We start from the raw sequence: 230,686 nt of genomic DNA, 5'->3' as shown, positions 1-230,686 counted from the left end.
CCGAGACGGATGCTATTGTTGCGATCTGCCCCTTTGATTGTCCACGCATGACTTCGCTGGCGACTTCAAAACAGTTCAGAGTACCCAGCATATTGACTCGGAGCATCGCACTTGCCTCTTCATAACTGATGCGCTGTGCCACATCATCGGCATAACTGCCTGTACAATTGATAAAAAGATCCAATGCCACATGATTACAGAAAGAATCAACGACATCAGCCAAAGCATCCCGATTACATACATCTACCTCAAACTTGATGAGCGCATCGTATGCTGGCTGATTGGTCAACTTTGAAATGTCTCGACCACATACAGCAACTTCAGCCCCCTGTTGGAGGTAGCATTGTGCTAGTGCCAAACCTATTCCGCTTGTTCCGCCTGCGATAAATACCTTCATTTTATAAAAAAATAGCAATTATATTACCCGCTTGATCGGGCTATCTTGTCAAACAAATAAACCTTCGGTGTATGCAGTCTAAATTCTCCAATAGATCCCGTATTAAACCATATACACTTCCAACGACCATTACTCCGATACATCGTGTACTACGCCATACGCAGTTCCAGCGTCTTCCCATATCCATAATTCCACTGTGCTTCCATAGCGGTTGCAAATTCATCCAAACTTGCCGGTAGGGACAATGTTATTTCAAATCTACGCCAATCGATGCCTTTTTTACAATAGTTTCCTGCTAACTGTTCCGCAGCATCAGCCGTATCGATCCATCCGATCCCTCGAAATTGCTGATCAATATCCTGCAAGCGTTGGTTTCCGCTAAAGCCCAATACCGCTCTTACCAATCCCTCTTCCTGCAATTTATACGACTGCTTCCGCTCACAGATAACTTCTGCGGCCAAAGACTGCGCCAACTCTACAGGGACCAGATCAATGGCTCCACCGGCATAATATTCCCCATTCCGCTGTATCGGCTCAATATAAAACATATCGGACATGGAAATACGAACAGCCTCCAACAATGTCACCGCTGAATTTATCGCTATCGTTGGGGCAACAGCACTTTGTCCATAATTTTCACCTTGAATTTGAATGCTATCCAGATTTACGTTCGATAGTGCATTTGTATTCCCCATCAGGATTTTCTGATAAAGCTTACGTTCGCCACGTCTCTCCCCAACTTCCGAACGGTCAAAAAGCATTTTCGAACCAATAATAATCGACGGTATTTCTTCCGAAAATGGGCGGTTCAAAGTCGGTAATAAAGGCGAAAGATCATGTTCCATATTGACCAGATAACGATCAAAGACATCTTCCAGATAAGGAGCAGATCGTTTATCCCACTCCTTTTTTAGCACATACCACCCCAGTTTACCCAGATGACGTTGTTCCGTAAGCCGATGTCCACAGAAGAAGCGATAAAACTCTTCGGATTGGAGATAAGATTTCCGCTCTGCATCCGTTGCAAAAGCCTGAATAATCGCAGCAGCCAATGATCCACCGCAGGCGGCAATCAGTAGATCCGGTTTCAACCCCAGTTCCTCCAACGCGGCATACATTCCCAAGTACATGCCAAAACGAGTACCACCTCCTGAAAATAAAACTGCCCGTTGATAATTCATTTCGCGATATATTAGCTATGAGATTCTGCTTTTACTTACAAATTCGTCATTTCTATCAAACAAATCAAACCATAGAAAACAGGTGCATTAAACACCAAGCTATCTATCCGATCCAGTAATCCACCATGTCCGGGGATTAATGTACCCGTATCCTTGACTCCCGTCTTACGTTTCAAAAAGGAGAAAAGCACATCACCACAAAATCCTAAAGTACCAAAGAGCAGACCAAGCAACGAAAAGCAGATAAAATCCCCAAATGGCAATAACAGATAGCCCAAGATATTACTCAAAATTACCGTCAGCCCGATACCACCGATACATCCGGCAACAGTTTTGTTTGGGCTGATACGCGGAACGATCTTTCGTTTACCAAAGAATTTACCCATTAGATATTGGAATACATCATTCAGTTCCGTTAAAACGATGATATAGGCCACAAGCCGTAATCCCATCAGCTCATCCTGATTGATTTGTACTGCCCGGATAAAGGCCAGTTGGCTGAATGCAAGCAGACAGGCAGCCGCTCCAAAGGTCATTCCGATAGCAGCGTCCATCGCTGTTTTCTGTCCCAACCGGAAAAACAGCCCAACCCCTATGCACAATAGTGTCGCCCAACATAGATAGGCGCTATATGAACAGTAGATTAAAAGGATCAGCTGCAATAGACCAGCTACAATAGCAAAAGGCAACGCAAAACTAAAATTGGGCACAAACATCTTCATAAATTCGCGCATCCCCTGAAACGTCAGCCAGGAAACAAACAGCAATGCTATTGTTTGCGGAACGAAAGCAACCGCCAGTACCAGTACAATGTACCCCCAGCTTCTGACCCGTACAGGTACGTCAGCAAATTTGTCCTTCGGATTGGATACTTCACTCATGTACCACCAATGCCTTTCTCAATCGCGTTATCGAACTCAAGACCAATAACAAACATAACACAGCAAAAATATAGACTGAAATAGTCGTTATCGAGATCTGTAACAAGCTCAAAATACCATATACGCCGAGCAACAATGCACGGTCACTTTTACCCATGGGCCCATCATACCGACGATCATTGGCCACAACTTTTCCAATCAGACCACAGAATTCATTGATGACACTCAAAATAATAAAGCATATCACCAGATATAAACTCTCGGGATGAAATTTCAGCAAGGGGAAAAAGATCAGGACATCGGAGACAATATCGCCTACCTCATTCAAGACTTCCCCTTTTTTACTTGTCTGATTGAAAAGACGGGCCATCATGCCATCCAATGCATTGAAGGCCATCCGCAATAATAAACCGATCGGTAATGCCAAGAACAAAATTGGCATCCGGTCAGCGTACCAAAACGACACTGCAATAACCAAAGACAAAACGATCGAGCCAATAGTAATCTGATTGGCTGTTACCTTTTTCCGATGCAACAAAGTCAGAATCGGCATCAATAACTGCTGAAACTTTGGTTTTAATTTATAAACAGAAATCATATATGCGCTATATAGCTTACTTTTTTTATTTTTTTTAAAAAAAATTTTTGATAGTGTAAGAAATACACTATATTTGTGCCATCATAATTTAGGTTTATAATTGGTTATTTAAGGTTTTCATTCTCCCCGATTGAAAACCTTTTTTTTTGCCCCTAAATCACGAACTACCATCGCCCACCTGCGCCTCCACCACCTGAAGAACCGCCGCCAAAACTTCCGCCGCCGCTACTACTTGATCCACCGCCACCAGAGCTTCTCGATGAAGACCGTACTTTAACAGGTATAGTATGCTCGCCATGAGATACGCGATGCCCACAGTTCTTACATTTATCAAAACGTTCCTCCAAGCCCTGCGAACTGTATGTTGCCGATCGGATCGTATGTGTAAGTCCCGTTTCAAACGTACGGTAATGACATTGAGGACAATCAATGTACCCTGCGTTTTCATCCCAGGGAACCAACTTGGTTTCATTGCTTGTCTGATCTACCCAAATCTCATAAGATCGGCTACCAATTTTCTCCTCCATGAGTTGTCCCTGATCCAAGTAAGCACTTTCTCGGATAGATACATCATCCTTATTCATCCGTAACCAACGCCCTGAACCATCTGGAGGGGTCAATCGTAGTTCATTCCTTCGAATCCGCTTATTTATTCCAAAAAGATCAAACAGCGCCAAAGGACTTAGCAACAAAGGAACAAGTCCCCAAATGCGAAATTTACGCAAGGCTTGCTGGATATTCTCCTCATCGCGATAAGAATTGACAATCTGCGTACGGCTCGCATTATATTTCATCGCCAATGTAATACTGCCAAATATAAAAATAAAGTAAGGAAGGTTCTTCCATTGATAAACGACTTCAAAGTTGTTCAATGCAAAAGCACATATAAATACACTGGCAAACATCAACATCCCCATACAACCGCAGCCGCTGACCAGTGGTGGAAAATACTTACTTTTCTTAGTCAACTGTCCCTTTATCGCGCGGGTCACCTCACCCAGCCAGATATAACAGATCGCAAATAAAGCCAGCACCAAAAGTGAATTTCGCAGGATAGGACTGCTGAAGCTCCAGATCGGAGTTGCCTCAGGCATCAAGCGCTCCAATTCAGCCTTGCTATCAGGAGAAGTTAGAATGGTTTTGATAAACTGTGAAGCCTCAAGAACTCCTTGGTCATAATTTCCATTTCGAAAATTAGGCACCAGATACTTCTCACCGATCCGCTTTAAATAGGCATCAGGCAAGGTACTTTCCATCCCATACCCCGTAATAAAACGATATTCCCGCCGATCTTTGGCAATAAACAATAATAGACCATTGTTACTCCCCTTCTTGCCGATACCCCAGGTATTAAATAGTTTAAGTGCAAATTCAAAATCGCTGTCACCGACATAGTCATTGACCAATACAATGGCATACTCACTTTTGGTAGCTGCTTCGATCTGTGTGGATAAACCATCCAATTCAGCGACGGTACCCGATGACAAGATCCCATCGGGATTGGACACGAAGTAATCTTGTCCCTGTAATTTCGGACTAGGTACATTATCGACAGTATACTGTGCCAATACCGGAACAGCACTTAAACAGCAGCTTAGCCAAAATAAAAGGAAGATATAGAGTTGATGTGATCTATGCATATTTTTTAGAATAACTCAAACAACAAAATTTGGTTCATTGTCACGATATTAAGAAAAAAAAATCAAACAAAGGTTTCCATCAAAAAAAAGCCCATAATCAACCGATTATGGGCCTGTATAATTCAATATTCGTTTGAGACTTTCCGTCCTATTAATGTATCCTAGCAATTACTTTATATAATCGTTTTGTTGAGCTACAGCCACAGTACGCGGGCCTGTTTATCGCTATCAATGACCAAGCCAGTGTAAAATTAAGACACCGATCAATCCAATAACAGAAACGAGCGTTTCCATCACCGTCCATGAGCGAAACGTATCCTTCATGCTCACTCCAAAATAAGATTTAAACATCCAAAACCCCGGATCGTTGACGTGTGAGAACATGAGACTACCCGCTCCCGTCGCTAGCACCATTAATTCGGGAGTAACATCTCCCGCCTGCACAATGGGAAGCATAATGCCCGCTGCCGTGAGCCCAGCAACACTAGCCGAACCGATAACCAGGCGAATGATACCGGCTATTAACCATGCAAGCACAAGAGGCGACAAACTAAGGTCTGCGGTTAAGTCAGCGATGTAGTTCGCTACACCACTATCTACCAAAATTTGCTTGAAGGCGCCTGATGCTGCAATGATAAAAAGGATCATCATTATCCCGCGGATTGCTTCTTCCACACTTGCTGACTGCTCCCGCAAACTTTTACCTTGGCGGATACCCATCGTGTACATTGCCATTAGCGATGCAATCATTAAAGCCACCACCGGATCACCCAAGAAACGTAGTGCCGTCAGCCAAGCGGAGCCTTCTGGGAATAGTAGATGTGAAAATGAACCAACAGCAATTAAAACTATTGGAAACAGCCCAGTGAATATACTAATTGCAAATCCGGGAAGCTCTTCCCTATCTGCTTGATTGTGTTCAGGAAAAAACTCGGCCGGTGGGTTGGTCGGAATACGCTTAAGCATCCTGCCAAAGAGTGGTCCACCGATAATTATAGCAGGAATCGCCACAACAACGCCATAGACCATTGTCAAACCTATGTCCGCTTTGTAGGCAAGCGCTATGGCCGTAGCTCCCGGATGTGGTGGCAAATAACCGTGCGTCACGGACAGCGCTGCCAACAATGGAATAGCTACGGAAAGCAAGGGCATTTTATTGGAAGCACATATCATGAAGACAAACGGTACCAAGACGATAAAACCGACATTGTAAAATAAGGGAATTCCTACTAAAAAGCCCGTCAGAACCATTGCCCAAGGTAAGTTCTTTCTGCCAAATACAGCCGTGAGTACCGTTGTAATCTTTTCTGCAGCACCCCCCTCTGCCATCAACTTCCCCAGTAAAGACCCGAAAGCCAACAAAAGTGCCAACTGGCCCATGGTACTGCTCACTCCGGTTTCAACAGATTTAAGGATATCCATGGCGTTCATATTCATAGCAAAACCGACCGCAACAGAAGTTATCAGTAATGAAAAGATTGTGTTTAGCCTGACGACAGTGACCAAAAGAAGTAGTAAAGCTACTCCCAAAATAACGATGATTAGAGGCATAATAATTTATAACTAGTTAAAACTCACCTTCCAATATGTGGTACAGGTGTTCAAATTTCCGGAAGTTCTTCATATATACGGCGTGATTCTCCGCACTCGGTTTGTAATAGCGCTCGGTATCTTGTGTTCCCTCCGCTTGCTTGTTTTTTATGGTAGGATTACCCCTCTGTATACCCAGTGCTTCCAAACCTATCAATGCTGCTCCCCATGCAGAGCTTTCTACCGTATTTTTGGTGAATACAGGTTTATTGAAAATGTCTGCAAGCATTTGCACCCACAACGATGAACGCGCTAAGCCACCACTTGCAAATATCGTATGAATGGGGCCGGTGTTCTCCTCTAATGCGATTCCTACACTGTAAATTGCAAACAACATCCCTTCCATCATGGCCCGTGCAAAGTGCGCCCTGCCATGATGCAACTGTATTCCAAAATAAACGCCTTTTGCATTGGAATTCCAATGTGGTGCCCGTTCACCAGTTAGATAGGGCAAGAATATCAAGCCCTCCGCCCCGGGAACGACGGAGTCGACCAAAGCATTTAACAACGCGGAAGGATCTCCATCCGCTTCCTCTTGATTAAATTCTTGCAAAAAATTATCCCGAAACCAGTTGCGTAATACACCGCCATTGTTAACCGCTCCACCAATTATATATTCATTTGGTCTCAGCAGGTATGTAAATAGCCTTTGTTTTTTTTCTTGATTTGCCTGCGAACTTGCTACGCGAATAGCTCCACTGGTACCAACAGTTACCGAAGCCACCCCAGGACTTATAGCCCCTACCCCGAGATTAGCCAAACAACCATCGCTACCACCTATAACAAAAGGGGTATCTTCAGGGATGTGCATCAAGGCCACAATTTCTCGGTTAGGCATATTTAAAACATAATCCACCGGAACTGGTGATGCTAGTTGCTCTTCCGATATGCCCGTCAATCTTAACGCCTGCTCAGACCATGTTAGCTGATGTATGTCGAAAAGCCCTGTTGCAGATGCAATGGAATGATCGACCACATAAACTCCAAAGAGCCTGTAAAAAAGAAATTCTTTGATACCGATAAACTTGTGCGACTGAGCAAATAATTTTTGATCGTTAGACTTTATCCACATTAATTTGCAAAGCAAAGACATGGGATGTATTGGTGTGCCCGTCTGCTGGTACAACAGCCTGCCCGCCTCAGTTGCCTGCAAGGCAACCGCAATATCCTCGCTTCTACGATCTGCCCATATCATGCAATTGCTAAGTGGCTTGCCCGCCGAGTCAACAGCGATCAGTCCGTGCATAGCACTGCTTACTGAAATACATACGGGTTTCGGTATCTCGGCACTAGATTGCTTTAAGCCAATCATTACATGTGCAATAGACTCAATACATGCGCCATAAACAACCTCCGGATCTTGCTCATACCAGCCTTCCAACGGATTTAATATGGGATAAGGTATACTATGCTGCGACAAGATGTTACCTTCGTAGTCAAATGCAACAGCTTTCGCAGATGATGTCCCAATGTCTAATCCAATGATCATAAATAAAATTGATGTTTAGGAGAGTTCAATATACGGATTATCTGTTGGTTTACAACAAAAGACTCAATACCAGCGAAGTAATTGAAGTGAGAAAAGCGCCTCATACATCGCCGACAACGGTTTCGCGAGGTATTGAAATATGCTATCGCAAACGGGATACCCGTACCAGGATATGTAAACGCACTCTCTTATTTTGATGCCTACCAATCGGAAAAATTACCTGCAAATATTTACAAGCACAACGAGACTACTTTGGCGCACATACCTATGAACGTATTGATCAGGAAGGTATCTTTCACACGCTTTGGGATTAAGGGACAAAAGCTTGAAGATGCGATTTAATCTTCGTTTAAAACGCAAAAAAGCGGCTTTTTGTATAAAGCCGCTTTTTATAACTGAGCCCTCCTGTCGGGATGAACCAATGACCTACTACTGATTACAAGTCAGTTGCTCTACCAGTTGAGCTAAGCAGGCTTCGTTTACAGTTTCTAATTTCTGTGCTGCAAATATCAGGATTTGAACAAAAACTTGTAGCGTATGATTATATGAGATAGACTTACAGCATACATTTACATTCCATTGATCTAGATGCTATCGCTCAATATCCTTCAAACTGCTCATTTTCTTATATTCCAGGAATCCTTTGATATCCTCAAAATGCTCACGGACACGCTTATTTCCAAATTCAAATACTTTTTCTGCTAAGCCATCCAAAAAGTCACGGTCGTGAGAAACAAGGATCAATGTACCATCAAAATCCTTTAAGGCATCTTTGATAATATCTTTGGTCTTCATGTCCAAATGGTTGGTAGGCTCATCGAGAATCAACACATTCACTGGCTCCAAAAGAAGTTTTATCATGGCCAGACGAGTTCGCTCTCCACCAGATAATACCTTCACCTTTTTCGTCGTGTCATCACCACTAAACATAAAAGCACCCAAGAGATCTTTCATTTTAACACGCACATCACCTATTGCAATTTGATCGATTGTATCAAAAACAGTCAATTCACCATCAAGCAATGCCGCCTGATTTTGGGCAAAGTAACCGATCTTGGCATTATGCCCTACCTTCAATGTACCTTCAAAATCTATTTCACCCATAATCGCTTTGATCATGGTCGATTTACCCTCTCCATTTTTACCGACAAAGGCAACTTTTTCGCCACGTTCAATCACCATATTGGCTTTATGGAATACCACATGCTCATCATAAGCCTTGGTAAGATCCTCCACAATGACAGGGTATTGACCCGACCGAGGTGAAGGTGGAAATTTCAGGCGCAGCGCCGAAGTATCTACTTCGTCAATTTCGATAACCTCCAGCTTTTCCAACATCTTCACTCGCGACTGCACCTGTAGCGTCTTCGAGTAAGTACCTCTGAAACGATCAATGAATTCCTGATTGTCAGCAATAAAACGTTGTTGCTCCTCATAAGCTTTCAATTGATGCTGACGTCTTTCCTGACGCAACTCCAAATAATGGCTATACTTGGCTCTATAATCATAAATACGGCCCATCGTCACCTCGATGGTACGGTTCGTGATATTATCGACAAAGGCTCTATCGTGTGAAATAACAATAACTGCCTTGGCAGAATTGACAAGGAAATCCTCCAGCCATTGGATACTCTCGATATCCATGTGGTTGGTTGGCTCATCCAACAAAATCAGATCTGGCTTCTTCAAGAGTATTTTGGCAAGCTCGATACGCATACGCCATCCCCCAGAAAACTCCGACGTCTGTCTGGTAAAGTCAGAACGCTCGAAACCAAGCCCCTTCAATACCTTTTCTACTTCTGCATCGTAATTGACCTCTTCGATCGAATAAAACTTCTCGCTCAGTTCCGACACCCGCTCGATCAATTGCATATAATCATCCGATTCGTAATCTGTACGGATATTCAATTGCTCGTTCAGCTGCTCCAATTCATCCCGCATACCATAGACCTCTTCAAAAGCCTTCGAGGTCTCTTCAAAGACCGTCACATGATCCTGCGTCAGTAAATGTTGCGGTAGATAAGCAATGACGGCATCTTTTGGCCCCGCCACATTACCTGTGGTAGGTTTACCCACTCCAGCTATAATTTTCAACAAGGTAGATTTACCAGCACCATTCTTACCCATCAATGCAATCTTATCATTCTCATTGATCGAGAAAGATACATCCGAAAAAAGAGTCGTTCCCCCAAAGGAAACAGAAATATTATTTACGTCAATCACTGTATGTACACTTAAATTTGCCACAAAGATAAGCGAATCAATCTTATAAATATACAATGGATCATTTTTGTGTATCTTTGCGCCATGCGTTTTGATATTATTACGGTCCTACCAGACCTTTTGGGAAGTCCATTTGCACACTCTATTTTGCAACGTGCAAAGAATAAAGGCCTCGCGGAGATATATGTACACAATTTAAGAGATTACTCAACAAATAAGCACAAAAGTGTGGACGATTACCCCTATGGCGGCGGCTCCGGCATGGTGCTACAGATCGAACCCTTCGCTAAGTGTATTGAACAATTGCAGGCCGAACGGAAATACGATGAAATCATCTATATGACTCCCGATGGAGAAACCTTCAATCAGGATATTGCAAACGGACTCTCGACAAAAGGTAACATGATGATTCTCTGTGGTCACTACAAAGGTATAGACCAACGCATCAGAGATATATATGTGACAAAGGAAATCTCTATAGGTGATTATGTGCTGTCCGGAGGTGAACTTCCAGCGGCAATTGTTACAGACGCGATCATCCGCTTGATCCCCGGAGTTTTATCGGACGAAACCTCTGCGCTTTCAGATTCTTTTCAGGACGGATTGTTGGATGCACCGATCTATACACGCCCTGCAGAGTGGAAAGGGCACAAAGTGCCCGATATTTTACTCAGTGGACATGAAGCGAAAATTGCTGCATGGAAGGACGAACAACAGCTAAAAAGAACACAAGAACGACGCCCTGATTTATTAAATGATTAAGAAATAAGGGGATTTTTTGTTTTTTTATCACAAAAAGTTTGGTTATTTATTTTTTTTTATAAATTTGTGTAATAATGACACGAAGATATACAAATACAAATTGGTGGTGGCCTGAAGCAATAAGCATCGGGAATCAATTGGTATTGTCATAATATTTCATAATCAACCAAAACCATTTGTGGAAATTCCAAACCCGATGCTAACCAGTATCGGGTTTTTTTGTATAAAATTTATCATAACGAAGAAAAAGAATAAAATGAAGTATAAATTCAAAACACAGAGCAGAAAGTTGCTTGCCGACACAACAACACCGGTGAGTATTTATCTTCGATTAAGGGATATCTTTCCAAATTCACTCTTATTGGAAAGCTCCGACTACCATAGCCGTGACAACAATATCAGCTATATCTGTTGCCAGCCCATTGCAGGGATTCAACTCGATGAGCGAGAGTTAACATTAACCTATCCTGGAAAAGAACGAATTGTAAAAAATGCACAAGAAATAGAATTACGTCAGGAGGTATCCGATTTCAGGAATTCTTTTGAAGATTCTACGATAGCCGAACTGAACCTAATCTCCAATGGTCTATTTGGCTACTTTACATTTGATTGCATCGAACATTTTGAGGATATCAAACTGACGACACCTGTCGATCCGGCACGGAAAATACCGTTTATGCAGTACCATGTCTATAAGTATGTGATTGCCATCGACCATTTCCGCAATCAGCTTTATATCTTCGAACATCTTTTGGAAGATGAAGAATCAGAATTGGAACGCATGCAATTCCTAATTCAAAACAAAAACTTCCCAGAGTATACGTTCAAATTGGCCGGAGAGGAAAGTTCCAACCGTACCGATGAAGAACATCGCCAATTGGTGAAAAAGATGAAAGAACATATCCAACGTGGGGATGTCTTTCAAATTGTTCCATCCCGAGGCTTCCGGACACCATTCTCAGGTGATGAATTTAATGTCTACCGTGCATTACGTTCCATTAACCCCTCGCCTTACCTATTCTATTTTGATTATGGTGACTTTAAACTCTTCGGTTCATCGCCTGAGGCACAATTGCGCATCCATGGCAAACAGGCTACGATCTTCCCGATTGCCGGAACATTCAAAAGAACCGGAAACATGGAGGAAGACCAAAAAATTGCTTCTAGACTAAAACAGGATCCGAAAGAAACCTCCGAGCATGTGATGTTGGTAGACCTTGCCCGTAATGATCTGAGCAGACACTGTACACATGTTAAAGTAGAATCCTATATGGAACCACAATATTACTCCCATATCATCCATTTGGTATCAAAAGTAACAGGGGTATTAAAAGATAATATCAATCCATTCGACATTGTAGGCGACACCTACCCTGCCGGGACGCTCTCTGGGGCTCCAAAACACATGGCATTGACACTCATTGACCGCTACGAGGGATTGCAACGTTCGTTCTACTCCGGAGCGATTGGCTTTATGGGTTTCAATGGCGATTTCAATCATGCCATCATGATTCGTTCATTCCTCAGTAAACAAAACACATTGCACTATCAAGCTGGTGGTGGAATTGTATTGGACTCTGACCCTGAAATGGAACTTCAGGAAGTCAACAATAAAATAGCTGCTTTGCGAAAAGCATTACAATTAGCAGAAACGTTATGATCAGACCATTAGAATACTGTGTCAATACACAACATATCAATGTTTCGATAGACACCATCGACAACCGCATCGTTGAATTGCTGGCTTTGCGGAAGACCTATCTCAATAAGGCAAAAGTATTGGATGATCATACCGATGCCGGGCAGCATATTATTAAAAATATCAGCAGTAACCAGGCGACACTGGCAAAGAAATTCGACCTGCCAATGGAATTTGTTCAAGCGATATTTCAGGAAATAGATAATTACTTTAATCAGGACTATACAACAAGAGGCTATGAGCAACAATAAAATCGTCGTCATTGACAATTACGATTCATTCACCTATAATTTGGTTCATTTGCTACAGGAGTTGGGACAGGACTATGTGGTATTGAGAAATGATAAATTCAAACTGGAAGAGCTGGAAGCATTCGATAAAATACTTCTTTCTCCAGGTCCCGGTATTCCGGAAGAAGCGGGTCTATTGCTTGACGTGATCCGCACCTATGCTCCGCACAAAAGTATATTGGGCATCTGCCTGGGGCAACAGGCAATCGCCGAAGTATTTGGCGGCACACTATTCAATATGGAAAAACCGCTGCATGGAGTTGCAACCAGCATTATCGTTACTGATGAATCCGAAAAGCTATTTCAGGACTTCCCGAAAGATTCCAAAATAGGACGCTACCATTCATGGGCTGTAAACAAAGAAACATTGCCAAGCACACTTAAAGTGACAGCCGTAGATGAGAATGGCATCATCATGGCACTGACACATACGGAGTATGATGTACGAGGCATGCAGTTCCATCCGGAATCCGTACTGACAACAAATGGAAAAAAATTAATTGAAAACTGGTTATTTTAGTATCTCAATACTCAACTATATGCCAAAGGCTTAAAGTACTAAAATATCTATACTAAATACTAAAAATGACGATACTCGATAAAATCATTGAACGAAAAAGAATAGAAGTAGAAAAGGCGAAGGCCTTGGTTCCATTCGAAGAGCTGTTGAACTATCCCTATTTCAATGTAGCCTGTCTTTCTTTACGGGAATCTATATTAGATCCTCAAAAAACAGGAATTATAGCTGAATATAAACGAGCATCACCTTCAAAAGGAGATATCAACAGTACGGCAAAAGTCGAAGATGTTGTCAAGGCTTATGAAGAAGCTGGTGCCTCGGCGGTATCTGTGCTGACCGATGGGGAGTTTTTCAAGGGCAATCTTGAAGATCTTTCGAAAGCAAGGGAAGCAATTAACATCCCTATTTTGCGGAAAGAATTCATTGTCGACAAATATCAGATTACTGAGGCCAAGGCTTATGGTGCCGATGTCATCCTTTTAATAGCAGCCTGCCTCAAAAAGGAAGAAGTTCAGGAGTTTGCCGCCTATGCACATCAGATCGGACTCAATGTATTGCTTGAAGTACACAATGAACAGGAACTTTTGGATAATCTTTTCGACGATATCGATGCCATTGGTGTCAACAATAGAAACTTAAAAGATTTTTCCGTAGATCTAAACCATTCATACGAACTTTTGGATAAAATTCCATCCGAATATATTAAAGTTTCTGAAAGTGGCATCTCTGATCCCACAACTATTAAAGCATTGAAAAAAGCTGGTTTCCAAAGCTTTCTAATCGGTGAAAATTTTATGAAAACTGCAGATCCGGGTAAAGCGATCAAGGATTTCGTAAAAGAAATTTAGAAACTATTTAAAACGAATCTAAATAAGCCTATCTTTGCGTCAGAACAAGCAGAGAACTGGTATTTTGGAAAAAGAGTTTTTTATTATAGATAAAGCAGGTTTTGAGCAAATATATCTTCAACACTGGGAAGGTATGTTTGCCTTTTGCCTGAGCAGTATCAAAGATGAAGAACATTCCAAGGAAATCGTACAGGATGTTTTCAAATCACTTTGGGAACGACGTGAAGAGCTTCGTCTCATAGAGGTCGAGCGGTATCTGATCAGATCAGTAAAGCTCAAAACATTTGAATACATCCGTAATAAAGTATCACGACAACAACACCTGGACAATATTTCAAATACAAGAGAAGAGCATTACGTAGATAATTCACTGATTGCTGATGAACTAGCCAAGAAGATATCACATCTGATCGATAGTTTGCCCAAACAATGTAAAAATGTCTTCCGCATGAGTAGAGAACAGGGGCTCACCAACAAGGAAATTGCGCATAAGCTCTATATTTCCGAACGGGCGGTAGAATATCATATTTCACGGGCATTAAAAACATTAAAAACAGAACTAACGGAATATATATCCTAAATTTAGCTATACAAAAGAAATCCTGTACTTTTGTCAGAAAGTAAGTATATCATATGAAAATAGACCATAAACTCGTAGAGAAATATCATTTAGGCCAATGCTCTCCCGCAGAACAACTTCTTGTGGAGGAATGGTTATTGGATGATACCCTCGAGTCGGAGCCCTTGTCTATTTCCATCACTAAAAAAGCAAAATTAGAAACGGATATCTGGGCCGAGCTGAGCAGCCATATTGATAAGTCCGAAGTCCCAACAATAGTTCCTCCCAAAAAATATAACTTTAAATATATTGGAATAGCAGCCAGTATTATATTTTTACTCTGTTTTGGTTTTTATCAATTCAGTAAGGATGCCGAAAACACTGCCGCCATCTTTGATAACGGAACAAGTGCTGGACTGAAATATATTAACCAGAATAGTTACAATATCATCCTCGGTAAAAATGCACGGGCTGAGATCAATACGGATACCGGGGAATTCAAAACTTCGGGCAATATGATGTTCATTCCCAAAAAAAACTTTGCATTTAGCTTTTCCGGCACAGATAAAAAGAAGGAACTCAAACATGGGGAAACATATTTTGTATTAAAACCACAAAAAAATGGCAAACAGGTAATAATCTCCAAATCAGAACTGACTTTTTTAGCCCCTACCATCCAACACGAACTGAAAATACAATTTAATATCATCTAAATAAGAAGAACTTCAATTAGTCCATACACTCATGCTATCCAACCGCTTCACGCTATTCTTATCCTTGTTATTACTCCATTTAGTAATAAGCTGTAGAACGGAAGATGGGGGCAGAAATATCGACGGGAAGTACAGTCTCTATACGATGAATAAAGATCTCGGAAACACCATCATCACCTCAAATACTGTTGATAGTGGAAATCTGACCATCTCAAAAAATGGCATAGACATTCCGACACAGCAATTCGATCGAAGCATCATCGTTAAGGACAAGCATTTTTATTTTTTAAGAGCGGGAAAATTCAGAAAATATACACTTCAATCAAACGGATTAAAGGAAATTGCACAGTTGGCTATGCAAGATCAGCATATTGAAAATATAAACTGGCTTGATCGAGACACATTACTCCTATTTACTTCGGACAACAAAACAAACCGTCGGCTATGGGTCTCTAAAATTACGGTCAACGATTTCAAAATCAACCAACAGCAAGAAGTAAAACTACCTTCAGCCTCAGCAGACTTTAAGATTCTTTCCGTCGGGTTTGGCACCATACATCAACAACGGTTATTGATCGGTTATACTTTTAATAAAGTGATTAATGAGACTGACTTTACCACAATAGATACAATGTATATTGCGACACTGGATAAGACGACTTTACAATTAGAAAATATACAAAAAGATACTCGTTCTTCTTACCCCGGAGGAGTCAATACTGTTCAATCTTATAGCCTCCATGACGAAAATGGCAATTTCTATTTTATGTCCTGCCCTGGTATAGCACTAGGTAACAGCCCATCAAAACCTACCGCAATTTTTAGAATTGACAGCAATTCCACCCATATCAACCCTGCCTATTTTCTCAATCTAACAGCCAAAACACACAATCATGCTTATGGCATGTGGTATTTGGGCAACAATCAGGCTATCGTCCGTAGTGAACGTAGAGATCGCTACACCGACTTTAGCGATCATCATTCCACCTATCAATTTGAGTACTATGTGGTCGATCTTATCAGCCAAACTACGACAAAATTAAACCTCCCTTTCGACAAGGGGACACGCAAAGAATCCGTTCTCGTCGAAAATGGGAAAGCCTATATCACAATAGACGATGCAAAGGATCAGCATCAAGTTTGGGTCTATGATATCAAATCAAAAAATATTCAGGTTGGTCTTATCCTAGATCAAGCGACCGATTTTATTGTTAGAATAGATCGACTACATTAAATTTCTAACTGATATTCAGCTTATTAAAAAATAATAATTTTTATTTACTTATTTGACCTTCGGTAGATTTAGAGTTACGCAACTTCTCTATGTGTAATTAATCTAAATAAAGTAATGTCAAAATTTAAAGTAGTATGGTTATTCTTTTTCCTAATCATATCATTTCCTTCAAATTCCCAACAACTAGCCGAAGTCAAAGGTAGTGTTACCAATACATCAAACGAGCCTATTCATGGGGCAACAATTGTCCTATCAGGTACAAATAAAGGAGCCAAAGCGGACAAAAATGGTTTTTTTAAAATAAGCGGAATCTCTTTCGGTAATCATCAGGTTACGATTTCCGCGGTCGGATATCAGACTATACATCGGTCAGTAACCTGTAGTAAAAATGTTATTGATCTATCCGGAATTCAAATGACCCCAGATCAAAAAATCATGGCAGAAGTTGAAGTTATAGGTCGATCCACTGCAAGTGAGATAACACGACAACCCTACAATGTCTCTGCAATAGATGCAAAAAAACTGTACAATACGACTTTAGATATCGGCCAGGCACTTAATAGAGTCTCGGGCGTACGCTTGAGAGAGTCTGGCGGTGTCGGATCAAATATGTCTTTTAGTATTAATGGATTCTCCGGCAATCAGGTGAAATTATTTCTGGATGGCATTCCGATGGACAATTTTGGTTCATCCTTTCAATTGAATAATATCCCGATCAATTTTGCCGAGCGTGTGGAAGTGTATAAAGGTGTTGTTCCGGTATGGCTGGGTGGCGATGCTTTAGGTGGTGCTGTGAATATTGTCACCAAAAATGACCCTGGGAAGTACCTTGATGCTTCTTATTCTTATGGTTCCTTCAATACGCATAAAACTGCGGTAAACGCGGGATACATCTCGAATAACGGATTAACGATGACCTTATCGGCCTTCCAAAACTATTCGGACAACAATTACTGGGTGAATGTGCGGACGGCTGATTTTGAAACCGGAAAATATACCAAAGGAAGAAGAAGGCGTTTCCACGACGCCTACCGAAATGAAACAATGGTTTATAATATCGGAGTCTCCAACAAGAAATATGCAGATCAGCTACTTTTTGGAATAACACTGGGTGAAAACAAAAAAGAAATCCAGACCGGAAACCACATGGACGATGTTTATGGAGGCCGGGAAGCCCTAGGAAATATCATCCAACCCAGTGTAAAATACATCAAAAAAGATCTATTTGTAAAGGGACTAGATGTCAACATATTTGGCCGATACAACCTCGGTAAAGAACGCAGTCTGGATACAGTGAACAGAAGATTTACCTGGTCCGGAGAGAGTGAACCCAAAGATAAAAATAACCCTAATGCTCCCGGAGGTGAAAACGAACTACGCGATTATCGTTTCAACAATAACAATGGTAACTTCATTGCCAATCTCGCCTATGCGATCAATGAAAAACACCATTTTATGGTCAATCACCTATTGACAACGTTTGACCGCAAAGGAAAAGATAAATATTACCCAGATCTCGAAATCAACAAGTTGCCACGAAAAACAACAAAAAATATTACTGCATTAGGTTATCGCACCAACATAGCCGATCAATGGGATTTAAATGTATTTGTAAAAAATTACAATCAAAAAGGTAAGTACTTTGAAGAAGTCAAGAAAAATGAAATCTACAAAAATGTAGAAACGACGGTCAATAAATTAGGCTATGGATTTGCGGCTTCCTACTTTGTCAATCCAACCCTACAATTGAAAGCTTCCTATGAGAAAGCTTCCAGATTACCTGAAAACAACGAACTATTTGGCGATGCACAAGACCTGAGCGCAAATCCAACACTTAAACCAGAGAATAGCCATAACATCAATGTCGGTCTCTCCTACACTAAAAAATGGAATGAGAATAACCATATCATCATAGATGCTAACTATACCTATAGAAATGCAACTGATTTTATAAGGCTCTACATCAGCCCATTAAGCTCAAACAACAAAAGAGAGAGTAAATACCTCAATTTAAGGAGCGTCCTCAATAATGGAGTAGATCTTAATCTAAAATATTTCTATAAAAATCAGTTTTCAATCGGTGGTAATCTCACCTACCAAAATATAATCAATAACACGAAATATGAGCCCGGTCAACTTGTAGAAAGCAGTGTTTACAAGGATCGCATGCCTAATATCCCATATTTATATGGTAATGCAGATGCTGCCTATTATTTGCACCACTTCGGAGGTAAACATAATACATTGACAATCGGTTACAACCTCCAATATATTCATGCTTTCTTTTTGGACTTTCCAAGTTTAGGCACGCCAGCACAGCGTTTCATTATTCCCGAACAGCTATCTCACGATGTCAACATTGTCTATGCAATGGCTTCGGGAAAATACAATGTCGCGCTGGAATGTAATAACCTAACTGACGCAACACGATACGACAATTTTGAGATGCAGAAACCTAGTCGGTCTTTCAATGTCAAATTCAGATACTTTATCCGTAAAAAATAACACACAATTTATTAAATAACTCAAAATGAAAAAGTCAAATTACTTAAGATTGCTTACAGTAGCCTGTGGCGTGTTAACAATTACTGCTTGTTCAAAGGACAAGCCCGTTGAAGGAGGAGAAGATTCAGGAAACTCGAAAAAGAAGGAAAAATTCGTCTTTATCGTAACTGGGCAAGGGAGTTCGGAATCAGGTTCATCAGGCACTTATATTGTTACTACGGATGATGTTACACAAGGTAATTTAAGCATAGTGGGTAACGGTATGCCGGCAACTGAGGCTTCTTTTATCAATCAAAACAACCATGTTTTTGGCCTGACATACGGTGGCCAAGGCCCGATAACTCCTTATGCTATTGATGCCAAAGGCGATCTGCAAAGACTTAAAGATGATCAGGTAAACGCCGAAACCGCAGGTATCTATGGTAATTTCGGTGATAAAAATATTATTTTGGGAACGACCAATAGAAGCATTGTAAACCCGGTCGCGACGCTAAGAAACTATGATGCTCAAAATTTCTCCATCGCCAACAAAAACACGGTCGATCTTTCCAAAGTATTGGGCGGTAAACGCATGGCAATCTGGACAGGCGTATTCCAAGTAGGTAATAAGGTCTATATTCCTTTCCAATCCGGAGATGGTTCAAGTAACTGGGGCGGAGATTTTACGACAACAGATACGACCTATATCGGTATCTTCTCTTATCCGGAACTTAAATTTGAAAAAACAATCCGTGACGGAAGAGGTTCCCATATCGGGAATTGGTGGGCTCAGCAAGGTCTAGCCGTGGATGACAAAGGCGATGCGTATGTTTGGTTCTCCGCAAATGAAGCGTCACTGGCATCCAAAAATAAATCTGGATTCCTACGAATCAAGAAAGGAACAGATGAATTTGATAAAGACTATTATTTCGATATCGAATCCCTTGGAAACGGTAAGATCGCAAGAGGCAGTTATCTTAAAGACGAGAAATTTTTAATGACGGTCTATAATAAAGGCGAACAAGCTGAAGGTGTAGGTGGTGGACTTGTCAAACTATATATCGTAGATATCCAAACCAAAAAAATGACAGAAATCAAAGAGATTCCTGCACATGAACAACAGGGATATAAAGATGTTGTATTTGTTGACAAAGGTAGCTCAAAAGCTTACTACACCTGTCAAAATAAAGACGACAAGCAATATTACACCTACATCATTGATATCAACAACGCTACCGCAAAAAGAGGGTTGAAATTTACAGGGATCTCCCATGTATCATCAATGAGCAAAATCAATTACTAATCACCTACAATGATCCGATCTGCCGACCAACAAGTGCAGATCGGATTATAAAAATCGTTTCCCATTATGCTCAGTAAAATTAATGCCTGGCTACACCTTTGGTTAGGAATCGCTGCGGGTATTCCTGTTATCATCTTAGGAATTACAGGCTGCGTACTTGTCTTTGAACATGATATCAAAGAATTAACCACAAACTATATTCAGGTCACAGCTCAAAAATCAGAAGAACAGCTTCCCCCATCCGCGATCTATAAATCTGTTAAAGCGACGCTTCCTGATTATGAAATTGCGAGTTCCTGGTATTATGGTCTGGACAAATCAGTTAAAGTAAGTCTAGATCACTCCGACAGTCTTGTCTATGTAAACCCATATACAGCCGAAGTCCTCGCGATTGTCAACCATGAGGATTTTTTCCATTTCATGGATGAGGGGCATCGTCATCTTTGGATGCCCACAAAAATAGGCAGGCAGGTCGTTGGCTGGAGCACCTTTATCTTTTTCATACTACTGATTACAGGCATGGTATTATGGTGGCCAAAGAAATGGAACCGTAGATCGAGAGAACAGAGTTTTACCATCAAATGGAAAGCAAAATTTAAACGTGTCAATTATGACCTCCACAACGTACTGGGTTTCTATGCGCTAACAATCGCATTCGTTATGTGCTTTACAGGGCTCATCATGAGTTTTCCCTGGATTCGAAGTTCCGTGGTCTGGATGACTGGGGGCTATCCCAACAAACCAAAAACGGAAAAGAATAATAAACCTGAGCTTCCGGATCAGCCGCTAAATGATGCGTTGGTAGTTGCTGATCAAATCTGGTATAAAGTGCGTCATGAATATGCAAAGTTCAACAAAGAAGCTGTTATTGTCCACTACCCCGAAAAAGACGATAAAGCGGTGTATGCCTGCACGGACATGGCCAACGGAAGCTGGAGAGACCTTAATTTTGACCGCAATACACTGGAATTAACAGGCCGCAAACAGGGACCAATTGATGAAGCCAATACCACGGAATGGCTCATGCGTTCCAATTACGCCCTGCATACCGGTTTTATCGGTGGAATGACCACCAAAATAATTTACTTCATCGCATCGCTTATCTGTGCGACTTTGCCTATAACAGGGTTCTACATCTGGTGGGGAAAGAAAAAAAAGTCAACCAAAAAAACAAGACGTCCACAATTAGCAACAACTTAATTATATAATCATGCCTTATATCCTCCGTTATCTCTTAAGTCTCCTTTGGATCTGTACCCTATTTACAAGCCAAGCTCAAAAAACAAATCATATCAAGGGACAGACTGTGGGCGAAGATAAACAGGCCATTCCTTATGTAAGTATTTCGCTTTATCACGTCAATGATGGTACACTGGCTAGTACGGCACGCTCAGATAGTACCGGAAATTTCAGGTTTACCAATACCAAAGCGGGTAGCTATTTTATTAAAGTCAAAAGCCTTACCCATCAGGATACTTTCAGTCCCCATTTCAGGTTGGACGAACATTTTGACGAGTATGACCTTGGCAAGATCCTATTATTGCAAAACAATACCTATCTCGCTGAGGTCGTCGTCAAAAGAAAAAAGCAATTTATCGAACAGCAACAGGACAAGCTGGTCTTCAATATTGAAAACTCCATGCTCGCAGACGGCAACAACGGACTGGAATTACTCAGCAAGATTCCAGGTGTCGCTGTCGATGAAAGTGGTTCGCTAAGCATTAAAGGTAAATCTGGAGCGACGGTCATGATCAATGGGAAAATTACATACCTGTCCGCCGATCAATTGGCCAATCTCCTACGGAGCACGTCCTCAACGGACATCAATAAAATCGAGGTCATGTCCAATCCAAATGCAAAACAGGATGCTGCTGGATCCGCAGGTATCATAAACATTGTATTAAAGAAAGGGCTCAAACAAGGGTTTAATGGTTCCGTATCGGCTAATGCCGGTGCCGGTAGAGGAGCACATCTTGGCGGGAGTCTAAACCTTAATTATCGTACAGAAAAAATCAACGTATTCGGGATTTATAATCAGTATTTCCAAAATCTGAAATATTATAACTCACTTACACGCTATTTTTACACTGATCAGGGATCAGTCCCTGAATCGTATTCACAACAGGAGAACAGCATACAGCCCAAACTCCGATCTAATAATTTTAGAGTCGGCATGGACTACAGCATAAATCCCAAACAGACGATAGGTTTCTTAATTAATGGAGGATTCGGGAAATATCCAAAGTACGAGCCCACCACGAATAGTTTCAGGAACTTTAATACCGATAATTTAGTATGGTCATCCACGACCATCACGGAGGGCAAGGAGCGTTGGCGAGATATGCTGTACAATGTCAATTATAATTTAAAGCTCAATGATAAAGGTCATGAATTAAAAATAGATCTTGACCTTGTTGACCACTATTCAAAAATGGATCAGCAGCTGAATACGGCATATAACAATGTCGGAACTTCAACACCGCCTGCAAGCTCCTCCAGAATAGGTGATATCCCCTCAGACAATAAGGTATATGTCGCCAAGCTAGATTATACACTTCCTCTTCCAAAAGAATATAAACTGGAAGCTGGCTGGAAGAGCAGTTACGTACGCACTGAAAACGATCTACATTATGATACATTACAAAATGATCAATATGTTCCGGATCTGGGTACAAGTAATCACTTTATCTACAAAGAGACTATTCATGCGGGTTATCTAAATCTATCAAAAAGCTGGCATAAGTTTTCAACGCAAATAGGCGTTCGTGGTGAACACACCCGTACACGTAGTCATCAAATTACATTGAACGAACAATTTGAAAGATCCTATTTCAAACTATTCCCAGCAGCGTTTTTCACTTATACAGCCAATGACAATCATAAAGTACAGACCAGCTACAGCTATCGTGTACAACGGCCTTCGTTTTGGGATTTAAATCCATTCAGGGTATACACAGATCCTTTTTCCTATGCTGAGGGAAATTCAAACTTAAACCCAGCATACGAACATTCCTTTGAACTAGGTTATACTTACGCAAGCAAATACGTCTTAACGCTGAATTATGCCCAGCGGTCAAATGTTGTCAACGAAATATTGGGCAGAGATCCACTTAATCCCTATATTACTTTTGAAAGGCCCGAGAATATAGGTTCTTTTAAAAATTATGGGATCTCCTTTATTGCCCCGACCCAATTTACCAGCTGGTGGTCGGCAACACATTTTGCAAATTATTATCGGAATGAATATGAATTGCCACAAGAAGATGGGCTAATTGTCCGCGAGGGCAATACATTAAGTCTAAACAGCCAAAATTCCTTCAAATTGCCTAAGGATTGGTCTATTGAATTGGGGGGCAACTATGTGTCTGGCTTGACGGTAGGGATCAGTCATATCAAAAGCTACGGACAGGTCTATTCTGGCATCCAAAAAAACTTCCTCAATAAAAAAGCCACGCTGAAATTAGTCGTAAACGACATTTTCAGAACCAACAATCGACGATATGAAACCATCTCCCCGACCATCAGGCTCATCGGTAGATCTAACCCCGACAGTAGGACCGCCATCTTATCTTTCAGCTACCGTTTCGGTGGTTCTCAGAACGCAACAGCACAACGCGCTACGGGTTCTGAAGACATAAAAAGTAGGCTCTAAACTCATGACAGTTAGCTAACTTTATACTAATACCAAATTTTGTACCTTTGTAAAAAAAAATTGAAGATGTCGGTCAAGATTGGTGAAAATATTGAATTGGGAGAATTCCCATTGTTACTTGCTCCGATGGAGGATGTCAGCGATCCCCCATTTCGGTATGTTTGCAAACAAAATGGTGTTGATTTAATGTATACTGAATTCATTTCCTCAGAAGGACTGATTCGTGATGCGGCTAAATCTGTTCAAAAACTAGATATTTTTGAATATGAACGGCCCATCGGTATCCAGATATTCGGTGGAGATATTGAAAGTATGCGTCAATCAGCGGAAATCTGCACAAAAGCAAATCCAAATCTAATCGACATCAATTACGGTTGCCCTGTTAAGAAAGTGGTCTGTAAGGGAGCTGGCTCTTCCTTATTGCAAGACATTGATAAAATGGTTGCGATGACTAAAGCTGTTGTTGAAGCAACCCATCTGCCCGTGACAGTAAAAACCCGTCTTGGCTGGGATGACAATACCAAAAATGTATACGAAGTAGCAGAGCGATTGCAAGATGTCGGCATCAAAGCATTAGCAATACATGGTCGTACCCGTGCACAATTGTACAAAGGTCAGGCTGACTGGTCTATGATCCGTGATATCAAACGCAATCCACGCATTCAAATTCCAATTTTTGGCAACGGTGATGTGGATTCGGTGGAGAAAGCCGCTGCCTGGAGACAAGAATATGAGGTTGATGGTATTATGATCGGTCGTGCTGCAATTGGTTACCCATGGATTTTTAGAGAAATCAAACATTTCTTCCATACAGGTGAACGCCTGGAGGGACCTACAATTGCCGAACGTGTCGAGGTATGTAAAACACACTTAAACAAATCCATCGAATGGAAAGGTGATAAATTAGGGATCTTTGAAATGCGGAGACATTACGCAAATTATTTCAAAGGAATTCCGAATTTTAAAGAATCCAGAATGAAACTTGTCAGCTTACAAACGCAAGATGAAATTTTAGATGTACTCCATGATATTGAACATAACTTTGAAACTGAAGTATTTTAAGATTTTCCAATATTGAAAAAGGCGACAACCGAATTAAGTTGTCGCCTTTTTTATGTCCTTAACAAACCAGCTATTTTCTTCGAATTAATTTCATCAGCCCATTCTTTTCTAAGAAAAAAGTAATACCAAGCAGTAGCAATAACATCGCGTTTCCGATCCAAATATTACTATGAAAAACTTGAAAACTCAACCAGGAAATCAACAGCCCCACTCCGAGATATACAGAGATCTTGAGCATCTTATAAGGTATGGGATAATACTTCTGACCCCAGTAAAGTGAAAAAGCGATCATGACTAGATATACTACTGTTGTTGATAAAACAGCACCAACATAGGAATAAGTTGGGATAAGCCACACATTTAGCATAATTGTAATTAGCGCTCCTATGCCCGAAATATAAATAGCGTAACGTGTTTGATCCGTCAACTTATACCAAATCGATAAATTCATATATATTCCTAGTAGCACATAATTGAATAAAAGAATTGGGACAATTTTAAGCCCAGTCCAGTATGTTGCGACCTCTTTTTCATTACCCTTGATAAAATATTTCAGCCAATCCAGATTGACTGTCAATCCAACCATTGCGATAACCATAAGGATAACAAAATACTCCATGATTAGTGCATAGGTTTTCGATGCGTTCTGGTTTTTTGAATATGAAAAGAAGAAAGGTTCTGCCCCTAGTCTAAAAGCTGTAACAAATAAGCTTAAAAATACGGCCAATTTAGCAACTGCACCATATATACCTAAATCATCTTTCCCCGCCTCCCCTGGTACCAATTTCAGAAAGAACATTTTGTCTAGATTCTCATTAATAATAAATGAAATATTAGCGACTAGAATTGGGAAGCTATACTTCAACATTTCATTCATTAATCTTTTATCTAGGCTGAATCGGAAAGTTAACAATTCCGGCAGTAATAGAATTAATGTAACAATACTTGCGAAAAGATTGGAAATAAAGACATAACCTATCCAACCTTCTTTGAACCATGTTCCAGCAAAATCAGCCCAAAAAGTATATTTATGTACCCAATCCGGCAAGAACAAAATAAAGAACAAATTTGAAATCACGGTAATACCAATATTGACAAATTTCAGCGCACTATACTTATAAGGTCTCCCCTCGGCACGCAATTTTGTAAATGGTATGACAGCAAGCGCATCCGCAACGAGAATAAATGCGAAGTATTTAATATATTGCTCATAAAGAGACACATCTCCACCATCCGCGAACCACGAAGCAATGGGTCTTGTGAAAACAAATACAGACAACAGTAATAATCCGGCGGTAATTAAAGTAATAAAGAAGCTATTATTGTAAACTTTATTCTTATTCTGTGGTTCAACTTTCTGTAAATACCGGAAATAAGTTGTCTCCATTCCAAATGCTAGAATAGCATTCAGCATGGACATCCACGCATAAAAATTAGAATAAATTCCATAAATCGCTGCATCTTTGAATTTACGGAGATAGAGCGGTGTCATCAGGAATCCTATCATTCTTGAAACGATAGTAGTCACACCATAGATAACGGTATCGCTGAGAAATTTCTTTATTGTTGACACTAGGCTTGGGATTGGACTCTTTTAATCACTTCAAAATTAGAAAAGCCCTTCAGCTCGCCTTCCTCAACTTCAACAGCTTCAACAGTTGCATCCTCTGGACCTTCCTGGCAGAAGTCCATCATTGAATCGAGTGCAAAATCGTCACCTTCAGCTTCAATATAGACAGATCCATCTTTTTGATTGACAACAAAGCCTTTTACACCAACCTGATCTGCAACAGCTTTGGCCGTCAATCGAAAAAAGACTCCCTGTACTTTACCCCTTATTGAAATATTCAAATGTTTCATAAGAGCAAAAGTACAGAAGTTTTTGTGGAATTAAATACTATGCTAAACGTTTGATTTTAACTTTATCTGTCAAACGCATGTGTTCCATACCTTGGAGCAAAACAACTCCCGGCTTTTTACCTACTTCCAGAGATCCATATTTATCTTGGATATTCAACGCAACAGCCCCGTTGATTGTAGCCCATTGAATGGTTTGCAAGAAATCCAAATCTTCGAAATGTTCATGCAATGCTTTCAACTCTTCCAATACTGAAAGCGTATCGTTCGATGCCAAACTATCCGTTCCGATAACTAAGGGTTGTCCAGCATTTATAAAATTATGAATCTTAGGTAAAGCACCCTCGATATATAAATTTGCTTTCGGACACAAACACCACACAACATCCCGATCCATACGCTCCACAAAATCCAAATCTTTTAATGAAGTATACGTATTATGAACTAACAACAACTTATTCGGATAAGGCAAATAAGGTAAATAAGACTGGATCGAATTCCGGGCCTGCGCTTTAATAGAATCTGCATTTTTCCCGATACTCTTATAGAAGTCCAGGAACTCACCTGTCTTGTATCTAAACAATTTATTCTCTTCATCACTCTCCTGATTATGAATACTAATGATGTTCGTCTCAGGGACAGCTTTTTTGAATTTTTTGAAAAGAGCTTTTGAACAGGAATAAGGTGCATGTGGTGTAATCGACACATGGCCATTTCTGAATTCTTGCGTCAACGATTTTGCTTCTTTTAATTTAAAATCAGCTTCCTCAGGTTCAACACCAATGACTTCCACAAACGTATGATAAAGTATTTGCGATTCCTCTTTCAGTGTAGAAGAGTTATCTGTATTCGCATGATCGCCCACAGCTACAATACCATTTTCATACATCTCTTTATCCGCCTTTGCCATTGCATCATCCATTTTCTTCATTGAAGCACTACGTGAAGTCATCACCTGACTCAAGAAATTCGGCAGACCGGTACCTTTGGGTACTACACCTTTCATATGTGACAATTCAAGATGGCAATGGGCGTTGATAAAACCTGGAATAATAACGCCATCATACCTTTCGATCTTGACCTTATCATTCAAAGTAAACGATGCGGGTTCGTAAATACCCTGAATTACCCCCTCTTCATCTACCGCTACAATACCATCTTTTATTGGCATCGAAGTGATCGGTAGAATATAATTTGCGCTTAAATATTTTAACATTTTATCTCCTCACTCTCAAATTAGTAATTAAAAATTTTTGACCGATATGAATACATACTAACAGTAGAAAACTCTATGCCAAGGTACCTAAAAAGAACAATAAATACCAAAAACAAGCCTAAACGTAAAACTTTAAACCATAAGGAAATTTTAACAAATTTTTAACTAGCTTGGCTTTTTGTCAAAAAACACATCATGTTATACCATTCCGATTTTAATGTATATATTCGCACCATCGAATAGGGGTGCCTTGTTTTGTCAAAAACACAAATAAGGGCTGAGATTATACCCAACAGATTAAGTTCTGTGCACCTGATCCAGGTAATGCTGGCGGAGGGAGAGGTTAGTTAAATAGAACGATCATAGTGACCCCTTTCTATGATTTGTTTAACTTAAACAAAATACATCAACATGATCAAATTTTTGATTTGTAGCGCTTTAGCTACTGTTTCTATCCAAATTGCTGTTGCTCAGCACAATTTGACGATTAAGACCGTAGACAAGAACACACAAAGGCCGCTACAAAATGCATCAGTATCCCTGGATGGACAGGCTTCTTTTACAACCAAATCGGACAAAGATGGTCTGATCAAATTGTATAATATCCAGAAAGGGAAGCATTCCGTTCAAGTTTCTTTTATAGGATATCATACTTGGACCCAAAACCTGAACATTGAGCGCGACATGCAATTGACGGTCCAACTTGATCCGAAAACAATTCGTACAGAAGAAGTACTCGTTGTATCTACCAGAGCCAAAAAGAATGCCCCAACAACATTCAAGAATATCTCAAAAGAAGAGATTTCCAGAAACAATCTAGGGCAAGATATCCCCTATCTATTGAATCAAACACCTTCTGTCCAGGTCAACTCCGATGCAGGGGCCGGCATAGGATATACAAACATGACCATTCGTGGATCTGACAACCAGCGCATCAACGTAACGCTTAATGGAATCCCACTAAATGATGCTGAAAGCATGGGCTCATTCTTTGTCAATCTTCCTGATTTCGCATCATCTACCGAAAGCATTCAAGTGCAACGAGGGATTGGAACCTCGACAAATGGTGCTGGTTCCTTCGGTGCTTCCTTAAATATTCAATCCAATACCTTAGCCGAAAAACCCTATGTTGAGCTCAATAATTCTTTCGGTTCTTATAATACCTGGAAAAATACCGTAAAGCTCGGAACCGGTTTGATCAACGACAAATTTGCTTTCAATGCGCGGTTATCTAGGATTAGCAGTGACGGTTATATTGAAAGAGCTTCTTCAGATTTACAATCCTTTTATATCGATGGAGGCTACTATGGAAAGAAACATATTTTAAAAGGGATCGTATTTTGGGGAAAAGAGAAAACCTACCAGGCCTGGAACGGTGTACCAGAGCCCTTGATTACTGGAGACAGATCCCGTATGGATGATTATGCAGATAATGGTTTATATATATCGGGGACAGAAAAAGACCGTTTTATGAATGCTGGGCGAAACTATAACCTTTATACGTACAAAAACCAAACGGATAACTATACCCAAAAGCATCACCAACTTCATTACACCAATATCCTCAGTGATAAACTCACATTGAATACCGCCTTACATTATACAAGAGGTTATGGCTACTATGAGGAGATGAGACCGGGGGATAAATTAAGTAAATATGGACTGCCAGACGTCATTATTGGTCAAGATACCATCAAAAAAACAGATCTAGTCCGTAGAAGATGGTTAGATAATTATTTCTACGGCATGACCTATGCCTTTAATTACAAACCCAACGATCAGCTTGAAATTATATGGGGCGGTGCATACAACCAATATCGAGGAAAGCACTATGGAGAGGTAATCTGGGCTCAATATGCTTCGACAGGATTTATAGACGACAAATATTATTTTGGTAAATCGCAGAAAAATGACTTCAGCAATTTCTTAAAAGTGGATTACAAATTGGATAAATGGATCCTAATGGCTGACGTGCAATACCGAAATGTAGACTACCGCATGTATGGCGATGATGATAAGGTCAAAAATTACAATTACCACCCAAAATTCAATTTTCTAAATCCCAAAGCAGGAGCAACCTACCTGTTAAATGACCATGCAAATATCTATGCTTCTTATGCCTTTGCGCAAAAAGAACCTGTCCGCAAAGATTTCATAGAGAAAAACAGCAAACTTCCAGATCCAACGCCAGAAAAAATGCAGGATATCGAAATCGGGTATAGATTCAACAACACTAAATTTGAATTTGGATTGAATGGATATGGCATGTTTTATAAAGACCAATTGATCCCAACAGGTGAGATCAGTGATACTGGTTCTCCTATCCGCCAAAATGTGAAAAACAGCTATAGAATCGGGTTGGAATTTGACGGAACCTGGAACATCAGTAAGCAATTGAACTGGAAGGCGACGGCCAGCTTCAGTCAAAACAGAATTAAGAATTTCGAAGAAATTGTGAAAGATATCAATGGTGTCAGCCCCGATACCAAAATTTTCTATTCGAAGACGGACATCGCGCTTTCCCCAGGAACTATACTCTCCAGTAACTTTGCCTACAGTCCTATTGAGGTGCTCACATTTTCTTTGCTATCCAAATATGTTGGACGACAATATCTTGATAATTCATCCGCAAAAGAAAGAAGTATTTCTTCTTATTTTGTCAACAATTTGTTGGCGAATTATAGCTTCACCGCGTTAGGCATCAAAAACATCAATGCAACTTTACAGATCAACAACATCCTGAACGAAAAGTATGAAACCAATGGCTACACCTTTGGTGGGATGGACGGCGATACCCGAAAATATTACAATTTCTACTTCCCACAGGCACCTACAAATTTTATGTTAGGCCTGAATATCAAATTCTAACAATTAAGATCCTGTATATATAAAAGCCACCTTATCTATTTAAGATAAGGTGGCTTTTCATTTTGGCACCAATAAATGCTAGATTGGATCGTGTTTGACGATGGGAATTTTTAACTTTGGTTTTATACTTTTCATTATGCGTGCAGTAATACAACGGGTAAAACATGCTTCCTGTACAGTAGACGAACAGATCACCGGCCAGATTCAAAAAGGTTTAGTGATCCTATTGGGAATAGAAGAAGCCGATACAATTGAAGACTTAAAATGGTTGGGACAAAAATTCGTTAACCTACGGATTTTTGAAGATGAGCAGGGACTAATGAATAAATCTATACTGGATATCGGTGGTAATATCTTACTGATTTCTCAGTTCACCTTATTCGCCCAGACAAAAAAAGGAAATAGGCCATCATTTATTCGCGCGGCCAAACCTGACACCGCTAAACCGCTGTATGAAGAAATGGCCAAATTGCTTTCTCAACTGATCGATCAGCCTGTTCAGCTCGGCGTATTTGGAGCTGACATGAAAATCAATCTATTGAATGATGGTCCCGTTACCATCATTATGGATACAAAAGATAAGGACAATTTTTAAACTACTTAATCCGAAAAAATGACAATCAAAGAAGCACAAGAAGTAATTGATAAATGGATCAATACAACGGGGATACGCTATTTCAATGAGCTGACAAATACTGCCATGCTTATGGAAGAAGTTGGCGAAGTGGCTCGGATCATGGCCAGACAATACGGTGAACAGTCTTTCAAAAAATCAGATAAAGAGGTTAATCTGGCTGATGAAATGGCCGATGTATTGTTTGTCTTAATGTGTCTTGCAAATCAAACGGGGATCGACCTGACCGAAGCATTGGAAAAGAACCTGCAAAAGAAATCTATCCGGGATGCAGACCGTCATAAAAACAATGAAAAATTAAAATAACACCTTTGTGTTTCAGAGGTATACAAGGTTCAATATTAATCTTACGCACAATTTTAGAGCAGATATTATGAATAAACTATTTATTTATTCGCTAATAGGAAGTTTGCTATTCGCTTCATGTTCCAATACCCGCATGCAGCTTGACGCATATAAAACTAACCCCGAGACATTCAACAAAGCGGCAGTGGTAACAGCACACCCAATAGCTTCGGAAGTTGGTGTCATGGTGCTAAAAAAGGGAGGAAATGCCATTGATGCTGCCGTTGCGGTGCAGTTTGCCCTCGCTGTAGTATATCCAAATGCAGGAAATATTGGTGGCGGTGGTTTTATGCTATATCGCAACAATAAGGGGCAGTACGACGCACTAGACTTTCGGGAAACCGCTCCTAAACAGGCTCATCGGGATATGTACCTGGATGCACAAAAGAATGTTATCCCTGATTTGAGCCTATACAGTGCGCTCGCATCGGGTGTGCCCGGTTCTGTCGCCGGTATTTGGGACGCCCATCAGAAATATGGGAAACTAGCCTGGAAAGAATTGCTCTTACCCGCAATCGAACTTGCGCGAAAAGGTTTCAAGATCAGTGAAAGGCAGGCCCGCGAGTTTGAAAGCCATAAAGAGCGATTTGTGAAGCTGAATCCCACTGGTGCCGCAATTATCAAAAATACAACCTGGAAAACTGGTGACCTATTTGTACAAGAAGATCTAGCTAATACTATCGAAAGAATCGCTAATGAAGGACGTGACGGCTTCTATAAAGGAAAAACCGCCGATCTGCTCATTGCAGAAATGAATAAAGGTAAAGGGATCATTACCCATGAGGATCTAACGAGCTATAAGGCAGTCTGGCGTGCCCCGATTGCATCGAGCTATAGAGGACACAAGGTTGTTTCTATGCCTCCACCATCGAGCGGCGGAACCTCCCTACTGGCCTTATTAAAGTCGGTTGAACAATTCCCACTTCAGCGCTGGGGATTCCAGAGGGACTCCACCATACGTGTCATCGTTGAAGCAGAACGCTATGTGTATGCAAATAGAGCAAAGTATTTAGGAGATCCTGATTTTATCAACGTCCCTGTACAACAACTGATAGATTCCACAACAAATGCCACTAAACTGAATCCGTTTAATTTCCATCAGGCAACATTGAGTAAAAACGTCAATTCAGATGTTATTCCAGGATACGAAAGTGAACAAACAACTCATTTCAATATTGTTGATGAGCAGGGAAATGCAGTTTCTATCACCACCACGCTCAATGATTCTTATGGATCTGGTGTTATCGTAGATGGCGCAGGATTTTTATTAAACAATGAAATGGACGATTTCTCAATAAAGACCGGTGTACCTAATATGTATGGTCTGACAGGAGAAAAGGCAAATGAAATTCAGCCTGGGAAAAGAATGTTGAGTTCAATGACACCTACTATTCTAGAAAAGGATGGTAAACTATTTATGGTGGTGGGGACACCCGGGGGATCAACTATTATCACTTCCGTTTTCCAAACCATATTAAATGTGATTGACTTTGGACAAAATGCACAATCTGCTGTCAGTTCGCCCCGATTCCATCACCAGTGGTTACCTGACCGCATTGATGTTGAGCAAGGTGCGATTGACACAAAACTACAGGACAAATTGACAAAAGATGGCTATGTGATAAATCCAAGAGGAACAATAGGACGTGTAGAAAATATTCTTATCCTTCCAAACGGCAAATTGCAGACCGGTGCCGATCCTCGTGGAGATGATACGGCAAAAGGATATTAAACATCAAATAAAAAGGCTCAGCTGGAATCCCAGATGAGCCTTTTTTATATCTGATAGTTTGGATGATCTTACATCATTCCACCCATACCGCCACCCATTGGAGGAGCACCAGCACCTACAGGATTTTCTTCAGCCTCGTCAGCCAATACACACTCTGTTGTCAACAACATTGAAGCAACTGAAGCAGCATTTTCCAAAGCAATACGAGATACTTTAGTCGGGTCAATTACACCTGCTGCGATTAAGTTTTCGTAACGGTCTGTACGTGCGTTGTAACCAAAGTCAGCAGTACCTTCTTTTACTTTTTGAACGATCACTGCACCTTCGATACCTGCGTTATTACAGATTTGACGCAAAGGCTCTTCGATAGCACGTTTGATAATATCAATACCGATTTGCTCATCTTCGTTTTCACCTTTAAGGCTTACCAAAGCTTCAGTAGCGCGGATAAATGCAACACCACCACCAGCAACGATACCTTCTTCAACTGCAGCACGAGTCGCATGTAAAGCATCATCAACGCGGTCTTTTTTCTCTTTCATTTCTACCTCAGTAGTAGCACCGACGTACAATACAGCAACACCACCTGACAATTTTGCCAAACGCTCTTGTAATTTCTCGCGATCGTAGTCAGAAGTAGTTGTTTCGATTTGTGAACGGATTTGAGCAACGCGAGCTTTGATGTCATCTACGTTACCACCACCGTTGATAATTGTTGTATTATCTTTGTCAACTTGAACTTTTTCAGCTTGACCTAAATAAGACAACTCCGCATTCTCCAATTTGAAACCTCTTTCTTCGGAGATTACAGTACCACCAGTTAAGATAGCGATATCTTCTAACATCGCTTTACGACGGTCACCAAAACCTGGAGCTTTTACAGCTGCCACTTTCAGTGAACCGCGGATTTTATTAACAACTAATGTTGCAAGAGCTTCACCATCTAAATCTTCAGCAATGATCAACAATGGTTTACCAGTTTGAACTTGTTTTTCCAAGATAGGCAACAACTCTTTCATGTTGCTGATTTTCTTATCGTAGATCAAAATGTAAGGGTTATCTAATTCCGCTTCCATTTTGTCAGAGTTTGTAACAAAGTATGGCGATAGATATCCACGGTCAAATTGCATACCTTCTACAGTTTTCACTTCTGTTTCAGTACCTTTTGCTTCTTCAACAGTGATAACACCATCGTTACCAACTTTTTCCATTGCCTGCGCAATCAAAGAACCGATGATCTCGTCGTTATTCGCGGAGATCGCTGCTACTTGTTTAATTTTGTTGTTGTCTTGACCAACTACTTGAGATTGAGATTTCAAGTTAGCAACAACAGCTGCCACAGCTTTGTCAATACCACGTTTTAAATCCATTGGATTAGCACCTGCAGCTACAGATTTGATACCTGGAGCAACGATTGCTTGTGCCAATACAGTAGCCGTAGTTGTACCATCACCCGCTTGATCAGCAGTTTTAGAAGCAACTTCTTTTACCATTTGCGCACCCATATTTTCCAAAGCATCTTTCAATTCGATTTCTTTCGCAACTGAAACACCATCTTTAGTAATTACTGGTGCACCGAATTTCTTCTCAATAATTACGTTACGTCCTTTAGGACCCAATGTTACTTTAACAGCATTAGCTAAAGTGTCTACACCTTTTTTAAGGGCCTCACGAGCCTCAACGTTATATTTTACTTGTTTTGCCATTTTTTTAGTATTGAGTATTGAGATATTGGTAGTGAGACTCTAATGTTAAAAGTCTGCAGCTACGGACTGCCTCAATCTTTTAAATTTTAACTTTGTAATTTAGACTTTTTAATCGCTTAGATAACAGCGTAAATATCAGACTCACGCATAATTAAGTACTCTTTTCCTTCGTAAGTAATTTCAGTACCTGCATATTTACCATATAATACTTTGTCACCTACTTTTACAGTTAACGGCTCGTCAACTTTACCAGTACCTACAGCAACTACTGTACCTTGAGATGGTTTTTCTTTTGCTGTATCGGGAATATATAACCCTGAAGCTGTTTTTTCTTCTGCTGGAGCAGCTTCTACTACTACTCTATCTCCGATAGGTTGGATACTTAATGCCATAATTAATTTACTTTTTATCTGTTATTGAATTTATTTTTATGTTATAATCGTTATAAACACATCATCTTTTATGCCAATTGTAAATAAGATGATGTATAAGACAATTTTTCACCGAAAACTTAACATGTTCACAAATAAAAGCACATTTTGCTGTCACACTGTCACTGTTTGTCTGACATCCTTACAAAACTCTGTTTACCTTCCCGACCATACTTCGATAGGTAGACTGACAAACGGCGTATAACAAAAAAGGCCTCGTCTAAATTGTAGACGAGGCCTTTTGAATTTCTTTGTTCGCAACTATTTCTTAGCTTCTTCAGTTGGCTTAGCTGCTGGCGTTGTCGCCGGAGTTTTTTGATCTGATTGCGCTGGAGCAGCTTGCTCTTGTCCTGCTGGAGCACCTGCAGGTTTCTGTGCTGGCGTACCCAAGTTCAAAGGTCCTTGTTGTTGTACTGGGGCTTCAATTTGACCACCCAAACCACCTTTAGATGTACTTGGTGATGATCCCATAATGTTAACACCCAAACTAAAAATCATAATAGCAATCACCATGATCCATGTACCTTTTTCCAAAAAGTCTCCTGTACGTTTTACGCCCATTAGGTTTGTTCCACCGGAAAAACCAGATGATAAACCACCACCTTTTGGATTTTGGATTAAAACCAAAAATGCTAAAATAATACTAGCTAATATGATAAGACCAATTAATAATCCTTGCATCTCTTTATGTAATTAATTTAATTTCTTTTCTAATTCTGTTATGCGTGCCGCAAAGTAAGCATTTTTTTCTGGATATTTCAAAACTAATTTTTCGTAAACCTCTATTGCTTTAGGATATAAACCCTGTTCGGTATATATTTTTGCAAGGGTCTCGGTCACTAGTGAATGTTGATCTTCTGAGCTTTTTCTCGCTTTATTCTCTAAATCCAATTTTTCAGCCTGCAACGGTTGGATTATAGGCTCTTCACGGATAAATTTCTCAATCACCTCATCCGTTTTGCGCGGAATCTGGAAAGAGATTGTTGTTTTCACCTCGTCGCTGAGTTTTGCCTCTGGTGATTGCAGGTGGAAAATATTTTCTCGAATCTGTTGATCCAATAGCTGGCTATCCAATTTTTCATGGATCTTTGCAATATCATCATTTGAGGGTGTCATTGGGCGCAATGGTGAATTTACATAAGGTTGGTATGTTTCAGCATACTCAAGCCTCGTCTTATGCAACCACCATAAAAAGCTATAAGGCATTGTATCATCATCATAAACTGTGACACGCTCCTGCGTATCCTCCAATGGCCGAACAGCAAGTTCAGAGTGAGCTGGCTCAACAGTTTCAGTTGACTCGATAATGGTGGCCTGTTGTTTTGCTTCACGCGAGCGAAAATAATCCTGCGCTACACCTGCTTGAATCAAACGGTCCAATTCATCTGTCTTCTCCACCTCTTCAACCTCAGTTTCCTCCTGTTCAACCTCAGTATCTACCGCCACTACTTCCTCAACGACTATACCTTCCGACAACCCATCCTCAATTTTCTCATCAAGAATGATATCTTCCAATTGGATTTCTTTTACTGCCACCATTGACCTGCTATGCATAAATTCGTACAACCAGTTTGGAGACGAAGCATACAGCAATGCAGACGATAAATTCTGAACAGGCTTGCTTTCACTAAAAACTTTACGTTCATATATAAATCGCAAACTTTGCGCATAGGGATATTTTTCAATCAAAGCCAAAATTACATCTTCATCAATAGACTCCGGATGATTGATTGCTCGAAAGAAAAGGTCGTTATTCGATAGTGGCATAGTAATATTCATCTTGGAACAGGATTACCAGTTAGCAAATGCCTTATTATAAATATCCTCTGTCAACATTTGGATAATTTCCTTACCCAAGGTCTCCTCCTGTGCACTCTGAAGATTTCCCGCGAACTCTTTGAAACGTGTAAAAGGTTGCTCAAAGTCGTCTTTAGGATTGAGCTTATTATGATAGGAGACTTTAATTGTAATCGTCATTCTATTCATCGCAGCGCGGTCTGTTCCTGCTTCAACGGCGGCTGGACTGATTGTATAGTCTGTAATGAACCCTTCAAAAGTAGCATCACCATCTTGGTTGACCTGGCTTAATCGGGATTGGTTTCGAATACGTTCCTTTAATGCCTCTGTAAAATTCTGGCTTAAAGTCGGATAAACCAAAGGTGCGATATTTTCGAAATATTGAATATTGACGGTCTTCATTCCTTCTGGAATGGATCCTCCTGTAAATCCATATTTCACACCACAACTATTCATGATGAATAGAAAAGCGGTTGTGAGAAAGGTATATAAAATTCTTCTTGACAACATGTGCAAAACCTTAGTCTAAATTTAAGTCTTTAATTTTCCGATACAAAGTTCTTTCGGAAATTCCCAATTCTTGTGCTGCAGCTTTCCGTTTCCCGCGATGTTTTTTCAAGGCTTTTTTGATCAGATCCGACTCCTTATCTACCAAAGACAAAGACTCTTCCACCTCTTGTGCATCTTGCAGATAATCGTCCTGCGCAACAGGGTTCTTCAATACATTTGCGGTATTATTATTATTCGGCGAATGTATCGTCAAGGTTGGCGCGATACCGTATCCTTCGGTATCGGATTTTATCTGTGGTTCAATTTCCTGATAGAGCTGATTGATATAAGGAGAATTTTGATCGAATGTAGAAGAATCCACACCTTTCTGGATCAACTCGACTACGAGCTTTTTCAGATCGACCATATCTTTCTTCATATCGAAAAGTACCTTATACAGGAGGTCTCTTTCGGAGAAATCTTCTTTTGCGTTATTATTGGATGTAACTATAGCTGGTAGACTCGTACGTGATTCATTTGGCAAATAGTTTTGTAGTGTATGCGCGTCAACAATACGTTCCTTCTCTAAAACGGCAATTTGTTCGGCAACATTTTTCAATTGACGCACATTACCTGGCCAGTTATAATTACGTAGCATATTTTGTGCATCTTCAGTCAGCTGCACACCAGGGGAGCGATATTTTTCCGAAAAATCAACAATAAACTTGCGGAACAATAAATTGATGTCTTCGGGACGTTCTCTGAGTGAAGGCACACGCAGAGGAACGGTATTTAGACGATAATATAAATCCTCCCTAAATTTACCTTTTTGAACAGCTTCAAACATATTGACGTTTGTCGCAGCAACCACACGCACATTGGTTTTTTGAACCTTTGATGATCCCACACGAATATACTCCCCAGATTCCAAAACACGAAGTAATCGAGCTTGTGTACCCAAAGGTAACTCTCCGACCTCGTCCAAGAAAATTGTCCCGCCATCAACTACTTCAAAATAGCCCTTACGCGCTTCATGTGCTCCGGTAAAGGAACCTTTCTCATGTCCGAATAATTCAGAGTCTATTGTTCCCTCCGGTATTGCCCCACAGTTGACCGCTATAAATGGTCCATGCTTACGGGAACTCAATTGATGGATAATATGCGAAAAAACTTCTTTACCACTACCGCTTTCACCTTGTATTAATACAGAAATATCAGTTGGAGCCACCTGCCGGGCAATATCAATCGCCCGATTTAACAACGGTGAATTACCGATGATTCCAAACCTATTTTTTATATCTTGATTATCCATAAATTTCCAGTTGGAAATAAATTTATATTAAGTTTTCTTAATCAACAATTTTACCGAGCAAGGTCGCTGACGTACATGATTCCACAAGCACATTAACATAATCCCCTTGTTTGTAACGCGGGTCTATAGGAAACACAACCAAGGCATTCTGATCATTACGACCACAGAAATCAAACTCAGATCTTTTCGAAAAACCTTCTATCAGAACTTTACAAACTTTTCCAATAAAATGTTGGTAACGATATAAGCTATGGTCACGTTGTTTGTTGATAACCTCAGTCAAACGGCGTTTTTTGACATCTTCAGGAATATCATCTTCATAGCGCTTCGCAGCTAATGTACCTGGTCTTTCAGAATAAGCAAACATGTATGCAAAGTCATATTTCACATAATCCATCATCGACAAGGTTTCCTGATGTTCTGCTTCCGTTTCTGTACAGAATCCTGTAATAACGTCAGTAGAAATCGCACAATCTGGAATAATTTTACGGATAGCATCTACACGTTCCATATACCACTCACGGTCGTAAGTACGATTCATAAGCTCTAATACCCTCGAATTCCCGGATTGTACTGGCAAATGGATATAGTTACAAACATTTTCATGTGATGCGATGGCATACAAAACTTCATCCGTGATATCTTTTGGATGTGAAGTCGAAAAACGAACCCGTAAAAGTGGGCTCACCTCCGCAACCATCGTCAATAATTTAGCAAACGTTACCGTCTCACCAGGAGTTTCTCCTTCTGCAACTGGCGCCGTATGTTTATAAGAATCCACATTTTGCCCCAATAAGGTTACCTCTTTATATCCAGCGTTGAATAGGTCTTGCGCTTCTTTCACAATAGATTGTGGGTCGCGGCTACGCTCACGTCCCCTGGTGAAAGGAACCACACAAAACGAACACATGTTATCACAACCACGCATGATTGAAATAAAGGCCGTTACACCATTTGAATTTAACCGAACGGGATTAATATCAGCATAAGTCTCCTCACGTGAAAGCAATACATTCACTGCTTTTGCACCGTCATCTACCTTATCAATTAAGTTAGGAAGATCGCGATACGCATCAGGACCTACCACAACATCAACTAATTTTTCTTCCTCCAGAAACTTCGATTTTAAGCGCTCAGCCATACAGCCAAGTACACCGACGATCATTCCAGGATTTCTGGTCTTTGCCGCCTCAAATTCTTTCAGTCGATTACGAACACGCTGCTCTGCATTCTCACGGATTGAACAGGTGTTAATAAAGACAACATCAGCTTCCTGATAATTTTTTGTCGTCTCAAAACCCTTATCCAACAAAATAGAAGCAACGATCTCACTATCCGAGAAGTTCATTTGACAACCGTAACTTTCTATATACAGTTTCCGTCCATTACTGATCTTTGGATCTTGTTCCAATAACAATGCCTCACCCTGACGAGATTCGTCGTGTTCCTTAGTTGTATGTGTTAAATCTAGCATAGCTCAATTTTCAAAGACTACAAAGTTAGAAATTAAAATCCATATAATGACAGTTTGTCAGCCAGAAATATGGTTTATACTTTGTCAAATTTCTGAAGTAAATAATTTATCTCAGCGGGGTCTGCTGGGATATTTCACAAAAAAGGCGCGGATAGAATCCACGCCTTCTGTTATTTTCGAAATTCAACAAACTCGACATTTAGAAGAGTCAAATATATCTACCCACAAAGGAGTGATTAGCTTGTTATTGACCAGCTTGTTGTTTTGCTTCTTTCTTCATTTGGTCACCAGCAACGATAACGATCTCTACGCGACGGTTTTGGGCACGTCCAGATTCTGTGTCATTACTTGCAATTGGCTCAGAGAAGTTTCTTCCTTCAGTTTTAATACGTGAAGAAGATAAACCTTTAGATACTGCAAATGCACGTACCGAATTTGCACGGTCCAAAGAAACTTTGTCATTTGCAGCTAGCGTTCCCACGTTATCTGTGTGTCCAATAACTAAAATTTCTGTCCCTTGCTCCTTATTTAATGTTGCAACTAAATTTGCAATATTATCCTTTGCAGATGTTTTTAAATCAGATTTATTGAAATCAAACAAGATACCTGAATCAAATTTCACAACAATACCTTCTGCAGATTGAGTCACCTCAGCACCTTCTACGGTTTTAGAAATCTCAGCAGCTTGTTTATCCATTTTCTTACCGATCAATACACCCGCTGCACCACCGATTGCCGCACCTGCTAATGTACCAATAGCCGTATTACCAGCCTTACCACCAATTAATGCACCTAAAGCACCACCCGCAACACCACCGATCACACCACCTTTAGTCGTATTATTTGTATTTTGGATTGTAGAACAACTTCCAAATAACATAGCCGAGGTTGCAACAGTCAAACCAAATACAGCTAATTTTCTATTCATTTTCATATCTATCTAAGACTTTTAATATTCAAATTAAATTACTGTTCATGTTAAAATCAAACAAAGTGCCAAAAGCATCCTTTTTTAACTTTTTTGTTACCATACTCCAAAAAAAGCATCACAACGTTGATAAATGAAGACGATAAGCTACAAATAATCTTGACGGTCAATGTTCACAAGAACTAACAGCATAAAATGAAAAATGTTTTATTTCTCTTGGGTCTTAACTTCAATATCAGGCAACAATGACCCTTTTGGACGTCCTTTTGCTTCAAAATCCGCTAAAGATTGCTGTACATAATTCATCAAATCATATTGGCCCCAATGTTCAGCTAGATCAAATGAGGGACGATAACGTATCATGAACGCATCTAGATCAGCACTATCCAATTTCGTTAATTTCTGGACAGCTGCCCTTGAAAAGATACGGTCTACCTGCAATTCCTCCTTTTCCCGGTCCATAAAGCGTCCAAAGCGTTTCGCATTTTTCGCCTCACGTCCAAAAAGATTATAAAGTGCAGTAGCAGGACTACCTAAATAGGTTCCAAATTTATTTTTCCCGCCATTATAGACCCCTTTTTTTGAATAATTCCCCATGGCATCATTCAACTCGGCTTCCTTAGACTTTCGTTCTACAATGACTGTTTCAAGCTTAATTCCCTCCTGCATCTCAATATAGAATTCATTCAGGTTTGTCAAAACAGTCTTTACAGGTGAAAATCCAACTTTAGTGAAAGAAAGAGAATCTCCCACAGAGGCATCTATGGTGAACACCCCAAAAGAGTTTGTCAATGCTGATCTACTCGTGCGCAAATTCAGGACCACCACATCGCCAATTCTATTGGCAGTTCCCCTTTGCATCACCATACCTGACACTTTCTGTATATGTTGGGCCTTTGCACCGAATGCCGTCAAAAGCAATATCAAGATGCCTAATAGCCCTCCTATGTGTATTCTTCTCATTGGAATATATTGTTTTATTACGCTAGTTTTCTCAGGCATTTATCTCGCCATTAGCGTCTTTTGAAAGCTATAATGTAATATCAACGACTCTAAATCCAAACGACCTGATTCTCCAGTCTGCTCATTATATCTTTTTGAATCCATCATGCTTTCAACCTATTTCGCTAAAAATAGTAATAGTTTGACAATTGTATTGTTAAAAAAGTTTAAATATTCCTTCTCTATTTATAGGGATAGAAAACAAAATTGGCACCCTCAGCAACAACGACAAACAAACACATATAATCCTTCGCAGATTTATAATTCTGAATAAAAGCAGCTTTACGATCCTCCTGAATAATATCCAATTCGACAAATTCCTCCAAAGTAGAGGCATTGATTGTCCAATTAGTTTCCAGATCCACACGATCTAAAATCACTTCCCCTACGGAAACCTCATGTTGATGTGCTACAAAAATCGGATAGGAAGAATAGCCTTCCTCTATAATCTCCATCGAAACTTCACGGATCGACTCACTATAAAAATCAAGATCTACCTGCAAACTTTTCAACGGGCTCTGCCCAGTTGATTGCGCTTCCTCATTTCTGGCTCCGCCCGAAAATAAATCCTCTACTTCCATAATATTATGATTTTTTTAGTTCCAATAGAACGACATTTTCTACGTGCTGTGTATGCGGGAACATATCCACAGGCTTAATACGTTTTACATCGTATTTTTCTGCCAATAAAACTAGATCTCTCGCCTGTGTTGCTGCATTACAACTCACGTAAACAATTTTTGGAGACTCCATTTCCAATAACCGGGCCACAACATCCGCATGCATACCTGCTCTTGGCGGATCCGTAATCACGACATCCGGTTTACCATGCTCAGCAATAAAAGATGGTATCAACACATCTTTCATATCCCCAGCGTAAAACTTCGTATTGTTGATATTATTGATCGCAGAATTGACCTTTGCATCTTCAATTGCCGTAGGTACGTACTCAACTCCAATCACTTCTTTTGCTTTCTTAGCAACAAAATTCGCAATTGTACCAGCTCCTGTATATAAGTCATAAACCAACTCATCCCCTTTTAGATCCGCAAAATCACGTGTGATCTTATAGAGTTCATATGCTTGCGCAGAATTGGTCTGATAAAATGATTTAGGTCCGACCTTATAGCGAAGACCTTCCATCTCCTCATAAATAAAATCCCGCCCTGCATACACGTGAATATCTTGATCAAAAATGGTATCGTTGCGCTTTTGATTCACAATATAAAGGAGTGAAGCGATCTTCGGATATTTTTCATTGATGAAGTCCATCAACAATTCCACTTGTCCTTCTTCTGGGTAGGCAAAAACCACAATGACCATCATCTCCCCAGTAGAAGAAATACGGATAATCAGATTTCGCAATACCCCTGTATGTTCACGAAGGTCATAGAAGGTCATCCCCTTGCTTAATGCAAAGTCACGTATGGTATTTCGTACCTCATTGGAAGGATCTTCCTGAAGAAAACAGTGATCGATATCTAAGATTTTATCAAAACGTCCAGGTACATGGAAGCCCAAAGCATTCATTTCCAATTGCGAGGAATCTTCATCAACAGAGGTCAACCATTTCTTATTGGAAAATGTATATTCTAATTTGTTTCTATAATACTCCGTTTGTGCCGATCCCAAAATATCTTCCATGGAAGAAGTATCAACTTTCCCAATACGGGATAAAGCATTATCAACAGATTGTTGCTTGAATTTCAATTGGGCTTCATAGCTCATGTGTTGCCATTTACAACCACCACAAACACCGAAATGCTCGCAAAAAGGATCAACGCGATAAGTAGAAGCTTCTTTTAAACTCGTCACCCGAGCTTCAGCAAAATTCTTCTTCTTGCGCATTAACTCCACATCCACAACATCACCGGGGACAGCTTTTTCGACAAACAAAACCAAATCATCAGTTTTACCTACACCTCTACCTTCTTCGGCAATATCAATGATTGCAATATCTTTCAAGAACTTTTTTTCTTGCGGAATTCTTCTACTCATAGTTTGCAAAAATACAATTTTTTATAATGATTTTCCACTGACCCACATGGTCTTAAAAAAAAGACCTTTTGCACATCACAATAATCCATTTCCAACAATCCGATTTACCCAATATTCAAAATGATTAAAGCGAGATCAAAGGCCATCAGTTTATCCGCCTAAACTCCAAAAGGCGAAGAAAACTGTAAATAATCGCATTAAAATCGTTATGTTCTTATCAGCACCACAGCTATGAAAATCGACTAAAAGTTCTTTCTGCCAATAAACTGAGCCCGGCAAGCTCCTTGATTCCTAATGAAAAAATATGAATCAATAAAAAATAGATAATTCAGAAAAAAATTGAAGAGCATTTAAAAGTGGATAACCGAGGGGCAATAGACAAATAAGACCTAGCCTCGCCTAAAGTATAGTTGCCTGCACGAGATAAGGAAGAATCTCCTTTTGAAAAGAAATGAAATTTTTACGCACATCAGCATCCGAAACGGCCGTAAAAGCAAAGGAGAACACAATGCTCTTACTTGATTTGATCAGAAATGTCAGTTTTTCCTCACTGATCGCCTCATTAATCTTTTCATTCTGAATAAATGTGCTCAAAAGCAGAAATTCCAAATCTTCAGATAGTGTTTTTAGATATTCCTGTGCATTGGCAGATTCACGAATAAATTCCCAGCCAATCAACTCATTACATGCGGTATAGGTCAGTCGGCTGACACGAAGAATGGTAGAAGCCAAAAAAGAGGCCATATCATCCTCATATTTTGTTGTCTTTAAGATCTCCAACAAACTTGCCCGCAGATAATCCATCAAGATAGCATGCAAAATCATCTCCTTACTATCAAAATATTTATAAACAGTCGCTTTAGCGATCTTAGCTTTTTTTGCTAGGGTGTTTACACTGGTTTTATGATAACCATTTTGACGAAAAAGTTCCCGTGCTGTTCTTTTTATGGATTCAATGATATGATCTGGTTCCATATTCTTCAGATAAGACTACCACACATCACACTATTTCCAATTCCTGAACAGAACAAGATGTGTTTGGAGAGTGGTAATAGTGTGATGGTTTCAATAGTCTTTATTAGCATTGATTTATATTAATTCAGTCTCAAACTGAGCTAAGAAGCGCGAATCATTTTCAGAGAAAAGTCGCAAATCTTTGATCACATATTTAAGGTTTGTGATCCGTTCGATACCCATACCGAAGGCAAAACCTGAATACTTTTTACTGTCGATTCCGCAATTTTCAAGTACATTAGGATCTACCATCCCACAACCTAAAATCTCTACCCAACCCGAATATTTACAAAGATTACATCCTGCACCTTTACAGATCGTACAAGAAATATCCATCTCCGCAGAAGGTTCTGTAAAAGGGAAATAAGAAGGACGGAAACGCACTTTAGTTCCCTCGCCATACATTTCTTGAACAAAATGATATAAGGTCTGCTTCAAATCAGCAAACGAAACATTTTCATCCACATATAATCCTTCTACCTGATGAAAGAAACAATGCGCGCGGGCAGAAATGGCTTCGTTCCGATACACTCGTCCGGGCATAATCGCACGGAAAGGTGGTTTACCAGCTTCCATCAGACGAACCTGAACAGAAGATGTATGCGTTCTTAGTGTAATATCGTTACCTTCTTGCTTTTTGATAAAGAATGTATCTTGCATATCACGCGCTGGATGCTCAGGAGGAAAATTCAACGCAGAGAAATTGTGCCAATCATCTTCAATCTCTGGCCCCTCAGAAACGATAAAGCCGAGCTTTTTAAAGATCTCAACGATTTCCTTGCGTACCAATGAGATCGGATGTCTAGACCCCAATTGAAATCCATTACCAGGCAACGTCAAATCACCTTCCATTTGTTGGGATTTCTGCTTCTCACCGGAACCAAATTTCTCTTGTGCTTCCTTGAATGTATTTTCTGCCAACTGTTTAAATTCATTCAGTACTTTCCCCAAAGTACGTTTTTCTTCAGGAGTTACTGTTTTGAATTCATCAAAAAGATTTTTCACAATCCCTTTGGAAACCAAAAACTTCAATCTGAAATTTTCTACATCGGCTGAAGAAGATGGCACAAACGCCTTAATTTCTTCAGTATACTGCGTAATTTTATCTTGCAACATAATTACGACAAACATAGCCAAAATTTCCGCCAAAAAGAAATTTTAGCGATCTCTCAACTCGTGTCAAAAGCGTATCTGTACCGAAAATTAGTGTTTATGATTCGATGGGACAAAGGTCTTTGTAATCAACTCGTTGAACCTGCACAAATGGTTAGATTCTTTTTTATGGTGATTAAAAGGATTTAGAAATATCCAAGAAATCAAAAAGAGCAGATTTTTCATCTGCTCTTTTGCCCATAACTATATATAAAATGATAATCTTCTAATATTCAAAGCTACCTTTAAGTTCGATTAAAATGGAAGTGGATTATCCTCCTGATCGTTTTCGGTAAAATCAACTTCGATTTCTTTATCCTCAGCTTTCTGCGCCGGGGTACTTGCAACATTCCCCGTGTTAGCAGCTCCAGCAGGTTCAAAATCTGATTTCCGTCCCAAAAGGGTAAAAGTCTCAGCAACTACTTCAGTAGCATAGCGTCTGATCCCCTCTTTATCTTCGTAGGTACGCGTACGTAACCGACCTTCGATATAGACCAATTTGCCCTTAGTAAGGTATTTTACCGCCACATCTGCCAAACCGCGCCACATGACAATATTGTGCCACTCGGTTTGTTCTACTCGTTTTCCGTCCTTGTTATACGTTTCTGAAGTTGCCAATGGGAAACTGGCAACGGAGACATTGCCTTCTAAATATCGAATTTCGGGATCTTTTCCAAGATGTCCCACTAAAATAACTTTGTTAACTCCTGACATAATTTAAAAGCATAAATGGTTAAAAATTGGATCTTTCCAAAAAGGTAAAGATCAACTTGTGTTTAGCTAATTTATCTAAATCTTTTAAAAATACATAATCCCAATTGGATTTTTTTTGATTTAGACCGCCCTTTAACCGCACTTCAAAGAATGTCGCATAAATATTCTGATGGCTCAGAATATGTTTAGTTTGTTTTTGCAGAAGTTTGATCTCCGCCTTATCCCCGAAATAATGGACAAATTGCTCATCTCCAAGGAGCTCGGGTATACTTAATGTTCGATCAGACTCGATCAGAGGAAACTCGTATAAATTCTGCCAGACATCGCCTTCTCCGCGTTTTGACATCAAAATTTGCGCTTCGTCTTTAAGGATAAAATAATTAAAGTACCGTTCTCTGCTTGCTTTGCCTTTAAGTTTAACCGGCAATCGATCAACCTCTCCCTGTAGCACGGCGTAACAGGATGTATTAAACATACAAGTAATACACAAAGGTTGCTTCGGCTTACAATGAATAGCACCAAAATCCATAATGGCCTGATTGTATAATGCCGGATGCTCCTGATCCAAATTTTCCTGAGCGATAGCCGTAAAAATTTTCTTTCCCTCAGTAGAATTGATCGCTGTGTCTATGCCATAATATCTCGAGAGCACACGGAACACATTCCCATCCAGTACTGCCTGAGCCTCATTATTGGAAAAGGATGATATTGCGGCAGCGGTATATTCACCAATACCGGGAAGCTTTAGCAAGGTCTTATAGTCTACGGGAAAAATGCCATTATATTCATCACGGACGATTCGTGCAGCCTTATGCATATTTCGTCCCCTTGAATAATAACCCAGTCCCTGCCAAAGGTGTAAAATATCATCTTCCTCTGCGTTAGCAAAGTCAACGACTGTCTCAAACCGTTCCACAAATCGTAAATAGTAAGGCAGCCCTTGTTCTACTCGAGTCTGTTGCAGGATAATCTCAGAGAGCCAAATTTTATAGGCATCTCTTGTTTCCCGCCATGGTAAATCACGCTTATGCTGTTGATACCATCCCTGCAATTCCGCACCAAATGTCATAACAACAAAAATGCACAATTTTTCAGCATTTTCAAGCAGCGTACAAACAAAGATCGGTTCCCACTATCAAATCAAAACCTAAAACAAACGTTCGAATACTAACCTCTTATTTTTTCGCATTGCGAAGCGACGTAATCTGTTCGTCCGGTTCCAAAATGGCATTTTCCAAGGAAATGGAACCATTATATTTTTCTTTTAATGCCTGATACAGGCGTCCGTCATAGGAGACAGCAAAGCGCCCATCAGCTTTCAGATACACGGGCAAATGACGATTGCCTACATCAAAACAGAATTCTCCGACCACAGAAAGATCTTGACTGTCAAGCAATACACAAAGACAAGGCAAGATATTGACCTGTATAAACAGATCTTCGCTATGATAGATACATTGCCCCGACTGTAAGGCCGTGCTGTCATCCCGTTGTATCTTTACCGTATTGCCCTTACGTGTTTTGCGATGGATAACACGTTTATTCACTTCAAAGTAGGAAAGATCCAAGATATCCGATTCACGATTGAATTTAACATGCTCAAAATTGGGAATGGACTCAATGAGGATTTCGGTAGGCTCTTTCGATTTACGCATATTTCAGTCCTTCCTCCGTTTTACTCTTGTTTACCCTCTTTTTCCGCGGGCTGGCCGTACTTTTCTTTTTAGCGACAACTGCCTCTGCCTCAGCCACCTCTACCACAATCGAATCTACCGCAATTGGCACAGGCTCTATTACCTCTTTTTCGATGACTTCAGCTTCTTTAGACTCTGACAGTTTATGCATGGTAAAGTCCCAACACAATTGCCCTAACATTTGCAGAAAATCATAGAGCAATTCACCGTCAGAACCCAGCGCTCGTAGAATAACGACATCCGATGATGCCTGTGTAAATCCATAAGAGATGTCATTATATTCTACAGTCAATATTTCGTCAAGCTCGTTCTTTAATTCCTGTGCAAAAAGAGCGGAGAATATAAAGGTCGCTTGATGGGTGTAACCTTCAAAGAAGAGCATCTTCTGGATGGGCTGCTTTTTGGGCTGTAACAGCTGATTATCAATAAAAGCCAGCTTTCCTGATCTGAAAACCTTAGTCTGTGTATGCAAACGATCAAATTCAAATGCTTCTTTCATATAGATCCGCCCGACACTGATAATATCACCCCACATCAAAACCGCATCTTCGGCCAAATGAATATGATTGGTCGCCTTGAATATGGAGTCTTTAAAAGGCGTGACTGGATGCGGAATATAATGCAATATTCCCCCCGACGCAACCTGTACATCTGTATGCTGGCTAGCACCAGTTTTCATCGGGTGCAATTTATTGAAAGACTGCGTAAACAGCTTTAATTGGGCCTCTTCCTTTACATGGACATCAATATGAAGATGATCTGTATCCATAATACCGGGTGATGCACTCATGATAATCATTTCCAGATGGTCAGTTAGATTCGCTGCTCCATAGTGGGTCAATTTATAAGGCGCATTATGGTAGCTTTCTTTCAGCCTGCTTCTACCGTCCTCTTTGGCTACATTTAATACTATCTTACTATCCATATCCTATTGTTTTAGCCTACTTGTTCTAATAAAGCGTATTCTTTGATCCATTTCTTTACATCTTCCAACCCTTCTAATGTCATCAGATTCGTAAAAATAAAAGGACGTTCTCCACGCATGCGCAATGTATCCCGGCGCATGACCTCCAAATCTGCATGTACATAGGGCGCCAAATCAATTTTATTGATCAATAACAAATCTGAACGTGTGATACCGGGGCCACCTTTACGCGGCATTTTTTCTCCTTCGGCAACATCAAGAACAAAGATGGTTAAATCCGCTAAATCTGGGCTGAATGTTGCTGTCAGGTTATCCCCGCCACTTTCAACAAAAATAAGCTCCACATCCTCAAAACGGTTGGCCAATTCTTCTACGGCTTCAATATTCATCGATGCATCCTCGCGGATCGCGGTATGTGGGCATCCACCAGTCTCTACACCAATGATACGTTCTGCTGGTAGTGCCGAATTTTGCTGCAGATACATCGCATCTTCACGTGTGTAAATATCATTTGTAACAACACAGATGCTATAATCTGCGGACATCGAACGTGTCAATCGTTCGATCAAAGCAGTCTTGCCCGATCCAACAGGTCCGGCAACACCAATTTTTACATAATTTCTTTTTGACGTCTTTTTCATCCTGAACTATTTATTTCATCGCTTAGATGAAGTTTATGATGCTTAAAATTTACCTTGCTCAATCAGATAAAATAAATTTTAAGTATAGCAGTAATCTTGCTTTTACGATATATAGATACGTGTATATAACTTTTCATGTTGCATACAACGGATATCTTGTGCAATACAACAATTACCGATTAAATCCTCTTCCAACGCTGGTTGCGCGATAACCAACTTATTGATTAATGGTTGCAACTTAAACAGAATCTGTTGTGCATCCATTTGACTAATAGGGACCAGTTTCGCGCAGTTGGTCATAATACCATTGAGTGAATTGTAATAAAAAGCACTCAAGGCATCTGAATAACTAATCCCTTGCGCATGTGCAAACATGGCAAATGCCATCGCGTAATGCCCATGCAATTCTTGTGTATTTATTGCTTTTAAATAAGCAGAACAACGTTTAACCGGCTGCAATTTTTCAGTCAGCTTCAAGAAGCGTATTCCCAATTTTTTACTTGCATCCCGAATTTCATAAGGCGCTTTAAAGGCCGTGATCAAGGCATCTAATTCTGCTACCTTCTTCTTTGTTGCCTTTGTTTCGCATAATTGCCAAGTCTTATGAAAAAAGGCCGCATCGTTGTAATAGAAGCTATGTTCCAATAAAGTCTGTGCGTACTCTTTGGCAGTTTTCGAATCGTGTACAAGACCTTTGGTTATATAGGTTTCCAATCCATAGGAATGTGTGAATCCTCCAATCGGAAAAACGGAATCATTGATCTGCATCAATGTCAACAATGGATTCATATTATACCCCCTTTGCTAGTGTGATTTTATTTTGCACTACGGCATACTGATGTATGCGCAATGTATGCGTGCGTTCGATTACCCGCGACTCTTTCGTTGGTGTAAATCCCGCCCGTTGTAATTGTTCCCACAGCGGATTTTCGTAAGCCGCTATGATTTCATGATCTTTGTTGATAAAAACAGGGATATGCTTATTGCCTATTTCTAAACATATTCTTGCCATATCCAATACATTTTTTGGTCGTACGACCAAACAAGGACAGGGCAATATTCGGATAACGATACGGAGTTCCTTTGTTTCAAACAGAATATCACCATCGAACAAGGAGTCTTCACCCAGATTCTTAAATCCGATCTCTCGACCCTGAACAGTAAATCCCCGAATGACACGTCGCTCGGTATCAAACCATTCAAGCTCTAAAAAATCAAGTTCCGCAGCATCCTGCTCCTTGCTATCCGTCCAAATATTGCCTTTAATGTCTCTTGCTAAAATCATATATGCTGAATTAAAACAGGAAGTAACGTTGCGCCATTGGAAGCTCTTTTAATGGCTCACAAGTAGCTAAAACACCATCCACTGTTACTTCATACGTTTCTGGATTGACCACGATATTTGGTGTGGCATGATTATGTACCATATCCTTTTTCATCACTGTACGACAGCCTTCTACTGGCAAACATTTACGTGATAAATTCAATTTTTGGATATTTCCATTCTCTATGGATATTTTTGAAACGAAGTTGAAACACAATTTTGACACTGCTTTACCATAGTTTCCGAACATCGGTCTGTAGATGATAGGCTGTGGTGTAGGGATAGAAGCATTCGCATCCCCCATTTTCGCACCTAGGATCATACCACCTTTGATAATCAACTCTGGCTTCACACCAAACAACTCTGGTTTCCACAAGATCAAATCGGCATATTTACCCGTCTCAATCGATCCAATATATTTATCAACACCATGCGCTTTTGCAGGGTTGATTGTAAATTTGGACACATAACGTTTTACACGGAAGTTGTCATTATCTTTCCCTTTATCTTCAGCCAGAGGACCACGTTGTATCTTCATTTTATGTGCCGTCTGGAATGTACGCGAGATAACTTCACCCACACGTCCCATCGCCTGACTATCCGAACTCATAATAGAGAATACACCCATATCTTGAAGAATATCTTCTGCGGCGATCGTCTGTGGACGGATACGTGAATCTGCAAAGGCAACATCTTCTTTCACATTTTTATCCAAGTGATGGCAGACCATTAACATATCAAGATGCTCCTCTGCGGTATTCACTGTAAACGGTTTTGTCGGGTTGGTAGATGCAGGGAGAATATTTGGATACATCGCAATTTTGATGATATCAGGTGCGTGTCCACCACCAGCTCCTTCTGTATGGAACGTGTGGATAACACGACCGTCGATTGCGGCAACGGTATCTTCTAAGAACCCAGCTTCATTCAATGTATCCGTGTGTATCGCCACCTGTACGTCGTACTTATCAGCAACTTTTAACGCGGCATCGATAGTCGCAGGCGTAGCACCCCAGTCCTCATGGATTTTCACTCCTAATGCACCGGCTTCAATTTGCTCTTCGATCGGCTTGGTTGTCGAGACGTTACCTTTACCAAAGAAACCAACGTTGATCGGTAAGTTTTCAAACGCTTCAAACATACGCTCGATATACCATTTACCCGAAGTAACAGTTGTTGCCAGTGTACCATCTGCTGGACCGGCACCACCGCCGATAAATGTAGTTACACCTGAGTATAATGCAGTTTCGATCTGTTGTGGTGATATAAAGTGAATGTGTGTATCAATACCGCCAGCCGTAAGGATATAACCCGCACCACCGTGTACTTCGGTAGAAGCTCCGATAATCATTCCTTCGGTTACACCATCCTGTACGTCAGGGTTACCCGCTTTTCCTATTCCAACAATTTTACCATCCTTGATACCGACATCAGCCTTCACAATACCCCAGTGGTCAATAATGATCACATTGGTAATACAGAAGTCTAAAACACCCTCATCGCGCAGGGCACGGGCAGATTGCCCCATCCCATCACGGATCGTCTTACCACCACCGAATTTATTTTCTTCGCCATATACGTTGAAATCTTTTTCAATTTCTATAAACAGCTCCGTATCAGCTAAACGCACCTTATCACCCGTGGTAGGGCCAAAAAGAGCAGCATATTTTTCTCTAGGGATGTAAAGTTCCCCATCAATATATTTAACAGATGATTTGTCTAAACCTAGTTTATCTAAACCAAGCGCATGTAGACCAACGGTAGATCCCAATGTCGTGAGTCCTACAACCTTAATCCATTCGCGTCTATTCCATCCTCCCATTCTATATTATTTAGATTGTCTGAATTTTAATTTTTTCATTTTCTCAACAGCTTTTGACTTGACATTTTGGTCAGTATACTTCCCATTAGTCAATCCATTGAAACCGTGAATTTCTTTGCTTCCTCCAAATTCAACCAGTACAACAGACTTCTGTTCACCTGGTTCAAACCGCACAGCTGTACTTGCAGGAATATTCAAGCGCATACCAAATGCCTTTTCGCGGTCAAACGAAAGCAATTTGTTCGCTTCAAAAAAATGATAGTGCGAACCTACCTGAATCGGTCTATCGCCTTCATTTTTTACAACAAGGCTAGTGGTTCTACGCCCCACGTTAGCTTTGATTTCTTCTTTTTTTAAAATGTATTCTCCTGGAATCATATGATTAAGATTTATTAACGTATAGGATCATGAACTGTTACCAACTTGGTACCGTCCGGAAAAGTAACCTCAATCTGCACATCATGGATCATCTCAGGGACACCTTCCATCACCTGGCTTCTTTTCAATAAGGTCGTACCATAAGACATTAAGTCCGCAACAGACCGACCATCTCTTGCTTCCTCCATAATCTGAGCACTGATATAGGCAATACATTCAGGGTAATTTAGTTTCACCCCGCGCTTTAGTCGCTTTGCTGCCAATTCTCCTGCTAAATGCAATAGCAGCTTTTCTGTTTCTCTTGGTGTTAAACGCATAAAAAATAATTATTTGTTATTTTGTTAAAGGAATTATTACAAGACCGGAATTGTAAAATATGCTCCAAAGGCTACACGGTTATATTGACTTTTACCCATATCCATATGTCCCTTGTAGTTTACTGTGTTACCTACATAACCAAGATAGAATCGCAAATCCTGATTATGAAAAGGCTTATGTTGCAGGGTAGCAAAGTAGGTCCAGTTTTGACGGAAATTTTTGCCAACTTGATCGTCATCTCTCGATCCGGCAGTCTCATAGCCACCTTTCAGAGCTACCTCCCATTTTTCACTTAAAAACTGATCATACCGTACAATTGCTGAAGCGTAATTGACATCCTTTGCCAAAACGCGTCCTGTCCCCGTACGTCCATAAAAGTCATTGATTGCCGATGATGCAATCAAAGCATGGTCAACACCTAGATAAGAATATTGTAGGTCTAAATAGACCATTTGCTTCGGCGTTTTAAACTTGTTTGCCAAAGAGATGGAATGATTGGTATGCCCCTTCGCAAACTGAGAGATATTATAGGACCATTTCGTATTGATTTTTTTATCCATAAAGGCTCCTACCCAAGTAAAGTAAGCACCCATTGGCACATCAGATCGCTCCAGATCACCTACTGCAAAACCATTTTTGGTATGCACATCCATAAAACTATCGTTTGTTGTATTATAAACTTGTGCATGTAAGGAATGATTAGGGTTAACTTCATAGGACAATGTTCCCCCGACCACAAATAAATTCAGGATACGGTCAACATAATCCGTGAATTTATACTCGTAAATAGGATTATTTTCAAACTCGTAGCTACCCACGATAGCACTCTGCTTACCCGCTGTGACAGACCATTTCAGATCCTTTCCAAACTTATATTTGATATAGGCCATATCCAATGCCTTTGATCCATTGTCCTGACTGGTTGGTGCAAATGATCTATTCAGACGAAAACGTACTTTATACGAAAGCTGATCATTGTAATCACCGCTCATCAAGATGCGGGCATCGTCCAAATTTGCTTTTGCCTGACCGGAGCCATCGCTGTTATCAGCTTGCAGACCCGCACGCAACAAAACATCCAATTGAAATGATTTTGCCCTAGCTGGTTCCTTTGACAATAAACTACTTCTGGATAATAAGCTATTTCTTTCTGCTGGAATGGAATCTGTTGGAGCCTGTTCCTGCGCATGTAATGTCGCAATGCCCAAACCCAACGTTGTAATAAGTGAAAGTGTTTTTTTCATCCGTATAACTTGCTTTTTGTTGGTGATGAAGCTATCAGATTTATTCCTTTATAGGTTTGAATAAATCGTGATGGTTTCATATGATATACCTATCTCTGGTACAAGTATATCACGGCAAATTAAAAATGGAATAAGGATGAGATTAAAATGAGATTAGAAAGCAATTTTAGGCAGCGTGACAACAACCTGGGTACCTTGCCCTTCTGCAGAATAAAGGTTGAGTTCAGCACCATGAAGATCAAAGATATTCTTGGCCAAAACAAGCCCCAGGCCATTTCCATAGATATCCCCGACATTGGAAGCGCGATAAAACGAAGTAAAAATATGGGGCTGATCTTTCTGCGGGATTCCGATCCCTTTATCAAATACTTTAATTGTAATATTTAGGTCATCACAGCTAATAGCGACCTGAACCTGCTCCCCATTACCATATTTATACGCATTGGAGATAATATTGCTAAATGCGATATAGAACAGATCGGGATTAGCAAATACGGTTAACTCATCGCTATCCTCAGGGATTTGAGTAAGGTCAAAAGACAACCTAAAATCCTTATGAATGCTTCGTTCAGCCTTATAAATTTCATAGAGCAATTCGTCAATGCGAATGAGCACCTTATTATCTACCTCCCCTTTAAAGCCCATACGGGATAATTGAAGGAGATTATTAATAATGAGTTCCATCTTATCCGCATATTTCGCAATCGTCTCCAATGAATAGTAGGCTTCGTGTTCTTTGGGGATTAGATTTCGTGCAAGTTCGGCCTCACCACCAATAATTGTTAGCGGTGTCTTTAATGAATGGGATGCATTTCCGATAAAACTCTGTTGCGACTGTACAGAAATATCCAAACGACTGAGCATCGAGTTGAGGTTAGCAATTAATACACCTAACTCATCTTTAGCATTGCTGAATTTACTGGATAGTCTATAGTCCAGATTAGCAATATCCACTTTCCCCAAATCACTGTTGATATCTTTTATAGGCTTTAGTAGTCGATCTGCAAAATAAAATGACATGAGGATAATCAATAGAATTGCTAAAAATCCACCTGTAATCAAGGTACGATCTAATTGTCGTTGTTCATCATGGCCATAATCATCAACCCCTTCTGACACAACAATTAGATTATCGTGATGGAGTCGGTCTTTAAAAAATACCGCTACGAATGCGGTTTCGTTATGCATATATCTGCCTTTGCCATTCTTAATAACCTCCTTATAGAAGCCCATGGGCATGGGCAAATTGGGTTTAAAACGGATACTGTCACTACCTTTTACCACACGGAGCAAATGATCTGTTCCTTCAGATAGCTGTTTGAGGTATTTACGTTTTACTTGAATATAGAGCTCCTTGTTTTCTTCCTTCTGGTTGACAATATGGTCACCCACGATAACCGCGTTTTCCTCCAAACGGTGAAAAAACTTGGTCTGCAGACTATCATAGGTAAAATAAGAGACATACAAGGCAAAGACAACAAGCAGAAGCGTGCTGATAATAGAAAATAAGAGTACGATCTTAGTCCTAATTTTCATGACGGATAACATAGCCCATACCAATAACTGTATGGATCAGTTTACGGGAAAATTGTTTGTCAATTTTTTTCCGCAAATAATTGACATAGACATCCACGACATTGGTACTTAGATCAACATCCATACCCCAAACTTCCTCTAGGATGTCTATTCGTGTCAATACTTTATTCCGATTGAGCATTAAGAATTCCAATAAGCGGAATTCGGTGGCTGTAAGTATGATCGGAGACTCCCCGCGTTGAACAGATTTACTATCCCGATCCAATTGCAGATCATCAAATGTCAAGACATTCTTTTGTTCGGTCACCGTTTTGGACTTGCGGCTATAGCGATTTATACGCGCCTTTAGTTCCTCTAAACGAAACGGTTTGGTCAGGTAATCATCTGCATCACGTTCAAAAGCTTCCACAATATCTTCGGTTTGGTTCAATGCAGTGAGGATAATAATCGGAACTTCATTATTGGACATCCGGATGTTTTTGCATACATCAAGACCATTCATGCCAGGCAGCATGACATCCAACAAAATGAGGTCATAATGATTTAATCCGGCCATTTTTAGACCTGTATAGCCATCCATTGCAATGCTAATGTTATAGCCTTCTTCCTTTAGCCCTCTTTCTATCAAGGATATGACCGACGGTTCGTCTTCTATAAGCAGTAGTTCCACAGATATTGTTTTAAAAAGTAAATTTAAGGTTTGTAAAATACGAAAATATCACAGCACGTCTCACCTAAGTTGCTGAATGCCATGAAATTCATAAATTCTTGACTTTTATATGATATTTTCAGGATGATAGAAACGCACTTATTGTGTTCCAGCCTACTAGCATCACCTATTTTACAAAATGGCATTTGAATACAATAATATCAAAATTTCTGCATGATTTTTCCCAATCGACAAAAGATTATTTCACAAACCAACCAAATTTCAATACTTTCGTATTCTAATTCGTATTTCCAATGAAACATCTTTTCCTTTGCATAGCCTTTTTCACATTAGTTTTTGCTAAAACCAGTCTGGCTCAACAAAAGGTCTTTAAAATAACCTATCAATTTGCCGATCCCGAAACAGGTACAGATACATCAGCTTCTGAATTTATCAAAATTTTGGCCGGAAACGGAGAAGCATTGATGCACGCCTATATTTGCAAGGATCAAATGCGTGTAGAGAGTTTGCTGTTTGGAAAATCCATACAGATCAGCAACATCAAAGACGAGACTTCTTATCTGGTCGACGAAAATAGCAAAACATATACTTCAACGGATCTTGCCTCCGGTAAGCTTATTGAAACATCAGCGGGTGGAGATTACGTTTACTCGAGTGATTTTGAAATGAGCTTAATTCCGAATGAAAAGAAAGTGATTGCAGGATTGTCCTGTAAAAAAGCAACATTTAATTTAGCAGGCAGTAAAGATAAACAAACCGAAATCACAGTCTGGTATGCGGAAAATTTACCAAAATTATACTGGGGAACCTACGATTACCTAGAAAAGGTACCCGGAGCAGCGCTATCTATCGGTGCCGAGGGTTTAGGAATCCAAGCGACGAAAGTTGAAGAAGTCCCTTACGATACGGCATTATTCGAAATTCCGGAAGGTTATGAAGAAGGGGAAGCAGAAGAAACTGCGACCGACTCCGCGCTAAATGACCATTTATCTTGGTATCAAGATCCCAATACTGAATTTTTTGGCGTACAGGACAGCCTAGGCAATAAACTCACGCCGGCAAAATATGCTTCTATCTACGCGTACGTAGGTGATTATGCCATCGTCACCGACGCAGCTCAAATGTTTGGCCTGATCGACCTACAGGGAAAAGAAGTTATCCCCTGTCAATACGAATCATTGAGTTTAGATACGGAAGGTGCACCATTGGTATTTATAAAAGATCAGAAATATGGTCTGTTGGATTATAACGGTAAACTATTGCTTGCTGCCAAATATGATTTCATCTCTGTCCCAAGTTTAAGCCATGCCTTATACAACGAAGGAGACCTTACCGGTGTGCTCGATCTAAAAGGGAACGTATTGATTCCTGCGAAATACGAAACTATCTCAGAGTATCGCGACAATCTAGCACTGATTTTTGAAAATCTAACCTATCAGTTAGTTGACAAATCCGGCAAAAAATTATTACCTACAAGTCAGGAGTATTTATCTTTTGCTGGCGAGAAATTATTATTGGTTTTTAAAGACAACAAGTATGGATATCTTGACTACAGTGGCAAAGTGGTCATTCCTTTTAAATTCCAGAATGCACAACCCTTTGAAAATGGATTAGCCTTGGTCAGCGAAGACCTTGAGAATTTTTACTATATTAATGCAAAAGGAAAGTTTATAAAAAAGTATGAAGAGTAATCCACAAACATTCTATCTTTCAACATTGCATCGCGGGAAATACATGTTTATTCTATTGACCTCGATTCTATTGATAGGGATAGGCATGTCGAAAGTTCCGATTCAAGAAATTTATAAGATCATCATCGCTCTTTTGATGGTTCCCTTGGCACTGTATTTGGCGATCAAGTGTTCTACACTGGACTCCACATGGCGGTTGGATGCAGATACACTCACTGTCAGCAATTCAAAAAAAACAGTTGAATTCCCATTGAGCAACATTTCACATATTCGAAATCTCAGACGCTCCGGTGGCAATTTGATTATTATAAACCAAAACAAAGGTTCCGCTTTTCGTACTTGGCGTAATAAGTTATTTCAGAAAGAAGATGATCTGCCCCTATTGACCCAAGCAATCAAAGAGGCTAATATTGAATATTACGATATGTAATAGCATACATTCCACGGTAACATTTGTTACCGTTTTTTGTAATAGCGGTATGTACCTTTGTCATATAAATTAAGAACAAGCTATGTTATTGGAATACATCAAACAACCATGGCCTTGGTATATTTCGGGGCCTTTAATTGCATTAGTCATGTACTTATTGCTAAAACAAGGAAAAGATTTCGGGATGTCGAATAATCTGCGGACGATGTGTACGGTATTAGGTGCCGGTAAATCATCCTCTTTTTTTCGTTTCGACTGGAAGACGCAATCCTGGAACCTTCTTGTGGTACTCGGAACCGCCATTGGAGGATTCATTGCTCATTACTTTTTAAGCGACGGATCTGCTGCGCAAATCAATGCAAAAAGTGTCGCTGATTTAAAGGAACTAGGTATAATAGATCATCTACAGGGCTATCTTCCCGAATCGATCTTTGTTTTTAATGGCTCTTGGTTTCAGTTTTTAATACTGAGCATTGGCGGACTATTGATCGGTTTCGGGACAAGATATGCCGGAGGCTGCTCGTCAGGACACGCCATCTCAGGACTCAGCAATTTTCAGCTTCCCTCTTTAATCGCTGTCATTGGTTTTTTTATAGGTGGCATCATCATGGTTCATTTCTTATTTCCTTTAATCTTCGCATAAATGAAAGCAATAAAATTTATATTGATCGGAATCTTATTTGGGATCATTTTATACAAATCAGAAGCAGCTTCATGGTATCGCATTTATGAGATGTTTCAGTTCCGCTCATTCCACATGTATGGCATGATCGGTACGGCGCTTGCAACAGCGATTATCATTGTACAAATTATCAAACGGAAACAGATTAAAGACAGCAATGGGATGCAGATCGCATTTCAGGCGAAAGACAAAAGCATCACACGCTATCTCGTCGGTGGTACCATTTTCGGGCTGGGCTGGGCATTGTCAGGAGCCTGTCCGGGACCCATGTTTGCATTAATCGGCTCAGGCTATTGGACATTGGGCATTGTACTGATCTTCGCTATCCTGGGGACATGGATCTATGGATTAATTAGACACAAGCTGCCTCATTAAGCCTAGAATAGACGATCATGAGTCTGGGGGTATAACAATAGCATTTGATTTAGCAAAAAATGGAACTACTTTTTATAATTGGCTTTTTATTGGCGATATTGGTTGGGCTATCAATGGGTTTAATGGGGAGTGGCGGCAGTATTTTAACACTACCGATCTTCGTGTATCTATTTCATATTGAGCCCCAATATGCCCTTGATTATTCCCTGTTTTCCATTGGAATACTGGCCATAATCGGCTCAATTAAACCCCTGACCAGAGGGCAAATAGATCTAAAAACCACGGCGTTCTTTTTGGTTCCGTCTTTACTGTCGGTCTACTTGACCAAGCGACACCTGTTGGCTGCCATACCAGCGCAATTTCATCTTGCGGAAATAGCAGTCTCCAGAAATCACGTTATTATGTTGTTGTTTTCGATTGTTATCCTGATTTCCGCGCTGGCAATGATGCGCAGAAGGAAACAGGTCGAAATATCAGCTGTCACGATGCATATTGGTCAAGTCCTCAAAATAGTTAGCGCGGGTCTACTTGTGGGTGTCATGACAGGACTTGTCGGTGCCGGTGGCGGCTTTATTATTGTACCGTCGTTGGTGCTCCTTTTGGGAATTCCATTAAAACAGGCTATCGCAACATCGCTATTTATCATTGGGTTAAACGCCTCCTTTGGTCTGGTTGCAAACTACCAGTTATTGAACCACATGAATTGGCCGATATTGCTTACTTTTACGCTAATCACTTTAATAGGCCTTCAGATTGGTTCCAAATGGAAAGACAAATTGGAGGTGGTACGACTACAGGGGATCTTTGGTTATTTCCTGATCAGTATCGGTATCCTAATTTTCACTTTCGAAATCATTCAATTCGTAAATCACTAAAAATCATATATTATGTTTTTTCAACACATTTTTGAGTCATCTTTAGCACATTCAAGTTATTTAATTGGCTGTCAGGCCAAAGGTGTTGCCATGGTAATTGACCCCAAAAGAGATGTCGACACTTATTTAGAGATTGCAGCAAAAAACAATTTAAAAATTACACATATTGCCGAAACACATATCCATGCTGATTATCTCTCCGGAACATTGGAATTAGCTGAACTAACAGGCGCCCAATGTTACCTTTCCGACGAAGGAGGCGAAGATTGGCAATATGAGTTTCCCCATATTGGATTAAAAGACGGTGATCAGATCCATCTTGGAAACCTAATTTTTAAGGTACTCCATACCCCTGGACATACGCCTGAGAGTCTTAGTTTTGTTTTAATTGATACGCCAGCAACAATGGATCCGGTGATGATATTTACAGGTGATTTTGTATTTGTCGGAGACATTGGCCGTCCAGATCTTTTGGAGAATGCCGCAGGCCTCATTGGTACCAAGGAAGTTGGTGCACAGCAGATGTTTAAGTCTTTACAGCATTTTTTGACTTTACCAGATTATATCCAGGTGTGGCCTGCCCATGGTGCTGGATCAGCATGTGGCAAAGCATTGGGTGCTGTACCTAGTTCAACGGTTGGTTATGAACGGATACGCAACTGGGCGTTTCAATATCAAAATAATGAAAGTGATTTTGTTGCGGAACTTTTAGAAGGACAGCCTGAGCCGCCGCGCTATTTTGCCATGATGAAGAAGCTCAACAAAATCATGCGTCCGCTACAGACAAGCGTACCTCAGTATCCCAAGCTTTCGATGGAAGAGTTCACCAGACTGTATCAGTCAGGTACCACGGTCATCGATACTCGACATAAATTTGATTTTGCGAAAGGTTATCTTCCCAACAGCATCAACATACAACATAATCGGACATTCAACACCTGGGCCGGCTGGATATTGGATTACACAAAACCATTTATTCTTATCATAGATGAAAAAGAACAGGACGAAATTGCACGTAAATTAATGCGCATAGGTCTTGACAATGTTGTCGGCTATATTACAATCGAAGCCATTCCACAATTGGGAATTCCTTTGGAACAACAACAGCTTATCGGATTTCAGGAAATGAATGATGTCCTTGACAATCCCAACGTTCAGATTCTGGATGTCAGGAATACAGCCGAATTTACGGCAGGACATCTACCACATGCCACACATCTCTTTGTTGGAACAATTGAAGACAATCTAGACAAAATTGATCGCACAAAAGAATTATACCTGCATTGTCAATCTGGAGACCGGGCGACAATTGCAGCTTCGATCTTAGCTAAAAATGGAATTAAAGACATTAAAATATATAGTGCGTCCATCAATGACTGGAATGCAAAAGGTGGTCTATTAGTTAAATAGCCTGTTGAATAAAATAGCTCCAGAAATAAATCCCGGAGCTATTTTATTTTCACATAATCACAGTCATTCAGCTGCTTCTATAAGCTATTCCTGTTAATTCGCAGGAATTCAATAACCTCATCTTTCTTTTCCTCCATCTTCCCTTTCTTCTCCACGAATTGATGATTATAGATGGTCAGGTATTGATGGTCATCGGTATCCGATTCGTACACTTCTGCCGTTGCAAAAGAAAAATGCTCTTCTTCATCGGAAAGATGATCGTAGACATAGGCAAAATCATGATTGGCCAATGTGTTCGCCGTAGCATCTTTGTCTTCAACAAACTTTAATCGCCCCGGTAAAATCCGTTTGTTCATCCAGATCTCGTCTTTCTCTGAAAAAGGATAAATGGTAATACCCCGAAAAGCCATAATAATAGGTGTAATCAGAATGATTGCCATTTCAATTCCCCATACGGCCCAAAGCATCCCTCCTGACACAGTTGATTTCTTCAAGCTAAATGTACCAACCTCATTTAAGCCCTGTAATGCCTCCCAGATAAAAGAGGGGTGCATAAAAAATGCTTTAAAGCCTTCCAGGCTAAAAGAAGATTTCACCCAGGTGTCTCCACCCATGGTACCTTCAGCATTATACATCACCGAAACAAACAGCGCCCACTGTGCATAAAAACCAACTATAGCAACGATCAGTGTGATGATAATCGCAACACCTTTGTTCCTGAGCTTCCATTGTTTGAAACAAAAATTAAGCAGATAAAACAGTCCTGCTCCAAATCCAAGTGTGATAAAGACATTGAAATAGACAATCGGAATAAACCACTGTAAGGCGATATAAACAATTGCCAAGATAATTGATCCTACAATACCCAACACAAGCGAGCCGATTAATGCGAAAGCAGGCACCTTCCCCGAAGGCTTATAATACAGATTTTCCATAAATTTATTTGTAATATTTGGTAACTCATCAGATAAATTTTCTAACCAAAACCAAGCCAATTATTAATAATCAAATCACTTTTCGTCAAGATTTGATGACATTTATCTGGATTGGGCTGATTAATCGGCATTTCTTGAGACAATTTTGTAAGTTTGGAACATGAAAATCAAAATATTGTCCTTTCTAGCACTTATATGTGTCATAAATATTGGAGGACAGGAAGTAAAGGCCCAGAGAAAAGGATTCTGGCAGCAGAAGGTTGACTATACAATGGATGTCAACGTGGATGAAAAGGCTTATCAATATGATGGAAAAATGGCTTTGAAATATAGCAACAATTCAGGCCAATCCTTAAAAAAAGTCTATTTTCATTTATATTTTAACGCATTCCAACCAGGATCAATGATGGATTACCGGTTGAAAAATATCAGTGATCCAGATAAACGGATGGTATCAAATATTGGCACCAAAGAAAAACCAATATTGCAAAGCCGTATCGAAACGTTACAACCAAACCAGATCGGTTACCAAAAAATAAAAAGCCTCAGCATGAATGGGGCCAATACAAGCTATAAGATTGATGGAACCATACTAGAAGTCACCCTGCCCACTGCGATCCAGGACGGGGAAACAGCTAATTTTAATATAGAATGGACCGCACAGGTACCTGAACAGATCCGGAGGTCAGGTCGCAATTCGGCAGAAGGCGTGGCGCTTTCTATGGCACAATGGTATCCGAAGATGGCACAATTTGATGAATTCGGTTGGCATCTCGATGAATATATCGGCCGTGAGTTTATAGCTCCTTTCGGCAACTTTGACGTCACTATACACCTCAATAAGAATTATGTTGTCGGTGCATCAGGTGTCCTTCAAAATCCAGATGAGGTAAAAGGCTATCAGGCAAAAGCCAAGGTAAAAGCCAGCAATGGTAAGGCTGCATGGCATTACAAAGCCCAAAATATTCACGATTTCGTTTGGGCTGCAGATCCCAAATTTGTTGTAGACTCAGCAGCTAGCAAAAATGGAATCAAAGTGTATACGGTTTACCTTCCTACGGACAAAGAGGTTATTTCAAATTGGAAGACAGCCTTGGGTCTATCTACCGAATTTTTTGATTTTTGCAGTGCTAAGTTTGGTACGTACCCATGGCCAACTTACACCATCATCCAAGGCGGTGACGGTGGTATGGAATATGGCACAGCAACCTTGATTACTGGAGGCCGTAATCTGAAAAGCCTTGTTGGTGTAATTTTTCACGAATCTGCTCACTCCTGGTATCAACATTTATTTGGAATCAATGAAACAGTAGATGAGTGGTTTGATGAAGGATTTACTTCCTATGTGGAAGAATTAGCCATGCAGCATCTCTTCGAAAAACGGGGCGCCATTGCATCGAATCCGCTTATCGATGCCTATCGGGCTTATTATAAATTAGCGCTCTCAGGCAAGGAAGAGCCGATGAGCCTGCTTGCGGATTATTACAATACAAATTATGGGTATAGTAATGAAGCTTACAATAAGGGTGCTGTGCTAGCGGAGCAATTAGGCTATATTATCGGTCAGGAAAATCTAGAGAAAACCTTTTTGAAATTCTACGACATCTGGAAATTCAAACATCCGACACCGAATGATTTCAAACGTGTTGCTGAGGATGTATCCGGAATAAACCTGAAGTGGTATTTCAATTTGTTCATCAATACAACACGCCAAATTGATTATGCAATTGGCAATGTAACTGATTCAGAAATTCAACTGCTCAATAAATCAAACTTTGCGATGCCACTCGATATACTTGTAGAATATCAAGATGGAAGCAAAGAGCTATTTTACATCCCTTTACGTGAAATGCGCGGTGAAAAACCAGAGGAAAATTTTGAAATCTATAAAGGTATAAAACGCACGATATTGAAGGATTGGTTCTGGACAAACCCTGAATATAAAATTTCAGTCAATAAGGCTCCAAAAACAATCACAATAGATCCATCGCTTCGACTTGCGGATGTAGAATCAGCGAACAATAGCCTCACACGCTAATTCAAATGCTAAAAAAATTAAGCATCTATAAACAGATTGCTGTTCCTTTGATGAGATCATAAAAATCATAAAGAGCTGTATCTTACTAAAAACATGATACAGCTCTTTTATTATACCTTCAACGGAATGACCATATTCCAGGTCCGTTCAAACTGATAAGATTCAGTCCCATCTCCTGTAGCCGCAAAAAGATGTGTCGGTCTTCCATTTTCAAATAGTAAAAATGGCCGTTCAAAATTGGCTTGATGGCTGACAGTACCATCATTCCAACGGATCGTCTTGGAATAAGCTTTGACGGCTTTTGACAGATGCCAATCGATTCCATCTTTCGAATATGCATGGATGCCGCCGCCCTCTTCCCCACAGATTTTACCATAGCGGTCTTTCATAATCAATTCAAAATGCTGACCATTATGCCATACGAAAGGATCTTCCACATCATTTTCATGATTTTGATCGGTATGGAAAGAAAAAATAGGTTTATCAGACAAACGAAGATATGGCCCCAAGAACGAATCAGCTTGCGCCGCACCCAATAGCAAAGGGGGATTATAATTCACAGGTGATGATTTATAGATCAGATACACCTTTCCATCGGGCAAAACAACCGGAGAAGGATTGGATGTTATAGAAGCGTCCCACTCGCCTTGCCTCGGATTCAAAATGGGCTGATCGACGCGCTTCCAAGGACCTGATATCGACTTTGAATAGGCCATTCCAATACGTTTATGCATCCAGGCCTTCTGTCCCAAACCCGATTCCCAAACATTATCGGAATAACCAGGATTGGGCTCCTCATAATTGTTTCCAAAATAATAAAGTACATAATAGTCACCGTTTTTAACGATCCGGGGATTGTGGGTTGTACAACCATCAAAATACTTTTTCCCACGGGCAGGCAATACCACCTCAACAAATTCGTAAGGCCCCTCGGGTGTATCAGCAATCGCACGCACGACTTCGGAATTGGTCACCCAATTACCAAAGCCATATTTTTTGCTCCAACGTGATGCAAACATATGATATCTACCATCTTCCCCCTTAATCACTGAAGGATCCCATATCCAATAATCTGCCATAGCGAATCCACCTCCTTTGGGAGCTGGGAGCAACTTATCGATAAATGCTTCTTCATACCGATTATCCACCGCAAATCCTTGCTGTGAAAGCAGTAGCATACTCGATGCTCCAATGACATTTTTCAGAAAGTCACGACGGGAAGATATTTTCATAAGATTGGTTTTTTGATTATGTAAAATGAATCTGACCATCAAGATAGAAAATAACTCCTTTGTTTTCAAACTCTTTATCTCCTATTTTTAAAAGACGATTTCTAAAAATAACCCCATTCAACATCGACCCTACATAACACTGGGTTTTGCTCGCCAATAAAGAATATCCAAGAGGATAGGGGAAACGGCTCACCAAATGGAAGAAAAAATATGAATAAACGCCGAAGTTGGACCAGTCTTGGTATATTTGTGCCCATGATTTACATCCATATCCCATTCTGCAAACAGGCTTGCCATTATTGTGATTTCCATTTCAGTACTTCACTGCAATACAAGACCGAAATGGTTAACGCCCTTTTGCGAGAAATCGAACTTAGGTCTCCTTATTTGGAAAACAGAAAAGTTGAATCCATCTATTTTGGTGGTGGGACACCCTCCCTCTTAGAGGCGGACGAAATCTCAAGGATCATTGATGCTGTTGCCAAACAATTTGACATAAGTGATCATGCTGAAATTACGTTGGAAGCTAATCCAGATGACCTCAATGCTGCAAAAGTAAATGCATTAAGATCAACTCCCGTGAATAGGTTCAGTATAGGGGTACAGTCTTTTTTTGAGGAAGATCTGAAATGGATGAATCGGGCACATACCAGACAGGAGGCATCCGCAGCAATCATGCGTGTACAGGATGCAGGATTTGAGAATATCACCTGTGATCTTATTTATGGCTACCCCTTGTTGACCGATGAAAAATGGCGCTACAATATGCAACAACTGATCGATTTTGCGATCCCCCATATTTCTTCCTATTCAATGACTGTGGAAGCTAAAACAGCACTAGATCATTTCATCAAGAAGGGCATGAGTCCGGCCATTGATTCAGATCAGGCGGCCGATCAGATGAACCTGCTGATCGAAACATTGAAAGGTGCGGGTTATGAACAATATGAAATTTCCAATTTTGCTAAAAATGGTTTATATGCACGTCATAATACAAACTATTGGAAAGGCAAACATTATCTAGGTATCGGCCCTTCAGCCCATTCATTCAATGGTCATTCCAGATCTTGGAATATCGCCAATAATGCCAAGTATATCGGTTCCATACAGACCAACCAGCTTCCCATGGAGATCGAGCATCTATCTGTTCGCGATCAGATTAACGAGTGTATTATGACCTCACTGCGCACCATGTGGGGGCTTGATCTGCAGCAGGTAGAAAAGAATTTTGATTCCTCCGTTAGAAGCAAAATAATGGAAGATGCCGCACCATTTCTCGAGCAGCAACAATTAATTTTAGACGACAATAAATTAAGATTAACAGATTCTGGTAAATTAATGGCAGACCATATCATGTCTGAATTATTTATTATTGAAAATTAACAACAAAACAGCCTAAAAAATTATCAAAACAACAATAGCAAGCGTATTTTTATTTCAATAATTACGAAAATTAAAATCAAATCACTTTTTTAGCGCTGTTTATACTATGTTTGCAACATAATCTATTATAAAAATATTATGTTACATAGTCCTTCTTTTGATGTAGAAATCAAAAGTTACAGAGAGCAGCAGAATGCATCTGTTGAACTGATTCAAATCATTAGTAATCTTTGGTATAACCAGGCCGTTGAGCTCGTTCTGTTCAGAGAGCAGCTTGTTGATGAAAAAGTAAGTGTGATCCTCAACCACCTCCGGGAAAGTACTATCCTTACCGGTAATATACTGACCATATTTGATCTATTGAATGTTGCCCGTGTATTGGAAAAATCAAACCTGGCTCCCGCCCGAATTGATATCGGTAAACTTGCAACAAAAGCCACCACCGACCAGATCAATGTAGAGGATTTGTCTTCTTTTATTTTCAGTGAATTAGAGGGAATCGCCAAATGGCAGGAATTAACACCCCGAGATGTTGTGCTCTATGGTTTCGGTCGTATTGGTCGCCTGCTGGCACGCGAACTCATTAATAAATCGGGGTCTGGCAAGCAACTTCGTCTACGGGCAATAGTCACCAGAGACCCCAATGATGCCAAATCATTGTTAAAAAGGGCTGCTCTCCTGAAAAGCGATTCTATACATGGGGAATTTGAGGGTGAAGTTTATACAGATCCTGAAAAAAATGCGCTAATTATTAATGGTATCACGGTCAACATCATCTCTGCTAAGCAACCTGAAGATATTGATTACACAGCATACGGCATCAATAACGCATTGGTTATTGATAATACAGGTGCCTTTCGTGATGAAAAAGAACTTGCACGCCATTTAGCCTCTAAAGGCGCTTCGCAAGTATTGTTAACAGCACCTGGCAAAGGTGTACCCAACATTGTTTACGGTGTAAACGAAAGTACAATAGATCTGGAGAAACACGCTATCTTTTCAGCCGCTTCCTGTACCACAAATGCTATTGCGCCAGTTTTGGCCGTCCTCGAAGAGAAAATAGGTATCCTGAAGGGCCATATAGAAACGATCCATTCCTATACAAATGATCAAAATCTGGTGGATAATATGCACAAAAAATCCAGAAGAGGTCGTGCTGCGGCCTTGAACATGGTCATTACGGAGACTGGGGCAGGAAGCGCTGTTTCAAAAGTACTCCCGACATTAACAGGCAAACTCACTTCCAACGCAATCCGCGTACCTGTCCCTAATGGGTCATTAGCAATATTAAATTTAGAATTGACCTCCGCCATATCTTTGGAACAAATAAACACACTCTTAAAAACGAGTGCATTGGAAGGCAATCTTGTCGAACAGATTAAATTTTCAAGCAATGATGAGCTTGTATCTACCGATATTATAGGCACAACAGCTGCTGCTGTCGTTGATGGACCAGCAACCATCGTTTCAGCTGATGGTAAAAATATTGTACTCTATGTGTGGTATGATAATGAGTATGGCTATTCCCATCAAGTTATGCGTTTATCGCGGCATATCGCAGGTGTCAGGAGATATACGTACTATTAAAATCCAATTTTCAATATAAAAATAGGGTATCCAAAATGATCGGATACCCTATTTTTCTTTACTTTCGTTCGTCTACGCTTAACGTCTTTTTTTTCAGCTATTCAATTCCAGACTAGTTTGCTTTTACCTTTGGAGTAGCTTTATTTATATTTTTATAAATTGGCATTCTTCAAATATTTCATGATAATGGGTGTTGCTCCCGCTTTTTGCTGTACATATTGGCGGGCGGATTTCGCTGCCTCTGCACGTTTTGATTGATCCTGTAATAGTTCAAAAGCATCCATAAGCCCCTTACTATCCGCAAATGAAAAGCCTCCCCCCTGTTCGATCAGATCTTTCGCTTCCTGAAATTTCTTAAAATTGGGGCCAAACAAGACAGGCATTCCATAGGTTGCCGCTTCCAGTGTATTATGTATCCCTACACCAAATCCGCCGCCGATATAGGCGACCTGACCATAACCATACAAAGAAGACAAAAGTCCAATATTGTCTATGATTAATACCTTTGCTTCCGTTAAAGTTGCCCTGTCATATTCCGTCATTTTTGAAAAACGAAGCGCCGCAGGCCACAGATTTAATATGCTGACAATATGTCCCTCATTGATCTCGTGTGGCGCTAAAATCAGCTTATATTCTTGAAACCGTTGGAGCAGTTCTTTCAATAATTTCTCATCCTCAGGCCAGGTACTTCCAGCCACCAAAACAGGAGCTGTTTCCACAAAATCCGCTATCAGCGGTATTTCTTTTCGAACCTTAGGCAGGTCAATCACACGATCAAAACGTGTATCGCCTGCTAATCCCGCATTTCTAATTCCATATTCTTTCAACAAACGCACGCTTTCCTCATTCTGAACAAAGAAATAAGTCACAAAGCCCAGAATTTTCAGAAAAAAAGCACCATAAGCCTGAAAGAAAATCTGTTCCGGTCTAAAAATTGCCGAAACAAGAAATAATGGAATAGACCTGCTGTGTAAGCCTTCAAAATAATAATACCAATATTCATATTTTGTAAAGACTGCAAATGAGGGGTTGATCAGGTCTAAAAACAGCCGTGCATTCTGAGCCGTGTCATAAGGTAAATAGAAAACATGATCCGCCAGATTGGTATTCTTTCTGATCTCATAGCCCGAAGGAGAATAAAATGTTACAATTATTTTATGGTCTAAATAATTATTTTTTACGGCCTCCAAAACAGGTCTTCCCTGCTCAAATTCGCCCAATGAAGCGAAGTGAAACCAGATATGTTTTTGGCTAGAGTCAACCGATTGTTTCATCCGCAAATACCAGTCTTTTCGCCCTGTTACCATAAGGCGTGCTTTGGCATAAAAAGGGGCCAAAATACGCAATAAGAGTCCATAAAGAAAGATTCCAATTGAATAAAGCAAACGCATGTTGTAAAAATAATGTTTATCTTAGTCAAAGATATCAAACCCATTTCATTAATAAGGAACCATTGAGTGGAAAATAAACATCGCAAACGGATTTTGATCACTGGAGCAGCAGGCTTCCTTGGTTCCCACCTTTGCGATCGCTTTATTGCCGAAGACTACGATGTTATCGGGATGGATAACCTGATCACTGGAGACCTACAGAATATCGCACATTTATTTAAGCTGGAAAATTTCGACTTTTATCATCACGATGTTTCGAAGTTTGTGCATATTCCAGGGGATTTGGATTATATCCTCCATTTCGCTTCTCCAGCCAGTCCAGTTGATTACCTCAAAATCCCTATTCAGACACTCAAAGTCGGCTCCTTAGGTACGCATAATCTCCTTGGCTTGGCTAGGGCAAAACAAGCCCGGATATTAGTAGCATCGACCTCAGAAGTCTATGGCGACCCTTTGGTCTCCCCACAGTCAGAAGATTATTGGGGTAATGTTAACCCTGTCGGCCCCAGAGGGGTGTATGATGAAGCCAAAAGATTTCAGGAAGCAATTACGATGGCCTACCATAATGCACATGGGCTTGACACGCGTATTGTAAGAATATTTAACACCTTTGGTTCCAGAATGCGTCTCAATGACGGACGTGCCATCCCAACGTTTATAGCACAAGCGATTAGAGGCGAAGACATTACCCTTTTTGGTGATGGTTCACAGACACGGTCGTTCTGTTATATCGATGATCAAATCGAAGGCATTTATAGGTTGTTGCATTCAGATTGCATACAGCCCATAAACATAGGCAACCCCGATGAAATATCACTATTGCAGTTGGCACGGGAGATCATAGAACTAACCGGAAGTTCAAGTAAGATCAGCCATAAGCCATTGCCCATAGACGACCCTAAACAACGTAAGCCGGATATTGGTCTGGCGAAGACACAGTTGAATTGGCATCCCAAAATAGATCGAAAATTAGGCTTAGAAAAAACAATAGATTTTTACAGAAAAGTTCCTTTGGAAACTTTATCACATAAAGACTTTACATACTATAATCAAAAATAATGAGCAAAAAAATATTAGTCACAGGCGGAACAGGCTATATTGGTTCTCACACAGTTGTCGAACTACATCAGGCAGGATATATTCCTGTAATCGTTGATGATCTTTCCAATTCAAATATCAAGATATTGGATCAAATAGAAAAAATCATCGGGATTAAACCCGAATTTCATCAATTCGATCTTTGTGATGCCAATAAGGTAATTGAATTTGTGAAAAATAACAGTGATATTTCAGGGATTATTCATTTTGCGGCATCTAAAGCTGTAGGTGAATCCGTTCAAAACCCTTTAAAATACTACCACAATAATTTCTTCTCCCTGATCAACATCTTGGAATCTTATCGGAATAAACCGATTAATTTTGTATTCTCTTCAAGCTGTACAGTTTACGGTGAACCGGACACTCTTCCTGTCACTGAAAGTGCTCCTGTAAAAAAAGCAACTTCACCTTACGGAAATACAAAACAGATCGCCGAGGAGATTCTTGAAGAAACAGCGACTGCATACGATAACTATAACATTATCGCCCTGCGTTACTTCAATCCAGTAGGTGCGCATGAGTCTGCATTGATAGGCGAATTGCCAAATGGTGTACCTCAAAATTTACTACCATTCATTACGCAGACTGCGATCGGTAAAAGAGAAAAACTAACCGTATTCGGAGACGATTATGATACGCCGGATGGTTCTTGTGTCCGTGATTACATTCATGTGGTCGATTTAGCAAAAGCCCACGTCGCTGCGATCAAATTATTGGAAAAAGGAAACCCTAACGGTAAATATGATGTATTCAATGTAGGAACCGGTAACGGCTATTCAGTACTTGAAGCCATCAAAGCATTTGAGAAAGCTTCTGGTCAAAAATTGAATTATGAAATTGGCCCGCGTCGGGATGGTGATATCATCAAGGTATACGGTGATGTGACCAAATCAGCAGATCAATTGCATTGGAAAGCCGCATTGGGAATCGATGAGATGATGGCCTCTGCATGGGCATGGGAAAAAAACCTGAAAGAAAATCCTTTGGATTAAATAGAAGCCCATTGAGCTCTACACTTAATATGACCGTCCAGGGAACTGAGACGGTCATATTTTTGATAGTAGTAAATTGGATTGTTTGCATCCTTTCTCTTCTTACAAAAACTACCTCTTGTTTGTGACGAAGCAAATCTGGGCAAAATCGGCTTATCTTTGTTAGCAAACCTACACAAAGAACCGCGTTAGGTGTTCTCTTCCGCACAGATCGAGAACCAATCCGTCTAAACCGAGAACACATGCGAGTGCCAAGAAAACCATTCAGATGCGCAAAAGAATATGTGCTGAGACAATTAAATCGCTTCGAGCGCGGAAGTGTTTGGATGGATGAGCAAAAGGTCCTATCCTATAGCGAGGTGAATTCATTGCCCGCCGACTGATTACTCTCGTCTAAGGAATAATACACTTCGGCACTGTACGAAGTTGCTTGGGCAGCCCTCGAGAACACTGCGGTCATCGAAAGAATATCATGAGCCTGGCATTGACACACTTCCGCAGTCAACACATACGCTTCACATGAGCAAGTGACTTAACCAATCAACCAATAGGATGTATTCAGTCCCCAAAAGATCAAAGACGAAGAGCAAGAAATTCGGTCAAAGCTCCAGGAGACCTATTGAGTGTTCAAAATAGCTACAGCGAGCGCTATGCATTCACTTGGGCAGAGCAAGAAATATCATCAGCACAGCATGAAACTTCATGAAAGGAGAACAGAAGCTCTTCGGCAGTGCTCACGAATTCTTCCTAAGCGCAAGCAAACATGGACAGCGACCATGTGTTTTCGATCTGGCTCCATTGGTTTTCGTCGGGGGCCATTTCTATTGATTTCCGTACCTAAAGACACTAATCTCCCCTTTATCAAGCATCTAGCTGATTTTTGGGTAATTCCAAATTCATGCTAAATAACAATTGCAAGTCTGGCAATTTTCCTTGCCATTTCTTGTAAATAACTTAGGGACAAGTTCGCCCCAAGCTCGCAGCCCTCCCGACTTGTAAAAAACATACAGACACAGTGTAAGTACTTAAAAAGGTGGACTCAACGTGGACTCACTGTACACTCAATCTGCTTACAGTCCAAAGTTGGTAATAACTTGGTCTTAATTTGGTCCCTAGTAAAGGGTAGGGATGACCGAAGATCACTATTAAACTTGTTCAAGACAATCTTCCTTTCTATCGATTTAGTTTTCTGTCTTTATTTTCTACAAATGAGGAGACTGTCTTTTAGAGACAACTTTCGAAATTAGCTTTGCAGACAGTATTTTACTGATTATATATTATAGTTTTAATACAACTTAACAGATAACTTATCACTAGCAGAAACTATCAAATCGTTTAAAATACAATTTATCAAATAGGCTGAATGACCAAATGAGGACATCCTATAATTTACTTTGTAGACGATATTGTCTAATAAAATTTTTTCATATCTTGTTGAATATTTTTGTATTTCACCCAATGCAGGTTCTTCATACCCAGATTTAAGAAGAATTTGAAGTGAAGACCGAACCTCTTCAATCAGCTTATTCAAGTTATCATCAGCGATAAAAAGACCTTTACCACTTCCTTTAACCTTATTTTTCATAAGATAGTTATTCAGCCATGAATATAAGTACATGGATACTTCTTCAGTTAAATGATATGTAAAGTTATTACATTCAATGGTTGAAATCTTTTTCATTTTTATATTCGTAAACTCTGTTAGGTAGTTAATAAACTTGTTCAAATGGAATAAAAAATGTCTCGGGTTCATAGTCGTCTTCAATCATAAGATACCCCTTTAAATAAAACAGATAAGCTATGGAATACTTTGCATTTACCAATGCAGAATAGTTAGGTTTGACTATCATTTTCTTTTGATTACCTATTCGATCCAAAAACTTGTCAGCTAAAAAATCAACAGATTTAGCACTATCTAAAAGAATCGTTGCATCCTGCTGATAAATACCTTCTTGCCCTACTATTTTCTTAATGGAATCTTCCTCTTGAGGTTTAGTGAGGATATCATAGAAAAACCTATTAAATTTGTCTCCTGTATCTACCTTCTCATTAAAAAAATTTCTAAACCACATGACTGGCCCTTTAAATAACTTTCCATTTGTAGTTTTTCCAAAAACTACAATTGTAGCTATTCGTTCAAAAAACATATCATTATCTTGACTCAACACATATTCCTGAATACTGATTTTTTTACCATACTTCTTCTCAATACTCTTAACTGCTTTTACACTAATATTCTCCTTTTTTTGTGATTCGAGGTTGGCATTTCCTTTTGTCTGTCCATTTTTACATGAAACAAGATTTAAGAAGAAACCCAAGGCCATTATAAATCTGATCATTTCACTTTGTTGTAAAATTTGTAGATTAAGTTTGGCGGATTCTTTAATAGATTTGGATCTACTTTTTCTTTCCCGTATGCGTCTCTTAATGGTAAGCTGTATATTTTACGAATAATATTTTCGTTGGAAATAGCTCTAATTTCTATAGGATTTCCTGCATTACCCTCATTTGAATAGTCCTTCATATTACCAATAGCATAATCGTACTTGTAACACATTTCATTGGTAAAAACTGTTAGCGATGTTTTCACTAAACAAGCTCCTTATCCGAAATATATTCCATCAATATACCGGCTTGGTCACCAAGTTTCTTTTTCAAACGTTGCATTGATTTTTTGATTGCATCAGGAGTAACGCCCAAAACATTAGCAACCTCTCTATTATTTAAACCCATTTTCATAAGCACAATCACCCTCAGGTTAGATTCAGTAATATCCGGAAATTTAGCTTGAATATCTTGCAACAAGTTCGGAAACTCCTTAGCAAGCAAAAGCTTAAATTCCTGCCATTTCTCATCCGTTATAAGATGGGACTGCAAAAGTGTTTTAAGTTCATCTCGGTCTTTGACACTTGTCTCCCCCATTGCATCAAGCATCGAAGAAAGAAGATCGATCTGTTCATTGTTACGCTTGAGATAGACCATATACTCCTCGAGCTGATTTTTGGAACTCATCAATTCCTTGTCCAATTCGGCTTTAGTATACTTTAGATTCAACAATTGGTATTCATATTCCCGCATACGCTTGCGTGAACGGTATCGAAATGCATTATAAATAAAAAAGGATAATACCACTACAAACAAGCTCAATATCACCCACAATCTCGTCTCAGCGCGCTTCTTTTTGATGAGTGCCTGAGCCAATGATAGTTTATCAGCATATTTTTGTTTGTCAGCCATAAATTTCAATTGCGACAAAACGGGGTCTCCGTCCAGAAATCGCAATGAATCCTGAAGTTGTTCAATACGCCGACGTGCGTTTAATTCTTGTTTCAAATCGCCATTTTGAATAGCAAGATTCAACTTATGCCCTTCCAGCTCCAGTATTGTTTTTTTGTCATCAGCTCCTTCCAATAGATATTCGGTCTCCTTGATCATTTGACGGACTTCCCGATTTGCTCCCATAGAAATACACAAACGAATCCGCATCATTAAAGCAAAAATGGTATTTTTATTATTACCCAGCGATTTCGAGATTTCCAGATCTTTATCTAAAAGTGACAATGCCTTCTGATAATCTTTCATTCCCTCATAGATCCGTGCCTGGTTGCCCAAGGTCTTGGCATAGCGAAGAGAATCCTTCTCAGAAAGCGCCAGATTTTGGGCAATCTCAAAATTTTTCATCGCCTGTGCCGTATCCCCACCACTTTTTAAAGTCAATAAGCCAAGGTTGTCCAAAATCTCGGCTTTAAGTTTTGGAGAGATGCCTTCTTGCTGCTGACCGAGTTCCAAATACTTAATTCCCGTTCTATAGTCGCCCAAAGTGCCGAAGAAATAACCAAGCCTTTTGTAAGTATGCGTAAGATCTAACACCAGATCCTTTGGTATTTCCTCTAAGCCCTTTTCACCCTCTAATAGTAGAGGAAGTGCCTCCGAAGCTTTTAGACATCTATACAGATAAAAACCATACATCACCTTTACCCAAGCTTTGACATTCTGATAATTATAATCCTTTTCCAGATCAAGGGCCTTTAGGTAGTATTTGTCACTAAAGCTATTTCTTTCACCTTCATTGTCGAAAGACTGATCCGCTAACAAACAGTAATAAATTGCGAGCAATGCATTGTCATTTTTCCGAATAGCCTGATTGAAATATGGGGTTAGGTATGTGCTCAAAGCCGAACTAGAAGTCTGATACTTCTGTGATTCCCGGATAATTGTTTCATAAAAATTCTTCTCCTCCGCCGAGGAATTGGAATCCATGATATCCATTCCAAAAACGGCGCGACCGGGAATTATTGTTATAAAAAGTAGTATAATAAAAAATCTCAGCATACCGGTAGAAGTCGAATTTCTCACTAAAAATAAAAAATAATTTTAATTAAATCAGTATACACTAAAATCACCATACAGATAAAGACAGAAATACACTGATCCGATAAAATAAATCATTAGGCGGATATTCCCAGACATCTTAAATATCACTAGAATGAGGTATCATGCCCATGAGAGCTAAAATCATAAATGCGATTTGGTGTAATCGCTTTAGTCAATACAACATCGTGTTCATTTCGATCCGCGATTCGTTTGATTGGATCAAAAAAAGATAATCCTACACGTTGGGTTTCTAACGGACAAAGTGCAAAAAAACGATCATAAAATCCTTTTCCATAACCTACTCGATGACCATCAACATCAAACACCAATAAAGGAACCAGAATAAAATCAATAACTGACGGGGACACTTCTACTCCTGAAACAGGCTCCGGAATTCCCCATTCATTTGTCTCAAAAACCGTCTGATGATCAAAAATATAATGCTGCATAGAATAGTCCGAAAAGTTTGAGCGGGATACGACCAAGATGATCTTCGGAAAAAATTCCCTCACATAATTTATGATCGGATAAGTGTCGGGTTCATGATATTTTTGAATAGGTAGAAAAACATGCAAATAGCTAACCTTTGTTAACGCTATTTTCTGAAATTGCGACAGTAATTCGTGATTAAGACTGTCCTCATCCACCTTGGAAAGTTGGCATCTTTTCATCTTAAATTCCTGTCTTAATTCCTTTTTAGATTTCATGCTTAAAGATATATTTTTTATTCCATCATTCTGATGAAAGGCATCCATTAAATGGATGATCTAATTCCCGATAATGAAACTGTAAATAGGCAGGAGCAAAAAAAAACGGCCTTGTAGCGAGCGCTATCAAGACCGAATAATCAACCTAAACCTAAATTCTTATATTACTTTACGCGTTCGATATAGTTACCTGTTTGCGTATCGACTCTGACTTTCTCTCCCTGATTAATGAATAAAGGCACCATAATCTCTACTCCTGTTTCTACAGTAGCTTTTTTCAAAGCGTTTGTAGACGTATCTCCCTTCACTGCTGGCTCCGTATATGTAATTTCCAATTCAACACTTTTAGGTGCTTCTGCCATAATAGGCTCATCACTTTCAAAAGCAATAATGACAGTCATTCCTTCTTTCAGGAAACGCGCTGAATCACCAAATAAAAACTTAGGAATATTGAATTGTTCGTATGTATTATTGTCCATCACAACGAAAAATTCGCCATCCTCGTATAGGTATTGGTAATCACTCGTTTCAACACGTGCAATCTCCACACTCTCATCAACTCTAAAACGATATTCAACTAATTTCCCAGTCTTCACGTTACGCATTCTTGCTTGATAAAAAGCGCGCAAATTACCTGGTGTACGGTGTATATATTCTTCTACAGAGACTAACTCTCCATTAAATCTTAAAATATTTCCTGATTTTACCTCTGATGCCTTAGCCATTCTTTGAATTGAACTTTAAACGGTTATCTCATTATTGAGTCGTCAAAAATACAAAAACTAATTGTTTTATTAAAATTTCATTCGTTACTTTTTGAAGTCGACAATAGAAATTGTTTCGTCACAAAATTCGTATTCTTTTTTTTGATTTGAACAGATAATAAACAATCTAAAATCGAGCTTGGTACGCGCTATTAAATTCAAATACCATTCCTCTCCGGCACTATCTAGATTACTTGTTGGCTCGTCCAACAATACTAAATTTGAATTAGAGCAGCATGCCAATACCAGTTTAACCCGTTGGCGCATACCTGATGAAAAATGCTTTATTTCTTTGTCGAGAGCACTTTCCAGCCCCAACAAATTTAATACACGCTCTTTATCGAATCCCTGAAGATAATTTTTAAATTGAAAATGAAAATCGAACAGCTCACGCAAGGTAAACTCTTCGATCAATTCTATATATGGTGCAGCAATAGACAGATGTTGGTAAACCTGATCGATACCAATGATGCTCTCTCCATTCGTATAAACCAATTCACCTTCAGAAGATGACAGGCTGCCAGAAAGAACCTTCAACAAGGTGGATTTTCCAGAACCATTCTGTCCGAGGACAGCATAGCTCTTTCCGGATTCAAAACGATAGTTAATATGTCTGAAAATCCATTCACTGTTATATCTTCGACCAATATCCTTTAATGTTATTTCCAAAGCTATAAAAATCGGTAATACTATTACATCGCTCTATTGTTGAATCCCTTCATGATCCCTCTTCCGGAATTCCGAATGAAATCCAAAATTTCATCACGGATCTCTGTTGCCTGATATTCAGCTTCAATAATTTCTATTGCTTTGGCTAGATTTCGGTTCTGAACAAATAGAATACGGTAAAGATTTTGAATTTCAGCTATCTGCTCTTCCGAAAACCCTCTTCTCCGCAATCCTACAGAGTTAATTCCGGCATATGAAATCGGCTCACGGGCTGCTTTCACAAACGGTGGAATATCTTTACGCACCAAAGAACCTCCTGTGACGAATGCATGCGAACCAATTTTCACAAATTGATGTACTGCAACCATTCCTGCTAAAACAACATAATCCCCCACTGTGATATGTCCTGCAAGGGTACTATTATTCGAAAAAACACAATTATCACCCACTTCACAATCATGTGCGACGTGGCTGTAGGCTTGAATCAAACAGTTTTTACCGATGACAGTTTTATAACGGTCCTTCGTTCCTCTATTGATTGTTACACATTCACGAATCGTCGTATTATCTCCAATTTCTGCTGTTGTAATCTCGCCATCAAATTTTAAGTCTTGAGGTTCACCAGAAATCACGGCACCGGGATATATCTTACAGTTCTTTCCAATTCGAGCTCCATCCATAATGGTCACATTTGATCCAATCCAAGTACCTTCTCCAATGACAACGTCTTTGTAAATGGTTACAAATGGTTCAATGACCACATTTTTAGCAATCTTTGCTTCTGGATGAATATAAGCTAATGGCTGTATCATCTATACTTCTTTAGTTGTTATTTACTCTTACGATCTGTGCCATAAGTTCTGCCTCGCAGACTATTTTTTCTCCCACCATGGCCACACCTTTCATTTTCGCAATACCTCTCCGGATTGGTTCCATGAGATCACATCTAAAAATAACACAGTCCCCAGGGGTTACTTGTGCTTTAAAACGTGCATTCTCAATTTTGAGAAATAATGTTAGCCAGTTTTCAGGATCTGGAACAGTCTTAAGTACCAAGATACCTCCAGTCTGAGCCATTGCTTCAACTTGCAATACACCGGGGAATAATGGAGCTCCGGGAAAATGTCCCATAAATAAGTCTTCATTCATGGTTACATTCTTTAAGCCTACAACATGTGTCTCGGTTAATTCTAAAATCTTATCGACCATAAGCATTGGCTGACGATGCGGAAGGATTTTCATAATCTCCACAGTATCATACAACGCTGGCATATTTGGATCGTAAACTTTTATTTTTTTACGTGTTTTATCTTTCTTGATCTGCTCTTTGATTTTCTTTGCAAAGGCGACATTTGCAGCATGTCCCGGACGAGCAGCCATAATATGGCCTTTCAGAGGTCGACCTACAAGTGCCAAATCACCAACCATATCCAACAGTTTATGTCGGGCAGGCTCATTCTGATGACGCAACTGAATATTATTCAGAATACCTTCTTTTGCAACGGCGACTGTATCGTTATGAAAAAGGTGAGCAAGTTTCTGTAATTCCTCAGGAGAAGTTTCTTTATCAACAATAACAATTGCATTGCTTAGATCCCCTCCTTTAATGAGTCCGTGGTCGACTAACATCTCCAATTCGTGTAGAAAACAAAACGTACGTGAAGAAGCTATTTCTGCTTTAAAATCTTCTATAGAAGTAATCGCAGCATGTTGACTACCCAAAACAGGTGAATTGAAATCAATCATACAGGTCAAACGATAATCATCCATAGGCATTCCTAGGATCTCAACTTTACGTTCTGGCTCTGCATAATGAATATTACTGGAGATCTCATAATAATCTCTGTCCGCATCTTGTTCTTCAAACCCCGCTTCTTCTAACAATTTCACAAAAATTGCTGAACTCCCATCCAATATTGGAATTTCAGGACCATCAATATCAATCAGGACATTGTCGATTTGCAGACCAATTAATGATGCCATTAAATGTTCGATTGTACTGACACTTGCTCCATTTTGAGAAATAGTGGTTCCTCTGGAAGTGTCTGTAACATTATCTGCATCAACCAAAACCTCAGGTTGACCTTCTAAATCTACACGTCTGAACTTAAACCAGTGATTTTCCGGAGCTGGTTTGATCGTCATCGATACAATTTTTCCTGTATGAAGACCTACCCCCGAAATTTCAACCTCGTTTTTGATGGTTCTCTGTTTCACATTCATTTCTAATAACATATTTTTAAATCAAAACTTCTTTTGACAAAACCATCATGAGATTATAATATTTATATCGAAATAGCAGCAAGCTAGACTGCTCATGATCGCTTCATTACAATTAAATAACAGTTTATTTCAATGAAAAAAGATTATTTTAACTTTGATTCTATTAATTTTTCTAGCTCTTGGATGCGTTTCTCTAACTCTGGAAGGCGCGCAAATATCACATTTGAGCGTAACTGAGGCTGATATGGCATCACAGGTGTGCCGCCCCATTTTTTTCCTTCGTCTTTAATTGACCGATTAACGCCCGATTGAGCTTGTATTTGGGAGCCTTTGGCCACGACAATATGTCCTACGACACCAACTTGTCCTCCTAACACCACTCGCTCTCCAATTTTTGAGCTTCCAGAAATACCTGTCTGCGCAGCAATTACTGTATTTTTACCAATATCAACGTTATGTGCAATTTGAATCAGATTATCCAATTTGACACCGTCACGCACAATAGTCGCACCCATGGTAGCTCTATCGATCACAGTATTCGCGCCAATCTCAACATTGTCCTCTATTTGAACATAACCTATTTGTGGGACCTTCTTATAAGAACCGTCTTCCTGAGGGGCAAAACCAAAACCATCAGAGCCAATAACGACACCGGAATGAACAACAACGTTCTTACCTACCTTGCAATCATGGTAGATCTTTACTCCTGGATAAAGGGTCGTATTATCATCAATCGTAACTTTATCCCCTATAAAAACCTGTGGATAAATCTTCACATTATCGCCAATCGTAACCCCCTTACCAATATACGCAAACGCTCCAATATACCCCCCTGCTCCTATTGTTGCCTCAGGGTGTATAAAACAAGGTTCTTCACGTCCACTTTTGTCAAGACGAAACTCATTATACATATTCAATATGGTAGAGAAAGCAGCATAGGCATTCTTAACACGAATAATCGTCAGTGTGGGTTTGGTCTCTTGCATCAATTGCAAATCTTCATTCACAATGACAATTGATGCATCAGTAGTATAAATAAAATGCTCATATTTTGGATTTGACAAAAAAGAAAGATCGCCTTTTTTACCTTCCTCAATTTTGGCAAGGTTACCTACAGTAACTTCAGGATTCCCTTCAATCCTTCCTTCTAATAATGTCCCTATTTGTTGAGCAGTAAATTGCATGGTACAAATCTATGTTTTTTTATTAAAAAATAACTATCCGATGGAAGGAATTGCAATATATCCTACCTCTTTCGGATAACATAATGCGTATTTGGACACATTTTTTGACAATGCTTCTAAATTTCCAAGATCCGATGCTTCAGTAATATCAATAAGCTCTCCCGATTTCAATAATATCTTGATTTGATCATTGGAAGGGTTATATGCGCGATTATGAATTTCCTGTGTAAACACATAATAATGAAGATCCTCTTCCTTTACACCCAAGCACTCCTGCACTTTGGTTTTTACCAGCTCGATATAATCTGGAGAAAAGGGTTTATTGCTCATCACTGAACGATACAGGTCTCTTTTCATTATTCGCTGACACATTTTACTCAAAATCTTGTCCTCATGCAGCTCCCATGTTTTTATCGCTGACATAATATCTGTATCATCTAAACGAGTAAACCAGTCCAAATGCAACGGGTCTGCCATAAAATTTGTTAGGTCAATCTCCTGACTCAAAAACCAATGGAATGCTGGGGTAGAAAAGAGTGTTACTCCAGATGCTGTCAAATATTTTGCTCTTTGTAAAATTTTAATCAATAATTGCTCTGCCCCTATAACTGTTTTATGTAAATACACTTGCCAATACATCAGTCTCCGTGCAATAATAAATTTTTCCACAGAATAAAGTCCTTTGTATTCAACTACAATCTCGTCATTCACTACATTCAACATCTTAATAATGCGGTCAAATGAAATTACACCTTCAGAAACGCCAGTAAAAAAGCTGTCTCTATTCAGATAATCCATCCGGTCTACATCCAATTGGCTGGAGACAAGCTGATGGAGAAATTTTCGAGTGTATTTATTATTAAAGATATCAATCGCGATACTTAATCTCCCACCCAAATCCTGGTTTATCCGATCCATCAACAAAGAGGAAAGCAATTCATGTGAAACGCCTGCAATCAAACTATGTTCCAATGAATGGGAAAAGGGACCGTGACCGATATCGTGTAGCAAAATCGCGGCTAAGACAGCTTCTTCTTCCTTTTCAGAGATCTCTACCCCTTTACTTCGAAGCGTCTCCAATGCCATCGACATCAGATGCATCGCTCCTATCGCGTGCTGAAATCGTGTATGTAACGCCCCTGGATAGACCAGATGAGTCATACTCACCTGTTTAACATAACGAAGTCGCTGAAAATAGGGATGTTGTACAAGGTCAAAGACCAACCCCGTAGGAATGGCAACAAACCCGTATACAGGATCATTGATGATTTTATTTTTGTTCAATGCGGCGATAAATTAATGCTACTTTTCAACATATTAAATAGAAAACCCGCTTGTGTAAAACACAAACTTATGGTTATCACTAATATAAACTTAAAACAAAGATAGTTAGTTCATCGTTAAGAAATGTTAAAAATAAATCTAAAGCACGATATTTGCTTATGTTAGCACGATATTGAAATCCATTCAATGAACGAGGTATTTTCTTTTGTTACAATTTGAGTAACATATCAACCTCTCTTATAGTAGACATATATAACAAGATGCAAAAAACACATATTCTCTGGGCTGATGACGAAATTGACTTTCTAAAACCTCATATTTTGTTTTTAGAAAGTAAGGGGTATAAAGTTGACACAGTCAACAATGGAAATGATGCGGTTGAAGCCTTTAAAAATGGTTTTTTTCACTTAATATTTCTGGATGAAAACATGCCGGGGCTAACTGGGCTCGAAACACTTGCGATCATCAAGTCCATTAATCCTACAGTTCCTATCGTGCTCGTCACCAAAAATGAAGAGGAACATGTCATGGAAGATGCCATCGGATCTAAAATAGATGATTATTTAATCAAACCTGTAAATCCCAAGCAGATTTTGATGACGATAAAAAAACTCACTGAAAATAAACGTATTGTCAATGAGAAAACTTCTATGGCCTATCAGCAAGATTTCCGCAATTTAGGTATGATCTTAAATGACGATCTGGATTTCAATCAGTGGTCAGAAGTATATAAAAAACTTGTTTACTGGGAATTATCACTTGAAAAGCTTGATGACAACAACATGCATGAAATCCTGACCATGCAAAAGTCGGAAGCAAACATGCGATTTTCAAAGTTTGTAGAAAACAACTATATCAATTGGATCAATCGCCCGGAAAATTCACCTATTTTATCCCATCAGTTGTTTAAAAAGAAAGTATTTCCAGTACTTGAAGATGAAATCTCTACCTTTTTCGTCCTGATAGATAATTTGCGTTTTGATCAATGGAAAATCATCAACGAGGTGATTACAGATTATTTTAGACTGGAAGAGGAGATCAACTATTTCAGCATCCTTCCAACTGCAACCCAATATGCAAGAAATGCAATTTTCAGCGGCTTAACACCATTAGAAATGGAAAAACGGTTTCCAAAGTTATGGCAAAATGACGAGGATGAGGGTGGTAAGAACTTATATGAAGACAAATTTCTGGAGGATCAGGTCAAAAGGTTATATCGTAAACCGATAAAACATTCTTACACCAAAGTTTTAACACTTGAACAAGGTAAGGACGTTTTAGATAATTTAGGGAACTTGATGCATAATCAGCTCAATGTCCTGGTCTACAACTTCGTTGATATGTTATCCCATGCACGGACGGACAGCTCCATGATCCGTGAACTGGCGAATGATGAAGCGGCATACCGTTCGCTTACCTTATCCTGGTTTGAACACTCACCTCTTTTAGAGACCCTTAAATGGCTTTCACAGAAAAAAGTACGTGTTATTATCACAACGGACCATGGGACGATTCGGGTAAAAAAACCGAGCAAAATCGTTGGAGATAGAAATACAAATACAAACCTCCGCTATAAACAAGGGAAAAATCTAAACTACATTGAAAAAGATGTATTTACGATAAAAAATCCCCATGATGCACAGTTGCCCAAGCTTCATGTTAGCTCAACTTATGTATTCGCCAAAGAGGATTCCTACTTTGTTTATCCAAACAATTACAATCAATTTGTTAATTACTTTAACGGAACATTCCAACATGGAGGAATATCATTGGAAGAAATGATCATCCCCTTTGCGACATACTTGCCGAAATAGTAATTTTGCAACATGGAAATTATCGTAAATACAACGGCAGATCTTTCTGTTGCAGCCCAAACTCTTTTGAACAGGTTTCCAAAGGATCGAATTTTTCTGTTATATGGCCCAATGGGAGCAGGAAAAACCACCTTTATAAAATATTTGTGTGAACAATTAGGTGTAAAAGATAGCACGTCGAGTCCTACCTTCTCGATTGTTAATGAATATGATTCCGATAGCGGGCCAATCTATCATTTTGATTTTTATCGGATTAAAGATGAACAGGAGGCATTTGACTTTGGTTATGAAGAATATTTCGATTCGGGAGCATATTGCTTTATGGAGTGGCCTGAAAAAATACCAAATTTGTTGCCCGAAGAAGCGAAAGAAATACATATCAGCATCATAGACGCTGCTACCCGAAAAATATCTATCCGTTAATCTATCTTTTATCATATTCCATTATGGCTCATTCATCGTCTTGTCAATATATTCCTTCAGATATCCAGGTACCGGGGTTAGCAGCTATTCACGCTGAACATTTAAGTTTCTCCTTCCATGAAAACAATGTACAGTTTGCTGTTGAAAATGCTTCTTTTGATATTGAAGGCGGAAAAATAACGGCTATCATCGGTGAGTCCGGAAGTGGAAAAAGTACGCTTCTTAAATTAATCTATGGCTTGTTAGAACCTACGGACGGAGTCGTGCGGTATAAAGGCTGGCAAGTTCCCACACGCAAAGACAAGCTAATACCCGGACATGATGCCATGAAACTCGTTTCGCAAGGATTCGACGATTTAAATACCTATGCGAATGTATGGGATAACGTTGCTTCACAGCTACCCAATACGGATATCAAACGCAAGCAGGATAAAACCGCAGAGATTTTACAACGCTTACGCATAGATCATTTGGCAAAAAAACGAGTTGCCGATATCAGTGGCGGAGAAAAACAGCGTGTTGCGATCTGCCGCGCATTGATCAATGAACCTGAGGTATTATTGATGGATGAACCATTTAACCAAGTGGACGCATCTTTTCGCGACACCTTGCAACAGGACATCAAGGATATTGTGAAGGAAACGGGTCTTACGATAATTTTGGTTTCGCATGACCCCACGGAGGTGCTTGCGCTGGCAGACAACCTTATTGTCATGAAATCAGGAAAAATATTAGATCAAAATAATCCACACCTATTATATAGCCAGCCATCACACCCTTATACAGCACAATTGTTGGCAAAAAGTAATATCCTAAATCCCCAACAAGCACAAAATTTAGGTATAGCAAGTGAAAAGCCCATTGCAATTCATCAAGAATGGATTTCTATTATGCTCGCCGAAGAATCACCTTTCTTTGTAAAAGACACTAAATTTAGAGGCTTTTATTATGAAATCGTTGTTTCAAACAATGTGGTTGACCTACATTGCACAACCATTTCACAGCTAATCCCTCAGAAAAACCAAGCGGTTGATCTAACAATTTCCCACTGGATTCCTTTCGATTAATTCAACGTGGAAATCCAGGATAGAAATGCATCAAACCATTTTTTTTCAGAAGTTTTGTTGATCAATCCAAAGCCGTGGCCGCCTTGTTCAAACACATAGAGCGTATTGCGGACATGCACCTTATCCAATGCTGCCATCATTCGGTAGCTGTTTTCAATCGGAACAGATTTGTCATCTTTGGCATGCACAAAAAAAACAGGACAGACCTCAGGAGAAACCTGTAAATCTGAAGAGAATAATTGAACAAGTTCTTCGGATGGATTTTCTCCAATCAGATTGATTTTCGAACCTTTATGCGTCACATCATTCTGCATAGAAATAACTGGATATATTAGTCCTGCAAAGTCCGGCCGCAGTGACACATGTGAAGGGTTGGGGATATATTCTTTCTTAAATTTGGTCACTAAGGTTGATGCCAAATGCCCTCCCGCCGAAAAACCTATAACGCCAACTTTTTTGAATTGTGGATTGGAAGTGCGAATCAATTGTACTGCCTGTTGAGCATCCTGAAGCGGCCCAATACTCTTATCCCGCATGATATTGGGTGAGGGTAATCTGTATTGTAATACATAAGCCGAATATCCATTTCTTACGAGTTCCTGAGCGACTGCATGCCCTTCATGATCCATTGCGATATGCGCGTATCCACCTCCAGGGATCACAAGTACGGCTATATTTTTGGCCGCACCTTCAGCTGGAGTATAAACAAATAATTTGGGTATGTTTTTTTCCAAAAGAACCTGATCTTTATCCGTTGCATTCGGAATAGTATCTGGGTAAAGATTTATAACTTCCTGAGCCTTTGCAAGCGAAACCAAAGAACATAAGATCATAAGAATTTTTTTCATCTCTATTATCTATATTATATAATATGTGGTGTCCCCTAAAGTGAAGAAACTACCAATAAATCCAAATCTTTTGCCGTCATATTAAATCGGGAAGCCATATCGGCATTGGTTAGGTTGCCTTGGTACAGATAGATTGAACTTCTTATCCCTGGGCTTTTCCAAATTGCATTTTTCAATCCGCCCAACTCGGCGAAGTCCAACAGGATGGACGTGAAAATATTACTCATTGCATAGGTTGCTGTACGAGCGACCCGAGAAGCGATATTAGGAACACAATAGTGAATGACATCAAATTTCCGAAAAACAGGTTTATCATGTGAGGTTACTTCCGATGTCTCAAAATTTCCACCTTGATCGATACTGACATCTATCACAACCGAGTTAGGTTTCATCTTTGAAACCGTTTCTTCGGAAATCACACAAGCAGAACGGCCATTGCGCGCCCGCAGTGCGCCAATAACGACATCTGAACTTATTACTGCTTTATTAAGAATAATTGGTTGAATAACCGAAGTAAATACTAGACTACCAAGATTGTTTTGCAAACGGCGGAGTTTATAAATTGAATTGTCAAAAACCTTTACTTGTGCGCCAAGCGCCAAGGCGGTTCGTGCAGCTTGCTCGCCAACTGTTCCTGCACCTATAATGACAACCTCTGTAGAAGCTACTCCTGTAACACCTCCTAGCATGAGTCCCTTTCCACCGAAAGCATTACTTAAATACTCCCCAGCGATCAAAGTCGCTGTCGCCCCGACAATTTCGCTCATTGCCCGCACCACAGCTAAACACCCTCCTTCATCCCGCAGATATTCATAGGAAATTGCGGTAATCTTCTTATGCATCAACGCCTTTAGCACCTCAATATTCATTAAGGAAGGCTGTTGGGAAGACAGGAGTACTTGTCTTTCTTTCATCAATTTAACCTCAGAGACGGTAGGACTACCAACTTTAATGATCAAATCTGCTTGATATATTTCTTCTCTGGATGACACGATCCGAGCTCCTTGTTCACTATAATGGTGATCCAAAAAATTCGCTCCGGTTCCGGCTCCAGTCTCAATCAATACCTCATGTCCGTTTTCGACAAGTAATGCTACCGCCAAAGGTGTCAGACATATACGCTTTTCCTGAAGTGAGGTCTCCTTTGGGATCCCAATAAAAAGACTTTTCCCATTCTTTTTCTTCTCAAAAAGCATTTCTTTCGGAGAAATCATGGCCTGACTCGCAAGCTTCCCTAACTCATTCATTTTATTAAATTGACTTTAGTTAAAATTACAATAAATAATCAATGTAATCAAACGAAGATAAAATTGACAAGCTGCTCAGCTCCTTAGTTGGTGAGCTACAGACAAGATAGCGTTCCTATCAACGTTCTGTAGTTATTAAATAGGGTAAAAGATTAATCCATACAAAGGCCATGGGAATGAAACAAAATTATCTACATTTGTCTAAATTAATCAGATTTATTACCATGCTAAGTAAAATCAGTATAGTACCCAGATGGATCATTTTTTTATTGGATATTTTCAGTGTTTCCATCGCCTATCTCCTTGCAAACGTCATTTATTACGATTTTAACTTCGATTTTCTCCTTGACATAGATTTTAGCATAAGATATATTCTATTTATAAGTGTCTGCTCCCTATCATTTTACTTATTCAAGATGTATACTGGGATCATTCGTTACACAAGCGCGATTGACTCCATCCGGATATTATCCACCATAGTATTTAGCGTGTTCATGCTTCTAATCATCAAACTGATTATTCAAGCAAATGAAATTGAACGGAATATTCCCACAGCGTTGATCATCTTCTTTGCGCTCTTCTCATTTTTAATTTTAACGGTATATCGAACTATTATTAAAATTTTCTTTCTCTATACAAAGAAAGTCAATGGCACCAGAAAGAAAACCTTGATTTATGGCGCCGGTGATCTCGGTATCGCCGTAAAAAGAACATTAGATCATGATGTACGATCGAAAAATGCGATTATTGGCTTTTTGGATGATAATGATCAAAAGATCAACAAAGTAATTGATGGAACGAAAATCTATTCATCTAAGAAGTTCAATCATCTGATCAATACCTTGAATGTTGAAGAGGTCATTATTGCCTCACACAATATTCCTTCAGAGCGCAAAAACGAAATTACGGATATAGCTTTAGAGCGAAATGTAAGTATCTTAACACTTCCACCTGTCAAAAAAATTATGAATGGGGATCTTAACCCCAATCAGATTCAAAAAATAAAAATTGAAGATCTATTAGAGCGGGATCCAATCAAAATCAATGATGATCATATCCTAAACCAAACCAAAGGTAAAAGAATCCTTGTTACTGGTGCCGCTGGATCAATAGGGAGTGAAATCGCCTCACAATTGGGTAAATATGAACCCCAAATGATTATTCTCTGTGATCAGGCGGAATCCCCATTGCACAATTTACAACTGGATTTACAGGACGAATTTCCAAATCAGGTATACCATACTTATATAGCAGATATCAGAAGTACAAAAAGAATGCGTTTACTCTTTGAAACATTCAAACCACATTATGTATATCATGCTGCAGCTTATAAACACGTTCCTATGATGGAAAACCATCCGCTTGAAGCAGTACAAACCAATGTTATGGGTACCAAAAACCTAGCTGATCTGGCGGTGGAATTTCTGGTCGAAAAATTCGTTTTCGTTTCTACAGACAAGGCTGTTAATCCAACAAATATTATGGGGGCAACAAAACGTATTGCCGAAATATATGTACAAGCCCTAAACAATCATCTGGAAAGTTTATCGAATAGAGAGGTCAATACCAAATTTATTACTACGCGATTTGGCAATGTTCTTGGCTCAAATGGCTCTGTTATTCCTAGATTTAGAGATCAGATCCAAAAAGGAGGCCCTGTTACAGTAACTCATCCCGAGATTACACGTTATTTTATGACTATCCCCGAAGCCTGCCGGCTTGTTCTAGAAGCTGGTGCTATGGGTCAAGGCGGAGAAATATTCGTCTTTGACATGGGGAAATCCGTGAAGATCGTTGAGCTGGCCAAGAAGATGATACGTCTTTCCGGATTCAAACCAAATGAAGATATCGAAATAAAATTCACCGGTCTAAGACCGGGTGAAAAATTATATGAAGAACTCTTAAACGATCTGGAAAATACCCTTCCGACGCATCATGAGAAAATTATGATCGCCAAGGTCCGCGAAAATAATTATAACATTGTAAGTCTGAAACTAGCGGAATTAAAACTGCGATTAGCGACTCAAAATAAAAATGAGGTCGTCTATCAAATGAAGCTCATTGTTCCAGAATTTAAAAGTAAAAATTCGATCTATGAACAACTGGATAAAGAAATCGAATTATCAAATGAGTCCGAAAACAAAAGTTAATTCACTTTAAAATTTGTAAAACACTTGCAAATTTGCTCGAAAAGTGTATTTTTGCAACCATATTTTACTGATTAGTAATGTCTAAAAATACAAATAATACAAATCAAGGTTTGAAACCTTCAAAAGGATCTTTTTTTCAGGATAACCAAAAAAGCGTTGCGTTTATTTTAGGTGGTATCGTTGTATTGATTTTGCTGTACTTTGGATACGAAAAACTTTATTTGCAACCAAGAGCAGAGGAAGCATCGAATCGCATGTATAAAGCCGAGCAGCTTGTTACAATTGATTCTTTACAGAATAAAGCGATTTCAGGAGATGGCGCATTCCTTGGTTTCAAGCAAATTGCAGACGAATATTCAAACACAAAATCTGCAAATATTGCAAATGCATATTTAGGAGGTCTCTACTTACGTCAAGGTAAATTTGATGATGCTGTAAAAGCATTGGAAAAATATTCCCCTACAGGAAGTCAAATCTTAGACCCTCTAGTTATTGGTTTGACAGGGGATGCTTATTCAGAGTTAAAAGACTATAAAAAAGCGGCTGATTATTACAAACAAGCTTCTGAAAAATCGAGCAACTCATACACAACTCCATTATTCCTAAAAAAGTTAGGTCTTGTTTATGAGGCACAAAATGACTACAAAAGTGCTGAAACAGCTTACAAAAAAATCAAAACAGATTTTCCAGAAAGCCAAGAAGCTTCTACTATCGATGGTCTATTGGGTAGAGTACAAGCACATTTATAAGAAATCATAAATACACAAAAAAAGAGGCTATTTGATAGCCTCTTTTTTTGTGACCATCTAAAATCACTATCTTTGCATCTATTATGGCAAGTAGCATTAAAAATCTATCAGACTTTTCGCATATCCAAGTTGCGGATGCGAGTCCATTCAAATTTGCAATTGTAGTTGCACAGTGGAATGCAGAAATTACTGGTGCACTATTGAACGGTGCTATCTCAGGTTTGGAAAAACATGGTGCAAAAGAAGGCAATATCGAAGTTATCGAGGTTCCAGGAAGCTTCGAGCTGACCTCCGGAGCAGATCTGGCATTGAGAAATCAAAGCTTTGATGCTGTTATCTGTCTAGGCTGTGTAATCCAGGGAGAAACCCGCCATTTCGATTTTATTTGTCATGCGGTAGCCAATGGTGTTTCAAACGTAGGACTGAAGTATAACAAACCGGTTATTTTTGGAGTACTGACGACAGACAACCTTCAACAAGCTTTGGACCGCGCTGGTGGTAAACATGGCAATAAGGGTGAAGAAGCTGCTATTACAGCAATACAAATGGCTGCCATTGCTAAAAGATTCTAGTTTGGTATCAATTTTGTCTATTATTTAATCATGAAAAAGTATTCTGGGCCAAAACATAGAAACGCACAAGTACTTTAATTTTAAATAAATCGATTAATAAAGTATGATAATATCTTATTAATCGATTTTTATTTTTTAGATATGATTATGAAAACATTATCGAACATACTCTTCGTATTTATGCTATCATTTCTTTCTGTCGGGCATTTATCTGCTCAAGACGATAGCCTGAATAAGCAAATCTGGCGCAGTATTGGTGGCCAAGGTAAATGGGATTCCCTACAGTATCTCGCTTTTTCTGCAAAGGGTAATACCGTATCGGAAGAGTTGTCCAATGAAGAACGTAAGTTCCTCTTTAACCGTACAACAGGAGAATGTAGATTCGATGGATTTAGCGGATCTGATCAGGTAACCTATTTATTCAATTTTAAAGGAAGCAGCACAGATAAGCTTTTTATTGCGGGCAATGTATCTACGGACGGCCAAGAAATAAAGAAATCCATAAAAAATCAACTTTTTGCGGATCTAAATCTGCTCTTGTTACCCACGCTGATAGAACAAAGAAGTGTGCAGTTTAAAAATCAGGAGGAACGATTTATTGGTGGGCAAAAATTAACAGTTGCAAGTATTACCTCTTCAGGTCCGGTTCTCGGCTCTAAGCTAGACGGTTTAATCTATATCGATCAAAATACGGGTGAGATTACGCGTTATGAATACACTGATAAAACAGAAAAAATCAGTTATGAGGTAAGCAAATACAAAGAAATAGGTGATGGAATACGCCTACCTAGTTTATTTAGCGCTGCAAGCAACGACAAGAGAACCTGTGTATTCTCTTCGATCTCTTCATTTGTACAAGTCGAGCAAAAGAAATTTAAAGAATTATAGCTATTATGATTAATTGGATAGAATTAAATACAGAAGAACAATTACAGGAACTTTATCAATCCGATAAGGTGTCCGCCATATTCAAACACAGCACAACCTGTGGTATCAGTAACATGGCAAAACGCAGTTTGGAACGGATGTCAACTACTGTTGATCAGGACTATTCTATTTATCTGTTAGACCTGTTGCGTTATCGGGCACTTTCCAATGAAATTGCACAACGATGGAATATTGAACATCAATCGCCACAGATACTGATTGTCGAAGGCAAAAACAGCCTTTACGATGCTTCACATGGGGATATTCAATTTGACGAAATTGAAAAATACCTGTAATTACTTGATTTTAAATGTTTTACCTTCATCATAGGCACTCAGGGTAAGATTATCCCAAGTGATCATTCCATTGGATTTTTTCTTTAATCCACGTGGATTTCTGGCAACGATGACTTGGGATTCCCCAACCACTTTTACGGTATTCTGTCGAACGATGATAGCAGTTCCCTCATCAATCCCGATACAGGTCTTGTCAGGGAACTCCGCTAAGGCAGTAAAAAGTCGATTATATCGACTTCTCTTTACAAAATGCTGATCTATAATCGCAGATTTTATAAGCCCCAGACCTTTGGCTGTCTCTAAATTTTGATGTTCCAGTCTATTGAAGGTAGCTCGATAGACCGAATCTTTTAATTGATTACCTGTTATCATTGTCTCGCTCATAATAGCCGCACCAGCGCTTGTACCCGCAATACATGCACCTTGCTGATAAGCTGCATGAATCGCATCGAACAATGCTGTATGTGCTACGATCGACATAAAACGATTTTGATCTCCCCCTGTAATATAAATCAGTTTTGCATGGCGTACCGAATCAACAAGCTTCTGATCATCAGCATCCGATTTCGAAAAATTAATACTGGTGATCTTATTTTTTGTCACTTCCCTGAGTTGATTTACCATACCCTCTACAGACTCATCAGGGACGGTGGAAGCCATCGGTAAGATCATTATATAATCCTTTGGTGAAAGCTGCGCTGCTTCGACCAAAGCTTCCATCAGATGTTCATCTTTATGTCCGCCACCAATGACAAACAATGTTCCTTTAGGTGAAATGCGTGATTTCTGGCTGGTGAAAGAACACAAAACGATTACCGCGATAATACACAACAACTTTTTCATAACAGCTTCCCTTAGATTATACGTTTGATTACTTATAAATTTCTACTTTTATCTTACCTTCCTTTGTTACCGTGCCCCTATACATGCCTTCGGTATTGAACGGCATGGCGACATGACCTTCTTTATCCATAACAATCATTCCACCATCTCCGCCCATTTTGCCAATCCGATCAATGACAGCTTGACCGGCTTGCCATACATTATCATTTTTATATTCCATTAGGGCCGAAACAGAATATGCGGCTACATTACGAATATAAAACTCACCCCAACCGGTACAGGAAACTGCGCAAGTTGCATTATTAGCATAAGTCCCTGCACCAATAATTGGTGAATCACCAACACGACCAAATTTTTTGTTCGTCATCCCACCAGTCGAAGTACCCGCAGCTAAATTCCCCTGATTATCCAATGCGACACAACCCACTGTCCCAAATTTAGAATCCTTATTAAGAATCCCCAAACGGGAACTCTGTTTCTGATCATGATCCAGCTGTGTTTTGGTACTATCCTCTTTTTTAATTTTTTGCAGGGCATCCCAACGCATTTTCGTCCAAAAATAAGATGGATCAACGATTTGCAAACCAGCTTCTTTGGCAAACTCTTCTGCTCCTTTGCCCACCATCATCACATGTTCCGACTTCTCCATGACCGCACGCGCTGCGGAAATTGGGTTTCTAATGGTGGTGACTCCAGCAACTGCACCAGCAGCTAATGTCTTTCCATCCATGATAGAAGCATCCAACTCGTTTTTTCCCTCATTCGTAAAGACAGCTCCCTTGCCTGCATTAAACAAAGGAGAATCTTCCATTACATGAATCGCTTGTTCAACAGCATCTAAACTGGAATTCCCCTTCTTCAATTGATTGTAACCTTCATTCAAAGCTTGCTCCAAAACTGTTTTATACGCCTGCTCCATGGAGTCAGTCATATTTTTTTTCAAAATTGTCCCAGCTCCGCCATGAATTGCCAGAACAAATTGTTCTTTCGTCATTTCTTGTTTTTCCTTTCCGTCATTGTGATTACAAGAAGCTGCAACCGCAGCACTTCCAATAATCATGGCTATCATTGCATGTATCTTCATTTTATTATTTTGTATAACCTGGATTTTGCACCATATTTTTGTTGACAAATATTTCATCTGCGGGAATAGGAAAATTGTATTGCGCTTTTGTTGACTCCAACAATAGTGCTCCCGCAGTATTTATAGCATCTTGGGCTCCTCTACGTACAGGCATTTTCCTTCTTTTTAAATCAAAAAAACGATGACCCTCAAATGCCAATTCCTTATAACGCTCCGCTAAAATAGCATCAATTAATTCGTCTTTGGAGGATAAGACCTGATTTTGATAATCTTGGATTCGCGCTTTCCGCAACACGTTCAAATCATTATTTGCTTCATTGAGCTTATTTGTCTCCGCATTGGCCTCCGCGCGGATCAGGTACATCTCGCCTGTTCTAAATAATTTTACGTCCACGAGACCAGCTGTTGCATCAGCTTCTTTACGGCCCAAATATTTTCCAATCAGGTACTGTTGTTTCCCTTCTCCCCGATTGGGATCATCGAGAATATAGCTTCCAAAACGGATATCTTTATTCTTGTCAAATAGAGCAATCAATTTATTTGAAGGTGTGTAAAGTGCTATCTCGCCATCCTGCCTAAAAAACATCGCCCCGATAGGTCCTTCAGCTGGAGAATCATCTTCTTTAGGTAGATCTGCGGCTGTCCTACGCAATGAAAACACCACTTCATTGGAACTCTCGTCTGACCATATTTTCGGAAAAGAAGTCCGGTCAGCCAGTGGCTTTGCAGCAATGACTTTTGATGAAGCAGCAATTGCCAAGGTCCAATCTTTTGCATATAAAGCGGTTCTTGCCTGCAATGCATACAAGCCAGTCTTAGAAAAACGGTAAATAGCCTCTTCATCTCCAATTAAGCCCAAAGCCTCATTAATGTCCTTTTGGGCCAAGCTGATTACTTCGGCAACTGTTTTGCGTGGTGGATGTCCAATTTCAGACTTTAACATATAGGGAATTCCCAATGCTGTAGGCTCATAGCCCGCTGCATAAGCTCTCAAAAGCTCAATATGAGCAAAAGCACGGATGGCAAGCAATTCGCCTTGGTAATGCTTTTGCTTATCAGCATCCACTTTCTCCAATTTTTCCAGTCCTGCCAAAGCGCGATTCGCACGATCGATGACCACATAGTATTCACCAAAAGCGCTCGTCACCGATGAACTTGAGGCGGTATATTGCCAACGATAAGCACTAACATTTCCGACGGTGTTTTCCAGTGGATAAATTGCTTCATCCGAGACAACCACACTATTTCCAATGAGTGTATAGGTCATACCAGCGTAAGCACCCTTGATGGCCATATCGATATCATCCAGATTACGGTAAGCCTTTTCGGGATCAATCGTATCTGAAGGTTTTAGATCTAATTTATTACAGGAATAGAAAGTCGACAAACCCACAGTAAAGAGGCCGATTACTAATATATTTTTAAATGATTTCATTGCCGTAGTCCTTTTTAAAAATTAACACTGAATCCTGCTGTATATGTTCTCGGAGCTGGATAGTTAAAACGACTTATCCCTTCACTATTTTCGGGATCAAGCCCCCTCCAGGACGTCCAGGTTAATAAATTTTGCCCCTGAAAGAAAATTCGGGCCCCTTTAATTACCTTTTGATCCCCAAACAAGGTTTTTGGAAACTGATAAACTAAGTTGACATTCCGCAACCTGAGGAAAGAAGCATCCTGGATATCTTTGGATGTATATTCGCGCGGTATATCAATCCGTTGTAAAATGGCATTATCTCCCGGTTGCTTCCAACGGTCAGTAAGCATGCGTATACTTTGGTTACTCGTCATATAGCTCGAATTCTCATTATAAAAATCCTCGTTATTCCAACGGCGCACGTCACTAACAAATGCAAACAAAGCATCCAACGAGAGGTTTTTCCAGCGGACAGTGGTATTAAATCCGCCAACCCATTTTGGAAACATACTGCCAGATTTTGTAACGGCCTGTGAAGTTTCATCATATTCGGTTGTTATACTACCATCGCGGTTATAATACTGCGCATCGCCAGTCTGGGGATTAACCCCCGCCCACTCTGGCGCATAATAGGTTCCATAAGGCAATCCAACTCGCATAATCCGTGTATCTCCATCTAAAACCTCTGTCAATGCATCAGAAAGATATAATATAGTATTTTTATTATAGGAAGCATTGACCCCTAAAGTCAGCCCCCAATCTTCCCTCTTTATGACATCACCGGACAAGCTCATCTCCACTCCCCTATTACGCATCTTGCCCGTGCTCAATGGTAGTTTACGATCCAAGAATCCCGATGTCAGGGAAATCGGCTGATCAAAAAACATATTCTTGGTTATTTTATTATAATAATCCATGGCAACACGAAGCCGCTTTGATGGAAAAAGCTCCAGATCAAATCCTGCATTGAACTCATCCACATATTCCCAGTCATAATTCGGATTTCCGGGATCATAAGGACGAATGGCTGTTTCACCACCATAGGTAATATCCTTTCTAAAAGTTGCTAAGTAATTGAAATCACCATTGATTGTACTGGCCGTGGTACCGTAACTAGCCCGTAGGGATAGGCCTTGTATGAATTCATTGGACTTCAAGAATTCCTCTTCCTTGACATTCCAATTGGCACCGAAGGAATAGAAACCATGCCAACGATTCGCCTCCGCTACACGGGAAGAGCCATCATAACGATAACTTGCCGTCAACGAGTAACGATTGTCATAAGTATACCTTCCCAGGGCCATATACGAAGCCAATGCATATTTGGTCCGTCCACCCAAAATGGCTGGTAAATAGGTCGGACTTACAGTTACACCATTCGGATTTTCCGGTAGACGGCTATCAATACCGTAACCTTTGTACCCAAAGGCGCGGTTACGTCGATATAAATATTCAAAATAAGCCGAGAGCTCCAAATTATGCTTTTCGTCAAAAGTATTTTGATAGGTTAATCCTGTGGTACTGATCACATTGGTAGACCGGAGATTGTCTTCTGCGAATAATCCCTTTCCCCCAAGTGTCGGATCTCGATCCCGTGATCCATAATAAGAATCGGGATTGATATAATCTTGGCCGGTAGTCGTATTATAGTCTATCCCCAATCGCGTGTGGACTTTTAAGGTCGGTAGCAATTGATAATTTAGATTGAGGCCAACATTGGTATTAAACAACTCAGAAGAGCTACTTGAGTTGAGCAGACGTTCCAATCCGGCACTCCCTTCACGCTGATCCAAAATAAAGTAATCGTCTTCATTGCCAAAGTGAATGAGCGTTCCGTCCGGTGCATACGGATATTCATAAGGTAGTGCATAATAAACCGATGCCATAGACGATCCGACACGTGAAGCTCCTACACCTTCGGTAAATTTCGAATTTGTATACCCAAGGGTCACATTTACACCTCCTGAAAGCTTCCCTTTATCAAAATCTACATTATTTTTCAAAGTATACCGATCAAGACCAGATCGAATGGCAACACCTTCTTGTTTATAGTATCCCGCACTGCTATAGAACCGCACATGCTCCCCGCCTCCACTTATATTCACCTGCTGATCCATAAACTTTCCGTTACGAAAGAAGTAATCACGCCAGTCAACATTAATCCCTCTCAAACTATCCAAAATTTGAGCTGCTCGCGCTTTATAAGCTGAAGTTCCGCCCGCTACGTCAGGATTTTTAGGTGAATACGTCCATCCGGGACCTATGCCTTCATTGTTATCTGGATCGACAAAGGGCCCCAATTCTTCTTCAAATTGCAAACGTTGCTGTGTATTCATCATCTGGAATTTTGGCCGTGTCAGTTTGGAAAGACCATATTGAGAGTTAAAATTCACAGCTAGCTGGCCAGATTTACCTTTTTTTGTCGTGATAACAATAACACCGTTTGAACCTCTGGATCCGTATAAAGATTTTCCTGTTGCATCGCGCAATACATTGACAGATTCAAAATCATTCGCGCTGAAATTCTTCAGTTCCGATGTGGCAATAGGAATTCCATCGATTACATACAGAGGATCCGAAATACCATTTATAGAACCGATCCCCCGGATAACAACAGAAGCAGTGGCACCCGGTTGTCCTGAACTAGCCATTACACTCATCCCCGGAACACGTCCCTGTAGCATTTGGTCAACAGAAGCCATAGGTACCTGTTCCAGATCTTTTGCTTTTACTGTGGTCGAAACATTGGCGGACTGTTTTTTGGAATAATTCGTATATCCTGTCACCGTCACATCCTCCAACACCGTGCTCTTATTTGCCAATACAATCGTTAGCGGCCCAGAACTACTGACAGTATTGTGCTGTCGATCATAGCCCACGGAGGAGAACTCCAATTCATCCCCCGGTTTTGCAGCTATACTGAAACTGCCATCTGGGGCAGACTGTGCCGTTGTTCCTGCCGTTGAATTTCTGACGGTAACGCCTCCTATACCCTGGCCCTTCTCATCAATGACTTTTCCTCGAATAGTTTGTTGAAATACTACAAATGAATTTCCATGATTGGCAAATGAGATGGATTTGCTTCCGGTCTTGGCAATAGTTGGTGCTAGGTTTAGGGTGAGCGCTAGTGTCATCAGCGCTTGTGCGTGCATGCTACCTCTCATAATTATCTACATTTTTGGTCAGTGTTAAAGTGTATCAACATGGATAACTTTAGCTAACCTAAAATGCAAATAATTATCGAAGAAATGAAATGTTTTTTGCGTTATTCATCTTCTTTATCCCACCAGTCTGAAGCTTGCAAATCGTCTATTTCACGACGATCTTTCTTCGTTGGTCTTCCCGTTCCGCGGTCCCGCTTAAGCACAGGTGCCTGAAATACCGATTTGTAGCCTACAGTCTCTTCTACAGGGGTTTGATCTTCATAAAACTGAACAGCAGTTTTTGCATCCACCCGCCGCTCGAGAAGACCGATCACTTTAACAACTTTCTTTTCTATTCCTTTTTGGATATGATAGACATCGCCGATCTTAACTTCGTAAGAAGGTTTAATATTTTGACCATTCAGCTTGACCCGTCCCGCCTTACAGGCTTCGGTTGCCAAAGTTCTTGTTTTAAACAATCTTATCGACCATAAATATTTATCAATTCTCAATTTTTCTGATGCTGCAGCCATAGTGCAAAAATAGTTATATTAGCAAATTATCGTGGTATTCCCACCGAAAATTAACATATTTCCCCTATGCCTATTTTCTTAATGGCAGGGGAGAGAACGATAAAGTTGCTTTTAAATGCAACTTTATCTAAGTTTGTACATCAAAATAAACAAATTCAAATCAGCAAACAAATAATATGGTAGAGCCACTTAAAAAATTGATTGAGGAAGCTTGGGAAGATAGACAATTATTGGAGTATAAAGAATATACAGAAGCGATTCGTACCGTGATCATGAAGCTAGACAGCGGTGAAATTCGTGTAGCGGAATTGATCGGCACGAGATGGCATGTAAATGACTGGATCAAGAAAGCTGTGATCTTGTATTTCCCGATCAACGATATGCGCGAAATGACAGCAGGTCCTTTTGTATTCCATGACAAAATGAAGCTAAAAACAGATTACAAACACACGGGTGTTCGTGTGGTTCCTGGCGCTTCTGCTCGTTTAGGTGCTTATTTAGCGAAGGGGGTAATCATGATGCCTTCTTATGTTAATATCGGTGCTTATGTAGACGAAGGTACCATGGTAGATACATGGGCAACAGTCGGTTCCTGTGCTCAAATCGGTAAACACGTTCACTTAAGTGGTGGTGTTGGTATCGGTGGCGTACTTGAGCCAGTTCAAGCTGCTCCGGTTATCATTGAAGACAATGTATTTATTGGATCAAGAGCGATCGTTGTTGAAGGAATTCGCGTAGAAAAAGAAGCTGTATTAGGTGCTAATGTCGTATTGACTGCATCGACTAAAATTATTGATGTTACTGGACCTGAACCTGTAGAATATAAAGGTTATGTTCCTGCCCGTTCGGTTGTCATCCCTGGATCTTATACTAAAAAATTCGCCGCTGGCGAGTATCAAGTTCCTTGTGCATTGATCATTGGTCAACGTAAAGAATCTACTGATAAGAAAACTTCATTAAATGATGCTCTGCGTGAGCACAATGTAGCTGTCTAAATTCAAGGTCAGAACTAAAAAAATAAAAAATGAGTGCATTTGTGGATCGTGAGGATTTAAACAAAGCGTTGGAAACGCTAAAAGCAGGTGGATTAATTCTATACCCAACAGATACAATCTGGGGGATAGGCTGTGATGCCACTAATCCTGATGCCGTAGAGAAAATCTTTCAATTGAAAGGAAGAGATAAGTCCAAAAGTCTGATCGTCCTTTTACATAACGACAACCAATTGGCAAGTTATGTCAACGAAATCCCAGATGTTGCTTATCAACTTATTGAATATACGGACAAGCCATTGACAATTGTCTATTCGAATGCCAAAAATCTTGCTCCTAATGCCATTGCAGAGGACGGTTCGATTGGCATTCGAATTGTCAAACATCCTTTTTGTGAACAGCTTCTACAACGTTTCCGTAAACCTATTATCTCTACTTCAGCAAATATCAGTGGTGAACCAACAGCGAAGGATTTTGACGAAATAGCTGAAGAGATCAAAGCAGGTGTAGACTATATTGTCGAATACGACAGGCATGTGAAGACTGATGGTAAATCGTCTACCATTATGAAGCTGGACCCAAGTGGTAAATTTGAATTCATTCGAAAGTAATATCAATCCATCATGATGTATTCAAACTCATAGTAGATTGAATAAATGGTGTTAGTTATCTTGCATGCAGCTTTCATATAGTCACGATGAAAACCGAGCCCGTGCGCTCGGAGACTAAGCGGATAGCTTCATCACAATTGAAACCGTCGAAGGCAGCGTGATTGATGAACAAATAATTTATACAGATGAAAAAGATCATTTTATTTTTTGCATTGGCAATTGCTGTAAGTACGCAATTATACGCTCAGAAAAAGGAGATTCCTTCAGCGAAACCGGGTGTAAAATATGGAAAGGAAATTCAGGCTAATAAAGCGATTTCTGTTGCTAAACTGGAAAAAGAACTAAGTAGCAAGAATACTTTCAACGGTAAAATTGAAGGCAAAGTCGTTGAAGTCTGCAAAAAGAAAGGCTGTTTCATGACCTTACAACGGGACGGAGAGGAACCTATCATGGTACGCTTTAAAGATTATGGATTCTTTATGCCCGCAGATATCATCGGTAAGACAGTTGTTGTCGAAGGTGTAGCCAAGCGGAAAGAAACTTCAGTCGCTTCATTGCAACATGCCGCAAAAGATCTCGGTAAATCTCAAGCCGAAATAAATCAGATTACTCAGCCAAAAAACGATATTAATATTGTTGCTGATGGGGTTCTTGTCGTAAGATGAAAAAATTTCAAACAGCAACTGCCCCATCCATCCATGTAGGTGGAAAGCTAATGACATTTGAAAAACCTGTTATTATGGGTATTCTCAATGTTACACCAGATTCCTTTTTTGATGGTGGAGATAATACAACGGTAGAGAAAGCGCTGGAAAAAGCAAGTAGTCTCTTAACGGCAGGCGCTCAAATCCTCGATATTGGGGCCTATTCTTCACGTCCCGGCGCGCCATTAATCTCTTCTCAGGAAGAAATGGACAGAGCGCTTCCCCCTATCCTGGCAATCAGAAACGCCTTTCCAGAAGCGATCTTATCCATAGACACCTTCCGGGCGGATGTCGCTGCAGAAGCCATTGACGCGGGTGTACATATTGTCAATGACGTATCAGGAGGCACGCTTGATGAGGAGATGTTTGCAACAGTAGCCAAATATCAGGTGCCTTATATCCTCATGCATATGCGTGGAACTCCAGAAACCATGCAAGGACAAACCGAATATACCGACATCGTTACTGATGTTGCTACCTTTTTGGGACAAGGTATAGCTCGTTTAAGAGATCTGGGTGTAAAGGATATAATCCTCGATCCCGGGTTTGGCTTTGCCAAAACAATCGATCAAAATTACGAGCTGCTTTATCGGGTCGATGAATTACACTATCTTGGTCTACCAATTTTAGGTGGCATATCACGTAAATCCATGATCTACAAAAAATTGGGTACTACGGCCCAAGAAGCACTCAATGGTACAACGGCATTAAATACCCTACTTTTGGAAAGAGGTGTACAGATACTCCGTGTCCATGATGTCGCAGAAGCGAAACAGCTTGTTGATCTCTTCTATTAGAGCAGTGCACACACTATCTGTATAAACATCGCTCGGAGTATGTTGTATTTACTTCCCAATAAATGTTGGATCACTTAATGTTTCTATAAAAGCGATAATATCCTGCTTTTCCTGTTCTGATAATGGAATTCGATTACCATTTTCTTTAAGAATAGGATCGAGATTTTCCGCTGCTAACACCCCTTTATCGAAATAATCCAAGACAGCTCTTAAAGTTGGAAATTGACCAAAACTCCCATAAGGAGCGGTATACATAGCATTTCTTAACGACGGAACACGAAATGCCATCTGATCCTCAATACGCCCAGTGACCCGGCCACGGCCGACTTCCTCTGGATTTGGATTCAATGGAAACCCGACATTCCTAAAGCTTTGATCAGTAAATAGGGCTGTACTATGACAACTTGCACATTTACTTTTGAAAGTAGTATACCCTCTCTCCTCTTCCACTGTAAATCGCTCCCCTTCATTTCTTTTTACACGATCATATTTGCTATTGGCAGAGATCAATGTATACTCGTATTGTGCAATACTGCGATAAATTCGATCAGCCGTTATGCTTGCATCGCCAAATGCTTTTTGAAATAATTTTTTATAATCGGTATCAACAGCAATTTTACCGATCACCTCAAGAATAGAAGAGTTCATTTCTTCATGTGTTATAATCGGAACGAGAGGTTGTTTTTCCAATTGCAGGATATTTCCATCCCAATTATAAAACTTCATAAATGCCATATTCTGAATTGCCGGGGTATTACGAAGTCCCACCCGTTCATAAATTCCGACAGCCTGTTGCTTTCCATCTGAAAAAGCTAGACTGGGATTGTGACAACTCGCACAGGAAATCGTATTATTTCCGCTGAACCTCTTTTCATGGAATAATTTCTCGCCCAATTCAACACCATATTTTGTAGGTCTATTTTGTGCTACGGAGCCATTTAGCGCTGGAAATTCAGCTGGTATCTCCAGAAAAATTTCAGGGTTATCCTCCTTGATTGATTCGTTTACATCCCTTTTACTGCAGGATAGCATAATCAACAAAACACTTAAAACGCAGATTACTGTTTTCATTAGAATAAATGATTTGCAAATAAGAATCGGGGTGTTATACCGCCATAGTTCCCTATTAACCAACAAAGGGTCTGTTAGACATTATGTTAAGACAGGGCCATCATTGGAACAGCACAGACACTCCAATCTGTATATGCCTAAGTTCCTGATGGCCCTGCTATCAATTTATGTTTCCTTTAATTATTTTCGACACGCTCCACAGAAAACATGCCGCTTTTATCCTCTTTATCATCCCCCCCAATATTGTTTACAAACACTTCCATGGCTGCCATGCTGCTATGTAGGCTCGGTGTTGTTGCATTTTTCGAGGTTATGATTACTTTTGTTTTTCCACTTAAGAGTTTATCAAAATCAGCTTTGATCGTGATTTTAGGTGCATTGTTTCCCACAACAGCAGTCGTCGTTAGATCCAACGTGATATCGCGATAAGCATCCACGCCCTGCGTATATGTTTCAGGTTTACCTCCTTCTCCATTCAGCGTACTTCCGGTGTGGACCTGAAATGCATTATTTTCACCACCATAAAACCCTTCGATCTTCGTAAATCGATACCCTGTTGCCCATTGCCACATCATGTCGGTATCATTAGCTCCCGCTGCAGCATAAAATACCGGAAATCTGACCTGATCCAATGTATTGATTTCTTGCTTTACCCCTAATCCAAATTTGAGCTGACGATACTCCCCTACAGGTATATTAGTCAATACATAATCCAAACTCGCTTGCTTGCTTTGGTTAACCACAGTAGCCCCCTTATCCAGGTCATTTACATTGTAAGGAATTTCGGTTCCATCTGTTTTAACAAGTCGAATATTACTGACAACGTACTTAAGTTCTGAGAGGTGGTGTACCTGATCCTTTTCTGATGTATTAACGGTAGCATCAGTAGATGCAGCTCCTCCAAGGACAATGGTGTTATTTTTAAATGTATTGTTAAAATGTAAGCTGATATTATTTGCCACGGGGTTGTTATCGTTTTTGCTACAGGAAATCATTATTAATGAAGCAGCAGATAAAATTAGATAGTTCGTTAATTTTTTCATTGTATGTATTATTTAAATGTGATTGATTTTTTTTAGAAATTGACTTTTAGGGAGGTAAAAATATTCCGTCCCATTCGTGGAATATTTCCCCAATCCGCATAGGTACTATAATATTCATTCAACAGGTTCTCGGCGCCAACCTGAAAGACAGGTTTAAACTTGCCGAGGCTGAAACTATAATCGGCAGATAAATTCCATATTTTGTAGGAAGCGGTTTGATCTTCACCATAGGCTGGGCTATAATTTGTCTGTGTAAAATCTCCATTTAATGACGTCCGCAAGCCTATTCGTTTATAGTTATAATGCAGGGATGTCTGATAGCTCAACGGGCGTATAAAAGGTAGATTCCCCTCTTCGTCGTCCTTACCTCTGGCGTAGGTTATCACCGCTTTCCAATGCAGGTTATCCAGGACTTTATAATCTATGCTCATCGCTGTATTAAACAGCGTCCCATACTTTAAAGATGTATAACCCTTCACACCAACGGATTGATAATTCATTGGACTCCCTAAACTCAAAATCCGTCCGATGATATAATTGTCGATGTAGAAGTAGTTCACTTTTGCGGATATACTTAGCTTTTCCGTTTTGAAGCCAACACTGGCGTTAACCTCATAAGAAATCTCATTTTTGAGATCAGGGTTTCCGATGTAATCGTAGCGATCAAAGCTATTGTAGATATAATAGCCATAGGCTTCGGAAACGGAAGGTGCACGATGTCCAAACCCTGTTCCGACAGAAATATCAAACTGATTTAAGTTTAACTCGTAACTGGCATGTAGTCCTGGAAGCCATCTATTCTTTTTTTGCGGTGCTCCCGGATGAAAAATCCAGTTAAACTCCACATATTTAGAATAATTATAGTTCCAGCCCAACGATCCACCCAAGTTCACTTTACTCCGATCTGAAATCTCCCAGGAATTATTCATTGCAATACTCGCAAAACGGGTTGTTACCCAAGGCCAACTATAGGCAAACATGGTCTGTTTGGATCGATCCTGTGGGTACATCCGCATTTCCGCTATTGAAAGATTATCATAAGCATTTAGCTGTACTTCTGAAGAATATCGGTCTTTCTTTAAATTTATTTTTGACACCAATCCATAGGTTGTACTCCATCCGGGCATATCCATATGTACCAAATTCTCCGGCCGTGTCGTATCATCCATATAGTGCTCCACGGCATTGAAATAAACTTTGGTATCCCACACTTTTACCAACCCTTCCTCAAACAATTGTTTATAGGATGCTGATGTAATAATCGCCCGTGATAACCATAGATCCATTGGTAAAGCCGGAAAGCCAACATCTTTTGCCCGATCAAATATCGCATCAACCCTGATGGCAGAAAGTGGACTTGTCTTATAGGCTAGACCCAATGATGCATTCAGTTTATTATATTGCGAGTGTAGTACTTCCTTGTTGTTTCCGTCATAATAATTACCGGCTTTACGAAAGGCAATACTACCATCAGCAACGAAGTTGTCGGTTGAATAGAATAGATTTCCAAGGTTAAACGCTTGTTTATTGTTAAACTCAAAACCTGTCTGATACGCACCGCCTACTTTTTGTTGCAGACCAAAAGGCGTACTTCTCCTTTTGAGATCAATACTTCCAGCCACTGTCGCGCCATGCATATTCCCTTCTTGCCCAGATTTAATATCAATGGAAGAAAGGTTGTTCGTTTCCACGTAGGAAGTTATAGGGTCCATCTTATCTGTGCAGGCACCAAAAATATGCATACCATCAATTGTGATTGTGGAACGCTCAGTACTCATGTTATTCAGTAAGGGTTCCCATGCGTAGGCCCCACGTTTGATAAAGCTGATATTGTCTGATGAAGCCAAAAATTCATCGACCGAGACGGCCATTTTCATGTCACTTTCAATCTTTCGCTTGATCGCCGCTTCAACATTGACTTCCCCCAAACGTCTCGTTGTATCTCTTTTTACGGAGATGCTTTGCCCATGTACTTTCAATCCAAGAGAAAGAATAAAAAGAATAATACTTAGTTTCTTCATAACTCTTAGAATAGGATATCAAGGTACAACTCACTTTTACGGCCCTCTACCCCCGGTGTAAAATCCTTTGGCACCTCGGTACCACGGATTACTTTTCCATCTGGATTCAACAAAATGAAATTTAACGTCCAGTTGCCGGTCATTGTATAATTCACAATACCGTGATATAAACCATCCGCTTCCTGTATCAAATCTTTATTATTAGGAGACGAGTGATTGCCCATAGATGGTTCAGGCATACGTGGGTCTAACTTCAGTATATAACGATCGACTTGCGAATAGGAAAACTGCAATTGATCAGCGATGCCCTTCGATGAAGAATCAAGTGGCTTATTCAATTTATAGATACCAGCGATCAATTTATTTTCAGCAACACTAGGTTTCTTTGGAGAGACCAATGCTATGACATATTGCTCATCATCTTTCCCTGTGAACATAGTCATATTCAGATTTTTATTGGTTTGTTGTCGGACCAATACTTCTTTTATCACAGAGAAATTTTGACTGCCAACTGTAAAATTGACATTGATTTCCCAACTGCCCTCCGCACCACTTTCGCTGGTAAAAACGGTATACCCCGAGAAATACTTATCGTCCGATTTATAACTGAAATTATACTGATTTGGACATGATCTTTTCTCTCCTGAAACAGCAGTCTGAATTGGCAAAAATGTAACGCTGGACACTTCCACAGGAGTATTCGTTTGCGTGTTCTTGATTCTCACGCGGATATCATTATAACCGCGATACAATACGCCATTCAACGCCTCGATGCTAATCGTGTAACGAGTGCTTACAAAGTTTGTAACCTCTTTAAATTCAACACCTTCTTCCACCACTTCTCCTCTTTCGGCTTCATAATTTGTTTTTCCCTTTGTACATGACTCGAGAAATACGCATGTTATAGCAACATAAAAAACTATTGTTTTTATCAATATACTTACCTTCATAAAAATACCATCTTAGCTTAGTTAACAGGAGGCTAATCTTAGTATAGGGCAAAGCATAGTTAGAAGACAACAAAATGACAATAGAAAGGTATGCCCTACAAAAAGGGAATAACAATACATATCCTATTCGTAGAATCTTCTAAATTAACTGGAACCCGACATCTAAAACGCCGATAACCTGTTCAAATAAAGTTTTCATCCGTTTAATTTTTTATTCAGTTGTGACGAAGCGATCAGATTTATTCATCGAGCATATGTTTTCAGCGGCATTCATAGGCTCGCTTTGCTCAGTTATTCATTTCCTTATAAGATTGAATAAATCATGATAGTTTTATCGGAATAAACTATTCCTTAAACAGGATGAGGTGACCACGAGAAACTATTTGTCGCTCTACGTGAACAACAAAAAACTCATGATGATTCCTTAAAATGGATTTAAACTAATGGAGGATGGAAAATGGTAAAAATAGGTCTGTAAGAATAATTTTCGTTGTATTCAGGGAACGAGCGTTCCGCTACATCTTCTTGAAATAAAGAAGAGACCTTAAAGTCAAAATTCTGGGAGTTATTGATAAAAACGACATCGATAATACGTGATTCAAGGTTCTTTTGCTCCTTTTCTTCGTGTTCACGCATTTTTTTCATTAGGATACATTGTCCTCTACATGAAAGGGCGTTCTCATTGAAACGGTTGATACATTCGTAGCGTGCAATGTAATCTCGATTGAGCTCAAAAATGGACCACAGCCATACTGTTGAGAAGCTCTGGAGGAGCATCAAAGGCAATAAAATCCATATGAACTGTCTAGCTTTCATCTTGTGAGTTCGGCAAATATATAAATGAATCCTTGATTAAACAAATTCAATAGGAACAATAAAGTCCCCAGGTAAGGTTTTACCTGGGGACTGAAAAATCAAAAAACAGATTATTTTGGTACAACTGTAAGCACTGCTTTTTTATTACCGGCAGTTAAATCCAGCGTGAATAAATAGGTTTTTCCAGCTTCCAAGGTTTTACCTGTTTTGACACCCAGGTTTCCGGAATCACGCCCATTTTTACCATCACCAATAAAAATCAGATCGTTCGACGTTGTCACATCCGCACCGCCAAATTCTCCACCCCAGCCTTTCTGATGGAAAAACTTAAAATTGATATTATCGGTGTTGATAGACTCGGCGGCCTTTAATGTAATTTGGTACTTTTTATTACCCAATGGTGCTAAACAAAGTGCTTTATCAGTATTCCAGCCCACCTGATTACTGGATACTTTGGGTTTTCCAACACCTTCTCCAATAATCCACACGGCTCCAGTTCCATCTTCCTGCAATTTGGCAAGATCATTTCCGGCCATTGCTTCAACGACAAAGTACTTCAATGCGAAGTCAGCTGTAATCCGGTATTTTCCGTTAACACCATTAAAAGTAATGGCCCCGTCAGCTGATTGGCTGAAGAAATCGGGGTCAATCCACCAATCTTTTAGATCCTCGATACCATCTACCGTGACCGCATTACCCTTGATCATATTCAGTTCCGCCTTGAAATGTGTATCATCAACACGACTAAATACTGTCCCATCGATTGCATAAGCGACAATAAATGGTGATGCTTGATAAGTCAACGTATTCAATGCGATACTATACACACCAGAGGTCGAATTTGAGAAAGGAATATCCAATGTGGATCCGAGCGTAACGGCATTATTGACCCATCCAAAATTCATGCTATTTCCCTGCTCACCAACCTTTGGCGCTTGAATATATCCTTTTACAGAAAAGGGGAAATTCTCTTTGGCCGCATATTGATTTCGACCTGTTTTCTCCATCCGATAGGACTTTGATTCGGTAACCAAAGTGAGATAAGGAAAATCCGGACGGCTTAAGTCTATATCAAAGGATTGTTCGGTTTTTTTCTGACTAATATTCTGCAAAACAAACTTAATCGTAGCTTTCCCGTCTGGAATGTCTTTCAAAAAAGGGACGTAAATTTTTCCGCTATAGTCGCCATTCTCCTTTGTGCGAATTGTCACCTCGGCAACCTTGTCATCCGTAAAATATAATTGAGCTTTCAGTGTTGATAACGCGACTTCACTATCCGATACACGAATATTAAATATGATACTATCCCCAAAATGAGCAGCAGAAATAGCTGATTTCAATTCAATTTTGGGATCACCAATTTGATAGACATATTTTTCATCCTTTTTACAAGAACTTACCATAACTATTGTCCCCAATAGTATATTGATGAGATATCTTTTCATAATCCCGTTATTTAGTTTTTCCAACGATAAGAGACGACTGAATTTGCGGGCACCTCGTAGCTAAAATGATTTTTACCATCTGCCAGCGTAATTTTCCGGTTATCATTCGATTCATTTAACAACACCATAGCGTAGGTACCATCTGTATTTTGAAAGGCACTATAAACCAGCCCTTCTGCTGTATATCCTGTAGCGCCAATTCGTGTCGCTCCGGATTTAACTACAGATGACAGATGTCCTACAATATAATAATGCGAATTGCGCGTGATGCTCTTATAATTTGATTTGCTAATATCGACAGCACCATAACAGGTTTGACAACCACCTTCACGATTCGGCCCCTTATCAGTATCCAACATCAAATTCCAAACAATAACTCCCTTGCTCCAGTTATTGACCGTTCCCAACGCTACTTCGCGCATATCTTCCATCAAACGCTTATTAAGGTTACGCCCGTCATTCCATTCGCCGATCGATGTCTCTGTAAAGACCAGCTCCTTATCCGGACGTTGATTATGAATATCAATTAGCTCGGCTTTATCTCCCCCATAGTTGTGATAAGCCGCTCCAGCAATAAAGGAAGCCGCTCCGGCGTCATTATAGATTTTAATAGGGTAATCTTCCTGATCGGCCATATTATCGTAATTATAGTTATGGTCAAATGCGTAGATCTTTGTCGCAATACTTGCAGCCTTGAGCTGTGGACCAAGAGATTGTTTAATAAATGCTTGTTGCTCTTGCCATGACATGTACATTGAAGCTGAATTTTTTCGATTCAATGGTTCATTTTGAACAGTAATTGAATAAATATTAATGCCCTCCTTCTTCATTGCTTGAAGCCATTGTACAAAATACCAACCATAATCCTGATAGTATTTTGGATTTAACTGACCGCTAGTCCAAGAATCGAAAGGTTTTAAATCTGTCAGATTATTGACCTTCATCCATTTTGGCGGAGTCCATGGTGAACCCATGATTTTGACGTTTGGATTGATGGCCAGTATTTCTTTCAACACGGGAATGACATATTGTGTTTCTTCGGACTGCAATCCAAAATTTTCCTTTCCTTCTTTGTCCCAACACGTATACTCGCTCAATGAAAAATCTGAACATCCGATAGCAATACGAATATAGCTCATACCCATACCGTCCTTATCGGAGAAAGTTTCTGTAAGAAATTTCGTCCGATCCTCCTTACTCATTTTCATTAGATTATAACAGGTAGAACCAGTAATAGCCGCACCAAATCCGTCCATTGTCTGAAACTTCTGAGCAGGATTTAAGGTAATTGTGTTGGGCGACATATTAAACTTTGTACTAAAATCGACATATTTTTTTGTCAGATCATAGGCCCGGTTTGTATTCGTCATCACAATAGTGACATCGCCAGATTTTTTGATATCATCACCTTGTGAGGGTGTGAAGCTATCACGGTTACAAGATGTTGCCGTGATCAAACAGGACAACAAGAATGTATATATCATAGTGTTATTATTACGTTTCATAAAAAATTAAAATAATTAGTATCCTGGATTCTGAACTAAGTTAGGATTCTGGTCAATTTTAGGCTGTGGAATCGGCAGACGGTAGGAATTCTTTGTAAACGGATATACCTGTGCCTTTCTTCCTGAGTCCTTCGCATACACCGCATTCATGACAGTTTCCACCTTATCCAAACGAACTAGATCAAACCAACGCTGCCCCTCGAAGGCTAATTCCAGACGACGTTCTTTCAGATATGCTTCCAATAAAGCATCTTTATTCGACCGAATTCCCGCAGGTAATTTGGGCAATTTTACACGTGTACGGATCTTATCAATAATGTCAGCTGCACCGGAAAGATTTGACCCCAATTGAATCATGGCTTCAGCCTTTAGCAATAAAATATCGGCATACCGTAGCTTGACGATACTGCTCATGCCCGAACGCAATTTAAACATAAAAGGATAGTGGCTCGAAGGGTAGTAGTTGCTCCAGGTTGTTGTATAGTAAACAATCGCTTGCTCCATCCGAATTTGGTCTGCCTCATTCGTATATGCCTGTATCAAATCACGCGATGGTGTGACCCATTTGGCCCAGGTAAATGCATTGTCGTAATTGGATAGGTCGCGACCAAACATCCAAGTCGCCCAGTTTCCAGACCCAGGCATAAACTGCGCCTCTAAAATTGATTCTTTTGTATTTCGTTGTGCTAAATCGGTCTTGGCCGCGTTCACTTCATATAAATCTCCATAATTAGGGTTCAAATCAAATCCATCTCCAGCCAATGCATCTGCATACTGAATCACTTTATTATAATCTCTAAGCGGTTTCTCAGCATATAGCTTTACCAACATAGCTCGGGCTACAGACTTTGTAAACAAAGTTTTATTTGCATTGTTATTGACCGGGGCATCAACTAGGGCTTCCAAAAGATCCTTCTCAATCTGTTTATGCGCTTCCTCTTCAGTTGCTTGCTTGGGGAAATACTCTGGGTATACCGCTTCGATATTTTCCGCGGTAATATCTTTTCCTTGTGTTGTAATTACTGGAATGGATCCGAATATGCGCACCATATCAAACATCGCCAGCGCCCGAAAGATTTTACCCTGCGCCTTGTAGACTTTGATGTCAGCGTCACTAATCGATTTATCCGCAACACTATCGACATTGATTATTAAACGGTTGGCCCGCGCAATATCTTCCAGATAACGTGCCCAATCTCGATCAACAACCGAATTGGATCCCTCAATGGAATTATTCTCAAATGGTACAACTTCCGCACCTGTTGTTCCTGCGTACGCATTGTCAGCATGCGAATCGCCAATCAGCAATAAATCAAGGTACCAATGCTCTTGCCGATCTCGCATCTGTTGGTATATCCCGGAAAGAAAATTATCAACCTCGCTTCTGTTCTTAAAGACGATTTGTGTTCCATTTTCAGTTTTACCTTGACTCACATCTGTATAGCTGTCCAGAGGATCACGATTTAGCGAGCAAGATGCCAGCAACAAGCCTGTTATGAACAAAGGTAAAACGTATTTAATATTTGTTTTTTTCATCACAATTCAATTAAAATTCAACATTTACACCAAGTACAAAAGATCTATTTTGTGGATATGTCCCCCAATCGAGACCTTGTACTCTTCCCGAGTTCCCCCACTGGTTTACCTCCGGATCCATGCCTGAATATTTAGTTAGCGTAAATAGGTTGCTTGCTGAAAAATAAGGCTGAATCTTCTGAATTCCAATCTTTTTCAAACGTTCAGGTGCGATAGAATAACCCAATGAAATATTTTTCACACGCAAATAGCTTCCATCTTCCACAAAATAAGATGAATTTTTGATATCAAAACCTGCTTTGGGCACATGTGTAATCTGTCCGGGAACACGCCAGCGATCGAGTACAACTGTCGTTTGGTTACGACCATCATACATCCCCTCCGTTTCCATTCTGCTCGCATTGAAAATATCATTACCGTAAGTGCCCTGCAGAAATATACTTAAGTCAAAATTTTTCCAAGAAAAACTATTTGTCAATCCGTACACAAATTTTGGATTGGGGTCTCCGATATAAGTGAGATCAGAGGGAGAAGTTTTACCGTCACCATTCAGATCTCTATAGATCAATTCACCCGTCTCCGGATTTACACCATCGGAGATATAACCATAAAATCCACCTAAAGGCCTTCCAGGTTCATTTCTAACGACTGTTGCATTGACTAGATTATTTGTAACCGCATCATTGTAGATTTTTGTAAAAACAAGCTTATCCAGACGGTTCTTATTAAACGAGATATTGAAATCCGTATTCCATGTAAAATCGCCTGTGAGATTCTTGGAGTTGATCCCAATCTCAAATCCTTTATTGGTCATCTCGCCCTCATTCCGTTTAATTGTGCTAGCCGAAGAAGACCCTGTAGGCAAGCTCACTTCCATCAACATATCTGTTGTTTTTTTATGGTAGTAATCTAAAGTCAGGTTCAATCGATTATTTAATGTAGAAAAATCAATCCCCACGTTCGCTTGGGTCGTTGTTTCCCATTTTAAATCTGTCGCTCGCAAGGTGGTCGAATTCCCAATATTTGGCGGAGAATATTGATATTTGTCTTCAAACCAAGGTAAACGCTGAATCACATTGAATGAAAGATAAGAATAGTCCCCCAATCCGGATTGATTCCCGGTCTGGCCCCATCCCCCGCGTATTTTAAAGTCATTGATCCAATCCACGTCCTTCATAAAATCCTCGGCAGATAAACGCCAGGCTGCCGATACCGAAGGGAAATATCCCCATCGACCAGAAGGGCTTAATTTTGATGATCCATCCGCACGCATATTTGCTGTTACAAGATATTTTCCATCGTAATTGTACATCGCACGGGCAAAATAGGATAGGATGGCCCAATTGGATGCCCCCGACCCAGTTCCATTCCATGAAATCTTGTTTGCCGCATTGAGCGTCTGTATGATACCATTAGCATAATTGGAACCATAAATATAACTATTGGAGTATTTGGAATCTGTCCAGGATGACCCTGCCATTGCCTCCAAGCTATGTTTTCCAAAACTTCTGCTGTAAGTCAGCACATTATCCCAAGTCAATACCGTGTTTGTGTTGCGAGCGTCAGATGCCTCTCCAAATTGATTTCTACCCTGTTGCGTAATCCAGGGATCTAAAAACGTAGTCAGTACACCCGATCGTCTGTCCATTGAAAAAGAGGACTTCCAGGTTAAATTGGGCATAAAAGATATCAATACACTTCCTGTTGCCAATAATCTATTCTCCCGATTATTGTTATTCTTGGTTCGTTCGAGATTTTCTAAAGGGCTGTTTATATTTAGCCCATTGAAATTGGTATTGTACCGATCAGGAAACAGACGATCCCATATTGGCGCATAAGTTGGCGTATTAATGATCGAAGTAACCACTCCGCCACGATTAGATCCATTGCCCGAGATAATCCCGTTGGTATTGTAATCCGCATAAGATAAATTGGCATTAACCTTCATCCATCTTTTTACTTGATTATCTATATTCGCTTTGAAGTTATAACGTCTAAAGAATGAACCCTGCAGTGTGCCTTTCTCTGTCAGATAGCCCCCACCCAAATAATAGCGTAATTTCTCGTTACCATCGGAGATTGATAACTGGTAATTCTGTTGAACTCCGGTTTTATAGGTTTCCTTAAACCAGTCTGTTTGGTCAGTAAGCCCTTCAGGCAGCTTAACATAGCCTGTCTCATCCATCAACTCCTTGTATTCAGCGGTATTTAAGACTTTTACCGTATTATTAACCACATTTGCTGTACCTTGTGCGCCTAAGGTAATTTTAGCTTCCCCAGCTTTTCCGGATTTTGTAGTAACAAGAATAACACCATTTGCTCCGCGCGACCCATAAATAGCTGCAGAAGAAGCATCCTTTAAAATCTGAATGTCCGTAATATCACTTGGTGATAAAAATTTGATGTCCTCAACAGGTAATCCATCGACAACATAAAGTGGGTCATTTGAACCATTAAATGAGGTTGTACCCCGGACTTTAATTGACATCTCACCACCGGGGGCTCCATTGGGTTGGATCACAGATACTCCTGCTGCCTTCCCTTGTATGGCCTGTCCCAGACTTACTACCGGTCTCTTTTCCAAATCCTTAGTCGATACCGAAGAAATTGCGGTGGTTACATCTTTCCGTTTTACGGCACCATAACCGATCACAATAACGTCTTCAAGTACATTGGTCGATGCGTTCAGCTGAACAGTCATTGTACTATTAGCCGGCAATTCTTTATTGTCGTAGCCAACAAAACTAAATTGAAGAATACTACCTTGAACAGCTGAAATTTGAAAACGCCCATCTCCGTTACTGGAGACCGCATTACTGGTACCTTTCTGTGTAATTGTTACGCCAGTGAGTGGTTTCTGATCCTGGGCATCCAGCACCCGTCCACTGACCTGAATTCGGTCTTGCGCAAACACCGAATTCAACCAGGTACACAAGAAAATCAGCCCTATTGAAAAGGTTACTTTTCGAGTAAAGTAAATCATATGAAATAAAAAAATTGGTTATTGTTTTGTCTTTGGTTATTCCAAACTAGCGAGGAGTTTCCCCTGCTCCATCGCTCAAAACAAAACTAGCAGGACCGAAACAGAAAAAAAAGCGACGGTACTTAAAAAGTACCTCTAAAAAAACACAACACACTATAATACAGAGCTATACAAAAACAAACACAAGATAAAAAGTACTAAAAAGAGATCGAATGCAGGCTTGAATTACTAGTTATTCGGTGTTTATCAGCGGATATTAAGGTCGATCAATAGTTGCAATTTGACAAACAGAAGCCTCAAAGGCATCGCGATGGCCAGCTGCTTTGTTACGTACCTTGGTCCTATAGTTATAAACTGTACGAAGGGAATATCTAAGAAAACTAGCGATCTTAACCGAGTCATCTATTCCTAGACGAATTAGAGCAAAAATACGCAGTTCAGTATTGAGCAATTCGTTTTTCTTCGGATATATCTTCTCGTCCTCCTGAAGGAGGGCATTAAATTCATCAACAAACGTTGGATAAAGGTTCAAAAAGATCCGATCAAAATTGATATAGAGTTGTTGTATCTCCCTTTCTTCCATCTGTGTCGATTTCAATTGCTCCCGGATTGCTTCCCACTGGTGATTGGAAGCCTTTTTCAGCAATGCTTTTCGTATATCTTCCATTTTGTCAATATAACTTGAACACATATCAAAAAATTGCGCAATATACTCCTCTTTAATGTGATTGGATTCTGAGAGTTTTAAATTCGTTTGATTGATTTCAGTATTCAATGACCGCAACTGCTGATTGGTCCCTGACAATTCGGATCTGATCCTTCGCAAATGCTGGACTTGACGATAGATTACAATCAAGCCGATAATTACACCGAGCAACAAAATACTAACCACAACAACCAAGGCGATCAATTGCTTATTCTGACTATTGATTTTCTGTTGGTAGGCCGCATTAATGATCGGGTAGGAAGAAGTGCCCTCAATAATCCGATAACGTACTTTACACAACATCGCATCATCAATCGTTTTTTCAATATAGCGAAAGGCACGATCAAAATCCTGTTTATCGTAATAAGCTAGCGCTAAATCATGAAATGACGCATTGTCTCGATTTGCCATCTCAATATCTGCACTCGCTGAAACAGCTAGATAATAAAGTTGACTGGCCGTATTTTTTTCGTATTTATAGATCAAGCTAATAAAATAGGACAATAAGGCGCGCTGCTCCAAGTCTTTCTGATTTTCTGTCCAAAGCTTGAAAAACTGCTTTTTCGCATCTTCCCGACTGCCATTAAATAAGGTCTTTATCGCAATGGTCGTCCGATATTCCAATGAAGATTTCGGTAAAACCTGTAATAATGAATCTCGATAGCGTTCACTTGCTTGATAATATTCCTGACGGTTGTTACTTTGTCCATAATGACTATAAAATGAACTATAAGTATCGTAATATTTGGCTAAAAGTTTGGTAGCAAGGCCCGCGGGACTAATTTGGTTCAGCAATTTTGATGCTTCAATATAACGTCCAATCGTCGAATAAACCCAGGCTAAATCCAATTGAATAACTGTATGAAGTGAATCATTGTTGGCTGGAGCTAACTTTTGGCAAAGCGTGATATAGGTAAGTGCAGCATCAGAATCGAACTTTTTATAGTTCTCAAAAATTTCATAATTCTTCTCAAAAAAACGGATTTGGTCAGCTTCAAGTGCTTTCGCCTCTTGTTTTAGTTTATCCAATTTGTCTTCCCGATTTTTAACATACATCTTCTGATTTTCCATTAGATATTCTAACCGTTGAAAAATCTTGGTACTATCCGAATAGTCCTGTGCAGTTAATAAAAAACTTAAATGAAATAGAAAAATGAAAACAAAAATGCGTTGCAACATAATAAAGTCAGGTTCAACATCGTCAAAGCTAAACTACATAAAAATAACAATAAAAAAGAGGACATCTCACGACGGCCTCTTTCCTTGACCCTTTTTTTGGGTCTAAGAATTAACAAATTAATTCTTTATCGCATGAAAAATAGTTTTCTTTTATCTCAAAAGTGGATTTACTTCCACCCCCCACCAAGAGCTTTATAAAGTAAAATCTGGTTCAAGGTATTTTCTTTTTCCAGTTCAACTTTTCCAATCTGGGCTTCCAAGGATTCTTTTTGTGCCGTAACCACATCCAGCGATGTCACACGTCCAGCGATAAACAGCTCCTGTGCTGCTTCAATGGAGAGGTCCAAGGCTTTTACATGTTCGTCCACAAATGTTCTACGTCTACTGATTGCCTCTTGGGTCATAATGACATTAGAAACTTCGTTATAAGCATTCACAACCGATTTTTCATAGTCTAAAAAAGCAATTCCGTAATCGGCTTTTGCAATTTCATACTGTGTCTTCAATTGTCTTTGATTCAATATAGGTAGTGTAATCCCTCCAAATAAATTATAAGCAATGGATTTATCCAAATTAAACAACTTATTGAAACTGAAGCTCTGTAAACCTACAAAAGGACTAATGGCTACTGAAGGCAAAAAAGCCAGCCGTGATGCTTCTTGATTGTTTGATGATGCCATCATCTTCAGGTATGCTGTTTTGATATCCGGACGCTGATTGACCAGATCATCTGGTGTACCAAAAGTCATTGCATGATATAGATTTGTGTTTTCAATATATTCACTGCGCTTAATAGGCTGATAATATCGTCCCAACAGTCCGTTGATATGATGTTCCCACAGTGCAATCTCCTGACTTAATTTCTCCTGAGCAGATTTAGAATTTGCCAATAGTGCTTTAAACTGTTGCACAGACAGTTCCGTGGCATAACCGGCATCTTTTTTTACCTCAACGACTTCAAGTGCATTCGTATGCAGTTCAATATTGCGATTATACACCTTTATCTTTTGATCGAGAGCCATTAACTCATAATAGGCCGTTGCAATATTGGACACCAATTCTGTTTCCAACAGGCGTTTTCCTTCCTGTTCGGCTAACAAACCAAAATAAGCAGCTTGTTTTTGACTTTTTAATTTACCCCATAGATCAATTTCCCAGGAAGAGCGAAGTCCAATAAAATAATCTGGGATAAATGGTTCAGGCAACTTTTCATCATTTTTCAAATTATCCGAAAAGTTTGAATCATAGTTACCGATACCCGATTCCGTGTAGTGTCCATATTTACGTATTCCGCCCTCAACAGCTGCTTCTACAGTAGGGCCTAATGCAGCCTTCCGCTGTTTAAAATAAGCTTGTGCCGACTCTAACCGTAAGATCGATTGACGAATATCAATATTATGCTGTAATGCTGAATCAATCAATGCTACTAAAAGTGGATCCTTAAAAATATCGCGCCAGGACCGATTCCCTACATTTACGCTATCAATGGCAGTCCTTTCTGCAAAGGCGGTCGGTATGGCAATTTTCTCAGGCTGTGCCGCCTTCTTGGGGACCGAACAACTACCAAAAAGAATAAGTGCAGCAATTACTAACGATGTCTGTTTTATAACCTGTTTTTTATTCTCCTTTTTTGAGAATAAGATCACCAGCCCCGGGATAACGATAACACCTAATATTGTCCCGATAAGCATCCCTCCGACTGCAGCTGTACCGATACTCCGGTTCCCCAAAGCACCAGCCCCACTTGCCATCATTAATGGAATCAATCCAGCAATAAATGCGAAAGAAGTCATCAAAATAGGACGTAAACGCGCGACAGCCCCCTCAATTGAAGCAGTCACAATATCCATTCCCTGCTTATATTTCAAATTAGCATATTCCACAATTAGGATCGCATTTTTACCTAAAAGACCGATCAACATGACCAGTGCGACCTGAGCATAAATATTGTTTTCCAAGCCAAATATTTTCAGGAAAATAAAGGCTCCAAAAATTCCGGCAGGTAAACAGAGGAGAACTGGTAATGGTAATAAAAAGCTTTCGTACTGAGCACACAACAACAGGTAAACAAAGAGTAAACAGAGCGCAAAAATATACAGGGCCTGATTTCCTGAAATCTTCTGTTCACGCGTCATCCCCGACCATTCGATACTGTAACCTTGCGGCAAAGAAGATGCAATCTTTTCAACTTCCTCGATCGCCTGTCCTGAACTAAATCCAGGAGAAGACTGACCTGTCACCATCGCTGAACTAAACATATTATAACGGGTAATCTGCTCGGGACCATAAATACGTTCCATGGAAATAAAAGCATTATAAGGAACCATCTCTCCCGTTTCATTCTTTACATATAGACGGAGCACATCCTCAGGCCGCTGGCGATACTCAGGTCCTGCCTGCACCATTACCTTATACATTTGCCCGTAACGGATGAAGTTTGTAGCATAGAGACTCCCCATCAAGGTTTGTAGGGTATTCATTGCATTTTCTACAGATATACCTTTCTTTGCAGCCATATCATAGTCAACTTTCAGCATGTACTGCGGAAAGTTGACATCAAAACTGGAACTGATATCCTGAATGACTTCACTTTTCTCCATATCCTCCATAAATTTCTGCAATACCTCCGCCGTCTTATTGAGATCTTCATTACCGCTACGGTCCAACAACCGTAATTCAAAGCCTGAAGAGTTACCAAATCCCGGAACTGTCGGTGGAGGGAAGAAATCAATCTGCCCATCTACAAAATCCTTTGTTTTCTCCCGCAATTCCTTGATTACATCATCGACCGTCTGATCTCTTTCTTTCCAAGGTTTAAGGTTAATCATCCCCATCCCATAAGATGCACCGGAGACCTCCGTAACGATACTATATCCCGATAAGGTTGAAACGGTTTCGACAATATCCAACTTACGTGCAACAGAATCAATCTTATCCAATACACGCTCGGTACGATCTACTGTTGCCCCTGGAGGTGTAGTTACCGAGACATAGATCATACCTTGATCTTCTGTTGGAATAAAGCCCGATGGCAATATCGCACTGCTTCCCCAAGTAGCAACAAAGAATCCACCCAACAAGAGTAGCGTGAGTCCGCGTCTAGCACTTGTTTTCATCAATATTCCTTTATAACCGAAAGCGGTTCGGTCATAAATAGCATTGAATTGTTTGAAAAAACGATCCAGCCAATTATTGGATGGTTTGCGATCATGTGGTGATTTTAAGAAAAGTGCACACAATGCCGGTGTCAACGTTAGGGCATTTATACCTGAAATCACGATAGCCGCGGCCAAAGTCAGCGAAAATTGCCTATAAAATATACCTACTGGGCCAGAAAGAAAGGCTACAGGAACGAAAACTGCCGACATCACCAATGTGATTGCTACTACCGCCCCTCCAACTTCTTTCATGGCTTCTAAGGTTGCTTCCATGGGCTGTAGATGTTCTTCCTCCATCTTGGCGTAAACTGCTTCTACGACCACAATCCCGTTGTCGACCACAATTCCAATTGCCAATACCAAAGCAAATAGTGTTAACAAGTTGATTGAAAAGCCTAACATCTGCATGAAAAACAAGGCTCCAATCAGACAGACCGGTACCGCCAGAATTGGGATAACAGTCGCTCTAAAATCCTGTAAAAAGATAAACACCACGATAAAAACCAATAGGAATGCCTCCAATAGGGTCTTTATAACTGATGAAATAGACGCATCCAAGAAACGTGATACATCATAACCCATGGTATAGGTCATACCCGCTGGAAACGAATTCTGCTTCAGTTCAGCCATACGATCTTTGACCCGTTGAATAACTTCCTGTGCGTTTGATCCTGGTAGCTGTTTTAACATGATAGATGCAGATGGGCGCCCGTCTGTTTTGGAGACCATTTCATAATCCAGCGAGCCAAATTCAACGTCTGCTACATCCTTGATACGAATAATCGAACCATTGGAATTTGCACGGATAGGCACATTGGCATATTCATCAATCTCTGTGAATTTTCCTGGATAACGCAAGACGTACTGTTGCATATTGCGCATTTTGTCTGAGCTAATCCCAGTTTGCCCAGGCGCAGCTTCAATATTCTGTTTGCGCAAAGCCGCTACCACATCTTCGGCAGAGATATTATATGCCGCCATACGATCGGGTTTTACCCATACACGCATCGCATAATCACGCATACCCATAATCTGAGCGAGTCCTACCCCTTCAATACGTTTCAGCTCTTTAAGGATATTGATATCGGCGAAATTATAGATGAAACGTTCATCTGCAGTTTCATCCTCAGTAAAGACATTCAGGTACATCAACATGGAGTTGACTTCCTTCTCTGTCGTTACCCCAGCTTTAATAACCTCCTCAGGCAATTCATCCAGTACAGTCGTCACCCTGTTCTGAACATTGACCGCAGCAATATCCGGGTCCGTTCCTACTTCAAAGAAAATCTGTATCACCGTACTTCCGTTATTAGTAGATACGGAGTTCATATAGGTCATCCCTGCAACACCATTGATCGCCTTTTCCAATGGAATAGCGACGGCATTGGTACTTACTTCGGCATTCGCTCCTGTATAATTGGCGTTTACAACCACCGACGGCGGTACAATGTCTGGGAATTGCGTAATCGGCAACGTAAATAATGCCAGTAAGCCCAAGAGTGTAATAAAAACCGATATTACAAGCGATAATATGGGCCTTTTTATAAATGTTTCAAACATAATTTATCCTCCGCTACAGCTTCCTCAATTTTGGATTAATTTTCATTCCATTACGCAAATTTTGCACGCCTTCATAAACCACTTTAACATTTGGATCAAGGCCGCCCTCAACGATGTAATAATGGCCTACACGAGGACCAGCAACAAAAGGTGTCATCTTGACCGTACTATCGGCCTGCATAGTATAAACATAAGTCTTGTCCTGTATCTCGAATACTGATTTTTGATGTACAAATGCATGTTCTCCAGTTTCCATCGGCACAGCAATCTTACCAGTAGCACCGTGCTTCAGGATATGTTCTTTATTTGGAAATTGCACCCGAAGTGCAATAGACCCCGTGTTTGCCTCAAATTCACTTTCGACAATATGCGCAACCCCTTCATGCGGGTATAAGGCCCCATTCGCCAAAATTAATTTTACCGTTTTACGAGTTTCCTTTCCATTCATTTTATCTTGCATCATCGTCAGGTATTCCCGTTCTGAAATATCAAAATAAACATTGACCTGGCTTAGATCAGAAATCGTCGTGATGAGGCTTCCCTCTGTCAGTAGCGAACCTTCCTTCAATAGGATCCGATCTATTCGACCATCAAATGGTGCCTGGATAACTGTATAATCCAATCTCGTTTGGGCTTGATTAACTAAAGCACGGGCTTCTTCAATTTTAGAATTAGCGGCCTTCAACTGAATTTTCAATAGATTATATTCTGAAGGACTCACAATATTTTTATCCACCAACTTTTGGGTTCTTTCCATCTCAAGCTTGATTTTTTGAGCTTCAGCAATGGAATTATCATATTGTGCTTTTGCTTTGGCAACCTCCGAGCGATACTCTTCGTTATTGTATCTGAATAAAATCTGGCCTTTTTTTACCCAAGCACCCTCGTCCACATAGATTTTATCTAGAAACCCATTTAATTTGGATCGAATCTCAACATTTTTCAAGGCCTGAATATCTGCAATATATTCCTGATAGACAGTCGTATCCATTACAACAAGCGGTGTAATTGGTATATTCTTAATTTCTTCCTTTTGCTCGGCATTAGCATTGGAGGAGCTGCAAGAAGCTAGCATCCCTACCGCACCCAATAATAGGCACAGTGCAAATAATTTCTTCATAAAAACGATAAAAAATAAAATGTAAAACTAGATGGGAGCTACAATAATATTGTGTAGGAATGCACCAGAGCTACTGCTCCTGGATACCAGAAAAAATAAAAAACACTATTATTTTATAGACTCCAATAGAAAAGTATAGGAGAATCCTTAGAAAGGCCGGAATCTATATAAAAATTGATAATATCCTGGTCGACAAAGAGTTTTTGACCGATAAAATGGATGTATTTTATCCTTGGAAAAGCACAATGCAGTAAATACGATCCCAAAAACAAATATGAAAATGGACAGTACCTGACTATTGACAGAAAATATGCGGTAGTCATCCTGCAATAGAACTTTCTCTTCTTGTGAAGAATGAATAGGTTCTAAATCCAATACATCATCCAAAAAATACTCCACTATCGTCTCTCCCGCATGCAAAACTTGTCCCGTCGTCGATGAGAATGACTCATACGTCAAGAGATTGAGATACGCAAAGAGTGTTAAAAGATGGAATAATTTACCTAACATATCGAATTTTCGAACCACAAAGGTATGACTTTAAATAGCCAAGATTATTTTATTCGTGTAAAAAAACCATGACAGCAAATAGATTAGTCATCATGGTTTTTTATGTTTCACTTTTTTAAGTGAATTGTACCTGTAATTTTTTTATACTATATTATTTGTTTCCTTACCTTTCGTACTAAAACTTTTCGTTACTGAAAGAATATGGAGCATCGTCCTTCTTGGTTCCTCTATTTTTATTCGGTTCTGTACTCATTTTAAATTCCAGATTTGCTCCTTTGAGGAGATCCGAATAGCGAATATAGTTTTTCTCATAAGCTTTTCCATTCCAGGAGAGCTGGTTCACATAAACCTGATCGCCCCGCTCTTGTTTCGCATGAATACGGACCTCTTTCCCATTTTCGAGTTTTAAGGTAACCTTATCAAACTGAGGTGAACCAATCACATATTCTCCGGATCCGGGTGAAACAGGATAAAATCCCAATGATGAAAACACGTACCAAGCCGAAGTCTGTCCATTATCTTCATCACCACAGTAACCATCTGGCGTCGGAAGATACAGTTTATCCATGATCTTACGGACCCAATATTGTGCTTTCCATGGTTCTGCGGCATAGTTATAGAGGTAAGGCATATGTTGGATCGGCTGATTACCATGTGCATATTGCCCCATATTCATCACCTGCATTTCACGCATCTCGTGGATCATGCTACGACTTTTCATTCCTTCATAACTTGGGATAACAAAGACAGTATCCAACATGGAAACGAAAGATTTATTTCCGCCCATCAAATCTATTAGTCCCTGTGGATCATGAAATACACAAAAACTCCAATGCCACGCATTACCCTCAGTATATTCACGGGACCAAGCACTTGGGTCAAAATTTGCGACAAAAGAACCATCCGCTTTTTTACCACGCATCAACTTTGTCGTTGGGTCAAAAAGATTTTTGTAATTCATCGCCCGTTGTGCGTAAATAGCTGTTTCAGATTTTGGTTTACCTAAGGTCTTTCCATATTCATAAATACACCAATCGTTATAGGCATATTCCAAGGAGCGGGCCACGTTCTGGTCAACCTTCACATCTGCTGGAATATAACCTAGTTTATTATAGTACTCATGGCCAAAACGCCCAGTAGAAGAATGTTTAGGATACGCATTATGTGCACCATGTTTCAGGGCCTCCCAAAGGATTTCTTTATCATAACCTGTTCGATTGGTGACCAAAGCGTCCGCTACTACTGATGCAGAATTATTACCGATCATAGACGCACGATGTCCTGGTGAAGACCATTCTGGCAAGTATCCACTTTCCTTGTAGGCGTTCACTAAGCCCTCCTGCATGCGATCATTCATAGACGGATAGAGCAGGTTCAAAAGCGGAAATAAACTTCTGAATGTATCCCAAAAACCTGTATCTGTGAACATTTCACCAGGTAGAACCTGGCCATTATAAGGGCTATAATGAATTCGTCTTCCTGAGCCATCAATTTCGGAGAAATCCCGTGGAAATAATGTTGAACGGTAGAGACAGGAATAAAATGTACGCAAACGGTCCACGTTTTTATCCTCTACCTGAACACGCCCCAATACCTCATTCCATTGTTTTTTACCCTCATCTGCTACCTGCTCAAATGTTTTAGACTTCACTTCATTGAGATTAAGCTCCGCTTGTTCAAAACTAATAAAGGAAGAAGCAACCTTTGCCATTACCTTCTCTCCTCTTTTTAAAGAAGGGAAGCCAATGATCGCTCCAGCATGATCATCCTGAATTTCCAATTCATTATCCTTGATATTGCCATTCCTTACGCCGGCTTTATACGAAAAAGGGCGATCGAAAGTTATGACAAAATAATTCTTAAAATTATCTGGAACACCACCACTATTTTTGGTCGAATAACCGATAATTTTATTTTCTTGAGGAACAACCTTGATATAAGATCCCTTATCAAAGGCATCAATAATTACATAAGCCTGTTCTGTCTTGGGAAAAATAAATTGAAATACCGCAGCCCGTTGGGAAGGTGTAAGCTCAGTAGTGACATCATGATCTGCCAGGTAAACACTATAATAATAAGGTTTCACAACCTCGGCTTTATGGGAAAACCAGCTTGCCCGTTTTTCTTGATCAAACTGAGGCTTACCCGTCATGGGCATCAATGAAAATTGCCCATAATCATTATTCCAGGGGCTTGGTTGATGGGTCTGCTTAAATCCCTTAATTTTATCAGCAGTATAGGTATACACCCAACCGTCACCCATATTACCTGTCTGCGGTGTCCAAAAGTTCATTCCCCAGGGACGTGCTATCGCCGGATAAGTATTTCCATTAGACAACTCATATTTAGATTCTGTACCGATCAAAGGGTTTACATAGTCTACCGGAGAAGATTGTTGCGCCAAACTTATATGAGACGCAAAAAGAAAAAGGACACCGCCTGTTATTTTTTTAATGTTAAACATAATTCTTGTTTTGGTTGAAGCCGTCCTAAAATACATCAAAAAGCTAAAACGTATTAGTAAATATAAATAAGAAATTTAAATATAGGGGATAACAAGCCTATTTTCACAAGATGGTTACAATACAAATACGATTATTTGGGGTTCCGTCTCTTATTTTCAGTATTTTTTTTAATAACAAACAGTATTGAAGTTCAGGTCTTTTATAACCTGTAAACCTCAATACTGTTTTCTAAAAATCACCCCACTTTTTCTAGCGTGCGTACTTTCAATTGCCGCTAAAATTGTTTTTTATTGCGTTATTGTGGTAACTCCAGTAAACGAAACTCAGTCATTTGAAAGTTTGATCCTGACGATACAGCTTTCACAACATAGCGGTAATAACTATACGATTTTGTATTCGAGAACGTAAACGGCTGCGATCTTCTCCGGTCTGTGGGTGCTGTACCAAAGTTATAACCTGTGACAGTATTCAAAGTCACCCACGACTCGCCATCATTAGATCCCTGTATTTCCCAGTCTTTGGGATCCCTTTCGGGAGAATCATTTCCCGTTGTGATGGTATAGGCATTAATTACCTGCGGTTGGTAAAAGGCGAACTGCCAATACATGCCTGGTTGATACCCACCAATAAATAATTTAGAGGTCAGATCATTATCAATTAATTTTTTTGATCCTTCACCAGCATCGGGTCCGCTCGAATTATCCTGCGAAATTCGGAATGTATTATCAATATTTGTCCAATCCTTTACAATGCCTAAATCCGTGAGGAGTTTAGAAATAATTACTTTGGATCCCTTGGGGGTAGTGACATTCAGTCTATAAGTCGCAAAAGTTCCTACAGCGACAGATACATCGGTTTTTGCCTGATCAGAAACCTGCTGGTACTTATCTTTATCCGTCATAACGGACCAGGTGACGCCTTTCACTGCAATATCACTATCGTAGCTTAGCATCAGTTTACCGGTTCCGTTTTTTGCGGCATTGAAGCGAATCAACTTTTCCGCGTCAATGTCAATAACTTCTTCGCGCTGTGCCCAATTTCCATTTTCATTAAGCACCATCAATTTCACAACAAAACTCCCGGTATTTAAAAATGTATGCTTTGGAGATGCTGTCGAAGAGGTACTGTCATCCCCAAAACTCCAACGCGTTTCCGTATAATCTTTGGACTGATTCGTGAATTCAAATGTAAAAGGATCATCATTTGCCACCTGCTTTATTGAAAAAGCGGATACTGGATTAGGAAGTTCCGGCTCTTCAACCACAACTTCCTTACTTTTACTACAGCCCAGCAACACGAATAGCAACAATAGACTATACACGTGTTTTTCCAATTTTATAGCCATAAATTTCATCATTATATAAAACATTCCTTACTGTAATATCCACTATAAGAATTCTATCATTCTCCATTCCGAACATTGGAATAAACTACTTCCAACATTTTCTGTAATATTGAGACGATAAAATTTATAACTGCCTGGTTTCTGAACATTAAACCGTCTCGTTTGGATCCGATTTGGGAAGCTTTCATTGGTTCTTGTATCGATAACAACCCAATTCGTCCCATCCAACGACCCCTCGAGGAACCAACTTTTTGGATCACGTTCAATGGCGTCATTTCCGGATGTAAGCGTATAGGCTCCAATTTTTAATGTTCTTGTAAACGTTAATGTACATTGGAGATCGCCTGTGAATGCACTTTGCAAAAACTTAGTACTTGTCAGGTCATCTACAAATTTCAGGCTTCCTTCGCCCGCATTTGGTCCACCATTGTTATCTCTATTTACGGTTAAAACAGCTTCTTTGGTTACATCAAACTCGACCACATTTGCGCAGTCAATCAAAATAGTGGTATAGTTTTTTTGTGGATTGATTACGTGCAATGTTGGATCCTTTAGATAAACGGTCAGCGCAAGAAATTTATCTTTATTTTTTGCGATAATATCCCAGGGGACGGAAATACTGAAGTCAGCAGATGATTTATTTCCCTGGACTTGTATACGCGACGGCAGCGTATATTCATTTTCCTTCATTCCCACGGTATTCACAGGCAACACATTCTTTGAAATCCAATTTGGTATCGAATCTGTTGTACCTCGTATTTCTACATAAAACCATTTACTTGGAAAGGATGCTAAAGAAACACCCAAAGGGATTTCAATTCCCGATGGTGTTGTATTGTAATTGGTATGTTTGCTTGCGAGAATTATACTCGCTGGAGAATTGATGATCGACAGGTAATGAATATCAGTCGGAGTCAATAAGCTCTTGGAATCAAACGTCACAATAATACTATTGGGATTCCCCAATTGGTTACCCTTTCCAGGGTTTATTAGTTTATAAGAAAGCGCAAATTTTTTCCCATATATCCTTTCGATCTCCGTTCGGGAAATGGTTAACACAAATGATGTCGTATCGGATCCATATTGGAACTTCACCACATTTGGAAAAGAAAATGCCTGATTGGGCAGTGTGACAACATCTTTTAAGGCTCCCGATTCGATCAATTTGGTTACGGTATCCGTATTCAACTGCAGCTCTACATCAAAGGTTTTGGATGCCGGATTGCTTAACTTAACTTTGAGAGGGATCTGGACATAGTCGTTTGTCTTCACCAAATCCTTCCCACCACCTTCGGCAATAACCTGTACGGGATTGTTCCCCAGCAAATCAAAGTCCTCTAGTTTATCTTTTGAACAGGCCATAAATTGGCTATAGGTCAAAATCATTGTTAGAAAATAAAAAAGTCTTTTCATAATATCTCTTTTAAGATTATTTATCCACCCAAACTCGCCCATCCAATTGCCAGCTTTCTTGCCTTGCAATCTGCAGCCAGCTGAAGATCTGCGCTGTTATATCGGTATTTTTGGGCACCAAGGTACTAATGGTTTCTACTGAAGGCGCACATAAGAAATCATTGAGTTTTGAAATTTCATAAGTTGAATTCCCAACTTTTAAGGTATTTCCAAAGGGCCCTTCATCGTAAAGCAAACCGTTGGTTACAGTACCGAAAACCGGCCAATTTGCCGCAAGGTTTTGATAGTAAGGATGATCATCACTTATACCTACCTGACAGTTATATTGGGAAATCACCGATTCAGGTAACGCGATTTTCCAAAAGCGTACATCGGCAATGTAGTAATCTCCTTCATTCCAATTACTATTTCCATTCATTAGGCCTAATCGAAACTTCGCCGGGCTATTGATGGCTCCCCAGCCACTGACATCTATTTCATTTCCCGGAAGACCGTTGGTGTAGGTTTTGATCAGCCTTTTACCATCACTTGTAACCGTTCCTACCACGGTCACGTTGTTCCATGTCGCATTATTCAATTTCGGACCATTTACCTCACCGCTTCCGTTCGGACCCCGCCCATTGAACATCCAATAATCATCTTTGAAAGCCATGATCCAGCCATTTGTAGGTGCACCAGATTCCCATTTTTCACGTTTACCAATAAAAGATGGATAATTAGGAAATCTATAGGTATTATTTGGTCCCTTATTTTTCTTGACTTTCAATTCGATGGTAAATTCCTCATCTTTATCACCCAGATCAAAAAGTGAATTATCCCCTTCGGTCATCTCAGCAAATATCCCACCCTTAAACCGTAGAAAATCACCAGAAAAACGGCTTCCCAAATAAGGTTTATTAATGTAACGCGAATTGTATTTCGGGGAGTAGAAAATTGTAAAGGTATTGACATTAGGGTTGCTAAAAATAGTATTGTCATTTTGTGCAGGCGGAATTTCAAAAGGTCCGCCTTTACTTGATGTAATAATAACTAGCCAGTTCTCCTTTTTAAAGGTAGCGCGTTGCTCCAAGGCTTTGAGAATTTCGCCCACCTGTTTATCAAAGTTATCTATCGCAGCTTTGTAGGTCGCACTGCTATTGTCATAGGCACTTGCCTTTCCAGCTTTGTCTATTGCTGTAAAATGAGCGGTTAACATGGTGAGTTCAGGTTGTTTCAGCCCCTCTTTAACACCGTTAACAACTGCTTCATCTGAATTTTCAAATTTTGCCGCGGTAACGGGGGCTAAATGATCCACAAACAATTGTGAACTGCTATAAACTTTAAATTCAGGTGTTTTTATATTAGCCGCTATTCGGGTATAAACAGTTGGAAAAGTCTGCAAATTATTATTGCTAAAATTATTCCCAACGACCAGGTGTTTATTTTCACTTACACCGGTAATAATATTTGCCAAATCTGCCCCTGTTGAATTAATATCCGTGTGTTCCTCGCTTAATGAAACCCAGGAGTAAATGGAATGGTCCAACAATCCGTTTATGGTCGAAATATTGGCGGTGCGTACGGATTCTCCCCGGGCACCATCCGCAATTAGCAACAATACTTTAGGCTTACCATATACCAAATCCACAGTATCCTGCGCGCCTGTATTATCAGGCAACAATCGTCCAAACTCATCCTTACAAGAGCTTACTGCGACAAAAACAATAAAGCACAGTAGCCACACATATATATATCGAAAATTATCTTGACTTCTCATCAGTGTAATATTTAGGTTATTGTTCCAATTTAATTCGAATCAGATTATGGACTTGCTCATTATTAAATCGGCTGAAGGATCCCATGATCAGCAAAGCACGTTTGCCATCTTCTGTTCTTGTCTCTACCGCTTTATTCACGTACCCAGAAAAATATCCCGAGGTATTATAAGCCGCATTGAGCTCTCCGGTTGGATTTAAAATCATAAAACCATTGCGGGCAATATTGTTATATCGCACAAAATCACCAGCAACAACAATTAGACCGTCGTCCAACTGTACCGCGTAGAAAGGGTTACCCCCATCAAATATTTTGGGCTGAAAAGAAGTGTCCAATGTACCATTCGCGTTCAACATCATGATCTTGACGCTAGTCGCTCCATTATACTTACTAAACGCCCCAACGACGATATACTTATTCGTTACACTATTGTAAGTAACTGAATTTACATTGTAATCTGCACCTGTTCCTCCGGTATTAAATGTTGGATCCAGCGTTCCATTTGCATTCAACCTTGTAATATAACCTTTTGCTTCACCATCGAAACGGTTGAAAGTTCCATAAACCACAATTTTCCCTTTCTGCGCTCCTATCGGATGATAAACCGTATTTACCGCCCCATTACCACCGGGAAATGCTTTACCATCTGATCCGAATCGAAACGTTTTGTCCAGACTACCATCAAGATTCATTCGGGCAATATGTCTAATCTCCGTACTATCCAGGATAACCGTATCCCTTGTTTCCAATTTGTTGGGCTTTCCATAAGTCCGGCGGATATAATATCGGAAATTTCCAGTCGCTAGGACCTTTCCTTCAGATTCATAAATATTACCCACATTACCATCAAAACCGCCATTAAATGTCGGATAATATTTTAAGGTATCTGGCTGACCGGGCCTCCGGAATGGCTTTATCCCCATTGTATCAATGGCTCCGGTCAAATTAATACGCGTCAGATTGCTGATGTCGGTATTTCGTTGACCATAACCGGAGAATGAACCAGCCAAATAGTAATAGTTACCTAATTTCAGGATGCTGTTCAACGAATTATTCGCACCGGTACCTATACGGAAGCTCGCGTCGTACGTACCATCTGCAAACGTTCTCACCAAGCGATTAATCGGCCGTATGGATCCTTTGTTATTATAATTGGTAAATGATCCCGCAAAGATCATTTTGCCATCCTCCAGAAAGAGCACATCCGAAACCGTATTGTTTGTACCCACCCCGACTTGAAATGTAGCATCCAAAGCAACATTCCCCAGCACGGTAAACTGCGGACCAAAAAAAACGATATCATCTATGGTAACCGAAAGCACACCGGTGCTTGCGAATGGTGGAACTTTTAGCTTTACATGATCCGCAGTCAACTCAACAACTTCTGCCTTTTCCCCATTAAATCTGATAACGGCCTTATCTTTATATTTATCCAATCCTTTTATCCGCATTACGGTCTCAGCACCAGTTTTCCCGGATTCAGGTTGCATCTTATCCGTTGGGTTTATTTCGATATCCAGTGGCGGTAAGCCCTCTTCATAGGGAGCCGAAAAAGTCTTATTGTCTTTGTTACATCCAAATAATAATGGAATAAAGAATAATAAAGCAATATATTTCCACGTCGTTCTGTACATAACTTTCATAATTTATTTCACAACTGGTTTTTAACGTTTACTTTCCAAAATATCAGCAATAATCTCTCCCGATCTATAACCGAAATCAGCTTTTGTATAATCAATCACATGCACAACACCATTGTCAGGTTGTATATCCGAAGAAGCGATGGGGCAAGCCCACCATTCCGTTGGTCTGCTGATATCGGGGATATAAGAAATATGGAGCTGGCGATAGCCCATATACTTTAGCCTGGTGATGTTATTTTTATCCGAATCATTGATCGCATCGTTATATACCACTCCAATATTGGACACGGTATTTCCCAATGAGGTATAATTTTGTCCTTTAAATACATTCAGCAAGTCAAAATCAATCTGTGGGTAATCCATCAACTTCCGTTTGCCATTGAACATGTAACGCAATAGATATTTTCGCCAGATGGTACTGTCAACGTCTGCCAATGTTTTTACCGTATCTCGCCCAAGAAGATACAACAGCATATTCACACCGGATGCGCCTCGCTGGGCGTTGCCTTTCGCCAGACCGATTAATTTTTGGACACTCTCATCTCTAGGGGCGAAAAAGGTAAACTCTTTGGTCTGAAAATCATTTTCCAGTCCCGCTAGCCGAATAATCTGTGCGATGGAATCAAATTCCCTTGGTTTTGAGTCTAAATATTCCATGATTGAGCCATCGAACTTTGCCTGAGCTAAACCACCATCTTTGTAATACTCATCTTTTTTACAGGATCCCATGCTCAATAGCAACATGCTGATCATAAAAATATAGCCTCTAATTTTAAATCTTCTCATAATACATATAGATTTAGTTTCCGCCAGTCCAATAACTATTTAACACAATCTTAGAATTGAAATTCTTAGCCGAAGGATCCAGCGGCCAGGTCCATGCACGACGATTATATTGATCAATCGTCATCGGTGTCATTGTCCACTGTGGATTTAATATCCGTCTTGTTCTGATCAGGTCAAAATACCGCATACCTTCACCGATCAATTCACGGCAGCGCTCTTCGAAAATAAAATTCTTAAGATCGGTTCCACCACCTGAATAACGGGTCGCTTCGGCACGGTCCCGAACGATGTTGAGTACAGCGATAGCCTCGGCTTCCCTTGACGCACCAAGATTGGCTAAGGCCTCGGCCTCCAGGAGAAGGGCATCCGCATAACGAAATATCATGAAGGTATTGTCGGGATTAGAATCCTCATTGCCCGAAGCAAAGACGTTGGCCGCGAATTTTTTAAGTACAAACTGGCCATTATCGGCATACATATCCTCATACCAGAGCTCCTTCCGCTTATCCGCGGGCCCATTAAGCGGGTAGATACGGTACATAAAAACAGATGAATAATACGCGATACTAAATTGCTGGTTGTATCGGGGGAATTTATAGGGCCATCGCAGGAAATGATCCCAAAGCGGCGCATAAGCATTATTTTGATCGCCGTAGTTAATGGTCCGATAAAACTCAAAAAGTGATTCTTCTGTTCGTCCTTTGGAGACTTTTGCCCAATTTTCCGGTGTTAAAGCATAAAGGTAATGAACGCCACTTGCTCTCAGCTCTTTACCCAATGCCGCCACACTTTCATAATATTTTGTTGCATTAGGTGAATCAAAATTGGCATTCCACATTTTCATATGCATCAACAATGCAATGATACTACCTCGGCTCGCTCTTGCGCCGCGCTGCGATGCGTCACCAAATGACCAGGGCATAATATCTTTGACAGATTCTAAATCCAAAATACATTTACTGATCACAGAAACCATGTCCTCACGTGCCAGCTGTTTAGCAAAATAGGCCTCCGTATAGTAAACCACATCACCATATAGACGAACCATCCAAAAATAGCTGAGACAACGCATAAAAGTCGCCTCCGCTTTGTAACGGTCTTTGTCCGCCGCCGACAATCCCGGAATTCCTTCCTCCAGTTTGGCAATCAAAATGTTGCAGCTTTGAATAACCTTGTAATAGATATCCCAGCTCGACACCTTGTACATGGCATAACCGCTAGAGCGCCCACCGGGCAAGGTATTGACATAAACGGCATTCATATTGTTCGTTCCTAGATCCCTCAGGATCATACGATCATTTGATGAAGTGGGCGAAGAGAAAATCTCGCCAGATCTGGCCTCTCCTATCGCCCCCATGACCCAAGACTCATTTATCTTCTCAAAAAACTGACTATATATACGCGCAATATTTGCCTCTACATCTTCTTTGGACTGATAAAAGTTATTTCCTGTAAGTCGATCAATGGGTTCGACTGTCAAAAATTTCTTACAGCCAACGGTCAATATGACGCATAGGCTTAAAACAAATGCAATTCTTGTAAAATTTCTTCTAATTTTCATAACACCTAGCGATTAGAAATCTATATTAACACCTACACTATATTGCCTTGGGACAGGATATCCACCTGAAGCGTCCCTTCCCATGCTACTCACGTTTTCCGGGTTCGGCCCACTATATTTTGACAAGGTAGCGACGTTTTCAGCCGTTACATATACCCTTAAACGCTCTAGGCCATAGCGTCTAACTGCGCTTTTCGTAAACATATAGGACAGTGTAACACTGTTGAATTTGAAATAGGATCCATCTTCCGCCCATAAACTTTGATCCATACGAAATGGATCAATGCTCGAATAACGTCTAAAATCGTAGGCATATGGATATTCCGCGATATCCCCCGGCTTCATCCACATATTAATGTCGTCCAACGGAACGACAGCCTGGCTTCCATAAGGATCATTCATTAGACGCAGCCGCTCCGCAAGCGCATTATTTAAGATCGTACGTTTAGCAGTGTATGAACCATACACATTTAGACCAAACGTTCCTAAAGTTTCATGATTATAATTTAAATTCAATTGTAGACCTCCAGTAATGAGCGGCTGAGAATTACCTGTTCTTGCATAATCGTTTTCATCTAAAATATAGTTACCATCCAAATCGGCAAAAATCGGGTCTCCTGCTTGAAATTCTGTCCCATTTGCCATGCGATACCGACGACCTGACACAGGATCCACAGGTACATCCGCATCGGTTCTATAAACACCTCGGTTTAATAACATGTAATTTGACATGGTCGATGTTCCTACTCTAAAAACGATATGCTGTCTCAGGTCATTGGTATAATCCCAGCGAACAAATTGACCACCATAATGTTCTGGCAATTTGAGCAATACATCCCGGTTAAAGGCGCCATTTACACCGACGGACATGGTAAAGCGACCTTCGGTAAATGGTCGATACATCACAGCGAGCTCATGACCATAGTTAGCAATAGCCGCTGAATTGCTATTTACCTTGTCAAAGCCCAATGAGGTAGATAACTTCTCCTCAAACAAGATATTATCTACTTTCTTGTAATAAGTATCATAGGTCAGCTCAAACCGGTTATTGAAGAACGCCATGTCCAAACCCAGGTTATATTGACTGGTGGTTGTCGGTTTTAAATCTGGATTAGGAATCTGTTCGTAATTGATTCCGATACCGATTTTATCATTATACCCGCCTGTAATATCATATTTTCCATAAACCCGTTCCAAGGTACTATTAGGCATAACGTTTACCCCCCAGCTTGTGCGGATCGACAATAAGTTGATCCAGTCTACTTCTTTTAAAAAGTCTTCATGATAGGCATTCCAACGAAAACCAACCGCGGGATTTTTGGTGTATAGATTTCCAAACCCATTTTGTGATGAACCGTCCATACGATAAGAAAGATCCACGACATATTTTTTCATATAATCATAGGTGCCGGCAATTGCAAAAGACAATCCACGTTCTTTTCCAAAGCCTCGGCGCAGCAATCCTCCGCCTTTCGAAAAGTACCCATCAAACCCTAGTGGTCCTTCAAATTGGTCGTTAGGTGTACGAGCTTGCAATGCAGCATTTGCTTGCTTTTCCAACGTACGGATTTCATTGAACAGGTTGAAAAACACTGTATGTTTTTCTTTAAACGTCCGGCTATAGTTAATAGAGTTACGGTTATATAACGAATTATATCGTCCATAATAGGCATATACCTGGGCAAACTGACCGTTTGCTTCCGCCGGAGTAAACGTACTTTCGTTGTCGGAAGTAGACTCATAACTTACCGTTGTGGTTGCCCGCAAACCTGGAATAAACTCATACGAGGCTTCGATAAAAGGTTTTATCGACTTAGAAGAATTATCATTCCTTGTTTTTAGTGCTGAATTATAACCCGATGAGGCTAAATAAAACGAGGGGCCGGGCAACAGGGTTGAAGCCATTCCATTTTTTGCCACTCCGGACTGCAAAATCCCTAATCCATTACCTTTACTCTTTGACCCTAGTGAAGCATTGACCTGAGCCGTGAATCTAAATTTTTCATTTGGATAATACTCAAATCGCATGTTGGCCATGTAACGGTCAAAACCAGTATTTTTTATGATTCCGTTTTCATTATAATAATTCAAGTTGGCTTTATAATTTAGCTTTTGATTCCCGCCGTCTATCGCAACGTTATGGGTCTGATTATAGGTTGTCGCATAGAATAAATCCTGCCAATTGGTCGAATTGTTAAAATAAGCATTTAAGCTATCCGAAAGTATGGGGGTTTGGGAAATACGATCCCAGTCATCTTGCGATAGTGCATTACCATAAATTTGTAATAACTTAAGCCGACGCTCGAGATTACCACCCAAAGTTTCTCTTAATTTTGGTGGTGTCTTCAGGAAGAAGTTTCCCGTATAACGTACACGGGGCACTTCTGAATTTCCGCGCTTTGTGTTAATAATGATAACACCATAAGCTGCCAAGGAACCATATAGAGAAGTTGCTTGTGCATCTTTCAATACCTCTATATTCTCTATGTCCTCGGGCGGTATGAGTGATAGTGGGCTAATACCGGGTCCTTGTTGACTGAGGCCAAGCTCATTTGCACGATCCGCATCCATTGGTACCCCATCAATAACATACAAAGGCGAAGTCGGTGTCAAGAATGACTGGTCTCCCGAACCTGTGACACTAATTGTTGAAAGCCCCCGAATCTGTGTAGACCCTCTAAATCCTGGGGCTCCAGTATTCACCTGTACATTCAAGCCCGCAACTTTACCCTGGAGTAAATTCTCCACATTCGCCGCTGGAATATCTTGAATCTCTTTGCCGCTGATTTTGGTTGACGCTCCCGTTGTTGTTTCCCGCGGTCGTTTAACATAACCACGAACAACCACTTCATCCAACTGATTATCCAATTCTTTCATTCGTATGTTGACATTTCGGTCTGCTCGTATAGTAGTGCTTACACCATCGTAACCGATCAATCTAAACGAAATGGATGATCCCGCGACCGCAGTCACACTAAATGCTCCCGATGAATTTGTGGATGTCACTTCGCGGGATGTTTTGCCATAACGAATTGTTACTCCACTCAATGCCCGCCCTTTTTCATCAGTCACTTTCCCTGACATAATGATCGCTTGTGCAAATACCTCCAACGACATGAACATGCACAATATCAAGAGAACACAACTATTATAAAATATCTTTAATCGCATAACTATTTCTATTATTCGTTATCAAATCGTGGATTCTCTCTTTGGAAATGAAAAACAATTTCCCAGTCTCCTTTCGTAAATAATTTGAAGTTCAATCCGAAACCCGCTGTAATCAAGATCCCTCCGAAACCTCTTCTAGAATAACTAAAATCTACCTTTGCACTTCCTCCATTTGTATATTTAGTAGGGTAATTTGTAAGGGGAATGGGATAAGCGACATCATATTGAACATAACTTTCCGTTTTTTTCATGTTAAAACCATGTACCAGCTCGTTCCAATTTGTTTCGTTGAAATTATCAGGGTTGATCGGATTTTTATCTTTGTTCAAAAAAACAAATCTTAAATTATGACCATTTCCACCACTAAAAGGGCGTATATAAACCACCAAATCTTTAAACTCATCATTGGTTCGCAACAATTGGTTACTGGATTCTCCAAAGATGTCATTCATATAGGAAGGCCAGATATAGCTTTGCTTCTTGGGGTTTTTAGGATCCTGGGGGTCTGGTGCGATTTCACCGTTATACGGATTTTTATCCGAATAGGGTTCATAGTCCTGTACTCGCCATGGTAGGATCATAAAATCTTTGACAATGGTAGTTCCGCCTGAATTGGAAACTTTCAGATCGAAATAGCGAACATTTTGAACCAGGTCAATACTATCTTTGGCTCGAGGTGTAATAAGCGCATTCGTTGAGGAGTTCCATAAAATAAATGTCCCTGTCGAATCGACCTCAAAAAGCGGTCTGTTGACCTGTTTCCTTTTGGCTTCGATTTCTGCCAGATTTTTCTCTGTTCCATCGTACCGTGAAATCCACTCATAGACTGGTTTTACCTGAAAAAGATCTGTATACGGCCTTCCATCGCCGTAGCGGGGATTGACAATTTCAAACTTTAATGGCGTTGTTGAATGGTCTGTATTCACTATCCCCATACGTGTGGTCCGTCCTAAAATGGGATAGAAGGATTTCCCGTCATAAGTCAGATTCACGCTTAAAAACTCCTTCTCTTCGGGCAAATTATACATTTTTTTACACCCATTTAAGCCTGCACACATTAAAACAAGTAGACTACAATAAAAACATAGTCCCTTATCCAGTATTCTGTATTTTTTAAAAATTCTCATTGCTTAGACATTCTTAAATTGGTTATTGATTTCGGTTCATTGTCCAGTCTGCAAGTTGGAAATCACTGCCCCCATACATGCGTGCGATATTCAAACGATAGGTTTTATATGCTCTTGTATTGGTAAAAAAGAATACCCTTAACTGGAAACGCTCATCAAAAGCTTCATCTTTTTTGGTGTCCAGAAGATCCCATTTGGAAGTCTCTTCGTTCCATCCCTGTAAGGTCCAATCTGTTGGATCCCGCTGTTGAATGTCATTCGCTGACCGAAGCGTATAGCTGTTCGCAGCGACAGCAACCAGAAAATCCCATTGGATATAAAATTGTCCGGGACTTGACAAGAAGAATTTGGTCTCTGGATTGCCATCAAATACATACTTGGATGCTTCCACAGCATTCGGACCTCCGGACGTTTCTTTTGATGCGGATCCTACTCCGCCAATTGTTTTAAATAAATTCTCAGGTGGTGGGATATAGATAATCTGACTGACAAATTTATTAAAGCCGAAAACATGGTCAGGATTAAGCACATGGACCACAGCGTTATCTGTCTGGATATTTAGCGAACTTGTTTCCGTCGTCACCCAATTGCGATTAAATACGGATCTTCTTGTGTCGGAGAAATCAACTATTGTTGGACCTCCATTCATATATCCCGATGACGCCTGTCTATTGAGACCGATATGCATCGGATAACCGTAGCGTATCCCCAATACGTCCTTCCCATCTTGATTTGTGAGTGAATCACTGGAAATCCTTCCCTGGATAATGTACTGACACATCAGCGAATCCAGTATTTCATATTTCACAGAATTTAAATATTGGGCCGGTTTGTCCGATACATTCAATGTATTATTCAGGTTCTGAACCGCCAATTGAAAGTTAGCATTTGTCAGTGCAAACAAAGTGACCGTACTATCTTGCAGTTTCTTTTGCAGTCCGATCCGGTCGATAACTTTAACCAAGGAATCATATACCCCAGGCTTACTTTTTAGATAACTATATAAATTACCCTTATAAACAGGTTCCTTGGCCATTGGCGAATAGTAACCTTTATCTTTGGCACAGGCGTACAACAGAGATGTAACTGCCAATGCGAATATGCACCGTATAAATAAGTTCTTTTTCATAGCTGTTACTTCTTTACTTCCAATAAGCATTTTGTTCTATTAACTTATTCTGTGAGAGGATTTCCTTTGCGATAGGCCAGTAAATACCATCATCGGCTATCAGTTGTGCCAATTTCGGATTGTCATGTTTTATCTTTTCGCGGCGGATCATATCATACCAGCGATGCCCTTCCCCCATCAGTTCCCGTTTGCGTTCCAGGAAGATCGCGTCAACCAAATCACCATTAGCAGTTTCGCTGTATGCTTTAAGGCCCCTCCTTTCCCGAATTTCATCTAATAGCTCGATAGCGGCGGATTTTTCACCAAGTACAGCCAAGGACTCCGCCCGCAAAAGAGCGACATCCTCCAAGCGGGTTAAAATTGTCGCACTGGTAAAAATCCGAAAAGTGGGATCAGAAGTGCCCCCCATGATACATTTGATCTTACTGAAAATCGGATATTTACCATTGAAATTCCGGAAGTAGACTTCCGTGTTCGGATTGCCCAGGGTATCTATGCTGAAACGCTGATCTTTTTTCTCATTGAATGTCTTTAGAATCATTTCTTTAGGCATGTAAATATCGGGCACAGATTTATTCACCACAGGCGCCGCCAGTGTAAGTTCCTCAATATGACCTGTAAATGAAGCTTCGACATGCGCCCAGATATAGGGAAAGGAAAACATCTGTTCGGATCGTTTTTCAAAGAAAAAACCATTGCCATCCGTCAGGAAAGAAGAAGATAAATAATAAGCTCCTCCTTTCGAATAATTATCCATCACAAATTTGGAGTAAGATGCGACATCAGCATAATTCGCTTGCCAGGCGGCCAAATGAGCTAAGATCGCATAGGCGGAAAGCTTCCGTACCAACGCACCATTCCAGCGTGAGGAGCTTTCATTATAATAATCCCCAATCTGCTGCTCATCGCCAGTGCTATAGGAATAAGGCAGCAGTTGTGCCGCCTCATACATTTCTTTTTCAATCCAGGCATAGAGCTTTAAACGATCTTCGCGAGGCTTATTTTCAAAATTGCCATCATGAGAATTTAAGATCAAGGGGACATCTCCCCAAATACGTACCATGTTGAAATAGGCATAAGCACGTAAAAATCGCGCTTGGGCAACATCCACTACAAGGTTATTTTCGGTATACCGCATATCCTTCTGGCGTACTTCTGGTGCACGTTCCATAAATATGTTTGCGGCATTGACCACCGCAAACCAGCGCCGCCAGTTGGATAATGCATTTAGCGATTCATAATTCGCTTTGAGATCATTTTTTATAATGGCTTTCAGGTCTTGCCGGTTTGGACTTTCAAAATCACCGGATCGTACATCTCCGTAAAGCCAATATCCGTTATTATCGTCCAATGCGGCCTTGGTTAAACCGTATATACCCATCAGCCCAGCACGCGTATCTTCCAAAGCATTCCACATATTTTCTTCTTTGACCGTCCGCGAAGAATCTATATCAAGCATTTTCTTGCACCCGCCGCCAAGAGCGAGCAAGAAAATTGGTAAAACACGAATAATGAAGTAGTATCTTTTCATGTCTGTTTGTTTAAAAATCAACTTTAATACCTAAGGTGTAAATTCGGGGGATACGCAATTTGGACCCAATATCGTAACCCGTATAATCGACAATCTCGGGATCCACACCGCTATAAGATGTTATGGTCGCGACATTATTCGCAGAAACATAGGCATAGGCATTTTTAATACGCTGTGCACTTCCACCGAGCAAAGTCGTCAGATTATATCCCAATGTGATTGCGCGAATCTTCAAAAAAGAAGCGTTCTCCAAGAACAGGTCCTGATCTGCCTGATACGCAATGACCGAACTCCAAGGGTTATACAACGGATACTTACTATAGTCGCCTCTTTTCTCCCAATAGGTAATCTCCTTGACCGCATCCAACTTCCGGGCCCCTTCATTATTAATAAAATCAAAACGATTTGCCATCTCTTGATTAATGAGCTCACGGCCGATATTGTAGTACATATTGATACCTAGATCCCACTTCCCAAACACAAAGTTGTTGTACCAATTTCCAAAAATGGCCGGTAAACGATGCCCTTGCAAAGTTCTGTCATCATCATTTATGGTATTGTCGCCATTTTGATCCTTCCAAATGGGATCACCTGCTCGCAACTGAATAGCATTATAGGTCATTCCCGATGGTACTTCCGCATCTGTCTTGTAAATCCCTTCATTGGAAAGAAGCCAATATTGATCCAGTGACTTGCCAACTTCCAATAAATTATTCCCAATAACCAAGCGATCAAGTCCATTTGGCAATGCTTTAAGTTTGTTTCGATTGTGAGACACATTAAGTGCCGTAGACCATTTAAATGTTTTGGATTGGATCGGATCGAGACCGATTGTTAATTCCGCCCCGGCATTTTGAACATCCATTCCTGCGGAATAACTTGATTTGTATCCATACTCACTAAAGGAAGGGATATTGATCAGCTGGTTTTTAGTCTGTTTCAGGTACAGATCCAAGGAGACATAAAAGTTCTTTTTTTCAATTGCGTAGTCAAGACCTAAATTGCCCTGATCAGTGTAGGCCCAGGGAATATTATAACCTACCCATCCCGATTCGTAAGGCCGCACCAGTCCAGCGATCGCATTATAGCCGGCAACCAACTGATTGCCTGTAAAACCCATTTGAGCGACATAATTAGGTCCCTGTGCAAAATCATCAAATACATTGTTTATTCCAATACGTCCCAGACTCAGTCGAGCTGTCAGGTCTTTCAGGTTTCTATTTGTATTGAAATAACTGTTTTTGATATTCCAATTTACAGAAAGCGATGGTGTAAACAGCCATCTTGCATCGGGCTGAGCATTAGAGGATCCATCGGACCGCAGCAATAAGGAGACATCAACCTTTTTGTCATAATTATAGGTCGCTTTTCCATAAAAAGAGACTAAATTATGGCGAATACGATCTAAAAATTTAAAAATAAGTGCTTTAGGATAAGCCGTAGCTTCCAAATAATTCGGAAGATTAATATCATCCTCCAAAAGATTGACTTTGATAAAATCATTTACTCCTTTGTAAGCGTAAGCGTAGTTATAGCGGTACGTATCCCATTGCAAGCTATTTCCGATCAATAGATTCAGGTTATTTTTAGCATCAATTTTCCAGTCATAATACGCTTTGTTGTCAAATACAGCACGCTGGTTATAGCCATAATAATTGGAAGCAAAATTATTGGATTCCATGAGCTTGCTATGATAAAATTGATCCCGGTAGCCTTCATTATAATCGACCATACCAGTCGAAAGAAAATGGAAATTACCTAAATCGATTTGTAGCTTACCGTAGCCCTGTACAATATTAGACTTGTTATTGTCAAAGCCTTTTTTGTAAAAGCCCAAGTACTCATTATAGACCTCCTTGTTAGGCGACAATGGTGCCGATAGATCGGGGAAATAGGCTAACTGCGCAAAACGATCTCTCAGATTTAAATTTCTATTACGATCGAGTCTGGTTAGATTTGCCTGCATGGAGAATGTCAGCCAAGTCAATGGACGCATATTCAACCCAAACAAAGCGTAGTACTTATTTAGCTTCACTTTCTCTGAAATACCTTTATCCTGAGTCGATCCAGCAGCAAATTGAAAATTCGCGCGAGGGCCACCGCCAGAAAGGTTCGCATTTAGGTTATATACCAAACCATTGTTATAATAGGAGTCACTCCAATCCGACTTACCAAAGTAATTCATATTGAGTGAATCACTTAGATACACAGGATAAGAATCTCCATCATCGTATTTACCATTCGATGTATACAAATCATAAAACTGTCTTCTGAATTTATTCTCGTATTCACCGTTGATAGTCGTCACCTGTGGACGTTGTGCCAACCCCGTATACATATTGACGGCTATACGATTGGTTTTATCGGACTGATATTCTTTGGTCTGGACGACAATTGCTCCATTTGCGGCATTAGGTCCATACATGGCTATTGCCGCAACATCTTTAAGGACCTCAATAGATTTGACCATATCAATATTGATATTGGCCAAGAGATTTGTTGCCGGTCCAATTCGCTCGAGATCATAGGTCTGTACGGCATAGGCGAATGGATGTTCTCCTACTAACGGGATGCCATCTATCACAACTAATGGTTGATTTTGAAAAACATCGATGTCAGAAAGCAATGGTCTCGAAATACCACGAAAATACATGGGTTGTTTAGTTCCAGGTTCACCAGATGGCTCTGTTACATAAAGTCCCGTATTGTTCCCTTTTAAATACTGCTGAAGGGATGTATAAGGTAACAAGCCTTGCTTCTTGATCTCAACAGGATTGACTTGACTAACTTTGGTCTGAAATATGGAGTCTAATTTTACAGTTCCAATCTGAAGCTTAAGACTATCCGAAGGAGCTAATTGCTTATTATCCTGACCAGAAACAAGAGAACAGCAAGCACAGGACCATCCCAAGACAACGAGTCCATTCAAACACCTCTTTTTAATCATGTACATAAGAATGATATATAATTAGGTTATTTTACTTTTCTAGTTTAATTGGTTATAATACCCCTGAACCAGAGGCCAATTGGGTGTGTTTTTTTCGAGATAAGAAAATTAGTCAACTTCTTTCTCAAAAACCCGTTATGCAGTATCAAATAGAACTACCATCATAATTTAAGGTTTAAAGTTTATATAAAAAACGTTTTAGCATAATAGGAAATACCTTTCTGTCAAAACTGGTTTACTTACTTAATTGGTCAGCACTTATCGCTCTTGGTTATACTGAAGATATATAGAAAACGGAGAAAAAAAAATTTTTTCTCTGTTTTTTTTGTTTTGCTAAACTGGTTTAGTGAGCAACATTAAGCTATTTTGCGTCAAAAAACTCGATTTCTGACCGCTCAAATCGAGATTTGCTAAAAAAACTCGCTGGCTATTTTTTTTTCAAATTGTAACAGTTTATCGAAAACTTCTTTCAAAAATCTATTCTGTTCCCTTTCGGGTAAAGGGCTTAAAAAATAGAAAAGACCGATCTGCAAACGATCGGTCTCTCCACTATTATAGTAATTAGTTCTAGTTTAGCTGAATTATCACTTTCCTCTCTTGGGCTTATTTGTCATTTCAAATACCAATTCACCACCATTCGTTAGGCTACTATACGATAATTTCAAATTATCCAAGAGTTTACCATTCAAAGTCACCGATTTAACATATACATTCTTCTCAGATTGGTTACGCACAGTAATGCCAATACTTTTCCCGTTTTCTAGATTGATCTTCGCAGATTTCACCAATGGGCTTCCAATCCAATAGGCATCCTCGCCTGGTGCTACAGGATAAAATCCAAGCGCTGTAAATAGATACCAGGCGGACATCTGTCCACAGTCATCATTTCCACCCAACCCAGCATGTCCATTATGATATTGATTTCGAATAATCTGACGTAAACGTGCCTGCGCCTTCCAAGGGCTCTGGGTCATGTTATACAAATAGGCAACATGATGCGAAGGCTCGTTTCCATGTACATAATTCCCAATAATTCCATCTCGGGTGATATCCTCGGTATGCTCAAAATATTTATCGGGAAGTTCCATTGTAAATAAAGAATCCAGATAAGTCTCCAGTTTCTTTTGCCCCCCCATAAGCTCCATCATCTCCTGAGGTTGATGTGGGACGTACAAGCTATAATTCCAGGAATTCCCTTCAATGAAGCCTTGGCCATGGGTATCTAATACATCAAATTTCTCTTTAAACTTCCCTTGAGAATTCTTTGGTCGCATAAAACCTATTGCAGGGTCATAAAGCGATTTCCAACTCTCAGCACGTTTCGAAAAAGTACGGTAGATATCTTCTTTCCCAAGCTTCTTTGCCAATTGCGCGATACACCAGTCATCGTAAGCATACTCCAGTGTATTCGAAACCGAAGTACCAGACACATCATCCGGAACATATCCTTTATCCATATAGGCTCCTATTCCCTCATAATTACGGGTATTTGCCGTTTGCACACAAGCTCGTAATGCCGCTTCGGGATCACCTTTATACACACCTTTCAATATGGCATCAACAATGACAGATACCGAGTGATAACCACTCATACACCAATTGTCGTTGGCATAATGTGACCAGATCGGCAACATTTTCAATACGCTCTGATCGTAATGCGCCATCATTGACGCGACGATATCTGCATTGCGCGAAGGGTTAATCAGATTCAGAAGTGGATGGAATGCCCTAAACGTATCCCAAAGGGAAAACGACGTATAATTCGTAAAACCCTTAGCTTGATGAATCTCCTGATCCAATCCCTTATATTCACCATTTTGATCCATATAGATGGTTGGCATCAGACTCGCATGATACATGGCAGTATAGAAATTGATTAGATCCTCCTTGTTCAACATATCCACTTCAACCTTGTGAAGCTCCTTTTCCCAGGCCGTTTGTCCTGCATGCACATATCCATCAAAATTCCAGTTCGGAGCCTCAACTTCCATATTGTTGAGTGCATTCTTCATACTTACTGGGCTCAGCGCAACTTTCATCAGAATAGATTCGTCGGCTTTCGTGTCGAAGTCCAAATGCAGCTTGATGTTGTGAGCGGCTAGATCGGGAAAATTATGCTGTTGATCAAACTTACGCCAAAAACCGTTATACACTGATTTCCCATCTTCATATTTGGCGCCATAGTTTTTGAATGGTTTGGATGTCTTTATCGCAAAATAAACGGTACGTGTCCGGGACCATCCATTCGTTTGGCGATACCCTACCAAAGTCGAGTCATTCAATACCTTGACAACCGTCCAGACATTTTTACCGTCATAATTATAAATTCCAGCAGTTAGATCCACCACAAGATGTGAAGCATCTGATTTCGGGAAGGTATAACGATGAATTCCTACGCGTGTGGTAGTTGTTAATTCAGCTTTAATCTGATGTTTATCAAGCAAAACACTATAGTAGTTGGGCTCGGCACGTTCATTTGCATGCGAATAAGGAGATCTATACCCCTCCTGAGGTTTATCTGCAGTTCCTGGATTGAGCTGCACCTTCCCCTGGGTTGGCATGACCAATATATCCCCAAGATCAGAGTGGCCAGTACCACTAAAGTGTGTATGGCTAAAGCCCACAATCGTTGGATCACCATACTGGTAACCAGCACAGTATTTATACACATCACCATTGTACTGTCCATTTACAGCATAGGATAAGGTATCCGTATCCGGACTTAGTTGTACCGCTCCGAAAGGAACGGTCGCCCCGGGGAAAGTATGCCCCATCCGAGCGGTTCCGATCAGTGGTTTGACATACTGAATCAATTTGGTTTCTTGTGCTCTTAATAAATAAGGGGCACATAACAAACCGAAACAAACTAAACTTCTTATGTTCATCGCTTAAGGATTAGATCTTTGGATTTTGACTATAAGCACTCCACAGCTCGTCAATCGTCTTCCCGGTCTGCGCTTTCCAGAAATCATCTGTATACGTTTTACTCCGCATTGCTCCATCCAATTTTTTAACAAAATCCTTTTTCACATTTTTATTAATCCAGTAGAGGAATCGTGCCGTAGTACGATAAGAATCTGTATACTTTTGTTTCTCTGTATACTCAGGTAACTTCCAATTTGCTCCAGCATTATCTATTCCGTCATCAAAACGAACAAAATCTGCGATCCCTTCAGTTACCCACCAAGGTCCGGCCCCATCAGGATAAGCCTGAACAATGTGCATCACTTCATGGGTAACAACATCAATATCACCCGGATTTTTGGCAAACCACTCCGGGCTATATCGTACAATACCTCCAGCTGTTGCGGCCACGCCCTTATAATCTGGATCAATAACAAAAGACACTTTTTTGATAGTCTTGCTATTATATTTTTTTGCCAGTTTGGGATAATTAGTAAAATAAGCCGCCACCAATCTCTTCTTTAGTGCAGGACTAAAATCCTTGTCTTTATTGATCCAGATTAAAGTATATCCACCTTTGGTGATACTGTCGACATCTACAGCCACCTTTCGATCATTTTGTGTATGCTGCCAATTATCCTGTGCGGAAAGCGAGCAAGAATACATTAAAGCGACAACAGCAAGCGTTCTTTTCAAATAATTAAAGTTCATAATTAGGTTATTGTTATTTTTTCTTTTTTGCTTTTTTTGAATTCACACCCGTGTTCAATTCACTTGTCATCGAATATGGAGCTGCGCTCAAGGTAGTTCCTCTATTATAATTCGGTTTAGCTGTCATATCAAAATTAAGATTCCCACCTTCATGAAGTGCCTTATGACTTAACCAGTTTTTACCATAATCTGTTCCATTCAACTGCAGTGCATTGACATAAACATTTTTATCCGAATTCTTAGGTGCATCTATTGTCAATGTCTTACCATTTTCGAACGTTAATGTAGCTTTTTTAAATAATGGAGCCCCGAGCACATATTCGTCTGTCGCTGGACAAACCGGATAAAAACCTAGCGCAGAAAATACGTACCAAGCCGATGTTTGACCATTATCTTCATCGCCACAATAACCGTCAGGAGTTGGCTTATACATTCTGTCCATAACCTGACGCACCCAATATTGCGTTTTCCATGGTTGGCCTGCATAATTATACAGGTATGGCATATGCTGAATCGGCTGGTTACCATGCGCATATTGCCCCATATTGGCAACCTGCATCTCCCGAATTTCATGGATAATACCACCATAATAGCTATCATCATAATTTGGAGCCTGAACAAATACAGAGTCCAACATATTGACAAAAGTTTTCTCTCCACCCATTAAATCAATCAGTCCCTGCACATCATGGAAGACACTCCAGGAGTAATGCCAACTATTACCTTCAGTGAATGCATCCCCCCATTTCAATGGATTGAAAGGAGCTTGGAATTTACCATCTTTATTTTTACCACGCATTAAATTGGTGGAAGGATCAAATAAGTTCTTATAATTCTGAGCACGTTTAGCATAGAGATCAATTTCAGCCTTAGGACGGTTCAATGCTTTTGCCAATTGGTATATTGTAAAGTCATCATAAGCATATTCCAATGTCCGGGCAGCATTTTCATTGATTTTAACATCATAAGGCACGTAGCCTAAGCTATTGTAATATTCAACACCTTTACGTCCAACAGCGGTCATTGGCCCCTCATTGTTTGCACCATGTTGCAAAGCTTCATATAATTTGTTGATATCATAACCACGCAAGCCCTTCATATAGGCATCCGATACTACCGAAGCAGAGTTGTTACCAACCATGATATCAGCATATCCAGGGCTGCTCCATTCAGGCAGAAACCCACCCTCCAGATAAGCATTAAGCAATCCCTCCTGCATTTCTTTATTGATAGAAGGATACATAAAGTTTAGGAAAGGATACAAGGCTCTAAAGGTGTCCCAAAAGCCTGTACCACCAAACAAATATCCTGGTAGCGTTTTACCATTATATGGGCTGTAATGGACAGCCTTTCCTTGCGCATCGATTTCATATAGTTTATTCGGAAAAAACAATGTGCGATACATTGTCGAATAAAATGTGCGCAATTGATCGATATCATCACCTTCTACCTTAATTTTACCTAAGGTCGTATTCCATATCTGGCGTCCATCTTCTTTAATTTGGTCAAATGACTTATTACCAAGCTCATTTAAGTTTAACATAGCTTGGTCAGCACTGATAAAAGAGGACGCAACCTTTACCTGAACAGGTTTTGATTTATCCTTCACTTTGAAACCAACGATGGCGCCCGTATGGTCACCTTTGATTTGCAGCTGGCCGTCTTTCTTTTCTTTTCCCGCCCAAGTAGCAACACTAGCAAAAGGTTGATCGAAAACAAGGACAAAATAGTTCTTAAAATTTTCAGGCAATGGGCCGCGTGCATATTTCGATGAATAGCCAATGATCATATTTTTTTCGGGGATGATCTGCACTTCCGAACCTTTTTCATAAGCGTCCAAAACGATATAAGCATCATCCGTCTTATTGAAAGAGATACGAAACATCGCAGCACGTTCAGTCGGTGTCATCTCTGCTGTCACATCGTGATCAGCCAAGTACACTGAGTAATAATATGGTTTTACAATTTCCGCTTTATGCGAAAACCAGCTTGCACGTTCATCCTGATCAAAAACAGGCTTTCCAGTAACAGGCATAATAGAGAAAACACCATAATCATTCATCCAAGGAGAAGGCTGATGTGTCTGCTTCAAACCACGGATTTTATCAGCTGTATATTGATACTGCCATCCATCGCCATTTTTCCCGGTCTGTGGGGTCCACATATTCATCCCCCATGGTCTTGCTATGGAAGGATAAGTATTCCCGTTGGATAGCTCAAATTTGGATTCTGTACCCATTAAAGGATTCACCAGATCGACAGCCTCCATTTGCTGTCCTCTAAACTTCTGAGCCAAAACCGGTTTTGCGTAAAACAAACCCAAGGACAGTAATGACCCTAGAAAAACACTTAATGATTTCTTCATTATTTAGGATATATATAAATATTTCTACTAAAACGTATTAGTAAAGATATAAAAAAGAATATTAAATCAAAAAAACTCGGAGCTTTCGCATATTAGGTCTTATGATTTTTACAATAAGGCTTTATTTTTTAGACCAAGTTTCGGACTTATCCCCGCTTCAGATATGGATACTATCTTTTGATCAAATTTGTCGAAATCACATATTCCTTGGGACTGGTAATCCCGCTATCTATTTCTTTCAACAACACCTTCACACAGGTTTTTGCCAATGGCTCCAATGGTTGTTGGATGCATGAGATCTTAGGATTTAATATATCGAACAATTCATGATCATCAAAAGAAAACAACGGAAAATTAAAATGTTCCCCTCCTTCAGAACGAAGCGATTTCAAACCGAGGATGCAGAGATAATTGGTCGTAAAAAATAAACCATCTAAGTCCACATTCTTAGATACCCAGCTCCGCAAAGCAGCTATACCTTTTTGTCGCAAACGATTGTATGGTAATTGCAATATCCGCACTTGCATACCCGTTTCTTCACAAAATTGCAAGTAGGCATTTTTACGTGCCAGCATCTGAGGCTGATCCGAATCAATGGTAATCAACCCAAAGTTCTTACATCCGATTGACTGTAAATGCAAACAGGCCTTCCAGCTGCTATCACCGTTGTCAATATGAACATAATGTGTCGCTACTTCTGGTGAATTTCGATCAAAAACGACCAAAGGAACTTTATTTTCCAGGATTTTTCGTTGATGCTCCTCCAAATTTACAGTAGGTGCCAACAGTATACCTTCAACTTTCTTTTCGAGCATAAAATCAATAATGTCCTGCGCATTTTGGGGATCTCCTAAAGTACTGCTGTAGAGTACATGGTAGTTTTTCTTACGCAAAAGCTCTTCGACATGTAGCGCAAAAGGCCCGAAAAAGGAATCGCCTATATTTTCAACAATCAAGCCAATGGTATTCGAACGTCCTGTTGCCAAACTTTTTGCCAGCGAATTGGGTTTGTACCCGACTTTCTCGACATAATCAAGCACACGCCTCTCAAGCTCCTTGCTGATACGAGCCTGTTCGGCTTTATGATTGATCACCAATGAAACGGTAGATTTGGAAACATTAAGTTCCTGCGCAATTTCTTTAATAGATTTGGCCATAAGAGCATTTCATAAAATTAAGTGAAATTAGAAAATAAAATGAAGAATATGCTCTTATTGAGGCAAGGGAACACTAACACAATCGTTTGCGCAAAATTAGCTGAATGTCTTTTTAGATATTCTGGCGGTTATTCACTTGCTTATATCAATACCTCCACCTCATTTATGCACCTGACATTTAGTTGTTCCTACAACATTGCACCTATAGCAAACAACTTATCCTAAGAAAATTTTTCGTAACAGCGATTTTATCAACAAGACATCCATCACATAAGCAATTTACCGTTCATTTTTAATTTTATCGTATTTTAATAAATTATTAAAAGTAAATGTAAAAATCGAGGTTACTTTATCAATCTTATAATGAAAATATTATTTTTTTTTTAAATTTACTGGCTGCTAGCTCCTTATGAAAAACACAAGATCATACCAATACCAAGAACTCCTACCTCTTATACAACAAGGGGATCAGCGTGCTTTTTCGGTGCTGTATGATTTATTTGCCCCCGATCTAACTTCTTTTATTTCAAAAAAGATCAGTAGCCGTGAAGCTGCCGAAGATATACTGCATGACCTCTTTATTTCAGTTTGGAAAAATAGAGCTTTCATTACAGAAATAGAGTCTCTTCCAGCTTATCTATTTAGTTCTTGCCGCTATTTGGTACTTGCCCATTACCGCAAAGAAATGAGAATGCAGGTTACCCAAGGCGTTGAACATCTTGAGTTTGAAGATCAATCTATTCCGATTGAAGATCGGCTATATTACCGGTACGTCATTGACATTGTTGCCAAGGAAGTAGAAAATCTACCTCAAAAATGTCAGGAAGTATTCAAATTGAGCCGGGAATATTACATGAGTAATAAAGAGATTGCACAAAAACTGGGTATTAGTGCGTCCACAGTTGAAAAGCATATCAACAAAGCCATTCGACATTTACGCACGGCGACAGGTCACCTGTTCCACTTTGTGTTATTTTTCTAACCTATTAATCAGTTATTTACACTGAAATTCTCACAAAATAATATTTTTTTTACGTTTTGAGTAGAAGCTCTTCTCCTTTTACGTCACTTGTATTATAACCAACCAGTATAACGCTGCTATTTATGAAGCAAGTGAAAGAATTATATAAATTACTTACCCGTTTTCTGAGCCGATCCGAAAATATTGATGAGCGCAAACAGCTTTTTGACTGGTTTGATCTGCAATCCGCTGATCAAATCCCAGAGAAGCAATTTTCAACCATTCAAAAGAATGTAAAGGATCGTTTGTTGACTGAAATCGGCGGAATAGAAAAAAAATCCACTACGATAAAGTACATACAGGTTGTCAGTACAGCTGCGGCTGTATTGCTGATCAGTTTTTTCGCTTATAAATACTGGCCCACAGCAGAACACATCGCTTCCAATAAATTATTGGCATCCATTCCTCCGGGAGGTGAAAAAGCCATTATCACGCTGGCAGATGGGAAGCAGATTAACCTCGACGCATTAGCGTTAAATCAAACTGTTCAAATCGGGGAGACAATTTTAACAAAAGATGCGCGGGGAAAGGTCAGTTATCGAAATGCCAAAACCGGAAAAATTGTTAGCCAGCAAAATATATTAAAAACGCCCAAAGGCGCTACGTATGAGTTAGTCTTAGCGGATGGCACCTTAGTTAGCCTTAATGCTGATTCGAAATTAATCTATCCTTCTTCATTTGAATCCGGAGATCGTATCGTTGAGCTGGAAGGTGAGGCCTATTTCCAGGTGACAAAAACAAAAGATCACAAAAGTTTCATTGTTAAGACAAAAAATCAGCAGACAAAAGTACTGGGTACAAAATTCAATATTAATGCCTATTCGGAAGAGGAAGGCGTACGTACCAGCCTAGAGGAGGGCGCCGTTATTGTTTCCAAGCAGAATAGCGCTGTTAGGTTAAGACCCAACGAACAAGCTTTTTCCGAGGATGGAAAACTCCGGTCAAAGACGATCAATATAGATCAGGTGCTTAGCTGGAAAAGCGGACAATTCTACTTTGATGGCACCAATACCGCAGCGGTATTTAAGGACATCGCAAGATGGTATGATATAGATGTTACTTATAATAATAAGAGCAATGCCAGTCAATATATAGGAAAAATTCCCCGGAATTTAAGCTTAGAAAAGCTCATCGCTCTTTTAAATTATGCAAATATCCAAACCAAAGCTATTGTGGGGAAAAACAATAGAATTAACTTAATCATTACATAACCAAACCATTAACGAAATGAAAAGCGAAAAATTCCCTCCCTAATAAGAGCTTATTAATATCAATAAAAGACGGATCCTGTTGGCGCAGAACCCGTCCAGCTTAATTGGTATTAAAGTATCGTCTAACTTCTAAATTATTAACACGTTAAAACCAAACGAATTTAATGAAATTTACCTTAACTCCGTTCACTAAGAAGGAGAAAGATTTTCATTCGACCAATTTGGATGCTAACCTAGCGTCCAACATATGGCGGATTTATGAAAAACAAAAGCCTCTTTTTGCGCGCCCATTATCCAGATCTCTCATGAGGATCAACTTAATCACCCTACTACTAGGCCTAGGTCTGTCTCAAGTAGATGCAAACACCTATGCCCAACAGATTAGCTTAAAAAAGCAAAAATCGAGTCTGGAATCGATCTTGAGAAACCTCGAGAAACAGAGCGGTTATTCATTCTTTTACAAGAAAAATGAGATCAACCAGATCATTGATTTAACTGCTGAAATTAAAGATGCCCCTTTTAAACAAGCGTTAAATGTTATTCTCAACAAAGCAAATCTGTCTTATGACTTTTTTGATAAAACGGTAGTTATCAAAAAGAATCAATTTAATAATTTCCAAACGAAGCCCTCAGTAGCTTTTAGACAAATAAATCAAACGGTTAACATCATTCAACAGATTATTAAAGGTATGGTCATAGACGATAGCGGAAAGCCGGTATCAGGAGCAACCTTAAGACTCAAATCCAATGCTAAAAAGGCTGTCGTCTCAGCAGCTGATGGCTCGTTTAATTTGCCGCTAAGTGCTGCTGGAGAAACTATTGTTGTTTCTTCCGTTGGCTATGATAGTTTCGAGTTCCAAGCTAGATTTACTGGGCATCCTTTTATTGTCAGGTTAAAAAAGACCGAAACTAAAGTTGACGAAGTTGTGGTGACAGGAATGATGATCCGCAAAAAAGAAAGCTTTACTGGAGCTACTGCATCATTCACTGGTGAAGAACTAAAAACAGTTAATAATCAAAACGTAATAGCAAGTTTACGGGCTTTAGATCCCTCATTTATTCAAATTGAGAATAATGCAATTGGATCTAATCCAAACATGTTACCTACCATCGAGCTTCGAGGACAGACTAGCATTGCTAGTTCAAATCTACGGGATCAGTTCTCAACAGACCCAAATCAACCTCTTTTCATTTTAGATGGTTTTGAGACTAATCTCAGAACCATTATGGATCTTGACATGAACATTATTCAAGGGGTAACTATTTTAAAAGATGCAGCATCAACAGCCATTTATGGATCTCGTGCTTCAAATGGTGTTATAGTAGTCGAAACGATCAAACCGAAAGCAGGAAAAGTCTTATTATCCTATACAACTGATCTACAAACTCAACTACCAGATTTATCGAGTTACAATATGATGAACGCGCGTGAAAAGCTAGAATTTGAAAGACTTTCTGGTCGATACACTGCTACCCTCCATAATCAACAGCTGGAATTGGATGCACTTTATAACGAACGTCTTGGGAATGTTTTACGCGGAGTAGATACATATTGGCTAAAAGAGCCTATTCAAACAGGTTTCTCCCAGCGACATTCCCTGAGTGCTCGTGGGGGTGAAGGCGCAGTAATTTTTGACATTGGCACTAACTATAAGAAAACAAAAGGAGCAATGAAAGGCTCTGGACGCGAAGACTGGGGAGCAAATATCAATTTAAATTACAGAACAGGGAAAATAAATATTGCGAATAGAGCATTTGTTACTGGATATAAAAGTAATGAATCTCCTTATGGGTCTTTTTCTACTTGGGTAAATACAAACCCATATTTCGAAAAATTGTCTTCCAGCGAAAAGTATCTTGCCTATAGAGCCCCCTCTACAGTGGGTGGTAGCACCCTATCTATATCGAATCCCCTCTATAATGCTAATCTAAATAGTTTCAATGAGGGAAAGAACTATATCATCAACAATAATTTGATGATGACATACGACATCAACCAATCTTTACGCTTAACAGCAAGCGGCCAGATAAGCAAAGGGTTAACAAATTCAAATGACTTTACTTCTCCTTTAAACACAAAGTTTGATGGATTAGAAAACGCTAAGAAAGGAAATCTGATACATAGTGAGGCTTCTGCATTTAGTTTTACTACAAATGCTATGCTGACTTACTTCCGGACTTTTAGAACAAATCATTCGCTCACGGCAAATTTACGCGGAGAAATAAGTGAATCCCGAAACTCAATAAATGGCTATACTGCAGTTGGATTTCCTGCTGCAAGCAATGGAAATCCAAATTTTGCTTTTGGATTCCTGACAGATTCCAAGCCTTCTGCGTCAAATAGGGTGACGAGAAGAACCTCTATCGTAGGATCCGTAAATTATTCTTATGCACAAAAATACAACCTGGATTTAAACTATAATCTTGATGGCTCTACAAGTTTTGGATCCAATAATCTATTCTCTCCTTATTATTCAGCTGGAATAAGTTGGAATGCCAATAAAGAAAACTTTTTTAAAAATATTCCCTGGGTCAATGTCTTAAGATTAAGAGGAAATATTGGTATAACAGGGAATCAAAATTTTGGAAATGTAAGCCAATCCGTATTTAATTATAACACAGATATAAATAGGTTTGGACAAGGAATATCACTATCCGCACTTGGAGCGCCAGATTTAGAATGGCAACGCACAAGGCAAATTAGCGTTGGCATGGACGCGACATTATTTAACAATAAATTGAATGTCCAATTAAACGCATATGATAAATATACCGATCCATTGGTGGTAGCAGTTACTTTACCATCATCTACAGGTCTTTCAGCCTATCCCTTTAATGCTGGAACACTAGATTATAAGGGTTTAGAATCGACGATAAGCTTCTCTCCTATCTACCGACCTCAGGACAGAATAGTTTTGACCTTTGGCATTACGGGATCAATGATGAAGGCTAAATATGCAAATTTCGACAATAAGCTCAACTCATTAAACAATGAGATGCGAGAAAGTAATGCGCTTGTTCGCTATCGAGATGGTTATAGTCCCAATAGTTTATGGGCAGTTAGGTCGCTAGGTATCGATCCGACGACAGGACGAGAAGTATTCTTAACAAAATCAGGCCAACAAACATTTAATTACAATTCGGATGATATAACGTCTGTAGGTAATTCCCAGCCATTAGCAGAAGGAATATTGAGAAGCACATTTGCCTATAAAGGATTCACTGCCAATGTTATGATTAGGTATATTTTGAGAAAAGATAATTTCAACACAGCATTATTTAATAAGGTTGAAAATATATCAAAAGACAATGTTGAAAACAATCAAGACAAACGAGCTTTATACGAACGCTGGCAACAACCTGGTGATGTTACACAATTTAAAGCTATCAGCATTACTAATACAACGCCTATGTCTTCCCGATTTATTCAACGTGAAAATTCATTTAGTGGAGAATCGATTAATCTGGGTTATGAATTTAGAAACAACAGATGGTTAGATCAAGCCAAATTATCATCACTACGTATCAACGCCTTCTTGAATGACATTTTCTATACCTCAACTATAAGAAGGGAGCGTGGTATTGATTATCCTTTTACCCGTTCAGTATCTCTAAGTTTAAACGCTACTTTCAAATAAGATAATGAAAAACAAAATTATAATCCCTTTGCTATTCATAGCGATAAGTCTAGCAAGCTGTAACAAATGGTTAGATGTTAAACCTGAAGACAAATTTATCGAAGAGGAGGTGTTCAAGACGCCCGCTGGATTCTATGATGCATTGAACGGTATTTATTTGAATCTAGGCAGCAATAACTTATATGGTAGAGAAATTAATTTAGAGACACTAGATATTCTCGCACAAACCTATTACATTTCTACCTCCCAAAGTGATCTACGCAAGCAACTCGTCATCTTTAACTATGGAGATAAAGGTGTCAAAGAGAAAATTGATAACATTTGGACAAATTTGTATGTCAATATCACCAATATCAATCGCTTCTTAGAAAATCTTGATACGTATGGCAGTGTATTAGATGAACAGACCCTAGCAATGATGCGCGGAGAAGCGCTCGCAGCTAGAGCATTTATATATTTTGATCTACTCCGAATGTTTGCACCAGCCTATACTTTGGATCCTGAATCAGAAAGAATTCCTTATTATAAGAATACCTCATATGAAGCTGCCCCATACTCAAAAAGTTCTTATGTCTTAAAAAATATTTTAGGGGACCTACAAATCGCCGAGAATCTTTTACAAAAGTTCGATCCTGTTCTATCGATGGACAAAGTAGATCAAACTACTGGTGCGGTTGAATTAGGGAGTAAGCCTTTTCTCCAATTTAGGAACTATCATTTTAATTATTTTGCGATAAAAGGTTTACAAGCTAGAATACAATTGTATGCAGGAGACAAAACAGAAGCATTAAAAGCCGCTGAAATTATCATTGCTTCAAAAAATAAATTCCCTTGGATTCAGTCCTCAGATTTAAGCAATACATCAATTATCAACCGGATTTTTTCGAAAGAATTATTGTTTGCTTTTGAAAACCCGAAACTCTATCGAACCTTCGATGAGCTTTTCAACCCAGCGCTTGAAGACCGTTATATTTTATGTTCAGGAACGACTAATAAATTTCTGAATACAGTATATGAAAACTGGGAAAATGATTACCGATATAGCACAAACTGGAGAACAGATGGCGGCAAAACATATCCCGTTTTCTATAAATATCGCGATATCGAAAACAACGTTAACCGAAATTACAGATACACAGTTCCAGGCATTAGATTAAGCGAAATATTTTTAATCGCCGCGGAGAGCGAACAAGATCCTATTAAAGCATTAGCCTACTTGAATGAATTACGTATTAACCGGAATTGTAATGCCTTACCGAACGAAGCTGGTTTATTAGAGAACATAAAAAAAGAGTATCGTAAAGAATTCTATGGGGAAGGACAGTTATGGTACTACTATAAGAGAAATAATGTTCCGACTATAAATGGCGCAACTACGACGAATAAGACCATGGTAGCTGATAATTTTACGTTTCCTATTCCACTTTCTGAAACGGAACCAAGATAAAAAATAATGATTATGAAAACATTTAATTTTACCATTCTCTGCGCTATATTATCCTTAATCTCCTGCAAAAAGCAAACATTGGACTTATATTCCGGCAGCAATAACATATATTTTAATAACAAGACAATATCAGGTACACATCTTCCCAATTCTTCGGGTTATTTATCTATGGGCTATTTTGATCCGACGATAAAAGAAGGGTATTTCGACATTGTGGTAGCATCTACTGGACCTAAGACCACAAATGATCGCAAATACAATGTCGTTGTAGATCCCGCCAGCACCCTATTAGAGGGCCGAGATTATGATTTCTCGGAAAAATATTTCAGCATTAGAGCGGGGCAACTTAAAGATACTATTAGATTGAAGATATATAGGTCCAAAGAACTTTCAGAAAATACATTACTATTAAAATTAGATTTAAAGGAAAATGAAAATTTTAAAACCGATATGTATTCGCAAGCTATCGGAAGCGGCAATAGCCAGTATTTAGATTATTATACACAATTTACTTTTTCCGCCAATAATATTCCCGGAACTCCATGGTTTTGGGACCCAGCACAATCATCAATTGCCAGCTTTATCATTGGATATCTTGGAAATTTTTCAGGAAAAAAACTGAAAATGATTGTTGAGCGATATGATCTCGATATAGATGAAGTAACGTCTACCAATTATGCCCCTAGCACAATCGCTATACTTGCATGGGGAAAGGGAATGCACTCATACCTGAGCGAAATGGAAGCATTGGGAACTCCAATCCTAGATGAAGATGGCCTACCAATGAAAATGGGAGTTTATGTACAATAAATAATGATAACAATGAAAAATATATCTATAATTTATAGTGCTATATTGTTTATTACGGTTCTTTTCCATTCCTGTAATAAAGATCTTGGCAATTACAACTATACTGAATTAAGTGAAATTACTATTGAAGGAATTGATTCAAGTTATACAGCATTCAATCAACGGGAATTTAAAATTAATCCTAAAATAACACTAAGCGACAATACAACATTTAATTCTGAGGATTTTAGTTTCGAATGGTTTACTATAAACACCTCTTCGTCAGCCCTTAATGCTGATGTAAAAAAAGACCTTGGTACAAACATAAATCTGGACACGACAATTACTTTGCCCCCAGGAGTATACAAATTGTATTACAGGATCAAAAATAAAAAGACTGATTATCAATTTACAAAAACAGCTGATTTAACGGTCACATCCGAACTAGCAGATGGTTGGTTAGTTTTAAATGATATAGAAGGGCAAGCCCAACTCGACATGCTCAGTTATCAGCTCGCGGAAATGAAATACGTACGTTATAAAAATATCATGGAAGTCTATGGAGGTCTAAAGCTAAAAGGAAAACCCAAACTCGTTTACTATCTATATAATCGGGATATCTTTAACAACAAATATTCTAATAGAATCTATGTCGGTACCGATCAAGAAACTTTCAGTATAAATAATGAAGCACGTACCTGGACAGATTATCGAAATTTGAAAACTGAGGTTATGCGTCCTACGCCAGCTAATTATCATGCTGAAGTAATAAGATCACAGGGAAGCAGTACTTTATCCTACGTTCTTGATAACGAAAATATTCTTATGCATGAGAATGTGACGCAAGCAGCAATGTATGGTCCAACATTAAACCGTCTGAGCACTGGATCAAGATTAAATATTTCGAAGTATATGGCAGATTACTCAGGTAATTTCAATGCATTCTTAGTTGTCTTTGACACGGATAATCAACGGTTTTTAGTGTTAAATGGCACGAATCCAGCATTACTTATACCATCTTCATCTGATCCTGATAAATTTAGCCCCGAAAACATGAAAATGGATCTTTTATATATGGAAAGGGCATTAACTGCAACAAATCAATTTTATGCAATCCTTAAAAGTAAAACAACCAATGAAATAAAACTTCTAAGATTTGTCCATAATGGTACAGTATTTAGTCCACTTGAATCTGAAATCGTGAATCAATCAAGCCTACTTGATCAGGCTGAATTTTATGCCGTCGATCCAAATTTTGGATATATTATTTACACAATAGGAAATAAAGTTTTCCAATATAACCCCTTCTCAAAATCGTATACCCAAATTCTGGACCTAGGCTCGAGAAAAATTAGCCTGCTAAAATTTCAAAAGTTAGTTTACAATAAAAATAATACCCGGTACAAAGAATTTGCAAAAAAAATGATGATATGTACCTACGATCCCGCTAACCCCAACACAAGTGGAAAAATGGACTTCTACGAAATAAGTTTGTCGGAAATGCCAAAGCTAAGCGAATCATATGACGGTTTTGGCAAAATCGTGGACGTATCATATAGAGAATAATCTAAATAATTAATATTATGAAATATCAAATCATTACAACCATATCCTTGCTATCTTGCAACTTATTATTTGCTCAATCACCAGTTCAAATCAAAGGCATATTCGACAAAGAATTTGTCAAACCGGTTAAACTTTTTAAAGTTTTAGAAGGTGATATGGTTGAGATTGCTTCAGCACAACCACTATTGGATAAAAAGTTTGGCTTCACCTTCTACCCTGAATACGAAGGATTTTATGCTATTGGTTCAGGAACAACAGGCAGTCAGACCGATAATAATATCTTCTACTTCAAACCGGGTGATCAACTTGAGTTTACCATCTCCGAAAAAAACTACCAATTGACCGGAACAAATAACAGCAAGGAAAATCAGATCCTCAGCCGCTGGCACGACGAAGTAAGCCCCGTGGAACAAAAAGCATTCTACTGGATGAAAGTTCAGAGTACTTTTGTGGATTTTTTCCCCGACCTAGAGACTGTTGTTGCCAAAGCAAATACCTTCACTAAAAATAATAAAAGTGGAAACTCCAGGTTTGACAGCAAATTGCAGGATTATATCCAATGGGATCTTGCTGCCAATGCGACGAACTTCCTCAATACACCACGTTCAGCACATCCTGCGGTAGAAGAGTATACGGATTATTACAAAAGCCTAACGTTAGCCAACTTCGCAAAAAACGCCGCGTTAGTCTATCAAACTCCATGGGCAAACCGTACGTTAAACGCGATCTCATTTGTATCTCGTCGTACGGCAAATATTCCTCAGGGAAAAGGCATCACTGGTCTCCAGCAAGATCTGGATTTCCTTCCCAATGACACTTTAAAGGGTGATGCTATCCTGAATTATCTAGCAAGACAAAAAGATTATGCCAGCTATAAGGAAGCCGCAGATAAGTATCAGTCGTATTTTAAGACAGCAACTCAAAAGAAACGCGCCATTGGAATCATGAATGATATGGCTCAGCTAAAAAGTGGAGACCAAGGGCTTAACTTTTCTTTTCCTGACGATAACGGAAAAACCATAAAATTCGCCGATTTAAAGGGAAAAGTAGTTTTAATCGACGTATGGGCAACCTGGTGTGGCCCCTGCAAAGCAGAAATACCGCATCTCAAAAAACTTGAGAAAGAAATGTATGGTACCGATGTTCAGGTGGTAAGTATCTCGGTTGATGAAGAAAAAGATAAAGTGAAATGGCTAAAAATGATTAAGGATGAGCAACTCGGTGGCCTGCAGCTTTTTGCTTCCGGATGGGGAGATTTTGCCAAATATTATAAAATTACGGGTATCCCGCGCTTTATGGTTTTTGACAGACAGGGAAAAGTTGTCACCATAGATTCACCACGTCCATCGAACCCAGAATTAAAACAACTCCTGGAAAAAGTATTAGCAACGAAATAGGTATGAACAAACTTTGGATTTACTTCCTATTTTTAACGTTATCGCCCTCGCTTCTATCTGCGCAGGGTGATAGCGTTACAATTAAAGGAAAAATTACATCGCCCACGGCAGATCCTGCCACGAAATTAAGCGTTTCTTTTACTGACTATCAAGGAAAAAGACTAGGTTTTTCAACTCCGATAAATGATGGATCATTTGAAATCAAGATCCCAAAACAACCACGGATCGTTGATGCTACCTTAAGGACTATCGGCAAAGATCCAAACGCCAACGCATTACAACAGGTCATGCGTCATCCGCTCAATATTTTTATTTCTGAAGATGATATCCTTATAGACGGAAATTCCGAGGAGCTTAATTTAGCACAAGTCAAAGGTGGAGAAGAAAACAATGAGTATAACAATCTGCGTCAGTCTACAGCGGGATTTGTAACGCAAAAAAATAGATTATACCGTCCAATTCTCGAGGGAAAGGTAAGCGCTGAATCTACAGAAGGAAAAATCATACTCGAACAGCTTAGTCAATTGGGCAAAAAGGAAAATGATCTTCAGAAAAAATTTATAGAAAATCATCCTAAATCCTATGCCAGTTTATTTTTGCTCTATAGAATGCAGTCTAGCTATACTTCCGAAGACTATAAATTAGCCTTTAACGGTCTTGATCCCAACTACAAATCAACAGACATAGGGACAGCAATAGCCTCGACAATCGCAAAAGAAAGCGTGACCGCGAAAGGGAAAGCAGCACCACTGTTTTCGCGGACCACTGCCAGCGGAACACCTTTTAAATTAGAAAAGATGCAAGGGCGCATTATCCTACTTGATTTTTGGGGCAGTTGGTGTGGTCCCTGCCGCGCTAGTATGCCGCACCTGCAACAGCTTTACAATCGCTACAAAAATAAAGGTTTTGAAATCATCGGTATTGCCCAAGAAAGAGGAAAAACACTGGAAGAATCCAAAACGAGCTGGCACAAAGCCATAGAAGAACTCAACTTGTCTTGGACAAATGTGCTAAACAACGAGAACAAAGAGCAAATGGATATTGTGAAAGAATATCAGATCAGTGGTTTTCCAACAAAAATCCTCGTGGACGAAAATGGAAAAATCATTTTGCGCGTTATAGCCTCTGCAACAAATGACATTGACGTTGCTCTGGAAAAGATCTACGGCTTCTAATCCTTTTATATACTTTACTAAATCCCTAATTTATTCCGTATAACCATGTCTTATAAACCCATTATAAAAGCCGGAGGTCTCTTGCTGTTAACAGCTTGGGCATCGTGGTCAAAAGCTCAGTTAACAACCCAATTGCCGGCTAAATTACTCACATGCTTTGAACAAAAAGACACCTCTTTAATAACCGCTGAGCTCGCACAAAATTTTTCCGTAGCAGGACATACTGGTGCTGGAGCAAGCTTCCGCTTAAACCAAATCATTAAAAATTACCCCCTAAAAACCGTCAATATTCTATCGGAAAAGAAAACAAAAAGAGGAACATTACTTCAAATAGAGGTTACAGATACAAAGGGTAAGACAACAAGCAACCAAGCGCTAGTTGATCCTAAGGGAAAACTAATCTATTTCAGTCTTTTTGATCAGCTTTATGGGTTAAAAAGGGAAAGCAAACCCAAATTACGGGCGGTCATTCCGTTTGAAAACAAGAATGGGTCCATTTACCTGCAGGTAAAAATCAATGGATACGAAAAGCCCTTAAGACTCCTTTTTGACACCGGAGCGGATGGAATGGCCGTAAACCAGCAACTTGCAGATGCTATTGGCCTAAAGATCACGCGTGAAAATAACGCTTCAGTCGTCGGCGGAAATACAAAAATTCAGGTATCTGACAACAATAACATTCTCTTAGACACGCTTAAACTGGCAGGACAGGGTATTGCCATCTTTCCTGAAATGGGCAAAGAAGGGGATGGCATTATTGGTAATACCCTGATACGCCAATTTATCACGCATATCGACTACGATAAAAATACGATTTCCTTGTACGATTTCGGCGATTTTCAATACCATGGCAAAGGAACTGCGGTGCCAATTACAATGCCTGCAGGGGTAATGATATTACCCGGACAGCTTGAGATCGTTAAAGACAAGAGCTATTCCGGACATTTCGTTTTCGACACAGGAGCTTCATATGACCTGATCTGCTTCCGTCCTTTTGTACGCCAAAACAAACTACTTGTTAGCGGGTTCAAACCCGAAGCTCAGGCCGCGACCGTAAGTATGGGAGTTTCCTCACCCACTTTTGCGGGCAAAAGCTACCAATTTGCCATCTCTCCTCTCCCCCCCATGCAGGGCTTGCCTGTAACACTAATGGGCGGGAGTGCCGGCAATGAACATTGGCAACCTGGTTTCGATGGCTCAATTGGGGTTCGCCTCTTAAGCCGCTATAATATCACCATAAATCTGGCAGAAGGTGAGGTATATTTCTCACCCAATAGATTACATGCCCACCCGCAGGACTTTTTAGTTAAGAATTATCAGTTTGGCTGGGATAATACCGGAAAGTTGAGAGCACTTGGCGCTGTAGGTGCTGCGGACGATCCAAGTGGTCTAAAATCAGGTGCGTTGATCCAACGCATAGACAAATATACGGTCGATCAATTGAAAAAAAAACCAACCCTGATAGATGAGATTCGATTAAAAGCAACAGGAGATTCTATTTCCATTACCACGACTGATGATCATACCATAAACATCTGATCACGCTAAAAAATATAATACCCTTAATTCTCAAAACAAATTATATGAAAAAGCTTATTTTTTATATTGTCATAGCCTATTACGGTGTATTCTGTACATACGGGGCTATTGCCCAGGAAAAGATCTTCCAAGGCAGTTATGCGGAATGCCAGCAGCAGGCAAAAAAAGAAAACAAACTCATCCTGATAGATCTGTATTTTGTTGGATGTATGCCCTGTGCAGAAATGGACAAACAGGTATTTCCGGATCCGGTAGTTACAAAGGAACTCAACGACAATTATATTTTGTACAAAACAGATGTCATGAAAGAGGAAGACGGAAAGAAATTAGCCCGAAAATACGGTGCTCCAGGATTTCCAACTTATGTCATCGTAAGCCCCGAAGGTAAAACCATAATGACCGAATCTGGTTTCTTTGGCGTAGACCGATTTGTTCCTCTATTAAAGGATGCAGTCCATCGCAATAAATCTGGCCAATACCTCGCATTTAACAATAGCTTGGAAAACAATTATCCAGCGGCTTACAGCGAGCGGTTTATCAAAACCGGAGAAAAACATGATTTTTCGGAACTTGAAAGCTACCTCGGGCAACAAAAAGACCTGTTCAATGAGACTGCTTTTTTGGCCAATAGCGTGACCTCCTTTACAAAATACAATAACTGGGCTTACGCCAATCTTCCAGAATTAATTAAACGATATGGCGGAAATCTACTCCGCAACAAAATTTCAGCAATTGCCAAAGCAAAAAGTAAACAATATGGAGCAGGACAGCAATTGGATAGCCTAAAGACCATGTTGAGCTATATACGCCCTACGTTCAATGATAAATTGTGGGCGGTATTTTTACCTGGTTTTGTTAGCGGTTACTATACCGGCTCCCAAAATGCGGCCAGCTATTTTGCGCTGATTGATGAATATAAGCTCTATCCGACTTGGGATGAACGCAGCAACGCCTTCGGACCGGTCATTATGGATCAGTCAAAAAATCCCAAAATCCTGAAATCCATACGTGCAGAATATCTAGCCGCAGAACAACGAAAAACACTGGATCCCGTTGACAGTTATCGGCTGATACTATTACATTACTATTTAAAAGATTTTGATCAGGCGTCCAAAGGGATGGAAAAACTGCTCAAGTCAGATTTAACAGCTCCGTTCTTAACCATCGACAAAAAAGATCTGCTGGACTTAAGAGAGGCCATACAAAGAAAAGATGCCAGTTTATATAAGGCTAAGGATATTAAGAAAATTATTCCATTTAATTTAAGTTAACGATCTATCTCATGATTAGAAAAACCATTTTATTGCTCACTACCTTACTGTGCTCAGTTGTCGCATTTTCACAACAGCCAAGCAACATTACCGGAACGACAGATCCCACAAAAGTAAAACGTGTCGGTTTATTTAAAGTGCTGAATGGCCGATTAAAGGAAATCGCCACTTCCATTCCCGATGCATCGGGACGATTTGCATTTCGCTTTACGCCTGAATATGAAGGATTGTATTCCGTTGGCAGCGGGAATGCACAGAATCAACAGGGACTTTTTCGCTTTTACTTCAAGGGAAATGAGAGTTTAAATCTAAAATTAAGTCAAAATGATTATGAATTAACAGGTAAAAACAGTCCAGAAAACGAAACGTTATACGCTTGGGACAAACAATCGAAAACTTTCCGAGATAAAGGGACCACGCCCGGAGGAATGAGCACCTATGTTGATTTCTTTCCAGAGGTTGAACAGTTCAAAGCAAAACTTGATGCCATCAAAAAGAGCGCAAAAACAGGAAATGTAATTTTTGACAAATTCTTCCCCGAGCTAGTCGATTATGATTTTGCCTATTATGCGATCTCTTATCTTTACATGCCACGTTCAGCCCACCCGAGCAAAGAGGAAATGAGCGACTTCTACACGCAATTCAATGCAGACCGTTTCCTAACAACGGAATTATTAAAATTCCCGTACGGCGACCGCTTTTTGAGCAATATGATTTATCGTAAACTGGATCTGTCCTCCAAACCAACACTTGAGCAGCAAATTGCAGCGATCGGACCAGACGTGCTTAAAGGACAATATGTATTGCAACGTCTTGAGGGGGCACGTTCCTATGGTGACTTTCAGGAAATGAATGAGCAATACAAAAAATATTTTACACTACCTGAGCAAATCGAACGATCAAAAGTTGTCGAGGCACGACTGGTCGAAACAAAAACAGGTGTACCTGCATTTCAATTTAATTACCCTGATATAAACGGCAAGAAAACAAGTCTCGCAGATCTTAAAGGCAAAGTTGTCTTAATTGACATGTGGGCGACCTGGTGTGGTCCATGTCGTGCCGAAGAACCGCATTGGGAAAAATTAAATGAAGAATTTAACGGAAAACCAGTAGCGTTTGTAGGCGTATCAGTAGATCAGGATAAACCCAAATGGGACAGCTATGTGAAAGAGAAAAAGCTAAAAGGTACTCAGCTACATGCCGGTTCAGACAACGAACTTTCCAACGCTTACAAAGTCAATTCTATTCCGCGCTATATACTCATTGACAAAACCGGAAACCTAATCACTGCGGATAGTCCAAGACCTAGCGACCCTAAGCTAAAGGCCTTACTTGAAGAATGGATTAAAAAATAAAAGCCGGATATTAACTGTCCTAAACAAAAAAGCCCCCGATTCAACTAAAACCGGGGGCTTTCATTATTATTTAATACGATGTTCCGCTTATTCTTTTCAGCATGATATGCCCGCTGGATTTTATCCCAATTGTGGATCAGTCTTCGAATGTTTTCCGGTCTCTACACGACCAGCGAACTGGCGAACAAATTTACTGCCTACAATCTGCAAAGTAACATCATACCAACCGCTAACTTTATGCGATTCTACAACCCATTTGATGGATTTCCCGGCCGCCAGTACGTTATTTTTCTGCCAAGAACTGTACGCATTATCTTTCACCTGCACCTGAAGTGCTTTGTCTCCTTTATTGCTCGCTTCAAGGATTAGGTTCCCTGTGGGAATTCCTTTCTTCCCGATCTCATAGGTTGCAACAACAGACAAAGACTCCCCATCACCTTTAAAGCTACGCATAAACCCATTTGGCCCATATACGGTTAGATCATAATAACCATCTTTAAAGTCAGCTCTGTTCCAGTCAAAACTCAACTCCTCGCCAGCGATAACCGCAAATGGCCAAAAACTTACACCATCTTTATAACTTGGTCCACTATACACATTAAAAGGGCTGCTCAGGGATTTAGCTCCGAAAATCTTATTACCCGCGGACATCGTCAGTTTTACCTTGTCCTTATCAATGGATTCACTCGAATACAACTCATATGCCAGCGCATTAGAATTTTTTTGACCTTTTTCCTGTCTTGCCAATTGTGCAGCCTTTCCAGTAGCCTGCAAAGCTTTCATCTCATCTGCCGTCCATACATGGAAGTTGTTCGGGAGTGGCTTGGATTTGGCTTGATCAATTGCATAGATCTGTTGATTGCGATCCAAGAATGGTAGTTCTACAGCAGTTCCGCCTTCTGCTTTACGAAATACCGAAGTCAGATCTCCAGTAATAGCACGGCGCCAGGAACTGATATTATGTTCTTTCACATCCTTACCAAGCTTCTTATCGAAGAAATACTCCATAAATTGAATGGTCGAAGTGATATCGCAGACCTCTGAATTGACCCAGCCGCCTTTGCTCCAAGGAGACGCAATGATCAAAGGTACCCGATAGCCCAAACCAACCGGTCCCTCCGTGGCATGCTCCTTCTTCTCACCACTGGCCAACTCCTGTTCCAAACTCACATATTCATCACTATAATCCAGTCCTGCTGAAGTTTTTCCCGACCGGGCATCTGCTGGATTGGGTGCGACAAACGGCGGAATATGATCAAAGTAACCATCATTTTCGTCGTAGTTCAGTATAAAAACAGTCTTCTTCCAAATCTCCGGATTTTCGGTCAGTATATTCAAGATTTCGGACACATACCAAGCTCCATACATCGGTGCACTAGGGTGATCAGAAAAACATTGTGGTGCAACCAGCCAAGATACAGTAGGTAAATCCCCAGACTCTACATCTTTTCGAAACTGATGTAATACATCCCCTTTTGGTACAGTAATCTGTTCTCCTTCATGTAATACTGAAGTCGTCTCACGATAAAACGCGTCATCCTCATTTGTCTGAAAAGCGCGCTCATGCAAAGCGATTTGCTCTTTAGGAAGTTGTTGGAATGCCTGTTCAGTGAGTCCTTCCAGTTTTTTCTTATAGCTGCTCAGCTGCTCTTGCTTTTGCTTAAGCTTATTTTGGGTTTTCTGTACACTTTCAGTTCCATTATTCGCCAATGCTTTTTCAAGCTCCTGGATTTCAGCAGGCAGTTCAACGACACGCTTACGCATAAATTCCAAGTGGCTTTTTTTGAATTCAATATGGTATTGTGAAAACCACTCTAAGTTATTGTCTGTAAAATTACCTAACCATTCTTCTCCATTAAGACCGCTTTCCATACTGACTTCATTCTGATATACCTTCCAAGGGATACCCGCAGCTTCCAGACGTTCAGGGAAAGTTTTCCAATGCGCCCAACGGTTGAAATAAATATCCGAATTACGGATCAACGGTTTTGCTCCTTTATTGGGCACACAAGTGCCTGTCCAGAAAAAATGGCGATTGGTTGTCGTACCTGTAATGGAAGAACAAAAATGCTGGTCACAAATGGTAAACGCATCGGCTAATGCATAATAGAAGGGAATATCTTCACGGGTATAATAGCCCATGGTCAACGGAATCTCACTCAGCACCTTTCCACCGGGACGCTTCGCCTCAATCCAATTATCATGCTTACCCTGGTTACGTGCTGCCATTTGATTTTCCCATGAATGTGGAAGATTTCCTGTCCAGGCTGCATTGGAATTCTTGATATCCAATCGAAAGGGTGAGTAGGTCTTCCCTGAAGCTGAAGCCTGCAACCAAACCGGATTTCCACTAGGCAACTCGATCGCTCTTGGATCATTAAATCCCCGAACCCCGCTCAGTGTACCAAAACTATGGTCAAAGGAGCGATTCTCCTGCATTAACAAAACAATATGCTCGGCATCTAAAACAGAACTCCCCACAACAGGTTCAATCGCTAAAGCACGCTGTATCGCATCCGGTACAGCACTCTGTAAGCCAAAAACCCCAGCCAACAAGGAGGCCTTCTTTATAAAGTCTCTTCTACTATCCATAAAAACAGCTATTATATCTCTTATAAATTCAATGGTCTATCAGCGAATATATTCATTCGCTGGCGCTTTTCATGTAACGTTTTTAACAAAAATCCCCGCACACGATTGATCTCATGCGCAGGGATAGTTTTTACGATAATAATTCAACAGATCAAAGTATTACCTATTTTAATATCCACATCAATTGATTAACATTATCAACACCCTCAAATTGTCTGGACACCGCAGCATCCACATTCTCCGTGTTGTAATCATACTCAACGGCAGGATATCTCCAGCGAACTGGTATTTTGCCCGTTGCCTCCGAATTTAAGCTTGTCTCAGGATTGATTTTCCATTTTGGATATCCTGTTCTTCTATAATCATAATAGGTATTAAACTCCGACTGCAGAAAACTGGCAAGATATTTTTGGGTAATGATCTCCTCGATTTGTGACTCTGTTCCAGTAGGCAATGTCAAACCACCGACATAGGTACTGATATAAGCTGCATCCAAGGGCATCCCATGATGAAACTGGGCTGTATTAGGTGTATTATCAAAGATAAATTGCATAGAGGCTTCAACTCCCTTTTTGTGCCATGCCAATGCAGGTTCATTTATCCAGCCACGAACAGCTGCTTCAGCGATGATAAAACAAAGCTGTGCATATGAAAGCTGCTGTGTCGGTTCACCTGTTACGACCTCAGTATAACGATCATTCAGTTTTGAATAGTCATTGCTGTTTTTAATATCCAGAATATTATCATATTTCAACGATGGATCAATGCCAACGTAGGCATCGTAGTTCGCCGCTGTCATTCCGCCAGTAATCTTTTTAGGTGAAGGGTTTCCATAATAGAATAGACGACGATCCGAGCGCGTTTTCAATCTATCTACGATTTCAGTAGACATGGTTGGATAGATGGTAAAGTTATTTCCAACTTTATAAAAAGGGTATTGTTGACCACTTTTATCCGAACGTATCAGCTGGTAATTATCCGCATTTGCTGTAAAAATTGGCTTATTGGCAACGATCTGCTGAAAACGATTTTTGATATTTAAATCCGCATCACCTACTTTCTTGCTCAGCTGCATTAAAACATTTAAGGTATAACTATTGACCAATTTGCGCCATTTTGTGGTATTTCCTCCATAAAGAGGGTCTCCAGCAAAATTTTCACCAGCTGCAAAGGCCTGATCAGCCAATTCCAATTCTTTTAGAATCCCGAGAAATACCTCCTTTTGTGTATCGTATTTAGGGAAGTATTGCTTATCCGTTTCTCCTTTTAAAGCATCGTTATAAGGTATATCCCCTAAATCCATGGTCGCTTCAAAGAATTTGACGGCACGGGCAAAATACATTAAACCCTCGTACGATTTAGCCAATTTCTCTGAAGTGGCGAATTGAGGCATGAACTGCGCATCATTTATTGCGCTAAAGCTCAGTGATCCTGCTCCGAAACCGTTATATTGATATGACTCCACAAATTCTGTCCAAACAACATTTTTGTTGAGCATATAAGGCTGTAGAAAACCTTTTTGTGTGGGCTGGTTAGCAAGGTGTAATATTATCCGTGTGGCGATCATGCCCGAAGTCACCTTATCGGTCGCTTCAGGATTGGTATTGATCTCTTCAAACTTGGAACAGGATATTGTTGTCCCAAAGAGTCCGATTAATAAATATGTGACTATTTTTTTCATTTGTAATCCGTGTTAAAAGTGTAAGATTAGAAACTAAGGCTTAAGTTAAAACCAAGGTAACGCATCGATGGAGAGTTCAGATCTTCAGAACCGGCATCCGGATCAGAGAATCGATATTCTTTTGTCCATAAAAACAAATTCTGTCCAGTAACACCAATGCTTGCCTTTTTGGCTTTAAATCGGGAAGCTACGTCTTTCGGCAAATTGTAACTTAATGAAACCTCCCTTAGTTTAATAAATGTTTCATCCCAAATATTTTGCGTGCCCGAATAAGCTCTTTTCCAATAGTTTTCATAAGACACAACAGTTTCATTCGGCGCAAAAACACGTGTATCCTTGATAATCTGACCATATTTATCGTAGCTTACCTCTCCAGATACAATTTTCACACCTTTACCTACAAAAGTACGCTTGCCATTAACCACCTCTTCATAGCGCTCTTTCGTATCGGAATCAGGATGTGCTCCCGTTTGCCATAGACGCGCATTCATATTGGAATAGGACAAACCTTTGATGCGACCATCAAAACTAAAAGAGAGGCCAAAATCTTTGTATTGGAATTGATTGGTGATTCCCCAAAACCATTTCGGTGCTGTATAACCAAACAATCGTGCTGTATGTACAGCACTGATGGGCATTCCAGCAGCATTGTGAATAATTTCTCCATCCGGTGAACGTTCCCAGTCCCGTGTCACATAATGATCTGTACGCATACCTTCTTTTATATAGAGTGCATCCGCTGTATAATCTGGGTCAAGTTTATGATAATATTGCAGATTTTGCGATAGATTCCCATTGACAGACCATTCAAAATTCGCTCTCCGAATCGGAACCCCGCCCAAAGAGATCTCATGACCTCGGGTCATACGTTCCTCTTTCAAATTGATCAGACGAGCCCTAAAACCTGTCGTGTGTGATATATTGCTGTAATTGGAGTTCGAGATATCAGCTTTGATATTATAGCGTCTTCTAGCGTAGTAGGTGTAATTTCCCGTCAAACGGTTGTTTAAAACAGCCCATTCCAATCCGAACTCCGCCATATCTTCCTTAGTCGGATTGATGGAATAGTCCTTTATAATATTCGGATACGAAGCTGTAGTCATACCATCCCAAACATTATTACTCACGCCAAACGTTTGGTTAATTTCATATGGATCAGGTGGATATACCGTAGATGCCCAAGAACCTCTTACTTTCAATAAATTCAGCCAATTTGGCTTTTGAATGAGGTCCGACACCACAACACTTCCTGATACTGATGGATAAAAATAAGATTTATCCGGCAACATCGAATACCAGTCATTACGGGCAGTACCTTCAATGAATACCGCATTGCGCCATGATAACGATAATCGACTGTATATACCATTACGCATTTCCTTGGTTTTACCCTCTACAGCGGAAACAGGTCCTGTAGAGTTACGCAGGGAATAAAATCCGGGAATAGTAAGACCATTAACTGTAGACGCTGTCATGGTATTATCCCTGCGATAGAAAATAGATCCACCCACAAGCGCATCGATACCAAAATCACCAAAATTCTTTTTAGCCGTAAAGATAAAGTCATTGGTCGTACTAAAGCCATCCTGTTTTCTAGACCAGTATTTCCCCCTGTTATCATAACCTCCTGAGCCATCAAAACCACCACGGGTTCCATAGATACCCATCGGATTGGTTTGCTCCCTTGAATTACCATAGTAGTCATATCCACTACGCAACAGAAAATTCCCCCAATCGGTCATTTTGTAATTTAAGGTAACCGCAGCATTCAATTTATTGACTAGTTCTGCACTTATTTTTTCATAAGCCGAAAGATAAGGGTTATCGTACCAGGCTTTATATAACCAGTTTTGACTAACATTTTCAGTCTGCCAATAGTCTTTATATTGCGTTAGATCGTATTCTGGTCCTGTCCATACCAAGATATTATAGATATACCCTTGATTATTGTAGCCTGAACCAAAATCGTTGGGAGCATGCCTTCTGTTGTATCCCAAGCGGGTCTCCAGATTCACCTTATCAGATATTTTGGTTTCTCCAGCCACCGAAATATTGGTCATATTCAGCTTAGTATTCGGATATTGCCCCTTATTGTAGATATGACTTATGGAGGTACGGATACTCCCGTTTTCTCCTTGATTCGTAAAGCTAACAGAGTTATTGGAGATAAATCCAGGCTCCAAAAAATTCTGGAAATTGTTTTTACCCTTTGAAGTCAATTCAGTCTCTACATCATCCATTTGTTTGGTGAATGGATTCCATTGCTTATATTTCCGACCGATATCCAGCTTATCTCCCCAGACCTCATCGTCGGTATTGTATTTACCGCCATATCCAGCAGAATAAGATGACTGTACATTAGGGAGTGCTAAATAACCTGCAAAGAACATATTATTGGAGTTTACGGTTATTTCTACTCCTTTTTGCGAAAGTCCTTTTTTGGTAGTAACCATAATCGCACCACCTGCCCCTTCAATACCGTAGAGAGCCGCCGCTGTAGAGCCTTTTAGCACCGAAATATTCTCGATATTGTCAACAGCGATATCACGCAAACTCATGTTTTCATAAGCAACACCGTCAATGACCAATAAAGGACTTTTTCCACGAAGTTGTATATCTGGCGCACGATTAAATTCAGTACTGTTCATGACGCGTAATCCAGAGACACGGCCAGTTAAGGTCGTTCCTACATCAACACCCTTTACTTTGGCTAACTGGTCACCTTTGATGTCCTGAACGGCATATCCCAAGGCTTTCTGCTCACGCTTGATACCCAGAGCTGTCACGACAACCTCCTCCAAAGCCTCCGACGATTTGGAAAGCCGAATCAAACTCGCACCAGTTGCCGGCACTTCGCTCAGTTCATACCCGATATAAGAAACTTGCAGTATAGCTTGATCTGAAACATTAGATAGTTTAAATGCCCCCATCTGATCCGTCGTTGCCGCTATTGCTGTCCCTTTGACACGTATCGTGGCACCCCCGATCGGCAGGTTAGTCTCCTGATCAACTATTTTTCCGCGCAATTCCTTTTGTGCGGCATGGGACTTTTTACTTTCTGATTCAGCGTTCCCTTTCTTTGAAACCACATACAACTTATCATCAATCTTTCTTACCTCAAGATGCCCGTCAGAAATCGTCCGGATGAATTGGGCAATCTCTTCCTTTTTTAATTTCTCAAGGTTAACTAATTCATTGATTTTTTGATCACTGATAGAAGCATCATAGCCAAATTTTACATTGAACTTTTGTTCCATTTTGGCAAGAATTTTCCCGATTCCCTCCCCAGTCTTAAACTGAGTGGCCATGGTTTGAAGTGCTAAGGACTGAAATAGCAAAGCACCGCCCATAAGTTTTAAATAGTAATTGGTTCTTTTCATAAATTACTTTTTATGGATGATTGTTTGATTAAATGCGGTATTAAGAATTTTTAGTGATTTTTCAAGATCACTGGCAGGCAGATATCCTGTATAACTTGCTGCTTGAAATGAATCGATCAACCGTAGGTTTTGATCGGGGTATAGGTTGTTCAGATCCGCGACAATCTGCGATAGCGGAACGTTATTGAAAGACAATAGGTCATCTTTTCCATTTGAAGAAATGACCGTATCTGCGATAGATACATCAAATTGTTTTTCCCGTTTATCATAAGCCACCTGCTGGCCAGGATGGACGATAGAGTACTGTTTTCCATGTGATACCTTCACCTTTCCGTGGCTTAAGACCAGACAGCTACGTTGCGGTGAGCAAATTAAATTAAATGCTGTCCCTAATACGCGTACGTCAAAATCTCCTGAATTTACAATGACAAAAGCTTTCTCAGGATTCTTAGCAACTTCAAAGAAAGCTTCTCCCGATAGTTTTACCCGACGCAAACTATCTGTATTAAAATCAGATAGAATTTCGACATATGCCCCCTGGCGAAGCGCAATCTGAGTACCATCAGAAAGTGTGAGCTGCTTAACAAATTTCGTCGGATTGGTATATTTTACAACTTTGTACTTGCTTTCAGTCTGCGTTGATGGCACTATATCCCAAAATAGAAATGCAAAACTAATCAACAATAATGCGGCTGCTGCCGAAATTAAAACTCGCCATCTCCTCCATATGGGCTGCACTGTAGTATTTAATTCAGTACCGGTAATCATATAAAAAATATGGTCTGAAGTAGATTTATTCAAATCACAGACGTTATCATCCAGTGCAATTACCTCCTCTAGACTGGGCAGATCCTCTTCATCACAAGCAGTAAGTAAATCTAAAAATATGGTCTTTTCCTGTGGGGTTAGTTCCCCCAGTAGGTATTTTTTATATAGTGCAGCTAGTTTAGGATCCATCATCTTTGCCATCGTTTAAATACATATACGTATCTAAAAGACGATAAGACGACGCTACACTAAAAAATAGTTAAGAAAATCAATAGGGCTATTGAAATCTCAAAATTATCAAGAATATATTGGCGCACAAACTTGTTCCCTTTGACAAGTTGGTCCCGCACAGTATTAACAGAAATACCCAAGCGGTCGGCAATTTCCTGATTGTCCAAAAATTCCTCTTTACTCAAAAGGAATATCTCCAGGCGAGCCCTAGGAAGCTTTTCAATTGCTTCACGATAGACGCGTTCCAAGTCTTTAAAACGGATGGATTCTTCGTTTGAATTGTCCACCTGGCTGGAAACATCTATCCCATCAAGTTGAAATTGAACCCGTACTTTCTGCTTCCTCAATTCGTCAAATACAAGATTCTTAGCAATCGTATATAAATAAGACTGAGGATTCTTATTTTCGTCTAACTCTCCCCACTTTTTCCAAATGCGCGAAAATGCTTCCTGAACCAAATCGGCGGAAGTATCTTCTTCTTTTAGATGTAACAAGGCATATTTATACACCTTATCTTTATAAGACAAAAAGAAATTTTTAAAATCCGGAATGTTGTTATTTTCAATAGGCATCCTTCAACACTTACAATTGACCCTACAAGTTTAGGTAGAATTTTTCAAAATATCGGAATGAAAATAGATCACTGTCCAAAGCATGTTCCTTCCTAGAATGATTATAACATTTTAACTACGATTAATTTACATTAAATTAATCTACGAGCGGGCAGTTTAGGTATTGATGACTAAAAACAATGTTGCGAAAGCAAAAGATCGGTTATAGCAATAGGGTCTAATTCAATAAAAAATCCCATTGTAAATTCCAATGGGATTAAAAAAATTATATGTACTTAATAGAAAGCTATTATTTTAGGAGCGGAAAAGGTCCTAGAAAGTAACTGCCCCTTTTATAGAAACGTAGGAAAAAATCCAGTATTGTTTCTTCCAATGGGAAGAAGAATTGTTTATCCACTTCAGCCTTGAATAAGTTAGCATAGTACTTTGGCAATTCGCTTGGGAAAAAGTCTTCTACCAAAAGATTCAAGAAATAACGTGCATAAGGCACATCTGCTTCAGTTCCCTTTTCTTCCTTTTCAATAAAAGGATTATGTTTCAACGGGAAAAATTCTTCTATTCCGCCGAATACCTCTAAACCAGTCTTTGGATTGAAGAAAACGGTTACTTTTGCATCTGCAGTTAGTTCTAAATTCGATTCCGGAAGTGGCGATTCCTCTTTGCTTGGATATTTTTGCTGATATCTTTGAAAGAATTCGTTTGCAAATTCTTTTACTTCCCGTCCCTCCATGAAAGCGACAGCAGCCTTTTGCTCTGACTGGAATAATTTCCCCATATCTTTCAACTGCTTTTCTGTTTTTTTCAGGCTCTTGTCCTTACCGTTCATCGCTTCAATACGGTAAGTCATTTCATATTGTTCCGGCAGATCAAAATTCACCTCATCCGGATTGACCACCGTCATAATTCCTGACAAATTCCAAGCATCTTTCCAGGGAACGATTTCCATATAAAAAGATAATACGGCAGAAGGCTCCGCAAATTCCTGAATTGAATCCTTGTAAATCTTGAATGCTGTTTTTGTGCCAATATGTTTTACATGGACAAACTGCTCATCGGTCTTTACATATTCAAAAAAACTATGGATCCGATTACCCAGCGTTTTTACTGAGCTATATAGACCGTGTTCCTTACCCACTACCTCTGCAACAAATTCGGAAGATTTAAGGGCAAATAAATGTAGCCTATAATTGTTGAAATGATTATCACGGACGCGATAAATCATTTGTTGCAATTGAGCTTGATCATGCTGATATCTTCCCAATTCTGCCACCTGCATCAGGTGATTAAGGTTGGTGTTATACTCTCCTGCAGTCAGATAGTTTGTTGCGACAAGTTTTTCGATAAAATTACGGACCTCAAAATAGTTCGCATTTTCATCTAATGAATATTCTGATTTTAATTTTGGATTTTCAGGGGCCACTTCATAATGTTCCTCCAAAATTGCATAGGCCAGATCCGTTATCAACTGTATCAAACGGCCATGAGGATCAATAAACAAATGTGGATTCCGTTCACTAAAAAATAACCAGGTCAATACAGCGACATCTTCGCTATTGATATCTTCAGGATAGTAATCCGTCAGATTATTATCCTTGTAGAAAGGCAAAAACTGGTTGTATAGTTCTTTATGGATGGTTCTAAAAGCAGCGAATATCCCTGTATTGGCAATAACATCTTCTAGATAACAGGTGAGATAAATACTTAATGTTTTTAATGCATCCGTGTGAATGAGGTCATTTGTCTCCGGCTCTTCAAACCACAACGTCGACAGACTATCGTTGATCTGATTGGCAACTCTTAAATAATAACTATCTATATCGTTTGCTTTCTGGTAAGTATGGTGTGCAATCCAATCTTGAATAAAAATTTTGTTTCCTCTCATATGAAAAATGCTAAATCCAAAAGTAGCCAAATTTTCGAAATTTCCATGATTGCAAAATACAAGCATAGACGAAAATTATTTAGATATTCTTTCTGGCCAATAAAAGACAAAACTGCCGTAGACGAATTAGCTCAATGAGGACAAAGGGTCGTCTAACAGAAACAAAAAGAGATGCCTTATGAGCATCTCTGTATTGTAAATTTATCTTGTCTTTATCCTGCGGCGATTACATTATCATTACTTTCCAGATGATCCTGAAGCGTCGGATTTAAAATATTACACGTTTTTAGCAAGTCACGAACCGGATATTTTGCAACGATCTCCTCTAATGCTGCAAGGTGGCGACTGTGATGTACATCCGTTCCTACAAAATCATACATACCCGATTTAATCATTGTCAAGGCCGCAGATTTCACTTCGACACCATAATATCTACTGATAGAAAGAAGATTCAATTGTAGCATACAGCCAGCGTCTTTGATCTGTTTGTACATATTGAAATTATAGTGGTAGTAATTATAGCGTTCCGGGTGTGCTAAAATCGGCTGGTAACCCAGTCTTTGTATATCTAAAATGGTTTGAAATAACGCTCTGGATTCCTGCAGATAGGACATCTCTATAAGCACATACCCGCCAGGCATAACACAAAGTTCGTTTGTATCGATCAATCTCGCAATGCCATCATCGATCATATGTTCGGCAGCATGAAAAATCGCAGGACTGTTAGGAAGTTGTTTTATTCCGTTCACCAATTTATCTTTGGCATCCTCAATTGTTCGGATTGTATTCGGATGCACACCCTCCATAATATGTGGTGTACAAATAAATTTTTCAAATCCCATTCTCCCCAAGCCTTTCAACAAATCAATAGATTGTTCAATGGACTGGCTTCCATCATCTATTCCGGGAAGGATATGATTGTGCATATCTACCTCTAAAAAAGCGAGTGTACCTACAACCTTAATCTTTGAATCTTGAGTTTTGTTTCCAAATAGTTTTGAAAATATCCCCATATTATATAAAGTATAAATCGTTTAGTTATCTTATTATTTGTAAATAATAAATCACAAAAATACCACTATCAGCCCAAAAGAGCGTAATATTATATTAACATTATAAAAATATAACCATAATATTACAAACTTTGCATCAAACAATCGGGTTATAAAGTTGTTTGATGCTCAGTTCAATACCATCTTATTTACCGATCTCCCGCAGGATCTGATCAATCATATAGCCGATAGCACCTTCTTTTGTCTCTGGCAGTTTTGTTGATATTTCGGCCTCCATTCGGTTACCTACAATTCCCTTCGAAGTGATCGCTGTGCTACCATATTGATTCAATTGCGCCATAGTTTGTTCCCATTGTTTTCCTGGACTTACACCCATCTCTTTTAACATCGCGGGCAACTTTTGCAAATCAATCGCAGCAGACATTTTATTTTGCTTCATCAACTTAATAAAATCTTTATTTGCAGAGCCAGCCGTTTTATTTTGACGGATATCATGTAAAGACAAAGAATCATTACTTACCATCACCAAATCATCTTTCAGAAGAACATACATTGGAAAATCTAGCCTTTTTTTGGACGAGAATGCATAGATGCCATCCTGTATTTTACCAAAGGTTTTTGCTACTGCAAGATCTAATCCTTTTCTAAACAAACGCTGGTCTTTTGATGTAAACATCCAGATAAAAACCGGTAGGGTTTCGTCCTTTGTCTTCTTTACTTCTGTTGCATTATAATCATCGTCATAACTATAGTCAATATATTCCTTTCTGAACTTGCGTAAACCATTCACCACAAATAGATGATCCCCTGGCATTACTTGGGCAATTGCTTTCTCATCCAATGCAATTTCAAGTGCCATTAATCCCCATTCAACCAAATCTTGCTGAGGACCTAGTAATCCGCTATAATATTTTGCTGTATAACTAGGTATATCTCGCAAATAGGCTTCTGAATTAATATTAACGTTAAAGAAGCCAAGTGTTTTATCAGTCAGATATTTATTGAATTTTCCATTTGGTTTTCTTGCATATAATCGCTTGGACATTTCAGCAAGATCCCGATCTAATCCCACAGAGCCTCTTAATCGCAATACATTTCCATCCTGCAACAAATCCAGCATTCCGTCCTGATATCCTGTTTTAAATTTATCCATATTAATCCCCATATAGAGGTAAGGAATGGTTTTATAAGGCATAAGACCACGATAGAGTTCCTCGACATGTGGTACATATAGACGGATCAATCCTAAGTTTTTGAGCACTTTTTCCTGATCTGAAACGGAGAGAGGCTTATAGGAAGCAGATAGCAAACGTGTCGCTTCTCCCATCAACCACTGATCACGAAGCGCATTGCGTATAGAATCATTTTTTCTATTTTGATTCTCGTATTCTGTATAAAGCGAATCGTAATAACTTGGATCATGCATTTCTTCGGGAGCTACATCCACAGTCATGGGCACGGCAGCTTCTACATTCGCCAAAACTGTATCTGGCGTGCTCTCCACAATAATCGGTGGGCTCAGTGGCTCTATTTCCTTTTCGCCTTCTTCCCAACCTATCGCCACTGCCGCTGAATCCAATACTGCAGCTGCGGAATCCGCTACCTCTGTTGGGGAATCCAATTCAGGAGAATATGCGTCAGCCGCAGGTGCCATGTAAGCAACCTTCTTTATCCCATACCGGTTAGCTACAGAGTCGTTCTCGAAAAAAGTTGTACTCATTGTCGACGAAATAAAGCGTGCCACACGGTCGTTGTAAACCAACACGCTTCCCGCCTTCGTCCCTATGCTTGAATATCCATTGGCAATGGGTTTGGGTTCACCGACATCATGTAGCAGTTTTTCAAATTGCACTTTATTGGACAAAGGAAATATAAACTCGAGAAAACTGACACTATCTGTCTTTCTGTTATAGAAATAGGCCGTTTGTGACAAATCGATACCCAAGTTTTTGATATCATTCCCAACTGAAGCACCTGATTTTTCAAGTTGCTTGAACAGACCTGCCTTCTGAAGCAGCTCATTCAACTTGTTTGCATTTGCCTTCTGAACGATATCCTTCACATTAAATGCGGCGATAACTTCAGCATCTTCTGGAATAAGCTTGACTAAATCCTGTGACTTTACAGTCACCATCAAAGAGAGACATGCTAGCCCAGTCAATAAAATTTTTGATTTCATATAGGTTATTTTGTTAGTGTGATTTTATTTGCCAGAGTAGACTTACCATAAACCAAGTCCGTAAACGGTAATTTTAGTAGTACCCCCTTCTTATTGCCCGCAACTTTCGCTTTGCTATTATCCTGAGCCACTATCGCTTTCTCAAAACGCACAATCTGTGTATAAAAAGCATCCGCAAACTGATTTGTGTTATCGCTTCCCAACTGATTGAATTTAGCCTTCCAGTTGCTAGAGGCTACAAATTTACGTTCAAAAACGTTGGTCTGAGCGTTATAATAGTATCTATTTGAATTTGATATCTTTGTCTTAAACCGATTAGCCAATATATCCGAAAAAGCATTTAACGACTCGATCTGACTAAAGTCACAGGATATATTTACAATAAAATTTGTGAAATCCGTTTGATACTGAACATTGGAGATACCCTTTGTCTGCTTGAGTAGCTGAACTGCCGCCTTAATCTCTTTTTCCATCTCGGCCTGTGTTGGTATCTGTATCCCTTTTATGCTTTTCATCTTCATCAAAGAAGATACCTTTGTCTTACTTTTACTCAGGTTCAATGTTGCCACAATATGTCCCGAACCATTGGGTTTAAGGTCAATCTGTTCAACAAAGTCAAAACAACTGGACAAGGTAAAAGTCATCAACAATGCACATATAACCACATAAAACCTATTCAACAGTTCTTTTAATTTAAAAACTCTCTTCATTTCTTTTCAGTACCGATTAATAAATTATCAAATCAATATATGTTCGGGCATTAACAGCAAACATTGTGCTATTTTCGTCACTTTAGGAAAATTTTAAAAAAAAGTGTAATATCTCGCTCGTCTGGAACGAAAACCTTCCCTTTCTTACGCCCTTATTTTTTACCCTATCCAATAACGTATTTAGCACCTATCGCTATTTAAAAATAGTTGTCTTCCTTAAAAATTATTCAATACCCATAATAAATATATCTAAAAATCAAACAGATGCATTATCAAAGCATTTAGCTTGCACAAAAAGGCAGCTGTATGCCCGGATAATTCAACTTTTCTTAGGTACTTTTGCTCCTCTTTGCGAACAAACACTAACGATCAATATGCTTTACAAGTCCAGGTCTATTCCACAGCATGCAATGTGGCGAATAGTTTATTTTATGATTACGTTGCTTACCCTTAATTCATGTACAAAAAATGAGTCCAGAATGGAGCAAGCTGCATTACAATTTACACCTACGATTGTTGGCCAAATTAATACCAAAGCTACTGGGAGCTCTTGGGACAAAGGCGACCAAATTGGCGTTTATATGATCAAATCAGGCCAGCGATTAACATCAACCTCAATTATGAATGCTGTCAACAATCATGTATTTACGATTAATGGTTCATTATTTCAAAGCAAATCACCTATCTTTTTACCAAATGAACAGGTAGATTTCATTGCATATTATCCTTATAAATCCATTACTGATTTTCAATATCCCATCGATCTGAGTGATCAATCAAACCAGTCAGCATTGGATTTCATGTATGCCAGCAATGCAAAAAACATCAACAAAACCAATAATACCGTCCCACTCAATTTTGTAAGACAATTGAGCAAAATTGCGATTCATCTTTCTATTACCAATACGGCAGGTTTAGAAACCAATCAGATTGCTGTCAGTATACCTTCGGTACACACACAAGGGGGATTTGATCTCTCAACTGGAAAACTAAATGTTAATCTTACTGAAAAGAAAGATATACAAGGAAAAGTTTCGGTGAATACCAACCAAACCGCTATCGTGGAATTCATCCTCCTTCCCGGAGAGGATATTGCCGGAAAGGCTATTAAATTTATAGCACATAATGGCGATAGTTATACATGGACAACACCACAACATCAAAATCTGAAAAACCTAATTGCTGGAAATCGTTACAGTTTTGATATCAAAATTGACAATGGTAAACTAAATGGCGGGATCGGCGATTCACAAGCCTATCTGGAAATCCCCAAAATGAGCAATTTGAACAATGATGAAGTGTTCATACAGCACTTTCTTCCTGATGCAAACACGCAAAGAAATTATGCAATGTTGTATGATAAGAAGCTAAAAATGGCTTACTGGGTAGCTTATCCATTATATAATAGCATTTTAGGCTCTGGTAATCGTACAGATGCCTGGGGATATGATCCTTCTATATCCACCGCCTTCCAACCAAATCTATTTAAAGGTTTTCAACCAACGGGCTATGACAGAGGTCATCAGCTACCTAGCGCTGACCGCAACCTAAACATCACGCACAATAAAACAACATTTTATTTTACCAATATGACGGCACAGGCATCCCGCCTCAATCAAGGTCTTTGGGCAAACCTGGAAACTAAGGTACGGACCTGGACTGCACAATGTGATACCATGTATGTGGTAACGGGAGCAATGCCGACGACAGACAGCAATAATCTGCTTGACTTTGCACAGGACAATGACAGAAAAGATATCGCAAAACCAAAATACTATTTCAAAGCGTTAGCCATGAAGAAAGGAAGCGAATATTACACAATAGCCTATAAGATCGACAATGTTACTCCACCTGCCAAAAGTACTTTTGACAATTATAAACTAACAGTGAGTGAATTGGAAAAAGTAACAGGATTTACATTTTTTCCCGATTTAGACAATACGAAAAAAGAAAGCATCAACGCCAGTATCTGGAAATAATCCATGGTTGGCTTAATCGAATTATTTTATTCCGATTAAGACAGTAGCTTAAAGTTTTATAAGCCTTAAAATACCAAGATCTCCACCATAAAAAGGCAATGCACGATGAATTGTGCATTGTCTTTTTATTTAACGGTAAAGCCACGGTACGTCAAAAAACTTGACATTCCTGTAAAAACACCATTTTATCCCTAAAATTCACAATCAATCCATCATAGTTTTTTATTAGTTTTAACCCATGAAACTTATCATATTCGATCTGGATGGAACATTGTTGGATACATTGCAAGATCTTGGAGACAGTTGCAACGCAATCCTTCAGCGATTTGGTTATCCTATACATCAGTTACCGGCCTACAAGAAATTTGTAGGTAATGGTGTACAGAAACTAATCGAACGGGCCCTTCCCGAACATGCACGAACCCCAGAAATAATAACAACACTGCTAACGGCATTTAAGACCTACTACGAAGAGCAGACAATATCCCATACACGACCTTATGCTGGAATTGTCTCCTTATTACAGACGCTTAAATCTTCGGGATATCTCATCTCTGTAGCATCCAATAAATATCATGAGGCGGTTATCCCGTTAATGAAAAAATATTTTCCAATGATCTCTTTTGATCTGATCCTTGGTCACCGCACAGGACATCCGGCCAAACCCGATCCAGAAATTGTCTGGGATACGCTCCAGACATTAGGAATAGCAAAAGAAAACTGCTATTATGTTGGTGATTCCTCTATTGATATGGACACAGCCAATAACGCGGGGGTGACAGCTATTGGTGTGACCTGGGGTTTTCGTGATGAAAACGAATTGAGGCAACACGCTGCACAGCATATTATTCACGTTCCACAGGAACTACTGAACATTGTATAAAAGAAAAAGCTGAACTTTATTCCATCAATGGTTTGGGTTCAGCTTTTTTAAATTAAAATATTGTAGTTAGCTACATTTTAGCATCCATCAGCTTTTCACCTTGCGACTTTGGTTTTCCCAATTTCATTTTGACGACAAAGGCTTTATTTGTTATAAACGAATTAGGAAGCAGAATATCGTAATATGTATTTTTATCCAAGTCTAGACCAATATCCGTATGGCGTAATTCTAAAGATTGTCCATTTTGGAGTATAGTGGCAGTAACCGGAACTTCAGTGGCACCCTTAGGAACAGCGATACGCACAATATTGTTGACTGGACGATTAAAGACCGTAAGGTAAAGATTATCTTCTTTTTTTGTAAAGTAACCCAATTTGGATGGCGCAAGACCAGCATGTCTGACACCATATACCGCTTCACCATTTACCTTGATCCAGTCGCCAATCTCCTTGGCGAGCTTATCCTCCCCAGGATGCATATGACCATTCCCGTCAGGGCCAAAGTTCAGCACTAAATTGCCATTCATGGAAACACAATTCATCAACATATCGATGAGATCATCTGAGGTCTTGGTATAAATCCCAGACCAGTCTTTCATATAGCCCCAACCATTCGGGGGAATCGTCATGACACAATCCCAGTCACGTCCTTCCAACCATTCAAACTCCTTCGGCATTTTTCGTTCCCAACCTTGTTCATAGTCACCTAGCATATCACCATTGGAGTCGAAATGCCGCTTTCCAAATTCGTCATTTCTAAATCTGCTTCCAATAATCAATCCCGGGTGTTTTTCACGTAACTCTTTCTCTAATTTATACGTAAAATCATACGCTTGGATCCAGGATTGATCCCAGGTACCATCAAACCAAAAACCTTTTATTTGCGGGTAGTTCTCTAGAAGTTCTAGTAACTGATTACGCGTGTACTCTAAAAACTTATCGAATTTAGCCTTTTCTTCGGGAGTAGAGGGAGCTTTCCCCATATAGTTTGAATTATTCCATTCAAGAATTGAAAAATACAAAAATACATCTATTCCTTCCGCTGTATAAGCATCTACGACCTGCTTGACGATATCTTTTTTATAAGGGCTCTTCTTCACGGTATAGTCTGTATACTTAGAAGGCCACAGGGCAAATCCATCATGATGCTTTGTGGTAAAAATTAGATACTTTGCCCCCATTTCTTTTGCCTGTTTAGCCCAGCTTTTTGCGTCAAAACCTGTAGGATTGAATTTTTTGTAGAGGTTATCATAAATATTCTTCCAGTCTTTCGGTGCTGTTGGCCCACTCCAGGTACGTATCCATTCGGATGCCGCTGCTCCTTTTCGTGCACTGACCCCTTCCCATTCGTTACCAGGAATTGCATACAAGCCCCAATGGATAAATTGTCCTAATCCATAGTTTCGGAACCGTTCCATCGCTTCATCCGTCCGATGTGCAGGCGTCAAAGGCCCATATTTCACGTCTACTTTGTTTTCTACTTTCTTGCGAGGACCTGTCCATTGTGCCGAAGTAGTTTTTACTCCCAGCAATATGCTGCCGAGCATCAATGCTGTGATTAATTTATTATATTTCATCTTATCCTTATTTCTTTAAAAATGATTACTCCCAACGACAAATAAATCCGTATTTATTGACCAGATATATGTTGCCCATCCGATTATCACTTTGGATTATCTATATATTGTTTTTGTGATTTTTTAATAACTGCAGGCTCTGGATTACTATCCGTAAATGGATCAAAGTAATAAAGCCCCTGATCGCGGTATAAGGGTAAATGCTTTTTTAATTTTTTTGCAAATTCATCAAAATTTCGACCTGTTCCTGGCGCCCATGCCGCCTCCGCCAATGCCGCTATTCTCGGAAACACAAGGTAATCCAAACGACTGACATTCGTCACTGTTTCAGTCCAAAGATTAGCCTGAATGCCCAAGACCTGTTTTTTTCTTTTTCCCAAACTATCCAATTGACTTCCAGCAAAATCAAACACATCCTGTAAAGGATTGAAACCCTTTCCCCATTTACGGCCATACTTATGATTCTCCTGTTGTACAAAGTCAAAATACATTGGCAACCTAGGCGTTAGTATAACTTGATAGCCTTTATCCAAAATCTTGTTTAGCTGTTCTGGTTTATCATGACGCCACCACATCATGACCGTCTGATCTTTGGCCAACTTGGCATCCACCATTTCATCCCAAACAATAATCCTTCCGTTTATCCCAGCCACAGAATCAGCCATACGACGGATAAAATACGCTTCCACTTCTTTGTTGGACTTTAAGCCTACTGTCTTTTTCAATTCCTGAACTTTGATATCATTATCCCAGGCATCGCTACCGAAAGCGACCTCATCTCCTCCTAAATGAATATAGACAGAAGGAAACAGTGTTTTCACTTCACGCAAAACATCAGTCAAAAATGTATATGTTGTATTTTTAGCAGGATGAAAAGTAAAATCGGGATGTTTTTCGTTCCCCCCACCAGAGAGAAAAGGATAAGCCCGATTTGCGGCTGTAGCATGTCCCGGCATATCAATTTCAGGAATGACCTCAATATTTCGCTCAGCAGCATAGGTGATGATCTCACTGATATCAGCTTGACTATAATACTGTACGGGCGCATAAGGATCGAGATAATTGCCTATCCCCCCAACTTGGGCTAACCAAGGGTATTTTTGTATACTTAAGCGCCAAGCCGGTTCGTCTGTCAAATGCCAATGGAATTTATTCAACTTGTAAAATGCCATCCAATCCAGTAAAGATTTCACTTTCTCCTTACCAAAAAAATGGCGCGATTCATCTAGCATAAAACCTCGCCAACCAAATTGCGGTTTGTCCTCAATATTCAATACAGGTAATAAGAATGCATTGCCTTTTCTTTCAGCACCAGTAATCACCTGCTCCAAACTAGCAAGTGCATTGACAATACCCGATCTATCAGAAGCATATATTGCAATACCTTTGCGATCAATATTTAAACGATATGCTTCATGCTGTAATTTGCTATCAAGCTTCACGATCATTTTTGCATCCTTTTCCATGGAGGTGTAAGTTGAAATTCCAAAACGGCCCAACATCAGCTTCCGAAGATAGTGCAAAGACGATTCAAACACAGCATCTCCAGTGACTCCAAAATTACCCTCCAGCTTCAACTCTCCCTGCCCCATTTTACATGCTAAAGGCTGCGGAATAATCGCGATTTGAGCTGTCACATTTTGAATGAGCAAGTAGGTTATAATAAATACTAATTTACGTTTCATATGATAATTAAGACTTTACCTTGGTTAGAAGGTGTTAAAATTAATTATTAAAGCATCATCCTGCTACATTTTTATAAAATCCTTATCTGCGATTCTGAGTTTGCTGTATCCCTATACTGAAACCAAATAGTTACGGTCTTTAATCGATTCTAATTGTAGCTCTGCGTAATACAATGGTAAAGAAATTATTAAGTTATTACTGAAAGTCAAATCCAGTCAATCGTTTGCGCAACTCTCGAAAACGTTATAGTGTATTTTATACAAACAAAACAATAGGGAAACATATTTAAACAGGGGAATAATAAAGATTTAAAAAATTAATATTATTACAAAATCTTTCATCAACCAAAACCCGCACAATTAGCGATTGTCTTTTTGTTGGTTATATTTGAAAACGAAACAAATACCCTAAGTTAAAAACCATATGATTAAAAGGATTTTTTATACGCTCTTCTTTATTGGGATAACTATTCTGAATCTACAAGCCAGAACTGTCATTCCGTTCAATGCAAACTGGTCGTTTAAAAAAGGTCCGTTTTCCACCTCAGCATTGGACTACAACCAGATATTTGATGGAAAGTGGCAATTGGTTACCCTACCACACACCTGGAATGCAACAGACATGCAGACTGCAGAGATCAAACCGGGAAGTCTTGGAAAAAACGAACGTTTTTATACCGGCGATGCTTATTACCGCAAAACGTTTGTCCCAGGATCAGATTGGAAAGGTAAGCGTATTTTCATTCGATTTGAGGGGGTGAATACCAATACCGAAGTTTACTTAAATAATAAACCCCTTTCTGCCAAAGCAGGAAAAAATGATATTACCTACGATAACTCGCAACGAAATGGCAACTACAGTTTTGTTGGCCGACATCAGGGCGGCTATTCTGCTTTTGTCTTTGAATTAAGCGATATGCTTCAATTGGGAGTGGAAAACGAGCTGTTGGTCAAGGTTAATAATGAAGCCAGTCCACAGGTTATTCCGGTAAACCACACCTTATTCCCGATGTACGGCGGCATTTATCGTCCTGTTGAACTTATAGTCACTGATGACATTCATGTTGCTGTGAATGACTTTGCTTCCCAAGGTGTCTATATCACGCAACAAAATGTTTCAAAAAAGACTGCGGATATAGCATTAAAAATAAAAATTGACAACAAAGCCGGAAAAATACAACCGATCGAATTGCTAACAACCATTTTTGAAAGAGATGGAACCATAAAAGCAAAACAACAAACGGCATATACATTGCCACCACAGGGCCGTCAAGCCTTATCACAACAAATTGTGGTCAAAAACCCACATTTATGGCAAGGACTGGACGATCCCTACCTCTACAAGGTTGTGACACAGATCAAAAAAGATGGTCAGGTCATTGACGAGGTAACGACACCTTTAGGGATACGCAAATTCGAACTACGTACTGGCCAAGGTTTCTTTTTGAATGACATCAAGTATCCCTTATATGGTGTATGTCGACATCAGGATCGTTGGGGCAAAGGCTCAGCCTTGAGCAACGCCGACCACGACGAAGATCTGTCCATTATCAAAGAAATGGGAGCCACTTCCATCCGTCTAGCACACTATCAACAGTCATCATATTTTTATTCCAAATGCGATAGTATCGGGCTTGTGATCTGGGCCGAAATCCCATTTGTGAATCGCGTGACAACATTTGAAGACAATAACGCCCAACAGCAGTTGAAAGAATTAATTCGACAAAATTTCAATCACCCTTCCATCTATATCTGGGGCATGCATAACGAAGTTTACTCCCCATCCGCCTACACCGTAGAACTCACGACCAAACTAAATGATCTCGCTAAATCCGAAGACCCGGATCGTTACACCGTCTCCGTCAGCGGATACAATGTAATTGATCATCCGGTTAACAACAACGCCGATGTGCAAGGGATCAACCACTATTTCGGTTGGTATAATGGTGAACTGGAAAACAAATCTGATAAAGATGACGATGTAGCCACATGGGCGCAACGGATAAGTAAAGAGTTCAAAGACTACAAGATTATCTTTTCTGAATACGGTGCCGAAGCAGTTCCTGAGGATCAGGCGGAAGAGGTAGGCAATTTCGGCAACCAATGGAGCAATCCCTCTTTTTTCCCAGAAGAATATGCGACAAAATTCCATGAAGTCCATTGGGGCGTAATCTCCAAAAGCCCTATTTTCCTAGGGTCATACGTGTGGAATACTTTTGATTTCGCCACACCGATTACCGCACTAAACGTTAATCCGAGAAATTATAAAGGATTGGTTTCTTTTGATAGAAAATTGAAAAAAGATGGCTTCTACTGGTATAAAGCAAATTGGAGCAAAGAACCGGTATTGTATGTCACCCAACGTCGTATGATCAATCGTGGAAATGAAATTACCCCGGTAACCATTTATTCCAATAGAGGTGAACCAACCTTAACTGTTAACGGAACTGTTATCAAAGGCGTTAGAAAAGGGCAAACAGATGTGCATTACATTTTTGATAACGTCAAACTTACGAAGGGGGCGAACACGATCGAAGCTAAGATCATACAAAAAGACGGAAAGATATTGACAGATAGTATTCATTGGAATTACGATCCATCTTATAAGCAAAATGCATCAGGACCAACCAAATCAAAAACTGAACACGTAGGTCTCTAATACCAAAATTAAATAGAATGAAAAAGCCGCACTAGTCCCTGCATTAGTGTGGCTTTTTTATGTAAAAGTGATTACGGACTTACCCTATCATTCTGGATCCACATCTAACCGGCTTTTAAGAAAAAAATTACCAGATGGTCATTAACCGACATAAGCCAACCGTTTACCGAGATTCACTCCTGATTAGCCTAATGACTCTCCCCCTTTCAGCAAATCTCCCCTACCTTTGAGATATCAAATAAGAAATAAAAACATTAAAAAATAAACATCATGGCAACTAAAACAACATTCAGCATCAACAGCAAAACAATCACAAAAGCTTTTCAAGACCTTTTTGATTCATTTAAAAGCTCACGCTTAAAAGTTTCTTCCAAAAATGGACAGGAATACCTCAACATATCATTACTACTGGCGGTGATCATTGGAATTATCTTTCCGGTAGCTTTTGTAGTCCTTATTATCCTTACTTTGATTTGCAGCCTGCAGTTGGCCATCTTACAAGAGGATAAACAGGAGGAAGAAAAACAAAAAATGATCGAGCTAAAATAAACGCTGTCCTTGACAACCTAACATAAACGGTATGCCCATCGATGGGCATACCGTTCTATTTTTATCACTATCTTACTTAAAGATCGGAAAATACATTATTCCAACCTTGGATTAAATTATCTGCCACAGTCCCTATTTTGTCTGAGTCTTGATTTTTTTGATATACGCGATGACGATAGCCTAGAGTCATTCTTTACAATATATTTAACATTTTTTCTCAGTTTCACGTCACACATCCTGTTGTTAAGTCGTCACACATTTTCGCTGCCCCATTTTTCACCAAAAACAATGCAATCGATTGATTTATATTTATTTTTTAATAGAAAATTAATTTCCGTACCTTAAACGGAACAATACTTTTTAGTATTGTAAATGCTATAAAATAACCCTAAGCGAAAACCATTTATAAATTATGATCATGAGATACATTATCTTGTTCCTTCTATTCATACAAATAAACTTCAGCCACGCACAAAGCAACAGTATTTACCTGCATACAGACAGAGATTACTATTTTCCTGGCGATACGGTATGGTTTAAAGGTTACATTTTGGAAGAAGGTCTTCTTTCGAAAAATGTATTTAACCTCTACCTCAAATGGGCAGATGGACAGGGTAAAGAATTCCAGCAGGCCGTAGCAATGGTTTCGCAAGGTATTACAGCAAGTCATTTTGTTATTCCACCAACTTATCAGGGAGACGAGTTATTTATCAATGCCTATACAAATGATCCGAATTGTCCACAAGGCCGCCCATACTTTAAGAAAATCGGCATACTGCAACTGGGAAAACCTATTTCAGACCAACGATCTGATGTTCCTAAAAAAGAAAAGCACTACAATCTATTTCTTTATCCTGAAGGAGGTTTATTATTAAGTGACATTTCGAATCAGCTTACAATCAAATGTACGGACAACAATGGAATCCCGTCCATGGCCAAAGGTAGCCTGACAGATGATCAGGGTAAGTTTTTAGGTGATTTCCAGACTGACGGGGCAGGACTTGCCATGATTTATTTTACCCCGAATTTAGCTACTAACTATTTCATCGAATGGACCGCTGTGGATGGAAACATTCGAAAAAACAGCTTACCAGCGCCGAAATTAGGCAGTAAAGCTAGCCTGATAAGGGAGAATGATCAAACCGTCATCCAATTACAGACCAATATCGATTCACAATCTATAGGTATTGAAGCCAGCTTGCAACAACGTTTTCTTTTCAAAGAACAAGTGCACCTGATTAAGGGGAAAAAAATTAATATTCCGCTTCAGAATAACAGTTTGGAATATGGACTTTTACAAGTTAAAGTCAACGATACTTCAGGTCAATTACTTTCTTTGCGAGCGGCCATCATTGGACAAGAACAAATCCTGCTCAAGCCAGAGGTTTCTTTACAACGGGGTGAAGGTGAAAAATCTGGGAATAGGCTCCAATTACAGCTTCCATTAAAAGAGTCTGCAAAATTATCAATTTCAGTCACGGATATTGATGTTCCAATAGATAGCAACGAAAGTATATTGACTGATCTATACCTTAAACCATTAGCCTCAGACAATTTAATCGCACCTCAAGTTTACTGGAACAAAAGCAAGAATAGAGACGGTTATATTCAGAGTGTGAACTGGCTCCGAGAAATCTGCTATAGCGATAAGCAATTCTATAAAGATACATTACTTGTTTTAAAAGGCCAGATAATAATGCCAAAAGACAGATGGACTAAGTTTTATGAAAGCTACCGAAACCTATTGAAGAAAGAGGAAAAATCCAAGGGCGTTGACCGAGGAGCTTCTTTCGGTTATCAGGATTTTGGCTCATCACGCATGAAATACCAAGAAATTGGTTTTGATTCTCTGGGCAGATTTAGTATTCCCAACTTGATCATTTTTGATTCCGTAGAAACCAAATTTAGCCAAATCTATCGTCGGTTAAAATTTGAGCCGTTTTCTGTCCATTATACTTTTGCAAATCCGCAGCAGTTCCGACGTCCGGTTTATATCGCTGACAGCCTACCACAAAGAGATTATAAAACGACAGATTTAATCCAACTTGAAAGCTTTGCCCCAAATTTCACTGTTGACGCAAAGGGACAGCGCAGGCTGGCAACTGTTGTCGTCCACAGAAGTCGATTGCAAAGAGAGCAAGAGCGCGTCCAAAAAAGATTTTATATGGCAGATGTTCCGACCAACATAAAGCCCGATGCAATAATATATCCGGCACTTGACAGCAATGTGATTAAACGGTCCTATGATATTAGCGATTATATACGGAAACAACTCAAAAGTTATAACCCGCAAAGAAACGCCAAAATCTATATCAATGGAATAGAGCAGAGCTTTACTAATTTTGAATCCAATATTGGTGATAGTGGGCTCTTTGAAGACGCTGCTAACTTTCCCATGGTAAAATACTATGCGAGTTTACCGCAGGCAAATAATCAGCCAGCGATTCTTCTGTTTCAGTCCTCAGCAGATGAAGTCGACCGTGAGATTGGCAAGGCAGTGGATGAGCAGACCCTTATGGGGTATATGCCGATTACACAATATACCAATGTGACCTACGAAACTACTGCACAGAAGTTTAATAGTCCCAAGGATTATCGACCAACGTTATATTGGAATGCCTTTGCCACGATCGAAGCCGGAAATACATCAGGACTTTTTACCTTTTTTAATAATAGTCGAGCAAAGGGATTTTGTATAACTATCCAAGGTATCACGGAATCTGGTAAGGTTGTTTATTATAGAGAGGTATTTAAATAAGCCTGTGTTGAATTATTCCTAAAAGAGATTAAATTCAACACGGGCTTACTTGTGGAAAGTACGATAAATTACAAATCGAATGCGCGGAACTCTGCGAGATGGGTGCTTGTCGCTCCTGCAGTGAAAGGCGCTGTCATTGTGATCCGAACATATTGTACTCTTATAGGTGTAATGATATAATCCTGCCACGTTGCTGTCGCTTCTGCAGAATTAAATGTCAAATCTTTTCCAACCATGGTCCAATTTGTCCCATCAACAGAAACCTCAACATTAAAGGTCTTAAATCCACCTGTTGTATTATTGTGTCTACGGATCATCCCAAACTTTGAAAAATTCTCCACTTTTCCAAAATTTATAATAAACCAGTGTGGATAATTGAAATTACCCGAAGACCACGTTGAATGCCAGTAGGTATTAATATCACCATCAATTAAGGAAGAACCTTTTCCATTTGCCTCTCCTTCATTAGTTTCAATAGATGATACCGTTGCGGACCACAGGTTTTTAGCAATCGGAGCATAAAGCAACAATGATTGTTCAGGGGATGATCCCCCCTCACTTGATACCACAACTTTCAAAACCCCTGGCTTTCCACCAACATCAATTTTCAAAGATCCATTTGAATCTGTATTTTTTGTCACTGTAACAGTTTTCTGTCCACTATTTCCAACGTATGTACACTTTATGTCAATCGGATCACCTGTAGCATTTTTCCATTGAAGAATAGCATTATTACCATCCATAGAAGAAGTTAATGACGGCAATATCATTTTATATACCAGCATCCCAGGAGCTAACTGTTTTTGCGCATTCAAATTTCTCTTCCAAAGTTCATCGTTTAAACTTAATGCAAAATCAATCTTTTTTGTATCATCCACCAAGTCCCCTACTCGCACAGTATCTGTAAGATTTGATTTAAAAGAGTGATTCATTATTTTTCCATTAAGCACATAGGAAATATTTCCCGGTATTTCACGGTCTGAAGTTTTTGGAAAAATAAATTCAACACCACCGGGAATAGGATTTACTGAGAGATTACTCATTTTAAAATCTGCTTCAAACGGTCGTGGTGTCAGAACTGTTTTTGTTACTTTAGAAGGTGTTCCATCAGCGGTAAAATACTGTAAAAGAAAATCATAAGATTTAAGTTCATTTAAATGAATAACCACTGGATCGGTAAATTTTGTTACATCCACAACCTTTTCGGATCCATCTTTATATTTGATTTGTGCCTTTACGACACGGTCACTTAAAGCTGGCCAGTGAATCTCTACATTTTGATTAAAGGCAGAGACCAAGGTCAAATTTGTTGGCTTCGCTGTAGGGCGCGTTTCAGTTACAATTACCTCTTGACCTTCCTGTTTAGGGAAAACCAGTTCTTCTTCCTTACAGGCATAGAATGAAAGCAGCAAACCTGCAAAGAGAAAACTGCGCCGTAGATTCATTTTAGGTATTCTTTTCATTTCAGTTGGCTAATTAATTAAGGCTTTAAGAACTCTACTTCATATTTATTTAGGAACACTTGTCCTTGAAGATTCCAAGTACGTTGTGTTTGAATTTCCAACCAATAGAAAATTTGAGTGAACATATCTTCAGGCTGAATCAAAATCGCATTTGGATCCACATAAGGAAGATTGTTACCACTCAACACGGTTCTCGAAGATCCCTGTGCTTCTATATCAGGATTACCAGTAATCTTATTCATAAATTTATTGTTGACCAAGCTTTCCATCGGCCAATAACCAATCAGACCAGAACCAGCAAACTCTGCATCAGGAATACCAACACGAGTCGCATTCTTCTTAACCGCAGCCTCATCCAATGCCTTGTTGTAAATATGTACATCGCATAACTGCATATCAACAGGGCGGCCCGAAAATATATAAGGAAAATACCCAAAAGTCAATCCTGTCGTCGATAGGGCTTTACTCAGGTTGAGTGTTGCACTACTCGCCTCCCCCGTCTTCAAACCATTCACATATACCTTAACTGTAGGAACATTATTAATCGTGGAGACAACTGCAGCAATATGTGTCCATTCACCTGCAGAGGATACCGGTCCCATTCCAGGCTGTACATTTGTACTGCCATCTGCCAAAAAGAAGGTTAACGCATTTCCCGATTTAAAGAATGCCCATCCCGAAGTAGAGCCAGTTCTTGCTGCATTCTTTCCTAAAAAAGGAGCATTCGAAGCATAATCGAAAGCACCATTGGTTGGATTCATTTTCACCTTTGCATCGACCGTAAACTCTCCAGTCTTCGCAACATCATACATTGTTTCATTCGCTAAGACAGGATTATTCCGTCCTCTAAAAGCTATTGGATTATAGTAAGTATAGCTACTTTGCCCAGCATCATAGAATCCGAAAAAACGCATCGATTTAATCATCTCGGTCTTAAGCTCCAATTGTTTGAAATTGTTATTCTGAAATATCGTGAAGGTATTTCTTTCTGCAAAGGAATCGCCGCCATATGACTTATCAACACCACCATGATTACTGGTCAAAATAACCAGCCAATCTTCAGTTTTATAATTTGTTCTCGCTTTCAATGCGGTAAGAATCTCGCCAATGTAACCATCTACTTTCTTTACGGCGTCAACATAACCAGTTTGAGATGCAGAAAAGCCATATTGCTCGCCTGCTGTAAGCACATCTTTAAATTGTACAATAGCAATACCAGGATTCTTCTTTGCCAATACGTCAACCACTTGTTTCTTTACAGCTTCGTCGGATGTGGCATCAAATGTCTCATCTGCACTTACGAGCAATTTCGTATTAATTGCCTGATCACGGGCGACAACAAAGGATTTCGTAGTAGGAGCAAGTGTCGAAATACGGTACAAAATCGAAGGGTAACCTACTGGAGTAGCATGGGGATTGTTTTCATTTGGTTTAGGAATATAGGAATCATCCTCTATCCCATGCATGTCCGCAGAGACGCCGCTCATCATTGTCATCCAAGTAGCCGCGTTTTTTGTGTTATTATTCGCAACAGATTCAAATGTATATTTACTTGTCTTCAATAGCTCTGCAATATTTGTCGGCATAATTTTCTTTATTTCAGCCCCTACTGCACCATCAATTGAAATAAAAAGAACTTTTCTTTTCACCGTTCCGTCACCACCTTGCTCTAAATCCTCATATACAGCTGGGGGATTTTCATATTTAGTACAACCTGCCCAAACCGTTAATATCGCCAAAGCGCATATCGCTGCTTTAATTCGATTAAAATATCTTTTCATAGTCTTTTATATATCGTAAAACACCCCTAACTCCGCTAGCGCAACATGGTTTTCTCCACTCAGATTTTTCTCCGGAAATGAGAATTTCACATATTGAGCCTCCACAATTTTATCGAAAGCGAACTCTCGCATCACATTTCGTTGTGCGGTTGTTTCCGAAGATTTGGCGAGGTCATATGTCCCCATATCCACCCAGTTCTTATTATCTTGACTGATGCGTACAATAACTTTTGTTGCATAGGTATTATTCTGTCTATTCTGAATAAAAAATCCTTTGAATGCATTAATTGTCTTCATATCTATCATGATTTCTACCGGCAAATTCGTTGCAACACTACATCCGGAATAGCATGTATGCCAATACGTATCAGATTTTCCATCTTGCATTGCATCAATTTTACCCGTACTCTCGCCTGTAGCAGTAGAGACGTTCGATGTATAAACAAAAGCCGCTCTCGGAAGGCTGTACTTTGTGGGTAGAATATCGTCTCCTCCGGTAAAGGTCAGGGGATTATAATCCCAAACTTTATTTGCCATGGGCGGGTACAAATTACGCATCTCCCGTTTTGCGGCAGCACTGATTGGGATACCCCAGGCAAAAAAGAAACGGTGGAAATCCTTACCTGTAAAATGACATAATTGTCTGAAGAAATAGTCTTTTTTCGCTTGATCCAAGGAAGTGAAGAAATTTTCATTTCTTGCTTTACTATAGATGTAAGGGAAGAAATCCCAACCCGACTCACCGTTTTTTCCTTTCACTTTATCAAAGATCTGCAGAAATGGTGTTAAGCGGGCAAATGGATCATCTGCATCAAGTCCGTAACCAGTAGGAAAAGGCTTAAATGTCTTAACTTCGTTATAAGCAGCAAACTTCAACGCACCTGGGATAGATGTTTTTAAGGCCGGATGAAAATCAATCCGGTTGGTCTCGCCTCGATTTCGGGCCGCATTAAAAATAAAGAGGTTATTTGTTGTTTCACCTAAGTCAGACCAGCTCCAAGACGATCCCGCTTGGTAATTATGTCCTACCTCATGATAGGTTCCCCATGAAGTTCCTTTTTTTATCGTATTCGGGTTTGTCAATTCATCCAACCAATACTCATCTTCCTGCATGATCCACGGACTTCCGCTATGGGCATAACCGGCAGAAGGGTGAATATCCATCACTCCGCGCTCCCACAAACTTGGATAACGGTTTATTGGGTTCGCGGCAGTAGGAGAAAGCCCCATCCAATTGTAATAATCTTTTTCATACGAATCATCCCAAAGCTGCAAAGCCTCATCCACATGATCCATCTTTCCTGATTGAATCAGTTTTACAACAAGCGAGCGGGGAACTGAAAATGCTGTCCTTTTGCCAATAAGATCCATCCAAGGCACATCGTTGGCCAAAACCTGCTTTTGCCAATCCGAGACCGTCATTTTTCCGAGAACAAAATCATTGGCTTTGGTCGCTCCAGATATTTTTAAGTTCACTGGAGTTGGTCTTGTTTTTTGACTAATAATCCATAATGTACCACCATACAGATTACCGACATAATTATTTCCTGGAAATAATTCTTTCCGGGTATAGATGATAGCATCACGTCGTGGAGCATCTTTACCTGTAATGTTGTCAGTATGTACGCCAATCTGGGCTGTGAGGCCAACTACACCAGCAGGGACAGTAATTCGAACATTTTCTCCTGCGGGCGCATATAACCCAGTACTGTATATTGGTGATGGCGTATAACTTACTTTGTATTGAAAATCACTGATATATTCTCGGTCTATCAATAAGGACAATGTTGTATCCTGAATACGTCTTACATTTTCGCCTACAAGGCCTGGATAGATACGGGCACGATGGTATAAACTTTTATCCGCCTTCCCCATGGTTGTATCTGTCATAATGGGAGATTCTGTTTCGTCTCCTTGCTGATAGCCATCCTTAAAATCGAAGCCCTCTTTACCACAGGAAGACACCAAAGTGATCATCCCGGCAATAAATCCAAATACTATATATCTTTTATTCATAATGGTCTATTCTATCGGTTAATTTCTTATTTGTACATAGTTGGGGCTCCAGCTTTTGCCATCCAGATTCCAGGCACTTTCTACTGAGATTCCCAACCATTGATAAATCATAAAGGGAACATCAACCGCATTGGGAACCTGACGAAAAAAAGATTCGCCAATTGGAGGTTGAAAAAATGGAACTATTTCGTTGAAGCTAACCCATTTTACAGGTCCTTTTAGATTAAAATCGTTAGCCCGGCCAGTTTTTTCGGTTAGTTTACTTGTATTTACATCACTATAACCAGGCCAATACCCCTGTAGATTAGCCCAAAAGGGAAAGGAATCGTCTATGTGGGTCACTCCTCCATAACGCTTTATTTCTTCTGCGCTAAATGCACGATTGTAAATCTGTACATTACAGATTGAAATATTACAGTCTGTATTTCCATTACCTGGATTAAATCCCAGCGTAAGTGGGCTATTATTATCCAAATTATTGCCATTAGCAGATTGTTGGGAACTTCCATTTGCAGTTGCATTTGTCCCATCAGTATATACGTAAACGGAGTCTTTATCACCGCTTCTCTTAATTACTGCGGTGAGCGCATGCCAATTCCCATCATTTATATTGGGTCCAAAAGCTTGCCCCGCAATGGAACTATTAAATCCCCAATATGGTCCTTCTAAAAAGAAATTCCATCCTGCTCCTGAAAAACCAGCTACTCGTTTTGCAAAAAATATAGGATAGTAATAAGTGGAGTTAGGCACATTATATTTCAAAAACAAGGTCATCGTCCAGTCTGATCCTGTTCCCATATTAAATTTATTAGCATCACTGAGTGTCCCGATAACCTGATTATTTGCGGCGTAAGTGTAATTCGTTGCAGTTCCCACAAAAGGCACATCTTTGGCACTAGGTCTTGGTAAAATCTTACGTGCAAATTTAGGAGAATACATCAGCGTATAAGTCGCGCGTTTGGCATCCCCAAATGCCGTAAAATCTGTTACAGGATCCTTAGAATCGCCACCTTTACCTGAGGTCACAATAACCAGCCAATTTTCATTGACATAGGATTTACGAGCCTTAATCGTATTGACCAATTGCTGAACTTGCTGATCCATTTTCTTTATTGCATTGACATATGCTGTCGACTTGTCTGAATATTCAGCGCTCGCTCCAGCTTTGTCCACATCCACCAAATGAACCACGTTTAAATCCGCAGAATCAGTTGCTAGACCTTTGTTAGCAGCCGCCAAAACCGTTTCGTCTGTAGCACTCTTCTCCAAATGGGCATCTTTTCCCAAATAGGTAGCATAGGTAGAGGATGACGTGTATAGACTAGAAACTTGTTTGCCTTGAACAGATTTCAACCGACTGAATATTGTTGGGTAAGCAGCAACATTCAATGTCGATAAGTCATTGGTTGTTACTTTATTTTTATTCGCATTTACCCCTGTGAGCAATGACGATACAACAGCTTCATTGGTCATTTTAAAATCGGTTGTTGGATCTGCTAGGCTACCATAGGTAACCATACCGTTTCGGGTCATCTCGATGAGATTAGCTGGTTCCAGAGATTGCACTACAGGCCCCGACAGCCCATCTACAATAACCATTAAAACTTTATCCCTATTCTCTGGGCTATCTTTTGCCTCTTGAAAATTCTGAAGCAGATTTGGAAAATCTTTATTACAGGCCGCGAGAAGCAAAACTCCGCCTGCACAGTAGATTATTTTTTTGATGAGTTGGATATACTTGTTCATATCTGATTCTTTTTGAGGTTATTCTTTAACTTCCAATCGAAAAAAATTGCCTACGGATTTCTTTCCGTATTGGTTGATACTTCCTCCTATTAGTAATGCTGGTAAGCCCAAAGACGATTTTGTCTCCACCACTTTCCGGATGTTCCCAGAAAAAGGGGCCTGACTATTATACTTCTGTAGCAAAGAACCGTCTTTTTCGAGAATCAACATATTCGTCCTACGAACGTTGTTATAACTTTCGATCGTGCCATCAATGATCACTCGGCCGTTGTTCAATACCTGTGCAAAGGTGGGAATACCGTTATCAGCATTCTGAAAAACAAACTGATCATCTACCGTACCATCCGTATTTAAGATCGCAGCCCCATTAACTTTACCATTAGCTCCTAGCCCCTTAAAAACACCCGCAATGGCAATTTTCTTTAACTGTTCATTGTAAGTGATCTTCAAAATCCGATCTATTGTGCCACCTAGATTAAATGAAGGATCTAGTGTTCCATCTTTTTTAATACAGGCAATTCCGGGAACTGCTTTACCATTGTAGGACGTAAATGCACCAACAATAACCACACGGTCATTATCAATTAAGGCAGCGTCCATAATATTTCCGTTGGCACCTTGGTTTTTAAATGCGAAGGTTGAATCCAAAGATCCATCTGCTTTCATCCGAATCACATTCTTTGCCTCAGTCAATAAATACCGTCTGTTGTCCCTGGACGAATAGGTATAATCAATTTTATAATAATCCTTAAAGTTCCCTACCGCAACAACCATATTGTCCGACACCGCAAAAACTTTTAAAGGTGCATTTCCAAGGATACCACCATTAAATGCTGAAACAGTATCACGTGAGTTTCTCGGATTATCAGTTGTATTAACAACATCCACGATCATCGTATCCAGTTTTCCATCTGTGTTTAGTTTGGCAATATTATTAACACGCCGTTTATTAAAAGTACCGAATGGTCCTCCGATGACAAATTTACCATCCGTCATTTTCGTAACGGAATTTATACTTCCACCGCCTGAAGTCCCTTCTCCAAAAGTCATCGTGGTCGCCGACTTACCATTTGCATCAATAAAGTGAATACCATTCCGAAACACCTTTTTATCCACAGCTTCATTTTCAAAATTGATAAACGATCCTGTCACAATATAACCCCCTGCATTTGGCAGAATATCACTTACTGAAAAACGGAAACCATTCACCATACCATAGTTCTCATCCAAGGAAGCATTGCCCTCGATATCCAGTCGAGGCCCATAAAATACCTGTCCATCGACTTCAATTTTCGCGTTCCCAGATGATATTTCTGCTGGGACTTTTATCGTGACCAATGAATCTTTTGCGGTAATGACTTCAACCTTTGTATCATTGACTGAAAAATTAATTTTCCCGAGATAAGGCTTAATTCCTTTCACATAAAAATCGACCAACTCTCCGGGTTTTGCTATTTCTGGGTTGGCATAATTCGTATAAAACCCGACGCCTAATGACTCCTTTCCACCAGCATAGGGATCTGTACCTAATGCAATGTCTTTTGAACAAGCAGAGAAGCCAAGCAAACTAACTAGCGTCACATACCAAATTTTGTCTAATATTATTCTTTTCATAATCTGTCAGTCAAATCAGTTTTTAGGTAAAATACCCTGTACCATTACATCCTCTGCAAATAGTGCACTCCGAAAACCAAGTGCATGTTTTGAAAATTGTAAAACATGCAATACCCCATTCGTCGGCTGAATATCGGAGGTGGCAACAGGAGCTGTAATAAAAGGAATCAGATAATCCTCTAAGCCCGGGATACTAAATGGATAATTGAAATACAATTGTCTGTAGCCAGCATATTTAATAAGTTGATTATCATTTGCCCGGACATCATTATAAAATACACCAATATTCATTTCGGTATTGTCAAATGTTTTATATACTCCCCCCGGATAAGAATCTAATTTCAACGTATCCAACTGCCCGAAATCTTTTGCGACATACTTTCCTTTGAGAATATACCGGGATAGGTATTTACGCCAGATTTCAGGCTTTATTTGATCAAAAGAAGTGATGGAATCCTGTCCAGAACGAAAAAGCGACTCATTGAGTAACCACACCGATTTCATAATGGATGGATCCGGAGGAGCAAAGAAAGTAACTTCCTCATTTTGCAACACCACATCCAATTTGGCTATTTTAAGCGCAACAGTAAGGGTATCAAAAAGATCCGGCCTGCTCTCAAGATATTGCCATATCGTCCCCTTGTATTTTGGGTCGTGAACCCCTGTATCCAAATAATCCTCTTTCTTGCAAGCGCTTAACGCCAGTCCCACGAGCAAAATAAATGTTCCTATTTTTAAAAAAATCTTCATCTTTCGTTCCTTTTAGTTCCAATAATTGTTTAAGCGCATATATGGATTATTTAACAAAGCAGATTTATCGATCGGCCATGTCCAGCCGCCACCATTAAAAGCACCTACCGACATTGGAGCTGGGGTATACTCCGAATTAATAACCTTTTTCGTACGCACCAGATCATAATAGAAGTTTCCTTCGCCGAGCAATTCGCGAACACGTTCCCACCAGATCGCATCTTTAAGATCATCTCCTGATTCCATAATATCAGCAGCCTCTGCACGTTTACGAATCACATTGACCACGGTCCTGGCTTCTTCATCCCGATTTAATTCGGCCAATGCCTCAGCACGAAGGAGGATCGGGTCCGAATAACGGAAGATCATCTGATTATCATCCGGGTTGTTGTCTTCGCCTTCTTCCATAAATACATTGGCAAATTTCAGGCATTGAAAATCGCCATTTGTAGCATAAATATCATCGTCAAACCAATATGTCTTACGCAGATCTTGTTCCGCAGGAGGGTACATTTTCTCCATAAATTTTGGATCGTAATAGATATACGATTTCGTTGTCACCTTATTTGGCGCATGTAAAACGTAATCTGAGTAGGAGGCGGAAAGGTGAAAACTTTCTCCATAATTGAAATTCTGAACAATTTCAAATAAACCTTCCTTGGTACGGCCTTTAAAAATATCCTTTGTACGGGTTAAACTCAATAAAGTATAGGCACCACCATTTTCTTCCATCAGTTCTCGTCCCATTGAAGCGACTTTTTCATAATAAGGAGCCTTATCCTCATTTGCAAAACCTGCTATCCACATATTGACATGCATATTGAGCGCCAGGGCACTCCCCCGCATAGCCTTTACTGCTACAACCGATGGATCATCATATGTCCATGGTAAGTCTTTGTAAGAAGCATCCAAATCTGCAGAAACATTCTTTAAAACAGTAACCATATTGGTGCGGGGCAATGGATCTGTATTGACATCAGTATAATAAGGGACATCACCGTACAAGCGCACCATAAAGAAGTAAGCCAACGATCTTAGGAAAATCGCTTCTGCTTTATACGCCTTTTTCTGTTCTTCAGACAGAAAGGGCATATCCTTATTATCGATCTGATAGCAAATGATATTGGCATTTTGTACCATTTTATAGAAGTTATTCCATTGCGTAATGCGAGGAAATCTGAAATAGGAAAAATTATTATCCTGATTTTCATCGCTTCTCGTTAAAATACTATTTAAATTATTCTGCCTTAACAGTGAGATATAATCCCGTCCGGCTCCTGAAGTTGCACTTGTTCGATTAGTAGGTGCACAACGCAAATCGCCTGATGCAGGAAAAAAGATATTGGTCATGGTTGCCTCTCTAAATGTAGAATAGATTCCACCCATATACTGCTCCACATCGCCTTTGCTTGTCCAATAATTGTTACCCGTCAATTTATCGATCTGCGTAATATTCAAAAAGTCTTTGCCACAGGAGAGCAAGCTTAAACTTGCACCTAGCAAAAATGTATATATAAATGTTCTTTTCATGATTTGATCAAATTAAAATTGTACACTCACGCCCAACGAATACGTCCTTTTACTTGGATAACCATTTGATCCATCGCGACCAACAGATGTGACCAACTCGGGATCAGGTCCAGCATAACGACTAAAGGTATAGATGTTATTTGCAGTGAAATTAATTCTGGCCGAGGTCAAACCGTAGCGCTGAATCCATTTTCTATCAAAGTTATATCCCAATGTTGCGGAATTGATTTTGAAATAAGATCCATCTTCCAAAAACATGGTCGAGTTATAACGATAGGGATTGTAAAGAGTCAAACGCGTAAAATCTGACACATTGGGATAATCCGCATTGTCCCCAAGTTGACGCCATACATTGTAGGCATCCAATGGCACGTAAGCCCCCGGGACATAGTCTGGTTTCCCTTCTATAACTCCTGTTGGGGTGTCATAGTTACGGAAACGATCGGTCAACGCGGTATTTAAGATGTCTCGATCCAGTGTATAAGAAAACTGTGTTCGTAAGGACCAATTTTTATACCGTGTAAATACAGAAAGACCTCCTGTCACTGCAGGTTGCGAATTGCCCACAAACACCAAATCATTTTCATCCAGGATATAATCGCCATTGATATCCGTGAAAATGGGATCACCGGCACGGAAAAACTTCCCTGCTGAAAACTCTCCACCAGCACGGTACCGCTGACCAGTCAATGGATTAACCGGCACCTCATCATCCGTTTTGTAAACCCCTTTATAGTCATACAATACAAAAGTTAGCGGGTTTCTTCCCAATCTGAAAAACTGTGGTAAATTATAACCCGATGTATTATCTGGCTGAATCAATTGTCTTACGCCATCTGGCAAGGCTGTTGTGTAATCACGGTTTAAGGCAAAAGTCGCAGTACCACTTAAATCCCAATCACTATTTCTTAATCTCGGTCTAAAATTAATGGAAACTTCATGTCCCATATTTACCATAGCGGCTTCATTGGTCAGTACATTTTCGAAGGCATTGTGGTTCGCAATTGCCTTTGAACGCAAGATCTTATCTGATTGTTTATAGTAAGTTTCGTAAGTCACGTATAATGCACTCTTGAAAAACCCTAATTCCATACCTAGTGACCATTGTGTTGTGGTCTGAGGTACGAGCTCGGTATTCGGCGCATTCTTTAAATCCAAAGAAGTTGTTGGTCTATTATTGTACCTTCCGGCATCAACTTTATACCAACCGTACAAATCAGATAAAGTTCCTGTAGGTTGGATAGTGCGTCCGACCGAACCACGAAAGAATCCGGTATCCCACCACGAAAATTTTTCCATGAACTTTTCTTTCTTAAAATTCCAGCGAAAACCAACAGAAGGATTAGACGTCCATGGTGAAGCACCGCCAGTGACTGAAGTACCATCTACACGATACGTTAGGTCTACAATATACTTGGAATCATAATTATAGGAAGCATTACCTGCATAGGCGATCGAACGATAATTTGTAAGGTTATTCAATAAACCACCTAACGTTTGCCGTGTATTATAACTTATACCTGCCTGAAATTGATCATTCGCTGTTCCTCTAATTTTATTTAATGTGGAAGAAGACTGTGAAATCTCCATTTCCGTAAAACCATACAGGTTGATAACATGCTTCTCTTTGATCGCTTTAACCCAAGAAAGCAAATTTCGATTATAAACCTTGCTCTTATTATCGTAGTATCCATATATTTCCGAACTATTACCAAGCAAAAGTTCTGGCGTATATCTATCCTTGGTAGAAGTTGTATAATTATAATTAAAGGTAGAAGTTGCCCGTAACCCATTAATTGGCTCATACTGTAGTTCGACTTGGGCTACATAATTTCCTGTCTTATTCTGATCATCGACATTAAGTGCAGATAAGGCCCCCATACTACCAGAAAAGAGTGATGGTGCGGGATAAAGAGAGGTCGTATTAACCGATTTCCCGACCCCTGTCTGCATCGCTGCATTACCACTTCCCATTTGATTTTGAGCTAAATTCGCATTCACATTCGCCATCATCCGGAAACGGTCATTCGGTTCATATTGCATATTGGATTGCACCGTATATCTTTTAAAACCCGTATTTGCAATAATCCCGTTCTCATCATAGTAATTCATATTCACTTTATAATTGAATACGCGCTCTCCTCCTGAGATATTGACGTTATGTGTCTGATTATAGGTATTTCGGTAGAAATAAGATTGCCAATCTGTGGAGTTGTTATAATATGGGTTTAAACTATCTGCTAACATGGGCGAATCGTTGATCCGTCTGATCGCCGCCGCTAAAGTTGTATCATTCATCAAGATCTGTTCAACGCGAACCATCCGTTCGTCTCTTCCGCCAATTACCTTACGTAACTGTGGTACAGCACTCATAAAAAACTGCCCTTGGTATTGTACCAATGGAATTTTTGAATTACCCCGTTTGGTTCTTACCAGAATAACACCATAGGCTCCACGTGATCCATATAAAGCTGTCGCCTGGGCATCTTTTAATACCGTAATGTCTTCAATATCCTCTGGTGGAATCATGGAGATAGGCGAAACGCCCGGTCCCGCTGTTTCAAAACCATATTCGTACCCCGAATTGTCATCAATAGGCACGCCATCAATAACAAACAAAGGAGAAGTCGGTGTCAAAAAGGTATTATCGCCACTTCCAGACACATTAAAATTAGAAATACCCCGTACAGCAATCGTTCCACGCATCCCTGGACTACCTGTATTATTCTGAATATTCATACCAGCCACTTTACCTTGTAAAAGGTCCACAAAGTTACCTGAAGGGATATCCTGAATTTCCTTACCGGATATTGTCACGACTGACCCTGTTAAAGTCTCTCTTTTTCGCTGTTGATAACCAACCACTACCGTCTCCTCCAGTTCTTGCGCTTTGCTTTCCATCGAAATACTGTACTCCGTTTTTCCTGCTGTAACGGGCTGTTTCACTGTTCCGTAACCTTGATAGGAAAACACCATTACCCCGTTGGTAGGCACAGATACAACAAAACGACCGTCGTCACCTGTTTTACCAAGATCCCGCTTTGGATTTTCCAACTTGATGGAAACTCCCGCCAGCGGTCTATTGTTGGCCCCTTTTACCGTCCCCTTCACCATACCAGTCTGCGCCAGTACGCTATTGGTCAACACATTGGCAAAAAGGAATATTAGTATGCATAATTGTTTCATAATTGTTAAGCTAAATTAATCGGCACTTGATCAGTCAAATTTTGGTAACTCATAAGGAAAACGAAATTGAATTTCCCAATTACCCTCCTCAAAAATGGAAAACTCCAATCCAAAGTAATTGTCCTCCAAGAAACCAAAATCACCTTTGCGTCGAAATTTGAATTCAATGTAGGCGTTCTCCCCAGTTATATTTGTGTAAGGTGTTTCTATTGCTGACAAGGGAATTGGGTAAGCCACATCATACACAACTTTGTTGTTCTCAAAGCGATGATTAAAGCCATGTACCAAACCCTCCCATTTCGTTGCCGAGAATTTCTTGGGATCTATCGGATTGTTCAATGAATCCAAGAAACTGATCGTGAGGGTTTTCGTCCCTGCTGCATTATTCTCCAGTTTGTTGAAATATACTCTGATATCTGAATTGAACATTGCCCGATCCGTTCTGTCCCCCCGCATATTGCTTGACATCTTTGTTATAAACGTATATGGTAGTGGTGATAGACCGGTTATTGGATCAATTATACTGGGCTCATAAGGACGTTCACGTAATGGCTTCAGTTTAAAATTCCGTAAATAGCGTCTTCCACCTGTATTGGTTAATTCGACATCAAAAACATACCCAGAATCAGGTTGAGCCTTGACAAATCCGGAATTTCCCGATTCTCCCCAAAAATTGATATTCCCGGATTTCTGCAGGATTTCAAGGATCGGACGGTATTCAATTTTTCGTTTCGCTTCGATTTCCGCTATTGATTTCTCAAAACCGGTATAAGCCTCTTTCCAAATCTTGACAGGAAATTTATCATCAAATAGGGTTGTCGGTTGCCCATCAATATCCCGAGCGTTAACAATTTTAAAGGTCAAAGGCTGCGAAGTATTTTGTCCGATATTGACGATATTGTCATAAAAGGTATTTCTCCCCAAAACGGGTTGAAATTCCGTTGTATTATAAACTACATCCTCGCCCAATGAATCCTGATCCGTAGGGATATATTTTTTACAAGATGCTAAGACGAACAATCCAAATCCGAATAGAACAACTTGTTTGATCGTGTTATATGATTTTGTGTTCATATTATCTATTTAAGAATTTAGCCAGTTTAGAAAAGCCAAAATTGTGGCTGGGCGACAGAATATGTAACCGTCCATTTGTCGTTCTGATATTGACGACGGAAGTATTACTTTCCTGCCAATAGCGTTGAAAAATTGAGTTATTCATATCGCTCAATACAATTTGCTGTTGTCCCCCTTCAATAATTCCCGACGCAGAGCTCACTTTATATTTCATGGTCATCCGGTAATCATCAATACTTCGTATTTCTTTACCCTCTACAAAATCTTTCAGGCTCTCCGTATCATGGAGACCATTAAAAGCATAATGATAGGTCAACGTATCGATTAAAGGTTGCGGAATATCTTCCAGAAATAAATGTGGTCTATTACCGGCTGCACGAATGGCGTTCATGGCATCAATAGCATTGGTAAAACTATTATTGGTCATCGCAAAGAAAGTAATAGTGTCTTTCGGATTTTTCAACCTCGCCCGAAGGTCTGGTACACGTTCCAATACCAATAGCAAGGAATCATAAACTGATCCCTGTTCTTCCAGAAACTCTAGCGTAGTACCATTGTACTCGGTATATTTTATCTGATAATCTTCATAATAGGTATTCCCTTTTTTGCACGATGCAAGTCCCATTAATAGTAACAAGACGGAAATACCAACATAGCATATTCTTTTCTTCATGGTTATTTGTTAGCTTATTTCCAGTAAGAGTTTTGTTCCAGTTTCGAATTACGTTCCAATACATCTGAAGAGATTGGCCAATAAATACCTCCATTTTCAATCAGCGCATTTAATCGCGGATTGTTCTTTTTAATCTTCGCCAAACGGATCTGATCATACCATCGCCAACCCTCGCCCATCAACTCGCGTCGTCTTTCCAAAAAGATTTCTTCCAGAAGGTCCTTGGGAGAGTTATTGATATAAGGTTTTAAGCCGCGCTGCGCCTTAATCATATTGAGGTATTTAATAGATTCATCTTTCTGTCCCAGCACTGCCTTTGCCTCGGCTTGGAGCAAAAAGATGTCTTCCAGACGAGTAAATACTAGGTTGGATCCGAATATGGAGAAATCCGAATCTCCAGAACCATTACGAATCACTTTGATCTTACTGAAAATTGGAATATCACCATTATAATTTGTGAAATAATTTGTCCTTACCAGTCCCGATACAGAATCGATTCCGAAACGGGTATCATTAACATCATCAAAAATTTTGTTAATTGTATCACGGTTCACGTAAATGTCCGGTTTGGCTTTGGTCACAATTGGATACCCCAAGGTCAAGGATTCGATATGGCCCGTATTTGTTGCTTCCCCTAATTCATAGGAGGCGCGGACAGCAAGAATCTGTGCCTGTGTACTTGGTCCGAAAAGGCCGGTTGTCGGATTGACCAAATTCGGCACACTCATAAGTGACAAATTTGTTTTTGAGTAATTATCAACGACAAATTTGGAATACACATCTGCATTGATATATTTACCTTGCCATGCTGCAATATGTGCCAGCAAAGAATAAGCAGTGATTTTATTGACTAATACACCCACCCAAGTCCCATAACTTTCACCATAGTAGCTCTGTGTACCTAAGGCATATACATAAGGTAAATCTTGTGCAGCATTTAGCAACTCTGATTCCGCAAATGCTAATACCGTAGCCTCTGAAGCCTTAGCCACCTCAACAAAACTGCCATTGTCATAAGAATCCTTCAGTAAAGGAACCTCGCCCCAGATACGCACCATATAAAAGTACATCAATGCTCTAATCGTACGAGCTTGAGCGATATCATATTTCAAATCGCGTTCGGTGTAGCGGCTATCTTTTGATAATACTTCCGGTGCGCGTTCGATAAATAGTGACGCGGCATTAATTACCGCATAAAAGCGCCGCCAATCTGTCAATCCTTTAATTAGTGGATAAGCCGATTTCAGTTTATTTTCTTGTACGACACGAAGATCAGCACGAGAATAAGAGTTGAAGTCTCCATAGCGCATTTCGCCATAGACCCAATGCCCATAATTATCTACCATCGCGGCTCTCATCAAACCATACATACCCATAAGATGTGCCCGGGTATCAGAAATCGAAGCCCATTCCTTACCTTCTGAACCAACGTTGACTGCAACAATATCAAGTTTTTTATTACAGGATGTGCTTAACACACTGATACCCATCGCAAGTAATAGGTATTTCCCCCATTGATTATATTTCTTTATCTTAAACATCATTCAATAATTTGCGTTATAAATCCAATTTGATTCCCATGGTCACAATTGGGGACATTGGCAGACCATATCCTGTATAATACCCATTGAAATCAATTAATTCGGGATCAGTTCCTGAGAATTTGCTTATAGTCAATAGATTTGTACCGGATAAATAGACATACGCGCGACGTATTGTCTTCATTTTATCCTTAATTGAATTCAGTTGAGCTAAATCATAACCTACATTTAGTGCTCGTAATTTTAGAAAAGAAGCATTTTCCAAAAAGAGATCCTGATCCACGCGATAAGCAACTATTGGACTCCATGGATTATAAGTTGGATATTTCGTAATATCTACGTCCTGTTGCCAATGAAAAACTTCTCGAATGCCATCCAAAGAGTTTGTGTTCTCAGTATTTATAAAATCGTATTTCGTAGATGCGCGCTGATTAAGTGCTTTCTGGCCAATCGCAAAGTACCACTGCATATTCAGATCAAAGCCTCTAAATTTGAATTGGTTGTTGAATCCGCCAACTAGTTTAGGCATCGCATTTCCCTTGAGTACACGATCTTTATCATCAATTTTAAAATCACCATTCTGATCTTTCCAGATCGGGTCTCCTGCAGCAAAATCAACACCATCAAATTGCAGTTTTTGGCCATTTCTCACCGGAATTTCCGTTTCTGCGTTATAAATTCCTTCATTTTCGTAGAGCCAGAATTTATCCACTGCTTCCCCAACACGCAATAAACGATTGTTAATTTTTAGCTCCTGTTTGCCATTTGGCAAAGCTGTAAGCTTATTTTGATTCCAATTTAGATTTAAGGCCGTATTCCATTGAAATCCTTCAGGATTAGATAGTACGTTAACATTTAAATCTAGATCAATACCTCTATTTTGTACTGTCATTCCATTGACAATTTGTCCAGAATAACCATACTCAGCAGGTATAGGCATATTTGCCAGTTGATTGACATCCTTCTTTTGGTAAGCTGCAATTGCAAAATTCAGACGCTTGTCAAGCATAGAACCATCTAGAATTATCTCAGCATGATCTGTATAAGGCCATTTCATATCATAACCAACCCAGCCTTCAGAATAAGGACGGGATGCAACGGCAAAACCATTGTATGATACAAGAGACTTCTCAGAACCCCAGTTTAGATCAGCTGTATAATTGGGACCGACGGCATATTTACTTGTAAAAATAGGTTTTCCGATCCGGGCCCATGATGCTTTGATATTGAGATTATCCATCAGTGCATGTTCCTCAGGATTGATCAAATGATATTTTGCTGAAAATGCTGGAGTCATCAACCAACGCGAATCAGGTTGCATCGTCGAAGAACCATCATAACGGAGCACTGCATTGACATCCAATTTGTCTTTCCAGCTGTACATACCCGACAAAAAGAAGGAATGAAGTCTAAAATCCTCCCGATTTGTCCATCGGTTGACGTACAAACCACCAATCGGTTTCAGATAATCGCCAGAATTTGGATCGCCATCAACGACATTGACTTTAATAAAGTCATTTGGGCCGTCATACGCACGGGCATAATGATACCTGTAAAGATCTTGGGTATAGTTTGATCCCAAGATAAAATTAAATTTATGTTGTTGCTGCAGTGTAAAATTATAGTTTAAGCTATTATTAAAAGTTAGTCGCTCATTAAATCCAAAATATCCTGACATGTAGTTGTTGGTCTCCATCAAAGACCCCGGAAAAAATGCCTGTCTGGACCCCTCAGAATAATCAATACCCAGATTTGTGTTAAACTTAAGGTTCGGCAATAAGTAAAGATCAAGATTAACCAACAGGTTAAGCATATTGACGGAGTTATTGTCCAACGCTCTCTTATAAATATCTAGATATTGACCATACATCTCCTTATTCGGCGAGATTGGAATGGACAAATCCGGAACATAGGCTGCTTCTCCAAAGCGGTCTCTTAAACTTCTATTCCGATCACGGAGGCTTCTGCTAGCGTTAACAGTTGTCCCAAAGTTGAACCACTTAAATGGGGCCATATTTACATTGAACAATGCGTTATACCGTTCAATATTGGTCTTATCTGCAGAGCTCGCATTTTTCATATAGCCGCCCATAAATGCGAAATTCGCGCGGTCACCACCTCCTCGAATACCCAAATTCCCGCCGTAAATCGGTGTTACTTTGTAGTATTCTTCATTCCAATTTGCTGGACCATAATAATTTACATTGGTTGAATCACTGAGATAGCCGGGATAATTCAAACGGTCTCCTGGTGTGCCATATTTATTGTAAAAAGTAGAGCGGAATAAGTTTTCATACTGTGCGTTTACAGGTGTCACAGTAGGTTTTGTAGCTAAACCAACATAAGCATCAAAACTAATTTCTCTTCTCCCCTCCTTTCCGGGCTTGGTCAAGATCCAAATTGCGCCATTTGCTGCAAGTGGCCCCAACTTAGCCAGCACGATCGGATCCTTAATTACCTCAATTGACTCAACAACAGATAGGTCAATTCCGGCAAAATTATCCGTCGCTGGACCTATTCTATTAAATTGATATTGCTGAATTGAGTAGGTAAAATTATTATCCCGGGCAATTGGTACACCATTGACATAAACTGTCGGTTGAACGTTGACAGCATCTTTGGTTTCAAAAAGGGGACTTCCAAGACCTCTAAGCACCATGTTTTTAGGAGCTCCAGGTTCGCCAGTTGCTTCTTGAACGTAGAGTCCAGCAATCTGTCCTTTTAGCATTTGGGTAATGCTTACAAGAGGTAGCGTTTCAATATTGCTCGTATTGAGGCTATCCCTCACACCTTGTTTTTTGAGCAATGTCTTAAGTCTTCCCCGTAAAAGCTGTTGATCAACCTCGCTTATCTCGGAGGTGTCTTTTTGAGCTCTCCAGTCGAGCCAAGTATGTGCTTGGGTTTTCTGGAAAATCGGAAAAAGAAATAAAAAACAAAATAGTCTTCTCATTCGATTTTTGTCTTAGGCTTAAATTTAAAAATTGGCACACAACGGCTTATAACGTTCGTTTCGGCAAATAAAAAGTTCGCTGCTTGTGGGCGGCAATAATTGATAGTATAGAACAATACTAGGAATAATTAATCTAGATCGAATACCCCGACATAAACGAAATCGATTGCGTAATTCACACAAACGATTGCATTGGTATTGAATTCATAAAAGTTCGTCACAACACGAGTTGAAAGAAATTTTTTTACTTTAAAAGCAATCAAATAACACGCAGGGAAACATAAATAACATACAATAGTAAATAAAACATGGATTATGTTGTACATATGTTTTTTATTTCTATTATAGAATATTAGAATTATGATTTTTTTAAAAAAGATTAAATCAAAACTGAAATTTTAACAAAACAACGTTCTTTGATTTAACTGGATCATCAGCTGTTATCGTATGATTTTATGCTTTGCAGAAAAGATTCAAAGGCTGGTATCGAATACCAATCACGTGACTTCAATCATTAATAAAATAGCATAAAAAAAGACCGATGCTAAACAAACACCGGTCTTTTTTAACACCAAAATTGTTGTGCCTATACAGTGGCGCTGTCTACCGACACTGAACTATCCTGACTTATATAGATCACAACTCTCTGAAATAAACATTTATTCTATTGTCGGGTTAAATTCTCCACCCCAGTCTTTATTTTGTTTGATACTGGGATTCTTATCTATCACAGATTGAGCAATCGGGAAGAAATAATATGTATCTGGCACCAGATTTACTTTATTTCCGGTACTTGGTACCTGCAGTACATTGTACTTAAACTGATTTTCTTTCAGTTGATAATTTTTGGCCAAGTCTGCTGCCGCCTTTAGATCCATATCGGTTCCGTTTGCATTGATCGCAATCGCTTCCACTCCCTGCTTGGTTTTATTGTTGAGGACAGCAAGCCTCCGCAGGCGACGTAAATCCCAAAAGCGGTGGCCTTCGAAACAGAACTCGATATTTCTTTCCGCCAATAAAGCTTCCCTCATATCGGATTTATTACCCGCAACGATACCATAGCTATTATCTTCCCCCGGTTCGATACCCGCGCGCATCCGGATCTGTTTTAAAAGGGACGTTGCCGTAGCGAGATCCCCTGTTTCATTTGCTGTTTCAGCATAATTTAACATCACCTCCGCATAACGCATCAGTACAAAATCCACATCATATTGAGTCTCCACCTGCGTTTGCCGTAAGGAAAGCTTTGAATTCTTCAAAATAAAAAAGCCTGTATACCGGTCTCTATTCGAGGAGGTTGTACCAGCTTTTGGATTTTCTCCAAAATTGTCCAGTGCATCCGCGATGCCCAGCGAGGTATACTGTCTTTTCCCTGTTTTACCCGAAACCTCATAGACTTTCCCGTTCCAAACAATGGATTTATCAAAACGAGGATCACGGTTCTCCCAATAGCTTTGTAGGAACTGTTCATCTGTTTTATGGTATTTACCCGTTGGGTCCGTATATAATTTACCATCTTTCATCGGAAATTCTTTCACAAAATCCCAGGTTGGTACGGCACTCGCAGTCCCCCGGCTTTCGGAGCCCGGCCGCACCCCATTATCCCAGTTAGCCACTTTGTTGGGATACGAGTTTATGACAGCGAAGACCACTTCAGGGCCTTTTTCCACCAACGCAATATTATAGTAATCAGTGGTCAAGTTATAGCCCTGTGCCTTCAATTGCTCATAGGCCTTTTTATTCACCGCATTTGCTTCGGCCCAATAGGCATTTCCATAAGGATTGGAAGGATTAAATTGTGGCGACGCTTTGTACAACAATACTTTAGCTTTAAAGGCCAAGGCAAAATTACCATCAATACGTCCATAATCCGCAGCACCTTTCGCTATCGTCATCGGCAAATAGGTCAGCGCCTCATCCAAATCTTTTATCATTAAATCAAAACATTCCTTGGTACTGTTCCGCGGAACTTTCAATTCATCATTTTCCAGATCCTGTGGTTTTGTGATGTAAGGTACCCCACCATGATGCTTGACCATATTGAAATACATATAAGCACGCATAAAAAGTGCCTGACCTAAGATGGATTTCTTTGTCGCATCATTTAATCCTGTACTTCCGGACACCTTTTGGATAGCGGTATTGATCTTGCGCATGGTTGTATAATCCCAAGCCTTATAGACAGTATTATTAACCGTCACCGCATTCAAAGGGAAATTAATTCCAGCAAGCTGTTGCGAATTATTGTCTGCGCCACTGTTCCAGTTACCGAATAAGGTATATAAATTAGCTAAATAAGCATTGACAAGATTAGGGTCATTCCACACCTTATCTTCATTTACCGAATTGAGATCCTCAATATCCAATACATTTTTGCAAGAAGCCGTTGTCAACAACAAGGCAACTAGCGAATAAAATATCTTTTTCATCATTAAAAATCAATTAAAATTTAACATCAAGACCCAATGTGAACGTTTTCATCACCGGATAGGAATCGTACATTTTTTGCTCTGGATCATGGAATTCCTTCATCGGCGAAAAAACAAATAGATTCGTGCCATTTAAGAATACGTTGACACTCTTCATTTTGATTTTTTCCATCATTGCTTGCGGTAGTGTATAGGAAATATTTAAATCCCGTAATCGCATATAAGCTCCATTGCGGATCCAGAATGTCGACGAGGCTGCCCCTGATTCCTGCCAATTATAACCTACTGGTCGTGGATATTTAGCATCCGTATTATCCGGGGTCCAGACATCCGAAGTCCAGATCGGGTAATAAGGTCTAAAAGTATCCCCATGTTGCCGCATTCCTGCCCCTTCCTGATTGCTGATCACACGATCATAAGCCAATACCCCTTGAAATAAAGCAGAGACATAGAAACCTTTCCAGCTGGCGTTAAATCCAAATCCATAGTTAATGCGCGGTGTATTATTCTCCGAAAGCAACTGCATATCATTGTCATCGATAATGCCGTCTGGCTGGTCCGAGTAATTCTGTCCACGGATATCTTTATACAGAATCATCCCCGGATAAGGGTCACGTCCATAGGTTTTAAAGCCTTTTCCTTTCAGCGCATCAGCTTCCGCCTGCGTACGGACCAGTCCCGAAGCTTCCAAACCAATAATGCGATTTTCAGGTCGCCCTACCTTGGATCGAAAATTTTCCCTTCCTCCTGCGGCGTAGGAAGGTTCTTCGTCAAAAATATCCCATCGGTCTTTTGCATACCCCATATTCGCATTCAAACCGTATGAAACTTCACCAACCCTATCATTCCAGTTGAGTGAGAGCTCACCCCCTCTAAAGCTTCGCGCCGCATAGTTTTCCGGCGCCAGCCCTCTGCCATAATTATCCGGAACCTTAATCCCCCTCGTTCCGAGGATATCGCTCTCCTTCCGGATAAAACCATCTAAACTACCCGTCAGTTTATTGTGTACAAAACCAAAGTCTATCCCTACGTTATAACTCTTTGATTTTGTCCAGGTAAGGTTCGTGGTCGGGTTATCAAGGTACGTTACCCCGGTGTAATAGCTATCACCAAAAATATATCCCGGCACCGGTGTTCTGCTTCCTGTTCGCGAAGTGATGATCGAGCTATATTTCTCCATATACGAATAGGGCAATATCGAATAGCCCTCCACATCCACAAAATTGCCCGAACTTCCGTATGATGCACGCAGTTTGAGATCACTGACCGTATTTTTGATGGACGAAAAGAAGTTCTCATCCGACATCCGCCAGCCCAGGGACATGGATGGGAAAAATCCCCAGCGCTTATCATTTGGGAATAAAGGCGAGCCATCGTAACGGAAAGAAAACTCGGCTATATACTTATCCGCATAGTTATAGTTCGCCCGACCGATTACTCCGCGTCGTGCGTCCATTAATTCAAAGGCATCTGTTGATCGCATGCTTCTGTCTGTCGGATAAATATACATCTGATCCAAGGGGATAATTGGATTTTCTGCCCGCGATGTAATGTTCGTATTACCCGATTTAAACTGCTCATAAACAACCAGACCATCCACCGTATGTTTGCCAAACTTGCGGTTATAGTTTAGGAACCAATCCACCTGGTATTGCCATTTTCGCTGTGGGTTGTAGTCCATAAAAGGTTGAGCCTGGCTAAAGGTAAATACATTTGTCCTATCCTCTGAAGGTGGGGCTGGTATGAAACGGTTCCCATCTGGATTCAGCGAAGTAAATGTGTAGTTCTTTTGGAAACTCATATAGCGTTTGCGCATATAGTCTTCTGCTACATAACTTCCCACCAGTTTTGTAGAAAGTCCCTCTAACAGTTTATCCAACTTTAAATTAAGGGTCATGATCGGATTTACCTGGCGTACTTTGCGATCAATGTAGCGATCGCCGATGACCTGGTCAATCACATTCCAGGCCTGCCAGCTTCCCATCGGTGTCTGTACCGGATAAGCCGTTGGAGTATTGCTCGGCGTTCCATCCGCGGTCAGATAAAACGGATACATCTTGGGCCAGTTGAAGGTAACGCGGTAAAAATCCGAAACATCGAAATCATCGTCACTGGCGGATGTACTAAATGGCCAGAAGAACCTATTGGAATTCGTTTGATTAGCGGAGATATTAAAATCCATGCTAAATGCGTCACTAATCTTCGCAGAAATATTGCTGCGGAGATTAAATTTTTCGTGATCCAGTGATTTATAAGATCCGTTTTCTTTCCGATAGCTCAATAAGGCATAGTAGGTAATCTTGTCGCCACCACCGTTAACAGCAATAGACTGCCTATGGCTGAAAGGATTTCGCCAGATAACATCATTGGTATTATAATTTTTGTCTTTAAAATAGTCAAATTCCCGCTGTCCATTTGGAGCTACCCACGGTTCACTTTTCTTGCCCTGTTCCCAACGGAATTGGGAAACTCGATTCTGATAGATTAGTTCATCCGTAGCGGTAGTCAGATTGGCCAATAGAGTCTGTGTAGGTGCACTGAAGGAATAATTACTCTGCACATTGAATACCGGAGCCTGGGCAGTCCCTTTTTTTGTTGTCACCAGTACAACGCCATTACCTGCTCTCGTACCATATACAGCGGCGGTTCCGGCATCTTTCAAGAAACTCATCTGATCGACTTCATTCGCTTCGAGTGCATCAAAAGCCGCTTTGTCGCGCACCACACCATCAATCACATACAACGGTTCGACAGCAGCTCCACGAATACGTAAGGAAGAGGAAGCTCCGGCCATCCCTGAGGTATTCGTCACATTCACCCCGGCCGCCCTTCCTGCCAAGGTATTGGACAGATTGGATGGCGAGATATTTTTCAGTTGTTCAGAGTTTACTGCTGCAACAGCCCCGGTTAGATTTCCCTTTTTCTGCTTACCATAGCCCACGATAACAACCTCTTCTAACGACTCGGTATTGCTAATCATCGTCACGGCAATCGTTCCACTACTTACCGCGACCTCTTGCCGCGCATAACCCTGATAATTGATAACCAGAAAATCTCCCTGTTTGGCGCGAATGGAAAAGCTACCATTGGCATCAGTGGCTGCTTGAATCGTACTACCTTTCACGGTAATCGTAGCGCCAGCGAGTGGGTCGCCTTTTTCATTCTTTACACTGCCCGAAATTTGCTGTTGTTCGACATGAAAATAGCTCAATTTCGAGTTCAAATTGCTCGCAATTAAATTAGGGGACGAGCATAAAAGACCTAGACCTAAAAGACTTAAAGGTCTGGCTTTGCTGTAAAAAAGATAATTCTTTTTCATAATTAAGATGGAGGTGTTTAGATAATAGTTTACAAACAATTACTAAAAGGTTTATTGGTATTTTGTCTTTTGTAAAAAAATAACAAAAGACAGTTGATTTTAATAGGAAATTAAGTAAAAGATTCTGAAAATAAAAATGAAATTGAACAAAAGAAACTGAAAATAAGATTGTTTTTTTACGTTTCGCATATAGGTTATTAGAATAATTAACCCATTGTTTTTATAAAACAACGGGTATAGCAGGCGCTATTCACGCTAAAAAGAGCAGATATTTAGGCAATAGAAGGGGTATTTCTAACAACAAAAGCAGCTACCGAGGCAGCTGCTTTTGTCCAATCGAAAAATATATTGAATATACTATCTTTTCTCCGTTTTGTTGAAAGGAAGAGTTGGTGATAGATTAAATGTAAAATTACCTTTTGAATCTACACCACCAGCACCCCTGACACGAGCCTTGATTTCGTACTTCGCGTTCGGATTATAATCTCTCACGGTGAAATTGTAATAAAAGGGTTTAATCTTATTCGTTCCTCTAAATTTGTCCGCAAGTGCATGATGTCCGTCCTCATCAATAACGCGACCGTCTTGCAGCAATTGGACAGCATCTATCTCCAGAAAATTCTTACCTTCTAAAAAGAAAAAGCCAGCTTGCGCCCGTCCATTGTCATAGATCTTCTTTGTCACATCAAAGGTTAATGTGCTATACTCCTCTTTAATGTCATCACTTTTCCAGCTACCTGCGATATAACCGCCGGTATGATAGTAATCAATCCCCATGGAATCCAGACGTGGAAGATTAGCATCCAGTCTACGACAAAACTCTGCATAATCTTTCTTTGACTTAGACGCCCAACCTATTTCAGCAACGGCAAGTAAGCGTGGAAAATTCTGCACATTCATATCTTTGATATCCTGGGCAATCGCCGACCACATATTACCCTGCACCCCCAGCACCAATTGATCCTCTACCGTGGTCAATCCATTTGATGGATCGAAGTCATAAACCCTTTTTAGGGAATTAATCTGCGGATAGGCCAGGTCAGTCATAGTACCATCATTGCGATCCGCCTGCGTAATATCGAAATACAGATGCGAGGCCGGTGTCGCCACAGCCTTAAATCCGTCTTTAGTCGCCTCCTTAATCGCCTCCTCTCCAAGCCAGCTCATAATAGCTGTACTTTTGGGCAGATTCTTAGCATCGGCCAAAATATCATTCCAACCAATAGGTTTTTTCCCTTTCTGAACAATGATAGCCGATACACGTTGTACAAAATAACTTTGCAATGCTTTGACGTCTGCAATCTGATGCTGCTTCATAAAATCCTTCACATGGGATTCCTTTTCCCATAAATCATGACGGACCTCATCCCCTCCAAAATGGATATAGCTTCCCGGAAATAGACTGGCAATCTCGGTAAACACATCATCCAAAAATTGATAGGTTGCCTCTTTTGTTGGATCAAGTGTATTTGGTGTAAACTGGTTACCCCAATAACCCCATGACGACACGAAAGGAAAAATATGATTGGGGTAAGAATTCTTATTCACCCCCAACGCAGGATAGGCTAATATTGTTGGCCAGGAGTGCCCCGGTACGTCAATTTCAGGAACAATTGTAATATTGCGTTCTTTGGCATACTGAACCACCTCCTTTATCTGCTCCTGTGTATAAAAACCGCTCCGCTCAGCCGGTTGTTTTTCAGTACGGTGGAAGACTGTCGCATTCTCGGCCGTTAACTTTGGATATTTCTTTATTTCTATACGCCATCCCTGATCATCCGTCAAATGCCAATGAAAGATATTCATTTTATATAAAGCCATTGCATCTAGGTATTTCTTAACGGTATTTATCGTATAGAATGTACGGCTTACATCTTTCATATACCCCCGCCAGTGATATCGCGGATAATCTTTGATCGCAACAGCAGGAATGGACCAAGTGGATTCATTAGCAGCACGATTAGTTGTCTCGATTGCAGCGGGCAGGAGCTGGCGCAACGATTGTGATGCATTGAAAAGACCATGTGTTGTCTTTGCCTTCACTGTTACCTTTTTAGCAGACACATCCAATTGATACGCTTCATCACTAGGCAGATCCAGTTTTTTATCTAAAATAAACTCAATCGTATTGCTTGATTGCCTTTTTTCCATCATTGGATAATGGCTTGCTTGCCGCAATTGTTTAATGAACAGGTTCACATCTTTAACGCTACAATTTTTAAAACTTATGGTCGTTTGTTGATCAAATTGGAATAAACCTTCCCCATAAGTGATTTCCTGTGGTTTTGGAATGATATTTACAATAGATTGCGCGTGGCTTACCTGTCCGATAATTAACGACAACATTGCTGAAATAAACAGTTTTTTCATCAGTTTTACAATTTTTTCCTTTATTAGAAATGAGTTATTTTGAGCCAACTATCTGACTCTTTTAGGTTTCCATCGGTAAAATAGAAAATAAAAATTGTACTACCGCCTTGTCCTTTCAATCAAACGATTGTGTAAGTTTTTTAAAAAGTAGCGATTAATTGACAGTTGTAAACAACAGCTTTCATTTTTAAGTCTTAAATTTGAGTTCCATACTAAACAAAGAGGCTGTAATTAATTTATTGGTTGAAAGAGTAACAACGTGAAAAATAATAGAAAAATATTTATTTTCAGGACAGTTTTAATTGCTTTTCTGATTCTTTCTTTAGTGTATATCGGCTCGATATTTACCTATCAATATATTGAATATCAAAAAACCGAAGCTCGTCTAAATAAAGCCTATAGCTCCAAAAATCAGTTGACAAGTTTATTTTATGAGCTGTTTGCCTCTTATAATGCTGCGGGGAATGCTTTCCGTTCATATACGGTAGATTTCAGTGCTGAAAATTTGGCAAACTATACAAAAAACCTAGATAGCCTTCGTTTTTATATTGACTCTCTTTCTACGCTTTCTTCCAAAAAAGGAATATCTTTTTCAACCAATACACCACTGGAACAAAACATACATCTCTCTGATGAATTCGCACGCATCAAGAAATCCGTAGATAATATGATTTTCCTGGCAAAGGACTCCCTTTCTCTTTTAACTAAAACCAGTCGAACATTACGTCCAGCAACCAATCGGATAGATGCGGATTCCGTTGTTAACAGAATATTACGAGATACTTCCCTAATTGTCAGAAAAAAAGATACAATTGTCAGAAAAAAGGAAAAACTTTTCACGCGGATTTTCAAAGCAAAAAACGACACTTTAGTTGCCGACAAATTTGAACAACAATTTAATGTCAACCAGATCAAGGCCATCCACAGTCAGATACAGACATTAATTGAACAGAATGAAACGTTCTATAAGCAAGATTTTAGTAAAATTCGTCGTTCTTTTATCGAACTCCAAGATAAGGAAAGGCAACTCCTACAATCAAATTATGCACTTTTTAGTACGATCAGTACCGCCCTACTCAAGATAAAAACACAAGAAGACGAGTCTTTACGGGCGGCCGAGATACAGGATTTCAAATTGTATAAGGAAAACTCCGCCTTTTTTGGGAAACAGGTTATTGCCTCAATCATCCTAATGATTATTATGGTGACCTTAATTCTGTCCTATCATTATAATACTATTATTTACGAACGTAAAATCACAGCGGCGCGGGATTACGCATTGCGTACAGCCAAAGAAAAAACGAGTATATTGGCCAATGTGAGCCATGATGTACGTACTCCAGTCAATTCGCTGGTCAGCGTCATTGACCTCTTAAAGAACAACACGTCCAACAATCGCGTTAATCCCGCATTATTGGATTCCATCACACAGGATATCCATGTGATCAATGATACGGTAGAAGATATACTCAATCTTGGCAAATTAGAATCAGGCATGCTGGAAATTAAAGAAGAATATTTTTCACCAGCCAACTTACTTGCCAATCTGATAAAAATGCAACAAAGCCAGGCCGATAAAAAAGGGCTTAAGCTTGTCAGCAATATTGCCATAGAACCAGACACTTTAATTAAGAGCGGAGCATATCGCTTGCGTCAGATCGTATCTAATCTTCTGAGTAATGCCATTAAATATACTGACAAAGGTCAGGTAGAGATCAAGGCATTCATCAACTCTGATGGAAAGAAAACCCTACAAGTAGAGGTTTCAGATACAGGAAAAGGTATTTCTACCAAAGACCAGGAACATATTTTTGAACAATATTATATGACTGACCTCAGATCCAAAAATAGCTTTGGATTGGGATTGCATATTTCCAAGCTTATGGCAGAGCAACTAAATGGAACTTTAGGCGTGCGTAGTAAACAAGGCCGAGGATCGACATTTACATTAATCGTTCCCATTACTGATGAAAAGAAAAGCCTGACACAAGTGGTTACACAGGACGATCTACCGCTAAATTCACGTATTGTCGTTATCGATGATAACCCGATCAACAATTTATTTGTTAAGCAGGCTCTACAGCAGTTCAAGGACGTCCAAATTTTTCAAGATTCGTCACTGGCGATGGAATATCTTCAAAATAATACCAGTGCTATTGTCATCACTGACCTTAACATGAATGGCCCCAGCGGCTGGGATATTTTGAATTTAGTCAAAGGAAACAAAACTATCCATGGCGCTAACAGCAAAGTAATTGCATTAACATCGGATGAATCACAGGTAACCGTACAGATTCCCCAGGGGCAGATCCATCAGTTCGATGGGATCATGGTCAAGCCTTTTAAATTAGCAACATTCGTCCAGATTTTAACATCATAGGTTGTATCGCTCGATTATACTGTCATTAACGTCCAATATCAATTGCTGCTAACATCGACACGAAATCAAGTAAACATAAGGTAAACAACAAAGGGGTCAGCAAAATTTGCTGCCCCCTTTGTTGTGCTAATTGTTCATAATCCTGAAGCACTTCATTACACCTTGGTTGGTGTTAATTCTTAAGATATTATTCGGGTGCTTGGGATGGTAATAGAATACTCAACAGCCCTTCCGCTTACAATTCAATAGCATTTCAACATCATGTTCAGAACCTAGATCTTTGATGGCTTTTGCCCCTTCATATGTTCGAAGAACATCTGTTTGATTGGCTTCCCATTTCTCACTTAGTAAACTATAGCTAGTCTCTCCTCAAATATGTATTTTCTTATAAATAATGAATCCCAAAAATTAGACAAAACTTTTGGGATTCATTTCATTATAGCGACGACCTTATTAAATTAAGCTAGACAGCTTGAGGATACTGCATTTCCTGAAACATCTCGTTTTCTATAGACAGATTGTCCAGCTGAATTTTCCTCACAAACACCAGATTGGTTTCCATGACCAGATATATTTACAGTACAGGATTCACTATGGCATCGCTTCACAATACAACGCCCCATGGAAGGAGAACAAACTGAGCCACTACAATAAGTCGTAGTCGACCAAGCAGGCCTGGCCAGGCCAAGAACAAAACGTAGTTCCGTCTGTAGGTAGTAAAATAAGAGTTCCTCCATAGCTGCGGCCCCATTGTTCTCTGGAACCTTCTGAAAAGTATGTAAACGAAAGAAGCCCTTGACTGTTTCCAGCAAGGGCTTCCGTGTAAAAAAAGGCACCGACCTACTCTCCCACCTGTTA

General features: G+C 39.8%; 170 protein-coding genes, 1 tRNA gene and 1 pseudogene (1 of these 172 cut by a window edge). 58 read left to right on the top strand and 114 right to left on the bottom strand.

Going from position 1 to position 230,686, the window contains the following annotated elements:
- The 7 genes from ABFX33_RS25920 to ABFX33_RS25890 all read right to left on the bottom strand — a co-directional run.
- On the bottom strand, window positions 1-397 hold the 5' portion of the coding sequence (locus ABFX33_RS25920; RefSeq protein ID WP_346089187.1) for an SDR family NAD(P)-dependent oxidoreductase. 359 nt of this gene lie to the left of the window's left edge; the window shows 397 of its 756 coding nt (coding positions 1-397); the start codon lies at window positions 395-397; its stop codon lies off the left edge, out of view.
- 149 nt (window positions 398-546) lie between these two features.
- Window positions 547-1,578 (bottom strand): patatin-like phospholipase family protein, encoded by a 1,032-nt coding sequence (locus ABFX33_RS25915; RefSeq protein WP_346089186.1) that lies wholly within the window; start codon window positions 1,576-1,578, stop codon window positions 547-549.
- 35 nt (window positions 1,579-1,613) lie between these two features.
- Window positions 1,614-2,459 carry a phosphatidate cytidylyltransferase gene (locus ABFX33_RS25910; protein ID WP_120261788.1) on the bottom strand — a complete coding sequence of 282 codons (846 nt, stop codon included), beginning with the start codon at window positions 2,457-2,459 and terminating at the stop codon, window positions 1,614-1,616.
- Entirely contained in the window at window positions 2,452-3,057 is a 606-nt protein-coding gene (locus tag ABFX33_RS25905; RefSeq protein ID WP_120261789.1) for a CDP-alcohol phosphatidyltransferase family protein, read from the bottom strand. The genes ABFX33_RS25910 and ABFX33_RS25905 overlap by 8 nt, the downstream gene beginning before the upstream one ends.
- 164 nt (window positions 3,058-3,221) lie before the next feature.
- Window positions 3,222-4,697, bottom strand: coding sequence for a TPM domain-containing protein (locus ABFX33_RS25900; protein WP_346089184.1), 1,476 nt, complete (start codon window positions 4,695-4,697; stop codon window positions 3,222-3,224).
- A gap of 228 nt (window positions 4,698-4,925) precedes the next feature.
- Complete coding sequence (locus tag ABFX33_RS25895; RefSeq protein ID WP_346089182.1) at window positions 4,926-6,248, bottom strand: gluconate:H+ symporter; 1,323 nt, start codon at window positions 6,246-6,248, stop codon at window positions 4,926-4,928.
- A gap of 16 nt (window positions 6,249-6,264) precedes the next feature.
- On the bottom strand, window positions 6,265-7,776 hold the full coding sequence (locus ABFX33_RS25890; RefSeq protein WP_346089180.1) for a gluconokinase: 1,512 nt from the start codon (window positions 7,774-7,776) through the stop codon (window positions 6,265-6,267).
- 102 nt (window positions 7,777-7,878) lie between these two features.
- Here ABFX33_RS25890 and ABFX33_RS26785 point away from each other — a divergent pair.
- Window positions 7,879-8,090: pseudogene (locus ABFX33_RS26785) on the top strand (hypothetical protein).
- Window positions 8,091-8,174: 84 nt separating this feature from the next.
- Here the strand turns inward: ABFX33_RS26785 and ABFX33_RS25875 are convergent.
- Together ABFX33_RS25875 and ABFX33_RS25870 are read right to left on the bottom strand one after the other, a co-directional pair.
- Window positions 8,175-8,250: transfer RNA gene (locus ABFX33_RS25875), tRNA-Thr, on the bottom strand.
- A 117-nt stretch (window positions 8,251-8,367) separates the two neighbouring features.
- Window positions 8,368-9,999 (bottom strand): ABC-F family ATP-binding cassette domain-containing protein, encoded by a 1,632-nt coding sequence (locus ABFX33_RS25870; protein WP_104385401.1) that lies wholly within the window; start codon window positions 9,997-9,999, stop codon window positions 8,368-8,370.
- Window positions 10,000-10,083: 84 nt separating this feature from the next.
- Here ABFX33_RS25870 and trmD point away from each other — a divergent pair, with 84 nt between their 5' ends.
- The 13 genes from trmD to dusB all read left to right on the top strand — a co-directional run bounded on the left by trmD (window position 10,084) and on the right by dusB (window position 25,125).
- The gene (trmD, locus tag ABFX33_RS25865) at window positions 10,084-10,761 is read left to right on the top strand and encodes a tRNA (guanosine(37)-N1)-methyltransferase TrmD (RefSeq protein ID WP_257094736.1); all 678 of its coding nucleotides are present in this window, start codon (window positions 10,084-10,086) and stop codon (window positions 10,759-10,761) included.
- Between the two features lie 256 nt (window positions 10,762-11,017).
- Complete coding sequence (locus tag ABFX33_RS25860; RefSeq protein WP_346089178.1) at window positions 11,018-12,421, top strand: anthranilate synthase component I family protein; 1,404 nt, start codon at window positions 11,018-11,020, stop codon at window positions 12,419-12,421.
- Entirely contained in the window at window positions 12,418-12,711 is a 294-nt protein-coding gene (locus ABFX33_RS25855) for a chorismate mutase (protein ID WP_257094738.1), read from the top strand. The genes ABFX33_RS25860 and ABFX33_RS25855 overlap by 4 nt, the downstream gene beginning before the upstream one ends.
- A complete protein-coding gene (locus ABFX33_RS25850; RefSeq protein WP_120261798.1) occupies window positions 12,698-13,270 on the top strand; it encodes an anthranilate synthase component II in 573 nt (190 codons plus the stop codon). The genes ABFX33_RS25855 and ABFX33_RS25850 overlap by 14 nt, the downstream gene beginning before the upstream one ends.
- Window positions 13,271-13,335: 65 nt before the next feature.
- Window positions 13,336-14,118, top strand: a complete 783-nt coding sequence (gene trpC, locus ABFX33_RS25845) for an indole-3-glycerol phosphate synthase TrpC (RefSeq protein ID WP_120261799.1) — start codon at window positions 13,336-13,338, stop codon at window positions 14,116-14,118.
- A gap of 34 nt (window positions 14,119-14,152) precedes the next feature.
- The gene (locus ABFX33_RS25840) at window positions 14,153-14,698 is read left to right on the top strand and encodes an RNA polymerase sigma-70 factor (RefSeq protein WP_244211848.1); all 546 of its coding nucleotides are present in this window, start codon (window positions 14,153-14,155) and stop codon (window positions 14,696-14,698) included.
- Window positions 14,699-14,751: 53 nt separating this feature from the next.
- Window positions 14,752-15,390, top strand: a complete 639-nt coding sequence (locus tag ABFX33_RS25835; RefSeq protein ID WP_346089175.1) for a hypothetical protein — start codon at window positions 14,752-14,754, stop codon at window positions 15,388-15,390.
- 145 nt (window positions 15,391-15,535) lie between these two features.
- The gene (locus ABFX33_RS25830; RefSeq protein WP_346089173.1) at window positions 15,536-16,624 is read left to right on the top strand and encodes a DUF4374 domain-containing protein; all 1,089 of its coding nucleotides are present in this window, start codon (window positions 15,536-15,538) and stop codon (window positions 16,622-16,624) included.
- A gap of 114 nt (window positions 16,625-16,738) precedes the next feature.
- Complete coding sequence (locus ABFX33_RS25825; RefSeq protein WP_346089171.1) at window positions 16,739-19,129, top strand: TonB-dependent receptor; 2,391 nt, start codon at window positions 16,739-16,741, stop codon at window positions 19,127-19,129.
- A 25-nt stretch (window positions 19,130-19,154) separates the two neighbouring features.
- Window positions 19,155-20,411: a DUF4374 domain-containing protein gene (locus ABFX33_RS25820; RefSeq protein ID WP_257094752.1), complete on the top strand. Its 1,257-nt coding sequence runs from the start codon at window positions 19,155-19,157 to the stop codon at window positions 20,409-20,411.
- Window positions 20,412-20,477: 66 nt separating this feature from the next.
- Window positions 20,478-21,611 carry a PepSY-associated TM helix domain-containing protein gene (locus ABFX33_RS25815; RefSeq protein WP_346089169.1) on the top strand — a complete coding sequence of 378 codons (1,134 nt, stop codon included), beginning with the start codon at window positions 20,478-20,480 and terminating at the stop codon, window positions 21,609-21,611.
- A gap of 10 nt (window positions 21,612-21,621) precedes the next feature.
- Entirely contained in the window at window positions 21,622-24,063 is a 2,442-nt protein-coding gene (locus ABFX33_RS25810; RefSeq protein WP_346089167.1) for a TonB-dependent receptor domain-containing protein, read from the top strand.
- A gap of 66 nt (window positions 24,064-24,129) precedes the next feature.
- The gene (gene dusB / locus ABFX33_RS25805) at window positions 24,130-25,125 is read left to right on the top strand and encodes a tRNA dihydrouridine synthase DusB (protein WP_346089166.1); all 996 of its coding nucleotides are present in this window, start codon (window positions 24,130-24,132) and stop codon (window positions 25,123-25,125) included.
- Window positions 25,126-25,195: 70 nt separating this feature from the next.
- Here dusB and ABFX33_RS25800 read toward each other — a convergent pair whose 3' ends face one another.
- The 3 genes from ABFX33_RS25800 to ABFX33_RS25790 are packed head-to-tail and all read right to left on the bottom strand — an operon-like array spanning window position 25,196 to window position 28,198.
- Window positions 25,196-26,698, bottom strand: a complete 1,503-nt coding sequence (locus ABFX33_RS25800; protein WP_346089164.1) for a lipopolysaccharide biosynthesis protein — start codon at window positions 26,696-26,698, stop codon at window positions 25,196-25,198.
- A complete protein-coding gene (locus ABFX33_RS25795; protein WP_346089163.1) occupies window positions 26,698-26,985 on the bottom strand; it encodes an acylphosphatase in 288 nt (95 codons plus the stop codon). The genes ABFX33_RS25800 and ABFX33_RS25795 overlap by 1 nt, the downstream gene beginning before the upstream one ends.
- A 37-nt stretch (window positions 26,986-27,022) precedes the next feature.
- Window positions 27,023-28,198 carry an amidohydrolase family protein gene (locus ABFX33_RS25790; RefSeq protein ID WP_346089162.1) on the bottom strand — a complete coding sequence of 392 codons (1,176 nt, stop codon included), beginning with the start codon at window positions 28,196-28,198 and terminating at the stop codon, window positions 27,023-27,025.
- A 411-nt stretch (window positions 28,199-28,609) separates the two neighbouring features.
- Between ABFX33_RS25790 and ABFX33_RS25785 the strand changes: the two genes are divergently transcribed.
- From ABFX33_RS25785 to ggt, 4 genes are all read left to right on the top strand, one after another.
- Window positions 28,610-31,066 (top strand): TonB-dependent receptor, encoded by a 2,457-nt coding sequence (locus tag ABFX33_RS25785; RefSeq protein ID WP_346089159.1) that lies wholly within the window; start codon window positions 28,610-28,612, stop codon window positions 31,064-31,066.
- Between the two features lie 136 nt (window positions 31,067-31,202).
- Complete coding sequence (gene dtd / locus ABFX33_RS25780) at window positions 31,203-31,661, top strand: D-aminoacyl-tRNA deacylase (RefSeq protein ID WP_120261918.1); 459 nt, start codon at window positions 31,203-31,205, stop codon at window positions 31,659-31,661.
- Between the two features lie 18 nt (window positions 31,662-31,679).
- Complete coding sequence (locus ABFX33_RS25775) at window positions 31,680-32,006, top strand: nucleotide pyrophosphohydrolase (RefSeq protein ID WP_077438193.1); 327 nt, start codon at window positions 31,680-31,682, stop codon at window positions 32,004-32,006.
- Window positions 32,007-32,073: 67 nt separating this feature from the next.
- On the top strand, window positions 32,074-33,777 hold the full coding sequence (ggt, locus tag ABFX33_RS25770) for a gamma-glutamyltransferase (protein WP_428835663.1): 1,704 nt from the start codon (window positions 32,074-32,076) through the stop codon (window positions 33,775-33,777).
- 68 nt (window positions 33,778-33,845) lie between these two features.
- Here the strand turns inward: ggt and groL are convergent, their stop codons facing one another.
- The 26 genes from groL to ABFX33_RS25640 form a co-directional block, all read right to left on the bottom strand.
- Window positions 33,846-35,483, bottom strand: coding sequence for a chaperonin GroEL (gene groL, locus ABFX33_RS25765; RefSeq protein ID WP_120261812.1), 1,638 nt, complete (start codon window positions 35,481-35,483; stop codon window positions 33,846-33,848).
- Window positions 35,484-35,599: 116 nt separating this feature from the next.
- A complete protein-coding gene (locus tag ABFX33_RS25760) occupies window positions 35,600-35,875 on the bottom strand; it encodes a co-chaperone GroES (RefSeq protein ID WP_088160030.1) in 276 nt (91 codons plus the stop codon).
- Between the two features lie 300 nt (window positions 35,876-36,175).
- Window positions 36,176-36,595 (bottom strand): preprotein translocase subunit SecG, encoded by a 420-nt coding sequence (gene secG, locus ABFX33_RS25755; RefSeq protein WP_346089156.1) that lies wholly within the window; start codon window positions 36,593-36,595, stop codon window positions 36,176-36,178.
- A gap of 12 nt (window positions 36,596-36,607) precedes the next feature.
- Complete coding sequence (locus ABFX33_RS25750) at window positions 36,608-37,693, bottom strand: hypothetical protein (RefSeq protein WP_346089154.1); 1,086 nt, start codon at window positions 37,691-37,693, stop codon at window positions 36,608-36,610.
- Window positions 37,694-37,705: 12 nt separating this feature from the next.
- Entirely contained in the window at window positions 37,706-38,221 is a 516-nt protein-coding gene (locus tag ABFX33_RS25745; RefSeq protein WP_346089153.1) for an LptE family protein, read from the bottom strand.
- A gap of 10 nt (window positions 38,222-38,231) precedes the next feature.
- Window positions 38,232-39,512: a sigma-54 interaction domain-containing protein gene (locus ABFX33_RS25740; RefSeq protein WP_120261816.1), complete on the bottom strand. Its 1,281-nt coding sequence runs from the start codon at window positions 39,510-39,512 to the stop codon at window positions 38,232-38,234.
- Window positions 39,513-39,549: 37 nt separating this feature from the next.
- Window positions 39,550-40,986, bottom strand: coding sequence for a tRNA (N6-isopentenyl adenosine(37)-C2)-methylthiotransferase MiaB (gene miaB, locus ABFX33_RS25735; protein WP_120261817.1), 1,437 nt, complete (start codon window positions 40,984-40,986; stop codon window positions 39,550-39,552).
- Between the two features lie 244 nt (window positions 40,987-41,230).
- The gene (locus tag ABFX33_RS25730; protein ID WP_257094794.1) at window positions 41,231-41,920 is read right to left on the bottom strand and encodes a YiaD family glycine zipper/OmpA-like lipoprotein; all 690 of its coding nucleotides are present in this window, start codon (window positions 41,918-41,920) and stop codon (window positions 41,231-41,233) included.
- Window positions 41,921-42,121: 201 nt separating this feature from the next.
- Window positions 42,122-42,877, bottom strand: a complete 756-nt coding sequence (locus ABFX33_RS25725; protein ID WP_147420475.1) for a hypothetical protein — start codon at window positions 42,875-42,877, stop codon at window positions 42,122-42,124.
- 221 nt (window positions 42,878-43,098) lie between these two features.
- Window positions 43,099-43,497: a hypothetical protein gene (locus ABFX33_RS25720; RefSeq protein WP_346089149.1), complete on the bottom strand. Its 399-nt coding sequence runs from the start codon at window positions 43,495-43,497 to the stop codon at window positions 43,099-43,101.
- 4 nt (window positions 43,498-43,501) lie between these two features.
- Window positions 43,502-44,914 (bottom strand): 23S rRNA (uracil(1939)-C(5))-methyltransferase RlmD, encoded by a 1,413-nt coding sequence (gene rlmD, locus ABFX33_RS25715; RefSeq protein ID WP_346089147.1) that lies wholly within the window; start codon window positions 44,912-44,914, stop codon window positions 43,502-43,504.
- Window positions 44,915-45,313: 399 nt separating this feature from the next.
- Window positions 45,314-45,889 carry a TetR/AcrR family transcriptional regulator gene (locus ABFX33_RS25710; protein ID WP_120261822.1) on the bottom strand — a complete coding sequence of 192 codons (576 nt, stop codon included), beginning with the start codon at window positions 45,887-45,889 and terminating at the stop codon, window positions 45,314-45,316.
- Window positions 45,890-46,003: 114 nt separating this feature from the next.
- Window positions 46,004-47,044, bottom strand: a complete 1,041-nt coding sequence (pheS, locus tag ABFX33_RS25705; RefSeq protein ID WP_120261919.1) for a phenylalanine--tRNA ligase subunit alpha — start codon at window positions 47,042-47,044, stop codon at window positions 46,004-46,006.
- 291 nt (window positions 47,045-47,335) lie between these two features.
- Window positions 47,336-47,794, bottom strand: a complete 459-nt coding sequence (locus ABFX33_RS25700) for a single-stranded DNA-binding protein (RefSeq protein WP_120261823.1) — start codon at window positions 47,792-47,794, stop codon at window positions 47,336-47,338.
- Window positions 47,795-47,813: 19 nt separating this feature from the next.
- A complete protein-coding gene (mutY, locus tag ABFX33_RS25695; protein ID WP_346089145.1) occupies window positions 47,814-48,863 on the bottom strand; it encodes an A/G-specific adenine glycosylase in 1,050 nt (349 codons plus the stop codon).
- A 106-nt stretch (window positions 48,864-48,969) separates the two neighbouring features.
- Window positions 48,970-49,449: an urease accessory protein UreE gene (locus ABFX33_RS25690; RefSeq protein ID WP_259186717.1), complete on the bottom strand. Its 480-nt coding sequence runs from the start codon at window positions 49,447-49,449 to the stop codon at window positions 48,970-48,972.
- Window positions 49,442-50,413 (bottom strand): urease accessory protein UreD, encoded by a 972-nt coding sequence (locus ABFX33_RS25685; protein WP_346089143.1) that lies wholly within the window; start codon window positions 50,411-50,413, stop codon window positions 49,442-49,444. The genes ABFX33_RS25690 and ABFX33_RS25685 overlap by 8 nt, the downstream gene beginning before the upstream one ends.
- A gap of 11 nt (window positions 50,414-50,424) precedes the next feature.
- On the bottom strand, window positions 50,425-51,054 hold the full coding sequence (gene ureG, locus ABFX33_RS25680; protein ID WP_120261827.1) for an urease accessory protein UreG: 630 nt from the start codon (window positions 51,052-51,054) through the stop codon (window positions 50,425-50,427).
- A gap of 102 nt (window positions 51,055-51,156) precedes the next feature.
- Window positions 51,157-51,843: an urease accessory protein UreF gene (locus ABFX33_RS25675; RefSeq protein ID WP_120261828.1), complete on the bottom strand. Its 687-nt coding sequence runs from the start codon at window positions 51,841-51,843 to the stop codon at window positions 51,157-51,159.
- 1 nt (window position 51,844) lies between these two features.
- A complete protein-coding gene (locus ABFX33_RS25670) occupies window positions 51,845-52,339 on the bottom strand; it encodes an urease accessory protein UreE (protein ID WP_346089140.1) in 495 nt (164 codons plus the stop codon).
- Between the two features lie 10 nt (window positions 52,340-52,349).
- Window positions 52,350-54,200, bottom strand: a complete 1,851-nt coding sequence (gene ureC, locus ABFX33_RS25665; protein WP_346089138.1) for an urease subunit alpha — start codon at window positions 54,198-54,200, stop codon at window positions 52,350-52,352.
- A gap of 6 nt (window positions 54,201-54,206) precedes the next feature.
- Window positions 54,207-54,578: an urease subunit beta gene (gene ureB, locus ABFX33_RS25660; protein WP_120261831.1), complete on the bottom strand. Its 372-nt coding sequence runs from the start codon at window positions 54,576-54,578 to the stop codon at window positions 54,207-54,209.
- A gap of 14 nt (window positions 54,579-54,592) precedes the next feature.
- A complete protein-coding gene (gene ureA, locus ABFX33_RS25655; RefSeq protein WP_046674789.1) occupies window positions 54,593-54,895 on the bottom strand; it encodes an urease subunit gamma in 303 nt (100 codons plus the stop codon).
- Window positions 54,896-54,931: 36 nt separating this feature from the next.
- The gene (locus ABFX33_RS25650) at window positions 54,932-56,140 is read right to left on the bottom strand and encodes a porin (RefSeq protein ID WP_346089136.1); all 1,209 of its coding nucleotides are present in this window, start codon (window positions 56,138-56,140) and stop codon (window positions 54,932-54,934) included.
- 153 nt (window positions 56,141-56,293) lie between these two features.
- Entirely contained in the window at window positions 56,294-57,676 is a 1,383-nt protein-coding gene (locus ABFX33_RS25645) for a sensor histidine kinase (protein ID WP_257094823.1), read from the bottom strand.
- Entirely contained in the window at window positions 57,666-58,346 is a 681-nt protein-coding gene (locus ABFX33_RS25640) for a response regulator transcription factor (protein WP_346089133.1), read from the bottom strand. Before ABFX33_RS25640 ends, ABFX33_RS25645 begins: the two co-directional genes overlap by 11 nt.
- A 293-nt stretch (window positions 58,347-58,639) precedes the next feature.
- Here ABFX33_RS25640 and ABFX33_RS25635 point away from each other — a divergent pair, with 293 nt between their 5' ends.
- From ABFX33_RS25635 to ABFX33_RS25610, 6 genes are all read left to right on the top strand, one after another.
- Window positions 58,640-60,037: a WG repeat-containing protein gene (locus ABFX33_RS25635; RefSeq protein WP_346089131.1), complete on the top strand. Its 1,398-nt coding sequence runs from the start codon at window positions 58,640-58,642 to the stop codon at window positions 60,035-60,037.
- Window positions 60,027-60,467, top strand: a complete 441-nt coding sequence (locus tag ABFX33_RS25630) for a hypothetical protein (protein WP_346089129.1) — start codon at window positions 60,027-60,029, stop codon at window positions 60,465-60,467. Before ABFX33_RS25635 ends, ABFX33_RS25630 begins: the two co-directional genes overlap by 11 nt.
- 82 nt (window positions 60,468-60,549) lie before the next feature.
- Complete coding sequence (locus ABFX33_RS25625) at window positions 60,550-61,110, top strand: YeeE/YedE family protein (protein WP_346089127.1); 561 nt, start codon at window positions 60,550-60,552, stop codon at window positions 61,108-61,110.
- Window positions 61,111-61,524 carry a YeeE/YedE family protein gene (locus tag ABFX33_RS25620; RefSeq protein WP_257094836.1) on the top strand — a complete coding sequence of 138 codons (414 nt, stop codon included), beginning with the start codon at window positions 61,111-61,113 and terminating at the stop codon, window positions 61,522-61,524.
- Between the two features lie 59 nt (window positions 61,525-61,583).
- A complete protein-coding gene (locus ABFX33_RS25615) occupies window positions 61,584-62,399 on the top strand; it encodes a sulfite exporter TauE/SafE family protein (RefSeq protein WP_346089124.1) in 816 nt (271 codons plus the stop codon).
- A 12-nt stretch (window positions 62,400-62,411) separates the two neighbouring features.
- Window positions 62,412-63,809, top strand: coding sequence for an MBL fold metallo-hydrolase (locus tag ABFX33_RS25610; RefSeq protein ID WP_346089122.1), 1,398 nt, complete (start codon window positions 62,412-62,414; stop codon window positions 63,807-63,809).
- Window positions 63,810-63,886: 77 nt separating this feature from the next.
- Here ABFX33_RS25610 and ABFX33_RS25605 read toward each other — a convergent pair whose 3' ends face one another.
- Window positions 63,887-64,744 carry a hypothetical protein gene (locus tag ABFX33_RS25605; protein ID WP_346089120.1) on the bottom strand — a complete coding sequence of 286 codons (858 nt, stop codon included), beginning with the start codon at window positions 64,742-64,744 and terminating at the stop codon, window positions 63,887-63,889.
- A 160-nt stretch (window positions 64,745-64,904) separates the two neighbouring features.
- Here ABFX33_RS25605 and ABFX33_RS25600 point away from each other — a divergent pair, with 160 nt between their 5' ends.
- The gene (locus tag ABFX33_RS25600; protein WP_346089118.1) at window positions 64,905-66,782 is read left to right on the top strand and encodes a M1 family metallopeptidase; all 1,878 of its coding nucleotides are present in this window, start codon (window positions 64,905-64,907) and stop codon (window positions 66,780-66,782) included.
- A 110-nt stretch (window positions 66,783-66,892) separates the two neighbouring features.
- Here ABFX33_RS25600 and ABFX33_RS25595 read toward each other — a convergent pair whose 3' ends face one another.
- Window positions 66,893-68,014: a glycoside hydrolase family protein gene (locus ABFX33_RS25595; RefSeq protein WP_346089116.1), complete on the bottom strand. Its 1,122-nt coding sequence runs from the start codon at window positions 68,012-68,014 to the stop codon at window positions 66,893-66,895.
- A gap of 210 nt (window positions 68,015-68,224) precedes the next feature.
- Here ABFX33_RS25595 and hemW point away from each other — a divergent pair, with 210 nt between their 5' ends.
- Window positions 68,225-69,397: a radical SAM family heme chaperone HemW gene (gene hemW, locus ABFX33_RS25590; RefSeq protein ID WP_346089113.1), complete on the top strand. Its 1,173-nt coding sequence runs from the start codon at window positions 68,225-68,227 to the stop codon at window positions 69,395-69,397.
- Window positions 69,398-69,535: 138 nt separating this feature from the next.
- Window positions 69,536-70,984: a glyceraldehyde-3-phosphate dehydrogenase gene (locus ABFX33_RS25585; RefSeq protein WP_346089111.1), complete on the top strand. Its 1,449-nt coding sequence runs from the start codon at window positions 69,536-69,538 to the stop codon at window positions 70,982-70,984.
- 152 nt (window positions 70,985-71,136) lie between these two features.
- Here the strand turns inward: ABFX33_RS25585 and ABFX33_RS25580 are convergent, their stop codons facing one another.
- A complete protein-coding gene (locus tag ABFX33_RS25580; protein WP_346089109.1) occupies window positions 71,137-72,375 on the bottom strand; it encodes a 3-deoxy-D-manno-octulosonic acid transferase in 1,239 nt (412 codons plus the stop codon).
- A 66-nt stretch (window positions 72,376-72,441) separates the two neighbouring features.
- Between ABFX33_RS25580 and ABFX33_RS25575 the strand changes: the two genes are divergently transcribed.
- Window positions 72,442-73,434 carry a UDP-glucuronic acid decarboxylase family protein gene (locus ABFX33_RS25575; protein ID WP_346089107.1) on the top strand — a complete coding sequence of 331 codons (993 nt, stop codon included), beginning with the start codon at window positions 72,442-72,444 and terminating at the stop codon, window positions 73,432-73,434.
- Window positions 73,434-74,465 carry a UDP-glucose 4-epimerase GalE gene (galE, locus tag ABFX33_RS25570; protein ID WP_120261845.1) on the top strand — a complete coding sequence of 344 codons (1,032 nt, stop codon included), beginning with the start codon at window positions 73,434-73,436 and terminating at the stop codon, window positions 74,463-74,465. The genes ABFX33_RS25575 and galE overlap by 1 nt, the downstream gene beginning before the upstream one ends.
- Window positions 74,466-75,750: 1,285 nt before the next feature.
- On the opposite strand, the gene ABFX33_RS25565 is transcribed toward galE, so the two are convergent.
- The 10 genes from ABFX33_RS25565 to ABFX33_RS25520 form a co-directional block, all read right to left on the bottom strand.
- Window positions 75,751-76,146 carry a hypothetical protein gene (locus ABFX33_RS25565; RefSeq protein WP_346089105.1) on the bottom strand — a complete coding sequence of 132 codons (396 nt, stop codon included), beginning with the start codon at window positions 76,144-76,146 and terminating at the stop codon, window positions 75,751-75,753.
- A gap of 28 nt (window positions 76,147-76,174) precedes the next feature.
- The gene (locus ABFX33_RS25560) at window positions 76,175-76,804 is read right to left on the bottom strand and encodes a hypothetical protein (protein ID WP_346089103.1); all 630 of its coding nucleotides are present in this window, start codon (window positions 76,802-76,804) and stop codon (window positions 76,175-76,177) included.
- A 250-nt stretch (window positions 76,805-77,054) separates the two neighbouring features.
- Window positions 77,055-78,797: a transcriptional regulator gene (locus ABFX33_RS25555; protein ID WP_346089101.1), complete on the bottom strand. Its 1,743-nt coding sequence runs from the start codon at window positions 78,795-78,797 to the stop codon at window positions 77,055-77,057.
- Between the two features lie 149 nt (window positions 78,798-78,946).
- Window positions 78,947-79,546, bottom strand: coding sequence for a 5-formyltetrahydrofolate cyclo-ligase (locus tag ABFX33_RS25550; RefSeq protein WP_346089099.1), 600 nt, complete (start codon window positions 79,544-79,546; stop codon window positions 78,947-78,949).
- 164 nt (window positions 79,547-79,710) lie between these two features.
- On the bottom strand, window positions 79,711-80,271 hold the full coding sequence (efp, locus tag ABFX33_RS25545; protein WP_120261848.1) for an elongation factor P: 561 nt from the start codon (window positions 80,269-80,271) through the stop codon (window positions 79,711-79,713).
- Window positions 80,272-80,355: 84 nt separating this feature from the next.
- Window positions 80,356-80,979, bottom strand: coding sequence for an ABC transporter ATP-binding protein (locus ABFX33_RS25540; protein WP_346089096.1), 624 nt, complete (start codon window positions 80,977-80,979; stop codon window positions 80,356-80,358).
- A 23-nt stretch (window positions 80,980-81,002) separates the two neighbouring features.
- A complete protein-coding gene (gene lpxA / locus ABFX33_RS25535) occupies window positions 81,003-81,791 on the bottom strand; it encodes an acyl-ACP--UDP-N-acetylglucosamine O-acyltransferase (RefSeq protein ID WP_075990789.1) in 789 nt (262 codons plus the stop codon).
- A gap of 10 nt (window positions 81,792-81,801) precedes the next feature.
- Window positions 81,802-83,202, bottom strand: coding sequence for a bifunctional UDP-3-O-[3-hydroxymyristoyl] N-acetylglucosamine deacetylase/3-hydroxyacyl-ACP dehydratase (locus ABFX33_RS25530; RefSeq protein WP_346089094.1), 1,401 nt, complete (start codon window positions 83,200-83,202; stop codon window positions 81,802-81,804).
- Window positions 83,203-83,345: 143 nt separating this feature from the next.
- Entirely contained in the window at window positions 83,346-84,386 is a 1,041-nt protein-coding gene (lpxD, locus tag ABFX33_RS25525) for a UDP-3-O-(3-hydroxymyristoyl)glucosamine N-acyltransferase (protein ID WP_120261851.1), read from the bottom strand.
- A gap of 33 nt (window positions 84,387-84,419) precedes the next feature.
- The gene (locus ABFX33_RS25520) at window positions 84,420-85,670 is read right to left on the bottom strand and encodes an HD domain-containing protein (RefSeq protein ID WP_346089093.1); all 1,251 of its coding nucleotides are present in this window, start codon (window positions 85,668-85,670) and stop codon (window positions 84,420-84,422) included.
- A 260-nt stretch (window positions 85,671-85,930) separates the two neighbouring features.
- Between ABFX33_RS25520 and porX the strand changes: the two genes are divergently transcribed.
- The 3 genes from porX to ABFX33_RS25505 are packed head-to-tail and all read left to right on the top strand — an operon-like array spanning window position 85,931 to window position 88,974.
- Complete coding sequence (porX, locus tag ABFX33_RS25515; RefSeq protein ID WP_346089091.1) at window positions 85,931-87,484, top strand: T9SS response regulator signal transducer PorX; 1,554 nt, start codon at window positions 85,931-85,933, stop codon at window positions 87,482-87,484.
- A gap of 12 nt (window positions 87,485-87,496) precedes the next feature.
- Complete coding sequence (gene tsaE, locus ABFX33_RS25510) at window positions 87,497-87,907, top strand: tRNA (adenosine(37)-N6)-threonylcarbamoyltransferase complex ATPase subunit type 1 TsaE (protein ID WP_257094888.1); 411 nt, start codon at window positions 87,497-87,499, stop codon at window positions 87,905-87,907.
- A 23-nt stretch (window positions 87,908-87,930) separates the two neighbouring features.
- Entirely contained in the window at window positions 87,931-88,974 is a 1,044-nt protein-coding gene (locus ABFX33_RS25505; protein ID WP_346089089.1) for an ABC transporter ATP-binding protein, read from the top strand.
- Here the strand turns inward: ABFX33_RS25505 and ABFX33_RS25500 are convergent.
- Both ABFX33_RS25500 and ABFX33_RS25495 read right to left on the bottom strand, forming a co-directional pair.
- Complete coding sequence (locus ABFX33_RS25500; RefSeq protein ID WP_346089087.1) at window positions 88,971-89,822, bottom strand: alpha/beta hydrolase; 852 nt, start codon at window positions 89,820-89,822, stop codon at window positions 88,971-88,973. The two genes, ABFX33_RS25505 and ABFX33_RS25500, sit on opposite strands and share 4 nt — an antisense overlap.
- A 35-nt stretch (window positions 89,823-89,857) precedes the next feature.
- Complete coding sequence (locus ABFX33_RS25495; RefSeq protein ID WP_257094903.1) at window positions 89,858-91,069, bottom strand: alanine dehydrogenase; 1,212 nt, start codon at window positions 91,067-91,069, stop codon at window positions 89,858-89,860.
- 224 nt (window positions 91,070-91,293) lie between these two features.
- Here ABFX33_RS25495 and ABFX33_RS25490 point away from each other — a divergent pair, with 224 nt between their 5' ends.
- The 5 genes from ABFX33_RS25490 (at window position 91,294) to ytxJ (ending at window position 95,763) form a co-directional block, all read left to right on the top strand.
- Window positions 91,294-93,219 carry a polysaccharide biosynthesis protein gene (locus ABFX33_RS25490; protein ID WP_346089314.1) on the top strand — a complete coding sequence of 642 codons (1,926 nt, stop codon included), beginning with the start codon at window positions 91,294-91,296 and terminating at the stop codon, window positions 93,217-93,219.
- Between the two features lie 77 nt (window positions 93,220-93,296).
- On the top strand, window positions 93,297-93,968 hold the full coding sequence (locus tag ABFX33_RS25485) for a tetratricopeptide repeat protein (protein WP_120261859.1): 672 nt from the start codon (window positions 93,297-93,299) through the stop codon (window positions 93,966-93,968).
- An 83-nt stretch (window positions 93,969-94,051) separates the two neighbouring features.
- A complete protein-coding gene (gene ribH, locus ABFX33_RS25480; protein ID WP_346089085.1) occupies window positions 94,052-94,540 on the top strand; it encodes a 6,7-dimethyl-8-ribityllumazine synthase in 489 nt (162 codons plus the stop codon).
- A 147-nt stretch (window positions 94,541-94,687) separates the two neighbouring features.
- A complete protein-coding gene (locus tag ABFX33_RS25475) occupies window positions 94,688-95,428 on the top strand; it encodes a hypothetical protein (protein WP_346089083.1) in 741 nt (246 codons plus the stop codon).
- Between the two features lie 5 nt (window positions 95,429-95,433).
- A complete protein-coding gene (ytxJ, locus tag ABFX33_RS25470; protein WP_208642623.1) occupies window positions 95,434-95,763 on the top strand; it encodes a bacillithiol system redox-active protein YtxJ in 330 nt (109 codons plus the stop codon).
- Here the strand turns inward: ytxJ and ABFX33_RS25465 are convergent, their stop codons facing one another.
- The 5 genes from ABFX33_RS25465 to ABFX33_RS25445 form a co-directional block, all read right to left on the bottom strand.
- On the bottom strand, window positions 95,764-96,606 hold the full coding sequence (locus tag ABFX33_RS25465) for a cyanophycinase (RefSeq protein WP_346089080.1): 843 nt from the start codon (window positions 96,604-96,606) through the stop codon (window positions 95,764-95,766).
- Window positions 96,607-96,634: 28 nt separating this feature from the next.
- Window positions 96,635-97,690, bottom strand: a complete 1,056-nt coding sequence (locus tag ABFX33_RS25460; protein WP_346089078.1) for an isoaspartyl peptidase/L-asparaginase family protein — start codon at window positions 97,688-97,690, stop codon at window positions 96,635-96,637.
- Window positions 97,691-97,694: 4 nt separating this feature from the next.
- On the bottom strand, window positions 97,695-99,125 hold the full coding sequence (locus tag ABFX33_RS25455; RefSeq protein WP_346089076.1) for a RagB/SusD family nutrient uptake outer membrane protein: 1,431 nt from the start codon (window positions 99,123-99,125) through the stop codon (window positions 97,695-97,697).
- A gap of 14 nt (window positions 99,126-99,139) precedes the next feature.
- Window positions 99,140-102,271 (bottom strand): SusC/RagA family TonB-linked outer membrane protein, encoded by a 3,132-nt coding sequence (locus tag ABFX33_RS25450; protein ID WP_346089075.1) that lies wholly within the window; start codon window positions 102,269-102,271, stop codon window positions 99,140-99,142.
- Between the two features lie 101 nt (window positions 102,272-102,372).
- On the bottom strand, window positions 102,373-102,783 hold the full coding sequence (locus tag ABFX33_RS25445) for an RNA-binding S4 domain-containing protein (RefSeq protein WP_120261865.1): 411 nt from the start codon (window positions 102,781-102,783) through the stop codon (window positions 102,373-102,375).
- 176 nt (window positions 102,784-102,959) lie between these two features.
- Between ABFX33_RS25445 and ABFX33_RS25440 the strand changes: the two genes are divergently transcribed.
- The 4 genes from ABFX33_RS25440 to folP all read left to right on the top strand — a co-directional run bounded on the left by ABFX33_RS25440 (window position 102,960) and on the right by folP (window position 105,887).
- Complete coding sequence (locus ABFX33_RS25440) at window positions 102,960-103,778, top strand: 2,3,4,5-tetrahydropyridine-2,6-dicarboxylate N-succinyltransferase (RefSeq protein ID WP_077438248.1); 819 nt, start codon at window positions 102,960-102,962, stop codon at window positions 103,776-103,778.
- Window positions 103,779-103,807: 29 nt separating this feature from the next.
- The gene (locus tag ABFX33_RS25435; protein ID WP_223584319.1) at window positions 103,808-104,386 is read left to right on the top strand and encodes an L-threonylcarbamoyladenylate synthase; all 579 of its coding nucleotides are present in this window, start codon (window positions 103,808-103,810) and stop codon (window positions 104,384-104,386) included.
- Between the two features lie 185 nt (window positions 104,387-104,571).
- Window positions 104,572-105,051 (top strand): DUF4920 domain-containing protein, encoded by a 480-nt coding sequence (locus ABFX33_RS25430; protein WP_223584318.1) that lies wholly within the window; start codon window positions 104,572-104,574, stop codon window positions 105,049-105,051.
- Window positions 105,048-105,887, top strand: coding sequence for a dihydropteroate synthase (gene folP / locus ABFX33_RS25425; protein ID WP_346089072.1), 840 nt, complete (start codon window positions 105,048-105,050; stop codon window positions 105,885-105,887). The genes ABFX33_RS25430 and folP overlap by 4 nt, the downstream gene beginning before the upstream one ends.
- A 48-nt stretch (window positions 105,888-105,935) precedes the next feature.
- Here the strand turns inward: folP and ABFX33_RS25420 are convergent, their stop codons facing one another.
- The 29 genes from ABFX33_RS25420 to ABFX33_RS25280 form a co-directional block, all read right to left on the bottom strand.
- Window positions 105,936-106,958: a cytochrome-c peroxidase gene (locus ABFX33_RS25420; RefSeq protein WP_346089071.1), complete on the bottom strand. Its 1,023-nt coding sequence runs from the start codon at window positions 106,956-106,958 to the stop codon at window positions 105,936-105,938.
- Between the two features lie 176 nt (window positions 106,959-107,134).
- Window positions 107,135-108,001 carry an MbnP family protein gene (locus tag ABFX33_RS25415; protein ID WP_346089070.1) on the bottom strand — a complete coding sequence of 289 codons (867 nt, stop codon included), beginning with the start codon at window positions 107,999-108,001 and terminating at the stop codon, window positions 107,135-107,137.
- A gap of 32 nt (window positions 108,002-108,033) precedes the next feature.
- Window positions 108,034-110,022, bottom strand: coding sequence for a TonB-dependent receptor plug domain-containing protein (locus tag ABFX33_RS25410; RefSeq protein ID WP_346089068.1), 1,989 nt, complete (start codon window positions 110,020-110,022; stop codon window positions 108,034-108,036).
- Window positions 110,023-110,027: 5 nt separating this feature from the next.
- The gene (locus ABFX33_RS25405) at window positions 110,028-110,972 is read right to left on the bottom strand and encodes a hypothetical protein (RefSeq protein ID WP_346089066.1); all 945 of its coding nucleotides are present in this window, start codon (window positions 110,970-110,972) and stop codon (window positions 110,028-110,030) included.
- A gap of 435 nt (window positions 110,973-111,407) precedes the next feature.
- Window positions 111,408-111,788 carry a hypothetical protein gene (locus ABFX33_RS25400; protein ID WP_120261872.1) on the bottom strand — a complete coding sequence of 127 codons (381 nt, stop codon included), beginning with the start codon at window positions 111,786-111,788 and terminating at the stop codon, window positions 111,408-111,410.
- Between the two features lie 110 nt (window positions 111,789-111,898).
- Window positions 111,899-113,233, bottom strand: coding sequence for a DUF5125 domain-containing protein (locus ABFX33_RS25395; protein ID WP_346089064.1), 1,335 nt, complete (start codon window positions 113,231-113,233; stop codon window positions 111,899-111,901).
- Between the two features lie 11 nt (window positions 113,234-113,244).
- Window positions 113,245-114,717, bottom strand: coding sequence for an endo-1,6-beta-glucanase (locus tag ABFX33_RS25390; protein ID WP_346089062.1), 1,473 nt, complete (start codon window positions 114,715-114,717; stop codon window positions 113,245-113,247).
- A gap of 36 nt (window positions 114,718-114,753) precedes the next feature.
- Entirely contained in the window at window positions 114,754-116,274 is a 1,521-nt protein-coding gene (locus ABFX33_RS25385; RefSeq protein ID WP_346089060.1) for a RagB/SusD family nutrient uptake outer membrane protein, read from the bottom strand.
- Between the two features lie 10 nt (window positions 116,275-116,284).
- Window positions 116,285-119,257 (bottom strand): SusC/RagA family TonB-linked outer membrane protein, encoded by a 2,973-nt coding sequence (locus ABFX33_RS25380; protein WP_346089058.1) that lies wholly within the window; start codon window positions 119,255-119,257, stop codon window positions 116,285-116,287.
- A gap of 256 nt (window positions 119,258-119,513) precedes the next feature.
- Complete coding sequence (locus ABFX33_RS25375; RefSeq protein ID WP_346089057.1) at window positions 119,514-121,034, bottom strand: DUF6377 domain-containing protein; 1,521 nt, start codon at window positions 121,032-121,034, stop codon at window positions 119,514-119,516.
- 275 nt (window positions 121,035-121,309) lie between these two features.
- Window positions 121,310-125,860, bottom strand: a complete 4,551-nt coding sequence (locus ABFX33_RS25370; protein ID WP_346089055.1) for an efflux RND transporter permease subunit — start codon at window positions 125,858-125,860, stop codon at window positions 121,310-121,312.
- A 13-nt stretch (window positions 125,861-125,873) separates the two neighbouring features.
- Window positions 125,874-126,980 carry an efflux RND transporter periplasmic adaptor subunit gene (locus tag ABFX33_RS25365; RefSeq protein WP_120261877.1) on the bottom strand — a complete coding sequence of 369 codons (1,107 nt, stop codon included), beginning with the start codon at window positions 126,978-126,980 and terminating at the stop codon, window positions 125,874-125,876.
- A 147-nt stretch (window positions 126,981-127,127) separates the two neighbouring features.
- A complete protein-coding gene (locus ABFX33_RS25360; RefSeq protein ID WP_120261878.1) occupies window positions 127,128-127,490 on the bottom strand; it encodes a hypothetical protein in 363 nt (120 codons plus the stop codon).
- 175 nt (window positions 127,491-127,665) lie between these two features.
- On the bottom strand, window positions 127,666-129,954 hold the full coding sequence (locus tag ABFX33_RS25355; protein ID WP_346089053.1) for a GH92 family glycosyl hydrolase: 2,289 nt from the start codon (window positions 129,952-129,954) through the stop codon (window positions 127,666-127,668).
- Window positions 129,955-130,250: 296 nt separating this feature from the next.
- On the bottom strand, window positions 130,251-131,300 hold the full coding sequence (locus ABFX33_RS25350) for a PKD domain-containing protein (protein WP_346089052.1): 1,050 nt from the start codon (window positions 131,298-131,300) through the stop codon (window positions 130,251-130,253).
- 42 nt (window positions 131,301-131,342) lie between these two features.
- On the bottom strand, window positions 131,343-132,713 hold the full coding sequence (locus tag ABFX33_RS25345) for a hypothetical protein (RefSeq protein WP_346089050.1): 1,371 nt from the start codon (window positions 132,711-132,713) through the stop codon (window positions 131,343-131,345).
- 16 nt (window positions 132,714-132,729) lie between these two features.
- Window positions 132,730-134,469: a hypothetical protein gene (locus ABFX33_RS25340; RefSeq protein WP_346089049.1), complete on the bottom strand. Its 1,740-nt coding sequence runs from the start codon at window positions 134,467-134,469 to the stop codon at window positions 132,730-132,732.
- A 16-nt stretch (window positions 134,470-134,485) separates the two neighbouring features.
- Window positions 134,486-136,102 carry a DUF5008 domain-containing protein gene (locus ABFX33_RS25335; protein WP_346089048.1) on the bottom strand — a complete coding sequence of 539 codons (1,617 nt, stop codon included), beginning with the start codon at window positions 136,100-136,102 and terminating at the stop codon, window positions 134,486-134,488.
- Between the two features lie 30 nt (window positions 136,103-136,132).
- Complete coding sequence (locus ABFX33_RS25330; protein ID WP_346089047.1) at window positions 136,133-136,897, bottom strand: fasciclin domain-containing protein; 765 nt, start codon at window positions 136,895-136,897, stop codon at window positions 136,133-136,135.
- 13 nt (window positions 136,898-136,910) lie between these two features.
- Window positions 136,911-138,458 (bottom strand): RagB/SusD family nutrient uptake outer membrane protein, encoded by a 1,548-nt coding sequence (locus ABFX33_RS25325; protein WP_346089046.1) that lies wholly within the window; start codon window positions 138,456-138,458, stop codon window positions 136,911-136,913.
- A 12-nt stretch (window positions 138,459-138,470) separates the two neighbouring features.
- Entirely contained in the window at window positions 138,471-141,575 is a 3,105-nt protein-coding gene (locus ABFX33_RS25320; RefSeq protein ID WP_346089045.1) for a SusC/RagA family TonB-linked outer membrane protein, read from the bottom strand.
- Window positions 141,576-141,640: 65 nt separating this feature from the next.
- Window positions 141,641-142,657 carry a DUF5007 domain-containing protein gene (locus ABFX33_RS25315; RefSeq protein WP_346089044.1) on the bottom strand — a complete coding sequence of 339 codons (1,017 nt, stop codon included), beginning with the start codon at window positions 142,655-142,657 and terminating at the stop codon, window positions 141,641-141,643.
- Between the two features lie 121 nt (window positions 142,658-142,778).
- Complete coding sequence (locus ABFX33_RS25310) at window positions 142,779-143,885, bottom strand: fasciclin domain-containing protein (protein ID WP_346089042.1); 1,107 nt, start codon at window positions 143,883-143,885, stop codon at window positions 142,779-142,781.
- Window positions 143,886-143,898: 13 nt separating this feature from the next.
- Entirely contained in the window at window positions 143,899-145,416 is a 1,518-nt protein-coding gene (locus tag ABFX33_RS25305; protein WP_346089041.1) for a RagB/SusD family nutrient uptake outer membrane protein, read from the bottom strand.
- Window positions 145,417-145,426: 10 nt separating this feature from the next.
- A complete protein-coding gene (locus ABFX33_RS25300; RefSeq protein ID WP_346089040.1) occupies window positions 145,427-148,363 on the bottom strand; it encodes a SusC/RagA family TonB-linked outer membrane protein in 2,937 nt (978 codons plus the stop codon).
- Window positions 148,364-148,947: 584 nt separating this feature from the next.
- On the bottom strand, window positions 148,948-151,248 hold the full coding sequence (locus ABFX33_RS25295) for a GH92 family glycosyl hydrolase (protein WP_346089039.1): 2,301 nt from the start codon (window positions 151,246-151,248) through the stop codon (window positions 148,948-148,950).
- A 10-nt stretch (window positions 151,249-151,258) separates the two neighbouring features.
- Window positions 151,259-151,978: a basic secretory protein-like protein gene (locus ABFX33_RS25290; protein WP_346089038.1), complete on the bottom strand. Its 720-nt coding sequence runs from the start codon at window positions 151,976-151,978 to the stop codon at window positions 151,259-151,261.
- 13 nt (window positions 151,979-151,991) lie between these two features.
- Window positions 151,992-154,343, bottom strand: a complete 2,352-nt coding sequence (locus ABFX33_RS25285; protein WP_346089036.1) for a GH92 family glycosyl hydrolase — start codon at window positions 154,341-154,343, stop codon at window positions 151,992-151,994.
- Window positions 154,344-154,513: 170 nt separating this feature from the next.
- A complete protein-coding gene (locus ABFX33_RS25280) occupies window positions 154,514-155,500 on the bottom strand; it encodes a LacI family DNA-binding transcriptional regulator (protein WP_346089035.1) in 987 nt (328 codons plus the stop codon).
- Window positions 155,501-155,909: 409 nt separating this feature from the next.
- Between ABFX33_RS25280 and ABFX33_RS25275 the strand changes: the two genes are divergently transcribed.
- The 11 genes from ABFX33_RS25275 to ABFX33_RS25225 all read left to right on the top strand — a co-directional run bounded on the left by ABFX33_RS25275 (window position 155,910) and on the right by ABFX33_RS25225 (window position 171,909).
- Window positions 155,910-156,482: an RNA polymerase sigma factor gene (locus ABFX33_RS25275; protein WP_346089034.1), complete on the top strand. Its 573-nt coding sequence runs from the start codon at window positions 155,910-155,912 to the stop codon at window positions 156,480-156,482.
- Between the two features lie 122 nt (window positions 156,483-156,604).
- Complete coding sequence (locus ABFX33_RS25270) at window positions 156,605-157,732, top strand: FecR family protein (protein WP_346089032.1); 1,128 nt, start codon at window positions 156,605-156,607, stop codon at window positions 157,730-157,732.
- Window positions 157,733-157,896: 164 nt separating this feature from the next.
- On the top strand, window positions 157,897-161,370 hold the full coding sequence (locus tag ABFX33_RS25265; protein WP_346089031.1) for a SusC/RagA family TonB-linked outer membrane protein: 3,474 nt from the start codon (window positions 157,897-157,899) through the stop codon (window positions 161,368-161,370).
- Window positions 161,371-161,374: 4 nt separating this feature from the next.
- The gene (locus tag ABFX33_RS25260) at window positions 161,375-162,817 is read left to right on the top strand and encodes a RagB/SusD family nutrient uptake outer membrane protein (RefSeq protein ID WP_346089029.1); all 1,443 of its coding nucleotides are present in this window, start codon (window positions 161,375-161,377) and stop codon (window positions 162,815-162,817) included.
- Window positions 162,818-162,829: 12 nt separating this feature from the next.
- Window positions 162,830-163,627 carry a DUF4843 domain-containing protein gene (locus ABFX33_RS25255; RefSeq protein ID WP_346089028.1) on the top strand — a complete coding sequence of 266 codons (798 nt, stop codon included), beginning with the start codon at window positions 162,830-162,832 and terminating at the stop codon, window positions 163,625-163,627.
- Window positions 163,628-163,639: 12 nt separating this feature from the next.
- A complete protein-coding gene (locus ABFX33_RS25250; RefSeq protein ID WP_346089027.1) occupies window positions 163,640-165,172 on the top strand; it encodes a PKD-like family lipoprotein in 1,533 nt (510 codons plus the stop codon).
- Between the two features lie 17 nt (window positions 165,173-165,189).
- Complete coding sequence (locus ABFX33_RS25245) at window positions 165,190-166,569, top strand: TlpA family protein disulfide reductase (protein WP_346089026.1); 1,380 nt, start codon at window positions 165,190-165,192, stop codon at window positions 166,567-166,569.
- A 2-nt stretch (window positions 166,570-166,571) separates the two neighbouring features.
- Window positions 166,572-167,744: a TlpA family protein disulfide reductase gene (locus ABFX33_RS25240; protein WP_346089025.1), complete on the top strand. Its 1,173-nt coding sequence runs from the start codon at window positions 166,572-166,574 to the stop codon at window positions 167,742-167,744.
- A gap of 45 nt (window positions 167,745-167,789) precedes the next feature.
- Entirely contained in the window at window positions 167,790-169,283 is a 1,494-nt protein-coding gene (locus tag ABFX33_RS25235) for a retropepsin-like aspartic protease (protein WP_346089023.1), read from the top strand.
- 44 nt (window positions 169,284-169,327) lie between these two features.
- Complete coding sequence (locus ABFX33_RS25230; protein WP_346089021.1) at window positions 169,328-170,554, top strand: thioredoxin family protein; 1,227 nt, start codon at window positions 169,328-169,330, stop codon at window positions 170,552-170,554.
- 11 nt (window positions 170,555-170,565) lie between these two features.
- The gene (locus ABFX33_RS25225; protein ID WP_346089020.1) at window positions 170,566-171,909 is read left to right on the top strand and encodes a TlpA family protein disulfide reductase; all 1,344 of its coding nucleotides are present in this window, start codon (window positions 170,566-170,568) and stop codon (window positions 171,907-171,909) included.
- A gap of 120 nt (window positions 171,910-172,029) precedes the next feature.
- On the opposite strand, the gene ABFX33_RS25220 is transcribed toward ABFX33_RS25225, so the two are convergent.
- From ABFX33_RS25220 to ABFX33_RS25180, 9 genes are all read right to left on the bottom strand, one after another.
- Window positions 172,030-174,501 (bottom strand): phosphocholine-specific phospholipase C, encoded by a 2,472-nt coding sequence (locus ABFX33_RS25220; protein ID WP_346089019.1) that lies wholly within the window; start codon window positions 174,499-174,501, stop codon window positions 172,030-172,032.
- Between the two features lie 163 nt (window positions 174,502-174,664).
- Window positions 174,665-176,182, bottom strand: coding sequence for a SusD/RagB family nutrient-binding outer membrane lipoprotein (locus ABFX33_RS25215; protein WP_346089017.1), 1,518 nt, complete (start codon window positions 176,180-176,182; stop codon window positions 174,665-174,667).
- 26 nt (window positions 176,183-176,208) lie between these two features.
- Window positions 176,209-179,562: a SusC/RagA family TonB-linked outer membrane protein gene (locus ABFX33_RS25210; protein WP_346089016.1), complete on the bottom strand. Its 3,354-nt coding sequence runs from the start codon at window positions 179,560-179,562 to the stop codon at window positions 176,209-176,211.
- A gap of 3 nt (window positions 179,563-179,565) precedes the next feature.
- A complete protein-coding gene (locus ABFX33_RS25205; RefSeq protein WP_346089014.1) occupies window positions 179,566-180,531 on the bottom strand; it encodes a FecR family protein in 966 nt (321 codons plus the stop codon).
- 47 nt (window positions 180,532-180,578) lie between these two features.
- The gene (locus tag ABFX33_RS25200) at window positions 180,579-181,133 is read right to left on the bottom strand and encodes an RNA polymerase sigma-70 factor (protein ID WP_257095146.1); all 555 of its coding nucleotides are present in this window, start codon (window positions 181,131-181,133) and stop codon (window positions 180,579-180,581) included.
- Between the two features lie 289 nt (window positions 181,134-181,422).
- The gene (locus ABFX33_RS25195; protein ID WP_346089012.1) at window positions 181,423-183,015 is read right to left on the bottom strand and encodes a DUF3843 family protein; all 1,593 of its coding nucleotides are present in this window, start codon (window positions 183,013-183,015) and stop codon (window positions 181,423-181,425) included.
- Window positions 183,016-183,227: 212 nt separating this feature from the next.
- Window positions 183,228-184,028 (bottom strand): tyrosine-protein phosphatase, encoded by an 801-nt coding sequence (locus ABFX33_RS25190; RefSeq protein WP_257095155.1) that lies wholly within the window; start codon window positions 184,026-184,028, stop codon window positions 183,228-183,230.
- Window positions 184,029-184,212: 184 nt separating this feature from the next.
- The gene (locus tag ABFX33_RS25185) at window positions 184,213-186,207 is read right to left on the bottom strand and encodes a DUF4836 family protein (protein ID WP_346089010.1); all 1,995 of its coding nucleotides are present in this window, start codon (window positions 186,205-186,207) and stop codon (window positions 184,213-184,215) included.
- Between the two features lie 5 nt (window positions 186,208-186,212).
- Window positions 186,213-186,917: a hypothetical protein gene (locus ABFX33_RS25180; protein ID WP_257095161.1), complete on the bottom strand. Its 705-nt coding sequence runs from the start codon at window positions 186,915-186,917 to the stop codon at window positions 186,213-186,215.
- 479 nt (window positions 186,918-187,396) lie between these two features.
- Here ABFX33_RS25180 and ABFX33_RS25175 point away from each other — a divergent pair, with 479 nt between their 5' ends.
- On the top strand, window positions 187,397-188,896 hold the full coding sequence (locus ABFX33_RS25175) for a fimbrillin family protein (RefSeq protein WP_346089008.1): 1,500 nt from the start codon (window positions 187,397-187,399) through the stop codon (window positions 188,894-188,896).
- A 238-nt stretch (window positions 188,897-189,134) separates the two neighbouring features.
- Window positions 189,135-189,779, top strand: coding sequence for an HAD family hydrolase (locus ABFX33_RS25170; protein ID WP_346089006.1), 645 nt, complete (start codon window positions 189,135-189,137; stop codon window positions 189,777-189,779).
- A 70-nt stretch (window positions 189,780-189,849) separates the two neighbouring features.
- Here the strand turns inward: ABFX33_RS25170 and ABFX33_RS25165 are convergent, their stop codons facing one another.
- Together ABFX33_RS25165 and ABFX33_RS25160 are read right to left on the bottom strand one after the other, a co-directional pair.
- Window positions 189,850-191,355: an alpha-L-fucosidase gene (locus ABFX33_RS25165; protein ID WP_346089004.1), complete on the bottom strand. Its 1,506-nt coding sequence runs from the start codon at window positions 191,353-191,355 to the stop codon at window positions 189,850-189,852.
- Between the two features lie 86 nt (window positions 191,356-191,441).
- Window positions 191,442-193,040, bottom strand: a complete 1,599-nt coding sequence (locus tag ABFX33_RS25160; protein WP_346089002.1) for a beta-N-acetylhexosaminidase — start codon at window positions 193,038-193,040, stop codon at window positions 191,442-191,444.
- Window positions 193,041-193,464: 424 nt separating this feature from the next.
- Here ABFX33_RS25160 and ABFX33_RS25155 point away from each other — a divergent pair, with 424 nt between their 5' ends.
- From ABFX33_RS25155 to ABFX33_RS25145, 3 genes are all read left to right on the top strand, one after another.
- Window positions 193,465-195,699: a glycoside hydrolase family 2 protein gene (locus ABFX33_RS25155; protein ID WP_346089000.1), complete on the top strand. Its 2,235-nt coding sequence runs from the start codon at window positions 193,465-193,467 to the stop codon at window positions 195,697-195,699.
- 270 nt (window positions 195,700-195,969) lie between these two features.
- Entirely contained in the window at window positions 195,970-196,248 is a 279-nt protein-coding gene (locus ABFX33_RS25150; RefSeq protein ID WP_120261908.1) for a DUF4342 domain-containing protein, read from the top strand.
- Window positions 196,249-196,666: 418 nt separating this feature from the next.
- Window positions 196,667-199,006 carry a hypothetical protein gene (locus tag ABFX33_RS25145; protein WP_346088998.1) on the top strand — a complete coding sequence of 780 codons (2,340 nt, stop codon included), beginning with the start codon at window positions 196,667-196,669 and terminating at the stop codon, window positions 199,004-199,006.
- A gap of 68 nt (window positions 199,007-199,074) precedes the next feature.
- On the opposite strand, the gene ABFX33_RS25140 is transcribed toward ABFX33_RS25145, so the two are convergent.
- From ABFX33_RS25140 to ABFX33_RS25070, 15 genes are all read right to left on the bottom strand, one after another.
- Entirely contained in the window at window positions 199,075-200,469 is a 1,395-nt protein-coding gene (locus ABFX33_RS25140; protein ID WP_346088996.1) for a discoidin domain-containing protein, read from the bottom strand.
- A 17-nt stretch (window positions 200,470-200,486) separates the two neighbouring features.
- Entirely contained in the window at window positions 200,487-202,250 is a 1,764-nt protein-coding gene (locus ABFX33_RS25135) for a LamG-like jellyroll fold domain-containing protein (RefSeq protein WP_346088995.1), read from the bottom strand.
- A 6-nt stretch (window positions 202,251-202,256) separates the two neighbouring features.
- Window positions 202,257-204,266 (bottom strand): M60 family metallopeptidase, encoded by a 2,010-nt coding sequence (locus ABFX33_RS25130; RefSeq protein WP_346088993.1) that lies wholly within the window; start codon window positions 204,264-204,266, stop codon window positions 202,257-202,259.
- 18 nt (window positions 204,267-204,284) lie between these two features.
- The gene (locus tag ABFX33_RS25125; RefSeq protein WP_346088991.1) at window positions 204,285-206,012 is read right to left on the bottom strand and encodes a LamG-like jellyroll fold domain-containing protein; all 1,728 of its coding nucleotides are present in this window, start codon (window positions 206,010-206,012) and stop codon (window positions 204,285-204,287) included.
- Between the two features lie 18 nt (window positions 206,013-206,030).
- Window positions 206,031-207,626 (bottom strand): DUF5008 domain-containing protein, encoded by a 1,596-nt coding sequence (locus tag ABFX33_RS25120; protein ID WP_346088989.1) that lies wholly within the window; start codon window positions 207,624-207,626, stop codon window positions 206,031-206,033.
- 15 nt (window positions 207,627-207,641) lie between these two features.
- On the bottom strand, window positions 207,642-208,376 hold the full coding sequence (locus tag ABFX33_RS25115) for a hypothetical protein (protein WP_346088987.1): 735 nt from the start codon (window positions 208,374-208,376) through the stop codon (window positions 207,642-207,644).
- Window positions 208,377-208,388: 12 nt separating this feature from the next.
- Window positions 208,389-209,906, bottom strand: a complete 1,518-nt coding sequence (locus ABFX33_RS25110; RefSeq protein WP_346088986.1) for a RagB/SusD family nutrient uptake outer membrane protein — start codon at window positions 209,904-209,906, stop codon at window positions 208,389-208,391.
- A gap of 12 nt (window positions 209,907-209,918) precedes the next feature.
- Window positions 209,919-213,092 carry a SusC/RagA family TonB-linked outer membrane protein gene (locus ABFX33_RS25105; RefSeq protein WP_346088984.1) on the bottom strand — a complete coding sequence of 1,058 codons (3,174 nt, stop codon included), beginning with the start codon at window positions 213,090-213,092 and terminating at the stop codon, window positions 209,919-209,921.
- Between the two features lie 30 nt (window positions 213,093-213,122).
- Window positions 213,123-214,166 (bottom strand): DUF5007 domain-containing protein, encoded by a 1,044-nt coding sequence (locus ABFX33_RS25100; protein WP_346088982.1) that lies wholly within the window; start codon window positions 214,164-214,166, stop codon window positions 213,123-213,125.
- A 1-nt stretch (window position 214,167) separates the two neighbouring features.
- Window positions 214,168-214,839: a hypothetical protein gene (locus ABFX33_RS25095; protein ID WP_346088980.1), complete on the bottom strand. Its 672-nt coding sequence runs from the start codon at window positions 214,837-214,839 to the stop codon at window positions 214,168-214,170.
- Between the two features lie 14 nt (window positions 214,840-214,853).
- Complete coding sequence (locus tag ABFX33_RS25090) at window positions 214,854-216,383, bottom strand: RagB/SusD family nutrient uptake outer membrane protein (RefSeq protein WP_346088979.1); 1,530 nt, start codon at window positions 216,381-216,383, stop codon at window positions 214,854-214,856.
- Window positions 216,384-216,396: 13 nt separating this feature from the next.
- Window positions 216,397-219,330: a SusC/RagA family TonB-linked outer membrane protein gene (locus ABFX33_RS25085; RefSeq protein ID WP_346088978.1), complete on the bottom strand. Its 2,934-nt coding sequence runs from the start codon at window positions 219,328-219,330 to the stop codon at window positions 216,397-216,399.
- 659 nt (window positions 219,331-219,989) lie between these two features.
- Window positions 219,990-221,762 (bottom strand): RagB/SusD family nutrient uptake outer membrane protein, encoded by a 1,773-nt coding sequence (locus ABFX33_RS25080; RefSeq protein WP_346088977.1) that lies wholly within the window; start codon window positions 221,760-221,762, stop codon window positions 219,990-219,992.
- Between the two features lie 10 nt (window positions 221,763-221,772).
- Window positions 221,773-225,078: a SusC/RagA family TonB-linked outer membrane protein gene (locus tag ABFX33_RS25075; protein WP_346088975.1), complete on the bottom strand. Its 3,306-nt coding sequence runs from the start codon at window positions 225,076-225,078 to the stop codon at window positions 221,773-221,775.
- Between the two features lie 357 nt (window positions 225,079-225,435).
- On the bottom strand, window positions 225,436-227,448 hold the full coding sequence (locus ABFX33_RS25070) for a beta-N-acetylhexosaminidase (protein WP_346088973.1): 2,013 nt from the start codon (window positions 227,446-227,448) through the stop codon (window positions 225,436-225,438).
- A gap of 259 nt (window positions 227,449-227,707) precedes the next feature.
- Here ABFX33_RS25070 and ABFX33_RS25065 point away from each other — a divergent pair, with 259 nt between their 5' ends.
- Window positions 227,708-229,828 (top strand): ATP-binding response regulator, encoded by a 2,121-nt coding sequence (locus ABFX33_RS25065; RefSeq protein WP_346088972.1) that lies wholly within the window; start codon window positions 227,708-227,710, stop codon window positions 229,826-229,828.
- 458 nt (window positions 229,829-230,286) lie between these two features.
- Here ABFX33_RS25065 and ABFX33_RS25060 read toward each other — a convergent pair.
- Window positions 230,287-230,686: hypothetical protein (locus ABFX33_RS25060; protein ID WP_346088970.1), on the bottom strand; the 400-nt coding region annotated here is incomplete at its 5' end.

The sequence above is a fragment of the Sphingobacterium ginsenosidimutans genome (genome assembly GCF_039536865.1).
Classification (GTDB): Bacteria; Bacteroidota; Bacteroidia; order Sphingobacteriales; family Sphingobacteriaceae; genus Sphingobacterium; species Sphingobacterium detergens.
This window is presented reverse-complemented; position numbering and strand designations above follow the sequence as displayed.

Coding starts and splice junctions, on each gene's coding strand:
- ABFX33_RS25915 (WP_346089186.1), bottom strand. CDS start 1,578: ATGAATTATCAACGGGCAGTTTTATTTTCAGGAGGTGGTACTCGTTTT.
- ABFX33_RS25910 (WP_120261788.1), bottom strand. CDS start 2,459: ATGAGTGAAGTATCCAATCCGAAGGACAAATTTGCTGACGTACCTGTA.
- ABFX33_RS25905 (WP_120261789.1), bottom strand. CDS start 3,057: ATGATTTCTGTTTATAAATTAAAACCAAAGTTTCAGCAGTTATTGATG.
- ABFX33_RS25900 (WP_346089184.1), bottom strand. CDS start 4,697: ATGCATAGATCACATCAACTCTATATCTTCCTTTTATTTTGGCTAAGC.
- ABFX33_RS25895 (WP_346089182.1), bottom strand. CDS start 6,248: ATGCCTCTAATCATCGTTATTTTGGGAGTAGCTTTACTACTTCTTTTG.
- ABFX33_RS25890 (WP_346089180.1), bottom strand. CDS start 7,776: ATGATCATTGGATTAGACATTGGGACATCATCTGCGAAAGCTGTTGCA.
- trmD (WP_257094736.1), top strand. CDS start 10,084: ATGCGTTTTGATATTATTACGGTCCTACCAGACCTTTTGGGAAGTCCA.
- ABFX33_RS25860 (WP_346089178.1), top strand. CDS start 11,018: ATGAAGTATAAATTCAAAACACAGAGCAGAAAGTTGCTTGCCGACACA.
- ABFX33_RS25855 (WP_257094738.1), top strand. CDS start 12,418: ATGATCAGACCATTAGAATACTGTGTCAATACACAACATATCAATGTT.
- ABFX33_RS25850 (WP_120261798.1), top strand. CDS start 12,698: ATGAGCAACAATAAAATCGTCGTCATTGACAATTACGATTCATTCACC.
- trpC (WP_120261799.1), top strand. CDS start 13,336: ATGACGATACTCGATAAAATCATTGAACGAAAAAGAATAGAAGTAGAA.
- ABFX33_RS25835 (WP_346089175.1), top strand. CDS start 14,752: ATGAAAATAGACCATAAACTCGTAGAGAAATATCATTTAGGCCAATGC.
- ABFX33_RS25830 (WP_346089173.1), top strand. CDS start 15,536: ATGAATAAAGATCTCGGAAACACCATCATCACCTCAAATACTGTTGAT.
- ABFX33_RS25825 (WP_346089171.1), top strand. CDS start 16,739: ATGTCAAAATTTAAAGTAGTATGGTTATTCTTTTTCCTAATCATATCA.
- ABFX33_RS25820 (WP_257094752.1), top strand. CDS start 19,155: ATGAAAAAGTCAAATTACTTAAGATTGCTTACAGTAGCCTGTGGCGTG.
- ABFX33_RS25815 (WP_346089169.1), top strand. CDS start 20,478: ATGCTCAGTAAAATTAATGCCTGGCTACACCTTTGGTTAGGAATCGCT.
- ABFX33_RS25810 (WP_346089167.1), top strand. CDS start 21,622: ATGCCTTATATCCTCCGTTATCTCTTAAGTCTCCTTTGGATCTGTACC.
- dusB (WP_346089166.1), top strand. CDS start 24,130: ATGTCGGTCAAGATTGGTGAAAATATTGAATTGGGAGAATTCCCATTG.
- ABFX33_RS25795 (WP_346089163.1), bottom strand. CDS start 26,985: ATGAAACATTTGAATATTTCAATAAGGGGTAAAGTACAGGGAGTCTTT.
- ABFX33_RS25790 (WP_346089162.1), bottom strand. CDS start 28,198: ATGTTAAAATATTTAAGCGCAAATTATATTCTACCGATCACTTCGATG.
- ABFX33_RS25785 (WP_346089159.1), top strand. CDS start 28,610: ATGATCAAATTTTTGATTTGTAGCGCTTTAGCTACTGTTTCTATCCAA.
- dtd (WP_120261918.1), top strand. CDS start 31,203: ATGCGTGCAGTAATACAACGGGTAAAACATGCTTCCTGTACAGTAGAC.
- ABFX33_RS25775 (WP_077438193.1), top strand. CDS start 31,680: ATGACAATCAAAGAAGCACAAGAAGTAATTGATAAATGGATCAATACA.
- ggt (WP_428835663.1), top strand. CDS start 32,074: ATGAATAAACTATTTATTTATTCGCTAATAGGAAGTTTGCTATTCGCT.
- groL (WP_120261812.1), bottom strand. CDS start 35,483: ATGGCAAAACAAGTAAAATATAACGTTGAGGCTCGTGAGGCCCTTAAA.
- ABFX33_RS25760 (WP_088160030.1), bottom strand. CDS start 35,875: ATGGCATTAAGTATCCAACCTATCGGAGATAGAGTAGTAGTAGAAGCT.
- secG (WP_346089156.1), bottom strand. CDS start 36,595: ATGCAAGGATTATTAATTGGTCTTATCATATTAGCTAGTATTATTTTA.
- ABFX33_RS25750 (WP_346089154.1), bottom strand. CDS start 37,693: ATGAATATTACTATGCCACTATCGAATAACGACCTTTTCTTTCGAGCA.
- ABFX33_RS25745 (WP_346089153.1), bottom strand. CDS start 38,221: ATGTTGTCAAGAAGAATTTTATATACCTTTCTCACAACCGCTTTTCTA.
- ABFX33_RS25740 (WP_120261816.1), bottom strand. CDS start 39,512: ATGGATAATCAAGATATAAAAAATAGGTTTGGAATCATCGGTAATTCA.
- miaB (WP_120261817.1), bottom strand. CDS start 40,986: ATGCTAGATTTAACACATACAACTAAGGAACACGACGAATCTCGTCAG.
- ABFX33_RS25730 (WP_257094794.1), bottom strand. CDS start 41,920: ATGAAAATGAATAGAAAATTAGCTGTATTTGGTTTGACTGTTGCAACC.
- ABFX33_RS25725 (WP_147420475.1), bottom strand. CDS start 42,877: ATGAGAAGAATACACATAGGAGGGCTATTAGGCATCTTGATATTGCTT.
- ABFX33_RS25720 (WP_346089149.1), bottom strand. CDS start 43,497: ATGGAAGTAGAGGATTTATTTTCGGGCGGAGCCAGAAATGAGGAAGCG.
- rlmD (WP_346089147.1), bottom strand. CDS start 44,914: ATGAGTAGAAGAATTCCGCAAGAAAAAAAGTTCTTGAAAGATATTGCA.
- ABFX33_RS25710 (WP_120261822.1), bottom strand. CDS start 45,889: ATGGAACCAGATCATATCATTGAATCCATAAAAAGAACAGCACGGGAA.
- pheS (WP_120261919.1), bottom strand. CDS start 47,044: ATGTTGCAAGATAAAATTACGCAGTATACTGAAGAAATTAAGGCGTTT.
- ABFX33_RS25700 (WP_120261823.1), bottom strand. CDS start 47,794: ATGTCAGGAGTTAACAAAGTTATTTTAGTGGGACATCTTGGAAAAGAT.
- mutY (WP_346089145.1), bottom strand. CDS start 48,863: ATGACATTTGGTGCGGAATTGCAGGGATGGTATCAACAGCATAAGCGT.
- ABFX33_RS25690 (WP_259186717.1), bottom strand. CDS start 49,449: ATGCGTAAATCGAAAGAGCCTACCGAAATCCTCATTGAGTCCATTCCC.
- ABFX33_RS25685 (WP_346089143.1), bottom strand. CDS start 50,413: ATGGATAGTAAGATAGTATTAAATGTAGCCAAAGAGGACGGTAGAAGC.
- ureG (WP_120261827.1), bottom strand. CDS start 51,054: ATGAAAAAGACGTCAAAAAGAAATTATGTAAAAATTGGTGTTGCCGGA.
- ABFX33_RS25675 (WP_120261828.1), bottom strand. CDS start 51,843: ATGAATCCATTGTTGACATTGATGCAGATCAATGATTCCGTTTTTCCG.
- ABFX33_RS25670 (WP_346089140.1), bottom strand. CDS start 52,339: ATGATTTTAGCAAGAGACATTAAAGGCAATATTTGGACGGATAGCAAG.
- ureC (WP_346089138.1), bottom strand. CDS start 54,200: ATGGGAGGATGGAATAGACGCGAATGGATTAAGGTTGTAGGACTCACG.
- ureB (WP_120261831.1), bottom strand. CDS start 54,578: ATGATTCCAGGAGAATACATTTTAAAAAAAGAAGAAATCAAAGCTAAC.
- ureA (WP_046674789.1), bottom strand. CDS start 54,895: ATGCGTTTAACACCAAGAGAAACAGAAAAGCTGCTATTGCATTTAGCA.
- ABFX33_RS25650 (WP_346089136.1), bottom strand. CDS start 56,140: ATGAAAAAAACACTTTCACTTATTACAACGTTGGGTTTGGGCATTGCG.
- ABFX33_RS25645 (WP_257094823.1), bottom strand. CDS start 57,676: ATGAAAATTAGGACTAAGATCGTACTCTTATTTTCTATTATCAGCACG.
- ABFX33_RS25635 (WP_346089131.1), top strand. CDS start 58,640: ATGAAACATCTTTTCCTTTGCATAGCCTTTTTCACATTAGTTTTTGCT.
- ABFX33_RS25630 (WP_346089129.1), top strand. CDS start 60,027: ATGAAGAGTAATCCACAAACATTCTATCTTTCAACATTGCATCGCGGG.
- ABFX33_RS25625 (WP_346089127.1), top strand. CDS start 60,550: ATGTTATTGGAATACATCAAACAACCATGGCCTTGGTATATTTCGGGG.
- ABFX33_RS25620 (WP_257094836.1), top strand. CDS start 61,111: ATGAAAGCAATAAAATTTATATTGATCGGAATCTTATTTGGGATCATT.
- ABFX33_RS25615 (WP_346089124.1), top strand. CDS start 61,584: ATGGAACTACTTTTTATAATTGGCTTTTTATTGGCGATATTGGTTGGG.
- ABFX33_RS25610 (WP_346089122.1), top strand. CDS start 62,412: ATGTTTTTTCAACACATTTTTGAGTCATCTTTAGCACATTCAAGTTAT.
- ABFX33_RS25605 (WP_346089120.1), bottom strand. CDS start 64,744: ATGGAAAATCTGTATTATAAGCCTTCGGGGAAGGTGCCTGCTTTCGCA.
- ABFX33_RS25600 (WP_346089118.1), top strand. CDS start 64,905: ATGAAAATCAAAATATTGTCCTTTCTAGCACTTATATGTGTCATAAAT.
- ABFX33_RS25595 (WP_346089116.1), bottom strand. CDS start 68,014: ATGAAAATATCTTCCCGTCGTGACTTTCTGAAAAATGTCATTGGAGCA.
- hemW (WP_346089113.1), top strand. CDS start 68,225: ATGAATAAACGCCGAAGTTGGACCAGTCTTGGTATATTTGTGCCCATG.
- ABFX33_RS25585 (WP_346089111.1), top strand. CDS start 69,536: ATGTTACATAGTCCTTCTTTTGATGTAGAAATCAAAAGTTACAGAGAG.
- ABFX33_RS25580 (WP_346089109.1), bottom strand. CDS start 72,375: ATGCGTTTGCTTTATTCAATTGGAATCTTTCTTTATGGACTCTTATTG.
- galE (WP_120261845.1), top strand. CDS start 73,434: ATGAGCAAAAAAATATTAGTCACAGGCGGAACAGGCTATATTGGTTCT.
- ABFX33_RS25565 (WP_346089105.1), bottom strand. CDS start 76,146: ATGAAAAAGATTTCAACCATTGAATGTAATAACTTTACATATCATTTA.
- ABFX33_RS25560 (WP_346089103.1), bottom strand. CDS start 76,804: ATGATCAGATTTATAATGGCCTTGGGTTTCTTCTTAAATCTTGTTTCA.
- ABFX33_RS25555 (WP_346089101.1), bottom strand. CDS start 78,797: ATGCTGAGATTTTTTATTATACTACTTTTTATAACAATAATTCCCGGT.
- ABFX33_RS25550 (WP_346089099.1), bottom strand. CDS start 79,546: ATGAAATCTAAAAAGGAATTAAGACAGGAATTTAAGATGAAAAGATGC.
- efp (WP_120261848.1), bottom strand. CDS start 80,271: ATGGCTAAGGCATCAGAGGTAAAATCAGGAAATATTTTAAGATTTAAT.
- lpxA (WP_075990789.1), bottom strand. CDS start 81,791: ATGATACAGCCATTAGCTTATATTCATCCAGAAGCAAAGATTGCTAAA.
- ABFX33_RS25530 (WP_346089094.1), bottom strand. CDS start 83,202: ATGAATGTGAAACAGAGAACCATCAAAAACGAGGTTGAAATTTCGGGG.
- lpxD (WP_120261851.1), bottom strand. CDS start 84,386: ATGCAATTTACTGCTCAACAAATAGGGACATTATTAGAAGGAAGGATT.
- porX (WP_346089091.1), top strand. CDS start 85,931: ATGCAAAAAACACATATTCTCTGGGCTGATGACGAAATTGACTTTCTA.
- tsaE (WP_257094888.1), top strand. CDS start 87,497: ATGGAAATTATCGTAAATACAACGGCAGATCTTTCTGTTGCAGCCCAA.
- ABFX33_RS25505 (WP_346089089.1), top strand. CDS start 87,931: ATGGCTCATTCATCGTCTTGTCAATATATTCCTTCAGATATCCAGGTA.
- ABFX33_RS25500 (WP_346089087.1), bottom strand. CDS start 89,822: ATGAAAAAAATTCTTATGATCTTATGTTCTTTGGTTTCGCTTGCAAAG.
- ABFX33_RS25495 (WP_257094903.1), bottom strand. CDS start 91,069: ATGAATGAGTTAGGGAAGCTTGCGAGTCAGGCCATGATTTCTCCGAAA.
- ABFX33_RS25490 (WP_346089314.1), top strand. CDS start 91,294: ATGCTAAGTAAAATCAGTATAGTACCCAGATGGATCATTTTTTTATTG.
- ABFX33_RS25485 (WP_120261859.1), top strand. CDS start 93,297: ATGTCTAAAAATACAAATAATACAAATCAAGGTTTGAAACCTTCAAAA.
- ribH (WP_346089085.1), top strand. CDS start 94,052: ATGGCAAGTAGCATTAAAAATCTATCAGACTTTTCGCATATCCAAGTT.
- ABFX33_RS25475 (WP_346089083.1), top strand. CDS start 94,688: ATGAAAACATTATCGAACATACTCTTCGTATTTATGCTATCATTTCTT.
- ytxJ (WP_208642623.1), top strand. CDS start 95,434: ATGATTAATTGGATAGAATTAAATACAGAAGAACAATTACAGGAACTT.
- ABFX33_RS25465 (WP_346089080.1), bottom strand. CDS start 96,606: ATGAAAAAGTTGTTGTGTATTATCGCGGTAATCGTTTTGTGTTCTTTC.
- ABFX33_RS25460 (WP_346089078.1), bottom strand. CDS start 97,690: ATGAAGATACATGCAATGATAGCCATGATTATTGGAAGTGCTGCGGTT.
- ABFX33_RS25455 (WP_346089076.1), bottom strand. CDS start 99,125: ATGAAATCATTTAAAAATATATTAGTAATCGGCCTCTTTACTGTGGGT.
- ABFX33_RS25450 (WP_346089075.1), bottom strand. CDS start 102,271: ATGAGAGGTAGCATGCACGCACAAGCGCTGATGACACTAGCGCTCACC.
- ABFX33_RS25445 (WP_120261865.1), bottom strand. CDS start 102,783: ATGGCTGCAGCATCAGAAAAATTGAGAATTGATAAATATTTATGGTCG.
- ABFX33_RS25440 (WP_077438248.1), top strand. CDS start 102,960: ATGGTAGAGCCACTTAAAAAATTGATTGAGGAAGCTTGGGAAGATAGA.
- ABFX33_RS25435 (WP_223584319.1), top strand. CDS start 103,808: ATGAGTGCATTTGTGGATCGTGAGGATTTAAACAAAGCGTTGGAAACG.
- ABFX33_RS25430 (WP_223584318.1), top strand. CDS start 104,572: ATGAAAAAGATCATTTTATTTTTTGCATTGGCAATTGCTGTAAGTACG.
- folP (WP_346089072.1), top strand. CDS start 105,048: ATGAAAAAATTTCAAACAGCAACTGCCCCATCCATCCATGTAGGTGGA.
- ABFX33_RS25420 (WP_346089071.1), bottom strand. CDS start 106,958: ATGAAAACAGTAATCTGCGTTTTAAGTGTTTTGTTGATTATGCTATCC.
- ABFX33_RS25415 (WP_346089070.1), bottom strand. CDS start 108,001: ATGAAAAAATTAACGAACTATCTAATTTTATCTGCTGCTTCATTAATA.
- ABFX33_RS25410 (WP_346089068.1), bottom strand. CDS start 110,022: ATGAAGAAACTAAGTATTATTCTTTTTATTCTTTCTCTTGGATTGAAA.
- ABFX33_RS25405 (WP_346089066.1), bottom strand. CDS start 110,972: ATGAAGGTAAGTATATTGATAAAAACAATAGTTTTTTATGTTGCTATA.
- ABFX33_RS25400 (WP_120261872.1), bottom strand. CDS start 111,788: ATGAAAGCTAGACAGTTCATATGGATTTTATTGCCTTTGATGCTCCTC.
- ABFX33_RS25395 (WP_346089064.1), bottom strand. CDS start 113,233: ATGAAAAGATATCTCATCAATATACTATTGGGGACAATAGTTATGGTA.
- ABFX33_RS25390 (WP_346089062.1), bottom strand. CDS start 114,717: ATGATATATACATTCTTGTTGTCCTGTTTGATCACGGCAACATCTTGT.
- ABFX33_RS25385 (WP_346089060.1), bottom strand. CDS start 116,274: ATGAAAAAAACAAATATTAAATACGTTTTACCTTTGTTCATAACAGGC.
- ABFX33_RS25380 (WP_346089058.1), bottom strand. CDS start 119,257: ATGATTTACTTTACTCGAAAAGTAACCTTTTCAATAGGGCTGATTTTC.
- ABFX33_RS25375 (WP_346089057.1), bottom strand. CDS start 121,034: ATGGAAAATCAGAAGATGTATGTTAAAAATCGGGAAGACAAATTGGAT.
- ABFX33_RS25370 (WP_346089055.1), bottom strand. CDS start 125,860: ATGTTTGAAACATTTATAAAAAGGCCCATATTATCGCTTGTAATATCG.
- ABFX33_RS25365 (WP_120261877.1), bottom strand. CDS start 126,980: ATGAAGAAATTATTTGCACTGTGCCTATTATTGGGTGCGGTAGGGATG.
- ABFX33_RS25360 (WP_120261878.1), bottom strand. CDS start 127,490: ATGTTAGGTAAATTATTCCATCTTTTAACACTCTTTGCGTATCTCAAT.
- ABFX33_RS25355 (WP_346089053.1), bottom strand. CDS start 129,954: ATGTTTAACATTAAAAAAATAACAGGCGGTGTCCTTTTTCTTTTTGCG.
- ABFX33_RS25350 (WP_346089052.1), bottom strand. CDS start 131,300: ATGGCTATAAAATTGGAAAAACACGTGTATAGTCTATTGTTGCTATTC.
- ABFX33_RS25345 (WP_346089050.1), bottom strand. CDS start 132,713: ATGAAAAGACTTTTTTATTTTCTAACAATGATTTTGACCTATAGCCAA.
- ABFX33_RS25340 (WP_346089049.1), bottom strand. CDS start 134,469: ATGAGAAGTCAAGATAATTTTCGATATATATATGTGTGGCTACTGTGC.
- ABFX33_RS25335 (WP_346089048.1), bottom strand. CDS start 136,102: ATGTACAGAACGACGTGGAAATATATTGCTTTATTATTCTTTATTCCA.
- ABFX33_RS25330 (WP_346089047.1), bottom strand. CDS start 136,897: ATGAGAAGATTTAAAATTAGAGGCTATATTTTTATGATCAGCATGTTG.
- ABFX33_RS25325 (WP_346089046.1), bottom strand. CDS start 138,458: ATGAAAATTAGAAGAAATTTTACAAGAATTGCATTTGTTTTAAGCCTA.
- ABFX33_RS25320 (WP_346089045.1), bottom strand. CDS start 141,575: ATGTCGTTGGAGGTATTTGCACAAGCGATCATTATGTCAGGGAAAGTG.
- ABFX33_RS25315 (WP_346089044.1), bottom strand. CDS start 142,657: ATGTATAATTTGCCCGAAGAGAAGGAGTTTTTAAGCGTGAATCTGACT.
- ABFX33_RS25310 (WP_346089042.1), bottom strand. CDS start 143,885: ATGAAAAAGAACTTATTTATACGGTGCATATTCGCATTGGCAGTTACA.
- ABFX33_RS25305 (WP_346089041.1), bottom strand. CDS start 145,416: ATGAAAAGATACTACTTCATTATTCGTGTTTTACCAATTTTCTTGCTC.
- ABFX33_RS25300 (WP_346089040.1), bottom strand. CDS start 148,363: ATGATTAAAAAGAGGTGTTTGAATGGACTCGTTGTCTTGGGATGGTCC.
- ABFX33_RS25295 (WP_346089039.1), bottom strand. CDS start 151,248: ATGAACATAAGAAGTTTAGTTTGTTTCGGTTTGTTATGTGCCCCTTAT.
- ABFX33_RS25290 (WP_346089038.1), bottom strand. CDS start 151,978: ATGAACTTTAATTATTTGAAAAGAACGCTTGCTGTTGTCGCTTTAATG.
- ABFX33_RS25285 (WP_346089036.1), bottom strand. CDS start 154,343: ATGAAGAAATCATTAAGTGTTTTTCTAGGGTCATTACTGTCCTTGGGT.
- ABFX33_RS25280 (WP_346089035.1), bottom strand. CDS start 155,500: ATGGCCAAATCTATTAAAGAAATTGCGCAGGAACTTAATGTTTCCAAA.
- ABFX33_RS25275 (WP_346089034.1), top strand. CDS start 155,910: ATGAAAAACACAAGATCATACCAATACCAAGAACTCCTACCTCTTATA.
- ABFX33_RS25270 (WP_346089032.1), top strand. CDS start 156,605: ATGAAGCAAGTGAAAGAATTATATAAATTACTTACCCGTTTTCTGAGC.
- ABFX33_RS25265 (WP_346089031.1), top strand. CDS start 157,897: ATGAAATTTACCTTAACTCCGTTCACTAAGAAGGAGAAAGATTTTCAT.
- ABFX33_RS25260 (WP_346089029.1), top strand. CDS start 161,375: ATGAAAAACAAAATTATAATCCCTTTGCTATTCATAGCGATAAGTCTA.
- ABFX33_RS25255 (WP_346089028.1), top strand. CDS start 162,830: ATGAAAACATTTAATTTTACCATTCTCTGCGCTATATTATCCTTAATC.
- ABFX33_RS25250 (WP_346089027.1), top strand. CDS start 163,640: ATGAAAAATATATCTATAATTTATAGTGCTATATTGTTTATTACGGTT.
- ABFX33_RS25245 (WP_346089026.1), top strand. CDS start 165,190: ATGAAATATCAAATCATTACAACCATATCCTTGCTATCTTGCAACTTA.
- ABFX33_RS25240 (WP_346089025.1), top strand. CDS start 166,572: ATGAACAAACTTTGGATTTACTTCCTATTTTTAACGTTATCGCCCTCG.
- ABFX33_RS25235 (WP_346089023.1), top strand. CDS start 167,790: ATGTCTTATAAACCCATTATAAAAGCCGGAGGTCTCTTGCTGTTAACA.
- ABFX33_RS25230 (WP_346089021.1), top strand. CDS start 169,328: ATGAAAAAGCTTATTTTTTATATTGTCATAGCCTATTACGGTGTATTC.
- ABFX33_RS25225 (WP_346089020.1), top strand. CDS start 170,566: ATGATTAGAAAAACCATTTTATTGCTCACTACCTTACTGTGCTCAGTT.
- ABFX33_RS25220 (WP_346089019.1), bottom strand. CDS start 174,501: ATGGATAGTAGAAGAGACTTTATAAAGAAGGCCTCCTTGTTGGCTGGG.
- ABFX33_RS25215 (WP_346089017.1), bottom strand. CDS start 176,182: ATGAAAAAAATAGTCACATATTTATTAATCGGACTCTTTGGGACAACA.
- ABFX33_RS25210 (WP_346089016.1), bottom strand. CDS start 179,562: ATGAAAAGAACCAATTACTATTTAAAACTTATGGGCGGTGCTTTGCTA.
- ABFX33_RS25205 (WP_346089014.1), bottom strand. CDS start 180,531: ATGGCAAAGATGATGGATCCTAAACTAGCTGCACTATATAAAAAATAC.
- ABFX33_RS25200 (WP_257095146.1), bottom strand. CDS start 181,133: ATGCCTATTGAAAATAACAACATTCCGGATTTTAAAAATTTCTTTTTG.
- ABFX33_RS25195 (WP_346089012.1), bottom strand. CDS start 183,015: ATGAGAGGAAACAAAATTTTTATTCAAGATTGGATTGCACACCATACT.
- ABFX33_RS25190 (WP_257095155.1), bottom strand. CDS start 184,028: ATGGGGATATTTTCAAAACTATTTGGAAACAAAACTCAAGATTCAAAG.
- ABFX33_RS25185 (WP_346089010.1), bottom strand. CDS start 186,207: ATGAAATCAAAAATTTTATTGACTGGGCTAGCATGTCTCTCTTTGATG.
- ABFX33_RS25180 (WP_257095161.1), bottom strand. CDS start 186,917: ATGAAGAGAGTTTTTAAATTAAAAGAACTGTTGAATAGGTTTTATGTG.
- ABFX33_RS25175 (WP_346089008.1), top strand. CDS start 187,397: ATGGAGCAAGCTGCATTACAATTTACACCTACGATTGTTGGCCAAATT.
- ABFX33_RS25170 (WP_346089006.1), top strand. CDS start 189,135: ATGAAACTTATCATATTCGATCTGGATGGAACATTGTTGGATACATTG.
- ABFX33_RS25165 (WP_346089004.1), bottom strand. CDS start 191,355: ATGAAATATAATAAATTAATCACAGCATTGATGCTCGGCAGCATATTG.
- ABFX33_RS25160 (WP_346089002.1), bottom strand. CDS start 193,040: ATGAAACGTAAATTAGTATTTATTATAACCTACTTGCTCATTCAAAAT.
- ABFX33_RS25155 (WP_346089000.1), top strand. CDS start 193,465: ATGATTAAAAGGATTTTTTATACGCTCTTCTTTATTGGGATAACTATT.
- ABFX33_RS25150 (WP_120261908.1), top strand. CDS start 195,970: ATGGCAACTAAAACAACATTCAGCATCAACAGCAAAACAATCACAAAA.
- ABFX33_RS25145 (WP_346088998.1), top strand. CDS start 196,667: ATGAGATACATTATCTTGTTCCTTCTATTCATACAAATAAACTTCAGC.
- ABFX33_RS25140 (WP_346088996.1), bottom strand. CDS start 200,469: ATGAAAAGAATACCTAAAATGAATCTACGGCGCAGTTTTCTCTTTGCA.
- ABFX33_RS25135 (WP_346088995.1), bottom strand. CDS start 202,250: ATGAAAAGATATTTTAATCGAATTAAAGCAGCGATATGCGCTTTGGCG.
- ABFX33_RS25130 (WP_346088993.1), bottom strand. CDS start 204,266: ATGAATAAAAGATATATAGTATTTGGATTTATTGCCGGGATGATCACT.
- ABFX33_RS25125 (WP_346088991.1), bottom strand. CDS start 206,012: ATGAACAAGTATATCCAACTCATCAAAAAAATAATCTACTGTGCAGGC.
- ABFX33_RS25120 (WP_346088989.1), bottom strand. CDS start 207,626: ATGAAAAGAATAATATTAGACAAAATTTGGTATGTGACGCTAGTTAGT.
- ABFX33_RS25115 (WP_346088987.1), bottom strand. CDS start 208,376: ATGAAGATTTTTTTAAAAATAGGAACATTTATTTTGCTCGTGGGACTG.
- ABFX33_RS25110 (WP_346088986.1), bottom strand. CDS start 209,906: ATGAAAAGAACATTTATATATACATTTTTGCTAGGTGCAAGTTTAAGC.
- ABFX33_RS25105 (WP_346088984.1), bottom strand. CDS start 213,092: ATGAAACAATTATGCATACTAATATTCCTTTTTGCCAATGTGTTGACC.
- ABFX33_RS25100 (WP_346088982.1), bottom strand. CDS start 214,166: ATGAACACAAAATCATATAACACGATCAAACAAGTTGTTCTATTCGGA.
- ABFX33_RS25095 (WP_346088980.1), bottom strand. CDS start 214,839: ATGAAGAAAAGAATATGCTATGTTGGTATTTCCGTCTTGTTACTATTA.
- ABFX33_RS25090 (WP_346088979.1), bottom strand. CDS start 216,383: ATGATGTTTAAGATAAAGAAATATAATCAATGGGGGAAATACCTATTA.
- ABFX33_RS25085 (WP_346088978.1), bottom strand. CDS start 219,330: ATGAGAAGACTATTTTGTTTTTTATTTCTTTTTCCGATTTTCCAGAAA.
- ABFX33_RS25080 (WP_346088977.1), bottom strand. CDS start 221,762: ATGATGAAAAAGATATTTTATTCGCTAGTTGCCTTGTTGTTGACAACG.
- ABFX33_RS25075 (WP_346088975.1), bottom strand. CDS start 225,078: ATGAAAAAGAATTATCTTTTTTACAGCAAAGCCAGACCTTTAAGTCTT.
- ABFX33_RS25070 (WP_346088973.1), bottom strand. CDS start 227,448: ATGAAAAAACTGTTTATTTCAGCAATGTTGTCGTTAATTATCGGACAG.